Raw genomic sequence first — 230,340 nt, forward strand, 5'->3', positions numbered from 1 at the left:
GGAGGCCACTGAAAAACTCATGTTTTTTTTGGTAGGTCGAGACTATTGACACAAAAAAGGTCGCTGATCGTCTGTATTTTGACGATCGGTGACCTTTTTTCCTGTCTTTTTCTTATTTCTTTTCATTGAGGAGCTTCAGAATCCGCTTGAGATTGACCACGAAGATCGTTGTCGCTCCTTGAATTTCCATACCAAACAAACCCGTTGATGATGCTGTATCATATCCGTGTCGATTTTTTAACTCACTATTCTTCGCTTCTATTTTATAACGCGTTTTTGCCAATGATTTAAATGGCTCGGTCTCTTGAAATGCCTTTTGTTCCTTGTGTTCGGTGGATTTAATCGCTACATAGTAAGATTTTGTTTTTGCCCCTGCTTGATAACAGCCTTCACACATGGGGCATACCTGACATTTATTGATATCAAACATATATCTGATCCGTGGATTCTTTCGTTCCTGTCCATTTCTTCCCTGATATTTCTTTTTAATCGCCATGTGCCCTGCCGGGCAAACGAACAGGCCTGCATCTTTATTAAATTCAAAGGCTTGTTTGCGTGTCCCTTCTGAAACGACGGGATGTAATTTTGAAACAAGTGCGATTTTGTTTGTTTTTGTATAGGCAATATTATCTTTTTCTGAATAAGCCGTGTCACCAATGACCATATCAATGCCCATTCCTGCTTTTTTACTTTTTTCAATTAACGTCTTCAGATATTTTCCATCACCCTTTTCGCCTGTCGTAATAACCGCTGCGGTGATGATTCGTTCATCGCTCATCGCAAGGTGCGTCTTATAACCAAAAAAAGAAGAGTCTTCTGTTTTATGTCCGACACGTGCATCGGGGTCCATCGAAAAGCTCATGTGTTCTGTAAAATCTTCGACGCTCTCTTTGAGGACATTAAACTTTTCTTTAACGGCAGGAATAGCCATGATTTGCGGCTCTTTTTCTAGGGTGGAAATGAGTTGATGGCAATAGTTTAATTCCTCATTGACTTCACCAGACGTATTCTTTTCTGGAAATTTCTGTTTCATTGATTCATCTAATTGATAGACCGCTTTTCGAACATTTTTAGATTTCTCACGTAAAAATTCGATCGGTGATTTTTGATTATAGCGCGCTTTTGTATGTGTGGCATCGACAATAAGGGTTTTACTTTTAATGATCCCTTTCTCCAGTGCGATCTCAACGGTTTTCCCAATCAGCAGATCTAACAAATTCATGTCTTGAAGACGGAGTCTGCGAAATTTGGTTAACGAACTTGGATCAATGACCTCATCCTCAGGTGCCATATCAAGAAAATATTTAAAGGACAGGTCATATTTAGAACGCTCAATTAAATCGACGTCGGATAAATCATGGATCTTCTTTAATAATAAATATTTGAACATACGAATCGGCGAAATCGCATGACGTCCAAAATCAAGACAATATTTTGCTTTCAATTCATCGAAGATGAATGAAAAGTCCACAAGGTCATTGATTTGACGAAGCATATGATCTTTTGGGACAACGAGATCGTATAGCGCTGCATAGGGACTAAGGGTGAGCGTTTCCTGATTAGAGATCATTGATCTACCACCTACATACGTTGATCGTTCCATTATAAAGGAAAAGGGCAGTTAAATGTTTGATTGAATAAACGTTCAACTGCCCAATGAAAACGAGGGACTTTTTCAGTGACCTCNTCCATTATAAAGGAAAAGGGCAGTTAAATGTTTGATTGAATAAACGTTCAACTGCCCAATGAAAACGAGGGACTTTTTCAGTGACCTCGAGCTGGAGACTGGGGGATACCTATATCGTTTTTGTGCAGACAAAAGAAAAGTATCTGGATGTTCCTTATCATCGGAGCCGTACCGGTTTGAATCATTTAGCTTTTCATGCAGATTCGAGGGAGGAAGTTGATCAGTTCACCCGTCGCCTTGAGGAACGTGGGGTCACGATTCTTTATCGGGATAAGCATCCATTTGCGGGTGGGGATGATTATTACGCTGTGTATTTCGAAGATCCCGACCGGATTAAGGTAGAACTCGCTGCACCCTATTAATCGTAATTTAACGAGCAAAACCAGCGATCATTCATTTTTCGTGCAGGCATAGTTTTTGACACGGTTCGCGATCTTTTCTACGATGAAGATAATCTGCAAGGAAGCTGGTGATCATTTGGATAAGATTCAAATCGGACAGACAGATATGTATGTCAATCCCTTAGGTCTTGGGACAAACAAAATTGGAGGGTATAACTTATTTCCGAACTTGGATGATGAGACTGGAAAGAAGGTTGTACAGACGGCAATTGACCATGATGTTGAAATGATTGATACAGCCTTTATGTATGGTCTTGGTCATTCAGAAGAACTGATCGGAGAGGTCTTTCAGCAAAATGACCGTCACAAAGTGATTTTAGCGACCAAAGGCGCGCAACAAGTGTCAGCGGATGGAACGGTGACCTTGAATAACACACCTGATTTTTTAACAAAGTCTGTAGATGAAAGCCTGAAACGCCTGCAAACGGATTATCTTGACATCTTTTACATTCACTTTCCTGATAAAGATACGCCGAAGGCTGAAGCAGTTGGGGCGCTGCAGCGGCTGAAAGAAGCAGGCAAGCTGCGCGCGATTGGTATTTCAAATTTTACACTGGCGCAAGTGAAAGAAGCAAATGTGGACGGCTACGTGGATTTAGTAGAAAATCAATACAATTTGTTTCAGCAAAACGCGATGACCGATGTGGTGTCCTATTTGAATGAACAGCACATTTCGTTTGTGCCCTACGAACCATTTGCTGCATCACTGCTGACCGGTCGCTATTCACTAGACAATTTGCCCCATTTTGAGGAAGGCGATTATCGTTTGAACATTGATCTTTACAATCCAGATCAATTGAAAGACAATGTGGCGAAAGCGGATCAACTGAAACCGATAGCCTCGAAATATGACGCGACTGTGGCTCAGATCGTGCTCGCTTGGTACGTAAAGAATCCGCAAATTGGACCGATCATTCCTGGTGCGCGGACACCTGAACAACTCTTAGCTAACGTTCAATGTGAGAAGATTCAATTGAGTGATGCGGATTACGAATTGATTGCTAAGCTTTTTGCTTGATTTTTTATAGATTATAAAGAGTTTGAAGGATTTGGGTTTCATCATGCCCGAATCTTTTTTTTGTTCGTGCGGAACCTAGGTTAATTTCTTTTTTTTTGCATGCGCTTGAATACCACCAGGAAAGTGTGTTTTTTTCTATATACTAGTGAGCTGTCTTTCCAGAAAAGGGGGACGAACATATGAATATAGAAAAGGAGTTGTCGAAGAATGGCAAATTACAGTATTCACGCGGGACATAATGCAAATGTCCCAGGCGCACAGGGATATATCAGAGAAGAAGTTATTGATCGACAGATTAAGGACGCAACGATCAAGTATCTTCGTGCAGCCGGTCAAACGGTATACGACGATACGGATGAGCAGGGCAAGACGCAGAACGAAAATCTCTCATCAATTGTTCGAAAGATAAATGCGCACAGTGGTCTTGCTCTTGCGGTATCGATTCATTTGAACGCTGGCGGCGGAGCAGGAATCGAAGTCTATCAATACGACAGTAAAACTGATACAGTCGCAGCTCGGGTGTTGAATAAGATCTACGCGGTAACGCGCCTGCGAAATCGCGGCCAAAAAAAGAATCAAAGTCTGTATGTGCTCCGTCATTCGAAACCACCGGCGATCCTTATTGAATGCGGGTTTGTCGATACAAAAACGGATGCGGAGATTGTTACAGCTAAGACGGATGTAATCGGCAAGGCGATTGCTGAAGGTATTCTGGGCAAAGACATCAACAAAGAAAATCAGTCGAGTCAGCCATCCAAATCAGCATCAGTAAAACCTGTACCATCAAGAACTCCTCTAAATAGATCAGACATTCTATTCAAAAAAAGTGATAAAGGTTTTGCTGTGAGAACTTTGCAGCAAGATCTGATTAAAGCGGGTTACAGTGTTGGAAAATCAGGAGCGGATGGCGTGTTTGGACCAGCCACTGAAAATGCTGTTCGAGTGCTTCAGAAGGACTACAAGCTATTAGTGGACGGGATTGTTGGCGTTGAAACAAGAGCTGCTCTGTCAAAAGCGCTGGAAAAAAAGAAGAAACAGCCAAAACCGCCCGATTCTGCGATCGCTCCATACCCTGAAACCTTAATAAAACGGGGCAGTAGCGGAAAAGGTGTTGAGCGGATCCAGCGCGTACTGTCCATTCATGTTGATGGTATTTTCGGAGCAAAAACGGAGGCAGCTGTTAAAGCGTATCAAAAACGCCACAATCTGACTGCGGACGGTATTGTTGGCCCTCAGACATGGATTTCAATGTTTAAAAAAAGCTAGGATAACACATTTGCAATAAGATAAAACATGATGATCAAAAATATGCTGGATTTTCGCCTTCTATAAAATTCTAGTTAGCGACAATTAGGCATGATTTAGGCTATTTTTTGTTGCAGCGTGAATAAAAGGGATAAATAAACTGTTGCTGGAGAAAATAATTCGCTTGATGTTCTATTAGAGGAAAGTTATTAATCGTCGCGGGAAATGCGAGTTCTTGCAAAGATGATTACTTAACACGTTTCATATGACGAATTTCGGTTTCTTGTTCGATTGAGCGCAGAGCAAGTGTCTCAAGGATTTTGTCTTGACGCTGCTGGCTGGCAATTAGTAAGTTTTGATTTTCAGCAAGAAGCGTGAGCTGTTCAGAGTTTTTGACCACTTGATCGGTAATTACATTTAGTTTTTGACCACTTGATCGGTAATTACATTTAGTTTTTGATCGATACGTTCAAACTTCTGATTGACTTGATCAAGTCTCTGATCGATGGCAACGATTTTTTGGTCAACTTGATCAAGTCTCTGATCGATGGCAACGAATTTCTTGTCAACTTGATCAAGTCTCTGATCGATGGCAACGATTTTTTTGTCGACTTGATCAAATCTCTGATCGATGGCAACGAATTTCTTGTCAACTTGATCAAATCTCTGATCGATGGCAACGAATTTCTTGTCAACTTGATCAAATCTTTGGTCAATGGCAACGAATTTCTGGTCAATGAGGTCAAATTTTTTATAACTCTCATTTTTAAATTCTACAAGATTTTTCCCAAGGTCATCCAATTTGTCGACGATGCTTCTTAAAAGTTCTTCGCTCATTACATTCATCTCCTTTTCTTTTTAGTATAACAGGAATCATCAAATTTTTTGACTATCTTTTCATGAGAAGGGCTAAATTGAAACATCAAAAAATTTAGTCCGGATGAATTTTTGGCAAAAACAACCATTGAAAGGCGAAGATATATATAATTAGTTAAATAAAATACGTATTGTTTTCAACTAAAAAAGAACATGTATCTTTGGAGCGATAAAAATGGAGTATCTCATTAAATTTATTTATGCTTTTCTCCTTCCGCCCGGTTTATTTGTGACGCTTCTTGCAGCACTCGCCTTTTGGATGTTTCGAAAAAAACAACGGTTTTGTTATGTATTCGGTGGGTTAACGCTATTCATGTATCTAGCTTTTATTCCTTTAACAGGCATCTTGCTTGTTCATCCACTTGAAAACCATTACCTGCCTCCGGATCATCCAGAAGGTGATGTAATTGTTATGCTTGGCGGCGGGGCAACTTTGGGTACTCCGGATATGAATGGCGAAGGACAGCTCTCGGGTGATGCAGCGAACCGCCTGCTGACTACCTTTCGTTTATACAAATTAACCAAATTGCCCATTATATTATCCGGTGGGAAGGTCTATCCGGACAGTGGAGTTGAAGCTGAAATTGGCAGAAGGCAACTTGTGGCACTTGGTGTTCCGGAAAATAAGGTATTCATAGAAAATAAAAGTATTACAACGAGAACAAATGCACTGAATACAAAGAAAATCTTGGTCACGCATCATTTCAAGATGCCGATTTTGGTGACCTCTGCCTTTCATATGCCTCGCGCGGTGATGATCTTCAAGAAAATTGGAATTGACGTTACCCCTTATCCTACGGACTATTTAGTGAGCAAGAAGCTTGCCTTGTACCCTGGGCAATTTGTTCCATCTAGTGGTGGTATCGCGTTTACAGCATTAAAAGAATACGTAGGAATGCTTGCTTCAGCTTTCTAATTGCTTGATTTAGCAGAAATTAATGAGCGGCTTAACGTGAAAAGGGCGTCTTAACATAGGCGCCCTTTTCTTAGGAGGTTTTGCAGTTAACTAGAGACATGCGGCATCTGACAAAGTGTTAAATGGAGGTGCAACGTTACTCATTTGGATTAGTAACAGAATGCTGCACCAACGATAATTAACAGAATGAACAGAACAACGAGCAAAGCGAAGCCGCTTCCACCACAGCTAACACCGCCAGTATTTGAACAACCCATAAATACACCCCCTCATCAATCGGATAATGTATTATATGTATCCTGGTCCAGTACGGAGAGGGCGAATATACCAACAGCACCTGTCCTGGATAAAAAAGGACAGGTGCTGAAAAATACAAAAGAAGATAGGTCAGAATCAGAAAGAACACAGAAAAAACGATTTCGTTTTTCTGCGACATTAAGTGAACTTGGACTGATTAACGACCGCTTGGAGCGGAAATGCCGGATAGCGCTTTTTCTGCTTCATTATCATATTGATCTTCAATCGCCAGATCTCCCAATGAAACAATACCGATAACACGTCCGTTTTCAACAATCGGCAATCGGCGGATTTGATGATCGGACATCAGCCGTGCAGCTTCGTGAACATCCATATCTGGTGTTCCGGAAATAAGCGGTTTACTGCTCATGCAATCAAGCACAGTCGCGTTATCCAATCCTTTCGCGGTTGTACGAATCGTTATGTCACGATCTGTGATGATACCTTCGAAGCGCCCATTTTCAGTCACAGGAATTGATCCAATGTTGTGGCTATTCATCAATTCAGCCACTTCCTTCACACTCTGATCCGGAGAACAGCAAACAACATCTCCGGACATGACATCTTTTAATGTTTGAGCCATGGTTGTGAACCTCCCTTCGTTCACTAATTTACCCGTAAATCATCGCAATCATGAAAAAAAGGAGGTGGAAACAGCTTCCGGTAGTCAAAAATGTTCGATCAATATTGAAAGGGAAAAAGTACATTGAAAATGATGGTCAGGCTGAAGGCAAGTAAAAACAATAAGATGGCGCCAACGTCGGTTTTTGAAAGCCTCAGAACCGACATCTTTGTCCGGCCTTCGCCGCCCCGATAGCAGCGGCATTCGATGGCGTTCGTCAATTCAAAAGCGCGCCTGAAGGCAGACATAAAAAGCGGAAGGATAACCGGGAAATAGGATTTAATCCTTTTTATAAAATTTCCACTTCCAAATTCAGCACCGCGCGCTTTCTGAGCATCGATGATCCGATCAAATTCATCCGCAAGCGTTGGCAAAAAGCGAAGCGTGATGGCAATCGTCATCGAGAGTTCACCGACTTTGAGATGAAATCGCTTGAAGGGAGAGAGCAGCTGCTCAAGTCCGGCGGCAAGCGTATTTAATGAGGTGGTATATGTAATCAACGAACACCCCGCGATCAAGGCTGTTAAACGAACCATTAATGTGAAACCTGTAAACAAGCCTTGTTTTGTGATGTGGAATATAGAAAAGCTAAGTACCGGATCGCCTGAGCCATAGAATATATTAAGCACCGCGGTAAATATAATTACCGGGATCATTGGACGGACGCCTTTAAATACTTTCCCTGGGGAAACCTGAGAACAGGCGATGAATACACCAAGCAGGGCGATCAAGAAGGATAAACTTATCGCACTTTTTGAAATAAAGACTTGAATAATAAAGAAAAATGTCAGTACAATTTTCGTTCGCGGATCAAGACGGTGCATGATCGAGTGACCGGGAAGAAATTGACCGACCGTAATGTCACGAGGCATTTATTACCCGCCTTTCTCAAATAAATGCATTATTTCTTGTTCTGCATCGTCGATCGTGGTGGCTCCGGTGTTGACAGGATAGCCTTTCTTTTTCAGCTCGAGAAGTACTTTCGTGATTTGCGGAATATCGAGGCCAAGATGAACCAATTGTTCGGCCTGATTAAAAATGGCAGTTGTCGTTCCCGATAGCGCGATTCTTCCTTGGTCGAGGACAATAACGTGCTTCGCATGTTCGGCAATGTCCTCCATACTATGAGAGACAAGGATGACAGCTGTGCCGCTTTCGCGTCTGAACCGTTCAATCTGCTCTAGAATCATATGCCGCCCTTCAGGATCAAGTCCAGCAGTTGGTTCGTCAAGAATGAGAGCTTGAGGTTTCATCGCGATCACACCTGCAATCGCAACTCGCCTCATTTCGCCACCGGAAAGACGGAAGGGATTCCGTCCGAGGTAGGAATCATCCAAACCGACAAACTGCAGAGCATCATGGACGCGAAGATCGATTCCTTCTTTGCTTAAACCCATATTGCGCGGGCCGTAGGAAACATCCGCAGCGACTGTATCCTCGAAAATTTGTGTCTCTGGGTATTGAAAAACCAAGCCAATTTGAAAGCGAATGGATCGAATGAGGCTCGGTTTTGCCCAAATGTCCTTTCCGTTTATCAAGACATGACCTGAATTTGGGCGAAGCAGCCCGTTGAAGTGACGGATCAAGGTTGACTTTCCAGAACCGGTATGGCCGATAATTCCAATATAATCACCAGGCGCTACGGATAATGAGACATTTCGCAGTGCCTGTTTTTCAAATGGAGTGCCGGCGCCATAACAATAGTTGATATTTATTAAATCAATGATGGCCATTTTGTTCCTCCAAAGCTGCAATCAAAGCCTCAGCACATTGACCGACACTGGTGATCCGATCCATAATATGGATACCTTTTTTTCGCAGGCGCAAGCAAAGCTCAGTAATCTGCGGCACATCCAGCTTCAGCCGCTTTAACAAGTCCACCTGATAGAAAACATTGGCGGGTTCATCGTCAAGTGCGACTTGGCCATGGTCAAGCACAACCACCCGTTTTGCCCGTGCGGCTTCCTCCATGTGATGCGTGATCAGCACAATAGTTATACCTAGCTCACGGTTCAGCTGTTCAATTGTTTTCATGACATCAGTGCGTCCTTTAGGATCAAGCATCGAAGTCGGCTCATCCAAGACAATGCATTGCGGATGCATGGCAAGTATGCCTGCGATTGCCACTCTTTGCTTTTGCCCTCCAGACAGTTTAAAAGGGGTGTGGCGCCTGTAACCCAGCATATCCACCGCAGAGAGTGCCCAATCCACACGCTTGCGAATTTCAGAAGGTTTCAGTCCTAGATTTTCTGGGGCAAACGCGACATCTTCTTCAACGATCGTCGAGATGATCTGATTGTCGGGGTTTTGAAAAATCATTCCGATCGTTTGGCGGATATCCAAATGATTCTGTTCGTCCTGAGTATCTAATCCGTTGATGAAGACTTCACCGCCTGATGGAACAAGCAGCGCATTGAAATGCTTGGCTAAAGTCGATTTGCCGCATCCATTTGGTCCGAGTATGGCGACGAATTCACCTTGCTGAATGGTCAGATTGATTCCATTAAGAATCCAGCCGCCTTGTGACTGATTATGCAGATATTGAAAATATAAGTTGTTGATTTCAATCAGAGCGCTCATGAAAACTCCTTAATAGAGGGTGTCGATAAGTCCGGGAAAAATTGCTGTCGAATCTCTGCGTCAACTTGTTTCTCCGCTCCTCACGTATTATTCGCATACGCTCCGGTTCTCAAAACTGCGCTTCCTTGATCTTCTCGGCCCTTTTTGTCCTCTCAATCGAACAGATTCTTAATAAAAATAAATATTTTCTGGCGAGTATTAAAAAAGCCCGGACAGAGACTCTGTCCGAACTTAATCATACACGGTTTAATCAGGCTTTGGAAACCCCTTTGTTGGAGTCAAAGATCGATAGGCCCTTCTTTAATGGAAAATAAAGGACACTTACGATAATGACGGTAGAAACCGCGTTAATTGCTGTTGCAGGAAGACTCGTGAACGCACCGATAACCGCTGCACCGAATGCGCTGCCGCCAAGCAGCAATTCGATCAGCCCGTGCAAGAATTCAAGCACGATTTTTGATGCGCCTGCGACGAGTGCGAGAATGAAGATGTTCACAGGCGTGTCGGTATGTTTCAATAAATGAAAGGCATAGGTGACAATGCCTGCAACGGCAAATGCGAGAATGACTGTGACGGGTGCAGTGGAGGCGTATCCACTAAGCAGATCGAAAAGTCCGAGTCCGATCGCTCCGGCAAGACCGCCTCGGAAGCCGCCCAAAAGTAGTACAGCCAGAACGAGAAGTGAATTGCCAAAATGAATGAACGGTGCACCGACAGCTGCAGGAAGCGGTATTCTCAAAGCGGAAATGCCGAGATACGTTACTGCAGCGAACAAAGCGACGAGCACAATGTCACGAATACCAAAAGATTTTTTTTCAATGCTCTCATTGCTCATTTTTAGTTCCTCCTTAAAAATGAATAAATAAAGTCAGTAAACAAATAAAACCAACCAATGTACAGGGGATTAGGTTAGAAGCAATTCTACTATTTGTTCAGTGAACTGTCAAACAGTTTTTTCAGGTCCTTAGGGAGTCTCCAATACATAATAACACTAATGCGCCAGCAGGTGGTATGAGTGCCCGAATATCGTTTTCTTATCGCGGGTAAAGCCGCATTTTTCAAATGCGCGTTGTGACCCGATATTGTCGTTATAAATGTCTTCAACATAAACCTCCGTCATCCCCTGAGCAAAAGCGCGGGCGACTAGGCCATGTATGACCTGACGGCCAATCCCTTTTCCGCGGAATTTTGGATTGCCGATTACAATGGGAAGGTCATGCGGCATCAGGGTAACGTCTCCAATTTTAATAAATCTGTTTCCTGTCATGTATTCGATGTAATATAATTCACCGCGTCCATTAAGGTAGTCATACATCCGTTTTAATCGAGTCTGATCGTAAGGTGCGATGTTTTGCCTGGAGATGAGGCGTAGTATTTGTTCATCTTGATACCAAGACAGCGCCTGGGGAACGATTTCCTGAAATTTACCTAATCGCAGTTTCTGTGAAATATAGAGATTATCCGGCTGTTTTTCTTGGAAAATATCCACTGCAAGCACCTCTTTCAATTATTTACAATGTCCAGTGTACACCTAAAGATCGACATTATGTTGAACAGCTGTAAAAGGTGCTCTATTCCAAGCAGAAGGCATGACATGAAGGACAATTATTGGTTACAATAAGACAAAAGAGGAGTGGAAAATATGTCTGAGAAAAAAGTATTGATGATTACGAAAACGGTTTGTCCTTATTGCGATCGGGCAAAGGTTGTCTTGAACCAAGCACTTGAAGGAAAATACAATGATCAAATTGAAGTGTTCGTACGTGAACATGATGAGGAGCGATTTGCTCAGCTGAAAGACAAATATCAGTTTATGACTGTTCCGACATTCATTGATAATAAGACAGGCAAGGTGCTGAGTGATTCAAAGGTAGAAACAATTACCGCATTTATGAAAGAAGCAATTGGTTAATTTCAGTTGGTGAGCCCGGAGGCTAGATCCGGACTCTTTTTTGCAAGTTAAGAAAATATAAAATTTTGAACTTGCTGATATGGTGCGAAGCGGTGCTCCCTCAATAAATTAAGTTCGGGACACGGAGGCGCGAGACGCCTGCGGCAAGCGAGCAGCTGAAGTGTTGTTCAAGCAGAAGATTGATGCATATAGAGTGAGAGTAAAGGACCAGGCATAGCCTGGTTTTTTTAATAAAAATAAAAAAACTAAGACTCAGCCGGCGTCAAAGACTTGCCTTCGCCAATTTTTTCTTTATGTAATGATTTAAGAGATTGGCAAATAGGGTTTCCTATTTACATAAAATTAGGGTAGGATGATGAATAGAGTCTGTCCGGGAAAAATTGGGGCAGTCTTGAATTCATTTTATGTAAATGACAGAGGAGACGTGGGGATGAATTCTGTATCATGGTTTGTTGATGTCTTTCTCCATATTGATAAGTTTCTAACACAAATCGTCAATCAATACGGAGCATGGACGTATGCCATTTTGTTTATCGTGATTTTTATCGAGACCGGACTTGTTATTTGTCCGTTTTTGCCTGGAGATTCACTGCTATTCGCTGCCGGTGCGATTGCTGCTCATAGTGGTTCCGAATTAAATATCTGGCTGCTTGTTTTCCTCATTATTATTGCAGCTGTGCTTGGCGATACAATCAATTATTGGATCGGCCGTGAAATCGGACAATCTTTGGAGAAACACAATCGGTTACAACGCTTGATTAATCAGGAGAAAATGGCAAAAGCAGAAGAATTTTTCAATAAATACGGCGGTTTCGCAATTTTTCTGGGTAGATTTGCTCCTTTTATCCGTACATTTATCCCCTTTATCGCGGGCGCGAGCCGAATGCATTATCCTTTTTTCTTGTTATACAACATTCTTGGCGGTGTGGTTTGGACGTTGGCAGGGCTAATGGCCGGTTTCTTCTTCGGTCAGATTCCTTTCATTAAGGATCATTTCTCGATGATGATGCTGCTGATTGTCTTCGTGTCACTTCTGCCGGTGATTCTGGTCATGATTAAAAATCTATTCAAAGGGAAGCAGATTGATTGAACGATTGTTCCTGAATAAACAGAAAGCCGGTATATGACATGCCGGCTTTTTTCTTTATTCAAAAATGATGATAGGTGTACTAGTGATGATAAATGTTTTATTAGGAAGCAGAGGATAAGGGAAGTCACGTGGAATTCGTTATGAATTTGCATAGTGACTACGTTTTTACTCCCGTTAGCATTAGTTGAGAAAAATGTACAAAGATGTTATTCAACGAAGCAAATAAACAAGTTCTTTTTACTTAAACGGAAACAATGATCGCGGAAATAGGATAAATAGCCATAGAATCGGTTAGCAAGGTGACTGGCAGAGAAAACTGTACCAAACAGATAATGAAAAAGCGCCGGCATCGATCGGATGCCGGCGCTTTTTGCAATTGGTTAACAGAGAAAAATACCGGAAAAGCAGAATAATCCTGCCTTTCCGGTATTGTTTTCGTTTTTTTGGATTAAAGTCCGAGGAATCCTCTGGCGAACAGTGCGGCACAGGCAGCACCAAGGAATGGAGCAATACCCGGCACGAGAATGCCATATTGCCAGTCGTTGTTCGCTTTTCCACCTGGAATCGGCAAAATTGCGTGTGCAATACGAGGCCCCATGTCACGGGCGAGGTTCATTGCGAATCCTGTGACACCGCCCATACCCATGCCGATTGCCCAAACAAGCAATCCGACAGCGATTGGAACAATGCCCGGAGTTTTCGTTGAAGCGATAGCTAAAATTGCGGTAATAAAGATAAACGTATCAATAAATTCGACAAAGAAGTTACGTGGTAAATTACGCACATTTGGATTCGTTGAGAAAATGTTGCGGATTTTCACCCTGTCGACGTCTTGGGAAGCCTTGAACTGATCATAGTAAGCGATGAATACGACAATCGATCCAAATACGCCGCCAAGCACTTCCGCGATGCTGAGCGGAATCACATTTGCCCAAGGAATATTGCCAAGTACTGCCTGAGCGACAACCATCGCTGGATTGATGTTGACATCTCCGAAGATAAACAACGTGATGGTGATACCGAATCCCCAGGTTGTGATGGCGAAAATGTGACCGGAGTCCTGATATTTCGATGTTTTCAGCACCTCACAGCAGTGCACGCCGACACCGAAGATGATCATTAACGCCGTTCCCAAAAATTCCGCAATTAATTGATGCATTGATTCTTTTTCCCCCTGCAAATTGTTTTAACAGAAAGAGTATAAGAGGAATGCAAGCCTATTTCTTTTCCGTTTTATCGATGAAATTTAGCCAAATTTCATAGAACACGCTTACAAAATGCAAATTTGTTGACTTCTAAAAATTGGATTGACTTTTTTCTGATAAAATACTTAACAATTTGCAACATCATCTACGCATAGGCAACGATTATTTGTTATACTGCAAATTGCAGAGCAAAATTATACATCCCTTTTTAGCAAAAGAGACGAACAGTTGAAACGAAAGCACAGACATCAGATCAGAGGAGGTTCAGCCCATTGGAAGGCATTTACTTTTATTTTATGTCATTCAGTAAGGAGCAACAGTATTGCAGTGCAACACACTGTAAAATCGTGATTCCGATTCATGGCTATACGGGTATTGTGACTGACTCTGGTGAAAAACAGATTGACGGCACTCAATTTTGTTTACTGCCGACTCGTTTTCCTTACTCGCTCTGCTCATTGGATTCAAATGAGAGCCTGATCATTGAAATCCCTGAGCACTACATTCGTGAACATTTGAATAACCAAGTTGATGGGCAGAGTGAATTGATCTGGGATGCGAATTCCGTTTGGCAATCGATTAAAGAATTGCTGATACATGAAGTCATGCACCATAATCATGACGAAGCCGTTCTGCTGCTTAACTATTGGTTTCATAAAATGATGGATGAGCCGGCGAGCGTATCGATACGTTATATACACAAGCATTATACTGAAAAAATTGATGTGAAATCTTTGGCAGCGATGGAGCACTATACCCCGTCCTATTATTGCGATTGGTTCAAGCGGAAAATGAAAATGACCCCGCTTGAATACATTCACTACTTACGTATTAATCGAGCAAAAGAATTGTTAGGAGATCCGAAATTGAGTGTGTTGACCATTTCCTATCAATTGGGCTATGAGTACAACGCATCATTTACAAAAATGTTTAAGAAATATGAACGGCGTTCTCCATCAGAGTATCGGGCTACTATGCAATCCTAAAGGCAGCCGCATGCTGGCTTAATTGGATTGTGCCCATTGCACGGACAGTTGTGGTACACTAGTCCCCAGAGAAAAAATTTTTTTCGGAATATAAACAATGGGGGCTTTCTGGATGATTACTACAAAACTTCCGGTGCGATTCGTTGATTGTGACGCCATGGGCCACGTCAATAATGCGGTTTATTACACCTACTTTGAAGAGGGAAAACGGGAAATTTTCCGGTGGTTCACGCCAAGCATGGATCTGAGCGACTGGCGTGTGATCGTTGCTTCTACACACTGCGACTACATTCAAGAGATTAATTATGACGAAGAAATTACTGTGTATACATGGATCAGCACGATATCTCGATCGAGTTTTGATGTGGAGCACGCAATCGCAGGTCCGAGCGGCAATTGGCATGCGAGAGGCCGTGTGACCTTGATCGGCTATGATTACAAAAATAAAAAAGTCATGCCATTGACTGAAGCGATTAAAGGTATTCTGAAACAGCATCAGGACGCACCTGAGGGTGTTCCCGCGTTGCGTCAGATTCGTATTGCGGAAGAAATAAATTAATAGAAGGCAATAAAAAGCAGCCGGCATTCGGCTGCTTTTTTTGCTCAAAGGACTGGAGATAAAAGACGCGAAATACTTTCCTTAAACTTGATGAGGAACGAACGTTTGCTGTAATCCGCCATCGTCAATTCTTTCGAAAGCTTGATATCCTGCTTGAATATTGCGGCGAGCTGCTTGGCAGTCTGCTGATGATAAATAAAGGCGTTCACCTCAAAGTTCAAGCCGAAGCTCCGGAAGTCTAGGTTGGATGTGCCAACTGTAGCCAGCCGTTCATCAACAATAATGGTTTTCGCATGAAGAAAACCATTTTGATAAAGATAGACACGTGCACCGGTTTCCAGAAGCAAGCCGACGTTGGAATAAGTCGCCCAATAAACAAACGGATGATCCGGTTTGTTTGGGATCATGATCCGAACATCGACATGGGACAGTGAAGCGATCGAAATGGCATTCAGCAGACTTTCATCGGGAATCAGATAGGGAGTCTGAATGTAAACTGTTTTTTTCGCTGATAAAATCATTTTAATAAAGGCATTCTTAATTTGCTCCCATTTTTGATCCGGACCGCTCGAGACCACTTGAATACCTACTTCACCATAAACGGCTTTGTCATCGATTGTATAATACGATTGAAACGGCACCTGCTCGCCGGAGGCCTGATTCCAATCCAGAAGAAATCGCGATTGAATGCTGTTTACGGATTCTCCGATAATGCGCAAATGGGTATCACGCCAAAAGCCAAACTTTTTGCTGAGACCCAGATACTCGTCACCGACATTGAAGCCACCAATATAACCAATTTTACTGTCAATAATAACAAGTTTTCGGTGATTACGGTAATTAATACGTAGGTTTAGTAGCGGCAGACGGCCAGGAAAGAAGGTCTGGAATTTTCCACCTGCCTGCATCAGATGCCGCACTAATTTCTTAGGTAGCCGCCTTGAGCCCTCATCGTCCACAAGGAGTCTAACCATGACACCTTCAGCTGCTTTCTGAATGAGCGTATCGATCAGTTGATTTCCCAAAAAATCGCCTCTGAAGATATAGTATTCTATATGAATATGGTGGTGGGCGGATCGAATATCCTTAAGCAGTTGCTGAAACTTGGTCTCACCGTCGGTATAGATCGAAAGACTATTGTTCAGTGTGAGCGGTGCTTCATCGTTATTCAGATTCAGGTAGATTAGGCTATGGTAATCACAAAGAATCGGATCAGAGAAAGGCGGTTCTTGATTAACAATGGCCAGCATCTGACTGCTTACCAATTCTTTTGTTCGCTGATGAACCGTATGATCCCATTTAAATATCTTTCGTCGGCTTAGATTCTGGCCGAATATGAGATAAAGGATAAATCCGATGATCGGCAGGAAATTGAGTATCATCAACCATGCCCATGTAGAGCTGACACTTTTCCGCTCGAGAAAGACGACAGTCGCGCCCAATAAAATATTTGTCACGATCATGATCGTCAGTAATATCGTGATGATGCTCATTTCACCACATCCTTTTTGCATGGCGGATCGATAATAATTGATTATACCTCGAAACAAGCAAGACGCGCTAGCTATGGATAAGCTATTGTGAAGCTTGCAGATCAAGAAACTAGGGGGCTACCGGGCAGTCCATATACAACTTTCGTTGATTCAGCGCTTGGTTACACGCTATAATTAAACTAATAAAATTTGGCAGATCATGTCCATTGAGGGCTTGTGAAAAGGTGTGGGGACTGTGCTGAAAAAACATTCAAATCTGATTTTCTGGACTGTGGAGCTTCTTGGAATTGCGCTGCTTATCTTCATTTTAACGAAAATTTCTTTTATTTTCATCCCGGTAGTCACTTTAATTACGACACTTTTCTTCCCGATTATTGTAGCAGGTTTTCTGTTTTTTCTGATCAGCCCGTTCGTAGACATTTTCCAGCGAATGAAAATACCGAGAGCAGTCAGCATACTGATTATTTACATTATCCTGACGGGGATGATTACGTTGCTTGTCGTAATTGTTGGGCCGCCGTTGGCGGATCAGGTCAAATCGCTGTTCAGCCAGCTTCCGGATTACATCACCAACTGGAGAAAAAGCATTGAGCATCTGGCAGATTCACGCGGCTTTAAGTGGCTGATTCATCAGAACTATTATTCCATTGACAAAATTCAGCACAGCCTTGAACAGATGTTGAAATCATTCACGAATAATGCTGGAACTGGGTTGTCGACATTTTTTAATGTGCTGGTCAACGTGACACTAACCGTAGTAACGGTACCATTTATTTTGTTCTATATGTTAAAGGATGGAAACAGGCTGCCTTATGCGGTCACCCGTTTCTTCCCCCAAAAGTATCATGGTGAAGTCAATCATATCTTGAGTGATCTGAATGATACACTTTCTTCCTACATTCATGGGCTGATCATTGTCGCTTCATTTGTAGGGATTACTTCAAGCATTGGCTTTGCAGTAATCGGCTTGCCGTATAGTCTTCTTTTGGGATTGATCGTAGGCGTGACGAATATCATTCCTTATCTCGGTCCGATTATTGGTGCAACACCAGCGTTAGTCATCGCGCTGATGGATTCCCCGGCCAAAGCATTGCTTGTCCTAGCTGTGATTGTTGTCGTTCAGCAGCTCGATGGACACTTGATTTCTCCACTCGTCATGGGAAAAAGACTGAATACGCATCCGCTGACCATTATCGTTCTGCTGCTCGTCTCGGGAAAATGGATTGGTCCGATCGGCATGATTCTTGCCGTACCAACCTACGCGATGATCAAGACATTTATTGCACACATGATTCGGCTGGTGCGCTTGCGCCGCAAGAGCAAAGACGATAGTTTAATTAAATCATAGATTATTCATCTTCGCCGCTGCGAATCCGCTTTGTGAGTGAGACAAATTGTTTCAGAGCCGGATTCGTATTTTTTTTCAGATAGGCGAGTGATAGCACGGCTTTGAGCGGATACTGATCAATGTATCGGTAGACCACTTCCAGGTTGAACAGCTTTTCAGCGGACGCGGGTACTACACCAATGCCGATACCGGCCGACACAAGTCCTACAACCATCTGGTATTCGGTCGCTTCTTGGACAATCTTTGGGGTGAAATCGACATTTTGGAAAAGTGAAAGAAATTCATCATAAAGGCCTGGCCAAATGTCACGAGAGACAAGAATAAAAGGTATGTCGCGAAGATCCTCAATCAATATTTTGTCTTTCTTTGCCAGTGGATGGTTTTTCGGCAACGAAAGTGCCGCGTAGCCACGCTTGATTGGCGTGGTTTCAATCAAAGAACTGCTGACCGGAGGATGCAGGAGTCCGACATCAATACGATCGCCGATCAGTGCGTTCACTTGATCGGGCGTAGAGAATTCATGAAGACGGATCGAGACATAAGGGAAAGTTCGCCGATACTCCCTGATGATGCTTGGCAAAATGTCATAGGTTGCCGAACCGACAAAGCCGATCACCAATCGTCCAAACTCGCCGCGGTGCGCTCTTTGCGCTGTGTCTACAGCCTGGTTGACTTGCGCGACTACTTCGCGGGCTTCCGGCAGAAAAAGCTCACCGGCCGTTGTCAATTCAACATGACGTTTATTCCGCTTAAAAAGGGCGACGCCAATTTCTTCTTCAAACTGCTGAATTTGTTTGCTGAGCGGCGGTTGTGTCATTTGCAACCGAGCAGCTGCCCGTCCGAAATGAAGTTCTTCTGCGACTGTAATGAAATAAATAAAATGGCGGAGTTCCATCTAAGCTCATGCTCCTTTTAAAATAGATTCACTGGCAATTTTTCCCGGCCTTTTTGAACATCCTCTTCATTACTAATATACCCTGTGTATTACATAGTGTTCAATAATATATTTCACATTGCTAATTTCAAGCGGTACAATGATATTAATCACAGTAACATTTGGTAAATGATGAACGGAAAGGTCTCCTGACATTCATTACAACGATTGAAACCATGAGGCTGATTCGCCTTATAATGAAACACTCACAAATCAAGAGGAGGAATTATCGTGAGCGAATTGAAAAAGGAAAAAGAAGAGCAGAAGCTTGCCACTGGTGCTGAACTCGTCGTCGATTGCTTAATCAAGCAAGGGGTGAAATATATCTTTGGGATTCCCGGAGCGAAGATTGACGCGGTGTATGATGTGTTGAAGGACCGTGGGCCGGAATTGATTGTTTGCCGTCACGAGCAAAATGCCGCTTTTATGGCTGCCGCGATCGGACGTATCACATGTAAACCCGGTGTCTGCTTGGTAACATCAGGTCCGGGCGCTTCAAACCTTGCAACTGGCATTGTGACAGCCAATGTTGAGAATGACCCGATTGTCGCTTTAGTAGGAGCTGTTCCGCGTGCCGACAGGCTGAAAAGAACTCACCAGTCCATGGATAACGCGGCTTTGTTCCAGCCTATCTCAAAGTTCAGTGCTGAAGTTGTTGATCCGAAAAACGTACCGGAAGTGGTTACCAACGCATTCCGTGCAGCGGAATCCACTTCAGCTGGTGCGAGTGTAGTCAGCTTCCCGCAGGACGTGCTTGTTTCTACAACAACTGTTAATGCACTTGGCCCGTTGGAAAGCCCGAAACTTGGAACAGCTTCTGAAGCAGCTATTGACCGGGCAGTTGAAGCAATTAAAAATGCAAAGATGCCGGTGATTCTCGCAGGAATGCGTGCTAACCGGTTCTCCGTAGTTTCTTCAGTTCGCTCGCTGCTTCGGAAGATTGCCTTTCCTGTTGTGGAAACGTTCCAGGCAGCAGGTTTGATTCCGCGTGATATGGAAGAACATTTCTTCGGCCGAATCGGTCTGTTCCGCAATCAACCGGGTGACTTGGTATTGGAAAAAGCAGATGTTATTATCACGATCGGATACGATTCGGTGGAATATGATCCAAAGTACTGGAATAATGTCGGGAACCGAACAATTATCCACCTAGATGAAGTGCGCGCTGATATTGATCACTATTATCAGCCATCCATTGAGCTGGTTGGTGACATTGAGTCAACAGTTCAACGCATTAAGGATAAGCTGACTAACCTGAACATGACCAAGGATAGCCTCACTTATCTTGAAGAAATGCGACACAAGCTGGATGCGCGTGATGAGCCGCCGAAGAAAGCAAACGGTAATCTAGTGCATCCGCTCAGTCTGATTCACACGTTGCGCCACTTGATCAGTGATGATACGACTGTAACCTGTGATGTCGGCTCTCACTACATTTGGATGGCACGCCATTTCCGTTCCTATGAACCAAAGACACTGCTGTTCAGTAACGGTATGCAGACACTAGGTGTCGCGCTTCCATGGGCAATGGCCGCTTCGCTAGTTAATAATCATGCGAAAACCATTTCAATGTCCGGTGACGGAGGATTCTTGTTCTCAGCCATGGAACTGGAAACAGCGGTTCGTCTGAAACTGCCGATCGTTCATATTATTTGGAATGACGGAACCTATGATATGGTTGCATTCCAGCAGAAAATGAAGTATGACCGTACATCAGGAATCGACTTTGGAGCAATTGATATTGTTAAATATGCAGAATCCTTTGGCGCTAAAGGCCTTCGGGTCAACAAGCCTGAGGAATTGGAGAATGTATTGCGAGAAGGACTCGAATACAATGACGGACCGGTAATTATTGATGTGCCGGTTGATTACAGTGACAATATCGCACTTGGCAAGAGTCTGATTCCGAACCAATTAAACTAATCCTATTCAAACGATTAGGTGGGTATATTGGGCACCTGTCAGCTATTAACTTTTGAGGAAAGAGGTTTTTCCCATTATGGCAAGTACAAAGAATAATGGACAATTGTTTCAGCTTTCAACAATGTCGTCTCTGCTGGACGGTGTATTTGAAGGCGCGATGAGTTACGATGAGATTAAAGAATATGGGGATTTCGGTATTGGCACCTTTGAACATCTGGATGGTGAAATGATCGCTTTTGACGGACAATTTTACCGATTGCGGGGTGACGGCACAGCTACCCCTCTTAAGAGCGAGGACATGACACCTTTCTGTTCACTGACGTATTTCCAGCCAACCGTTGAGAAAAAGTTTGAGCAACCCCTTGAAAAAGCGGCGTTTGAGAATGAATTGAAGAAGCTGATGGCTAGCGAAAACCTGTTTTACGCCTTCCGGATTGACGGCGTCTTCAAGGAAGTTAGTACGCGAACGGTTGCTTATCAGGAACAACCAATTCCTATGATTGAAGCCGTTAAATCACAACCGATCTTTCATTTTAAAAATGTGAAAGGAACGATTGTCGGTTTCTGGTCGCCTGCTTACACACAAGGTATCGCTGTATCAGGTTTTCATCTCCACTTTATTGATGAGGAACGAAAAGGCGGAGGCCATGTGTTTGACTATTCATTCGATCACGGCACAGTGCAGATCGACAAAAAATCACATATGAGTCTTTACACTCCGGAAACAGAAGGGTTCCTCAAAGCCAATCTTTCACGGAGCGACTTAGAGAAAGAAATTAAAGTAACTGAAGGCTAAAAAAATAGCAATAAATAAAATGATAAATAAAATGATAAATAAAATGATTAAGAGATCTGAAACGGAAAAGATTGTATTTCCGCTTCGGATCTTTTATTTTGACTCTATTGCACGATGATTCATTGTAGATCAGCAGCAGTGTTCTATTCGAGTGAGATGAAGAATACAGTGGGTAAAAACTGTGCCTTTCAAGATTGGAATAAGGATAAAAAAGAGGCAGGCGAAGATCTTGATTCAAATGATGATCATACCGGCATTTGCAGCATTAGGATCGATCATGGTGTTGACCATACTTATCAAGCTATTATTTCATGCGCATGATCTGATTCTATTTCCTGTAGCTCTTGCATTAGGTTTGTTTTACACAGCGTTTGTTGAACAAAGATCTAAGCTGGTTGAAGGTGCTTTGGCTGCAGGGATTTACGCACTTTCAGCTTATGGGCTTTATATGATTGTAAGAAAACTGTTGGTACTCTATCGTCATTCAAAGGAAGGGCCTTACCAGTAATGATTTTTGGAGAGTGAAAATGTATGGGTTTGTTTCATGCGCTTATTTTAAGGCGCTTTTTTTGTTAAATAAAAGGCTCTGTTCATTTCTACTGTTGATCAAAAATTTGCGGAACTCCTGCGGGAAGGTGAAGGTACCTGCTAATTACTCGCCGTGGCGCACTTCGAAAAAGCCTGTCCAACAAGTACATACCCAACGTGGTCCTGGTCTTCTCAAATACTCAGAATGGCCAAGACATGAAATGGGCGATAAATAAATCGTTTATCTGATAGAAAATACACCTTTACCAGGATTACATTTACGAAGTAAAGAGTGTATAGATCCCGATGAAGATCAGCAAAAGCGATGCAGCGTATTCAGACATTCTGCCAATACGTGACCTGAGTCTTTTTAGCCCTACCCGTTGCCCGGCTTCAATGGAGAAAAAGGAGAGCGTGCCGACCGTCAAAGCGACACCAGCAGGATTTAATCCACCAATTCCGGCGCCAAAAGCAGTGCCCATGGCGTTGAAAGATAAAGCAAAGCTTAACCAAAATGTCTCGTTGAAAGAAATAAGATTGTTTTGATCACGATCAATCTGATCCGCCTGGGGAATGGTTTTTGATGGCTTATCACGATGCCTGAATGCACCTGCGAATGTCCAAAGTCCGATGCCGAGAATGATCGCGCCACTCATCATATTCGCGAAGAATTCCGGAATGGAAAATCCAAGCAACGATCCAGCGATAATCGTGGCAAGTGATGTGATCAGTGCCACGGTAGCCATGAATAGATTAGCGATCCAAGTGATTTTTTTACCTTGGATTCCGTACGACATACCGACAGCGAAATTATCAATGCTCGCTGCGATGCCGATTAAGAGAATCATGAACCAATGCATTTTCTCATCCCCTTAGCTACATAAATAGTACAAACGGGCCAACGAATTGTTGTTTTACAAATTGCCCGGTCGGAAGGTATAGTATGTTAAAATAAGAAAGGTGTTCATTAAGAATGCCGACGTTGACATGAAGCTATATAAAAAAGAGTTGGTAGGCTGCTTGTTCCTTTCGGGATCACCGGGAGACAGACAGTAAAGCATGAACCGAATTGGTTGAGAGACAGGTGATCGAGTGAAACAGATTTTAAAGACGCATGGCCTCTTTGACGGCGCTGCCTATTATTATCTGAAATATCGGGGCCAATATAGTGAGCAATTGATACAAACATTAGCAAAAAAGTGTAATTTGGATGGTAAGGGGCGGCTGCTCGATCTAGGCTGTGGAACAGGCAAATTGACTTTCCCGATGGCCAAATATTTTCAGGAGACGATCGGCCTTGATGTCAGTACTGATATGTTGCAATCTGCCCAGAGTCAGTGTGAATTGCTGGATATCGAGAATATGAAATGGGTCAACATGCCTTCTGAAAGCGTGGACGCTAAGCTCGGCACATTCCGGATGATTACGTCAGGAGATGCGTTTCACTGGATGGATCGTGAGCGGGTTCTGAAACTGAGTTATGATCGCCTTGAATCAGGCGGGGCGCTTGCGCTCGTTGGTCAGGGACATATGCTTGGTGATCGTTCACTGGATTGGCAGCAGTCCGTTCAACGAGTTATTGACAACTGGTTTCCCAATGCCGGTCAAAGAAAGATTGGTGTCCGACATGAACAGTTACTGGCTCAATCTTCGTTTCATTCCTTACTAAGCGATCAGATTCATTCAGTAAGACACCGTGATATCCCGTCTATTATTGGCTATCTTTACTCCACTTCAGCATGCCGAAAAGAATTTCTCGGCAAAGATGCACCTAATTTCGAAAAAGAAATGTACGATCAGCTTAAATCGCTTAATTCGAGCGGGATCTTCACAGAGCCTGTTACTGATTATTACATCATTGCATTTAAATAAGGCCACTGTTATTAATAAAATTCAAAGCATTATAGACAGAAATTGAGGAGGAAGCGCGCGTGAATAATCATGACATCGACTACAAAATCGAAGGCCAGGAAATGCAATTTGTAGAAATTGAACTGGATCCAAGTGAGACGGTCATCGCTGAAGCTGGAAGCTTCATGATGATGGAGGACGGGATCGCGATGGAGACGATTTTTGGTGACGGAAGCAGCCAAGGCGGTGGCGTTATGGGCAAGTTGTTTGGAGCCGGAAAACGTTTGCTGACAGGCGAAAGCTTGTTTATGACCGCCTTCACCAATGAAGGAGCTGGAAAGAAGCATGTTTCTTTCGCTTCGCCCTACCCCGGAAAGATTATTCCGCTTGACCTGAGCCAGTATGGTGGCCGAATGATCTGTCAGAAGGATTCGTTTTTATGTGCTGCAAAAGGTGTTTCCGTAGGTATTGCTTTCCAAAAACGATTAGGTACGGGCTTTTTTGGCGGTGAAGGGTTCATCATGCAGAAACTTGAAGGTGACGGGCTCGCCTTTGTTCACGCAGGCGGCATGATTAAAGAAATTGATCTTGAATCTGGTGAAATGCTAAAGGTAGATACAGGCTGCCTTGTCGCAATGACAAGCGGCGTCGACTATGACATTGAGCTAGTCAAAGGCGTGAAAACAGCGTTATTTGGTGGTGAAGGGCTGTTTTTTGCGACTTTAAGAGGTCCGGGAAAAGTGCTCGTTCAATCGCTGCCATTCAGCCGATTGGCGAGCCGCGTGTTCAGTGCGATGCCAGGCAACCCTGTAGGACGAAGCAAGGACGAAGGGAGTATTACAGGCGGTTTGTTTAACCTATTTGACGGCAATTAATTGCTTAGACAATATGTTAATAAATTGACTGCTGTGTTCGCATATAATGGAGCTCCTTTTGATAACAGCGCCGCTGGTAAATGCCGCGGCGCTGTTTCATTCCTTCAAAGTATCTTTTTTTTCGGGCAACATGCTAGGTTTCTGACTGCTAATTCGTTACAATAAAGTGAATGAAATAAATCGGAGTGGTATCAGGTGAGTGAAACAAAGAACCGGAATGTATCGGATACGGCGTCCGGAAAGAAAAGTATGAAATGGGTGTTCTGGCTGCTTGCCGCGAAGGTCCTCTTTATTCTTTTGCTTGCTGGGCTGACTATCTGGATTATTTACGCTGTTCGCGCTGCAAATATGGACGGAAATCAGGCCAACCATTTTGAGCGTGTGCTCGGGGCAGGCTACAGCAATGATGGAAAAACGCTATGGCTTGGAACTGAGAAAAAGTTGCTTTTCTATAAAAAAGGCGTCTGGCATGCAGAAAAACTTAAAGATGATGAACATGCGACAGCCTTTTTACCTATTAACTCAGGATTCATTCAGCAGAATATGGATCGCAGTTTACACTGGAAAACTCTGAATCAAGAACGCTTGATAAGCAATTCAGTGAAAAGGGATCATAGAGTTTTGGCAGTTGGTTACGCGACTGGAAGACTTTATAATCTGCGGCAGAGCGGCAGCAGTCAGATTCTTCTTTTTTCAGATGACGGAGGGAAGAAATGGAAGGACAAGAGCCTGGATCATATAGTTGGTACCGTGCAGGCTATAGCCGCAGCACCAAAAAATAAGCAATTGCTGTCGATTGGAACAACAAACGGTCTTTATGTAAGCGAAGATAATGGTGTGCATTTTCAACATTACTTAAAAGGTTATTCTGTTACCTGTGTATCCTATGGCTTCTCCAAACAAACTTCACTGCTTGCTGGTACTACGGGCAAGGAAACAGAGCTTTATCAGATTCTTCCAGATCAGAAGAAAACCATCAATCTCGATATGGGCACTGTGGAGAGCGATAATCTAATTCAGATTGCACAAAACCCTGTAAAATTTGGTGAGGCAGCCATGTTGACAAAGCACGGTGATATTTACCTGACTGAAAACAGTGGGCAGAACTGGACGATTTTGGCAAAAAAAGGACGCGCATTGAATGGAAGATAATAAGAATAAAGACTAAATCTATGATACACTGATGGAAATGACGAAAGGATCGGTGAAAAAATGATTCAAACGGTTTTATTCGATGTCGATGGCGTTTTTCTCAGTGAGGAACGTTATTTTGACGCTTCGGCGCTCACAGTCAGAGAATTGCTTCTGAGTGAAAACTATCTTGGACTGGGGAATAGCCGAAACTTTCAGACGGAATACAGCGATGAAGAAATCGCGGAGATCCGATCGAAACTATTCTTGAACGACGATGTGCTGAATTTCTTAAAATCCCGAGGCATGAATGCAAACTGGGATATGATTTACATAACGATATCCGTTCAACTGATCCATTTGACTGAGCAGCTTCCGAGCGACGTGCGCGCTGAAGCGGCAAAGCTTTTGACAAGGACGATTGATCAAAAAACACTGGATCAATTCAGAGCGTGGTTTAAAAATTATCCGGTAAAACCAGACTTTAGCCAATTTATGATCGATTTTCGTGAGAGCAAAGCTGTGAAGCAAGAGTTGATTCTTTATTTGAACGAGATAGCGGAGCGGCGGCTTGGTATTAAGACCGATGTTTTTAAACCGAAGAGTACTTTCTGGCATATAGGGGAGCATGCCTCGCAAGAATGGTACATAGGTGATGAGAATGTTCTTGGAGCAACCGGCTTGCCTTCAGTTCAGACAGGGAAGAAAGGGTTCATGAATGAAGAGGTTACACTGGCAGAACCTGATTTTATTCGTGGAATGTTTCAGACCTTCCGTGACAAGGGACTGCAGGTAGGTATTGCTACCGGACGCCCTCGCCTTGAGACCGTTAAACCATTTACGTACTTGAATTGGATTGGTGAGCTCGATCAAAACCATATTGTTACCGCCGACGATGTGCTGGCGGCAGAACGGAAATATGATGCAGCACCTCTTGCAAAGCCGCATCCGTTTACGTATCTTACCTCATTTTATGGAAAAGACAGCGATATTGAACGCTGGACTGCCCGCCAGCCGGAAAAACTTCCAGATGGGGAACAAACCTTGATTGTTGGCGATTCGCTAGCCGATTTGCTCTGTGCGAAGCAATTGGGGTGCAGATTTGCAGGAGTATTGACCGGGCTTTCAGGCCAGAAAGCCCGAAGTGAACTGGAAGAGCACGGTGCCGACTTTATCCTCGATTCGGTCGCGGATGTGAAGGAACTCGTGCTCGAACTAATAGAAAAATAATTGATCAAAAAGGGCGGGCTTGTATAGTCCGCCTTATTTTTTTACTGCTCTGATGAATAAGTTTGTTGTTTTTTGATTCATTAAGAGAGATTACGATTCAATAATTGTTTGATCAACACGAAAATAGATGTCGTCTACATTCAGATTTTGTAGAGTAGAAAGAAGGTTAGTATGTGTCTATCAGAGAAAAAGTAGGCGTTGATGTCGGTGGAACACTAATAAAAGCAGCTATTCATACCGAGAATGACTGGATTTATCAATCCTTCCCCATAAGTCAGATTGATGATGTCGCCGGATGGTTAACTAAGCATTCTGATCACCGATCATTGTGTCTGACAGGCGGAAAAGCGAGCCTTTTACAGTCAAAGATGAGTCGATCAGACATTTATTTCGCCCCGGAATTTTTAGCCTCATGCAATGGTGCACGTTATCTGTTAACGATGCAACAAACAAACACACTTACGGATTTTATCCTGACCAATGTTGGTACAGGAACGTCCATGAACCTGATTAAAGGAGAAACGCAGCAATGGATCGGCGGAACAGGAGTTGGAGGCGGTACAATAATGGGTCTTTCGCGGTTATTAACCGGAATTCACGATTATGATCGATTGGTGAAATTAGCTGCGTCAGGAAGAAGAGATACTGTTGACTTGACGGTCGCCAATATCTATGAGGGAGAAACACCACCGATACCAGGCGATCTAACAGCTAGTAATTTTGGCGGTTTAATGGGTCAGCCAAGCACCCCCTCATCTGTAGATCAGTTGGCTTCAGTGATTGGGCTCGTTGCGGAAACCGTTGCCTCATTAAGCGTATTTGCTGCTAAGAACGCTCATGTAGATCATGCCGTTTATATTGGGAGTTCATTTGTCGACAATTCACAATTAAGCAAGATTGTGGAATCCTATAGTAATTATTGTGGGATCACACCTATTATTCTTCATCATGGGCAATTCTGCGGAGCAATTGGTGCGGCTTTGGAAGTATAGCTCAGTTGGAAGACCTATATGAACGTCAAAAGAACATAATTAATTATTTGATAGAGTGACAGACGCACTTTGAATAAGATATAGATAAGAAACCTCCGCTCATCCCATGCTGGGAATAAGAGGAGGTTTCTTGGATGGGTCAAAAGTTTAGTTTTCTTCTTCAGGTACATCTATTTCAACAAATTGGACATCATTCAGATCTTGAATGCCAAGAATTTCTGTACGAACGTTTTCCGGTACCGGTTTGTCGACGGTTAAGACCATAACCGCTTTTCCGCCGATCGTCTGGCGCCCAACGTACATACTGCCAATATTGATGCTGCCTTTTCCGAGTATTGATCCCACACTACCGATCATGCCCGGCACGTCCATATGGTCGATGTACAGCAAATATTTTTCGGGTTCCATATCTAGGCGATAGCCATTGATTGATACAATTCGGCCGCCGAATCCGGAAAGGTATGTGCAGGCGATCGTTGCCTTGTCGTCTCCATTCACGATTTCAAGCTCAATAAAGTTTGTGAATCCCTTATGAGCAGCATTTTTTTGTACGCTGTAGGAGAGGCTGTGCGCCTTAAGCACCTGCATGACGTTCACAATATTAATCGAAGAATCAAGGTAATAAGAGAGTAGGGCCTTGATCATCTGCCGTGTCAGTAGTCCTGTGTCTTCGAGAAAAAGTTCGCCGTAGTAATTAATATTGATTTTTTCAGGTGCCTTCTTGAAAATTTGCATCAGCAGTTCGGCCATCTGTTCGCTCAGCGTCAGATAAGGCCTGATTTTTTGCTGAACTGAAGCAGAAATGTGCGGCAGGTTGATTGCGTGTTGAACGCTGCCAGCTGTGAATATGCCGACAATTTCTTCACTGACTGATTCCGCAACTTTTTCTTGCGCTTCGGCTGTCGACGCACCGAGGTGCGGGGTCACGATGATCCGGGGATTCTGTGTGAGCCCTGTATTCTGAGGAGGTTCATGTTCAAATACATCGATTGCCGCTCCGGCCACTTGTCCACTGTTCACCGCGTCTACCAATGCTTGTTCATCAATAATTCCACCACGGGCACAGTTAACGATTCGCAAGCCTTTTTTTGTTTTGGCAAAATAATCAGCATCAATCAGTCCGCGTGTCTCAGGAGTCAATGGAGTGTGAACGGTAATGAAATCTGCTTGTTCAGCAATCTCATCCAGACTTGCCTTGATTATGCCAAGTTTCTTTGCACGGTCTTCGGTAAGGAATGGGTCATAACCAAGAATATTCATCTGGAAGCCCTTTGCCCGTTTGGCAACCTCTGTACCGATTCTGCCCATACCGACAACGCCAAGCGTCTTCTGATAAAGTTCAACGCCTTTGAAAAGTTTGCGTTCCCATTTTCCCGAAGTTAGGGAGCCGTACGCCTGTGGGATGCTGCGTGCCAGTGAGAGCATCATAGCTAGTGTATGTTCCGTTGCAGCGATCGTATTGCCGGCCGGAGCATTGATAACAATGATGCCTTTTTCAGTAGCTGCTTCAATATCAATATTGTCGACACCGACACCAGCTCGTGCAATCACCTTCAGCCGATCAGCGGCCTGAATAATGTCGCGTGTGACTTGTGTCTGGCTGCGGACAATCAAAGCATCGTAATCCTTGATCATTTCAGCGAGCACTGCCGGATCAAGACCGGTCTGCTGTTCAACCTTGAATTCAGGATTGCTTGTCAGTGCCCGCAAACCGCTCTCACTGATTGGATCCGTAACAATGACTTTATACATGCTGTACCCAAACCTCCTCGGCTTTTTTGACGGCTGCGCCGAAACGCGGCGTCTGTCCAAATTTTGCTAATGTCAATTCGAGTGCGCTCAATACTTTCAGGACGTCGAAAGGTGTGCAATAGCCCATATGTCCAATCCGGAAGATCTTGCCCTTTAAATCTTTTTGTCCGCCTGCGATGGTGATTGAGAAATCTTTCTTTAGCGCTTTTTGAATATCAGGAGCGGAGATTCCTTCAGGCTTAACAGCTGTAACTGTCGGTGAAGCGTCAGCCTCTGAAGTCAACAGAGGGAGGCCAAGCTCACGAACGCCTGCGCGTATCATGTCTCTGAGTAGAAGATGGCGTTTGATCACATTCACCCAGCCTTCTTCTTCAATCATGTCGCAAACTGCTTGAGCACCTTGAATGAGCGAAACAGCCGGTGTGAACGGCGTCGACTTTTGTTTTTCATAAGTATCTACATAACGTTTCAGATCGAGATAGAAGCGTCTTTCCGGACATTCGCGAATCGCTTTTAAGCCTTTATCACTAAAAGCGACGAATGCAAGACCAGGAGGAAGCATTAGTGCTTTTTGTGAACTGGTGACGAGCAAGTCGATGTTGTCCTTTTCCATATCAACAGGAACAGCGCCGATGCAGCTTACACCATCCACTAGGAACAACGCATCTGTCTTTTCCTTAACCACCTTGCCAAGCGCGTGGATAGGGTTCAGAACACCTGTCGACGTTTCGTTGAACGTGCCGAACACTGCCTTAATCGGTGTGCCTGCAAGACTGTCAATAAACGCTTCGAGTTGTTCAGGTGAACAGGATTTGCCCCACTCAATATTCAAACGGTGAACAGTTGCCCCGTAATTTTCCGCGATCGTAGCCAGGCGGTCGCCAAAGGAACCGGCGACAATGACAATGGCGTGGTCGCCTTCATGAACCGTATTCACGACGGCCGCCTCAAGTGCCGAAGTGCCGCTGCTTGTCAAAATCATAACAGGATGCTTGGTGCCGAAAACAGGTTGGAGCCGTGTTGCGACATCTTCAATCAGTACGGAGAAGTCAGGACTCCGGTGCCCGATCATCGGGCGCGCCATAGCGGCATTTACTTGGTTTGGAATTGGGGTCGGGCCTGGTGTAAACAAATACGTCTGATCTAAAAACAATGAACTCATCCTTTCTGTTTCTCTTTGATCTGCGGAAACGAGGCAATGCAGTGCATGTCCCGTCCGTTAATATAATAAAAACGTCCCTCGCGACATGCAGAAACATGCCGCGAGGGACGTTAGTATACGTGGTGCCACCCTCATTTACCGCCAACGCAAAATCCAAAAGCTAGGCGGTCTTCATTAAATTCGATAACGACTTTGAGCCGAATCAGCCTACTCAGGTGACCTACAGAGAGTGAATCTCTTACAAAGTCAAATGTTCAACTGATTTATTCCGAAGTGCTAAGTTAGGAGGAAATCGTACCGGCTCTCAGCAGTCACCGGTTCTCTGAAACTGATCTCCCAAAAACTGTTGTCTTCATCATCACATGTAAATTTATAAAATTCATAACTTATTGTGTCCAAATTGTAACAGCAATTGGATTGTTTGTAAAGAAAAATATTTTTTTCTGAAAGAGAGTGCTCTTTTCTTTACTTACTTGGTTCCGGAGACATTTCTTTAATCGCATGATCAAGAACCATTAGCAATTCTTTCATATCGTCCATTTTTCCGATCGTGATTCGGACACCGTCCTGAAATGCGTTAATTAAATAACCATTTTTCTTGCAAAGTTCTGCAACTTTTTTTGGTTCGGCGACCTTCACAAAAATAAAATTGGCTTGAGTCTTGTAATAGGAAATCCCTTTCGCATCAAGAAAAGAAGTGGTCATTGCCGAGACTTCATTATTTTTTCTTACACATTCATCTTTAAAAGCGTCATCCTTAAGCGCAGCAAGCGCTGCTACCTGGCTCAATCGTGGATTATTGAACGGAGGCCTGACTTTGTCAATTTCTTCGATTACGCGACGTCCGCCAATCGCATAACCAACCCGGAAGGAAGCTAATCCGTACGATTTGGAGAAGGTTCTGAGTACCAGTACATTCTCATTCATCGCAAGATAATCAATTCCGTTTGGAAAGTCAGCTGCTGTGACAAAATCAATATAGGCCTCGTCAAGGACAATAATCACATCTTTTGGCACACGCTGGATAAAATCATTCAACTCTTCGGCATTCAGGTAAGTACCAGTTGGATTATTCGGATTGCAGACCCAAATGATTTTGGTCGTAGGATCAATGGCTTCGAACATGGCGTTTAAATCATGTTTTCCATCACTGTCGCATGGAATCCTTTTTGTAGTTGCGCCCTCAATCTGGGCATGGCAATAATATTCATAAAATGTTGGCCAGGCCATGATGATGCTGTCACCTGATTCGAGAAATGCACGGCTGATCAAAACGATCATCTCATCCAGGCCGGCACCAAACAGAAAATGTTCCGGCCCAACACCAAGCCGCGTCGATAACTCAAGGCGTAATGCCTGGTTGCGGCAATCGGGGTAGAGCTCAGGCAGCAGCATGTCTTCGCTTATTGCTTTGCGTACATTCGGGGAAGCGCCATACACATTTTCATTTGAATCCAGTTTGACGATCCTTTCCAAGCCATAAGCTTGCTTAATCTCATCTGTGGATGGACCGGGATTATAGGCCCTGAGGTTTTCAAGATTTTTCTTAAACACGTGCAACCCTCCTTATCTTTGACCGTATCACATTTTGCAGAACGCTTATTCTTTCACAATATTCCATGGATTTTCAGAAGCCACTGATTAGAAAGCCGTTGTTCAAAATTTTAATAAAACCCCTGATTTAGCAGGGGAGTGCAAGTCCGCTCAATCCATTACATTTAAACATGGGGAACAGTAAAAGTAAAGATGTGCTCATGGATTGCTAAGCGGTACACGAGTTGTGCACACGCAGAAAAAATGGACGTGTGGGCATTTTTTTAAAAGTGGAGCTGGAAAAGCAATGTATAAGTTGCATGTCTGTTATGCATGAATAAGCGTTAAAAAAAATACGAAATCACTGATTTAGAAAACGTTTACAGAAAATTATTTTCAAATGAAAGCGTTTGATGTACAATAGAATCATAGATGAAGGAGGGACTTATGCATGGCAGAGAGTCAATGTATTGTACGCATTCAGTCAGCCTATCCACATTTAAGCGAAAAGGAACGAAGAATTGCTGATTACATTTTAAATCATCCGAAGGAAACGATTCACAGCAGCATCAATCAAGTGTCCGCACGAATAAAAGTTGCCGATGCAACCGTTTTCCGTTTTTGCCGGAGACTGGATTTCAAAGGGTTTCAAGAAATGAAAATTGTGCTGGCTTCAGATATCGCTCGAAGTAAGCGCTTCGATGAGAGCAAGAATACTGAGCAGAACGATGATGTACTAGGCCTGGCGGAGCAAGTGTTTCAGGATAACATTCGTACACTTGAAAACACGTATCAGATACTGAATAGCGAACAGTTTAAAAAGGCAATCGATATTTTAGCTCATTCTGAACGGATTGCTTTCTTTGGCAGCAGTGGATCAGCGCTCATTGCTCAAGAAGCACACAGGAAATTTGTAAGAGCCGGTGTCATGACTTATGCGCCAAGTGATGGAGAATTTCAAATGTTATCAGCGTCTCAATTGACGGATCGGGATGCAGCGGTATTTATCTCTTATTCAGCGGCAGATAAGCATCTTGTTCAGGTTGCGAAAACGGCGAAACAAAAGGGTTGCCCTACGATCGGATTAACCGGCTTTATGAAATCTGCACTTGCTGAACTGATGGATGTATCGCTTCATACAGTTTCGGTGCCAACTGATTTCAGATCTGAGTCTTATGTGGCACGCGCTGCTCAAGTGACGCTGATCGACGCGCTTTTTGTCAGCGTAATGCATCAGCGTCAGAAAAAACAACAGATTGATGACAAACTTCAAGATGTGCTTTTGCAGGGATAATTGTGAAATCCAATGGAAACGGTTGTAGGAAAAAGCACGCTCCATTTGTCCATGGATATGGGTGCATTCAGTATTGTGAATGCATCACGAGAAACAGAATGTATAGGCAGCCTAGTACGGCAGCAAAAAAGAAAATAAAGATCCAGCCAATTTTCACTTTCATAAAAAAACCTCCTCATCTGTTCATAGTTTGATCAGATGGGGAGGTTTCTATTTAGGTACTCGTTATTGAAATCGTTAATTATTTGGTGGAGACGATGTGAATACGTGCGCCATGATTCACTGGTTCAAGAACAACGCATTCATAGTCTGGGAACGCATTTTGCAGAGCATCCCGAACCTGACTGCTCTTTTCATGGTCGGCGAGCGACATGACTGTAGGTCCGGCTCCGCTTAGGAAGGTGCCGTAAGCACCACTCTCGTGAGCAATTAATACGATCTTGTCCATATCCGGAATAAGCTTTGCACGATAAGGTTGGTGAAAAAGATCGCTCTCCATCATTTTACCTGCTGTAGCACCATTTTCGGTGAGCAGGGCAGCAATCAGCACATTACCTACACTGCTCGCTTCAATCGCCTGTTTGAATGAAAGGCTTTTGGGCAGTGCCTTACGCGCTTCGCTTGTTTTTAATTCGTAATTTGGTATGACGGTCACGAAATCAAATTTTGGCGCCGGAAGCAGTACACTTGAGACACTGGTTTGAGATTGGGTCGATACCACTAAACCACCGTAGAGCGAGGCCGTAACATTATCCGGATGACCTTCTGCTTTGCAAGCAATCCAGGATTTTTCTTCCAACGTCATGTTGAGGTCAAGAAGAAAATCAGCAAGCTCAATGCCGGCGATAATTGCTGCGCCGCTGCTACCCAAACCATGAGATAGTGGAATGTCATTAAGCACGTCCACCGAATAGGGAGGCAAATCTTTTCCATGTTGGTCTGCTATTTTTTTAGCAGTAACAAAGATTAGGTTGCTTTCCAATGCAGGACGGAATGTAGGCTGATTGATATAATGAAATGCCCACGATTCAGCTTTGACAGCGTTTAGAACCAGATAGCGACCGAAGGCAAGACCAATTGAATCAAATCCTGGCCCGAGATTGGCTGTGCTTCCAGGCACTTTTATCTGGAATGCCGACGGTTCATTCATTTGGACACCTGCTGTAAATGATCGACAACTGCCGATTCCTCAGCGCCAATTATTGTCGGTTCAATGGTCAATGTATCCATCGCTGTTGCTGGATCCTTCAGGCCGTTACCGGTCAGGATACAGACAATCTTCGATCCTTTCTTGATTTTTCCAGCTTCGACGTGTTTAATCAGGCCGGCGATTGAAGCGCAAGAAGCAGGTTCAGCAAACACACCTTCCGTGCGGGCGATCAGTTTGTAAGCAGCAATGATTTCATCATCAGTAACGGAGTCAATTTCTCCATGTGATTCTTTTTCAGCGGCGACCGCGAGTTTCCAGCTGGCAGGGTTGCCGATCCGGATCGCAGTAGCAATGGTTTCAGGATGTTCGATCACTTTATTTTTAACAATCGCCGCAGAACCTTCGGCTTCGAATCCGTGAATTTCAGGAGGAGCGATTTGCTTATTGTCGCGCAGTTCCTTAAAGCCTTTCCAGTATGCAGAAATATTGCCAGCATTTCCGACAGGAATGCAGAGTACATCCGGAGCGGAACCGAGCTGGTCAACAATTTCATAGGCGCCTGTTTTCTGACCTTCCAGTCTATAAGGGTTGATTGAGTTGACGATTGCTAAGTCGGAATGAGCCCCTGTGTAGCGTACGATGTCAAGTGCTTGGTCAAAGTTGCCGTTGACTTCAAAAATTTTAGCGCCATACATGACAGACTGAGCCAGTTTTCCAAGAGCAATTTTTCCTTTTGGAATGACGATGATGCAGTCCATTCCAGCACGTGCACTGTATGCAGCGGCTGAAGCGGACGTGTTGCCGGTCGACGCGCAGATGACACCAGTGCTGCCGTTTTCTTTAGCTTTGGCAACAGCAAGAAACATCCCGCGATCTTTGAAGCTGCCTGTTGGGTTCAAGCCTTCAAATTTTCCATAAATCTCACAGCCTAATTGCTCAGAAAGCTTTTCGAGCGGGATAAGTGGAGTGTTCCCTTCAAGCAAAGTCAGGCGCGGCGTTTTGTCGGTCACCGGCAAAACATCCTTGTATTTTTCCATAAGTCCTTTCCAAACCATTACATTAACCCCTTTCAACACGGAAATATTTGGCGTTCACAACAACGTCTAGCTGTTTAAGTATTTCAAATGATTTCTCAAAAAGCACTTTATTTGTGACGTGGGTAACAATGGCGACTTCAGCGATATCTCGCCCTGGGATCGGTTCCTGATAAAGTTTGCCTAAGCTGATGTTTTGCTCCCTGAAGAGATCGGTCAACTTTGAAAAGGATCCCGGTTCATCTTTGATATGCATGCGGACAAAAAATTGGCTGTCCACAAGATTATCCTTGCGGGCGTGCAGTTCTTTTTTCGGTAGAAAGATATGATTGCCGGTCACGCCTAACGCCATATTTTGGAGAACGGCGAGCAAATCCGAAACGATGGAGACGGCAGTTGGTCCTTCTCCGGCCCCAGCTCCGTAATACATGGTTTCTCCAAGCGCCGAACTGTAGACATAAATTGCATTGTTTTCATTCTCTACGGCAGCGAGCGGATGTCCGTCAGGGAGCAGCGTAGGTTCTACTCGAACATCGATATCACCATTGTTGACCTCTGAAATGCCGACCAGTTTAATGGTGTAGCCAAGCTTTTGCGCAAAGACAATATCCTCTCGAGTGACATCAGTGATTCCCTTGATCTTCACGTCGTCAAGCTTTACAGGAATTGAATAGGCTAGATGACTGAGAATGACCATTTTTCGTGCGGCATCAAGTCCTTCGACATCCGAAGTAGGATCAGCTTCAGCAAATCCAAGCCTTTGCGCGGAGGCAAGCGCCTTTTCATAGGACAGTCCATCACCGCTCATTTTGCTCAGAATATAGTTTGTTGTGCCATTCACAATTCCAATCATTTTCTGAATGCGATCGGCACCTAAACTGTCGGTTAGTGTTCGGAGGATTGGTATGCCTCCCGCAACACTGGCTTCATAGTAGAGGTCGCATTGATTTGCGCGCGCTTCAAGAAGAAGTTCCTCACCGTAAGAGGCCATCAAATCCTTGTTCGCAGTGATCACATTTTTTTTGTTTTTTAGTGCACGAAGGATGTAACGGTACGCTTGGTCAACCCCGCCAATCAACTCAATGATTACATTAATTTCAGGATTGTCAAGGATCTCATACACATCAGTCGTTAATTTTCTGTTGTCAATCAATACTTTTCTCGCTCTGTTTTTGTTGCGGACCAGCACTTTTTCCAAATGGATCTTGCAGCCTGCACGTTCTTCCAGCCGCTCCCTATCTTTGGTAAGCAGTCTGACAACGCCTGTTCCTACTGTTCCGAATCCAAGTAAGCCTATGGACACCTTCTCCAACTCACATCACTCCTCGTATACATCACACAACAGCCATCGTACATTTTCGCATATAAAACTGCGGTTGCGACAGAAAACGCAACTGTCTGCACTTTTTTATTTTTCAGTAAAAATAACGTACCACGTTATGTATCTTGCATTATAACCCGAAGATAAATCAACAACAAGACCATTTTTCTTGACAAACGTGACGAACAGCAAAGAACAGGCTCGCAATTTGAATGGTCATTAAGATTATGTTCTGAAGAATGTATTTGGGGTGTTGACCATTCATGTAAAATACGTTATTATGAATTTCAATCCTCAAGTTTTAATTAACTAAAGTGATGACGGGGACTTGCGATGCAATCATGGTTTTCAGAGAGTCGGGAAAGGTGAGAGCCCGGCAACCGGAGCATTGGCATACCGCCCCTGAGTGCTTGTCTGAATCGAGTAAGGCAAGTCGAGTGCAAGTCACTTGTTACAAAAATGACTGTTCTTTCATTTGAGAATACAGCCGTCAAGCCAATGTTTGCAAAAACATTGGGAAGCCGGGTGGAACGTGAAAAGCCAAACCTTTTCGCCCCTGCACAAATTGTGCGGGACGAAAAGGTTTTTTGTTTTTTCTAAGACATGATGAAGAGAGCACTGATGGAATTTTACTGTATGTCGGTTGCAACTGAAAATGAATTGTGGGGTGGAAAGAATGAAACAGAGTATGAAAGTGGCTTTGAATCAGGTTTCTTTTTATGACCGTCTTTTGAAATTGATTACGACTCAGAGGACACATTTGAAAAGTGTTTCGGTCAGGCGTTACCCAGCGGAAGCGGTTGTCACTATTGAATCAGACGATCAATTTGTGCTTCGTGATGAGCCAAAGGATATTAGAGTATGGGAAAAAGAGTCTTATGCGGGAACCGCGGATTGTGAACTTTTGACAATCTGTATCAGTAATTCGGAAAAATCTTTAGCGCTTGAATTAAAACGCATCATTTCTGAATACGATGGAGCCCTCACTGCAAATGGTTCAACCGATTTTATCATTACGGCGAAGGCAGGATCCGAACAAATTGATGAGTTGATTGGTCAGATTTTGCCCTTTGGGATCACATGTATGTCGCGCATTGCACTAGATTCGGAAGATCTCCAAAATCAACTCCCGTCTGGAAAAAAGGACGATTTGGAATCTTCACAGATGGTCCGATCAGGGGGTTGATGATTGCTAGCAGAGTGCATGCGCATTTATTGATCATCACGAGTCATTACTGACTTCACAATTTGTTCAGCCGTTGTCTGAACATCCGGCAGTAAGCGCAATTTATTTGCATCGAAACGCTGGTAACTTGGCGTTTCTGATCGCACAAGACCGGCAAACCTTGTCATTAAATTCTGATAGGCGGGACTGTCCCCCTGATCAGCAGCAGATTCTGCATTTACGTCCTCGTTTCGGTCGTCTAGACGCATGATCCAGTAAATGATAGACGCCGTGACGTGTTCGCAGTAAGGTCCGTCTGAAGGGCAGTCGCAAAAACAGTCCAGTTTGTCGGGATTAGGAAGAAGCTGATCTGTTCCATAAATCTCGCAATCTTCTTTGCGCCAGCGTATATGGACCTGAAAAAAGGAGTTATGAAGATCTTCAACGCTGGCATTTAATCCGTTTTCTGAAGCGTGATAATCCCAAACGCGATGTTTATCGAATAGACCTATGCCGCGTTCAAAGGTATTTTTTTTCATATTCGTTACGAAATGTGACAGCCAGTTTGCCAGTTTTGCACTGCGAAAGGTCAATCGACGGACCATAATCACACCACTCCTTCATGCAGCTGGATCAAATTCAAGAGTTCCTGGTCACTCATTTCCGTAAGCCAGGACTCGCCTCCACTGAGAATTTGCTTCTGAAGGCTCTTTTTCCGTTCGATAAGCTGATCAATTCGTTCTTCAAGAGTTCCTTCACAGATGAGCTTGTAGACATAGACATTGCGATCCTGTCCAATACGGTAGGCACGGTCTGTCGCCTGCTCTTCAACGGCTGGATTCCACCAGCGGTCATAATGAATGACATAACCTGCGGCAGTTAGATTGATCCCCACGCCCCCGGCTTTTAAAGAAAGAATGAAGAGCGTTTTTTTTCGCTCTGTACCTTGAAACTTCTCAATCATTTTCTGACGTTGTTCCGCACTGAGGGCTCCGTGAAGAAAGAAAATGTCTGCATCCGGATACCGCCGCTGCGCTTCATCCAAAAGGATTTTCCCCATCTGCACATATTGTGTGAAGACGAGAACCTTCTCCTCCTGATCAAAAAGCGGATCTAGAATGTGAAAAAATAAATCGAGTTTTCCAGAGGTTTGTTCCTCCGAAGTATGATCGCTAACCAGGGAAGGATGATCACACACTTGCTTTAATTTCGTTAAAGTAGAAAGGATCAGACCTTTTCTTTGAATACCGCCGGTTTCTGCAACATTCCTTTTTAAACGATTAACGATTGACTGATAAAGCGACGCCTGACTTTTTGTCAGATTACAGATTCTCTTAGCTTCCACTTTTTCCGGAAGGTCGTGAATGATTTTCTTATCCGTTTTCTCACGGCGTAGCAGAAAGGGACGAATCATTCGAGTTAGCTGGCTAGCCTTAGAACGATTGTTTTTTTTCTCGACCGGGTGAATAAACTGTTTACGAAACCGTTCAAGCGATCCTAGATAGCCTGGGTTCAGGAAGTCCATGATTGACCAAAGTTCTTCCAGACGGTTTTCAATCGGGGTTCCGGTTAGGACAAGCCGATGTGCTGTTTGGATATGGCGAAGCGCCCGTGTCTTCTGGGCATGCGGGTTTTTTATCGCTTGAGCCTCGTCAAGAATCACACACGTCCAGTTGTAGCTAAGCATTTCATGGGCTTCTTTCGTATAAATTGCATAGCTAGTGATCACGACATCGCATTCACGAAGTCGTTCTTTGAACGCTGCTCCCCGCAAGCGTTCACCCCCGTGATGAACGTAAATGTCAAGCTCCGGTGAGAACACCGCACATTCGTGTTTCCAGTTGGCGACCAAAGATGTTGGGCAAATGATTAAGGATGGGCCCATTGGGATGGACCCATTCGACGGAACATTTTCCGGATGCTGTTTGCAATAATCCAGATAGGCGATCGCTTGCACAGTTTTTCCAAGGCCCATGTCATCGGCGAGACATCCGCCAACCCGTTGATTGCGTAAATTGACAAGCCAAGTGTACCCTCTCTTCTGATAAGGACGAAGATTGCCGACGAACGCATCGGGAAGAGGGACCGTCCGTGATGGTTTCTTCAATAGATGACTGAGATAATTGTCAAGATCAGCATCAAGATGAATCGAAAGGCTGCTATTTCGCTTGCGGCGCCTTGATGCCTCAAGTTTCATTGCTGAAGACACACTCGGTTTCTTATCAAAAAGATTTAGTGTGTCTTCCATTTCTTCATAGGCTTTCATCATTTGCTGAATGGGCAGATGAATCCACTGGTTTCCTTGATGAATAAAAGGCTGATTCGCAGTGACCAGCTTCTTAAATTCCTCGGCACTCAGCTGCATATCGCCAATAGCGATTCTCCAGTCATAGCTGATTAAGGAAGCAAGATTAAAAAGAGAAGCGCCTTTCCCGTTTGTTTCCGGACGAATATCAAGGTCGACGGTTACTGAATCCGAGGCATCCTGAATCTCAATGTTATCGGGAAATGAGACATTAATCGAAGCCTTCGCAAGTACTTCCTCGTATTGATAGAATTCAGAAATATCGTGAATCGTCATAAAACCTTCAGATGGACCTTCAAAAAATTGAAGAATGGAATTCGAAACTTTAGACTTTACCGTCTCCAACCGTTCCAGAAGCCAACTGCCCTTCTCCAATGCGGATGGATTCTCAATCTGTTCAGGTGCTTGGCTCACTTTGTGTCCGTTTTGCCAGCCCACTATTTTGATGGCATATGTCCAAAGTGCAGAAGGCGAAAAGAGGTCGTCTGGGTTCACTGGATTGAGGATGACCTGAGCAGTTTCAGGTTCAAAATAAGCTTCCATCTGTTCCCGTTTATAACTGAGCAACGCCTGGGTCCACGATTCCGGTTGTCTGGAAGCGACGGAATGAACCCATCCGGCCATTTCAAATTCCAGTTGCTCCATTTGTATGATTTGTTGAGGATCGCTGACAATTAGCCAAGGCTTTCCTGATTCGGTAAACAGATTTTCTGTGGTCATATGTTCATTGAAAGAGTCGAGACTAACGTGTTGGATCGAATCCTTTAATTGTATCGTTTCATTTGATGACAGAGTCGAAGTCGTTGACCGAATCATGGCATTTAACCAATAAATGACAATTAAATAGAGCCATTGCTGCACTTTTTGATCCTGAAGCTCATCGATAGCGAAGGCGAGTCGAGGCAAGCGGCCCAGCCAGTCGGCAAACAGCCCGCTTTCGGTCAGTGTGTGCGCGTCGGGAATCCAATGGCAGAAATAACACTGCTCATTCTTACCACGTTTAAGATGATAGAAGAAGGGATAAAAGAGTCCATTTCTTAATAAAATAGCTAAAGCTTCAGAAATTTGACGGAACCATTGCGTTGTTATTCCCGGAAAGATACCAGCTTGATTTTCATAGAGAACGCCATCTCGAATCAAACGGAAAACGCCGGCCATGGGCATAATCGCCCCGGCAACATTAATTTCACCTCTGCCATCGATGAATACGGCTTTGTATGGAAAGAATGGGTAAGCAGATGTCTCAGTGAGCCAGTCTGGTACGGCTTCTTTATCGGTCAGTGCATCCGGAAAAGGCACCGCCTGCCCATGATCATCGGTCAGCCAGATGAAAAAGTTCCATGTGTTCTCAATATGAGGAATAAATGTCATCTGAAGATAGCGATCCATCAATGAAGAACTCCTTAAACTGTAAAAGCTGGAAAGTACGGCTATTTAATAGAAAAAACTGTCCATGAATGAACGAATTAATAAATAATTGGTCATGACATTCACATAAAAATACTATCCTATAAGTGTATCATAGCGACCAATGAGATGATACAGCAATGCCGGAGATTATTTCTTGTTCCAAAAGCAGTATGCAATTTTGCTGTAATCTTGTTATTATTAAAGAAGAAGGTACATGAATGCTAAATAGCAGTATGGCACAGGTCGCGTTAAAACTATACCGTGTATTTTCGAAAATCTTGTTAACGTTCACATATAATAGCTCAGTATTGAATTGAACAATGCCTACATTATATAAAAGTATTTAGAAAAGGGTATAGGCGCTGAGGCTTTGTCTATATTTAATGGGTAGCGAAGCCAGGCTTTAGTTTCTACTGTGAAGGCGGGATCATTTATGAATGAACACGAGTGGCTATTTATCGATTCAGGCATCCAATCGCCGGCATATAATATGGCTCTCGATGAATATTTGCTTGAATGTGGAGCGAAAGGGCGGAAGCAGCCAGTACTACGATTCTATGGATGGAATCCTCCTGGTTTATCAATCGGTTATTTTCAAAAGACATCTGGAAGAATTGATCTTGATGGAGTACACAAGCGTGGCGCAGTTTGTGTCCGTCGGTTGACGGGAGGACTAGCCGTCTTGCATCATGATGAACTGACATACAGCGTGATTATTCCTGAAGATTATCCAGATATGCCTCGCTCGGTTGTCGGTGCGTATCGGGTCTTATCTAGGGGATTACTTGAAGGCTTCAGAACTTTGGGACTGGATGCAGATCTCGCGATTCCTGAAAACAAGCTAGGCAGTTCACATTCTCCGGTTTGTTTTGAGGAAGCGTCTTGGTACGAGCTCGTCGTGGAAGGGCGAAAAGCGGCAGGGAGCGCTCAGACGAGACAAAAAGGCATGATTCTCCAGCACGGTTCAATCCCGATAACCGTTAACGAGGATGAACTTTTCGACTGTTTCCAATATGCGAATGAGCGAATCAAGGAAAGAGCGAAAAGAGCTTTCTCTGGAAAAGCGGTAGCGCTTGAAGATCTGCTCGGTCGCAAGGTGTCCATTGATGAAGTCAAACAAGCCTTTTATCATGGATTTGAAAAGGGACTGGGTATTCATCTGAACCCGCTGGTACTTACTGAGGAAGACAAGCGTGAAGTGCTTTTGCTGGCAAGCAATAAATATGAAACGGATCAATGGAATTTATCTAGGTGAGCGAGGGCTTCCTGCCATCTATAATCCGCGAGGGGGAAAGAACCATGGAAAAACACGGGACCTATTTGAGAAAGCCAGATTGGTTAAAAATAAAAATTAATACAAACCAAGATTACCGAGGCATTAAACATTTGATGCGTGAAGAGCGGCTGCATACGGTCTGTGAAGAAGCCAAATGTCCGAATATACATGAATGCTGGGCATCGAGACGTACCGCAACGTTTATGATACTTGGAGATATTTGTACGAGAGGCTGTCGTTTCTGTGCGGTAAAGACTGGCCGTCCAACGGAACTAGATCTCCGCGAACCGGAACGTGTGGCAGATTCGGTCGTCAAGATGCAGCTCCGCCATGTGGTGGTTACCGCTGTTGCTCGTGATGACCTGAATGACGGCGGTGCATATGTTTTTGCGGAAACAATCCGAGCAATTCGCAGAAAAGCTCCATACTGCACAATTGAAGTACTGCCGTCGGACATGAAGGGTGATGACGATAGCATCTTGACTTTAATGGATGCTAAACCGGATATCTTTGATCACAATATCGAAACGGTTCGGCGGCTGACAAAAAGAGTTCGAGCGATTGCGACCTATGACCGCTCGTTAGCAGTTCTTAAAAGAGTAAAAGAATTAAGCCCGAATACACCGGTGAAGTCGAGTATCATGGTCGGACTAGGCGAAACCAAAGAAGAAATTCTCCAAACAATGGATGATTTGCTTGCCAATCACGTAGATATTATGGTCATCGGCCAATATCTTCAGCCGACACGCAAGCACCTAGATGTTGTTCGCTATTATTCCCCTGAAGAATTCGATGAACTTAAAGAAATTGCTTTGTCGAAAGGGTTCAAGCACTGTGAGGCGGGTCCTCTGGCACGTTCATCGTATCATGCTGACGAGCAGGTTGGTGAAGAATCGCGACGCCGCCATGACGAGCTAATTGCGCCATCGGAAAATGAAAATGGAACTGAATGATCAATAATAGACGAAAGCCGCTCTTCCGAATTGGATGGGCGGCTTTTGATCGAGTAGGCTTCTTATTGGCCAAACCGATGCAAACGTTCATAAAATTCATCTATAAATAGAGAAAAAAGTTGTTCGGATGGGGCAAGGTCACGATCACGAGGGCTGATAATCCCGACTGCTCGTGATAATTTTGGAGCACTGAGTGAAACAGCAGCGACAGTCTCAGGAAGGTTATAAGCAGCCGCGTTTTCAGGCATCAAAGCAATGCCGAAATTAGATGCGACCAGGCTTTTGATGGTGTCCATATCTTCGCCTTCAAAGACGATATTCGGTACGAACCCCGCCTGTCGGCATGCATCCCGAAACAATTCTTGAAGGGAAAGCTTGCTTCGGAAGGTAATAAATCGTTCTTTTTTTAACTGGCTGAGCGTGATCGGACCATGTCCTGTTTTCTCGTGCTGCTTTGACATGAGTAATACCATGCGTTCGGTATAAAGAATGCTGCTGCGGACAATTTCATGATGCTTCGGAATAGGTGAAGCAAAAGCAAGATCGATGCTACCTTGTTCAATCAGTTTTATTAAGTAAGGAACTGTGCCTTGATGCAGTTGAAAATCAATTCCGGGATGTACATTATGGAAGTTTTGCAAAACAATTGGCAGTGTGTGTACTGAAAGACTGGTTGAGATTCCAAGCCGGATCAGACCGGTCTCCGGATTTAGATATTCTTTGATTTTTTGTTGTGCTTTATCAAATTCAATTAATCCACGTTCGGCATGTTCTAGAAATATTTTTCCTGCCTGAGTGAGCTGTATGTTCCTACCTTTGCGCGAAAAAAGAGCAACACCAAGCTCGTCTTCAAGTAATGCAATCTGTCGACTGATGGCCGATTGAGCAACATGAAGCGCTTCTGATGCTTGTGTGATATGTTCTCTGGTTGCGGCTTCAATAAAATACTGAATTTGTCTCAGTTCCATGAAAAAATAGCCCCATTCATCTAAAATCGATATTAATTTATTCTAAATTATATATTGTAAAGATTGATAATGAAAGAGTAAAATAAACACACCATACTTTTGACCTAAATAGAGATAAAAAAGATGTTTTCAGAAAAGTCACGCAGATGTGGTGAGTGATTGCGAACAGAAGGAAGGATGAGGTTTATGATGACCAAGGGTCAGATGAGAGAGAGAGCAGAAGGCCTTTACCGCCCGGAATTTGAACATGACGCTTGTGGTATTGGTTTGTACGCGGATATTAAGGGACGCGCGTCCAACGAAATTGTCAGAACAGCAGTGGAAATGTTGGCAAGGCTTGACCATAGGGCCGGTAAGGCTGCAGATGGAAAAACCGGAGATGGTGCTGGTATTTTGGTCCAGATTCCTGATCGTTTTTTTCAAGAAGTCTGCGATTTTGAATTGCCTTCTGCCGGGCACTACGGTGTCGGTATGTTTTTTATGCCGCAGGATCGTTCGAGCCGGCTTGTTGCTATTGGGAAAATTAAAGCGTGCATTGCCGCACGTAATTTAAGAATATACGGTGAACGTGATGTGCCGATTGATGAAAATGAGATCAGCCGTTTAGCGCGAAGCAAAGCGCCTTATATGTACCAAATGTTTATCGGTACTGCAAACCAGGATTCCGGCAAAGAGCTGGATTCAAAACTGTACCTGTTAAGAAAAGCGATTGAAGCCAAGCTCAAGGATGAAATCTATGTCGCAAGCCTTTCGAGCCAGACGCTGGTGTATAAAGGTATGCTCCGTGCAAAGGAAGTTTCGGCTTTTTATACGGATCTGCAGGACGAACGTTTCGTTTCGGCTGTTGCTTTAGTGCATTCCCGCTATAGCACAAACACGTTTCCAAGCTGGGAACGTGCTCATCCGAACCGAATGATTGTACACAATGGTGAAATTAATACCATTCGTGGAAATATGAGCTGGTTCACGGCTAAAGCAAAGCACCTGAATGGAGGCAAATTCCCGCAGATCATTGATCCGGAGGGCAGCGACTCGGCTATTTTTGATAATGTGTTGGAATTTTTGACCTACCATGGTTTTTCGCTTCCTCACGCCGTTATGATGATGGTACCGGAACCTTGGGAAGGCGATAGTGATCTTCCGGATTATCTCCGTAATTTCTATGAATTCCACAGCAGAGTCATGGAACCTTGGGACGGACCTATGGCGCTTGGATTCTGTAACGGAAAGCAAATTGGAGCCATTCTTGACCGCAATGGTTTAAGACCGGCACGTTACTATATCACAAATGATGATAAAGTTGTCTTCTCATCGGAGGTCGGTGTTGCAGACCTGAAGGCGGAAAACATCAAACAACGCTGCCATCTTAAACCGGGCCAGCTCTTGCTCATCGATACAGAAAAAGGCAAGATCGTGCCAAGCGACGAACTGAAAGAAGAGATATGCAACTCAATTAACTATGAGGATTTACTGAAAAAATCAGTTATTGAACTTACTCGAAATCATGGGAACGGTGACCTGCTCTCCGACGAAAAACGGCTGTTTCAACAAAAAGTATTCGGTTATACCTATGAAGATGTTACAAAAGCAATACAACCGATGGCGGACCAGGGCAAAGAACCGACTGGATCAATGGGGAATGATACTCCTCTTGCGGTATTATCTAATAAATCACAACTGCTTTTTGACTATTTCAAACAATGGTTCTCACAGGTAACCAATCCGCCGATTGATGCAATCCGAGAAGCTCGGGTCATGTCCAAAATCACTTGGCTTGGACCGCAGATCAATCTGTTAGAACCAAGCAAACATGTCACTTCGCAAATTCGTCTAAAACATCCGGTGCTTGATCGGAAAACATTCCGGGATATCCATCATCAGACGATGAAGACACGGATCATTGGATTGACTTATCCTGCTGTAAAGGGAATATTTGGTCTTGAAAAGGCAGTGGATCAACTCATCCTTCACGTTGATGAGGTCATTCATGATGGAGCATCATTGATTATACTTTCTGACCGCAATGTTGATGAGAACAGCCTGCCGATTCCATCACTGCTTGCAGTGAGTGCTTTGCATCATCATCTTATTGAACAGGGAACTCGTCCTCAAATCAGTCTGATTGTCGATTCCGGTGAACCGAGAGACAGTCATCAGGTTGCTGCATTGCTTGGTTATGGCGCAGATGCCATCCATCCGTATTTGGCACTGGAAACCGTGCAAGCCTTGATAAAAGAGAACCACTTGTCTATTGACGAAGAGAAGGCGGAACAGAATTACATCAAGGCACTTGTGGCCGGGATCGTAAAAATCATGTCTAAAGTGGGTATCTCGTCGATTCAGAGCTACCGTGGGGCACAAACCTTTGAGGCTCTTGGTTTATCCGATCGCTTAATTGATAAATATTTTGAAGGAACGGTTTCGCAAATTGGCGGCATCGGGTTGGAAGAAATTGAAACGGAAACGCTTCGACGACACAAGAAAGCGAATGATGAACACAACCAAGGCAACATGAAACCGCTGGATGCCGGAAGTACTCTGCAATGGAGACAAGGCGGCGAGCAGCATAAAATTGAACCGCTTATTGTGCATACACTGCAGCAAGCAGCAAGAAATAACGATTATCAATTATATAAAGACTATACAAAAATGGTTGACAATGCGCCGTTTTCAACGATCCGCAGCTTACTTACTTTTGAAAAGGATCGCAAGCCGATTCCTTTGGAAGAAGTTGAGCCGATAGAGAAAATCTTGCAACGATTTAAGACTGGTGCCATGTCTTACGGATCGATCAGCAAGGAAGCCCACGAAGCGATGGCGATTGCCATGAATCGCATCGGAGGAAAGAGCAACAGTGGTGAAGGTGGCGAGGATGCCGAACGTTTTACACCTGATGCAGATGGTAATTGGCGCCGCAGTGCAATCAAACAGGTTGCATCTGCTCGCTTCGGTGTAACCAGTTATTACTTGTCTGAAGCTGATGAACTGCAGATCAAAATGGCACAAGGTGCGAAGCCGGGAGAAGGCGGACAATTGCCGGCCGGAAAAGTGTATCCTTGGGTTGCCCGTACACGTCACGCAACAACGGGTGTTGCCTTGATTTCACCGCCGCCGCATCATGATATTTATTCAATTGAAGATTTAGCTCAGCTGATTTATGATTTGAAGTCGAGCAACCCGAAAGCGAGAATCAGTGTCAAGCTAGTTGCTAAAGGCGGAGTTGGAACAATTGCCGCTGGTGTTGCCAAAGGGAAGGCTGATGTGATCCTAATCAGTGGTCATGACGGTGGAACCGGAGCTGCTTCAAAGACAAGTATCAAGCATGCAGGACTACCATGGGAAATCGGTTTGGCGGAAGCACATCAGACGCTGATGAAAAATGGCCTGCGCGACCGTGTACGGCTTGAAACCGACGGTAAATTGATGACAGGGCGTGACGTCTTGGTAGCGGCATGCCTAGGTGCCGAAGAATTCGGCTTTGCGACGGCACCGCTTGTCGTGCTTGGCTGTCTGATGATGCGCGCGTGTCATTTGGATTCCTGTCCGGTCGGAATTGCCACACAAAATCCGGAATTGCGCAAGAACTTTATGGGTAATCCGGACCATATTGTGAACTTCATGACGTTTATCGCTCAAGACATTCGTGAACAGCTGGCTGAACTGGGTTACCGTTCATTGAATGAAGTTGTTGGTCAGGCGCATTTGCTTAGAATCAAAAAAGAAGTGCACAGTCACTGGAAGGCACGCACCTTGGATCTGTCTGATTTGCTGTACCAGGCAGAAAGCGATGTTTCTAAGCGGTATTTTTCACGTGCACAAGAGCATCATGTGGAACGCCGCTTTGATGAACGAAATCTCGTTGCTACCTGCCTACCGACAATCGAAAATAAGCAGCCTGTCCATCTCGTATATAAATTAAAGAATTCTGATCGCACCGTCGGCTCTACACTTGGGTACTTCATCTCGAGATCAACTGGTGGGAAAGGACTTCCTGAGGATACGATCACGTTATCCTTTACAGGAAGCGCAGGACAAAGTTTCGCATCATTTATTCCTAAAGGCGTGACCATGATTCTGACCGGCGACGCTAATGACTATGTCGGCAAAGGACTTTCAGGTGGAAAAGTAATCATTAAATCTGAAGAATTGGCCGGTACTAATTCGGATCCTCAGGCAATGATGGGAAACGTTGCGTTGTTTGGAGCGACGAGCGGAGAAGCCTATGTACGCGGAACAGCTGGCGGACGTTTCTGCGTGCGTAACAGTGGTGCAAAGGCTGTTGTCGAAGGTGTTGGAGAGAATGGTTGCGAATACATGACCGGCGGGCGGGTTGTTGTGCTTGGCTCGGTTGGCCGAAACTTTGCAGCAGGAATGTCAGGTGGAAAAGCCTTCATACTTCCGGATGATCAACCAGATCAGATCATTCACTATATCAACAAGGAACTGGTGAACATTGAACCGTTAACGGATAAGCGGGAACAAGATGAAGTCTATCAATTAATAAAAAATCATCTTGACTATACGGGCAGTCCGAAGGCTGAACAAGTGCTGATGAATTGGAAAGAATCTATTCAACGGATCATCAAGATTATCCCGCGTGATTATGAAGCGATGCTCGGCCAGATTGAGCAGTTTGAATCGCAGGGAATGAACGAAGAGCAGGCGAAGGAACAGGCGTTTTATTTAAAAAAGCAAGGAAAGTTAAACGTCCGTAATTCTACTTATCTGCCAGTTTGAACTCTAGATTCAAATTCATGATTCGGATAAATTTTGAAAGGATGAAGTTGACACAATGGGACAATTAATGGGTTTCCTAAATATAGAGAAAAAAAATCAAAAAGAACGCAAAACGGTCGAACGTGTTTTGGACTGGAATGAGTATAAAATTCCCTTGGCAGAAAGTGAAGCAAAAGAACAAGCGGCACGGTGCATGGACTGTGGTATCCCCTATTGCCAAATAGGTACCACAATCAATCGAGGAACAACCGGATGTCCCATTCATAATCTTATTCCTGAATGGAATGATCTCGTTTATCATGGGCTGTGGAAAGAAGCTTATGACCGTTTGGCAAAAACGAACAACTTTCCGGAATTCACATCCAAAGCCTGTCCGGCACCTTGTGAGGGTTCTTGTACAGCAGGTTTCGTGAGCAGCCCGGTATCAATTAAATCGATCGAACGGGCAATCATTGATCGCGCATTTGATGAAGGCTGGGTTGTACCAAAGCCTCCAAAAAGACGGACAGGAAAAAAAGTTGCTGTGATTGGTTCTGGTCCTGCAGGACTCGCATGTGCGGATCAATTGAATAAAGTCGGTCATGAAGTAACCGTTTTTGAACGTTCAGATCGTCCGGGTGGTTTGCTTATGTATGGCATTCCGAGCATGAAGATTGAAAAAGACGTTGTCGACCGGCGGATTCATTTGCTTGAAGAAGAGGGCATTATTTTTAAAACCAATGTTGATGTCGGTAAAACGATTAGTGTCCAGTCCCTGAAAGAATCATTTGATGCGGTCGTTCTTTGCACCGGTGCAGGCAAACACCGTGAAGTAACGATCGAAGGGCGAGATCTAAAGGGGATTTCACCGGCAATGGAATACTTGATCGCGAGCAATCGCCATCAGCTCTATGGAGAACCACTGCAACCGGATTATGATGCAAAAGACAAACACATTATTGTCATCGGCGGCGGGGACACGGGTGAAGATTGTGTTGCAACCGCGATCCGTCAAGGTTGCAAGAGCGTCGTGCAGTTTGGCAAGCATGGCAAGCTGCCTGAGCAACGTACTGAAAAGAATCCATGGCCCCAGCATCCGAATGTTTTCTCAGTGGATTATGCCTATGAAGAAGCGGAGGATGTACTAGGTAAAGATCCACGTGAGTATTATGTGGAAACGAAGAAGTTTATCGGTGATGAAGTGAATCATGTTTCTAACTTGATTACCGGATCGTTTAAGAAGGATCAGGATGATGAATCAGCACAAAAGACTTGGAAAGCAGATCTTGTACTGATTGCAATCGGCTTTCAAGGCGCTGAGGATAAAATCTTCGAAGACTTTGAAGTAAGCAGAGATTCATCCGGTAGGGTGATTGATGCTGATACACGCGGTTATCAGACCAGCCAGGAAGGTATCTTCGCTGCAGGAGATGCACGACGTGGAGCAAGCCTGATTGTCTGGGCGATCGAGGAAGGTCGCAAGGCAGCAGCAGCTGTTGATCTTTATCTGGATAAAAAACTGTCGTTGCTGCATTAATGAATAGAATATACGTTTGAAAAAAGCCGACATCGTTCGGCTTTTTTTGACAGGATAAGAAAGTATATAATTTCGAGTGATTCAGAGTTCATATTAGCGGCGTAATGCTCGGAAAAATTCTGATTCAAACACGGAAGCGCGAGACGCCTGCGGGAGTGCAGGCCAGGGAGACCCCGCAGATGCAAGGTTGATCGAGGAGGCTCCCGGACTGCCCGCGGCAAGCGAGCAGCTGAAGTGTCGTTCAAGCACAAGATTAATGATTCAAAGCCGCATATAGAGTGACAGGAAAGGACCAGGCGCAGCCTGGTTTTTCTCATACGGGAACAATATAAGAGGCCATGCTCCGTAAATTTTTTGTAAATAATTGTAATAATTCTCATACGTGTTTCGATATACCGTATAATAAAAGTTAAGTGTGAAAAATGAAAAGACAGAGATAGTTGAATGCGGGGTGAGGACGGTGGCGAAACATAAACTGTTCGCATCGATAACGGTTGGTTTGCAGACGATTGTTCTAAAAATAGCTGATTTAACGAACATGTCGATCATGGATTACGTTAAGGCTAATGTTTCAATAGGCGCGGATATATACAACCAACAGATGATTGCTTTTCAAACAGTTGATCAGGCATGCCATCAGCTAGCCGGATTTGTTCAGATTATGAAAGATTATGGAGTGACCAGCTATCGTGCGGTAGCGGCGAGTTCTGTTCAAGAGGCGAGAAATGCTGAGTATGTCAGAGAACAAATTCGTATTAAGACCGGACTCAATGTGGAATGGTTGGCAAATGCCGAAGAACGTTATTTGCATAATCAAGCGGTAGCATATAATACGGATACGTTCAGTGAACTGATCCAGGACGGCACCATGCTGATTGACATCGGGTCAGGCAGTATGCAGTTGACGGTTTATAATGATGGCCACTTTTTATTTTCAAGAAATATTAAACTTGGTCCGCTCCGAATCCGTGAAATGCTGGGTGACCTGGAAAGTAAGACCGGCGATTTTGTCGAGATTATGGAAGACTACATACGAAGCAAGATCGATGGCTATCACCAATTTGCGCCCAAAGGGGTCGTCTATAAAAATTTTGTGCTTGTCGGTACAGATCTCCTTGCGTTTAAGCAGACCTTCATGGAGACGAGCATTAACAAAATAAGCAGGACGCGCTTTGCGGAACTGTACCAGCACATTTTGACGATTCCTCCGCAGGCATTGGCAAAGGAATATCGAGTACCTTATGATTCGGCTACGCAGTTATTGCCGTCAGCCATGATTCTTAAAATGACGCTTGAGATTACGGGAGCCGAGAGTATCATCCTTTCTGATGCAGATCTTGCCGATGGCATTCTTGTCCATGAGCTCTTTCGCACACGGAATAATTCACTGAATCATTCATTCACCGAAGATATTATTGTATCAGCGCGTAACATTGCTTCTCGATACAATTGTGACACGGAGCATATTAAGATGGTGGAGCATTTTGCACTACACTTGTTTGATCGTCTGAGAAGGCTCCATGGACTAGGTAAACGGGACAGGCTGCTCCTGCAGCTTGCCGCGATTCTTCAGGACACGGGAAGTTACATTGATATGAATGCCCATTATGTACATTCCTATTACATCATTGTGTCCTCAGAGATTATCGGAATATCTGAACACGAGCGCGACATCGTTGCTAATATTGCTCGTTATCATAGTGCTGAAACACCATCAAGCAATTCATCTGCGTTTCAAAAATTGCCGACAAAGAGCAGACTAGTCGCGGCGAAGCTTGCAGCGATCTTGCGCATTGCCGATGCGCTTGATGACAGCCGCCAGCAAAAAGTAGAGAAAATGACTGTTTCACTCAAAAATGACCAAGTGACTATAACTGTCCATTCAGATGATGATCTTTCACTGGAAAAGCAGACATTCAAGGACAAGGCGGCTTACTTTGAAGAAGTTTTTGGACTGAAACCGATTTTAAGAGGGTAGGGGTATCGTCATGGATCAGTTTGATCGTGAAGATTATTTCAGTAATCGTGAACTTAGCTGGATTCTTTTTAATGAGCGGGTTCTTGAAGAGGCAAGGGACAAAACAAACCCGTTGCTTGAACGTGTGAAGTTTTTGTCGATCACAGCGAGCAATCTGGATGAATTCTTTATGGTTCGGGTAGCCTCTTTAATTGACATGGTTAATGTAGGCTACGACAAACCAGATGCTTCCGGATTAAAACCAACCCAACAGCTTACGGCGATCAGCGAAGCGGCGCATCAGATGGTCAGTCAGCAGTACACCACATATAACCGGATGCTTAAAAAGGTACTTACCGAGAAGAACATTCATATATTGGAAGTTGCTGAACTGTCACAAAAACAGCTGGACTTTATCGATCACTATTTCAGTCGCGAAGTTTATCCGGTTCTGACGCCTATGGCGGTTGACTCATCTCGGCCATTTCCGCTAATCCTTAACAAAAGCATCAACATCGCTGCGTTTATTCATAAAACGGGTAGTAAGACAGCACACAGAGAATTTGTTACAGTGCAAGTGCCTAACGTTCTGCCTCGTGTCGTCAAACTTCCAGACAAGGAAGGGCATACGAGTTTTATTCTGCTTGAGAATATTATCCGTAGGCACCTGGGTCAGCTGTTTGTTGGTTATGAACTTGATGAAGCATCCTGTTACCGTGTGATGCGTGATATGGATCTTGAGGTGGATGAGGAAGACACAGAAGACTTACTGAAAGAGATTGAAAAGCAGCTCAGATTGAGAGAACGGGGCAATGTCATTCATTTAGATGTAGAGGCGGGAATCAGTGAGCGACTCGTTGAAAAGCTGTTTGATCGGCTTGCTGTGAGTGCTGACAACGTGTACAGGGTGAACGGACCGATTGATCTTACCTTCTTGTCTAAACTGGTCGGGCAAATTAATGAGCCAGGCGATTTGGTATACCCGCCGCATCGGCCATTCGTTCATTACGAGCTTCTGGAACATTCCATTTTTGACGCGATGCGTGCTGGTGATATTTTCCTGCATCATCCCTATGAAGCGTTTGATCCGGTGATAGAACTGATCAGGCAAGCATCACGAGACAGTCAGGTATTAGCAATCAAGATGACACTTTATCGGGTGTCCGGCAATTCGCCAATCATTCGCTACTTGGAAAAAGCGGCGGAAAATGGAAAACAGGTGACGGTTCTCGTCGAATTGAAAGCGCGTTTTGATGAAGAAAACAATATCAACTGGGCTCAAAAACTTGAAAAAACAGGCTGCCATGTCATTTATGGACTTGTTGGGTTGAAAACACACTGCAAAATGGCGCTTGTCGTGCGCCGAGAATCAGATGGTATCAAACGCTATATGCATTTCGGTACAGGAAACTACAATGATATTACCGCGCGTTTTTATACCGATATGGGTCTCCTTACTTGTAATGAGCAAATGGGCGTTGATGCCTCAAATGTATTTAACATGCTCTCTGGCTATTCTGAACCACCTTACTTTCATAAACTTGTGATGGCTCCGCTATGGCTGCGCAGCACCCTGCTTGATCTTATTGAAACGGAAATTAAAAATGCACAAGCAGGAAAACCGGCGTTTATTCGTGCGAAGATGAATGCCCTATCCGATGAGGGGATCATTAAAGCCCTGTATCGTGCCTCAGCGGCCGGAGTCTCCATCCAACTGCTCGTTCGCGGGATCTGCTGCCTGAGGACAGGTATCCCTGGCGTCAGCGACACCATTGAAGTGCATTCAATTGTCGGCCGTTACCTAGAGCATAGTCGAATTTATCTCTTTGGAAATGGCGGAGAAACGCTTGCTTTCTTGGCGAGCGCAGATTTAATGCCGCGAAATATTAACCGGCGCGTTGAACTGATGTTCCCGATTGAGGATGAGGAAATCAAAACAACGATAATCGGCCTATTTGACCTGATGATGAAAGATAATGCGAAGACACGAGTACTGGGCAGCGACAATCTCTATGAAAAACCAGATCGACGCGGGAAGACACCATTCAATGTACAGGAGTATCTTGCGGAAGTCGCGGAACAGCAGACCATTAAACGTGAACGTTCACTTCGTGATAAGCGAACGTTCACACCGATTAAAGGTCGGCGTGAAGATATTCTGAATCCGGAAGATTAATCAAAGGATCTGCAAAAAATTTATCGACAAAGTTAGAGAGGGCATTTTCCCTGTATCTGGCGATTTTTAGCCGAATGAGGGGGTTATGCCCTCTAATTTTAGTTTGGTTTTATGTTGAACAGAGCGGGGACATGCCTTATGATTAGAGATAGTTTCATCAAAGAATACAAACAAATAGCTTGAATTGCAACTATATATTGTGGTAATCTATTTATCATAAACTATATATAGTGACTTGCTTACATCGTTACGTGTTGCTGTATATGGGAAGGGAGGAGCGTCGAATGATGATCTTATACGAAACGATGACAGGGAATGTCAAACGTTTTTTGGCAAAAACCGGACTGGATCACCAGCCTATCAGCAGTGTGGACCAGGTGAATGAGCCATATGTTCTTGTGACAAATACGATTGGATTTGGCGACGCTCCGGATCACGTCAAGGACTTTTTGGCAAGAAATGGGCAGTATCTCATCGCGGTTGCGGCGAGCGGAAACCGAAATTGGGGACGAAACTTCGCACGCGCGGCGGATGTCGTGGCCAACATGTACCATGTTCCCGTTTTATATAAGTTTGAACTTGGCGGAACTGAGAAAGACGTCATTGAATTTCGAGAGAGGGTGAAGGCACTTGCCGAACGAAGCGACAAAGTCAAAGTCTTATACTGAATTGAATAATGAAGTGCTAACGCGCGGAGACGACGGTTTCTACCGTTTAGATAAAGACAGCGAAGCGATCGATGTCTACATGGAAGAAGTGCGTGAAAAAACCATGCATTTTCACAGCATTTTGGAGCGCTTGCATTATTTAGTCGATCAAAATTACTATTATGATGTATTTGCGGAATACAGCGATGAGCAAATTGAGAACATTCATCAAATGGCGGCGAACTATCAATTCCAATTTAAATCTTATATGGCCGCAAGCAAATTTTACCGCGATTATGCGATGAAAACCAATGACAAATCTCACTACTTAGAAAATTATGATGAGCGAATTGCAATTGTTTCATTATTTCTGGCTCGTGGGAACTTTGAGCATGCTGTTCGGTTTATGCGTGCGATGATGGAACAGCGTTATCAACCGGCGACACCGACATTTCTAAACGCCGGCAAGGCGCGTCGCGGTGAGATGGTCTCCTGTTTTCTTATTGAGGCGGATGACTCGCTCAATTCGATTAACTACATAGAGAGCACATCCCAGCAGCTTTCCAAAATTGGGGGCGGCGTTGCGCTTAATCTGTCGAAGATTCGTGCCCGTGGCGAGGCGATCAAAGGTGTCGAGGGTGTGGCCAAAGGTGTTGTACCGGTTGCCCGTAAACTTCAGCTTGGCTTTTCCTATGCCGATCAATTAGGCCAGCGGCCTGGCGCAGGCGCTGCTTATCTGAACATTTTTCATTGGGATGTACCGGAATTTCTGGATACGAAAAAAGAAAATGCCGATGAAGATATTCGACTGTCCACGCTTTCGATCGGGCTGATTGTTCCCGGCAAATTCTTTGAACTTGCAGAAGCTGGAGAACCCTTTTATATGTTTGCGCCTTACACCGTTTATAAGGAATACGGTAAGCATCTGGATGACATGGATATGGATGAGATGTACGACAAACTTGCTGCCAATCCTGCAGTAAAGAAGAAGAGTGCGGATTCGCGGGAATTCTTAAATCTGATTGCCCAGATGCAGATGCAATCCGGTTATCCGTATATCTTCTACAAGGATAATGCAAATAAAAATCATCCGTTGCACCGGCTTGGCGATATTAAGATGTCTAATTTGTGCACCGAGATCTTTCAGTTGCAGGAGACCTCTACAATTAATGACTATAATGTTCCAGACGACATCCGCCGTGACGTTTCTTGTATCCTCGGCTCATTAAACATTGTGAACGTGATGGAAACCGGAAAGGTTCGCGATTCTGTTCACGCAGGTATTGAGGCACTGACCCAGGTCAGTGAAATGACGGAAATCGCCAATGCACCGGGCGTGAGTCTGGCGAACCGCGAATTACATTCTGTCGGCCTAGGAGCGATGAATCTGAACGGTTATCTCGCGAAAAATCAGCTTGCTTATGAGTCAGCAGAAGCCCGAGATTTCGCGCGTACGTTCTTCTCTCTGGTTAACTTTTATTCAATCGAAAAATCAATGCTGATTGCCAAAGATCGTGGGCAAACCTTTAAAGGGTTTGAACAATCGGATTACGCCGACGGTTCTTATTTTAAAAAATATGAACATGAATTTTTTGGCCCTAAAACTGAAAAAATCGCTGAACTCTTTAAAGACATTCATATACCGACAACCGCTGAGTGGACGGAATTAAAGAAGCAGGTTGCTGAATTTGGTTTATATAATGCTTATCGTCTTGCTGTCGCTCCGACGCAATCGATCAGCTATGTGCAGAACGCGACCAGTTCGGTTATGCCTGTTGTAAATATCATTGAACGTCGCAAATACGGAAATAGTGAAACGATCTATCCGATGCCGTTCTTGTCTCCTCAGACGATGTGGTATTACAAATCAGCTTATCAGACGAATCAATTCCGCGTGATCGATATGATTTCTGAAATCCAGCAACATGTTGATCAAGGAATATCAACAATTCTTTACGTTGACAGTATGACCAGCACACGGCAATTAGCCAGATTGTATGTTTATGCACACAAGAGGGGACTAAAGTCATTGTACTACACACGAACACAGCTTCTGTCGCCTGAAGAGTGCACGGCTTGCTCAGTCTGAATGCACAAAGATTTTTTAACTGAATACCGAACGAAGGATGGATTGGAATCATGAAAGCCATTAACTGGAACAGTAGCGACAATCAAGTCGCGAAAGTATATTGGAAACAAAATATCAATCAATTTTGGACGGAAGAAGCGTTTAAAGTTTCGCGCGATCTTTCAGACTGGTCAAAAATGAATGAGGATGAGCGTGCGACCTATGTTGAAGTGTTGTCCGGACTGACAGGACTTGACCGTGAACAAGGAGACAATGGTATGCCGCTCGTCTCCATTCATCACGACAATATGCACGAACAGGCGGTTTTTGCCTGGATGGGCATGATGGAGCATATTCACGCAAAGTCCTATTCTCATATTTTCTCGACTTTGATTTCATCACGTGAAACAGACTACTATCTTGGAGAATGGGTAAATAATCAGCCGGAGCTCCAGAAAAAGTACAGCCTGATCGCTCAATGGTATAATCAGCTCTACGATAAACATGAAAACGTGACGCCATTCAAACGCTATATGGCTATGGTTGCTTCCGTGTTTCTGGAAAGTTTTTCTTTTTACAGCGGCTTCTTTTATCCTGTATTTTTATCTGGTCAAGGACGCATGATTGCTAGCGGTGAAATTATTCGCAAGATCATCCAGGATGAATCCATTCACGGTAGCTTTACTGGAATGGTTGCGCAAAGATTGTACCGGGAAAACCTTACTGATGAGGAACGAGCAAAGGCAGACTTGGAGCGTGAACGTTTGCTTGATCAATTGATTGAGGTTGAGAAGACGTACACAGCAAATATTTATACAAAGATTGGTTTAGTAGACGAAGTCATGAATTATGTCTACTATAATGCAAACCGGGCGCTGCAAAACTTAGGATATGACGATAAGTACACGCACGATCCGGTCAGCCAGATTGTCTTAAACGGTATTGATACCAGCACGATCAATCATGATTTCTTTTCAACAAAGGGAGATTATGTTGTTCCGCTGAATATCGAGCCCTTATCTGATGAGGATTTTAATTTTGACAATGTGTAAAGAAAAGTTCCGACTTGCAGAGTCGGAACTTTTCTTTTTTACTGCCTGATACGTAGTCAGCTACACGAATGTTATAGTATAGTATAAAAAAGAGGTTGTTCGAAAAGTCTGCTTTTATGTCCTCCTTTTCGAACGGAATCATAAAGTGCGGTTTTTAAGATAAACGATGGAAAAAGCGCCGATCAGTGGAGGTCATGCCTGTGATTCCTCAATGGATTAGAAAAAGTCTGGTTGCCTGTGTTGCCGTATTAACTTTTGGCACGGTGATTCCGACACTGCCAGCGCATTATCTGGACAAACAGAATGACAAACAAAATGTCCAAGGCAGTAAAGCGCCTATTATCGCATCACGACCTGACGACAAGTCAGCTTCAAAACTGGAGCAATCCTCTTTGGAGATTGTCGATCGCTCGAGTTTATCAAAAGCTGAGTTGATTGATCGACTTTCAACGTATGTGTTGGATGAGGCGAAAAATCAAGGAACTGAAAAATTTGGTGCGCGAATTAGTGCAAAGATTAATGGGCAATATGCTAATCAGATTGCGCCGGCTTTTGCTGAGGCGTTTAGAAATGTCAGCAATGCTCATGATTCTTCCTGGATTCAGGAGCTTGAAGTTACACATGCCCCAACGCCTGGACTCGGCGAACGAATTATGCATGTGTACAATAAGAAGACAGGCAAAGAAGTGATCAAACTACATGTCCGGCGCGACCATCCACCCCTTGATGGCTACTACTTCAATTTTCACTACCACACAGCGCTAGATGGCTTTCAAAAACATCATGAATTAAAGACCATTTACTGGGGTAAAAATATGCCACCGAAATGGAAAGCTTAAGTCTTACAGACAACCGGAGCGGGAACCGCTTCGGTTTTTTAACGTTCAATTATTGATAAGAGCGGGTATCTTCTGTAAATGATTAATTAAAAGTAGTAGACGTTTGAAAAGGAGTGAGTTCAAAACCTAAAGCTGCTGTTGCTTGTGCCATAACTCGGTAGCCAATTGGATTAGGGTGAATGTGGTCAAAGCTAAGCAATTGAGACTCATGTCCGGAGAATGCATGATAAATGTCAGCGACTTGAACAGCAGGATAGCGTTCCAATGAGAGAAGACGTTGATTATAGTTTTCTAACCACCGATTTGTTTCAGGTATATAAAATAGGGGATTATACAGATTCAATACACGAATCATTAAAGGAATTGGACGATTTGAGTGGATGGTTATGATCTGATTGATCATTTGATCGAAATGCGAAAGGCTTTGCTGAGTTGCTTGAAGCACTACTGAAAAGTCGCCGGTTTTAAGCCACACTTTACCCGCTTTCAAGAAATCGTTCCCGCCACCCGTTAAAGTGATAAAATTGGCGTTCTGAACGGCTTCCATGACCTCGGGTCTTGAGAGACTTTGCAGTATAGCTGCAGTTGTTGCACCATTTTTCGCAAAGACGCGTCGTTCAATGGGAGTCTGATAATAGACTTCGAGGTCGTGATGGAAGAGTTTCACGAAATTCGGCTGGAATAGAGTTGATCCAACACCAACCGTCAGAGAATCGCCTAATGCAACATAAAGTGGACGCTCGTTCAACACAATCACCTCCGTTCACGTGAGACTTCTTTGTACCAGTGTATTCATTACCAGAATATGAGGTTCAGTTCCAGAAAAGGCTTTTGATAGGGACAACGCAAAAACAGCGTCCACATGTGAAACACAGTGAGACGCTGTTTTCTTTTGGGATCGTTGATGGATTGTGTAAAGATGGGGTTAGTTTCCGATGAATTCTTGAGTCCAATACGAGCCATAAGATCCGCCTTTGACATAGCCAACACCAATGGTCGTGAAGCTTGCATTCAAAATATTTGCGCGGTGACCAGGGCTGTTCATCCAGCCATTCACAACTTCTTCTGGTGTTTTTTGTCCGGCAGCAATATTTTCCCCGGCACTCTTATAGGTGATGCCATATTTTTTCATCATGTCGAATGGAGAACCGTAAGTTGGTGACTGGTGGTCAAAGTAGTTTTTGTCAGCCATATCTTGAGATTTAGCGCGGGCCATTTTTGATAGAGTGCTATTGTCCGCTTTCAGTGGCTTAAGTCCTGCCTTGGTTCGTTCTTGATTCGTCAGATCGACGACCTTTTGTTCAAAGGCATTCATCTCACTGTTTGATGATTGATTTTCTGTGTTCTTTGTATCGTTGTTAGCAGCAGGCTTCTCAGGCTGAGCAGGTTGATTAGATTTCTGCGGTTGTGCCGGTTGAGTCGCCTTTTCAGGAGCTTTTACAGGAGCCTTAGCTTCTGGTTTTTTCGCACCCTGTTCCTGAACTTTTGAAACATCAAGTTTAATGCCCAAATTTTTCAAAACTTCGTTAATATCAATCCCCTGCTGATCTTTCAACTTCCATGGGTTAAGCAAGTTTGTAAAGTCCTGCTTGCATTCTTTTGCGTACTGCGGGGTAGCCGCGTTCGCCGATCCTCCTCCCATAACAAGTGGCAGTGCAAGCATCCCTGCAACGGTTAAACCAATAACTTTCTTTTTCATTGTGTAACTCCCTCCTTGGTCATAGGTTTCGGGATTGGGAGATTTGTAGTGGGGTAAAAGATAGAATTACATGATGTTACCAGTTTTGTGGAAGAACCAGCCAGTATGTAATAGGAGTGGTTTTGAGTGGATATTTTATAGGAAAAAAGCAGTCTCTCAATCCCAGGAGGGAACGAAAGACTGCTTGATTACTTATTCTTGTGATTGTGGGCTGATGGTCACAAATCAGCAGCTGAATCCTTTGTATTATAGCGATTGAACCAATTAATGATCTCGCTTAAACGGGATAATCGATTTTTTGGCCGTCCACTTCTTGAAAGTTCATGATTTTCACCTTTAATGCGTACAAAGCGTGTTTCCACACCAAGGCGGCGAAGTGCCACATACCATTGTTCCGCTTGTTCAATTGGACAGCGATGATCTTCTTCACTGTGGATGATGCATATTGGTGTTTTTACTTTGTTCGCATTTCGGATCGGTGAAAAACTCATCAATAGATCTTCATCCGTCCAAAGATCAGCACCATTGAAATAGCGAGTCAGGAAATAATAACCGATATCGCTCGTTCCGTAAAAATTATACAGATTACAGATTGATCTTTGCGTTACGGCTGCACGAAAGCGATCTGTTGTTCCAACTATTGTGTTCGTCATAAAGCCGCCGTAGCTGCCACCGGTCACATATTGACGTTCCCGGTCACATTCGGGGAAATGTTCCAATACATAGTCCAGACCCTTAAGAATGTCGATCTTGTCTTTTCGTCCCCAGTCGCCATAACAGCCAGCGCAGAATTTGGCGCCATAACCGCGGCTGCCGCGAGGATTCGTAAAGACGACAGCATAGCCTTGTGCAGCCAGACATTGAAATTCATGATTGAATGAATTGCCGTATGCAAATGCAGGGCCTCCGTGGATCTCCAATACAACCGGCACTTTTTCAGTGGCACGCACGGATTTTGGAGGGAAGAGCACCCATCCATCTATTTGCCAATCATCATCTGCCCCTGAATATGTAAATGCAATCGGTTCATTTAAGTCAAGCTGTTCAAACAATTGCTGATTATGATGACTAACTTGTCGAATGCTGTCGTTATTTCCTAGGAAATAAAGATCACCTGTCGAAAGTGGGGATGAAATGATAGCAATAATGTGCTCGTTTTTGATATCAAAAGAAGTGACCACAGATTTATCTTTCATGTAGACCGTTGAAAGGTTTCCATCAAGATCGACGCGCTTTAATCCAGTGGAACCGCCATCTTGAACAAGATAAATCAGCGAACGCCCGCTCTTATCCCAAAGAAAAAGTGTGTTGCTGCTATCAAATCGGACATCAGTGCCGACAAAATTGCCAAGTGATAACTTTTCTTTTTCCATCAGATTTTTTGCGAATCCACCGGTTATAGGAACAAGGAAGATCCCGATGTTTTCAGGGGTACATTCGCCATCTTCATTTCCAGCAAGCGCTATAGTTTGTCCATCAGGTGAAACCTGGATATCATAAATATAACCTTTGGCATCATAAATGCGTCTTGTGGTTTGATTGGAAAGATCATAAGCGTACATATCTTTAAGATAATCTGTTTGATCTGGATTTTGTTTTCCCATACAAAAAAATAGTTGGGTCCCATCGGGAGAAAATACAGGTAATTCTGAGGTGCATTGCGGATCAGTAATTAGTGTCTTTTGTTTGTTCTCAATCGAATAGAGATACAAAGCTGTTGTGCCATCAACAAATCCTTTTCCGTTTTGCAAAAATCGGAGTCTGCTAATTATCGTTACATCCTCATTGTCACTCTCAATTTTGTCTTTGATCATCGTTTGGCAAGCGAGCTGCTTTCCATCGGGACTAAGTGCAAAGTCACTGACTCCTTCTTCAAAGTCAGTTAGAAGCTCGGATTCACCAAGCGTCAAGGCAATGCGCCACACTTGATCTTTTCCTGTGCGATTAGAAAGGAAATAAACGAACGAACCATCGGCAGAAAAACGTGGGCTGTGATGCTTAACCAAAGTGTCTTCATTGTAGTCATGAGTCAGCGGTTTCGGTTCGCTTTCGCCATCCGTCCAATATAGGGATGAAGCATAACCGTTTTGTTTTAGATAGGTCTTGGTGACGACATAAACGGCCTTTTTTCCATCTGGTGAGAGTACTGGCGCACCCGCAAAGGTAAATGCCGATAAATCATTAATCGTAATCAAACGCTTGTTCAAATTAGTTCCCTCCTTTGTTCCAATTATAGGTTATTTGCGGATGTACCACATCTCTTTTTACCTTGCTACAGCAAAAAAAAGAAAAGTAATTATCTAATCTGAAGCCATACTCCTCGTCTATTAGTGAAATAACCGAGTTATTACTACAGCTTGCAAAAAAAAACACCATCTTCAATTGAAGATGGTGTGAAGAATGGTGTGAGAGAAGGATCAAACTTATTTAGGAAATTGCTGCTGGGCGTATTGGGCAAATTGTTGTTGAGTTTGCTGAATTTTTTGCGGATCCTGAGATTCAAACTTATACCATCCTTTATTAAACATCAGGTTGAATAGATCACGCTGATGATCACAGGTCGCGTCAAAAACGGATTTGATGTCTTGATATAATGCTTGGTGGCTTGCTTCCTGCAGCGCATGAACATAAGAGGTGCCCAAATACTTTTCGGTTAGAAGTACATCGTTGAGATAATCTCTGTCGTTCATCTGCTGCGTTTTCGGGACTTGTGTTTCGGTGTTCTGAATTGGCATGGATTGTACCGGTTGTTTTTCCATCATTGCATCACACCTCCTGCCATGGCTGTTGTTTGAATGTGTTTGCCCAGGTGATTGAGGATGTCCTGATAATGACGAATATGGAGTTGGGATGTACGGTTCATTGCCTGGATAACATCCTGATCTTGACACATCGCCGCATAGGCATGTGCTTTCTTGATAATCGCAAGGTTCCATGACAGAATATCTTCAATGTAAAGAAAATCTTTAGTGGAAAGGATCGCCGGTGGCTGAGCAAAATTCATTGGGGTTTGACCGCTCTGCTGCTGCATGTTCATGTGTTTTTCACACTCCTTTTTTTTTGTGGTGGCGGTGCTCATATGTATTATGTCCTTGGGTCCTTAAAAAAATTTGGTCCTGGTGAATTAAATAAGTCTTTTTCATGGCTTGTTTTTTTGCTTGCTGCATCGATGTGGTTATAATTAAAAAAGAATGATGTAACGAAAGGATGAACGATGTTGTTGACGATGTATAGCTATCCGCCATGCGGTACGTGCCGAAAAGCAAAAAAATGGCTGGAGGAACGTTCAATTCCGTTTCAGGAAATTAATATTGCTGAAAATCCCCCGGATCGTGATAAACTCAAACAGTTTATACAAAATAGCGGCTTATCGATCAGTAAATTTTTTAATACGAGCGGCAAGCGCTACCGTGAGCTCGATATCAAAAATAAAAAAATGATTGAACCAGAAGAAAAATGGCTGGATTGGCTGGCAGCTGACGGAATGTTGATTAAGCGTCCGATTGTTTTTGATGGGGAAAAAATAACAGTGGGCTTTAATGAAGTAATGTTTGAAAAGGCATGGACAAATCAGTAATGCATTCGCTAAAAATCGGAGGTTTTTTCTTCTAATATTTACGCTATAATAGGTATATCATCCATTGTGGAAGGCATTATTTAGTGGCTGATCACTGAAAACGGAGGCAGAATAATGAGTGTACCTAAAGATTTGCTTTACTCGAAAGATCATGAATGGGTCAAGAAAGAAGCGGACGGAAAAGTTCGGATTGGTATTACAGAATTCGCTCAGAAGGAACTTGGAGATATCGTTTTTGTTGAATTACCAGAAATCGGCGCAGAATTAAGCGCTGGTGATTCGTTTGGCAGTGTGGAATCTGTTAAAACAGTTTCTGAACTCTATGCGCCGGTTACCGGCGTCGTTGCTGAAATCAATGAAGACTTGGAAGATTCTCCTGAATTTGTTAATGAATCTCCGTATGATAAAGCGTGGATGATTGAATTGGAATCTGTCGATGATTCAGCTTTCGATGATTTGCTTGATGCCGAAGCATACGAAAAATTAATCGGCTGATAGCCGGTAATTCATCAATTAGCTCCTGTTTCGCCGAAATTGAATAAGCAGCTCACCAATACTTAACAACCTTTGTCATCTTTTTGTTACCAGATTGTCGCTTTCATTTCGACAAGAAGGCATGGTATAAAAGAGACAAGGGTTTTTACTATTTTCGACAAAATCCTCGTATGATCAGACATTAACAAAAGTTTTTGACAATAGTTATGCCTGTGGGTTGGACATGTTATGTTAGGGAAAAGATGGATTATAGAGGGTTGAGAACAGACCCCTAAAGATCAGAGCGAGAGGTGAATGTTTTGATGAGCGCAAACCAGCTTACATTAGGCGGAGCGTTTAATATTTCGCTTGAAACGAATATTTATCAGGTACAACAGGGCGATGAATCCCTGAGAAACTCAATTATTGAATCTTATCAGCCTTTTATTAAAAAGGTTGTTTCTAAAGTATGCAATCGTTTTATTGATCAGACAATGGATGAATTCAGTGTAGGCTTAGTCGCATTTAATGAAGCCATCAACCAATATCAGAAGGGACAGGGAAGTAAGTTCCTAACCTTCGCGGATATGGTTATTCGCCGTAGAATTATTGACTTTATTCGTAAAGAATCCAGACAGGTTCGGCATATTTATCTCGATCAAACGAAACCAGCCGATGAAAACGCAATGGAAGAAAGTTTCATCGAGCAGAAGGCAGCAATTGATTATTATGAGGAAGAATGCCGAATTAATGAACGTATGGACCAGATTGAAAGTTATCAGACACTTTTGCTTGAATACGGCATCACTTTTGATGTGCTTAGCAAGCATTGCCCGAAGCACGCAGATGCGCGTGAAAATGCCAAAGTCTCGGCGAAGAAGTTGGTTGAACATAAAGAATTAGTCAATTATTTAAAAAAGAAGAAACAATTACCGATAAAAGATTTGTTGCAATTTGTATCGTGTAGCCGCAAAACGATCGAGAGGAATCGAAAGTATATAATAGCATTGTCGCTAATCTACATCGGCGGGTTCAGTGCACTAAAGTCATATATTGAACCGGAGCTGGAATCGGTTCAATGACTTAGAAAGGTGGGGAGGAAAACTGATTAATCAGGGTGTGCTCGTGTCCAAAAAGGGGCGGCGCGCGATTGTCTTGACCACCGATGGCGAGTTCAGATCGGTCAGGCTAAAGCGTTCGGCAAACCTTTCGATTGGACAGACTGTTTTAGCCAAACACCTTGTCCCTTTTCATCTTCTTCCCAAAGCTATTCTGACACCGGTCATCGCACTTGGTTTCTCGATCCTGTGCTTTATCCCGCTGTCTCAAAGTACCTACGCGCCTCCTGGTCCCGTGGCTGCGTACGTTTATTTTGATCTTAATGCAAGCGTTGAGGCAAGCGTGGATCAGAATTTGCGTGTAATCTCTGTGCAGCCATTAAATAATGAAGCGAGACAGCTTCTTGGTGAAGTGCCTGTGTTTCAGAATATGACGTTTCAACAGCTCAGTTCGTCGCTTTTATCTAAGCTAAATGATAAGGGACAACAAGGCCATCAATCGCTCTGTTTGGTCACAACTGTTTTGACTGATCAGATCAGCCATCGGCAGCAATCCTTTTTTGCCCATCGCCTGGCAATAGCGTTTAACAGCGGAGCCAGACAAATGCTCCATGCAAACGGAACCGGCACAAAGTGGGTGCTAACCACGCTTGAACGAAAGAGGGCTGCTGAGGAACGCGGTTTGTCCGCAGGGAAGTATTTGCTCTATTTGAGAGCAAACGCTTTTGGAAAGACATTGACGCTTGAAGATGCAAAAAGGTTGTCAATTGAGAAAATAAATGAGATATCTACCTCAGTGTCGCTGCCGTGGAGCGCTTTACTCAAAGAAGTAAACGATGTGCAGAAGCAGCAGCCGACTATTGAGCAGGCGTCATTCAAACTGCAGAATCAGGTCCCGCTTTTCCAAAATCCCTTTCAAGTCAGGGAACCAATGCAAGGCAAAAAAAACAGTAGCTATCTTTATCCGGACAATCGAACAGCCGGGTATGCGTGAACTGCACCTTCACAGTCAAAAAAAGCAGAGATTAAAGAGCTGATGTGTCCAAGCGGAATTAGGTTTCTGCTTGGATTTTTTAAAGTCGGTTTATGGTCATAAATTCTGTTTAAGCGTCTTTGCGATAATTTTCTAATGACAGCTCGAATGTCTGTGGTCTGTGTTTTTTCTTAAATTGAGAGACAGGACAGTTTGTTGTTCGTGAAAAAAGATTTGACATAGGTCGTGTTGAATGTTAAGTTATTAACACTTAATTGAATAGAAATTAACTCTTATCCAGAGCGGCGGAGGGACTGGCCCGATGATGCCCGGCAACCTGATTGTTATCGAGACAATAAAGGTGCTAATTCCTGCAGACACATTGTTTCTGGCAGATGAGAGAGGTGAACCCATCCTCTCTCAAGATGGGTTTTTTGCTATTCCGTTAAATAGGTACGAAAGAAGGTGACGTGAAGTAGGTATTGGTTAAACCCACTAAAATGATGGGTTAAGTATTATTGTTTGTTTTGTATTTTTGAAAGTGGTGAAAAAGAATTGATTCAGCTTAAGAACGTCGAAAAGATTTACCAGACGGAAAATGGATCCGTTCACGCCTTAAACGATGTTTCATTGGAAATTAATGAAGGCGAGATCTTTGGCATTATTGGGTATAGCGGAGCTGGAAAAAGCACGCTCATTCGATTGATTAATTTGCTTGAAAAGCCGACGTCCGGAACCATATCTATTGGGGATCGTCAGTTAACGGATCTGTCTGACCGTCAGCTGCGTGAAGAACGGAGAACGATCGGCATGATTTTTCAACACTTCAATTTGCTATGGTCTCGGACTGTTGCTGAAAACATTGCCTTTCCACTCGAATTAACGAAAATTAAGAAGAAGCAAAAAGAGAAACGCATTGCCGACTTAATCCGAATGGTAGGCCTTGAAGGTAAAGAATCTGCCTATCCGTCTCAATTAAGTGGAGGACAGAAGCAAAGAGTAGGCATCGCACGTGCGTTAGCCAACAATCCTCGTGTACTGCTCTGTGACGAGGCGACTTCGGCGCTTGATCCGAAAACTACAGACTCGATCCTTTCGCTTCTGCTGGAAATTAACAAATCGCTTGGTCTAACTATTGTTCTTATTACACATGAAATGTCTGTGATTCAGAAAATCTGCAGCAAAGTTGCTGTCCTCGATAAAGGAAAAATCGTTGAAGAAGGTGCGGTTAACGATGTATTTGCCCATCCTAAACAGCCGATTACTCAGGAATTTGTAGGCGCACATGCAGCGAACAAGGTTAAACATTCAGGCGATACTCTGGCTATCTCCGACTGGACTCGGGTTCGTATACGTTCTGTGGACGCCCGTTTAATACAAAGACACTTGTCCAGTTTGTTTGGGCGGGAACATCTTTTGGTACGCGTTTTAGAAACATATGCAGTACAAGACGGTAGTGCAGAAGAAACGATTGTGGCAATTCAAGGACCAGCTGAAGAAATTGATTCGGCTCTTTCTGGGGTGAAATCAGACGGTCTGGAAACCGAGGTGATCCATGCATATGTTTGAATGGACACAAAATATTGATTGGCCGAGTATGTTGCTCTCTACAGGTCAAACACTTTATATGACGATCATTTCCGGAATTTTTACATTTGTGTTGGGCATTGTATTAGGGCTTGTTCTTTTTTTAACTGCGAAAGGCGGATTATACGAAAACAAAATCGTTTATCAATTGATTGCTTCGTTTGTCAATGTCTTTCGTTCCATACCTTTTATTATTCTAATCATTCTGCTGATCCCGCTCACAGTTCTGATTATCGGAACGATGATTGGCGCATCGGCCGCACTTCCTTCGATTATCATCGGAGCGGCACCATTTTATGCCCGTCTTGTTGAGATCGGGCTAAGGGAAGTCGATAAAGGAGTAATTGAAGCGGCTCAAGCAATGGGTGCAACGAGATGGCAGATTGTTTGGAAAGTGCTTCTTCCTGAATCACTTCCATCAATCACTTCCGGGATGACCGTCACGCTGATTGCACTGATTGGAAACACTGCAATGGCCGGCGTTGTAGGTGCGGGCGGACTCGGAACGATCGCTTATAATGATGGCTTTGAGGCGAATAACAACACCATTACCTTCATTGCAACAATTATCATTCTGGTTATCGTTTTTATCATTCAATATGCAGGCGATATTATTACACGCCGTGTAGACAAAAGATAGAGATCTTTTTATTAAAATGATGGATTCAAACAAAATCACATGTTAACTTGGGGGAACTATAAATGAAGAAATTAACCGCTTGGACACTTATTCTTGCGCTAGTACTTGTTTTGGCAGCCTGCGGAAAATCGACTTCCGGTAATGCTGCGAATCAAACACTGACAGTTGGTGCATCAGCTGTTCCACATGCTGAAATTCTCAAGAAAGCGATACCGCTTCTAAAGAAAAAGGGTATTGATCTGAAAGTGAAAGTATTCCAGGATTATGTTCTTCCTAATAAGGCACTTACTTCAAAACAATTGGATGCTAATTATTTCCAGCATATTCCTTATCTTGATCTGTATAACAAGCAGCACAACACAGATTTAGTTAATGCGGGGAAAATTCACATCGAACCGTTCGGCATTTATTCGAAAAAATACAAAGATGTTAGCAGTATTAAAGACGGAGCGACTGTTCAAATCAGCAACAATAAAGCAGAACAGGGACGAATTCTTCTCCTGCTCCAGACAAAAGGGCTTGTGAAAATTAAATCAGGTATTGATCCTGTTGCTGCAACGTTAGACCAAAAAAACGGAAAATATAAGGATTTCGATAATATTAAACATCTGAAATTCTTGCAGCCGATTGACCCGGCGATTTTGCCAAAAGCATACCAACATAGTGCCGCAGACCTGTTTGCAATCAATACCAATTTCGCTCTGCAGGCAAATCTTGATCCTAAGAAAGATGCCTTGATTTTGGAAGGTGCGTCATCACCTTATGCGAACATTATCGCTGTACGTAAGGGCGATCAAAATAAAAAAGCAATTAAGGAATTAGTGAACGTGCTTCATTCGAAAACAATTCAGGATTTCATCACGAAACATTATAAAGGCGCCGTATTACCTGTTTCTGAATAATTGAGAAAATAAAGTCACAAAAAGATTCGCCCGGCAGTAAATTACGGGCGAATCTTTTTCATATTTAAAAGAAAGTAAATTCTCAATTTCTAGTGCGTAATCTTGAGCAGTTATTGTGAATTTTTCACGTTTATATTGAATCTATCCGCTATATTTATTAAATTTTTTATTTGAATTTTTTCATGTTTATTGAAAACAGCGGTATAATACGGATACATACATTATCTCAATTCATGCGGTTATCCTTTTAGTTGCTATCTATTTACATCTGATATAATATGATAATGAGAATAGATTGAGAACGTATTTCAATCCGCAATGAGACAATCTTTACTACTGGAGGTTTTGAAATGACTGTACCAGAATTGAAAATAAACGACCTTCACGTTTCGGTTGAAGGCAAGTCGATCGTTAAAGGCTTTAATCTTAATATGAAGGGCGGAGAAATCCATGCCCTGATGGGACCGAACGGAACAGGAAAATCAACGGTTGCCTCAGCGCTCATGGGCCATCCAAAATATGAAGTAACTTCGGGACAGGCCTTGCTTGACGGCTCAAACCTTCTTGATATGTCAGTTGACGAACGTGCACGCGCGGGGATGTTTCTTGCGATGCAGTATCCGAGTGAAGTCAGCGGTGTGACCAATGCAGACTTCCTGAGAACGGCAATCAACGGCCGTCGTGGAGAGGGCAATGAGATTCCTCTAATGAAATTTATCAAGACTTTAGACAAAAAGATGCAGATGCTGGAAATGGATCAGGCATTTGCGGAACGCTATGTAAATGAAGGATTTTCAGGCGGTGAAAAAAAACGTAACGAAATCCTTCAATTAATGATGCTGGAACCGAAATTTGCTATTCTTGACGAAATCGATTCAGGCTTGGATATTGACGCGCTGAAGTGGGTAGCTAAAGGGGTCAACTCTATGCGCTCAGAAAACTTTGGCTGTCTGATTATCACGCACTATCAGCGGTTGCTCAATTATATTAAACCGGATAAGGTACACATTATGATGAAAGGTCAGATTGTGAAAACAGGCGGACCCGAACTCGCGCTTCAGCTTGAGGAAGAAGGCTATGACGGCATGAAGGCTGAACTTGGCATCACTGATGATGAGACGGTTGAAGCATAATTTACGAGATCGTGAGGAGGGTTGACTATGTCAATGCAGCTGCAAAACCTTTCGTTTGACACGGAAGACATTAATCAATTTGCTGAAGATAGGAACGAACCAAAGTGGTTTTCAGATATACGTATAAAAGGCTTGAAGCTGGCGGAAGAACTGCCGCTTCCTCAGCCGGAAAAAACACGAATTGCTGACTGGAATTTTACACATTTTAATTATGATACAGGAAGCGCAGCAGTTACGGATCTGAATGATCTTCCTGAAGAGGTCAATCGTCTGGTTGAGCAAGGATCTGGGTCAGGTAATGTGCTCATTCATGTAAACAGTTCGGCAGTCTATCATCACCTTTCGCAAGATCTGATTGATCAGGGCGTCATTTACACGGATCTGACGACCGCTGTCAAAGAACACAGTGATTTGTTTGCAAAATACTATTTTAAAACCACTGCGATTGATAAGCACAAGTTAACGGCACTACATGCAGCACTTGTCAATGGGGGATCCTTTCTTTACATTCCTAAGAATGTAGTGATTGAGGAACCAATTCAGGCAGTTTATTATCAGGATGCGCCATCATCCGGACTTGTCGCGCATACAGTTGTGGTTGCAGAGAGAAACAGTTCTGTTACCTTTGTTGAGAGTTATCTTTCGGATAGCTCGGTTGGTGAAGGGGTAGCCAACATTATCAGTGAAGTCACCGTCGGCGAAAATGCACAGGTCAAATATGGTGCAGTAGATGAATTTTCAGCTAAAATCGTGACCTATGTCAGCCGCCAAGCTGAAGTGGCAAAGGATGGGCGTATTCAGTGGGCACTCGGACAGATGAATGATGGAAATACCTTATCGGAAAACGCGACGAATCTTGAAGGAACCGGTGCCGCTGCAGATGTTAAAGCGGTAAGTATTGGCAGCGGCTCGCAGAAGCAGAACTTTGACAATTATGTGCGCCATGTCGGCAAGTCAACTCAAAGCCAGCTGCTTGTTCGCGCAGCACAAAAAGATGCGTCGAATTCGATATTCAACGCACGGACGAAGATCGAACGTGGTGCTTCTGGCGCGGACGGTGAACAGACACAGCGCGTATTGATGCTTAGTGATCAGTCGCGTGGAGATGCTAATCCGATTCTTCTCATTGATGAATATGATGTAATCGCAGGACATGCGGCATCAGTTGGACGTGTTGATCCCGACCAGCTCTATTATCTGATGAGCCGCGGAATTAAAAAAGAAACTGCCGAGAAGCTGATTGTCGAAGGATTCCTTGCGCCAATCGTTGACCTGCTTCCTATTGAAGGGGTCCGGGAACAGCTTACGACATTAATTGAAAGGAAAGTTGGCTAATGGATATCCAATCAGTTCGGCAAGACTTTCCTATTCTTAAGCAGCAAGTCAACGGACACAACCTTGTCTATCTGGACAATGCGGCGACCTCACAGAAGCCGTCATCTGTCATTCAAACTATGGTTGATTACTATGAAAAATATAATTCGAATGTTCATCGTGGTGTGCATACTTTGGGCACGGTTGCCACTGATCGCTATGAAGAAGCGCGCGAGAAAATTCGTCGCTTCATTAATGCGAAAAGTGAAAAGGAAATTATTTATACAACAGGTACGACTCAGAGCCTTAATTTGATTGCTTATGGATATGGATTGGCACGATTGGGTGTAGGAGATGAGATCATCATCACACCAATGGAACATCATGCTAATCTGATTCCTTGGCAGCAGGTCGCGCAAAAGACAGGTGCGATTCTGCGATACTTTCCGATGGAAGCTGACGGCACGCTTGACCTTGAAAAGGTTAGAGTAACAGTTACGGACAAAACGAAAATTGTGTCGGTAACAGAAGTGTCGAATGTGCTGGGAACGGTAAATCCTGTAAAGGAGATTGCCAAGATCGCTCATGAGCATGGTGCGATTATGGTTGTCGATGGCGCTCAGAGCACCCCGCACATGACTGTGGATGTTCAGGATCTGGACGCAGATTTCTTTGCCTTCTCCGGACATAAAATGCTTGGACCGACCGGAATTGGTGTTCTATATGGCAAGCAGTCATTACTTGAAGACATGGAACCCGTTGAAACTGGCGGCGAAATGATTGATGAGGTTGGTTTTCAGAGTGCAACATGGGCGGAACTTCCATGGAAACTCGAAGCTGGTACACCTCATATTGCTGGTGCCATTGGTTTAGGTGCTGCCATCGACTATTTGCAGAATGTTGGTATGGATGTCATTCAACACTATGAAGAGCAGTTGACGGAAACAGCATATAATCTTCTCTCAAAAATTGATGGGGTCACTTTATATGGACCCGGCAAGCGTTCCGGTCTCGTGTCCTTTAATATTGACGGTGTGCATCCACACGATGTGTCCACTGCTCTTGATTCAGAAGGTATCGCCGTTCGGGCCGGTCATCACTGTGCACAGCCGCTGATGAGCTGCTTAAAATGTGAATCTACCGTCCGTGCAAGCTTCTATTTCTACAACTCGCTGGATGAAATTGAGGCTCTAGCCAGAGGAATTAAGGAAACAAAGGAGTTCTTCGGACATGTTGTTTAATAATCTTGACCAGCTTTACCGCTCGGTCATTATGGATCATTATAAGAAGCCGCGCAATCGCGGAACGTTGGATGGGGATAACTGTGTGACTGTAAACATGAACAATCCATCTTGCGGTGATAAAATCCAGATCTCGCTTCAATTGAAAGACAATAAAGTTGTCGATGTGAAATATTTGGGCAGCGGCTGTGCCATCAGCCAATCTTCAGCTTCCATGATGACTGAAGCGATCAAGGGATTAGACATTGAGAAAGTGCATCAGCTGACTTTTGATTTCTCTGAAATGGTTCAAGGTCATGAACATAATGATGATCTTGATCTTGGAGATGCTGAAGCGCTGCATGGTGTCTCTCAATACCCAGCACGAATCAAATGCGCGACACTTGCGTGGAAAGCAGTGGAAAAAGCATTGCGTGAAGCAGATAAAGAAAGTGCACAGCAATAATCCAACAATTTTGTGAATTGTGGTACACTAAAGTTAATGACCGCAACAAAATGACTAGTGAAAAATTCGGTGTGAACCTGAAATAAAAAGGTGAATCAAATTCGCCTGGCACGTTAAGAAAAAGGAGGAATGCCGCATGGCTACAGAACAGCAGCTGCCTGAAATTGAAGAATATAAATATGGTTTCAGGGAAAAAGATGTGTCTGTGTTCCGCACAAAACGTGGTCTGACTGAAGATATCGTCCGCGAAATTTCTAAAAAGAAAAATGAGCCAGAATGGATGTTGAATTATCGCCTCAAAGGTTTGGCTCATTTTTATAAAAGGCCGATGCCTCAGTGGGGTGCCGATCTGAGCGGTTTAAATTTTGATGATTTGACTTACTATGTGAAACCGGTAGAAAATCAAGGCCGTTCGTGGGAAGAAGTACCTAGTGAGATTAAAGATACTTTTGATAAACTGGGTATTCCTGAAGCAGAACGTAAATATCTGGCCGGTGTTTCCGCACAATACGAGTCGGAAGTCGTTTACCACAGTATGAAAGAAGAGCTTGAAAAAGATGGGGTTATTTTCCTTGATACGGATACAGCCTTGCAGAAACATGAAGAGCTTTTCAAACAATACTTCGGTAAAGTCATTTCCTTCGCTGATAATAAGTTCTCTGCATTAAACGCTGCGTGTTGGTCAGGAGGCTCATTTGTTTACATTCCAAAGGGTGTTGTCTGCAAGACACCGCTTCAAGCATACTTCCGAATCAACTCAGAAAGCATGGGGCAGTTTGAACGTACGCTGATTATCGTTGACGAGGGGGCATCTGTACACTACGTCGAAGGATGTACGGCCCCTGTATACTCCAGCAGTTCCCTGCACAGCGGTATCGTTGAGATCTACGTGTGCAAAGATGCGTATTGCCGGTACACGACGATTCAGAACTGGGCAAACAATGTTTATAACCTTGTTACCCAGCGTGCTATCTGTGAAGAGCATGCAACGATGGAATGGGTGGATGGCAATATCGGATCGGCGGTCACGATGAAATATCCTTCAGTTGTATTGAAAGGTGAAGGTTCTCGAGGCAGCACATTAACGATCGCGATTGGCGGAAAGGGCCAGAACCAAGATTCCGGATCAAAGATGATCCACTTGGCGCCAAACACATCATCTACAATCGTATCTAAGTCGATCGCTAAGAACGGCGGTAATGTTACTTATCGTGGTAAGGTACATTTCGCGCCGAACGCAAAAAACTCGCGATCCCACATTGAGTGCGACACGTTGATTATGGATGACAAATCAACATCCGATACGATTCCTTACAATGAAGTGTTGAATAAGGATATCTCGATGGAACATGAGGCTAAGGTTTCCAAAGTGTCTGAAGAGCAGCTGTTCTATCTAATGAGCCGTGGGCTGACTGAGCAGGAAGCTACGGAAATGATTGTCATGGGCTTTATTGAACCATTTACAAAAGAACTGCCGATGGAATATGCTGTTGAAATGAACCGACTGATTAAATACAACATGGAAGGTTCAATCGGCTAATTTCAAAATAATAACAATCATCCTGCCTTTCAATTCGTCAACTGGCGAGTTGGAAGGCTTTGTATTTTTTGCGTAAATTAAAATTTAGTTGTTGTGGTTTCGCCTTGACAAGAGTCACACGCATGGGGCTAAAATAAAGACTGAAGCGCTTAGCGATTAGGAATATTACGAAGAAAACGGTTTATGTTTGTTCATTTCCGGGAGGCTTGGGCTTGATTACACTCCATTTTCTACATACCAATGATATACACAGCCACCTGGACTCATGGGGAAGCTTGGTCAATTATCTGAACCAAGAAAGGGATCGGCTGTATCAGGTACACGAACCTTTTCTGACTTTGGATCTTGGCGATCATATGGATCGCGTGAATCCGATGACAGAAGGACTGCTTGGCACAGGTAATGTACAGCTGTTAAACGACGCCGGGTATGATTATGTGACGATCGGCAATAACGAAGGCATCACGTTTACGAAGGCACAATTAAATGAAGCGTATCGCACACGACGATTTCAAATTGTGCTCGGCAATTTGTACGATCAGGAGGTGGGTACCCGTCCTGAATGGTGTACACCGTTTGCCATCCATCACATGCAAGGTGTTAAGGTCGGGCTCATCGGCTTAACTGCGGCTTTTCCCAGTTTCTACAGCCAGTTAGGATGGACGATTGCAGATCCCTTTTCGGAATTAGAAAGCTTGGTGCGACAGATTCGGCAACAGGTCGATGTGCTTGTCCTGCTGTCTCATGTTGGTCTGCCATTTGACCAGCGTGTTGCAAGGGAAATCGAAGGTATTGATGTCATTATTGGTGCCCATACCCATCACGTGTTAGAACAAGGAGAGTCGATTGGTGACACATTGATCGCCCAAGCGGGAAAATACTGTCGTTATGCAGGGCATGTTGTTGTCGAATATGATGAAAAGAAGCATCGAGTTGTTTACAAAGGTGCGGACTTGGTCACTCTTCGCGATCAGCCTGATCCACTAGCCAAACAGGAGGTTGAACGGCTGACGGAGAACGGAATTGCCAATATGCAGCAGGTTGTCGCTTACCTCAAGCGTGATCTTCCTGTTGACTGGTTTGCAGAAACAGAAATCACAGGAATAATGGCCGACGCACTGAGGGAATGGTGTGGCGCGGATATAGGTCTTGTTAACGCAGGCGTAATTCTGGATAGTCTTCACAAAGGTCCGGTAACACGCTACATGGTGCATCGCATCTGTCCTCACCCGATAAACCCATGTCGTGTCGAAGTCACGGGAGAAGAAATTATTGAAATGATTACCATTGGGTTAAAGAAAGAATTTCAGACTTATGAATTAAAAGGCTTTGGCTTCCGGGGTAAAGTATTGGGGAAATTGGTGCTCAGTCATGTAAGTTACGAATTAACTGAAGATGGGCCGGTTAACATTCGGATTGGCGAACAACCGCTTTTGCTTGAGAAAAAATACAGTGTCGGCACGATTGATATGTTTACCTTGGGCTCTTTTCTGCCGCCTATAGTCAAAGCAAAACAACGTTTTTATTTACCTGAAACCTTACGTGATTTGCTGGCATGGCGGCTGCAAAATGAGTGAACGATTCGGACACTAGTCACTTATAGGTTCTTCTCCCCATAGGATAGATGGGGAGGGAGGCTTGAAAATGATTGATGTGCAACCCATTAATGTAGAAGGTAACCTTTATCAAGGTGTCAGTGTGACTCTGCCGAAAACAACGCTGCTGGTGATTACCGGCAAATCCGGCTATATTATGTGCGGGGCGCTTGACGTTAAATTACTCAATGACAAACTGGCAGATCGGAATGTGATTGCAGGAAAAGCAGTTGGCGTACGCACACTGGATGACTTGCTTCATGCACCGCTTGCGGAAGTTACCATTGGGGCGGAGAAACTTGGAATCCATGTCGGTACAACCGGAATCGAAGCTCTGAAAATAATGGCGTGATCCTGTCTTTTCGTACGGCCTAAGACGACGGAAACAAACTGTGGTATATATATAAATTTGGATGGTTGGTCAAAGTTAACAGCAATGCTTTCCAAAGAAAAAAGAGGTAACCCTCCTTCACACAGCATATAGATGATGTGGAGGAGGGTTGTCATGTTTAAGCCAAGCAGACGTTACAGACAAAGGAATATGTCCATCAAACATGCATTTTTCCTGTCTTTATTGATTTTTATCATCTGTGTGTCTCTCGCCATTTGGACGGTCAATGAAAAAATGAAGCCGGCCGTCATGAGCATTGCCCTCACCCAGACAGAACAACTCGCCAATTATGCAATTAATTATGGTATTGGAGAAAATGTACTGGCTAACGCTCAGGGTAAGAATGACCCTAACGAAATTCCAAAAACTAATCCAAATAAATTGATCATTACACATCTGACGACCCAAAATGAAGTAAGCAACTACGATGTAAACACAGAAGAAGCCAACCGAATTAAAGGGGTGATTTCCAATCGCATCCTATGGTTTCTCCGTGCCGCGGAAAAAGGGCGAATTTCCCTGACCAATGGGCATAATGATGATCTAGTTTATAGCAAACATCATGAGGGAGAAGCACTTGTTGCTGACATTCCCCTTGGACAGATACTTAACAATGCTTTACTCAGTAACTATGGTCCTAGAGTACCTGTTGAAATGGATGTCGTCAGCAATGTTGAAAGTGATATCAATTGGAACTTTAAGAATGTTGGAATTAATAATGTTGTGTTTTTCATGTATCTTGATGTCAAAGTCAAAGTGGATGTCATTGTCCCTTTTGAAATGAAAACAAAAACAATTACCCAGCACATACCAATTGCTTCAAAATTATTGCCGAAAGATGTTCCTTATTATTACAGCTCTAATGGGTCTGGTATTTCAACTTCAGTTCCCATTGAGCAACCTAAATCAAATCAAAATCATTCAAGTGAAAAAAAATGAGCGGTGTTATTAATGGTCATTTGTCTGCCGTTCTTGCCGTTCCCATATCCGCAAGGCGGGATAAGGATCAACCGAGTACTCTGTTCTTCCGTTATCACGGTAGAGTCCATAATGAAGATGAGGAGGGAACTTGCCCATCGTTCCTTTTGGTCCATAGCCTGAGCTGCCTACGTAACCGATCACCTGTCCAGGTTTTGCGATCACGTTTCTGTGAATACCGGGCGCATACCCATTGAGATGGGCAAAATAATGGTAATTGCCTTGAATATCGCGGATGCCAATACGCCAGCCTCCATATTTATTCCAGCCAATCATCTCAACGACGCCGCAAGCAGTCGCACGGACCGGTGTGCCGTAATCAGCAAATATGTCCGTACCTTCGTGAATACGCCGACCGCCCCAGCCACGCCTGGCGCCCCATGTAGACGTGAAATCATGATTATATTGTAGAGGAACTGGAAAAGCGTGTTTATAGAGGTCTTCAGCATCTACTTTTTCATATAAACGAGCAAAATCCTCGATCAGATCGACAGCTTTTCCTCTCTGATAAACAGACCAGAGACCGATTCGTGTATTCTGTTGGCCAGGTCCTGATTGTGCAATCAGTTCAGCGAAGGTATACAAACGATCTTCAGCATTTCTGAGTTCGGCGCGACCATCTCCGTTGCCATCCCTGCCAATTCCACCAAAGAGTGCAATGGAATCCGGATTTTCATCGTCAGGATTTGGATTGAGGGGTCCGATCCAAGTGCGTTTGCTGAATTTAATGTTAATCAATTCATTTGTCTTTTGTTTTTCAGATCGAAGGGCAGAAACATTGCGTGCGTACTGGTCACATCCTGCGAGCACACTCCACCGGACACCGGTCAGAGCAGAAGTCTTCAGATATAATGCCTTTCGATCCTTGGCGAGTTGATCGATATTATTTTTTCCATAGGCAGAGCCGGCTAGTAAAAGAAAAACGAGAAAAAAGCATCCAAATATCCGTGACAGCATTGTCATCGCTTAACAACGGTCCTTTCGTTATAAAATTACGGTTTGATTGGTGCACCTTTTCCAGAAACCTTTGTGATCTGCTATAATGGTTTGGAAGCGGCCATATGATGCCTCGCGCTTGACCTGCGAATAGCGGGAAAACGTCCGCCCACCTTTAAAAGGGTGTTCAAAAAGTCCGGGAAAAATTGCTGTCGAATCTCTGCGTCAACTTGTTTCTCCGCTCCTCACGTATTATTTACATACGCTCTGGTGCTCGAAACTGCGTTTCCTTGATCTTCGACGCTCAGGACGAGCTAGTATCAGGTATGCCACAGGACGTGGCGTTCTGCCTGACCTCGGCCCTTTTTGTCCTCCTTTTTGAACAGACTCTTTACGGGCGGAATAGCGCGGCCCCGTGGCAATCAAGAGGGGAGGTTATTCCGTTGACCAGTCCAATGGTTTCTATTGATCACCATCGATATGAAGTGATTGAAAATGTTCGGAACGGCTGGAATGAGGAAGCCTTTGTTAAACGATACAGCGATATTCTGAACAAATTTGATTATATTGTCGGAGACTGGGGCTATGAACAGCTAAGGCTCCGAGGTTTTTATGAAAATAATAACCCAAAATCAACTTTTGATACGAAAATCGGTACACTTGTTGATTACCTTGTCGAGTATTGCAGTTTCGGATGTGCGTACTTCGTATTAAAGAAAATCGATGGCAAATGATTTGGATCAAGAAAATCAGATCGTGATCAATTGATGGTTAGTTTGCTCAAAATAAGATAATTGATGAATTGATATTAAAAGTTTTAATCTGAATTCGTTCGTTTCAGAATTCATAAAGTAAACTCAATACAAGGACCTTTGACCCGGAATGAGGCCGCAAAAATTATTTAATATGCAGTTCTGAAATGAAGAGAAGAATTGGGGGTTCATTACCGGTGGGAAAGTATGACGCATTTTTGCTGGATCTTGACGGCACGGTTTATCGTGGAAAAGAAGAAATACCTGAAGCAGTTGCATTTGTAAAGACTTTAAAAAGCAAAGGGCTTCGCTACTTATTTGTAACTAATAATTCAACGCGGACAAAAGAGGCTGTCGCCGATCAATTGAGCGGATTCGGCATTCCATGCACACCTGAGGATGTACTGACAACGGGTATGGCGACGGCAAGCTACATAAAAGCCCAAAAGCCCGACGCCACTGTGCTTTATATTGGCGAGCAAGGCCTGAAACAAGCAATGGAACAGGCTGGACTAACGTACGAAGAGGAACATCCTGATTTTGTTGCCTTTGGGATGGATCGGCAGATTACTTATGAAAAATATGAGAAAGCATGTCTCGCTGTCCGCGCAGGAGCAACCTTTGTATCAACAAACCCAGATGTAGCACTTCCCAATGAACGCGGATTAGTGCCCGGTAACGGTGCCTTGACTTCAGTAATCAGCGTTTCAACTGGTGTACAACCTATTTTTATTGGCAAACCGGAATCAATTATTATCGAACTCGCGCTTCAAAAGGTTGGAACAACGAAGGAGCGTACCTTAATGATCGGTGATAACTATGATACCGATATTATGGCTGGGATTAATGCAGGACTTGATGCCCTGATCGTTCATACCGGAGTCACTTCGGAAGAAGCACTGAAAACAAAGCCAATTCAACCTACATATTCATTGAAATCACTCAGCGAATGGACTTTTGATTAACAGGTCTCGTAATAAAGCAGCGGTATCATGATGATACCGCTGCTTTATTTTTTGGAAAAGAACAAAGGTGCTGTGAAATGAGATGAGCAAATTCAAAATCGTTTTCTCAAACTGAATGAACGCCGGTATAAAAAATGCGGATCACGTTCAAAAAATTATCTGGTGAGTCAGCGTATCTTAGGTCATGAAAAGAACCGAGTCACGATAGAATGGATATAGAATAGCAATTGATTGACCTGTGATGGGAGGCGGATGGGATGAACATGCCGGATTGGCAGTCGTTGGTGGAAAATGCATACGATCTGCAAATTATGGATGAACCGGTATCCCTTTTTTTTCAGCCGATTAATCGTTTCTATCATCAGAATTTGGATCTGCTTGCTCAATGGGCGGATTATTTAAACGTCGAAAAGGGATTACCGATTTGCCGGTTACTGCGTAATCGAGAGGGACAATTTGGTACTGAGATCAATGGGGAATCATGGGTTCTAATGAGTCGCGAGCAAATGAGACGGGATCAAGGGATCACAACAGGCATGATGCTGGCAGAATTGCACCTTCAGTCATCAGGGATCGACGTTCGTGCATTTCCTGAATCTCCAGCGAATTCGAGAACAAAAGACTGGGAAGATCGAATGGATGCATTAGAGAGAAAGTATGAAGAATGCCTATCCAGAAAGTCGCAGTCAGCTTTTGAACAGATTTTTTTAAATAATTTCCCCTACTTTTCAGGTTGCGCAGAGAACGCAATTCAGATGAATGTCGATGGATTCATCGATTTTCCGAACCAGGATCCTGTATGTATTGGGCACTACCGCTATTCAAATGACGATCATGTCGTCGATGAAAACCCTGCACTATGGGTTGTCGATGATCGTTCAAGAGACTTAGCGGAAGGTCTTCGTGTTCTTGTCTGGCGGACTGCTAAAAGCTATCATGAACCCGATGTATTCAAATTTCTGGATGATTATGAGTCACGTTATCCATTGACAGAGCATGTCATCTACAATATGTACGGAAGGCTGCTGTATCCACTTGCTTTCGTGGAATGCTGTGAACGTTATTTTTTCAGTTCAAATTCTACTGATCAGCGTGAGTTGGAACTATTGCTTCGCCATTGTGAAGAAAAAGCGGAGGATAATGAACAACTGCTCTCGCTATTAGCTCAACGATACGACGGGCAGCTTCAAGTGCCGGAATGGTTAATCAAACAGTGATCGAACAAAAACACCGCTTGCCACTTAAGGCAGGCGGTGTTTTGACTTATCCATTATTTAAAAGACTTGTTCAAGTTCTTTAACTCCGGGAACATTTTCAAGTAGCGCTCGTTCAATACCTGCCTTTAGAGTAAGCGTTGAACTCGGGCAATTGCCGCATGCGCCCAGCAGACGTACACGCACGATACCGTCCTCAACGTCAAGCAGCTCAACATCTCCGCCGTCTCGCAATAAATAAGGACGAAGTTTCTCAAGAACTTCTTCGACTTGGTTATACATACACACACTCCTTCACTGTCGCATTTAATCACATTATAACTTTTTTACAAGGGAAAATCTATTTAAAACACTGCCGTATTCAAGCTGCTGTACGTGTTCAGCCGTCTCTGGTAAAATCAAATACAAATCAGTGACGTATTCTGATGAATTTGCTATATTAATTAATAAATTTATGTTTTCTGGGGTGAGCCGATTGGAACTGACTGTATACGGTGCAGAAGCCGTTTGTGCGAGCTGCGTTCAGGCGCCGCCGTCTAAAGCAACTGCCGAGTGGCTTGAAGCGGCTCTGTTACGAAAATTTGGTAAAAGCGTTACTGTTCGTTATGTAGATGTCAATAAACCGGCGACCGACGAAGATCGGTATTATTGCGGGAAAATTTTGGAAGACGCGTATTTTTATCCGCTTGTCGTTGCTGGTAACGAGGTCCTTGGTGAAGGGTTTATTTCGCTTAAACCCGTGGTTCAGTATTACACCCGACAAGGGCTGATTCCTTTGGAGCAAAAAACGGACACGCCGTGAAAATATAATATGAAACACATAGGGTTTTAAAAAAGATTATTAAGTATCGTAACTGACACATTTATAGTGAGAACTTTTATGCGAGGAGGATGGTTTATGCTCGATTTCCATCACAGCTGGCCTTATGAGCGTGTTGCAAGTGATCTTTATTTCGAAGAGTGTCCATTCTGCCATGAATCACCGGTTTTACTTTCTATAAAGAAAGAAGCGATCAAGGGTGCCTTCGAAGGGATTAAAACGCATATCGTCATGCCTTGCTGCCATGAAAAAATTGTGATTGAGAATATGGACAGTGATTATATTTGGGCGACACAGACGCTGAGATAAAAGAAATGTTGCTTGCCTGTGAGCATAGAACTGGAGCGATGACTTTGGAACAGAAAATACCGTTTACAAAAATGCATGGTTTAGGAAATTGTTATATTTATCTGGATGGGGTCACACGTAAGCTGTCCATTCCTTCTTTTCCTGAACTATCAAAGCAAGTTTCCGACCCATACAAGGGTATTGGGTCAGATGGGCTGATTCTAATTCTGCCGTCTGAACAAGCAGATGTTAAGATGCGTATCTTTAATAAAGATGGATCAGAGGCGATGAATTGTGGGAACGGACTCCGCTGCGTAGCAAAATACGCATACGAACATCAGCTTGTTGATTCAGACACTTTTTTTATCGAAACATTATCTGGAAACAAACAGGCACGTGTGCATGTGATTGATGGGAATGTTGAGCAGGTCACAGTTGACATGGGAGAACCAATTCTTGAGCGAGGAAAGATACCAGTTTCTGGCGGAAACGCTGAGGAAAGTGTCATCCGCGAAAAGCTGACGGTTGATGATGTTGACTATTCATTCACCGCTGTATCAATGGGAAATCCTCATGCTTTGTTTTTTGTTGATGAGGTGGATCAGGCTCCTATACATCGGTTAGGCGCACTTTTGGCCGATACGCATCCGCTCTTTCCGAACGGGGTTAATGTTGGTTTTGTTCAAAAACGATCTGACAGTGAAGTTAATTATCGGGTCTGGGAACGCGGCTCAGGGATCACTCAGGCATGTGGTACGGGGGCTTGTGCGTCCGTGGTCGCCTCTATTTTAGAAGAACGGATCACACGGGATGTGCCGGTAACGGTGCATCTTGAAGGCGGAGATCTGACGATTGAGTGGCGATCCGATACCAATCATGTAATGATGACCGGTGAAGCAAAAACAATCTGTGAAGGCGTCTTTTTCACTAATGAATGCCTTTGATTGTGATTAAGGTCACATCACGATATAATGTTATTAAATATGTTTAAAAAGGAGGACAAAAAGGGCCGAGAAGATCAAGGAAACGCAGTTTTGAGCACCAGAGCGTATGCGAATAATACGTGAGGAGCGGAGAAACAAGTTGACGTAGAGATTCGACAGCAATTTTTTCCGGACTTATTAAACACCATCTAACTCAAATAAGGAGCTGAAAGAAATGAATATTACATTGACCGATGCAGCAAGCTTTCGTGTCAAAGAAATGTTGAAAAGCGAACCTGGAGAAGATCTATTTCTTCGAGTTGGTGTCGGTGGTGGTGGGTGCTCCGGACTGACTTATGGAATGGGATTTGACGATAAAATGATTGATGGCGATCTTGCTTTTGACGGCAATGGCTTCAAAGTGGTTGTTGATCAGAACAGTGCACCAATGCTTGACGGTGTAACCATCGATTTTAAACAAAATTTGGACGGCGGAGGATTCACAATTGACAATCCAAATGCCATTTCAACTTGTGGCTGTGGTCATTCATTTAAAACAGAAGGCAACGAGGGCCAGCCAGCGAAACAGTGTGACTGTTAAGATTGTCTGCAATAGAGATCACGAATATCAAACGCAAAACCATCTTTTAGTGTCTAATCTCACTAGGAGATGGTTTTTCTTTTGAAAAAAAGTAGCAATGCGGAATTAAATACGAAATGAAAAATTATTTAATGTGGGAATAAAAAAGTGTCATTATGCAAATTTTAAACTAAAAAAAGGTGGATTATTAATTACCATGCAAACAGAACAGAATACCAAATTAACTTCAGCAGAAATTTCTCAACTTTGGACAGCATATTACAATGAAAGCTTAGCAATTTGTATTTTCTCACATTTTTTAAATAATGTTGAGGATGCAGAAATAAAGTCAGTTTTAAATTACTCTTTTGAATTGGCCCAAACACATATTGAAAAACTTAAACTTATTTTTGAGAAGGAAACTTTTCCTCTTCCTGTTGGTTTTAAATTAAGTGAAGATGTTGATCTCAGAGCACCGCGTCTTTTTACGGATACTTATTATCTGAATTTTGTAGCACAACTCGGAAGTTTAGGATTAACTGCTTATAGCATGGCCGTCTCATTTGCCATACGAAAAGACATAAATGAGTTTTTTATCGAATGCCTAAGAGAATCAACAGGATTACATACGATGACTAATGAGATATTATTATCAAAGGGCTTATATATCAAATCACCGATCACACCGATCCCAAATCAGGTTGATTTTGTAAAAAAAGACGGTTTTCTTAAAGGGTTTTTCGGGGATGTACGGCCACTATCAGTCGTTGAAATAACAAATCTTTATGCGAATATTCAACGCAATGCGATTGGCGCAGCAACCATGATCGGTTTCAGCTAGGTCGCTAAAGATCCCAAAGTGAAAAATTTTATCTTAAAAGGAAAAAGCATAGCCAAACGGCATATTGAAGCATTCAGTAAAATCATGAAAAATGACGATTTACCGATTCCTATGACTTGGGATGCAGATGTTACCGAATCTACGGAATTTACATTTTCAGATAAGCTCATCTTGTCACTGACGACTTACTTAATTGGAATCAGCATTGCCAACTATGGTGTGGGTATTTCGACAAGCCCAAGAAACGATCTAGCAGTGCAATATGGATTATTAGCGACAGAGATAGGGCAATATGCCAAAGAGGGTATCAAAATCTTAATTGAAAATGAGTGGTTAGAGCAACCACCTTTAGCAAGTGATCGGGATAAATTGATACATCAATAATCGTTGGCTATCCACTAGAAAGAATGTTAATTATGATACGAATCATTGAAAAATGTTGATTGCAATAAATTAAAAATGAACCTTAACAGAATTGCTAAAATAAAACCAAGACGTCGAGTCTTGGTTTTATATTGATAATAACATGGCAAGTCCTATATTTTGTCATTTATTGACTCTATTTGACACAATTTGTCCTTGAAATGTTAACAAAAAAGACATATTATTAATAAGGAAACACTAGTTAATTTAATGATTATTAACTGATTGTTCGAGTCGTTCACATATGGTGAACAGGGTGCAGAAACAGAAGCGGATCCTTGAGATGCTCTTGCAAACAGATTTTCATTAACTTCTTCATTTATATCCTTCTACTTAAAAAAGACAAAGGTGGCTGTGAACAACCATGAGTAAGCCGAAAATCGTTATACTTGGTGCCGGATACGGCGGAATGATGGCAACCGTACGCCTCACAAAAGAATTAAGTATTGATGATGCAGACATTACACTCGTTAACAAACATAACTATCACTATCAAACGACTTGGCTCCATGAGGCTGCGGCTGGAACCATTCACCATGACCGCACGAGAATGTTGATCAAAAACGTCATTAATACAAAACGTGTGAATTTTGTACAAGATTCAGTTAAAACGATTGACCGCGAAAATCACAAAGTTCTGCTGAAGAACGGTGAAATCGACTATGACTATCTTGTCATTGCTCTTGGTTTCGAATCAAACACATTTGGCATTAAAGGATTGGAAGAAAATGCGTTTGCCATTCGCAGTGTAAATACTGCCCGTAAGATTCGCGAACATATTGAGTATAAATTTGCAAGCTATAACAGTGATCCGGATGCGAAAGACAGTGATCTGACGATTATTGTTGGCGGCGCGGGCCTGAGCGGTGTAGAATTCCTTGGCGAACTGGTAGACCGAATTCCGGAACTTTGCAAAGAATATGATATTGACCCTAAAAAAGTGCGAATTGTCGATGTTGAAGGGATGCCTTTCGTCCTTCCTCCATTTGACCGTGAATTAGCAAATTACGCACAGGAATATCTGGAAAGTAAAGGCGTAGAGTTCAAATTAAGTACCTTCATTAAGGAAGCAACCTCGGAAGGCGTTAAGGTTCAGAAGAAAGACAGCGAGGAACTGGAAGAAATTCAAGCCGGCACTGTTGTCTGGACCGGTGGTGTGAAAGCTAACCATATTCCTGCTGAATCGGGTTTTGAAACGAATAGGGGCAAGATTCAGGTAACTGGAGATCTCCGCTCGCCTGAAGACGATCATGTCTTCGCAATCGGCGATGTTGCAGTTGTCTTTCCTCCTAATGCAGAACGCCCTTATCCGCCAACTGCTCAGATCGCGATCCAGGAAGCGGAGAACTTGGCTAAAAACATGAAACACATCCTTAAAGGTGAAGCAACAGAGGATTTTGTTTACAAGCCAAAGGGCACAGTTGCTTCTCTAGGTGAAAAAGAAGCCATTGGTGTTGTGTTCGATCATAAGCTGACTGGCAAGCCTGCCGCTGCCATGAAGAAAGTCATTGATGACCGCTATCTGCTTATGCTCGGTGGTGTCGGACTCGTGTTGAAAAAAGGCAAACTGAAGTTACTTTAAGCATTAGTGCTAATTATAACAATCTTGTTCCCCTCAAGTTTGACAGATGAAAGATAATAAATCTGTCGAACCAGAGGGGATTTTATTTAGCTGAATAAAAGCGCTGCTTATTTTCAAATAAAAGTTGAGCGTACTCATCAAAATACACAGTGATGTTCATCAGCCAGAATATTTTAGCCATCGACCTGTTCATTGTTGCTCATACAAAACAGATTTTTATCATGATAAATTAGATTCTTCTCCGAAAAAAGATTGCTGTAGACCCACCCGAAGTTCGTTTGTTACCATAGTTTTACATAATTAAAAAGGAGGTAAGATAAGTGGAACCGTCAAGAGTAGCGTTTCTGTCCGTGCTCAGTAATACATTTGTGGTTGTATTGAAAGTTATTGTAGCGGTCATTACGGGTTCGGTTGCTGTGTTGTCTGAAGCGATACACACATCTCTGGATTTAGCGGCTTCACTGATTGCTTTTTTTTCAGTACGCATATCAGGAAGGCCAGCAGATAAAATTCATCCTTATGGTCACGGAAAAATTGAAAATATATCGGGAACTATTGAAACGTTGCTTATATATGTGGCAGGAATCTGGATTATCTACGAATCGATTAAAAAACTGGTTCACCCTGAACCGATGCATCTTCCTCTATTGGGCATAATTGTGATGATTGTGGGGGCAGCGATCAACTTTTTCGTATCGAGATTGATTGATAATACTGCTGAAAGGACACATTCTGTAGCGATGAAATCCAATGCTTTTCATTTATTAACCGATGTTTATACGTCGATCGGAGTTGCTATCAGTTTGTTGCTGGCTTCCTTGACAGGATGGACGATTTTGGATCCGATCATCGGTATTGTTCTTGCATGTTACATCATGTTTGAAGCAACCAAATTAATGAGAGCTTCTTTTCCTCCATTATTGGACACACGACTTTCCGAGGAAGAAGAAAATAGAATTATCAAGATCATTGAAAGCTATCATAAAGAGTTCATTGGATTCCATAACTTTCGCACAAGACGTTCCGGTCCGGAAGAATACATTGAACTGCATCTTGTTGTTCCCTCCCATCTGCCGATTGATGCAGTGGAAGATTTATCTGACCGAATCGAGGAAAGCATAACGAAGGAAATTCCCCATGCGCAAATTCTCATCCATTCCGAACCTGAACATGAATTAAGAACCGTTCAACCGAAAAAGGATCTGTAGTAGAGAAGGTATCTTTGTTTTTTTTATTTTTGAAAGCGCTTTGAATTCGGTGCCTTGGCGATTTTCTAACTTCGACTCCCATATTGGATTACTTTTTTCTGCCATGAAGAAAGGCATTGACGATCGCTATCTGCACATGCTAGGCGGTGTCGGACTCGTATTGAAAAAAGGCAAACTGAAACTCCTGTGATTCTCAACGATGCATAAATAAAGATCCGAATCCTGCTTTTAGGATTCGGATCTTTATTTATAAACAACTTTTTATTAATACTTACTGTTCATTTCAGTAATTCCCAAATCTGGATTAGCTTTTTCGCTTTCTCCGGTTGAGCAGCCATTTGAAGGATCATCTGATCAAGTCCGGAAATGCTCCTCGCCTGATCAACTAATTCTTTATCTTGAGCACTCTCGTATCCCGTCACGGGTTCATTAATAAAACCGGTGCGGCCGAGCAAGTAGTCTGTGGACACACTAAGATAATCCGCAATTTGCACAATCATTTCAGGATCCGGTTTGCGGGCTCCAGATTCATAGCGGCTCAGCTGCGCATTGGAAATATTTAATTGGCGCGCCATTTCGAGCTGCGACAATCTTTTCTCGTCGCGGAGGAAACGGATCCTGCTGCCTAGCGTGTTTCCCATCTGGAGTGTTCCTCCCATTGCTTAACGTTAAACAAGAAAATTTTAACATGTTCTCTTTTTTAAGTTGTTTAAATTACCAAACAGGAAAAATATAATGGGATAATTAGCATATTATGGTACAATATTTATAAAATAGTTGCCAAAAAGGTAATTTGGAGGGTCATAATATGCTGACTGTGGATCTGGATAAATTGAAAAAACTTAGACAATCAAAAATGTCACAGCAAGAAATGTCATTACGTCTCGGTTATCAAAGCCCGAACGGCTATTATTATCTCGAATGCGGACGCAGCAAAATTACTGCTGAGACACTTGCTAAAGTGGCAACAGTGCTTGGGGTGCCTATACAAGAATTTTTCACGAATAGGGCAGAATCACCCCAGCAATGAATGGTTGACTATGAGCTTTCAAAGATGGGAAAAAACACAATGGATTAAGCGCTGCCATCACTTTGAATTTGTCCGAGTGAATGATAAACTAGAGTATCGGATAAAAATATTGTGAATGAAGCAGAGAACGCTGATTTTGTGGAAATGTTCATCAGCCATCTCTGAAAGGAGACCTATTTATGTGCGGATTTTGCGGGTACATTGCAAATAAAAATCAATTGGAACCTGGTAATCATGAACAAAACGCGATGACCGCACGTGCGGAGATCATCAATCATCGGGGACCTGATGACGTAGGCTATTATACGGATGATCAGGTACAGCTTGCTTTTCGAAGATTAAGTATTATTGATTTGGCGGGAGGGCATCAGCCGCTCCCTTATGAAAATGAACGCTACTACATTATTTTTAATGGTGAAGTTTATAACTATGTTGAACTCAGAAATGAACTGATTGAGAAAGGCTACAGCTTTGAAACAACTTCAGATACCGAAGTCATTGTTGCCCTTTACGCAGATCGCGGTGTAGAATGTGTCAACTATTTCCGTGGAATGTTTGGGTTTATCATTTGGGATAAACAGGAAAGAACGCTATTTGCTGCCCGTGACCATTTCGGAATTAAGCCGTTTTACTATATGGAACAGGATGATGGCGTATTCTTTGCTTCCGAAATGAAAAGTCTCCTAATTGGCGGGGACCCCCATCCAGTCGCAGAAAAGGCACTTCAATATTATCTGACCTTCCAATTCGTGCCGGAACCCCATACTCTATCAGAAAATATTAAAAGTCTGGAACCTGGTCATTATCTCCTTAAGAAAAATGGAGAACCTATCCAGAACAAAGCATTCTGGAAACCGTCATTTGCTCCTGTTAATCAGTCACTGGATGAAGCGAAAAAGAAAATACAAGATGTGCTGATTGATTCGGTGAAAATTCATATGAGAAGCGATGTGCCAGTCGGTGCTTTCCTGTCCAGCGGAATCGATTCAACTTCGATTGTTGCACTTGCTAAACGCTATAATGAAAACATCAAGACGTTTACAGTCGGATTTGCCAGCAAGGGATACAACGAGATTGATGTTGCCAGAGATTCAGCGGAAAAACTAGGCGTCGAAAATTATGCGCTTGAGATTTCGGCCGAGATGTGTATGAAAGAGATGCCGAAAATTGTCTGGCATATGGATAATCCGTTAGCAGATCCTGCGGCGATTCCTAATTACTTTGTTGCCCGTGAAGCCAGAAAGCATGTGAAAGTTGTGCTCTCCGGCGAAGGTTCCGACGAGCTGTTCGGTGGTTATAATATCTACCGCGAACCTCTCTCGTTAAAATGGTTTGATTCCGTGCCGAAACCCGGAAAAGCATTGCTGCACGCGGTTGCTTCAAGAATGCCGGTTGGTATGAAGGGACGGAGCTACTTGCTTCGCGGGACGACTCCACTTCCAGAGCGATACGTCGGCAATGCATTCATATTCAACGAAGAAGAAAAGAAATATGTACTGAAAACCTTTTCCGAACACACACCGTTTACCGATGTCACTAATCCGATATACAAAAAGGCATTTGAAAATAACAAGCTGGATCAGATGCAATTGGTGGATATTGAAACCTGGCTGCGCGGAGATATTCTCGTAGTCGCTGATCGGATGACGATGGCACATTCACTTGAACTGCGTGTTCCATTTCTGGACAAGGAAGTATTCGAAGTGGCCAAAACGCTGCCGGCTGAACTGAAGACGGGGGACGGGACGACAAAATACGCGTTCCGCGAGGCGATGCGCGGCATTGTTCCGGATTCGATCCTATTCAGGAAGAAACTTGGATTCCCGGTTCCGATCCGTATCTGGCTCAAAGGCGAGATGTACGACTGGGCACGAAAAATTATTCATGACAGTAACACGGACGCATATATTAATAAATCTTATGCGCTTAAGCTGCTCGACGACCACTGCAGCGGCAAAATGGATAACAGCCGAAAAATTTGGACCGTTTTGATGTTCATGCTTTGGCATCAGATTTATATTGAAAAAACGGTAATTGTGGAACATGAACCTGCTTTTCAAGTTTAAAACTGAATTTGAATTAATGACATGAAAAGGGATCCTCGCGAGATAAGCGGGGATCCTTTTTCACATTCATAATGACTTAACGAGTCTGGGTTTCTCTTTCGCGTTCAAGGCCCTCATTTGGCCGAAACAGGATTGTCAGGCAATACAAAGCGCAAAGTCCGACAATGCCGTACACAAGACGTGAGAGCGCGCTTCCTGCCCCACCAAAAATCGCGGCAACAAGATTGTAACGAAAGAAGCCGATCAGCCCCCAGTTAATTCCGCCAATGATAAGTAGTACGAGACATGTTCTCTGCAAACCGCTCATAATCGTACCTCCTTTTATGTGCGTGCAATTATATCATGCCTTTTTTTTTCACAACTATTCATGTGTCCGATTCTTTTAATGCCATTTTTTTTTATTTTAATGCTTGTCATTTGCACAAACTAGCCAAAAAATGAATTCATTGTGAAATCGTTTGCAATTTTTGTGAATAAAAGGAGGTCATGACTTGAATTTGGCACCATGGTCTTGTACAGTTAAGAAGGAATTATTTTGAACATTGGAGGCCGATGAAATGAGCAAGAAAGTTGCTTTTGATTACAGCAATGCACTTTCATTTTTTGCGCAACATGAATTGGATTATTTAACTGCCCAAGTATCCGCTGCCCATCAAGCAATTCATGAAAAAACAGGAGCAGGCAATGATTTTCTTGGCTGGCTGGATCTCCCGACTGCATATGATAAAGAAGAATTTGCCAGAATTCAAAAAGCTGCTGAGAAAATTAAAAAGGACTCAGACGTTTTGGTTGTCATTGGGATCGGCGGATCTTATCTTGGCGCTCGTGCGGCGATTGAGACCCTCAATCACTCATTTTACAATGTGCTGCCAAATGCAGAACGCAAAACACCTCAAGTATTCTTCGCGGGCAACAGTATTAGCTCAACCTATCTGAACGAATTGTTCGATGTGCTTAAAGACAAAGATGTTTCCGTCAACGTCATTTCCAAGTCGGGAACAACAACAGAACCGGCGATCGCTTTCCGCGTCTTCCGTGAATTCCTTGAAAACAAATATGGTAAGGATGAAGCGAAGGGCAGAATTTATGCGACGACAGATAAGGCGAAAGGCGCTTTAAAGACGCTTGCAGATAACGAAGGCTATGAATCCTTTGTAATCCCTGACGACGTTGGCGGCCGTTTCTCCGTTCTGACCGCTGTAGGTTTGCTTCCAATCGCCGTATCCGGCATTGATATTGATGAACTGATGACCGGTGCTCGAGACGCTCAGAACGATTTCAGCGAACCAGAATTAAGCAAGAATGCTGCTTATCAATATGCAGCCGTGCGCAATGTTCTGTACAACAAGGGAAAAACCGTTGAAATGCTGGTTAACTTTGAACCGCATCTGCACTACTTCTCCGAATGGTGGAAGCAGCTATTTGGTGAAAGTGAAGGCAAGGACTTCAAAGGCTTGTATCCTTCCTCAGCGGATTTCAGCACGGATCTTCACTCGTTAGGCCAATTTGTACAGGAAGGCCGTCGCGTGATGTTTGAAACTGCTGTGCTTGTTGAAGAACCAAGAAAGAATGTCACACTCAAAGCAGAAAAAGAGAATTTGGATAATCTCAATTTTCTTGCCGATAAAACCATGGATTTTGTCAATAAAAAAGCGGCTGAAGGCGTGCGTTTGGCGCATACGGACGGACAAGTACCGCAACTTGTTGTTACCATTCCCGAACTGACTGCTTATCACTTCGGATATCTGATCTACTTCTTTGAAAAAGCGGTAGCAATCAGCGGCTATCTTCTTGGCGTCAACCCATTCGACCAACCGGGGGTTGAAGCGTATAAGAAGAATATGTTTGCACTGCTTGGAAAACCAGGTTATGAAAAAGAAAAAGCGACACTTGAAGCGCGCCTCAACCACTGAGTCTGTGTTCATCAAAAGAAAATATAAAGGTGAAAAGGTTTTGCCGATTGCGGCAGAACCTTTTCGCTTTTAAGGAATGAAGAAGGGCTTCTTCTTTAGTGCTATATCGGCTATATCCATTTTTTTGGTTTGACTGAGACGGTTTTATCCCTTAACATGAATACCAGCAGTGATGAAGCGGACAAGCTTCAAAAAAAATGAAGGGGAAGGGAAGAGGACAATTGAAAGGAAGAAATACAGGGATGTTTCCTAAATTGATCAGCATCCTGTTAACTTTTGTTCAGGTCATTATCGCATTATACATCCTGCTTCAGTTTTTCGGTGCGAATCCAACGCCTTTTGTCAATTTTCTTAACAGTCTCAGTGAGCCGATTCTAAAGCCTTTTCAAGGTATTTTTCACCCGATCGTCTTTAACGAACACAGCCTCGACCTTTCCGCTGTCTTCGCCTTGATTGTGTACAGCATCATTGGATTTGGCATTCAGAAAATCCTTGCCATTTTAAAAATTAAATGACCATCCAATATAAAACGGACCTCGTAAGGTCCGTTTTTGGGTGCAACATCATTTGATGATCAGATCGATCATTACACGAAACTTCTTTGAAAATCTTAAAAAGGCTAAGTTATCGAAATAAATAAGTACTCGAGCTAAGCAAATTTTTATTATCCTTTAAATCTTCCCATAACAATGGTGTTATAGTACGTTCCGTCAGAGAGCACCCGATCATTTTTTAAGATACCTTCAATTTCAAAACCAAGTTTTTGATAAAGTCCAATGGCTTTCTCGTTTGTTTCTAATACATTTAATGTTATTTTTTTTATTCCATTTGAGTCGGCCCAGAAAATTGAATTTCTTAATAGATTTTTGCCAATGGCATGTCCCCAATACTCTTTTAAGACGCATACACCAAACTCTACTTTATGGGCAAAACGTTTCAAGGTAGTTCCTTCGCATCTTGAAAATCCGACGATCCGATTGTGAACAACCGCAACTAAAAAAAGGTTCTTCATATTTTCAGTATCTGTTTTGATCAATTGTTCAAAACCTGGAACATCGATGTATGCCTCACCTTGTTCTCGATCCATATTTTCGGTCTCGCTGTCAATCTGCAACCTGATCGCCGATAATTCATTGGCGTCTTTTTCATTTGCGGATCGGATGGTATAGGTTAGCCCCTTGATAGAGTAGTGCTGTTCGTCGATTCTCATGCTTAGTGTCTCCTCAATTCGTTATTTCGCCATTTAAAGCAGATGGAAAAATTATTATAACTGAACAGGCCTTTATTTCATAGAGCAGGACTTATTGCTTTTTACACAACACCCCCTGAACATTAGGCTGTTCAGGGGGTGTTGTGTGCCTTTATATTATTTACACGAATAAATCAATCAAATTTCCGTAGCGATTCGACCGGGTCAAGATTTGCTGCTTTGGAGGAAGGAGCGAGTCCGGCGATTACGCTGATGCCTACACTGACGATCAGACCAAACAGCACGAATCCTGGTGTGATGTTCAGTAGTGATACATGCATATGTGGACGGGCGAAATGATTGCCAATTGCGGCAGCGATGAAGGCTAGTAGGACGCCAATCGCTCCGCTGAACAAGCCGAGCAGGCTCGCTTCAGAGAAGAACAAGTGGCGAATATCTTTGCGCCTGGCGCCGAGCGCACGCAAAATACCAATTTCTTTTGTTCGTTCCGTAACGCTGATGTACAAGACGACAATGATCATGATCGCCGAGACAAGCAACGAAATGCCTGCGATAGCAGCGAGTACATAGGAGGCAAGGGCGATATACAGGTTCAAAGAATTTAGAAATGCGCCAGCTCCGTTGAGTGAGTACCCATGTTTTTTAAAGTAGTTCTGAACGCTTTTCACATTCTCGATTTTATCGACTTTTACGGTTGCCATGTTTGGTTTTAACGTGATGTTTTGCTTGTCATACATGCTTTTTATTGTCGAATAGTCTGCTGTGAGCAGCCCCATTTGTGCACTTCCGTTAAAAATAGCTGATATTTTAAGCTTTTTCTGCATGACGATAGGGCGCTGGTTTTTGTCAGTCATCGTTACGTAAAAATCTACGGTTTTGCCGATTAGGGTGCTCGGTTTTTTAGTTAGCTGTTTAGCGACGTCTTTACTTAGACCAATTTCGTTCTGCTTAGGCAAATGGCTGCCTTTTGCGAGATCTTTATTCGGTACGGCACTATCCATTGTCTGAAAATATTGTGGAATGGCCATCTTTTTCCCAAGCTTGACACGAGAAGAGGAGAGCCAGAGCACTTTTTCTACTGAAGATACATGCTTGACCTTTTCAATTTTCGCAACATCATTGTCTGAAATGACAGCGGATTTTTTGATTTGACTGCTCTCGCCATCTTGCTGAGAGAGTCCTTTTTTCGTCATCTGCATGACAGTCGGGTTAACGTTCTTCATGATCTGATCGTGAATATAGGTCTGTATACCGCTGCCGAGTGAAAGCATAATAATAACACTGAAAATGCCGATTGCGCCGCCAAGCGTAACAAGAATATTTCGCTTCAAGTTATGACTGATATTATCAAGTGCCATTTTAAAAGTAGCGGGCATACTTAGATTTTTTGTCTTCGGTTCTTCGCGATGTTCGGGTATCGGGTAGCCTTCCTTTAAACGAATATCATCAGCGATACGGCCATCATCAATTTTGATGATTCGTGTACCGTAATCGGCAACCTTTTGCGAGTGTGTGACCGTGACAACGAGCTTGCCTTGCTTGGCAATGCTGTCAAGGAGTTCCATAATTTGTTCACTGTTTTTCTTATCAAGAGCTCCGGTCGGTTCGTCAGCAAGAATAATATCAGGATTATTCGCCAACGCCCGGGCGATGGCCACACGCTGTTTCTGTCCACCGGAGAGCTGGTTTGGACGTTTCTGCAAATGGTCCGCAAGCCCGACGGTTGTCAGCAGTTCTTTAGCATGTGCCACACGCTCTTTATCTGACATAGTTGTCATTTTCAGAGTGATAAGCACATTATTTAATACCGTCATGTGATTGATCAGGTTAAAGCTTTGGAAAATGAAGCCAACGTTCGTTTTACGATAATCATCCAATTCTTTTTCTTTCATTTGATGCAACGCTTTGCCGTTGATCAGAACGTCACCTGTATAATCCTTGTCCATGCCTCCGATGATATTCATCAGCGTCGATTTACCGCCGCCGGATTCACCAAGGATGGAAACAAATTCGCCACGTTCTAATTTGAGATCAATGCCATGCAATACCGGAAATTTTTGTTTGCCGGAAAGTTTGTACGACTTGTGGATATCTTTCAATTCAATGTAGCTCACACGATGTCCCCCAGTTTTTGGTATTCCCGCTTATGAATTTAAGTAAAAGCGGGGAAATAGTTCTCAATTTGCTCTGGCCATTTCATCTTAACGTATAGAATTTTATTTTTAACCCCACTCTGGAATTAATTGGTTCTAAGCCTCCAGACGTATATTTCGTCACTTTTTTAATGTACCAAAGAGAAGTGTGATCAAACAGTGACTATTATCCGGAAAGATCATGACATTTGTCATGATTTGAAATTATATTTGGACCTGATCAATTGGAACTATTTTCAGAGTCAGCGGAACAAAAAGGTAACCAAGTGAACAATCACTTTAGGTAAGGTAGGAAATGCTTTGTAAATCACTTTTCGGGCCTCTAATGCTGAAATATCATTTAAACTGTCGGAGTGGGAGGTAAGTGTCACAATTCCGTGTGGCGATTGACCGATGGCAACATGCCCATTTGCATAACCGCCAATTGCAACGTGAGAGGCAATAGCGGCGCCTCCAAATGAAAACATACCGATGGCAACGCCGCCTAATGCGAAGAAGCCGATCGCCACTCCTCCGATGGCAACGGATCCCACTGAAAAGCCGCCAACTGCGAGGAGCAGGCTGAGAACGAAGCCGCCAAGTCCAAACAGTCCAAGGGAAAATCCACCGAGACAAAGACCGCCTACTGCAAATCCTCCCACTGAAAACCAGCCAATTGATATGTTGCCGATCGCTAAAATGCCTTTTGCCACTTGAAATCCCGGTCCAATATTGATATGAACGAGTGGCAGGTGGAAAAGTGTTTTCTTGCTCTTAAATTCATAATGCATGCGTTTGTAATAATAAAAAGCCTTCACGTCCTCATGCTTTTCATTTGAGCCTGAATGGTCCTTAATTAAGGAATCGATGCTTACATCAAATAAATCGCTAAGTGCGATCAATTTATCCATGTCAGGGTAGGATTGCCCAGACTCCCATTTGGAGACTGCTTGCCTGGACACACCGAGCTTTTCAGCAACCCCTTCTTGTGTCAGTCCTTCTTTTTTTCTTAATAATTGCAGCTTATCTTGGAATACCATATGTATCACCTCGATTTCAGAATATCAATTTACTGAATACTGCGCTACCAACTGAGACAAACAATCTGTCAACCAGTGGTTGCACACTGTGAAAATACAAAGTAACACCGGAAAAAATCCGAAGGTCAATAGTTGATGGCTGAAAATTTCGTTTGGGATCGATCCATAAAGAATGATGAAAAAGAGGGTGAATGGATTAAAGTCTCGAACTAAAACAACCAGGCGCACCCCTGCAAATGGAAATGCGCCTGGTTGTTAATCACTTTTTAAATGGAAGTGATTTCAATGGAAAAGGATGAATGTTCACATCTTTATTTTTTCAATGCAGTTTATGACAAGGACTGGCGATAAAGATCCTTTGATTTGAATCCTTTTCCAAGAATCATTTCCATCTCCGTTAATCGCTTATTTCGTGTGGCGTCTTGTTTTGCACTATATACATACCGCGCCCAATCTTTGCGATACCCAGGAGTTAATTTTTTATAAAACTCAAGCAGTGCAGATTTTGTAGATAGATATGCTTCGATATGAGAAATATAGTCAATATAGTCATCGACACACTGGCTGCTTGCTGTTGATTTTTTTCCTTTTCCTGAGGCAAATTCTTTCAATCCGATAATGGTAAATGTTTCATTTAAGCTGACCATGCGTGCGAATTTGATTGTGCTATTTCCGACGTATCCCTCATCATCGACATTCAAACTTGGGAAAATCTCATCGCGATGGACGTAATTCGGGTAGATTTTATTGCCTTTTTTGGGGTAAGCAATATACATATATCCATTCTTATTTAGCCGATTGTGTTCAATGATGTCCAAGATCCGGTCTTTTAGTTCATCAAGTGTAAGCACAAATATAACAATAAGATCATATTTATCCTTGCAATATGTATGATCATAATCCATCAATTGATTGAAAAGAGGGCGTTCGGGTTCTGGAAGATTTATTATTACTTTTGAAGGATAATTGTTTAATTTCAACTTCTCAACAATCGTTTTATTAGCCATAGGAATACCTCTCTTTTTAATTAGATGTTCTTGTGCAGTCAGATTGCGTGAATTTTTTCATTACTATTAATATCGGATTCTTTTCATACAACCAAAAAAGCAGTCGTATCAGAAAAAATACGGCTGCTTTTCATCATTAGTGGAGCATAGGGGGATCGAACCCCTGACCTCTGCCATGCGAAGGCAACGCTCTCCCAGCTGAGCTAATGCCCCATAAAGTCCACGACACAGATTATACTGCGCGAGAAAACTGTGGTCAACCCATCAGGAAGCAATTCATTTATTAATAGATAATTATGGACCAATATGAAAAATAAAACGAAGTTTATAAATTTTACCAATGTTTATAAATTCAATCAATCATTTTTTTAAAATTATTATGAAAATCTGATTTTTTTATGTCACTTTTTATGACATTAGAGGTATAATCGTCTATGAAATTATTTTTCCAACACCAAAAAGAGGAGACGTTGGCAGTGAGTATTTTTAAAACAAAGCCGATTGCGAGCTTAATTGCTGAGACAGAGGGCAAACAAGGCTTGAAAAAAGCGTTAGGTGCAACTGATCTGACACTGCTTGGTATCGGTGCCGTTATTGGTACCGGTATTTTCGTTCTGACTGGGGTAGCAGCAGCTAATTATTCTGGACCGGCACTAGTTGTTTCGTTTATTCTATCAGGATTGGCATGTTTCTTCGCCGCACTGTGCTATGCAGAATTTGCTTCCACAGTACCGGTTGCCGGCAGCGCTTATACATATAGCTACGCTGCACTAGGTGAAATTTGGGCTTGGATTATTGGATGGGATCTGATCCTTGAATACACGGTCTCGATTAGTGCGGTTGCTATTGGCTGGTCGGGATATGCTGTAACGCTTCTAAACAGTGTGGGCATTCATTTACCGGCAGCATTAATTGGAGCTCCAGGTACCCCTGGTGGATTCATCAATTTGCCAGCAATGATTATCATCGCATTAATCGCTTGGCTCTTACTTTCAGGTGTAAGACAAACATCCAATTTGAATGGTGTTATCGTATTCATAAAGCTAGCTGTTATTGCTTTGTTTATCTTTTTAGCTGTTTGGCATGTACACCCCTCAAATTGGCATCCGTTTATGCCATATGGCTTTAATGGTGTTGTTTCAGGTGCGGCTGTCATCTTTTTTGCCTATCTTGGATTTGACGCTGTATCAACGGCAGCTGAAGAAACAAAGAACCCTCAGAAAAACCTTCCAAGAGGTATCTTGTTCTCGCTTCTCATTTGTACGGTGCTTTATATTGTCGTGTCAGGTATTCTAACTGGCGTAGTAAAGTATACTGCTTTCAAAAATACATCAGCTCCTGTTGCTTATGCTTTGCAACAGATTGGTATCAATTGGGGCTCTGCGGCAGTTTCTATCGGTGCGATTTGCGGTATTACTTCTGTACTTCTGGTCATCATGTATGGGCAGACTCGTATCTTCTTCGCTATGTCTAGAGACGGGTTAATTCCTAAGGCGTTTGGCAAAGTTAGTGAAAAGCAAAAAACACCTGTTTCTTCAACAGTAATCGTGGCTGTTGCGACGATGATCATGGCCGGCTTCCTTCCCATCGGCATTGTTGCAGACTTGGCAAATATCGGTACATTATTTGCTTTCATGATTGTTTCCATAGGTGTTTGGGTACTTCGTGTGAAAAGACCGGATCTTAAAAGGGCATTTAGAACACCTTGGGTTCCCGTTGTAGTTCCTCTTGCTGTATTGTCTTGTGGATATCTAGTCATCCATCTTCAAACAGCAACTTTATGGCGATTTGTCATTTGGTTCGCGATCGGTATGGTTGTCTATTTTTCGTATAGCCGCAGACATAGTGCTTTGAATCAGGCTACATCCGATTCTGCTGAGCATGCATCTTAATCTAATCAGTTTTATCGATAAAAGCAGCTTGCTTCCTAACTGGGAGGTAGGCTGCTTTTTTGTATATGGTTGGACACCAAATGACGACGATAAACTGATCTTACCGTTCTGATCCTGTCAAAAATTTTTGTAAACTGTTGCATGAAACTTTTTTTTTGCTAATGTGTAGAGAGATATTGCAAAGACTACATAGTAAGCAATGAATGGCATTTGAAAGGTGGGAGGACGAATGGATAAAAGCAAACTGTATTTGCGCATGTTTCAAATCGCTTATTTTGTGATTGGAGCGGCCATTGTTGGGCTTCTTGTCTATTTTTTTGTTCTTCTGATTGGCAACCATTACACGGATGACGAGAAATTAGTGATGAGTCGAACCTCGGTCGTCGTAGATGAACAAGGTCATGAAATATCTCGGCTCTATGCGGAAAATCGTGATCCCGTCGCTCTGAAAAAAATACCGAAGCATGTACAGGATGCGTTCATTGTGACGGAGGACATACGGTTCTATAAGCATTCCGGAATTGATCTTCGCGGCATCATGCGCGCGGTGATGACAGATATCGTATCCGGTGATAAAGCGGAGGGTGGCAGTACAATTACGCAGCAGCTTGCCCGAAACGCTTATCTATCCAACGAAAAAACATGGTTTCGCAAAATGAAAGAGGCGGCGATTGCGGTCAGTCTTGAACGAAGATACAGCAAAAAACAGATTCTTGAAATGTACTTAAATCAGCTTTATTTTGGACACGGCATTTATGGCGTGCAAATGGCATCCGAATTCTTCTTTCATAAGGATGTCAGCCAGTTAACAGAGGAAGAAGGGGCACTACTAGCTGCTTTACCGAAAGGGCCTAATGGTTATTCACCTATACTTCATCCGAAAAAAGCTCTGGAACGTCGAAACTTAGTGCTTTCATTGCTTCAAAAAAACGGCTATATTTCTGCTGAACAGTCTGTACGCTTGAAAGGAACAACACTTGGGCTTAACGTGCACAAAATCCAGACGCATCCGGAATTTGATTCCTACATCGATCTGGTTAAAGAAGAGGCAGCGAAAAAGTATCATATCAGTCCAGATGACTTGATTCGCGGCGGCTATAAAATTGTTGTCCCAATTAGCCGTGAAGCCGAGGTTTCATCCTACTCAGCTTTTAAAAATAACAGTTATTTCCGAGGAAGCAATCCGAAACAGTCCCCGGAAGGCGCATTTGTACTGATGAATAAGAACGGCGGTGTTCTGGCAGCGCAAGGTGGACGTAATTATGTCAGCGGCAGTTACAATCGGGTTAATGACAAAAGGCAGCCAGGATCCTCAATTAAACCGCTGGCAGTATATGGCCCTGCACTTGAATCAGGGAGATACCAGCCGTATTCGATGCTTCAGGACAAGAAAGTCAGTTACGGGACTTATACGCCAACAAATTATAATGGCCGTTATAATGGCGAAATGACTATGTATGATGCAGTTACTGTTTCGCAAAATGCGCCGGCAGTGTGGCTACTTAATCAAATTGGGATTTCCAGAAGCAAATCCTATTTATCGAAAATGGGGATTGAACTGGATAATAAAGATAAAGGGCTGGCGATCGCGCTTGGCGGTCTTAACAAAGGGGCTTCGCCGTTGCAGATGGCATCCGCCTACACCTCTTTTTCGAATAACGGAACTCAGCACGAGCCCTACTTTATACAGGCGATTTATGATCATCAAGGAAAGAGAATTGGTGAAGCGCAACCGAAAACGAAGAAGATCTTCTCCAAGCAGACCGCATGGTACATGACGCGAATGCTGCAATCGGTGATGAAAAATGGGACAGGAAGAGCCGGGTACAGCCCAGTTGCAATTGCCGGAAAGACAGGATCAACCGCGTATACAAAAAACGGGTTGCGCGACGCATGGTTTGTAGGGTACACCCCAGACACAGTCGGGGCGGTTTGGATCGGTTATGATAAGACCGATGAAAATCAGTATTTGACGGGGTCCAGCAATGACGCTGTACGTCTGTTTAAATCGGTCATCAATACGGTGCCGAATGAAAATAAGCTTGCTTTTGAGAAACCAGAGGGCGTGACAGATCTCGATGAACCGATTCGTCTGGCGGGAGTGACTCAATTACATGCCAAAGGTGTTCTCGGCAAGTATGCACTTCCAGCATTGCAACTGACTTGGAATGAAGCTTCCGATAAGCGAATCATTTATCGGGTCTATTCTGAAGTTGATGGGAAGCGGACACTTAAAGGAGAAGTGAAAGGACAGAACACCTTCAGGATTGATTTCGTCAATCCGATGAGTAAGGAAAATTATTATGTCGTTCCCTATAACACACAGACAGGTAAAACAGGTGACGCCTCGCCGTCAGTCGAGATCAACTGGTTCTCGCATCTTTGATTCTTTAAACCTTGTCGCAAGATCCTTATTAAAAAAAACACCGCAGCGTTTCCGTCATGAGACGGAATGCCGCGGTGTTTTACTGCTGTTACTTATTCAATTGAAGGGGCTCAAAAGAATGCGCGTAAATTTGTTCAGCAATATCTTCTTTCTCTTCATTCAGTTTTCGCTTTCGACGAGGTACCACTGGCATTTCAATAGCTTTTTTGATCCCTTCGGACATAAAGCTGAAAGCAAGAATGGTTAACGAGAAAACGATGACCGGATAAATAAACAGCCATTTATCCATTGTCATCAAATAGTTAACATTAAGACCAAGTAAGCCTGACCACTCATTCGATGTCGAGAAATATTCATAAGGCGGGCCGAGAACCATAGTGCCGCCGAAGAACAGGTTCAGCACCCCTAAATGAACGAGAATGACCAGAACTTGGATCATTTGCTGCACATTAAACAAAATAAATCTAGGAGTGAGATGGGGCAGAATATCTCGCCAGAAGAGATGCCATTTTCCAGCACCAAGCACGATACTGCTGTTGATAAATTCGCTTTTTCTTGTTTCGCCAATCATGTCTCCAATTTGCGTTGCAATAATAGGGACTGCAATGAGTGCCAAGATGAAAATTTCGAACCATTCGCGTTCGACTTTTGAATACTGGAAATTGCCATAATTTTTCCGGGCAATGAGTATGCTTGAAAGGACCAAGTAGGCAAGAAGTGTCATCGGCATATAGTGAATACCTTCGAGCATGCCGGTGACGATGCGCTTAAATCTGTAAAAATACATGCCATAAAGCCATCCAAGTACTGATCCTAACAGCATGCGTATGACGGTGATGCACACTGCAATGCTGATCGTTGTCTTTGCACCGATTAGGATCATTGCTGCAATACTGTATCCACGAGTGTCGTTTCCGAGCGGCGGGGCCTGCGAAGGTGACAGCGGTGCGGAGTCAATCAGTTTTCCCTGATGATTATAAAAAAGCATTTTTTTAGGCACGTAATCATGGGTAACGAACGAATAGGTCAGGCTTGAGATGAAAAAGACGCAGATAAAAAGGAAGCCGATGATGAATAAGGGTTGTTTTAGTAAGTTTCGGATCATCACAATGCCTCCCTACCAGTTATTTGTTTCAGGACGATGGATAGCACAACGTAGAAAATAAAGAAAGGTACATAAATGAGAAACATGCCAATTGTAAACACAAGTGAAGTATGATAGGTATACATAAATCGTGTGATGCCAGCTGAAGAAAAGATATATTCAAAAATAACAAGATTTGAGAGCATCATCCAGACAATAGTTCTTGAATAGGAAAGCAGAGGCGCAGCCATGTTTCGTAGAATATGCCGGCTAAGAATGGCGGATGGGCGAAGGCCCTTGCTCTTTGCCATTTCAATATAATCCATTTCAAGCTGTTCCTTTAGGTTGACGAGCATCATCCGGTAAAAGAAACATGCGGGAATAAAGGACAAGCAGAGAATTGGCAGAATATAGGGGATATCCTCCATAGATTGCGATAAGTTCATGACGAGTAGGCCTGTCCGTTCATAAATCCAAATAACAATGATTTCAAAGATTGAGATAACCAAGATATCAGGAAGGGACTCGCCAAGAAATGCAATAAAGTGAATGACCTGCTTTGCCTTTTTCGGCAAGAAAAACGTAAGAAACAGGCCAAGAAACGCCCATATTAGTGATAAAATGAGGCCACCAAACAAAATTTTCATGGAATAGAAATAAGGGGCGAGTATGTTAGGAAATAGTGGGTGCGTGAGTTCGCCATCAAAATATGTAGGATGAACGAGTTGTATGCTGACATGTTTGAGAAGATTAACATAATTCATGAAATCGACATGTACGCCCTGAAAAAGCCCGGGCAGACAGCCGATTAGGATAAAAGTCAGTGATGTAAGCACGAATTTTATCCCTTGCTTGCTGGCAAACACCATAATAAGTCCTCAACTTTCTTGATTGATAAATATAATTGAAGCGAGTCCCTCAAAGGGTTGAAGTGCGGCACAAAATAGGTATGTAGGGTACGTGGTGTGAATTCACCACTTGAACAAAGGTTTAGATCTTATAAACAATAGTTTATTTTATTCCGAATTATGTGCTTTTTCAACCGTTCTCTTGAATTTGACAGCTTTCTTCATCAAACTCAATGCGCGATTTCTTGACAATCGGAGGGGATGTACCGTTTCTAGCATTTTTTCTCTTTCGGGTGGTATTTTCTCGTCATAGCAAAGAAAAAGAGATAGAATAATACATGTTTGCACGCGAGCCTTTGGATGAGTTTCTTTAATTCATAGGCATTCAATTGAAGACTGAAACATAATGAAGGGTGATGCCAAAATGAAAAAAATAGGCTTACTTGTTATGGCTTATGGAACGCCTTACCAAAAAGAAGATATAATTCCTTATTATACGGCGATACGTCATGGGCACAGACCGAGCGATCAGCAGATTGCGGATCTTACGCGACGTTACGAAGCAATCGGGGGTTCTTCCCCATTGGCAAAATTAACAAAAGAGCAGGCAGATGCTCTGGAAAATAGGCTGAATGCTATACAGTCCGACTTCCGGTTCAAAGCCTATCTCGGGTTGAAATACATTCATCCGTTTATCGAAGATGCCGTACTCGCCATGCGAGACCAGGGCATAGAAGAGGCTGTGTCGCTTGCACTTGCTCCGCATTACTCCAGGTTCAGTGTCCAGTCTTATATCGATCGAGCACAAAGCAAAGCGCAAGAAATTGGCAATATAAATATTACATCGATTAAGAGCTGGTTTGAGGAAACGGGTTTCATCGACTTCTGGTCACGTGCGATTCGCACGACGTTTGCTTCTATTCCCGAGAAAGAACATGACACGACGGTCGTCCTTTTTACGGCGCACAGCTTACCAGAGAAAATTCTTAAAAATGGTGATCCATATCCTGAACAGATACGGGAAACAGCTGAAAAGCTTGCTTCAGAATCCGGAATTGCCCATTTTGCTCAGGCCTGGCAGAGCGCCGGAAAAACCGGTGAACCTTGGCTTGGTCCTGATGTGCTCGACCAGATTAGGATCCTCCATCAGAATGAGGGTTATCGTCATTTTATTTTTTGTCCGATTGGTTTTGTTGCCGAACATCTGGAAGTTCTCTATGACAATGATCAGGAATGCCGCAAACTTGTTGAATCACTTGGCGCAATCTATCATCGTCCGCCAATGCCCGATACCGATCCTGTATTCATTGATGCACTCGCGTCGGCAGTCTTACGAGCTTGTGCGGTGAAACCAGCGGATAGCCAGGCATGATTTGTTCATAATGATCAGCCATTTTTTACAGCTGGTTGTTCTTGCCTGTTTAGCGGATCCATAGTAAAATGTCTATTGAAACCAAATGACCAAATTGTTCATTTAGTCAAAAATTGAAAACGGTGATGGAAATGGCTGTTGATCGAAAAGAAAACATCATTGCTGCAGCGGAAAAGACCTTTGCTTCATTCGGCTATAAAGCGACAACGATGGACTTGGTCGCACGCGTGGCTAATGTCGGAAAGGGGACGATCTATACTTTTTTTACGAATAAGGAAGAATTATTCTACGAAATCATGAATCAATTCATCCGAAGGATAAAAAAGGTAGCGACGAACGCCATTCATGAAAATGATACCTTCTTTACCAATCTTCATCGTGCTCTTTATAGCGTTCTTGAAATGCGCAAAGAGCATCAGCTGACGATCAAGCTCACTCAGGAACTTAAGGAAATTGGAACCGCGCAAGCTCAACAGGCACTAGCGAATATTGAAGACGCCATTCTTGGATTTATGGAAGAGTTCATCAAAAAGGCGGAGCTTAAGGGAGAAATCATCCCCTGCGATCCAAAAGTGACCGCTTTTGTCGTCCTGCGACTGTACATTGCGCTAGTGTTCGATTGGGAGCAGCGCCATTCTCCGCTTTCCAGTGATGAGATTGCTGACTTAATCGAGATTTATTTTGTAAAAGGTTTAAAAAAATAATGGGGAAACCGTTATTTTTTTGACGAAAAATGACTAAATGACCAAAATAGTCATTTTGAATCATAAACTTTGCTTGATTAATTTTTAACAAATAGAGAAGGTGGGTATTTTATGAATGTCATTCATTTGATTGTTGCGGAACTGAAAGCTATTGCTGCAAAACCGCACAATATTGTGGTAATGCTTGCAGTAATGTGTGTTCCGCTGCTTTATGCAGGCATGTTCCTTTACGGATTTTGGGATGCGTTTGGAAAGACAGGAAATCTTCCGGTGGCTGTAGTGAACCAAGACAGTGGTGCAAAGATTGCAGGGAAGCAATTGAACGCAGGAAACGACCTTATAAAGAAGCTCAAAAAGAACAATGAATTCGATTGGAAGTTTGTGAGTGAAAAAGAAGCTCAATATGGATTCAGCCACAATCATTACTTTATGACAGTTCGCATTCCTGCTTCATTTTCAAAAAATGCGACAACCTTGGCAGACAAGAAAATGAAACCTGCCAATCTGCACTATCGGATTAATGCAGATTATAACTTCATTGCATCCCGAATGGCAGATATGGGGATAAAAGAGTTAAAAACGCGTGTTGCAAACGAAATTACAAAAACCTATGCCAAATCAATGTATACACAACTTAATAAACTGACGAGCGGGCTTAGTGATGCTGCAAAAGGATCGCGTACCCTTGCAAAGGGGAGCAAAAGTGAAGTTGCCGGACTAAAAACATTAAAAAGTGGCTTTAAACAATTAATGACAGGTACAAATCAATTAACTGACGGTTCAACCCAGATCGCCAGTGGTGCTTCAGCATTGAATGACGGTGCACAGAAGCTTAATGATGGTGTGAAGCAGTACACGAATGTTGTGAACGGCCAAATTGTACCAGGCTCCGGTCAGCTTGCTTCCGGACTGAATCAATTAAATAGCGGGATTCAAAAGCAGAATCTCGGGTCTAACATCAGTAGCTTAAATAGTGGCATGCAAGAATTTAATACAATTATTCAAGGCTTGCCTAATCAGATTAATCGTTCTATAAATCCTGCAGCAGTGGGAGTAGCTGCGAAACAGCAAATTACCGGAAATAGAAACACTATTGAGAAATCTGCTCAACAACAAATTGCCAGTAACCAGTCGGCGATAGAAAATGGTGCGAAGCAACAAATTGCGAGCAATAAAACAACTATTGAAAATGGAGCACTTCAACAGGTTACCAGTAACCAAACAGCTATAGAAGCTTCATCTTCAGCAATTGTCTCGGCTACTAAAACGGAAATTGAAAATGCAGCTCTTAATCAAGCAGGAGATATTAAAGCACAATCTGATTTAGCTGCGCGTCAGATAACAGAGTCAATTAACAGTGCTCTTAAGACTCAACTACCAACTCAAATTACAGAAGCGATTTCATCAGATCTGCAGAAATCAGTGGAAGACACAATTAAAAAGACGGCTGTTAGCACTGCTCAACAGATCGCACCTTCGGTAGCATACTTAACAGCTCAACAAATTGCACCGCAAACGGCGTTCTCGACGGCGCAGCAAATCGCACCACAGACAGCCTATACAACAGCCCAACAAATCGCACCGCAAACCGCTTTTTCAACAGCCCAGCAAGTCGCTCAGCAGACGGCTTCAACTACAGCAGCGCAAATAAAAAGCGGAGTGGTGAGCAGTCTTCAACAGAGAGATCCGAGTTCAGGAGAAACATTGACTTCTGCATCTCAGCAATTGAGTAATGGAACGGCACAACTAGCAGGAAACAATGGTATTCCTCTCATTATTTCTAGTGTGAATCAGGCTGCACAGGGTGCCCAGTCATTAAACAGCGGTGTCAATCTGCTAAACAGCAATTCCGCTAGTCTTGCCAGCGGATCTGCCTCGTTAGCGAGCGGCACATCAACGCTGGCTGATGGTGCTAGCTCATTAGTTACAGGTGTACAGTCATTATCAGATGGAACAAAGCAGATGCAAACGGGCACGAATCAGCTTGCAGACGGCGCTCAGAAAATTTATGATGGCAACACGAAATTGGGAGACAATCTTACCAATGCGCATAATCAGCTTGCCAAGACGCCGACAAACAACGCGCATGCGTCTAAGTTTGCGCAGCCTGTAACCTCGATTGACGGCTCTCATCAGTCGGTAAATACATTTGGTTCTGGTTTTGCACCATATTTTATTTCACTAGGTCTTTATGTCGGCGCATTGCTTCTGACGATCATCTATGATCTTGGTAAACCAGCAGGACTGGCGACTGCAGGATGGAACATCGCGCTCAGCAAGTTCTTCATAACAATCCTGATGTCTGTCGGTCAGGCGCTGCTCATCGATATTGTCGTCTTAAAAGGGCTCGGCCTTCAAGTTGACCATCCATGGACCTTCGTCGCATTTACACTGTTAACCAGTATGAGTTACATGGCGGTTATTCAATGGCTTGCCGGATCGTTCAATAACGAAGGACGCTTCATTGCGATCGTCATCTTGATCTTCCAGCTGGTGACAAGTGGAGGTGCCTATGCGATCGAATTGATACCAAAATGGCTGCAGTCCGTATCACATATTCTGCCAATGACTTATAGTGTTAATGGATTCAGAAACATTATCGATGGTCACCAGCATCAACTGTTCGAACAGAACGTTTCGATTTTGTTACTCTTTATCGTTGGCGGCCTTCTTCTGAGCGTTATCACGTTTTCGGTAAAATTCCACTTAACCAATAAAGACAAGAAGACAGGTCGCTATTCAGAAAATATACCGGCTGAATAATAAATTGTGCACAGAAAAACCAGGCTGAGGACATCCCTCAGTCTGGTTTTTCGTCTTAATGAGCGTGCTATAGAACATATAATTGCATTTATCGATGAATCCGGGCACCCAAGGCACTGCTTCATTTCGGCATTAAAAAGCCGAGTTTTCTCAGTTGGCGACCTTTATAAATTCTCAGTACGGCCGATATAAGCAATTTTAAAGACACCATTTTCGAAAATCACTTTCGTGACGCTGGTATTCTCAATGGCGGACACATGAATTTTCTCTTCAGAAAGCATGTAGATCAGACAGCTGATATAAAGGCCATGGCTGACAGCCAGAAAGGTCTCTTCTTTAGCGTGAGCGAAGACGCTCAATATAGCGTTGATTCGCGTTTTTACATCATCATAACTCTCGGCTAAGCCGGTCGTATCCAATTCCTTCAATGCTGCCAGTGCTCTGATTTTAATTTCATCTGGTGAATCGCCGCGAAGTTCAGGTATATTCATTTCCTCGCTCACACGTCCCCATGCTTCGTCATTCGGATCACCTTCAAACATGCCGAAGCTTACTTCACGCAGGTTTTTGGTTTCTATTGGCGAAAGATCTGGGTTTGCGGAATTGTCCAGTATTAGCCTAGATGTCCGCCTCGTTCTGCCTAGATCACTTGTGTAAGCTGCATCAAACGAAATATTTTGTGCTTTAAAGACCGCACCTAATTCGGCAGCCTTCTGCTCGCCAATATCAGTCAGTGGTGTATCCGAAATGCCCTGTACCTTCCAAAGATGATTAAATAATGTCCGTCCATGTCTCACAAAATAAATGGTCTTCATCGAAATCCTCCCAAAAGCTGTGTTTGCACCGTCCCTGAAGTTCAATCACCTTTAGATTAGCGTAAATATGCAGCAGTTGTAAAGTGAAGAACGTATAAAATGTCGAAAGAAGGAGCCCATTCAATACAGCATCCTGTCGCTAGACGGATAACAATAAGGGAATTAAGATTAAGGAGAGAGACCGTAACTATAAGAAAGAAGGGATTTGAAATGATCTATTTAAACAATCGTGATCTGCTTGATCAGACACTTAATTTTGCTCTTGAAGAATACGCACTGAATTATCTGGATATCAACGAAACATATTTAATGTTCTATCGAATGGCGCCAACTGTCATTGTCGGACGAAATCAGAATACTGCGGAAGAATTGAATATGGATTACATTATGAACCACGATGTTACGGTGACACGCCGCTTGTCCGGTGGCGGAGCAGTCTACAATGATCCGGGCAATCTGAGTTTCAGTTTCATTGCTAAGGATGATGGGGATAGTTTTAACAACTACAGAAAGTTTACAGAGCCAGTTATTCGAGCTCTTCACCATATGGGTGTTGATGCCAAACTTGAGGGACGTAATGATCTGACGGTAGAAGGGAAGAAAATTTCCGGTAACGCTCAATTTGTCACGCAGGGAAGAATCTTCAGCCATGGAACTTTGCTCTTTGATGTGAATTTAGACAATGTCTCCAAAGCACTTAACCCTGACCCGGCAAAATACGAATCGAAAGGGATTAAATCGGTGCGCAGCCGCGTCACCAACATTCGTGAACATCTGACGGAAGATATGGATATTCAGCAGTTTAAGTCACAGCTTCTTCATTATATTTTCGAAGGTGAAGAACATGTACCCGAATACAGACTGACGGATGAAGACTGGATCAATATCATCAATATTGCGAAAAAAAGGTACCGTAATTGGGATTGGGTGTATGGAAAATCTCCTGAATTTAACGTGCATAAAGCACGCCGTTTCCCTGGTGGACGTCTCGATCTTCGTCTGAATGTCAAAAAGGGAGCCATTGAACAACTCTCAATCTTTGGTGATTTCTTTGGAGTTGGAGACGTTCAGGAATTTGAAAAACAGTTAATTGGGACAAAATATGATCCGAGCGCAATTGCTGAGAAAGTGAGCTCAATGGATTGCCATTACTATTTTGGGAAAATTAGTGAGGAAGAGCTGCTGTCGACCTTTTTCTAATCCTATTTTACTGAATTGGAATATGCTTGTTCTAAACCTGTGAAACGCGGACTAAATTGATAATAGCCCGTCCCTGGAAGTGAAGACGGACAATCTTTTTTGATGTGTTAGAGGGGGGTCCTTCTTGAAGAAAAAAACGATTTGGTGGTTTATTGTTTTGTACGCCATCTATCTGTTAGCAATGGCTGCATATTTTTTCGTTTGGTCAAAATCGATGATACCTGCAGATGCGAAAGGAACCGCAGCAGATCCCTCCTTGTTTATGAACAAGCAACAGCTGGCTGAAAGCGGTGTGTTTAACGCTTGGCGTCATTTTCTTTCGTTTGCGGAGATTCCGCTGGAATGGGCGGTTTATCTGTTTGTGCTGATTAGCGGTGTTTCACATTGGATTAAACGTTATTCTGAACGGATCTCACCACTTTTTATCGTACAGATGTTTTTGTGCTATGTCACACTCTCTCTAATTCTGGCTATTGTGTTTCTCCCGGTGGACTTTGCATCACATCAGCTGTCAGTGCACTATGGAATATCAGTGCAGCCGTTTTCGGATTGGCTGAAAGATCAGGGAATAAGTGTTGCCGTCAATACACTGATTGGGTTTATCGCGATTTTCGCTGTGTTTTTCCTGATCCGTAGATATCCGAAGAGATGGTGGTTTCCGGCATGGCTGCTCTCGATTCCATTCATCCTATTTATCATGTATCTACAGCCCGTCGTGATTGATCCTTTGTATAACCATTTTCAGAGCCTTCAGGATGGTGAATTAAAGAAAGAAATCCTTCACTTGGCTTCAAATGCGGGAATCCCGGCACATAATGTCTATGAAGTTGATATGTCGAACGAAACAAATGCAATGAATGCTTATGTGAATGGCATCGGGTCGCATCTGCGCATTGTACTTTGGGACACAACAGTTAAAAAGCTCAGTCATTCCGAAGTCCTTTTTGTGATGGCGCATGAAATGGGGCACTATGTCATGCATCATATCATCTGGGGAACGGCAGCCGCTTTACTTGGGTTGCTTGTAACCCTCTGGATTGCGGCGAAAATTCATCTGTGGATTGCCGTCCGGTGGGGAACTCGGCTCAACTTGTCGCATCCTGGAGACCTAACCGCTTTGCCAATCCTTTTATTAGTACTGTCCCTCCTATCGTTTGCGGGCGAGCCGGCCCAAAATGCGGTATCTCGCCATTTCGAGCGTCAGGCGGACCAATACGCGATTGAAATGACACAAAACAAGCAAGCGGCGATTTCTTCTTTTCAGAAATTATCTGCCTCCAGCTTGAGCGAAATGAATCCTCCCGCATTAGTGAAATGGATTCAGTACGATCATCCATCGATGCTCGAAAGAATTAATTACTTGGAGCATGTAAAATTGGATAAGTGAAATGCTCGCTCCAAAACATAAATATTCGTTTTTTTTATGAAGTACGCTCTCTTCTTTACGGATTATGCTAAACTAAGTAAATGTTGAAAGCATAACCAAGAGAAATAATTTATGGCTTTTCCATCACACATAGTAAAAGAATTGGGGCATTAATAATGGCAAATGAAAAAAAGACTGTCGCAGTGTTATACGGCGGAAAATCTACAGAATATGAAATATCGTTGCTTACGGCTTTTTCGGTAATCAATGCGATTGATTTGGAGAAATATAGAGTACTTCCCGTATATATCCGACAGGATGGCCGCTGGATTGCAGGCGGAGAGATTAATGGGAAATTAGCGTATAAAGACCAATTGTTGCTCAAGGAAGATACAACTGTTGAAGCTGCAGCAGAACACTGGCTCGCACCGTCAGCGCCAACAAGTGCAGGAACAAGGCCGGATATCGTTTTTCCATTGCTCCATGGACCAAATGGTGAAGACGGCACAGTTCAGGGCCTGTTTGAATTGTTGAATATTGCTTATGTCGGATCGGGTGTAGCAGGCTCCAGTGTAGGAATGGATAAAGTACTGATGAAAGATGTCTTTGCAGCGCACAACATTCCAGGACCGAACTATCTATCAATTTCACGCTTTGAATGGGAGAATGATGCTCCCTCAATGATTCTTAAGGTCAAAAATTCAATTGGCTATCCTTGCTTTGTTAAACCAGCAAATGGTGGTTCAAGCGTGGGAATCAGTAAATGCGTGAGCGAAACAGAACTTTCGTCTGCAATTACTGATGCCTTTTTATACGACACGAAAGTAATTATTGAAGAAGGAATCAGCGGTCGTGAGGTCGAAATCGGAGTGATCGGAAACCATGATCTTTCTGTATCAGTTCCGGGTGAGATCATTACGAAAAACGCAGCGTTTTACGATTATCAATCGAAATATCAGGAGGGTGAGAGCACTCTTGTGATCCCGGCGGATCTATCTGATAAAGTGAAAGCTGAGTTAGAAGAGACGGCAAAACGTGCATTTACTGCTTTGAACCTTTCAGGACTCGCACGTGTTGATGTTTTTGTCCGAGAAAAAGATCAACGTGTTATTGTGAATGAAGTCAACACAATGCCGGGCTTCACACAGTTCAGCATGTTTCCGCTGCTTTGGCAGCACACGGGTCTTCCTTATCAGAGATTGATTGAGAAACTGATAGACCTTGGTATTGAAAAGCATAACGAGAAGCAGCAGATCCATTATCGTATTGATGGCTGATTCCTCAAATGAATAAACAAACAAAGCACCGATGACTCTGAGTCATCGGTGCTTTGTTATAGAATAATCTATTTGAAAAGCCGGACTTTTCAAATAATATATATTAGTAGAATTGCTTTCACGGCTCTTCATCTTTAATGAAGAATCGTGATTGTCATCGTTCTGCGCCCGAAATTAAATGCCTGATCCTTCGTTGGAAGATGGACATCAATACGATTTCCTTTGATCGCTCCACCTGTATCTCCAGCGACATATACGCCATATCCGGGAATCATTACTTTCGATCCGAGTGGGATGACACTAGGATCGACGGCAACGACTTTTGCGTTTGGGTTACTGCTGAAATCAATACCTGTCGCAGAGCGCCCGTTAAGCGAATAACTGGTCGCTTCTACAGTAAGCGATTGACCTGATTGAGTGCTCGTATTAGGCTGATAAGATGTATTTTGCACTTGAGGCTGCTGCTGCGGCGTGTTTTCTTTGGCACGTTCTGCTGCTTTTTTAGCTGCTTCTTTAGCAGCTTTCTTTGCCGCTTCTTCCGCTATTTTTTTTGCTCTAGCTTCCGCAGCTTTGCGTGCTTTTTCTTCTGCATCTTTCTTTTCCTGAACTTTGATTTCTACCGCTTTTTCCTGATAATCTTTTGCTTCTTCCGTATTACGGTAGACAGTATAGAGTGCGGTCTTTGTTTCTGGACCTACAACGCCATTATCCGTGATTTGACGGTCTGACTGAAAGGCATCGACTGCTTCAAAGGTTTGGTCGTTGAAGTTCCCGTCGATTTGCCCATCGTAATAGCCAAGTTTCTGAAGTTCATCCTGAAGCTTCGCTACAGTTGGTCCTGAATCACCTTGCTGAAGCAAACTATTTCCGAAAATTATGTTGATCTCCTGATTGTCTGTTTGACTGGATGGAGTGTTCGGCGCAAAACCAATTGCCTGGGTTGTGTGTTCAGGATCTTCACTTTTCATGATGTGATTATCATTTGTACTGCTCGTCTTGGCGAATACAATGGTCGTCGGTGTCAATACTCCGAGACACACGGTCAAGCTCGTCACTGCCGTCAGCCTTTTAATGATATTCATTAAGTAGAAAACCTCCTTAGGTGATCAAGCCATGTTTAAAACATAGCTAACATCCAAGGGCTATTCTAAGCGTTGAATATCTCATACATGTTTTAACAACATTACAGTTGTGTAACATGAGAACACCTTTTTATATTTTGTCAATACATTTTTCGCTAATTTTATTGAGAATTTTCATGGTTTTTAATGGGAAAGAAGGGGTTGGATCATATGTGAATGAAAAGATATGGTGAAACTTGTCCTAATCTGCTAAAATTCACAGATTTTGCGACAGGAAGCCTTTTCATTTATACTTTAGTAAAGTATAAAATTTATAAAAAAAAAGGGAATAAGTGCATCATTTTCGAATTCATGAGCAGTGGTAAATGGTTTGAAAACGATATAGAGACCTTACAATAGGAGGAAATTATGGAGCCAAAAAGAGCAAGAGAATCGCTTTCGGTCACATCTGTTCATGTGCTACCTAATGATACGAACAATCACGGCACTTTTTTCGGCGGCAAACTCATGATGTATGTGGATAATATTGCAGCCATCTCGGCGACACGTCATGCTCGAAGTCTAGTCGTCACCGCTTCGATTGATTCGGTTGATTTTCTCCGGCCAATTTTTGCCGGATCATCTGTTTGCCTTGAAGCATTTGTGACATGGAGCCACCATACTTCTATGGAGGTTTTCGTAAAAATCATTGATGAAAATATGACCACGGGAGAGCGAAATTTGTGCACAACTTGCTTTCTGACCTTTGTGGCGATTAATGAAAACAGTCAACCAATTCCTGTACCAAAAGTAATTCCGGAAAACGAGGAAGAGCAGCTGCTCTACAGCAGTGCGGAAAAACGTTATTTGAATCGAAAAACACGTAGACAGGAGACGAAGCAATTTACTTCGAAACTGACATTAAGGAAACCATGGGAATAAATGATGCGCAGTGTCCACACAAATTTGTGCACGCTGCATAACATGTAGTGTTGGGCAAGGGACATAGGCTCAATAGATTGCGAACGAAAGGGCGAGTGACGGTATGGGTGCACTTAGCGGCGGAAACAACAGCAGCTTTGCGTTAATCGTTGTTCTGTTCATTTTGTTGATTATTGTGGGTACGGCCTTCGTGCATTAATGGCTGTATACACTGATAATGATTGAACGAGAAACACCCGCAGGCAACTCCTGCGGGTGTTTTTAAATGAATTATTTTATGGATAATCAGGCAGCCACACGTTTGTGGATAAAATGTTTCAATCGAGCGCTGACCGGAATCATGATCAGAGTGAGTGCTGCTCCTTTAAGGAGATTAAACGGCATGATGCCGTAAACAATGAGTGTCAGCAAACTATGAATGCTCTTGTTAGCGGATTGAGCCATACCTACTGCAGTGTCAACGCTTAGACCCAAGAAGAGCGCGTAGCCTGGGAAAATCAGGTAATAGTTGACAATGGACATAATAACAGTCATGATCACTGTTGCGGTCACCATCCCAAGCAGAAGAGACAGAACAGTGGGTTTGCGGCGATAGAAAGCCCAAGATACTAAAATAAATAGTGAACCTGCAACAAAGTTGGCAAATTCGCCAATCGGGACAACGGTCAGGGAACCGGTGAGCAGGACGTGCAGGATATTTTTAATAGCCTCAATTGCAATTCCAGCACCAGGACCAAGGATTAACGTACCGATGATTGCCGGCAGATCACTGAAGTCCATGGTTAGAAAGACAGGGAAAAGCGGAATTGGGAAAGCAATCAACATAATCAAAAAACCAAGTGCAGCAAGCAGTGAAATCAGAACCAATTTCTTTAATGGTGAAGCGTTCATACAAATACCCCCATGAAATATAGTAGTGGGGATCATGCGCAGCGTGATTCGCCTCAAATGAGCAGGCTATTCATACATCTTTCCAGGATCTTCATATTCAGATCACATTAAGAAAGCCCAAGAGAAGGTTCCCTTGGGCTCAACAAAATCCGCGCACTAAAAGCGCAACGAAAAGAATGCACAGAATACAAAAAACACTGTCACATCATCCTTCTTCCATCCAGACTTTACTGTCGGTCCCGGTTTCGCACCGGATCTGCCTTGCGGCTTGCGGACTCTGGTTAACACCAATACCGCCGGTCGGGAATTTCACCCTGCCCTGAAGGAACATCATATTCAGTTAACAAAGTGATTATACAACATCTCACAACGCACAACAACATTTTTGTCTTTGATGCACTAGTACTTGGAAAAAGCAGATACAGATAGATCTTAATTTACATAAAGTAATCAAGCACTAGACCAAGAGACAGAAGGATGCCGAATAAGGTTTGCATTTGTGCTGTCGCTTTCATCGCAGGCATAAGCTGAATCGCCTTTGTTTTCTTTCTAAACAGCGTAGTGGCTTGAATCGCTTTAGGCAGGCTGGCAAAAACGATGAGCATCCAGGCAGATTCCACCCCTAAAATCATGAGGCCGATGATCCAAACATAGGAAAAGATAAATAAACTGGCGAGCACATTGATCGCTTTCGGCCGTCCAAGCAAGATGGGAAGGGTGCGGCGCCCTTTTTCCTTGTCCCCAGATAAATCGCGGATATTATTTGCCATGTTAATCCCACCTACTAAAATGCCAATCGGTATGGAAATGAGCACACAATTCAAGGTGAGTGTTCCGGTCTGGATGAAAAAGGAGATCCAAATAATGAATACGCCCATGAACAGGCCGGAAACCAGTTCCCCAAATGGTGTGTAAGCAATTGGATAAGGACCTCCGGAATAGAGATATCCGGTAAGAATACAGATTGAACCAGCTAGTGCAATCCACCAACTGCTGTTTGCGCAGATAAACACGCCAATTAACATGGCAACAAAACAAAGAGTGAACGCGAGCCTAAGAATCGTTTTCGGATGGAACCCATCCCGCACAATACTGCCGCCTATGCCCACAGACTCCGCATTATCCAAGCCCCTTTTAAAGTCGAAGTATTCATTAAACAGATTGGTTGCTATCTGAATCAGCATCGAAGCAACCAACATTGCAGTAAATAGTCCGAAGTTCGGTGTTTTCAGCGGTAAGACGAGTGCTGTACCTAGCGCGACTGGAACGAAAGATGCGGATAATGTATGCGGACGCAGCATTTGCCACCATTTTTTTAATCCTGTATTTCTTTTTGGTGTTTTTTCCCCCATTTGATATCTCTCCCACTTTTAGTTATGCTGAACAACTTGGCTGAATTCAGAGTTTCATAGAATTAATATTAGGCTGATTGGTAATTGTCACGAATTCGACATGATTTTCATTCTCAGTGTATGGAATTCAATCGCCCGTGTCAACATGGGGTGCCTGGTAAAAGTATCATGAGGAAATGGGTTCCGATTTTTCTAGCAAAGGACACTATTTTTTAAATGGAAAAGTGAAATTTGTTCAGGATTTTGATCATTTAATGTGGGAGAGAGATTGCATACTCACGTGAGATTGAAAGTAGAAGAGGGGTGTTGAAATACGTGAATGAAGGCTTTAAACGGATTTATTACTGTGCTGTCTGGGTGTTTTCCTGGATTGCAGAGGAGGTACGGGAGAAGCGGGTGTTAAGAAGGCTCTTGAGGGAATCGCACTCAGTACCGGTTAGCGTCACACCTCGACCCATTTTTTTCTTGTCGGGTGCCCAACTCCGAATATCATACTTTGCTTCGCGTTCATTCCAACTGACTAGATTAAGTTCTTTCGTCCAACCGCTGTTTTCTGTTGCGATCACACCAAAATGCTCGACAATGTTGAAACTAACTTCTGAATTAGAATCTGCCATAAGAATAATCACCTCAAGTTTTAATTTGAACAAATGTTCTGATAACATTTTATATGCAAACAGACGTTCTGTCAACGAATGACTTTTAAATAATGTAAAAAATACATGCTCTTTAAATCAATGGTCACAAATTTGCTATAATTTACAAGTAAGGTTATTTATGGCGATCGGTCATGGGAATGGAGGGAATGGAATGCTCAAATATACAATAGCTTTTTTAAAATATGAAGATAAAGTACTTATGATTAACAGGCAAAAATCACCGTGGCAAGGTGCGTGGAATGGAATTGGTGGTAAACTTGAAGCGGGAGAGTCCCCTACAAACTGCATCATCCGCGAGGTATGGGAAGAGACCGGAATCCGGATCAATGATCCTGTTTTTCGCGGTCTTGTCACGTGGAATCCGGATCATGAACCAGCTCAAGGTATGTACGTTTTCGTTGCGAATGTGCAACCGGAAGAACTGATCAATTTGCCCCGAGCGACAAGAGAAGGCATTTTGGAACTAAAATCCGTCTCATGGCTTCTCTCTGAGGATAATTTCGGAACGGTCCCAACTTTGCGCTTCTTTATGGAAAAAGTACTTGATGTGCGTCATGAACAGCCGGCAGACTATCATTGCACGTTCAATGGCGACGATTTGGTTCACACAGAAATCCGAAACCTTCCTGAGATGACGACTTTTGAATTAATGGAGCAAAAATAGGAAAAGCAGCATGAGACAGGCGAAAATACCCAAATAATATAAAATCCAGAAATCAAAGCCCATCATCCCTGTAAGTGTTGTTGCAAGCATTGAGGCAATGCCGGCCAATATGAGCATAATGCTTAAGGTAGTAAAAAAACGGTTCAGGCTATTGATTCTTCGAGCAATGAAGTGCGGCAAAGCAGCTTTTTTTCTTTGAGAAAGCAGCACTAACCCGCAAATAAGCAAAAAGATTCCAAGTAACATCCACAGATTCATAAAAAGACATCAACCTTTTCTCCAAAATCACTTATCTTTCATTATACATAAGCAATTAGAAAAAAGGCTGCAGAATCAAAAATTATTCTAGTCTGCATTTACATGAAAAAACGAACTTGGCAATTATCATTAACCAGGTTCGTTTTTTGTATAAAAGCAACTGTTTTTTTTGCCGAAACAAATGGCGAATTCTCTAATGATCAATGTGTATGAGCAGGCTGTTGCTCTTCGTTAGGAAGGTCCGCCGTGCAGTGCGCACATTTTGTTGCCTTGACCGGGATGGATGAAAAGCAGTAAGGGCATGTTTTCGAGGATGGTGCAGCAGGTTTTTTCAAGGTTGTTTTGTTCAATACTCTTATGGCGAAGAAGATAACTACAGATATGATTAGAAAATTAATGACATGATTAATAAAAATACCATAATTAATGGTTGGCGCACCCGCTTTTTGCGCAGCTGCAAGGCTGCTGTAGGCATGCCCGGACAAATTAAGATACAGACTGCTGAAATCTACTTTGCCAAGTAACAAACCAATCGGCGGCATTACAATGTCTTTGACAAGGGAATTAACGATTTGTCCAAATGCCGCACCAATGATAACTGCCACAGCAAGATCAATGACGTTGCCGCGTGCCAGAAATTTTTTAAATTCATTTACTACTTTCATGAGCGCCCTCCTTTATAATGATGACAAGATTTAAACAAAATCATAGCATTTTCGACCTTACTTTTAAAGGCGAAACATTTTTGAATTTTGGCTAGAGTAAAAACAAATCATTCGGAGCATGCTACACTCAGGAGGTTGATTCGGGTGAAGTATGGAAAACTGATCTATGTGATCTGTGCCATTCTCGTGTTGACAATGGTTACCTATGAAAACCAATCTGAGATGAGAGCAAGTGCCAAAAACAGTAAAAGCGAAAAATTGATTGTTTCGCTCATTAATGCAAAAAATGAAGAAATGGGCACGGCAGTTCTGACAGAAACATCCAGAGGTGTCCGCATTGAATTGGAAGCAGAGGGATTAAGGCCAGGCATCCATGCCATTCATTTTCATGAGTATGGTAGCTGTACACCTCCAGACTTCATGTCGGCCGGAGCGCATTTCAATCCGGATCATAAAAAGCATGGGCTGAAGAATCCTCTTGGTCCACACGCAGGCGATATGCAAAATATTTTTGCAGATAGTCATGGTCGCGTTAAGACCGTTCTCTTTGATCCTCGAGTCACTCTTCAAGAAGGAAAACCCAACTCACTCCGGGATGCAGATGGATCTGCTTTGATTATTCATGAAAAAGGGGATGATCAGACAACAGAGCCGTCCGGCAACTCAGGAGGCAGAATCCTTTGCGGGGTGATCAAGTGACCCTGCTTTAGTGATTAATCTCATTCGATAAGGGGTTTTTTGTCACAAAGCAATAAAAAAAACAAAAAAGAACCGGAGAAGCAAGGTGCATGCAGGATGCTGATTTCAGCATCACTGAAATGCACAACCATTTCCTCTGGTTCTTTATTATTATTGTGAGTGCTTTGTCTTATTCAGCAAGTAATGAAAGACCGCCATCTACAGTGATTGTTTGACCGCGAATCATAAACGCGGCAGGTGTGCAAAGGAAATATACCGCTTCAGCAAGATCCTCCGGTTCGACAATGCGTCCTGCAGGGTTGTGTTTGGCTGCTTTTTCAAGCAATTCCTCACGATTCGGAAAATGCTTGAGTGCGTCCGTATCGACTGCGCCACCGGAAACGGTATTAACGGTAATCTTCATTGGTGCGAGTTCAACGGCAAGATAGCGTGTGATTGCTTCAACGGCAGCTTTCGAAACGCCGACGACTACATAATTTGGCAACGCACGTACAGCACCCAAGCTTGACAAGGCGACAATATGCCCTCCGCCTGTCTTGCTCATTAATTTCGCAGCTTTTTGCGCTGCAAACAAATAAGCTTTTGCATTAATGTCCTGTGTCCAATCCCAGTGCTTCTCTTGAATATCCATGATCGGTCTCTGTACGCCGGAAGCAGCATTACTGATAAAGGCGTCGAGTCTGCCAAATGCTGTTTCAACAGCCTCAAACAGCTGGTCGATTTGATCGAGTTCGCCGATGTTCGCTTTTACGATGTGAACTGCGACACCATATTTATTTTCAATATCAAGCTTTGTTTGTTCTGCGTTTGAACTTTTTCGTGCATAGTTCAGGACGAGATTGTATCCATTTTGTGCGAATTTCTCAGCAATCGCTTTGCCGATGCCACGTGTTCCGCCAGTGATTAAAGCTACTTTATTTTCCATATTGGTCTCCTTTAGCAAATGACTGAATCCAGTACAAAAACAAACTGCATCCAGTATATCAAAATGTTCAAAAAAAGGACAAGAAAAAAATGATCAAGCTTTTTACCCAAAAATGATCTTTTGGTTATTATAGGGTATGATAATTTTAGTAAAGCTTTTGTGATTGAAGGAGGATCGATTCCATGATTATTGTTTATTTAAGTCTTGTGCTGGTTGTTGCCTCAATCATTGTGTTTGTCATTTCCGCAGCGAATACGTTAAAACTCATGAACGGATCACTTGCAAAGATTTCAAAAACAGGTGCAAAACTGCGTCGTCAGTCGGAAGAAATTATCAGTGAAAAAAATGAATTGACGCGTAATTATTCTCTAATTCAACTGGATATCTCTAAAAATAAGGATAAAGTGCAGGAAACCGTGAGACAAGCAGGGCAATCGGTACTGCTTGCTCAAGTTGCGTTCTGCAAAGGCAAGGCGTTGCTTAAAAAGGATTCTGAAGATTAATTCCCTGCAACAAATTTTGGATCAATGACAATTTGAACATTACCTTTCACTGCTTTAGCAATAACACAGTCTTGTTCGGCCTTATGGATACAGACAATCAAATGTTCTTGCAGAAGATTGGTGAGTGGAACGGACAAATAGATAATTGGAAAATGGGTGACTTTTTCAACGTGAAGGCCACCTTTTTTAGTCACAAGTGCCTCGGTACGGATTTCGATGTGATCATATGCGATTGCCTCTTTTTTCAGCCGGATACCTAGTGTGATCATGTAGCAAGATGCTAGTGCACTGATTAGTAATTCGTCCGGGTTGGTACCAGTGCCTCGACCAGACATAGAAGAATCAACAGAAATTGTGGTGTGCAAGCCATTGGTTTGGATCTGTCCTTCGCCGTCCCAGGAACCCTTCCATTCGCCATGCAATTCAAATTGAAAATCTGTCATAAACATCGCCCCCTTTGGTATATATAGGGTAAAAGAAAGGACATGCGTTTAACGTTATCGTAGCATAGTTCATGCAGGTAGCGGCGGAAAAATGCTTGCGTTTTTGGGGGGATAAGCATGAAGCTGCAACAGAGCAGCAGAAAATCTATGATTCTATGGCTGTGGCTGACACTCACGTGTGTATTTATCTTTCTTGTTTTAGTATTGGCTATTCGGCAGCCATCTGTTCAGGCAATTGATAATCGACTGATCCAGTTGCTTGATCCGATCAGGAAACCGGCGGTCATTGCTTTTTTTACAAAATTCACCGATTTTGGATCAAGTAATTTCCTAAATCCGTTAATTGTTTTATTCATGATCTATCTTTTATTCAGGAAAAAAATACTTGCATTCATTTTATTACCGGCTGTTTATTTGTTGGAACGAGGCGCGAATGAGATTTTAAAAAATTGGGTCATGAGAGATCGTCCGGATCTTCCGCATCTTGTGCATGCAACAGGTTTCAGTTTTCCAAGTGGTCACGCGATGAATGCGTCGTCGGTTTACGGCATGCTGATTCTACTTATTTTGCCGCTGATCAGGAAACAATGGGCGCGTTATGTTTGGGTAGCTATTAACCTGACGATGATTCTGCTAATTGGGTTCAGTCGGCCTTTTTTGCGCGTACATTACTTTACAGACATATGGGCGGGCTATTTCGCGGGCGTCTTTTTTGTCGCATTGTCGGCGATTACTCTTATTTTTGTATATAATAGAAAGCGTTGATACTAAATCACACTGAAAGCATAAGGACGGAGGATTTTAATGAAAAAAGGTTCTATTACAATGGAAAATGGACAAGTGATTACCATTGATTTTTTTCCAGAAGCAGCACCAAATACAGTTGTGAACTTTGAGAAACTGGCGAATTCAGGTTTTTATGATGGGGTAACTTTCCACCGTGTAATCCCAGGATTTGTCAGCCAGGGCGGCGACCCGACCGGCACCGGAATGGGTGACGCCGGTTATACCATTAAATGTGAGACAGATGGAAATCCACATAAACATATTGCCGGAGCGTTGTCGATGGCGCATGCCGGACGTGATACCGGCTCCTGCCAATTTTTCATTGTTCATGAACCACAGCCGCATTTGGATGGCGTTCACACGGTTTTTGGACAAGTCACAAGTGGGCTGGACACCGTCCTTGCGATGAGAAACGGCGATGTGATGAAAGAAGTTAAAGTCTGGGACGAAGAATAATTCGGGAGGCGCTTTCTAATGCCAATCAGTAATGTAGGTCTTCAAATCCTGCCTTTTTCAAAAGAAAAGGATACGTATGATTTGGTCGATGAAGCTATTAAAGTGATTCAGCAATCCGGGGTTAAGTATGAAGTCACAGCACTTGAAACTATTCTTGAAGGCGAACTCGATGAATTACTTGATGTGGTGAAAAAAACCGTGTACGCGACTGTTGAAGCAGGCGCCGATGAAGTGGCGGCGGAGGTCAAAATCCATTTTCGACCCCAAGGCACCTCGATCGAGGAAAAAGTAGGGAAATATCGGAAATAAATGCATTGATTTTTAAAATATAGAAACCCTACAGAGAAAGTGAATTTCTCTGTGGGGTTTTTTAAACAAAATAAACAATTGAAAATCGTGATGAAGATATTGCTAATAACGAAAGCACAGTAAAGAGGAACGAACGTTCCCTGTGTGATATAATAATTTCAACGATCAATTACGAATTATCCGCAACGTTTGACGCGAGACATATAAAGCTAATGAATTACGAAAAGGGGAGAAGATCATGTCTGTACGTTTTATTTTGGGACGACCGGGAACGGGGAAAACTTCGGACTGTCTTTCAGAAATTCGGACACGTCTGCGTGAGAATCCGGACGGAGCGCCGCTTATTTATCTGGTGCCCGAACATATGACGTTCAGCATGGAATACACTCTAGCATCTACACAAGGATTGGATGGTATGACACGGCTTAATGTGTACAGCATGCCCCGGCTCGCCTTGAGAGTGCTGCAGCAAACGGGCGGGGCGACTAGGTTTCATTTGAATGAGACTGGCATTTCTATGCTGCTCCGTAAGATCGTCGAACAGAACAAAAATGATTTGCGACTGTTCCGTAAGGCTTCGCAACAGAACGGTTTTTATGATCTGCTGAGTGATACACTGATCGAATTTAAGCGTTTCTGTCTGGAGCCGGAGCAAATCGCAACTCAATCAATAGATATGGGAACAGGGAGCGCCGATCAACTGCTATTAAAGGACAAGCTTCACGATTTGTCATTGATCTACCAATCTTTCAACAAGGCGCTGGAAGGCAAGTATATTGATAGTGAAGATTACTTGAAATTGATGATTGAACACGTTGATGAAACAGAATTTCTGAAGCAATCGGAAGTGTGGATAGATGGGTTTCAAACCATGACCCCTCAAGAGCTTCTTGTCACGGAAAAATTAATGGCGACCTGCAAGAGGGTAACCATCGCACTGGGGACAGATCAAGCTTACGAACGTGCTCCTGATGAATTTTCCTCGTTCAGGCATCCGGCGCTTCTTTTTATTCAACTGAGGGAACGCGCAGAAATGGATCAACAATTTATTGAACCTATTATTCTAAAAAAAGCAGTTCTAAGACCGGAAACAGAAGCTTTAAAAAATCTTAATCTGCATTTTGGACAGTATCCGACTCAGTCGAGTGAAAAGACGGAAGGTGTTATTCTAACAGAAGCAGCAAATCGTCGTGAAGAAGTAGAACAGGCTGCTCGCAACATCCTTACCCGTGCTCGCACACATGGTGACCGTTTTCGTGAAATGACCGTGCTGGTTCGTAACCTGGCTGATTATCGCGACTTAATTGAGACGATTTTTAAAGATTATGAGATTCCTGTTTTTATCGATCAGAAAAGTCCGATGAAGCATCATCCGCTCATCGAATTTATCCGTTCTGCCCTTGAAGCAATTCAACAGAACTGGCGCTACGAACCGATTTTTCGCTGTATAAAAACTGATTTTCTGATTCCTCTTGATTATGATTTGAGTGATGCACGTGAAGGTATGGATCAATTAGAAAACTATGTGATCGCACGTGGCTATTATGGACGAAAATGGACGGATGAAGCACCGTGGCGTTATCGAATCTATCGAGGACTTGAGGAAGAGACGAGACAACCGACAGAAGCTGAGATCGAAATAGAAAAGACGATAAATCAGTACCGTCAACTCGTTGCCCGTTCTCTTGCTTCATTAGAGCAGCATGTGCAATCCGCGTCAACGGTCGCTCAGCGTTGCGCGGCACTCTATAATTTCCTGGTTGAGATGGCCATTCCGGAAAAGCTGGAAAAAATGGTGATGAAGGCTGAAGAACAGCATAAGCTTTCTGAATCAAAAGCACATGGGCAGGCATGGAAAGCGGTTATCGATATGCTCGATCAATGTGTGGAAACTGCTGGTGACGAGCAAATGTCCTTGGATCTATTTGTGAAAATAATGGATACCGGTTTGGACACACTTGAATTCGCTATGGTTCCTCCCGCATTGGACCAAGTCTTGGTCGGCAGTCTTGATCGGATGCGCGCATCGGAATTGAAGGATGTATTTCTGCTTGGCGTGAACGAAGGTGTGTTGCCGGCAAAACCATCGGAGCAAGGCTTATTTTCGGGTGAAGATCGCGAGTTGCTTCAAGACAATGGAATAACGGTTGCTGATGGCGAGCGCGAACAGATGGCCGGTGAGAATGAGTTTATCTATCGTGCGCTGACACTTGCGAAAAATCGGCTCTACATCTCTTATCCGCTGGCCTCTGAGGATGGTGAATCTTTGCGGCCTTCACCGCTAATTGCGCGATTGCGACGCTTCTTCCCTAGCATGCCATTGAAACTGGCGCCTTCAGAACCGAGAACGCTGGAGGATGCGGAGCAACTGGCTTTTATCAATACACCACGTAAGACAGTCAGCACCTTAGCTGCTCAAATTCGCGAATGGAAAAACGGTTATCCAATCGCCGAACTGTGGTGGGATACGTACAACTGGTTCACTGTTCACCATGAATGGGGAAGCGCGGCACATATGGCACTTTCCGGGCTGTTTGCGCGTAATGACGAACACTTGAGTCAAGAAGCGGCTCGCGAATTGTATGGACAGACAATCCAAACGAGTGTTTCTCGGATGGAAAAGTTCAATGCCTGTCCATTTTCACAATTCGCTTCATATGGTTTAAATCTGAGAGAACGAGAAGTTTTCCAATTAGCTGCCCCTGATATCGGCCAATTGTTTCATATGGCAATCAAGCAAATGACCGTCCGAATTATGCAAAGGCATCGGAGTTGGGGTGATTTATCACTGGAAGAATGCGATCAATTGGCTTCCGATACAGTTTCCGAACTCGCTCCGAATCTTCAGCGCCAAATATTGACCAGTTCAAACCGTTACCGCTACCTTCAACACAAACTGGAGCAAGTGGTTGCTCGAGTTGCGCATGTTCTTCGCCGCCATGCACTGGCAAGCGGTTTTTCGCCGGTCAGTCTGGAATTGCCTTTCGGTCCTGGTCGCCCGCTGCCACCGCTCAGTTTTCCGCTCAATCATGGCGCTCAGATGGAAGTGGTCGGTCGAATTGATCGAGTCGATCAGGCGCGGGACGGTCAAGGTCGCTTGCTATTACGGATTATTGACTATAAATCTAGTACCAGAACCCTTGATCTCTCTGAAATTTATTACGGCCTTGCTCTCCAGATGCTAACTTACTTAGATGTGATTGTTACCTATTCAAAGCAATGGCTGGGAACGCAGGCTGAGCCTGCCGGTGTGCTCTATTTTCATGTGCATAATCCGGTTATGAACCTGACTGAGAAGCTTCCAGCGGATCAATTGGAGCGGGAGCTCTATAAGCATTTTAAAATGAAAGGCCTGCTGATAGAGGATAAAGAAGCGCTTATGCTTACCGATGAAGGCGCGGTTGGAAAACTTTCGGAAATTGCGCCTTTTGGCATCAAGCAAAACGGTGATTTCTATAAAAGCTCATCTCTTGCCGGAGAGAAAGAATTTAAGACACTTAGAAACTATACACGGCAAGTGATGACAGAGGTAGGATGCAAGATCATCGATGGAGATGTGTCTATTACACCTTATAGAATGAATGGTCAAGTACCGTGTACCTACTGCCCATTCCGACCGGTTTGCCGGTTTGATCAGTCACAGCCTGGAAATCAGTACCGCTTGCTGAAAAAAATGCCGGATGATGTTGTACTGCAGAAATTGGTGGAGTCGGAGGAAACGCGTGATGAGCATTAAACCGAAAGAATCACAATGGACCGATGCGCAATGGCGCGCCATTACTGAACAAGGACATGACTTGCTCGTGGCCGCTGCTGCAGGATCCGGGAAAACAGCTGTACTCGTTGAACGTATTATTCAAAAAATGACTGATCCGGAACAACGTATAAATATTGATGATCTGCTGATTGTCACGTTCACGAAAGCCGCGGCTTCTGAAATGAGAGAACGTATTGGCAAAGCATTGGACAAGCGACTGGCTGAGGAGCCTGAAAATTTATTTCTGAGACGGCAGCAGGGACTGCTTGGTAAGGCTTCAATTATGACACTGCATGCCTTTTGTATGTCGGTTGTGAAGCAATATTATTATTTTCTGGATTTGGATCCTGGTTTTCGATTGCTTGACGAAACAGAGGCGGCACTGCTGCGCGAAGAGGTATTAAATGAGCTTTTGGAAGACTATTACGCATCTGACAATTCTGAGTTTTATCACTTAGTCGACCGCTATTCAAGTGACCGAAGCGACGATGCGCTCAATCAGCTTCTTTTGCGTATCTATGAATTTTCAATGAGCCATCCGTGGCCGGAAATCTGGCTCGATCAGATGGCTGAAGCTTATCATGTAAATGGTAAGCAATCTATTGATCATTTTGAATGGGTCGAAGATTTGAAGAAAGCACTCTTCCAAGTGATTTCCGGTTCTCTGAACGCGCTGGAAGAAGCCATTCGTCTTTGCAGCGAACCAGATGGACCTGCCGTTTATGCCGACACATTGAATGATGATCTTCAAGAACTCCGAAGATTGCAGTCATTTTCCGGCTCAGACTGGGAAGTCATTCGTTCTGCGTTCTTGTCCATCTCATTTGGCAAACTGAAACCGATCAAAGCAAAGGATGCAGATGCGACGCTAAAGGATCAGGTTAAAAAAACGCGCGATAAAATAAAAGCAAAAATTACTGATTTACAACAGCAATGGTTTTCACGCTCATCTGAAGAATGTCTCCAGGATCTCAATGAGATGGCACCATCAGTTGATCTGATCATTGAACTGGTTAAAGCATTTACAAAACAGTTTAAAAAGGAGAAGAGGCGTAAAGCCGTACTTGATTTTTCGGACTTAGAACATGAATGCCTTGCTGTCTTAAGGGGAGAAGGCTCTACCTCGGAAGATGAGAAGCCTTCTGTCGTGGCTCAGCAGTTCCAAGCACGTTTTAATGAAGTGATGATTGACGAGTACCAAGATACCAACCGCGTTCAAGAATCGATTATTCAGTTGATTACAAAAGACAGCAACTGCGGCGGCAATCTATTCATGGTGGGGGATGTCAAGCAAAGTATATATGGTTTCCGACTGGCAGAACCCGGATTGTTCATTGAAAAATATAAACGGTTCTCTTCGCCTGAAACAGATGGGCAAGTTATTGATCTTTCGAGTAACTTCCGAAGCAGGCAAGAAGTCATCGATGGAGCGAATTTCCTGTTCCGTCAGACCATGGATGAAGCAGTCGGCGGCGTGATTTACGATGCAGCTGCGGAACTGCGATGCGGAGCGAACTACCCTCAAGAGGATCGGCCGGTCGATTTGGAAATCATTGATCGGGCATCTTCGGATGAAGATTCGGCTGAGGATACGGATGACATGGATACTTCGGAATTAGAAGCGACAGCGATCGGTGATCGGATTCAAGCGATGATCGGTGATGGTGCATCACCTGCATTTCAGGTGTTTGATCGCTCCCTTGGGCAAATGAGACCGGTTCGATTCCGCGATATAGCGATTCTGCTTCGTTCCGTAAGCACTTCTGCAGCGGTGATGAAGGATATTCTTGATCGTCGCGGTATTCCCGCGTATGCAGAGTTGTCCAAAGGTTATTTTGACACAGTCGAGGTCTCTGTCATGCTTTCTGTTCTGCAAGTGATTGATAATCCGGATCAAGATATACCGCTTGCCGCATTGTTAAGATCACCAATTATCGGATTGAATGCAGATGAGCTATCTGACATTCGGATGGCGAATCGCGGCACAGGATTTTATCAGGCGTTAAAAGTCTATGTAGGCGAGAATGATGATGAATTAGCAAAACGGTTAACAGTTCTCCTTAATAAAATTGACGAGTGGCGTAACTTTTCTAAAAATCATCCGGTTTCCGAACTCATCTGGCAAGTTTATCGCGACACCGGTTATTACGATTATGCAGGTGGATTAACTGGCGGAACGCAGCGGCAGGCCAATCTTAAAGCATTTTATGATCGGGCGCGGCAGTATGAAAAGACAACATTTCGCGGATTGTTCCGTTTTCTTCGCTTTATCGACCGAATGAGAGAAAACGGGGGTGATCTTGGCGAGGCGCGGGCACTTAGCGAACAGGAAGATGTCGTTCGGATTATGACGATCCATAAAAGTAAAGGGCTTGAATTCCCTGTTGTATTTGTCGCCGGAATGAATAAACGATTTAACTTGAGGGATACGGCAGAAGCGGCTTTGTTACACAAGGATCTGGGCTTTGGTACGAAATGGATTAATCCCGATCTGCGTATGAGTGTGCCAACCTTACCGTATTTAGCGATAAAAGAGCGGATGAAAGCTGATGCGATTGCTGAGGAATTGCGTATTCTGTACGTTGCAGTGACTCGGGCAAAAGAAAAATTAATTTTGCTCGGAACGGTAAAAGATGCCGAAAAACAGGCGGACAAGTATCGGATGTCGCTACATGTTCGTGACTGGCTTCTTCCAGAAGATGTACGTGCGGCTGCGTCCACCTTTTTCGACTGGGTGGTGCCGTCGGTTGCGCGACATCATTCCTCAGAATCACTTCATCAATTGATTGGTAATGATCCTGATATAACAGCGATTTCAGCAGATGATTCTTCTTGGACTATTCAGGTGATTGCTGCAACCGGCTTGTCACAGGGACAAGGAGAACAGCAAAAGATCAATAGAGATCGTCTGGTACGCCTTGAGAAGGGAAAGTCGGTCGTCTCTCATTCCGGTCTGCAGGATGAAGTGGCTGCAAGGCTTGAATGGACATATCCTGAGCAAGCAGCGACGGCTTCAATGGCAAAGCAGACAGTAACTGAAATCAAAGCGCAGCAAGATTATTTCAGTGCAGGCACTGATGACCGGCTTATGGTTGACCAGGATCGTTTTTCTTCTATTAGCCGCGACCGTCCGCAGTTTCTCCAGAAATCCGCATTATCTGCCGCGGAAAGCGGAACAGCGCTGCACCTGCTCATGCAGCATTTGGACTTAAAGCGTGTCGCGAGCTTAGAACAAATTAAGGCACAAGGCCAGATGCTTGTCCAAAAAGAACTGATCACGGATGTGCAGGAACGGAGCTTTGATTATGGCGCGGTAGAGGCATTCTTCCAGACAACGATTGGCAAAAAGATGCTATCTGCAGTGAAGATTACCCGTGAATGCCCATTCAGTCTGGCACTAGGTACAAATGAGGTTTATTCATTATGGAAAAGGTCAAAGCACCAAGAATCAGTGTTGGTACAAGGTGTTATTGACTGCATTATTGAAGATGAGGACGGGCTGATCCTGCTGGATTATAAAACCGATCATCTCTCTAGTCGCTTTGCAACAAAAGATGCAGCTGTTGAAGAATTAAAACGGCGCTACCAGATGCAGCTTGGCATGTACCGCCGCGCAATCGAGCGGATTTGGAAACGAAAAGTTGCCAAGGTCGGTTTATATGCTTTTGATGGTGGATATTTTGTCGATCTGACAAATGGGGAGGAACACTAATGAGACTATTGCAAACGGCTGACTGGCATCTTGGACGCACATTGGAAGGCCGCTCGCGAGAGGAGGAGCAGGAACGTGTGATGGACGAAATCTGTACCATCGCCGATGAAGAAGAAGTGGATGCAGTTCTGATGGCCGGTGATGTATTCGATACCGTTAATCCTCCAGCTGTGAGCGAAGCTCTGTTTTACGATACCGCCCAGCGACTTTCGCTTGGCGGTAAACGGCCTGTGCTAATTATTGCAGGTAATCATGATAGCCCGGAGCGGTTGGAGGCATCAAAACCGCTTGCCGGGCGCCAGGGTATCACAATTGTCGGCAAGCCAATTCTTCAACCATTAACAGTTCCTATTGCCCATACAGGTGAAAAACTTGTACTTGCATGTGTACCTTATCCTTCCGAATCCAGACTCAATGAATGTCTCAGTTTAATGAACGACGAGATAGCAATAAAGAAAGCGTATAATGATCGTCTTTCCGATCTCTTTCTAGAGCATGCGCAATCGTTTAGAAAAGAGACGGTGAACATACTGATGACGCATCTTTTTGCTGCAGGAGGCAAAGAGTCAGATTCCGAACGGCCGATTCAGGTCGGAGGCGCGTACACGGTACATCCTTCCGCTTTTCCCGCGACTGCTCAGTTTGTCGCACTTGGACATCTTCATCGCCCACAGACCTTGTCTGATTCACCAGTCCCTGCACGATATGCGGGTTCACCGCTTGCCTACAGCTTTTCAGAAGCGGGACAACCTAAATCAATTACTGTTCTTGATGCGAAACCGAATGTGCCGATCTCAAAGCGTGAGATTGAATTGACTTCCGGACGCCCGCTCATCCGTTGGCGTGCGGAAAATGGACTGGCAGAAGTTTATCAATGGATCGATGAAAAACGCGATAGCGAGGCGTGGATCGATTTGGAAATTCGTCTTGATGAAGCGATGAGCATGCATGACATCCAGGCACTGCGCAAAGTGAGGCCGCACATTGTCAACATCCGGCCGATCTACAAGGGAAATCAGGCACTTGGGAATCAAACGGCGCGTTCGAACCTGCCGATTGATCAATTGTTCATCCGTTTTTACAAAAATCAGATGGATGGTGCGGAACCGGGAAGTGAGCTGGTTCAACTGTTCATGCAGCTTATTGAGGAAGATGAAGCTGAACGAGAAGTCGCAGTGGGGAGGGCGGCACATGAAACCGATTGAACTTACGATTCGAGGGTTGAATAGTTTTCGCGAGGAACAACACATCGATTTTGAAACCTTATGCGCGGACGGACTGTTCGGCATATTTGGACCGACCGGCAGCGGCAAATCAACAATTCTCGACGGAATCACGCTTGCCCTCTATGGAACAGTGGAACGGGCGGCGAACAACACAACAGGCATAATGAATCAACTTGAAGAACAAATGTCGGTTGGATTTACTTTTGAATTGTCAGGGGACCAGACAGCACGTTATCGCGCCGAACGCAGCTACAAGCGGACAAAAGACGGCGGTTTGCGCCTTGCAAGCTGCCGCCTGCTGAAATTAGGTGAGATGAATGAGGTGCTTGCCGACAAAGAACGCGATCTAACGCGAGGTGTTCAGGACATTCTTGGATTGACCCATGACGATTTTACAAGGGCGGTTGTGCTGCCGCAAGGAAAATTCGCGGAATTTTTGACGTTAAAGGGCAATGAGCGCCGAAAAATGCTCCAGCGCCTTTTTCATCTCGAGAAATATGGTGATGAACTGTCTGCACGGTTGAAAAAATCTTCCGATGCTATGAAACAGCAGCTTCATGTCATTGTTGAAAAGGAAGCCATGCTTGGTGATTCATCTCAAGAAGCGGTTACAAGCGTACAAAACCGCTGTGCTTCAATTGGGCAGGCACTTAAAGAGAAACGAAAAAGTCTTGAACAGACCGAATGTGAAAAACAGGAACAGGAACAGATATGGAGCCTGCAGGAAGAAAAGAAAGCAAAACAAAAAACGCTTCAAAATCTAACAAGCGAAAAAGATAAATTTGATGAATTGAAAAACAAGCTGAGCATGAATGAGGAGGCAGAGAAACTCATGCCTTATCTGGATGCTTTAAACGAAGCGGAAAAAGAGCATGCACAGGCGGTTGATACATACAAGGAAGCGAACCGAAATTTTGTACGCTCGAAAAACGAGATGGAGGCTGCAAAACAAGCAGGTGATCAAGCGAAAAAGAGGTTGACTGAGGAAGAACCTAAGCTTGCTGCTGAAAAACAGCGGCTTATTCAGGGTGCTTCAATTCTAGAGCAGCTGGTGAGCGAGAAAGCTGCTTTCCGGATGATCCATAAGCAAAGTGCTGAACTTGGACAGAAGCTGAAAGACGTGCAATCTTCAGCTGACGAGGAGCAAAAACATCTGGTTGAGATGAAAAAGGAAGTGGAGAAGAAGGAGCACGAGCTTTCTACACTTGAGGTCTCAAGCGAACGGCGCGCCCTTGTTCAGAAGGCTATGCAGGAAAAAAAAGAAATTGATACACTGGATCATTATTTAGTAGAAAAAAGAGGGGAGTGGACTCAGTTGCGTGACGCACTTCAAAAATGTGTCACGAAAATAGAGCAACTAGACCATAATCGGGCATTAGCCGACAAAAAAGATGCTTCTCTTTTTGATAAAAATCAATCGATTTACAATCGTGCCGTTGATACGAATCGATTTATTCAATCTGTACAGTCGTTCGTTGAGATGCAGCTTCAGAAAGTTGATAAAGAACGGGAAGCAGCTTATCAGCACAATTTATCACTTCGGTTGGCAGAAAAATTGGCTGAGGGGCAGCCATGCCCAGTCTGCGGTGCACTTCATCATCCAGATCCTGCTAAGAGCAGTCATGTCATTTCTGACGCGGAAATCAACAATAAAAGAATGACCTGCCAAAAGGCTGCTGAATTTTTGACGAATCAACAACAGGAAATCAGAATCTGTTTGGCACAATTGGAACAACAAGCACGGTCATTCCCCAGAGCTGCTCAGGTATCTGTCACACATGCACAATTGAGTCAAAATGCTGATCTCACAGCCAATTTTGCTGAATGGGAAAAAAGCGGCTTGAAATCAGTGCTTAATCAAATTGCGCTTCTTGTCAGAGAAGAAAAACAGGATCAGCTGAGTGTCAGCGATATGCTGAATCAGCGCATGGAAGAAGCGAGACATGCCGAATCAGAGCGGTCGTCACTTAATGCCCAAGCGGCTGTATACAAGGAAAAAAAGCTGGCACTTGAAGAACAAGCAACAGCGCGTAAGCATGAACGCAATGACCGAGTGAACCACTGGCTTCCCGAATATCCGGCGTTTGATCAAGTACAAGAAGAAGAACGAAAAATTTATAAATCCGATCAACAAGCGGATCAACTTCGAAGAGACATTCAAAAGAATAGAAAACAGCTGAGCATCATTGAACAGCATTTGGAGTATGATCAACAAACGTTACGTTCGCTTGAGTCCAGATGGAGCGAGTTGAATGGTCGGCAAGATGCTTCTCAAAAAACAGCCACTCAGCTTCACAAGCAGTTGCAGACCCTTAATCTTGATGAAGAGATGCCGATTAAGCAAATGATTCAAAGTACGGAGCGGGATTTGGTTCAGTTAAAGAGAGACTATGAATCTGGTGAATATGCATTGCAATCGGCACTTGAAAACTATCACATGAATGATAAGCAGTACGCAAATGCTCAATCACGATTGGAACGAGCAGACAAAGCACATAAATCGGCATTCGATAACTGGACGGATCACATCGCCATATCTAGGTTTGATCGGCGTGAAGCTGTGTTGAATGCCCACTTGAGCGATGATTTGTGTACGACACTCTCAGAACAATTGGCAGACTATCAAGAGCAGACGATGAAACTTTCTTCTGAACTCCTGACTCTGTCTGAGAAACTTGAAGGTAAGACAGTGACCGAAAATCAACTGGACGAAACGCGGAAAAAATGGGCGGAATTAAGAGGAAATGTACAGACTCTGATTGAACGCTATGGGGCAGCTGCTAAGGAAAAAGAGACAATAGAAAAGAATCACAAGCTGTTTCTTGAACTAGAATCAGAACGTAAGAAAACACAAAAGGCTTCCGATCAATTTGACAAACTACAGCGTGTATTCCGCGGCAACGCCTTTGTAGAATTTGTTGCCGAAGAACAGCTTCAGCAAGTCTGCGCCGCCGCTTCGAAACGTCTCGGCGATCTGACGCACGGGCGTTATGTTCTGGAAGTGGATGAGCAAGGGGGATTTATTATCCGTGATGACGGAAACGGCGGGATTCGTCGCCCGGTTTCTTCACTGTCTGGCGGAGAGACCTTTCTCACGTCACTGGCACTCGCCTTGTCCTTATCCGAACAAATTCAACTTCGTGGCAATGTTCCACTTCAATTCTTTTTTCTTGATGAAGGCTTTGGCTCACTTGATCCAGATCTACTAGATACCGTTGTTACAGCTCTTGAAAAGCTGCATATGCATCGGCTTTCCATTGGTGTCATCAGTCATGTTCCGGAGATGAGAGAGCGTTTGCCGAGGCGGCTGATTGTTTCGCCTGCTGTACCCTCTGGAAGAGGTAGCCGTGTGCAAATGGAAATGCTTTGAGATTCATAGATAGAATCGATAAACGTACATTCAATGTGTTAATGAATGTACGTTTTTTCACACAAATAAGAATGAATAAAGCTTTAGCGGAATTTAGTGTAAGTGCAACTAAGCCTCTGACTTCGTCAAAGTCTTGCCAGTAGGCAAGTTTTCTAATGTATTAGAACTGAATAATTGCAAAACGTATTCGATAAGAATCAGCTCTGTTTATAGTAGAAAATGGCGAGCTGTGTTCGATCACGCAGTTCCAATTTTTCAAGAATAGAGCTGATATAGTTACGTATTGTCCCCTCACTGAGGAAGAGTTCCTTCGCAATTTCACGATTTGAAGAGCCGCTTGCTACTTGTTTAATAATGGCGATTTCGCGATCAGTCAAGTCAAATTGGCTGAAATTCGGCTGGTCTTTCTGTTTTATAAGTGAAGGGATTTTGCTAATGATCGCATCACCAAATACCCGTTGACCGCTAAAGACAGCCTTAAGCGCCGGAACAATGCTTTCAAAATTCTGCTTCAGAATATAGCCTTTTGCTCCAATGCGGAGCGCCTCAATGATATATTCATCGTCTGAAAAAGTAGTTAAAAATAAAATTTTTGCATTGTTATGATCATGAAGTAGAATTTTCGCAGCCTCAATTCCGGTCATGCCGTCCATCCGAATATCGATTAAAAGAATATCAGGTCGAAGTTCTCGATAAAGCTCCACTGCTTGCGTACCGGAATGGCCGATTCCGGTTACTCGAATGGCTCCGTCTGCTTCAAGAATAGTTTTCAATGAAGAAGATACGAGCTGATCATCGTCAACAATGACTACATTCATCATTTATTTTCCTCCTTCGGAATCGAAATAAAGAGTTTAAATCCGTTTGTTGCTTCTATATTCAGAAGACCTCCGAATGCTTCTACACGGTCACTGATATTTTTTAAACCGATCCCTTGATCAGACACGTTGCGTTGCCAATATCCATTGTCTTTAATAATTAATTGATAGAATGCTGGGTGTTCACGAATCGTAATTGAAGCATGGGTTGCATTGGAATGGCGGACAATGTTTGACAAAGCTTCTTTAACAATTGAGATCAGCGCGTACGTTAATTTTCTACCCGGCTTATGTTGTATGGAATAATCAAACACGAGTGGGCAAAAAGTGAACCTACGCACGAGTTCCTTCAGTTGATTATGCAAATCAATGGAATCATCATGAAGGTCATGGACACTTGCGCGAATGCTACTCATCGCTTCTGAGAGGGTATCTTTTAAGGAAGAGAGCGAGTCCCGCATTTGGTTATCTTCTCGACCAATCGTGAGTATCGCACCGGTTTGCAAGAGTGCGCGCGAAAGCAGGTGACCGACATTGTCATGAATTTCGCGAGCGATCCGGTTGCGTTCTCCAAGTGTCGCCATGGTTATTTCGTTATCTTGTTTATCTAGCAAATCCTGATTCTGCTGCTTGAGCTTTAGTGCCATCTCTTTTGTTGTGTCCCGCAGTTCAAAATACCGTTTTTGAAGCTGTTCCAGAGCAATCGTTCTGAATTTGAGTATTCCAGAGAGCAGAAACAGAACGCAGAGTGCAACCTGAACAGCTATACTCGCTTGTGGCAAGAACAACGATAATGGGATCATCGCAAGCAGGCATAGCCATTGTTTTTTCGAAAAGAGAAGCTCATAACTGATAAGCGGCAGGAAGATGCATGACCACGGCAACAGCAAAGCGCTTAATAGAAAAAGCGTTGCCATAACAATGCGTGTCCGCCACTGTTCTGTGTAGCTTAGTAAACTCGTAAAGATTACGGCAAGAAGAATTGGAGCTACTTGATAGGTGTAATTTCTGCCGGTCAGATATACGGCAAGGCAACTGACAAGCAGGATCAGTTTATCAATAATGAGATTCATAGCCACCATCCGTCTCTCGATTCAGCACGTTGATGCTTTCATTTAACCATTTTTTTCGTTCAGCCACAATCTCGGGCCTCATGTCATGACAATTGTCATTTTAAATGATGATTGATGACACTTACGGAAGCAGCCGTGTTCAATTACACTGAGTACAGTAATGAAAGGAGATGATCATAATGATCATTCATGTGAAGAATCTAGTCAAAAGGTATGGCGATTTAGTTGCACTTGATCATTTATCTCTGGATATAAAAGAGGGCGAAATTTTCGGCTTGCTTGGACCGAATGGTTCGGGGAAAAGCACGGCAATCAACTGTATATTATCACTTTTAAATTATGATAAAGGTGACGTGGAGATTTTTGGGAAAAAGATGACACCGGATGCCTATGATTTGAAACGCGATATCGGTATTGTGATGCAGAATGTTGCTGTATTTGACGAGTTGACGGTATATGAGAATATTGATTACTTTTGTGGGCTCTATGTCCGTGATCGGGCAGAGCGAAAACGACTCGTTGAAGAGGCAGTTGCTTTTGTTGAATTAGATCAGTTTAGAAAGTTCTATCCAAAAAAGTTAAGCGGGGGATTACTGCGTCGATTAAATATTGCTTGCGGAATTGCACACAAGCCGAAACTGATTATTCTTGATGAACCGACGGTTGCGGTAGATCCACAAAGCCGGAACAAAATCCTTGAAGGTATCGAACGTCTGAATGCTCAAGGTGCGACAATCGTTTACACGTCGCATTACATGGAAGAAGTAGAACAAATATGTTCGCGAATCGTGATCATGGATAAAGGCCGGATCATTGCTTCAGGGACGCAAGAAGAACTTAAGGCAATGATTACACTAGGTGAAAAGATTACGGTTGAAGCTTTTTCAATTGAAGAGGAGCAATTGCATCAATTGCGTGAGCTTACTGGGATTGTATCGGTTGATCATATGGATAACCGCTTAGTAATTAAATCGGACAAAGGAAACAATAACCTTGAGACCGTCCTTGAATTTCTAAAATCTCATCAAATCGGCTTCGGCCGCATTTATTCTGAAATGCCGACGCTGAACGATGTTTTTCTTGAAATCACTGGGAAGCAGCTTCGCGATTGAAAGGAGATGAATGGCATGTTTGCGCATATTTTTCTGTATCGCTTCAAATGTCTGATTCGTGATCGACAATTGGTTTTCTGGACACTCGTCTTTCCAATTTTGCTCGGCACATTTTTTTATATGGCATTTTTCAATTTAAACAATGACGAGACGTTTCATCCCATTGATGCCGCAGTCGTCAATAATCATGCCTACCAGCATGATGCTCAATTTAAGTTTGTGATTGAGCACATCTCCAAGGGGAAAAAACGCTTATTTAATTTAAAGGTCGCATCGACGCAAAAAGAAGCGGACAGCTGGCTGAAAACAAATAAAGTCAAAGGATATTTTACAAATGGAGAGACACTCAGACTGACCGTACAGGAATCGGGGCTTGAGCAAAGCATCATGAAGCGTTTTGCCGACCAGTACCGTACAGACAGTTCGGCCATCAAAAGTATTGCAAAAGAAAATCCAAAGGCTCTGCAAAATGGTTTACTTTCAGACCTTGGTAAACAACAAAGCTATGTAAAAGAAATTTCGGGAGGAAGTGCAAAGCCGAACAATGTGCTCAACTATTTTTATTCTCTGATCGCAATGGCTTGTCTGTACGGCAGCTTTTGGGGAATGAAGGAAGTCACGGATATTCAAGCAGATGTTTCAGCACGTGCCGCGCGCGTGAATATCGCGCCTGTTCATAAGTTGAAAGCATTTATAGCCGGAAGCATGGCTGCATTACTTATTCTTTTCTCGGAAATTCTTGTTCTGCTTGCCTACTTGCATTTTGGATTGTCCATTGATTTTGGACCACGGACCGGCTATGTCGTGTTGACTGCACTATTAGGAAGCATGCTTGGCGTGTCTTTTGGCGCTTTTATCAGTGCACTTGTGAAAAAAGGAGAAGGGCTGAAAGTAGCAATTTTGCTTGTGATTTCAATGGTTGGATCATTCTTATCAGGGATGATGTTTCTCAATATGAAATATATAATTGCTCAATATGTGCCGCTTCTTTCCTGGGTGAATCCGGTCAATCTGCTCACCGATGCCTTTTACGCATTGTATTATTACGACTCGTTGCATCGGTATACTCTGAACATGACCATGATGGTGTTTTTCATCTTATTGTTCTGCGGGGGCACTTATCTGATCGTCAGGAGGCGAAAATATGCCAGTCTTTAAACTCAGCTTGAAAATATTCCGTAAAAATTGGGTAGCGGTCTCCATATATATCTTCATCTTCCTTGGAATTGCAATTGCGATATCTGCAAACAGCGTCCCTGAAAAAAGCATCGGTTTTTCACAGGAAAAGGCTAAAGTGGCGCTTATTAGTGAGGAAAAGACGCCGTTAACTGATGGTTTTCAGAAGGAATTATCCAAAAGTGCTGTTTTAATCAAACTTCCCGATCAAACAGAAAAATTGCAGGATGCACTCTTTTTCAGAAAAGTGACCTATATTTTAAGAATACCCAAAGGATTTACTCAGAGTGTACTGAGCGGCGGTTCGATGCAAATGAAAAAAACCGTTGTTCCTAATTCAGTTGATAATGCTTATGTTGATCTTAGTGTAGATCAATATTGGAACTTAGCCCGAATTTATGCAAAACATGAGCCAGGAATTAGCCAGCAGCAACTTGTGAATCAGCTAAAAACAAATCTGTCCGGCAGCACGCCGGTAACCATTAAAGCGCATGAACAGGCAAAAACGGCAAATAGCTTTTCAATGTACTATTTCAATTTTTTAGCGTATACGTTGTCCGCGGCATTGATCATGGGCGTATCCACGTTGATGGTGGTGATGAACAAAAGAGATATAAAAAGGCGGAATTTTTGCTCTCCATTACGTGCTTCGAGCATTAATGGACAGTTGATTTTAGCTAACCTTTTGTTTGCTTTGTCAGCATGGGCTATTCTGATATTGTTTTGTTTTATTCTTGATTCGAAGAGTTTTGGAACACAGAATATGGTTTATTTTTTGATCAATTCTCTTCTCTTTACCGGCAGCATGACAAGTCTCAGCTATCTGATTGGTAATCTAATGAAAAATCTTAATGCGATGTCTGCGGTATGCAATGTGCTCACGCTTGGGCCATGTTTCATTAGCGGCGTGTTTGTGCCTCAAGAATTTCTCAATGATACGGTTCTGAAAATTGCTAGTTTTACACCGACCTATTGGTATGTTCAAGCGAATACACGAATCGCAAAACTGACACAATTCGGATGGCCGGAACTTTCGCCGATTATTCAAAGCATGGCGCTCTTACTCGCTTTCGGTGCTGCATTCATTACTGTGTCACTCGTTGTCGGAAAAAGAAAAAATCTTATGAATGAGTAAAATCACGAAACAGATTAAATATATTTGCACAAAGGCTGTCTCCGGGATCGTAACCGGCAGACAGTCTTTTTCTATAAATTGTGCGATTTTTATCACAGCATACGTGTTTGCTGCCGTATTCAGAAAGCTAAAATAGAATAAGCTGGTTACGTTTCATAAGTAAATCGCTTTTTTGAATGGTTATGTTAATGATTTTTTATCAAAACGCAGACGCCTGAGAGCGAGACGTCTGCGGGATTGCGAGCCAGGGGAGACCCCGCAGATAAATGTCATGTCCGAGGAGGCTCCTTGATCGCCCGCGGCAAGCGGGCATCTGCAGTGGCGGCTAAAAATGCTGTAAAAAATAACAGCAAACGTTAACAAATCCTTTTGAATAGTGCGAGACGTGAAGCAATCCGTGATTAATGGAGAGGAATAGATGATGACGAAAAGAAAAACCATGGATGGAAACACTGCGGCAGCGTATATTTCGTATGCATTTACCGAAGTGGCGGCCATCTATCCGATTACCCCAAGCTCGCCAATGGCCGAGAAAGTTGATGAATGGGCAGTTGAAGGAAGAAAAAATATTTTCGGAAGTCCGGTCAAGGTCGTCGAGCTTCAGTCTGAGGCAGGCGCATCAGGTACCGTTCACGGTTCGTTGAAAACAGGTACATTTACGGGAACCTATACATCATCACAAGGATTGCTATTAATGATTCCGAATATGTACAAGATTGCCGGCGAATTGCTTCCGACCGTTTTTAATGTGGCGGCTCGTGCCGTCAGCTCGAATGCACTGTGCATTTTTGGTGACCATTCTGATGTCATGGCGACTAGGCCAACTGGTTTTGCCATGCTTGCCGAAGGCAGTGTCCAGGAGGTCATGGATCTGTCTGCTGTTGCGCATCTTGCAACAGTCGAGTCTTCAGTGCCGTTTGTTAATTTCTTTGACGGATTTCGGACAAGCCATGAGATTCAAAAGATCGATGTCATTGAGTACAGTGACCTAAAAGAGCTCTTGAATGAAGATGCAGTAGCGGCTTTTCGTAACAGAGGCATCAGCCCGAATCATCCGACCGCAACCGGATCAAGCCAGAATCCGGATATTTTTTTCCAGCAGCGCGAAGTAATCAACAGCTACTATGACAGCGTGCCTGAAATTGTTAGCCATTACATGAACGAGATCAATCAGCTGAGGGGAACTAATTATGACTTGGTCAATTATTACGGATCTTCTGAAGCGACACGTGTAATTATCGCCATGGGATCAGTGACGCCTGTGATTGAACAAGCTGTTGATTATCTTTCTGCAAAAGGCGAAAAAGTTGGTCTTCTCGCTATACATTTATTCCGTCCTTTCCCTGCAGAAAAATTAATGGAAAAGCTGCCGAAGACAGTGGAAAAAATCGCCGTGCTGGACCGAACTAAGGAACCAGGTGCATCCGGCGAGCCGCTGCTGCTCGACATACAGAGTGCGCTATACGAAAGCGATCAACACCCGCAAATTATTGGCGGACGCTACGGCCTTGGATCAAAAGATGTAACCCCATCGGATATTCTTGCTGTTTTTGCGCATATGGATAGCGACCATCCAAAGAAACGATTTACGATTGGTATTGAGGATGATGTGACACATCTGTCCTTGCCTATCTTGCCAAGTCTTGATCTGACACCGAAAGGCACTTTTCAGGCGAAGTTCTGGGGCTTCGGATCCGATGGAACAGTCGGAGCAAATAAGGCGTCCATTAAATTAATTGGTGATCATACGAACTTAAACGTTCAAGGTTATTTTTCGTACGACTCAAAGAAATCAGGCGGCTTAACTGTTTCGCATCTGCGTTTTGGTGAAACACCGATAAAGTCCGCCTATTTAGTGGAACATGCAGATTTTATTGCCTGCCACACGTCTTCTTACTTGCGCACCTATAATTTGTTAAAGGGCCTCAAGCCTAGCGGCACGTTTCTGCTCAACACCATTTGGGACGACCGGCAGTTGAATGTTCATTTACCGGCACACATGAAGGCGTATTTAGCTAAAAATAACATCCGCTTCTATACGATTAATGCAATCGGCCTTGCCGGACGTATTGGCTTGAGTCGACGGATTAATACGATCATGCAAACCGCCTTTTTCAAATTGACTGAGATTGTACCATTTGATGAAGCTATTGAATGGTTGCGCCAATCTGCACTCGATACATATGGACGAAAGTCAATGGCTATTGCGCAGCTTAATGTGGACGCGATCAATCAAACGGTTGAGCTGCTGCATGAAGTGCAAATTCCTGAATCTTGGCGTGATGCAGAAGAAGATGGTCAGTCTGTAAAAGCTAATACAGCAGTACATCGCCCTGGTTTTGTCATGAATATCTTGGAACCGATGAATCGCCAGGAAGGGGATAAGATCAAAGTCAGCACTTTGTTGAAGGAAAATATGGCCGATGGCACATTGCCGCTTGGGACTTCAGCATTCGAAAAACGAAATGTAGCTCTGAACGTCCCGCAATGGGATGCCAAATTCTGTATCAATTGCAATCAATGTACGTTTGTTTGTCCTCATGCTGCGATCCGTCCTTTCCTAGCCGATAACGATGAAATGGAGAAAGCGCCTGAGGGATTTATCGTCCGCACAATGCGAGGAGCAGACGGACTGAATTATCGTATTCAAGTTTCAGTTGAGGACTGTACAGGCTGCGGACTTTGTGTTGAGGCATGTCCGAAAGCAGGGGAAGCATTGGTAATGCAGCCTGCTGAAACGCAAAAAAATGAGGCGCAGAATTGGGCTTTTGCCATGACTTTGAAGGCAAAGATCAATCCGGTGAAGAAGGCAACGATCCAAGGATCCCAATTTGAACAGCCCCTGCTTGAATTCTCAGGTGCTTGCTCCGGCTGCGGGGAGACACCGTATATCAAATTATTGACACAACTTTTTGGCGACCGCATGATCATTGCAAATGCCACGGGCTGTTCATCAATCTGGGGCGCTTCAAGCCCTGTTGTCCCTTATACGAAAAATGATAAGGGGTATGGTCCGGCATGGTCGAATTCATTATTCGAAGATAATGCTGAATACGGATACGGCATGAAAATGGCACTGGATACCCGTCGTACGCACCTTGCCGGAAAGATTAGGAAAGCAATGAACAGTGCTGATGTTAGCGATGATTTGAAGGAATCAATGCGCGTTTGGCTTGATCACATGAACGATGGCGAGGATACGCGCGTCCGCGCGGAACAATTAGAGCGCGGATTACTACAAGAAAAAGAACAAGTTTCGTTATTAGATGACATTTATAAAGAAAAAGATCTTTTTATTAAAACAAGCCAATGGATAATCGGTGGTGACGGTTGGGCATACGATATTGATTTTGGCGGACTGGATCATGTCATTGCCAGCGGCGCGGATGTTAATATTCTGATTGCAGATAATGAAGTGTACGCAAATACAGGTGGCCAATCATCAAAAGGAACACCGGCTGCAGCAATCGCTCAGTTTGCAGCAGGGGGAAAGCGGACGTCGAAGAAAGATCTAGGTATGATGGCGATTAATTATGGAAACGTCTATGTGGCTCAAATCGCATCAGGAGCGAATAAGATGCAGACCATCAAAGCGCTGACGGAAGCGGAAAATTATCCGGGTCCGTCGATTGTCATTGCCTATACGCCCTGTATTTCTCACGGTTTGCGTGGCGGACTGAGTAACTCGCTAAAGGAAGCTACGGAAGCTGTCAAATCGGGTTATTGGTCGCTTTACCGTTATAACCCGGAACGCGAAGAAAATGGTGAATTTCCAATGCAACTTGATTTCAAAAAACCGCAGTTTGATACATTCGCCGATTTTATGTTGACACAGACCCGCTTTTCAGCCTTGAAAAAAGCAAATCCTGAAATGGCTGAGCGCCTTTTTGCCAAAACAAAAATGGATGCAGAAAAAAGATTTTTTAACTACGCCCGCTTATCAGGGCAAGAAGAAAAAATCAGGACTAATCTTGAAGCGTTGAATAGATGATCTGATACAAATGGTTGATTTTCAACGACTAGCAGTTCAATACATAACTATGAAAGAATGAAACAGCCACTGTTTGAGCAGGAGGCTGTTTTTTTTTAATAACGTGTTGACAAACTAACTAACGTTAGTTAAATTTAGAGTAACGAACGATCGTTAGGAGAAGGTTCATGTCAACAAAAGAAAAAATATTTGCCTGCGCTTTAGATCTCTTCTCAAAAAAGGGATTTAATGGCGTTTCCATGCGAGATATTGCCAAGAAAGTAGGGATCAAAGGGAGTTCTATTTACAATCATTATGCTGGGAAAAAAGCGATTATGGATGACATCTGTGAAACGTTTGTCAAAACACTAGCTTTTTCAAGGCCACCGTTCCAGGAAGTAGAACAAATGCTAAACCAAATGGATGCTGCAGAACTGTTCAAGTCATTGATCATTTCTTACGGAAAAAGAATCGATAAAAGCTGGACGCAAATGGCTCGAATCATTTTTTCCGAACACTTCTATAACGAAGAAGCAAAGCAGATTTTTATGAATGAGTTGATCGAAAAAAATGTGTCGTACTATGAATCGGTGCTAAGCATAATGGAGCAAAAACAAAAAATCAGGGCATGTGATAAACATGTGATTGCGGTGCTTTTTAATAATGAGCAGATTATGCTAAGCATACAGTATGCACATTGTGAAACGGATGCTGACAGAGCTGAAGTTGCTCATCTTATGATGACAAGTGCTGATTATTTGTTTCAAAATCTTGAAACCGGTCAGATAGAACGACAAAACTCGGAGGAATGAAGATGAAAAAGAACAATGGAAAGACTTTTTCCTGCTATGCGTTGATTACTCTGCAATTCATTCTCGGAATTGGCGCGCTTTTCGGCGGAGGGGCTTTGGTCTTATCGCCCGATGGTACACTCTTGCACATGCCGGTAGACATTTTGAACGATAGTCCGTTTCATTCGTTTTTGTTTCCAGGTTTGATTCTCTTTCTCGTTTTAGGGGTCTATCCGGTGTTGATCGTTTTTTCATTAATCTATGAAAAACCAGTACATTTTGCTGAATGGTTAAATTTTGATAAAGATGCGTTTTGGGCATGGAGCCATTCATTATATATCGGATTTATTCTAATCATTTGGATTACTGTCCAAATGTACCTGATTCATGACATTGCATTGATTCATGTCGTTTATATTTTTATTGGGCTCGCCATTCAAGTGGCCAGCTTCTTGCCTTCTGTAAGAAAGCATTATGCATTGCTGTGAAGTCTCGTTTCATTTTTTTACAGATCGATCATTTTCTATTCATTTTTCGTCGCTTCATGAACCATGGGTGATTAGGTGTAACCGAGCAGATGAACGATTCCTTCAGTCAGCTGGGGGATCACCAGTTCCCCAATCCTGACCTTGCTGATCGTGCCGATTGTTATGAAGCCTTAATGAATTTTCGCGCGAAACTGACACGTAAGAAAGTAACGGCTGTTGAGGCTGTAGAAACGGAATAATCACATAAACAAAAGGTTACGTTAAAGCTTAATGTTGATTTTTTCTACTCTGTTGATTGGAGCGAAAATTCCAACAAGCAAGTTTAACCAAAGCCAACAAAAAAAACTGCTTTGGGCATTAGGAATGCTCAAGGCAGTTTTTCGCTTATCTATTCAGCTGCTTTTGGTTTTTCCCTAGTTTCTTAGACAGCCGCTGGTTAGAAGCCTGTATATGCTTATCGATTTGTTCCAACGCGCTGACAATTGCGTTCCGGTCATTATCTCGGATTGCTGTTTTCAATTGCCTCATTGTTTCGTGATGGTGAAACTTGTCTTTTTTGGCAAACAGCCCAGCTATTTTCTGATGTCCCTCGATTGGGGAGAGTTTGCCAAGCTCCACTTGCTTTCTAATCGCACGAATCTGTTCGGAGGTTTTTTTATGAAATTCTTGATGCTTTTGCTGATATGTCTGCTTTTTTTTCTGGAAGTCTGCCGTTTCACGCCATTCGGTGACTAATCGTTGATGTGTGGTCATATCTTTTTTCATCTGATTGGCTAACTCGGCCGGTGCGTATTGATCAACAATATGGATTAACCATTGCCTATGCGCCTCACGTTGAGCCATGCCGTGATGATGTGCATGTGTATGATTTTCCAAGTCGGCCGCGTAACTACTTTGAGGGCCGATGTAAAGCAGAATCAATGATGGAATGATCAAAATGCGTAACAGTTTCATAGGTCATCCTCCAATAAAGTATTTTTATTAGCATGCGTTAGTTTAGTAAAGATTATCCAAAAAAAGTGTTTGAGCAATGGCTGACTGTATGGTAACTTGTAAATAATGTGAGAAAAGTGGTCATTCCACGCCACTGAAACCGTACGTTACGAATTGGAAATCGATGAGAACGCGTGTTGTTTGGCGAATGGGAATAGAAGAGGATAATTACGATTATGCAGAATTGAGAGGGTTTTGAGATGAAAGGAATATCGATATATCAGGAAACAAAAGTATTAGTCATTGTCATAATCGGCGCATTGCTAACCGCGGCTTCGCTTAACCTGTTCTTAATTCCCGCCAAGGTGCTTGCCGGCGGGATCACAGGTATCGCTCAGCTGATTTCCGCAATGCTGGAACCGACCTCCTTCCATGTCAGCACAGGTTTGCTGCTGTTATTATTGAATATTCCAGTCGCTTATGCAGGCTGGATCAAGGTCGGTCGCCGTTTCACCTTATATAGTTCGATCAGTGTTGCCCTGACAACATTTTTTATGGCGATCATTCCACTTCATCCGCTTACGAACGATATCCTTCTTAACGCAGTCTTCGGTGGTGTCGTTCAGGCGATCGGATCTGGAATTACATTGAAATTTGGCGCATCCTGCGGCGGGATGGATATCATCGCCATGATTCTGACCCGCGTCAAAGATCGCCCGATTGGTTTTTACATGTTCGCACTAAATGGTGGAATCATTCTTTCGGCCGGCTTCTTATTTGGATGGCGCCGCGCATTATACACGTTGCTGCAGCTTTACGTTAGCATCCGGGTGGTTGACGCCATTCACACAAGCTATGTTAAGTTGACAGCTTGGGTTGTGACGAATAAAGCGAATGAACTCCAACAGGCGATTTCCGTTCAGATGTATCGAGGGATCACCAAGATTCCGGCAAAAGGCGGATATACGAACAAGGATAAAGACTTACTTATGATTGTTTTAACGCGGTATGAACTTTATCGATTAAAACAGATTATCAAAGAGGTCGATCCAGGAGCCTTTACCAATATTGTGGAAACGACAGATGTCTTTGGACTATTTCTAAGAAAAAAGGAATAAGGGCTTTTGTGTCATTGTTCTTTTCACAGAATTCTGCTAAACTTTACCTAAAGCATGCGAAGGAGGTGGGTCAATTGTCTATGTTTACGAAGTGTCGCGCTCAATTAGAGTCTTTTCTCTATACAGTTCGCGCGATTTTTGCTGTCTTTTTCTTAAAGGGATCAGTCTGCCCTTTTTTCGAAAAACAGCATAGCTTTGTGAACTGACGCGGGCCCACACGTTGAAACAAAAAGGTTTAGGGTTTAAACCCTAGTACAATAGGAAAACGAACCACGGGTGTCTTTGCGCCTGTGGTTTTTTTGTGCACAAAAAATAAGGAAGTGATGGAACATGATGATTTGCCAAGCCGATCATATACAAAAAAATATAGCCGGAAATGAAATCCTGCACGATGTCAGTTTCTCGGTGATGGAAAATGAGAAAGTAGCGATCGTAGGGTTCAACGGAAGCGGTAAGACCACACTATTCAATCTGATTGCGCGGTTAGATACCCCCGATCAAGGTGCGATTGCGATCAAGAACGGTGCATCCGTCGGTTATTTGCGCCAGCTCCCTGATGGGCATGGGCGAACGGTGCGAGAGGTATTGATGACGGCCTTTTCAGAATGCATGGCGATTGAGAAAAAAATGAAACAGATGGAAGCAGCATTCGCTACAGCAGGCGCAGATACGCTTGAAAAAATGCTGGCGCGTTATGCACAAATACAGGATGAGTTTCAAAAATTAGGCGGCTATGAGATGGAGTTCCGAATAGATCAGGTCGCTGAGGGGCTGGAGATCAAGCCTTTGTTGTCACGCCCTTTTTCCTCACTGAGCGGTGGGGAGCGGACGAAAGTCGGTCTTGCCTTGCAATTGCTGTCTGAGCCGGATCTGCTCTTGCTTGATGAACCGACGAACCATTTGGATATACTCGCTCTCGAATGGCTTGAACAATTTATCCGCCAATATCGTGGCACAATTCTTCTTGTGTCCCACGACCGCTTTTTTCTTGACCGGACGGTAGACAAAGTTTTGGATTTGGAAGATGGAGAGATCATTTGCTACATCGGCAACTATTCCACCTATGTGAAAGAGAAGCAAGAACGGCTGATTCTAGAATTCGCCGCATACGAAGATCAGCAGAAAAAAATTAAGAAAATGAAAGAGACCATCAAACGGCTGAAAGAATGGGCAAATCAGGCAAATCCGCCGAATGCAGGACTGCACAGGCGAGCGAAAAGCATGGAAAAAGCGCTTGATCGAATTGAACGTCTGAAACGACCGAAAATGGAAACGGATCGTATGGCTCTAGAATTCGCCCGTAGCAGCCGAACAGGTGACCGTGTGCTCAGCTGCACAGATCTCTCCGTTAGTTTTGATGGTATCTCGTTGTTTGAGAAGGTTAATCTTGATGTCCGCTATCGTGATCGGATCGCAATTGCCGGTCCAAACGGCGCTGGTAAAACCACATTGCTGAAATGTTTGCTCGGAGATCTGAAACCGGATGTCGGCGAGATTCGGCATGGGACCAATCTTAATATAGGACTGCTTTCTCAGCATGTTTTCGAGCAAGAATCAGAAAGGGATCGCCGAGTCATTGATGTATTCCGTGAACATGCACGCTTAACAGAAGGTGAGGCAAGGCATGAACTAGCGAAGTTCATGTTTTATGGGTCCGACGTGTTTCGAAAAGTGGGTTCGTTGAGCGGAGGGGAGCGTGTTCGCATTAGACTTGCTGATTTGATGATGAAAAAGATCAATGTTCTGGTCCTTGATGAGCCGACAAACCATTTGGATATCGAATCAAGAGAAGTGTTAGAAGAAGCAGTTAATCGTTTTGAGGGGACTGTTCTGGCAGTTAGCCATGACCGGTATCTTTTGACGAAATGTTTCACTAAAATTTATTGGCTGCAGGGCGGACAATTGAGACGTGAGGAACACTTCTCAGAATCGTCACATCGCATACATTGATTCATGCTTAAATAGAAACCTCGGGGTGAAGTTCATCCCGAGGTTTTATACTTGCTGGTTGCTCACGTTAATTATTTTTCTTAGCCATTTCGCGTTTTTGCTTTTCATTCGTATAGTAACGCATGACATGATTCACATAGTCCGGATCTCCGTAGCTTTCCCATTTCAGTTCTTTCGCCTTTTCCTTGGAAAATTGCTGGGCAAGTTGCGGTGTGTATTTGCCTCCGTGCGTTTTCACATAGTCGGAGAATCCAAGCCCGAAATTGTAGCTTTGGATCGCTAGAGAAACATCTCCGTCTGCTTTTCTTAATGCTTTTTTAAAATACTGTGTGCCCACCCGAATGCTTGTTTCCGGTTTGGTGATTGTATCTTTTGGCAGCCCCTGACTCTCTGAAGCCTGCATGACATCAAGAGCCCTTCCTTTCGATTCCTGCATTGCGATCGCCATAATCAGATCAGTGTACTGCGCAATGCCGTTCGCCTTGGCGTATTTCGCAATGATCGGGCGATAATTTTCAACTTCCGGACTGATGACACGTTTGTCGTTAAGAAGCGGCACATGATCCGCTTGAGGACTATACATGCTTGAAATGATATACAGGAATACGAAGGAGACTCCGATGAGCAGGAGAGAGGAAACAATTAATGTGAAAATTTTGCGCATCTGTCATCCCTCAGCCTTTTCAAACTCTTTATCTATAACTTTCAAAAAAAAGATGTGCTTTTCGACCGTCTAACGAAAAATAAACCAATGGATTTCTCTTCTGGAAATATCCTCGTTTACCTGTTTTGAACCAAAGATGGCAGCATTTCTCACGTGCCCACCCATCCTGCATAAGATGGGAGAGAGGCTAATGCCCAATGATATAGGAAAGGATGACATGTTTAATGTGCGGAATCACAGGCTGGATTGACTGGCGTCAGGATTTGCGTGGTAAAGGAAGAACCATTGACCGTATGGCCCGAACAATGGAACATCGTGGTCCGGACGATTTGAATACTTGGCTATCGGAAAAAGCAGCGCTTGGTCATGCGCGTCTGGTCGTTGTCGATCCGGAAGGCGGACGCCAGCCAATGAAAAAAAGCGTAAATAATAACGAGTATGTGCTCGTTTACAATGGTGAGCTTTATAATACTGAGGAAATACGTGCGGACTTATTAAAAAAGGGATACACCTTTCGGGGGCATTCCGATACCGAAGTGCTGCTTACGGCTTATATTGAGTGGCGTGAAAATTGTGTCGATCATTTTAACGGAATTTTCGCATTTGCCATATGGGATGCCGAAAAAGAAACATTGTTTGGTGCCAGAGATAGGCTGGGTGTGAAACCATTCTTCTATTCCGAATCTGGTGGCCGCTTATTATTCGGTTCGGAACTAAAGGCGATCTTGGCACACCCTGATGTACGTCCGGAGATTAACCGTGAAGGCCTTTATGAAGTGTTTGGTCTGGGTCCTTCCAGAACGCCTGGTCATGGTGTCTACCTCGGCATTCATGATCTGCGTCCGGCGCACGCATTTACCTATACCAAAGATGGCTTGAAAATTTGGCGTTATTGGAATGTGAGGAGTGAAGAACATAAGGATAGTCTCACAGAGACAATCGCTCATTTACGTGATCTCGTTACCGATGCGGTTCAGCGCCAGCTCTATGCTGATGTCCCAGTCGCTACATTCTTATCAGGCGGGTTAGACTCAAGCGGGATTTCAGCAATCGCCGCGGAGTATTTTAAGGAACAACAACGTCCGCCTCTGCACACTTTTTCGATTGACTATGTGGGAAACGATCAGTATTTTCACACGAGCAAGTTTCAGCCGAACAGCGATGCCCCTTTTATTGAGGAGGTCTCGAAGTATCTTGGAACTGTGCATCACAATCTAGTGATTGATAATGAACAACTGGTTTCTTATCTCAAAAAAGCGATTATTGTTCGTGATATGCCCGGTTATGCAGATGTCGACTCCTCACTGCTCTGGCTATGTGAAGGCATCAGAAAGGAATTCACAGTAGCACTCTCCGGGGAATGTGCAGATGAGATCTTTGGCGGCTATCCGTGGTTCCACAGCCCAGAAACCTCGGCGAAAGAAGGCTTCCCTTGGATGCGCTCAATTGACGCCCGCCAGGATTTGCTGAATGACAAATGGAGCAGTCGGCTGAATCTGAAAGAGTATGAAATGCAGCGATTTAATGAAACGATTGCTGAAACGCCTAGACTCGAAGGAGAGTCAGAGATTGACGCGAAGCGCCGCGAACTGTTTTACCTCAATATGAACTGGTTTATGACTGCGCTGCTTGACCGAAAAGATCGCATGAGTATGGGTGCAAGCCTTGAGGTGCGAGTGCCATTTGCCGATCACCGTATTGTGCAGTATATGTGGAATGTGCCGTGGGGGATGAAAATGCTTGATGGTCATGAAAAAGGTGTGTTGAGAGCAGCGCTTAAAGGCTATCTGCCTGATGATGTACTGTACCGCAAGAAAAGCCCATATCCGAAGACCTACCATCCGAAGTACACAGAAGCAGTCTCAAATTGGTTGAAAAAAGTGATTGAGAACCCGAGTTCACCGTTGCTCGAACTGGTTGATAAAGAGAACCTTCAGGCACTTATTGACACAAAAGGTGACTCATTTAAGGCGCCATGGTTCGGCCAGCTGATGTCCGGACCTCAGCTGATCGCCCATATGGCGCAGATGAATGAATGGCTGGAGACTTACAATGTAAATATTGTCGACAGATGATAAACTTTTACAAGGACCTGAAGGAAAATCTCCTTCAGGTCCTTGTTTCTCGTTGTTTATATCACATAACATCTTTCATTTGTCTCTTTTTTACACCTTAAGTCAAGTATCAGTTTAAAAATTATTGATTGCCAATCATCTCTTCAATGATCGTGGCAGTTGTTTCCGGTCTTTCCAGCATTACCATATGTGAAGTGTTTTCTAAAGTAACAATATGGCACTTATCTGCCAATTTTCGAAAATAGGTTAGCGATTTATTCTTGAACTCACTGATTTCGTTGCTCTCCCGGTTCGGTTTAGCAAGTATCAAATAAACAGGGAACTGGAGATGGGACAAATGATTATAGGGGTTAAAATCCCATAACGCTTTAGAACAAGCGAGCATCGTTTTTAAGTTACACTTTAAAGTAACCTTTCCGCATTCAATTTCTCTTACCTGATCACGAACTGCTTTTTCCACGTCTTCATTCCAGTAAGGCGTATCTTCACTTTGAAAACGAACATAGGAATCAACACTTTCCATCATGGGTTCCGGTATGTCAAAATCTATAAAGGCTTCCCAATTAATTCCCGGCAATTCCTGATAATTGAAATAGCCTGCATCTACAAGCATCAAGCCTTTGACGTGTTCAGGATACTTGTTTGCAAAATTTAAGGCAAGATTTGCGCCCCATGAATGGGCGATAACCCAAACCTTTTCTGCATGAATCTGGTCGAGTAAATTTTGTAAGTCGTTCGACAGGGAATTAAAATCAGTAGCCTCTGATTCATCGCTTTCTCCATGTCCAGCCATGTCTGGTGCTATTATGTGAACACCATGAAGCCTTTTGGCAACACTTGTCCAAACTTCTCCAGTCCAAGCTTGCCCGTGAATAAAAAGCAATTTAGTAAATGATGATAGTTCTCCGGCTTCTCTGATTTTATAGTTGATTTTTTTATCTCCAATGGTTAAATAGCGTTCACACCACATATTTAAGCCTCCCAACCTGCATCGTGATTACCAGACCTTAGTATTGAGTCTAGCATACTCGTTGGCCACTTTAAATGAATGACATGAATATTCAACAATATTAAAGAGCGATACCTGGAATCCACGATCCAGGAGTATTAAACGATTAAGAAGGATATCAGATGCTGAATAAGAGATATTTAGCGCGCGTATTTCAAATAAAAAATTTCGATAAGGTTAGACTTTACGAACCTAATCGAGATTTTTTTGATACTAAGATTATGTGAGCGAGAAAATGGAAAAATAATTACTCCTCAGCTATTTACTTTCACTTCGAAAATGGGTTTTGGAAGTGGTCGGCTAATGATGCGACATCAATCGTACCAAGACCTGTACCCTGGTTATAGATTGTTCCTTCTGTCCCGGTGTAAAAGAGATTAGTATTCTCTGCACCTGTCGTGTTCAATGGATGGAACGGAGAATTCTTTTGTTTTGCGAAACGATAGATTTGGCTGTTCCAGAAGCCGATTCGATCGTTTTGGCTGCTGTTCATGAGAGCAGTAAGACCGGCTAATTGTGGTGAAACGACGCTTGTCCCGCCAAGTGTAATGAAACCTGCGTTGCTGCCCGGTGTGTCAGGATCGGACAGATAAACCTTGTAGCCGGTATATGGATCTGCGTTCAGAGAAACATCCGGCATGTTTCTTCCAGTTGCTTGTCCGGTCACGATTTTTGAGTCGCTAAGCGGAGTTACGGAACCAAAATCTGTGCTCGGCTGCCACAATTGGACTGCGGTATACTGATTAACACCAGAAACGCCTTTCTGGTAATTCGGAGTCGCAAATAGCTGGCTGAATCCGCCGCCTCCACCAACAAAATAGTAACTAGCCCAACCTTTAGGTGTGTTCAGCCCGAGCGAATCGAAGTATGGATAGAGATAATTCCAGCCCCAAGCGCGTTCAGAAGAAACATTGAGTTTAACACCTGTTCGTGTTGTATACGACCAAGGCAGGGTAGTGCCGCCTGCTGCTGTAATATATGGACTGTCTGCAGGATTGTCTACGGCCAAATTATATGTTCCTGCGTCACGGCTGGCGTCATAAGAGCCGGCATCACCCGCAGAAGCGAACATGGAAATGCCCTGAGCTGCTGCTTGTTCAAACAGTTGGTTAAATACTTGCGCATAGGCAGGATCTTCTGTTTGTTCTTTGATCGCAGCAGTAATTGCTGTTTCACTTAGGCCCCAGCTAACCGAAATCTGCGAAGCGGTATTTTCATCAATCGCTGTGGCAAATGCATTGACAAAACCGGTATCTGTATTTGGTCCAACATAGACATTAATATCAGATTTTGGTGCCAAAGCTCCGGATTGTTCTACGTCAAGTGTAGTTTCTTCATAACCGTTCCAATCTGATCCGCCGTCAACCAATTTTTTATGAATCCGGTCCGGCTTCACATCAATACCTTCTTGCTGCCAGAAGCTGTAGGCATCTTCCGTATTAAAATCTGCCAAAGTGACGATTCCGATTGTTTGTCCTGTTCCATCTGCACCTTTACTGTACAAAGGTCCAACGTTGTATTGCTTGATTAAATCTGATGGATTGAGACTGAGCGGTCCACCGCTCGCATTTGGTGTCAGCGTAAGCGGACGTTTGACTGAGCGTGGTGTTAGTTCCGAATAGTTTGTCAAACCAAGAACTGCTAGGACATTGTTTGCTAAGAAACGTGGTAGTTTTGGTCCGTTTTTAGCGGCATGAAAGCTGCGGCCTTTGAATTTTGCTTTCTGGATTGTTACGCTGAACGCTTTGTTAAAATCCCCGGCAGTTCCGCTTGCTGAAACAATCAGGTGGTTCGCGTAAACTTTTGTGCTGATATGATAGTTTTTGAGGTATTGGGTCAGTGCACTGATTGTCGCAGGAGAAGCGCCAAAATTGCTTCCAAATTCGTGGACACTCAGATATTTGTGGTAAAATGCACTGTTTGGATTTACTGAGCGATCAATATAGGACTGAAGTAAGTGTTCATCTTTCACTTTCAAGACAATGTCGACAGACACCGGTGTGTTGTCTGGTAGATCACCGAAATAATCGGCATTATCAAGAACTGCACGACCAGTACCTTGGCTGACCGTTGTTGGCTGCTTATCCGCACTGTTGGTTGCGGCAAATGCCGGAAGTGAAGCAAAAATAAGCAGTAACGCTAAAGCTGCAGCGGTGAATAGCCTGCTCCATTTTTTCATCATACGCGAATCCTCCCTAATTTAAATATCTAGTACTATGAAAAGATGCTCCCTTTTCTCTCTGAAAATAAGAAACAAAACTATCATAACCCAGAAAGATTCATAGTTTAAGCGGAAAAAGTCGAATTGTTTCGACAATAAATGACTGATTTTGAGAAAATCAGGAAGTATTACCTATTTGATATAGGTCAAAGGTCACTGAAATTTGATAGAATTTGATTTGAATTCGACTATAAACTAGGAGTACAGTGAAAAAAATAGTTCATAAGACCCCTGGTTGGTAAAGTAAGAGGAGACTTGTCAAACATTCGTGAGGATCAGAAACCTATCTGTGAAATTTAATTACACGATATGTAATAATTGATGACAAAAAATTCGTTCAAATGTCTAGACAACCTGAACCTTTTGTGCAAAAATGACAGAATAGTAGATAAATAACGAAAACATGAGAGGAGGATTAATCGTTAAAAAGGTAATATCGAGTAAAATATGGTTTTAATCGTTCACAGCATTCTTCTTTTATTCTTAGTTAATTGGGGGAGAGGACTATTATGTTAGGATTTCTTCAAAGAATTGGGAAGTCATTGATGCTTCCAATCGCTGCACTGCCTGCAGCTGCCTTGCTTTTGCGGTTAGGTCAGCCGGATCTACTGAACATTCCGTTTATCGCTGCTGCAGGAAATGCAGTCTTTTCAAATCTCGCTCTGATTTTCGCGATTGGTATTGCCGTCGGTTTTGCCAAGGATAATAATGGGGCTGCTGCATTAGCTGGAGCAATGGGATTCTTTGTCCTGAGCGCATGTGCAACGGCATTGAATAAAACGATTAACTTAGGTGTTCTTGGCGGGATCATCGCAGGCATAATTGCCGGAATGCTGTACAATCGCTACCATAATATTAAGCTGCCTGACTGGTTGGCCTTCTTTGGCGGCCGACGATTTGTTCCGATTGTCACTTCAGGAACAATGCTCGTCCTAGGCTTTGCTTTCGGGTACATATGGCCATTTGTCCAGCTTGGCATCTCCCATCTAGCAACATGGATTTATGATGCCGGCGTTTTTGGAGCAGCGATCTACGGTTTGCTCAACCGCTTGCTTCTACCGCTTGGCTTGCATCATGTGATCAATACATTAGTTTGGTTTGAGTTTGGGACGTATAAAGGTTTCCATGGTGAAATTACAAGATTCCTTAATGGAGATCCACATGCCGGCCTTCTTCTTTCAGGGTATTTTCCAATCATGATGTTTGGTTTACCTGCAGCTTGCTTCGCGATGATCGCGGCGGCAAAGAAAGAACGCCGCAAAGCAGTAAGCGGCATGCTTATCGGTATTGCACTTACCTCTTTTGTAACTGGTGTTACAGAACCCATTGAATTTTCATTTATGTTCCTAGCCCCTGTGCTCTACGTCATTCATGCGCTGTTGACGGCGCTCTCGATGGCGGTGACGTACGCACTTGGCATTCATGATGGCTTTGGTTTTTCTGCCGGCGCGATCGATTACATTATCAACTATCGGATTGCACAAAAACCCCTCTTGCTGCTGATCGTCGGTATTATCTTTGCTGCAATTTATTTTGTCGTCTTCTATTTTGCCATCATATGGTTCAATCTTAAGACTCCGGGTCGTGAGGACGATGATGATCTTGTGGAAGGAAGTGTAGACAGTACAGCAGATGTTGATACTAATGATAAGTATGAAGTGATGGCTGCACGGTTTATCAAAGACATCGGAGGTAAGGAAAATATTACCAATGTTGATAACTGCACGACTCGTCTTCGTTTGACGGTTGCGGATTCACAAATTGCTGATAGTACTGCAATTAAACATCATGGTGCACATGGTGTAGTAAAACTGAATAAAAAGAATCTGCAGATCATCGTTGGCACAGATGTGGAGTTTGTTGCTGATGCAATGAAGAAATTAATGAAATCCAATGCCGCTTTAAATGCAAAGCCAACGGTTGAATCGGCTGTGCCGGAACTAGCCACAGTATCTGTAGGCGCAGAAGCCTTTTGCTCGCCGATTTCAGGAACTTTGCTGCCGATTACGGATGTTCCAGATAAAGTGTTCTCCGAAAAGATGATGGGTGACGGCTTTGCAATCGATCCCTCTGAAGGTATCGTGTTATCACCGGTTGATGGAAAAGTAAGCGGTGTGTTCCCAACAAAGCATGCGGTTGGGCTTACAAGTAGTGAAGGTTTGGAAGTATTGATTCATGTCGGGGTGGATACAGTTAAACTGAACGGTGAAGGGTTCACTAATTTTGTAAAGGAAGGAGATGCCGTGGTGAAAGGTCAGAAACTAATCACCTTTGATATTCCTTCTATTAAAGATAAGGTTCCTTCACTGATCAGCCCGGTCATCTTTACGAACCTTGATCCTTCAAAGCATGTTGAACTAAAGATAAGCGGAAAAGTAGGCGCAAACGAGGCGGATATTATCGCTTTTGATTAACTACCCAATGTAATGAATGCAAAGGTCCACACAGTAAATGTGTGGACCTTTGTCAGGTAAAACGATCATAAATAATAAGAAACGAAGGATTGATCATTTTGAAACAGCTTTTCTGAAGAAGAACGATTGGCGGTGTTCCCACGGACGAGATTGCCAACGTTTTAAGGCGAACAGACCTCTGAACCATTCATCTGCTCCTTGAGCAAGCCAAATTCCGATCAATCCGAAACCAAAATGAACACCCAATAAATAACTCAATCCGACCGCGATCAGCCACATCGAAACAACGCCAATGACCACAGGAAAACGGACATCACCTGCTGATTTTAGTGACCCCATTAAAACGATATTGATTGCTCTTCCTGGTTCAGAAAAAAGATTGATCCAAAGCACAGGGAGCCCAATGACGATTATTGCCGATGTTGTTGTAAATAAGCCTAATATAACTACTCCTGAAAGAGCAATAATTATAGAAACAAGTGTCGATGAGGCCATCGCGATTATTACGGTTTTAATTCCGCGTTTATAGGCTTGTTCCGACTGCCCGCCTCCAATATAGCGAGCAATAAGAAGCTCGGTTCCTTGGGCAATCGCTACGGTAAAAAGAAAGCAGAGCATCGTGATATTTAGAATATAAATCCTCGCTGCAAGTGCACCGGTTCCAATCATGACAACGAATGCTGTAATGATTAATTGGGACAATTGATAGGAAAGCATCTCCCCTGCTGAAGGGACACCAATCGAAAGTAAATCATGGATATTCTTGCGACTGGCGCGATAGCAGTCCTTGAATGAAAATTTTACATTCAGCCTTTTCCAAATGACCAGTGAAAGTGCGACAATGGCAAACACGCGAGCGATAACCATTGCCCAGGATACACCACTGACTCCTGTAATCGGAAGACCAAAGGGACCGTTTGTTGCAATCACATTTCCGAGCACACTGATTCCATCCATAATAACGGTTATAATCATTGCATCTTTTGTGAATCCATGACTACGTAAAATCGCACTCATCGCAAGTGACAGTGATTCAAGAAAAAGTGATGCGCCGCAAATCCGGATAAACAAGAGTCCGTCTTGGAGAATCATCCCATGTAAATGGAACAACCCTAGGAAGTACTCGCCGAACAAGACGACAACAGCGGATACGATAACCCCGAACCAGAAATTCATAAAAAAGACAGAGTGTGCGATCTGTTCAGCACGTTGGTATTGTTTTGCACCCAGACTTTGACCGATTAGAATCGTTGCGCCAATTGAAGTCACATTAAAAATGAGGATGAAAAGACTTAACAGCTGATTTGCGACGCCGACGCCTGATGCCGCTGCGTCGGAGTAACGGCCAAGCATTAATGTTGCGATGATGCCCATCGCCATACGAAGCGCGATTTCAATAAAAATGGGCCAAGTGATTTTGAAAAGGGTTTGGGATTGATAATTAATTGTTTGTGTCTTCAAATATCAGACCAGTTACTGAAATGAATAAGATAAAATGCAAAATCACCTATCCGTTGCGGCTTGTTCAGCACTGGTGTTCACCTCACTTTTCAAAAAGTTCCAAATAGAGAAAACGATATACACGATTCATCAACGTATCATAAATCATTTTGAATTAAATGTAAACGGTTACTATTAATGATGATATAATAATTTTTGTAATGGAATGAGTGGAAGCGAGGGAATGCAATGGCAACTTTGTCTGATGTGGCACGGAAAGCTGTTGTTTCAAAAATGACGGTGTCACGAGTAATTAACCATCCTGAACAAGTTTCAGCCGAATTACGTCAATTAGTATATAACTCGATGAAAGAACTTAACTATGTACCTAATTATGCTGCACAGGCCCTTGTTCATAATCGAACTCAAGTGATTAAATTGCTCATTTTAGAAGAAATGGATACAACTGAACCATATTATATGAATTTGCTGGCTGGAATTGCGATAGAGCTCGACCAGCGCCATTACTCACTGCAGCTTGTGACTCGCAGTTCACACACCATTGGGAGATGTGATGGATTAATCGTTACGGGGATGCGCGAAACGGATTATGATCATATTATTTCTCATCTTGAGCAGCCTGTGATCTTGTTTGGGGAAAATAAAAAAGGTTATGACTATGTAGATGTTGATAATAAAAAGGGAATGCAAATGGTAACGGAACATATTTTAAATCATGGTTGTCAAAAAATCTTGTTTTACGGTATTGAAATTGACGAACCGTTCATGCGCTCAAGAATTGAAGGTTATGAAGAAACAATGAAGATGAAGCAGCTGTTACCTCAAATAAATCTGATGAAGAACAGTTCACATATCGCTCAATTTGAAGCAGAAAAAGTATTACAAAAAAATCACGAACGTATCGCCTTTGTCTGTGCATCGGATCGGTTAGGGATTGGCGTTGTTCATGCAGCTCAGAGGCTCGGCCTAAATATTCCTTATGATGTCATGGTGACTGGTTTTGACGGGGTATTTCTGGATCGCATCGCACAGCCAAAGTTAACGACTATTCGCCAACCCATTGTGGAGATGGGAAAAACGTGTGCTAAGCTATTACTTGATAAAATTGATCAGGACGGGATGAAACAAGGAAACCGAATATACAAGCCTGAACTAATCATCCGAAATTCTACAACAACTTAACTTGGTGTTGCTTTCATTTTTCATAATTCTTGTTTGATTTTTCTTTAATTGTTTGTAAATGTTTGGTCATCTTTTCTAAGTAAATAAACCTGCGACAATTGCGACTCATATTATTCAGGGTCGCCTTTATTATTTTTGTTAGCGGTAACAGAGCAATTGGTGATTGTTATCTTTGAAAGCGCATGATAATTTTAAGGAGTAAAGGAGGTGAGGTAAATGGATAAACCTTGGTGGCATAAAGCAATCGTGTATCAAATCTATCCAAAAAGTTTCAATGACACTAATGGAGACGGGATTGGCGACCTTCAAGGCATTGTAGAAAAGATGGATTATATTAAATCTTTGGGGGTTAATGTGATTTGGATTAATCCTATTTTTAAATCTCCTCAAGTAGACAATGGATATGATGTAAGTGATTATTATGCAATTGATCCGCAGTTCGGTACGGATGCTGAAATGGAGCAACTGATTGTTGAAGCGAAGAAGAGAAATCTTAAAGTCATTTTTGACTTAGTTGTTAATCATACATCGGATCAGCATCCGTGGTTTCAGGAAGCGAGAAAGAGTCTTGACAATCCGTACAGGGATTTCTATATCTGGCGAGATGGGAAGGATGGTAAAGAGCCGAATAACTGGGCGTCTTTCTTTGGCGGAAGTGTATGGGCTTATGAACCTTTAACCAAACAATACTATTTTCACTTGTTCGATAAGAAGATGCCGGATCTTAACTGGGAAAATCCTAGAGTCAGAACTGAAATCTACAAAATGGCAAGGTATTGGCTGGAAAAGGGGATTGACGGCTTCCGACTGGATGCAATCATTCACTTGGCTAAGGATCAGAGCTTTTGTGACTTTAATAATCCTGACCAAAATGAAGAGTTTGTGATTGCAGAGCCGTGTTATGCCAATTTACCAAAAGTACATGCGTTCATTCGTGAATTCAGTCAACAAATGAAACGAATGAAACCCGATTGTCTTTTAATTGGTGAAGCTGCTTCAGCAGATGTTGAATTAGCGAAACGATACACCAAACAAGACCGCAAAGAATTTGATTGTGTTATTTCATTCAAACATTTGGATGCGGTTACATTTAGCGGAGATACCCGACTTCCTAAAGAGTGGCAGGAAGAGAATTTTGATTTAATATCTTTTCGAAAAATAATGAAGCATTGGCAAGAAGAGCTATATAAAGAAGGATGGCCTGCGTTATTCCTAAATAACCATGATATGCCACGTATGCTCTCAAGATTTGGTGATCCGGGCTGCTATCGTAATGAACGTGCGAAGATGCTCGCAACACTCATGTACCTGCATTGGGGTATGCCATTTATCTTTCAAGGAGAAGAGATTGGTATGACCAGTTTAAAACTGGAACAAGTTGAAGATTATCATGATTCGGCACTTTCAGCATCAGCTGCTCATCTTCTGAAACTGGGGTATAGCTACGATCAGATGATGCAGCTTGTGTACTTTCGATCAAAACACACATCGCGCGGCGCGATGCAATGGGACACGAGTGCTTACTCCGGATTTTCTGAAATGCATCCATGGTTAGGGGTTAATAAGGACGATCATCAGGTCAATGTCCAACAGCAGGAGAATGATCCTAATTCTATTCTCAATTATTACCGCAGACTTTTGAAGATAAGAGCGAGTCATCAACTATTTGTTGAAGGACCATGTCGAATTCTAGATATAGAAAATCAATTGATCTATGCTTATGAACGTCAGGGAGTAGGGAAGACAGCTCTTGTCATCTGTAATTTTTCCAATCACCCGCAGTTACTGGAAATACCTGATCTGTCTTCATGGACGTGTTTACTGAATAACTTAGGAAAATTCAAGTGCGATGAAGTGAGTCGACTAGCGCCTTATGAGTGCTATGTGTTGATTAAAGAATGAAAAGGAGGATCAATAATGGAAAAATCAGCAATATATCATCAGCCGTGCAGTTCATACGCCTATCCTTATGATAAAGAAACAATGCATCTTAAAGTACGTTCTAAGAAAGACGATATCCAATCCGTAATTCTTGTCTACGGAGATCCGTATGAAAATGTTAAAATCGGCGAGAATTATCGATGGGTAAGTGGGCGAGTTGAAATGAAAAAGAGTGCGACGACCAGTCTTCATGATTATTGGTTTATTGCCGTTAAACCTGAGCATCGGCGTTTGCAGTATGCATTTGTTCTCACAGATTCAAATGGAGCGTCTGTCTTCTATGGGGATCGTGAATTCTTACCAAATGACCAGGTTACATTTTCAGTTCCCGATAACTTTTTTAAATTTCCATATATTCATGAAGTTGATTTGTTCAAAACACCAGAGTGGGTAAAGTCAACAGTATGGTATCAAATTTTTCCAGAGCGATTTGAAAATGGAGATCCCGATCGATCTCCAGAGAATGTATTGCCATGGGGTTCGAAAGATCCTGATCGAGATGATTTTTTTGGCGGCGATATTCAGGGAATTATTAATCGTTTAGATTATTTAAAAGATCTGGGAATTAGTGGTATTTACCTAAATCCAATCTTTAAATCACCTACAAATCATAAATATGATACTTTGGATTATTATACGGTTGATCCGCACTTCGGCGACAAAGAAACATTTCGTACATTAGTTCAAGAAGCTCATAAAAGAGGTATTCGGATCATGCTTGATGCCGTTTTTAATCATATCGGCAGTAAATCAAAGCAATGGCAGGATGTCATCGAAAATGAGCAGAAATCAGTCTACAAAAATTGGTTCCATATTCATTCATTCCCTGTACGCGATGGAGAAAATGGCAATTTTGATGGTAAACCGTCGCTATCTTTTGATGCTTTTGGGTTTACTACGACCATGCCGAAATTAAACACAGCGAACCCAGAGGTACAAAACTATTTATTAGACATTGCAACATATTGGATTAGAGAGTTTGATATCGATGGCTGGAGACTGGATGTCGCTAATGAAGTAGATCATGCTTTTTGGAAAAAGTTTCATCAGGCAGTCCTGAAAGAGAAAGAAGACTTGTATATTGTCGGTGAAATTTGGCATAATGCATGGAATTGGCTTCAAGGCGATGAATTTCACAGTGTGATGAACTATCCGTTAACAAAATCAATTATTAATTTCTTTATTGAAGATAAGACTGATTCTTCACAATTGATCAGCAGCCTGAATGAACACTTTATGAAATACAGTCAGAATGTCAATGAAGCGGCATTTAATCTTCTAGACAGTCATGACACAGCCCGAATTTTGACCTTGGCAAAAGGTGACGCTCAAAAAGTGAAGCAGGCACTTGCATTCTTGTTTGTACACACGGGTTCACCATGCATTTATTATGGAACAGAAGTTGGACTTGACGGCGGCAATGATCCGTTATGCCGTAAATGTATGATTTGGGATGAAGAGAAGCAAGACCTAGATATGCTTCAATTTACAAAGAAATTAATAAAGTTGCGCAATGACTATCACTCTATTCTTTCACAAGGGAGCATTAACTGGTTGGATACCAATGATTCCTCGAAGAAAGTACTGCACTTCAGTAGAGAAATAGGCAATCAGTCGTTGATTTTTATCTTTAATCATGGAGATAAGGAAGCCAGTGTTTCATTAAAAAAAGATCACTCATATACTGACATTTGGAATAGCAAGGAGATCGAAATGAAAAAAATCGACATTCCTGCACAGGGTTTTACCGTTCTCAAAACAGAATCCTGAGTGGTTTATATCCTGTTATCGGTAACATGAAAACAGTTATTGAAACCGTTTACAAATAGACCTTATAATACACTTGTAAGATCAAAGGGAGGGAAAGAGAAATGAAATACATCAAAAAAATAGTATCTGCTATCCTTATTTTTGGGCTCGTGTTCACACTGGCGGCATGTGGCTCAGGAGGATCAAGCGGCGGTAACGGTGCAAAAAAAACGTTGACCGTTTCCGTTGATTCAGCAAACGCAGCTTATGCTGAATTCGTGAACAGCATTAAAGGAAAGTTCGAAAAAGAAAATAACGTTACGGTTAAAGTTGTTAAGAAACCGATGTTCGATCAATTAACTGCACTGACTCTAGACGGACCAGCGGGTAAGGCTCCTGATGTCATGCTTGCTCCATATGATCGTGTTGGTGGTCTTGGTCAACAAGGTCAATTACTCGAAGTTGACAAGAGCATGCTCAACTTCCTCAATGAAAAAGGACATCGCCAAGTTCAATATGGAAAGAAATACTACGGTGTTCCGCTGACTATTGAAGCGCTAGTTCTGTACTACAACAAAGATTTGGTTAAGAAAGCCCCTACAACATTCAAAGATTTGGAAGCGTTAGCAAAAGACAAACGATTTGCGTTTTCATCTGAATCCGGCAAAAACACGGGTTTCCTGGTAAAATGGACTGATTTCTATTTTGCATACGGTCTTTATGCTGGTTACGGAGGTTATGTATTTGGCAATAACGGTGCCAATCCAAAGGATATTGGGCTGAACAATGATGGATCGCTTAAGGCATTGACTTATGCCACACATTGGTTCCAAAAAGTATGGCCTAAAGGTATGCAGGATGTGAAAGCTTCAGGCAATTTTGTAACCAATCAATTTGTTAAAGGAAAAGCCGGTGCAGTAATCGATGGACCATGGCAAGCATCCGTTTATAAGAAATCGAAAATTAATTTTGGAGTTGCCAAAATTCCAACATTGCCAAATGGTCAGGAATATAAACCATTCGCAGGTGGCAAGGCTTGGGTTGCTTCTGCCTACACAAAGAATCCTAGCCTCGCAAAGAAATGGCTGACGTATGCAACAAATGCAACGAATGCTTATAAGTTCTATAAAGATGCAAATGAAATTCCGGTCAATCCTGATGCACAAGCAAAGGTCAACAACGGCGAAGACGAGCTTGCAAAGGCTGTTATTCAGCAGTATGACTCATCCGTTCCAATGCCAAATATTCCAGAAATGGCTGAAGTATGGACAACAATGGAACCAGCTATGTTCAACTCTGCTTCAGGAAAAAAATCACCAAAACAAACTCTTGACGATGCTGTGTCTTCATTGCACAAAACAATCGCACAAAAATACAAAGATAAATAATTAAGCTTCGATCAAAGTGAGGGGAACACCATGGAAAGTCAAAATATTAAGAAAAAAAGTGTTAGGAAAGCAGGTTTGTTGTCCCTCATTCCCGGATTAGGACAAATGTATAATGGTCAGCAGCTAAAAGGATTTGCTTTTCTTGCTGTAACCATTGCATTTTTAATTGAACTTGTCACTATTGGGATACCTGCTTTTCAAGATTTTGTCACATTGGGAACGGTTCCAATTCGGGACCATTCCCTTTTCTTACTTGTAAAAGGAACATTACAAATCATTATCACCTTTGTCTTTTTGATGGTACTCATACTTAATGTGAGTGATGCAAGGCAAGTGGCTAAGCAATACAATACATTGGGCTATGTCAATCGTTCTGCACGCTCGATGTTAAAAAATATTTGGGAAAATGGATTTCCTTATTTGCTCACAATCCCTGCTTATTTTGTTATGTTATTTGTCATTGTGTTTCCGGTTTTGGTAACTCTATTGATGGCGTTTACAAATTATGATTTTTATCATATTCCTCCGGCAAAACTTATTGACTGGGTAGGGTTGCAGAATTTTGTAAATATGTTCTTTCTAAGTGCGTACCGTTCGACATTTGTGAGTGTGCTCGGCTGGACGATCATTTGGACGCTTCTGGCGACAACAGGACAAATTACTCTTGGTATACTGACAGCCGTGATCACAAATCAAAAGTTTATCATTGGCAAGAAATTTTTCCGCATCATTTTTCTTCTGCCTTGGGCGATACCGGCGTTTGTCACCATTATGAGCTTTTCAAACATGTTTAATGATAGTATTGGTGCGATCAATCAACAGGTCTTAGGTTTATTAAATTATATCCCATTCGTTCAAGTTTCAGACATACCATGGAAAACAGACCCGTTCTGGACGAAAACCGCATTGATTATGATTCAAACATGGCTAGGATTTCCTTATATATTTGTCATGGTGACAGGAGTATTGCAATCAATTCCAGATGATCTCTATGAAGCGGCCAATATCGATGGTGCTAACGCCATTCAGAAATTCACAAAAATTACACTGCCAATGATCTTGTTTGCCACTGCACCTGTGTTTATTACTCAATATACATTCAACTTTAACAATTTCTCGATTATCTATTTGTTCAACTCAGGAGGACCGGGAGATGTTGGCGGCGGTGCAGGTTCTACCGACATTTTGATCTCCTGGATTTACAAACTAACAACGGGAACATCACCTCAATATGCATTGGCTTCGGCAGTGACTATTGTCATATCAATTATTGTCATCGGTGTGTCATTACTCACTTTCAAGAAAACGCATGCTTTCAGTAATGAGGAGATGATGTAATATGAGAGGCATACTTAGCAGTACAAAATTTAATCGTTTTTTCAGTCGGTTCTTGACCTATCTGTTTCTGATCGTGCTCAGCATTATTATCATATACCCATTACTAATCACGGTTCAATCTGCATTTAACGCTAGTGATTTGACTGCATTTACACTCGATTTGCACATGCATTGGACATTGGCCAATTTTCAGCAACTTTTTACTCAGACCCTCTATCTGACGTGGTTTAAGAATACTATGATTATTGCAGTTTCAACGATGATTATTCAAGTCATCATTGTCACACTCGCAGGCTACACGTATAGTCGTTATCGATTTAAAGGAAGAAAAAATGGGTTAATCTTTTTTCTAGTCATTCAAATGGTTCCGACGATGGCAGCACTCACTGCATATTTCGTGCTTGGACTGATTATCAACGGTCTTGATCAATATTGGTTCCTAACTATGGTCTATGTTGGCGGGGGTATTCCAATGAATACCTGGTTGATGAAAGGCTACTTCGACACGATACCGCGTGATTTGGATGAATCCGCACGCATTGATGGTGCCGGTCACTTACGTATCTTATGGCAAATTAACTTACCACTAGCCATGCCAATGATTGCTGTTCAGGCACTTTGGGCATTTATGGGCCCATTTGGCGATTATTTGTTATCAGCGTTTCTACTTCGATCACCAGAAAATATGACGGTTGCTGTTGGACTACAGCAGTTCATCGCTGATCCGACCAATCAACGTGTTGCCATGTTCGCGGCGGGTTCGTTCCTAATCTCAATTCCAATCGTTATTTTATTTTTCCTCCTACAACGGAATTTCCAAAGCGGATTGACAGCAGGGGGAACGAAAGGATAATAATCGAGCGTATGATCATCGTAGTGGGTAAAAGAAATATAATGTGTGCAAGGTGAGAATGTGATGATAAAAGAAAAAGGATTCCCAATTAATTATCTCGTATCAATGAGTAGTCTGAAGCGCATTTTTGAGGAGCGAACTCGCTTTCAATGGTGGAAACTTGTCTTCTTGTTCCTGTTCATCAATGGATGCTTAATGATGCCGATTTCAATACATCTTTCATCGGTTACACAAGCTCCTTTATCATTGGTTGCACCGACCGTAGACCGGACAATTACTGGAAATGTTCGCTTGGATGGAGCGATTAAAGAAGGCGAATTAACAGGTGCTGCTGAAACTAAAAAAATGGTTGACAATCGTGTGGTTGTCGCTACGGATCCCAAAAATACGCTAAAGGTTTCAGGAAGTCGGTACCATCACAGCGTTAGTAGATATAAGAGTGTTTTAGTTTTCCAAAAACATCATTTGATTCTTACCGATCAAAACGGATATGGATTTGTGATCGACTATCCGAAACACAAGGATCTATCATTAACAGGACACAAGGATGGCGTTAAGATGCTTGTTTCCGAACTATGGATGGATCAATATAAGCCGATCTATGTAACTGTTGTATCACTGCTTAGTTTTGCAGCTTTGCTGGTTTCTAACATCATTCTTATGAGTGCCATGACCTTCATTCTATGGCTAACAAAGTATTCGAAGATATCGGATATTCGGTCGTTACGCGAAGCTGCAGCAATCGTAATTACGTCAGCAGGGTGGCCATCAATCGCAGCACTGTTTCTATCTTTGTTTTCATTCGATTATGGATCCCTTATTATGATTCAATCGATAGGGCTTGTTCTAGTTATTTCACTTGTATTTTGGAAAACTCATTTTCAAAACAACCGAAAAGTTATAAACCGGCATTTGACAGTACTAGGAGATGAGAGTAAATGAGCAATTTAAGGCTATTCGATATTGATGGGTGGAAACTAGCAACCCAACACCTAAATAAAGAGCACATCCGCTTGCAAGAGAGTATGACTTCTATCGGCAATGGCTATATGGGCATGAGAGGCAACTTTGAAGAAACTTATTCTGGTGATCACCACCAGGGAACGTATATTGCTGGAGTTTGGTATCCAGACAAAACACGGGTAGGCTGGTGGAAAAATGGTTATCCTGAGTATTTTGGCAAAGTGATTAACGCTGTGAATCTTATAGGGATTAAATTGTTCATTGATGGAGAAGAAGTGGATCTTTATCAAGATCAGATTGAGAATTTTTATCTTGAACTGAATATGCATGAAGGGATATTGCATCGTTCTTACTTTGTCTCAAAAAATAATAAAAAAGTTAAAGTTAAGACAGAACGTTTTTTGAGTGCTGTAAACAAAGAAATTTGTGCTATACGTTTTCAAGTAACTGCATTAACGGAAAATGTTACAGTCAAAATGGTTCCGTTCCTTGATGCTCATGTACGAAATGAAGATTCGAATTATGACGAAATGTTCTGGTTAGAGACTGATCGAAAGTCTTACGAAGACTATTCAGGTCTTACGGTTAGAACCATTGATAATTCATTTGGTGTTCCTGTTTTCTCGGTTTGCGCCTCAATGGGTATACAAACGGACCAACAAGCAGAAAAAACAATTTTTCAAAAAAATCTATATGTAGCTCATGAGTACACGTATCATCTGAAAATCGGTGAAAAGGCGACGTTGGATAAGCTCATTACAGTGACAACAAGCAGAGATTATGATCAATCCTTGCTGATGACTCGCGCAGAAGAATTGTTAGCTCAAGCGTTGTCCCATGGATATAATGAGCTAAAAGAAGAGCATCGCTCAGCTTGGGAAGATCGATGGAATAAGGCGGATGTTTCCATTGAAGGGGATGATGAAGCACAGCAGGGGATTCGATTTAACCTGTTCCAGCTTTTTTCTACCTATTACGGAGAGGATGACCGTTTGAATATTGGACCTAAGGGTTTCACTGGTGAAAAATACGGTGGTGCCACATACTGGGATACGGAAGCCTATGCGGTTCCTTTATATCTGGCATTAGCAGATCCGAGTGTAACCAAGCAGCTGCTCCTTTATCGATATAAGCAATTAGATGGTGCTTATCACAATGCGAAACAGCAAGGATTACAAGGTGCTCTTTATCCAATGGTTACGTTCACTGGTGTGGAGTGTCATAACGAATGGGAAATTACTTTTGAAGAAATTCATCGAAATGGCGCCATCGCTTACGCTATTTACAATTATGTTAATTACACAGGTGATAAAGCTTATATTGAAGAGGCTGGTATTGACGTTCTGGTCGGGATTAGTCGTTTTTGGGCAGATCGGGTTCATTTTTCAGAACGTGCTCAAAAATATATGATTCATGGTGTCACCGGACCTAATGAATACGAAAATAACGTGAACAACAACTGGTATACAAATACGATGGCAGCTTGGACACTCGGGTATACAATTGACGCACTTGAATCGATCAGCAAAGAAAAATACAATACGCTAAATTTATCCGATCAGGAGATCGCTCATTGGAGAGATATTGTCTTGCGGATGTATTATCCGCAAGACAAAGAACTGGGCATTTTTGTCCAACATGATACATTTCTTGATAAAGACATTAAACCTGTATCTGCCATTCCTGCTGATCAACGCCCGATTAACCAGCACTGGTCATGGGATCGGATTCTTCGGTCGTGTTATATCAAACAAGCAGATGTTCTTCAGGGCTTATACTTTTTGAATGATCACTATACTATAGAAGAAAAAGAGAAGAACTTTGATTTTTACGAACCGCTCACTGTTCATGAATCCAGTTTGTCGGCGTGCGTCCATGCGATTTTGGCCGCGGAGCTTGGTAAGAAAGATAAAGCACTCGAACTTTATCAGCGAACAGCAAGACTAGATCTAGACAATTATAATAATGATACCGAAGATGGGTTGCATATCACATCGATGACTGGGAGCTGGCTTGCGATTGTTCAAGGATTTGCAGGGATGAGAACTTATGGTGAAAAACTGTCGTTATCGCCTTTCCTACCTGATGGCTGGACATCCTATGCTTTCAAAATTAATTACCGCAGCCGTTTAATCAAAGTGAATGTTACGGGTAAGCGAATCACTTTGGAATTACTGTCAGGAGATCCATTACCAATCACAGTCTATGGGCAGCATATTAATCTTGATCATCAATTTGCGGTTAACATTCCTGATCATGAGGAGCGTGTAGATGATGCAAGCAGTACTCTTTGATTTGGATGGTGTAATTACTGACACTGCAAAATATCATTTTCAGGCATGGAAACGTCTTGCATCAACGCTTGGTATTTCAATAGATGAGCGGTTTAATGAACGACTCAAGGGTGTTTCACGAATGGATTCACTCAAAAGGATCCTAGAATATGGTGGTCTGTCAAATCATCATTTTACATCGATTCAACTTGAACAGATGGCGGAACAAAAAAATAACGATTATAAGCAGTTAATCCAAGGGATTACACCCAAAGAGCTACTTCCTGGAATTAGTGAATTGTTAACAGCCTTACGGTCAAAAGGAATAAAAATTGCGCTTGCTTCTGCAAGTAAAAATGGCCCGTTTATTCTTGAACGACTGAAGATTGATACTTTCTTTGACTCAGTTGTTGATCCTGCCAAGCTCCAGAAAGGAAAACCAGATCCGGAAATATTTTTGACGGCAGCAGCGCAGTTAGGAATTGATCCAAAAGAATGTGCGGGTATTGAAGATTCTGTTGCAGGTATTGAATCCATCCTTGCTGCCGGAATGTTCGCTGTAGGTGTAGGCGTTCCAGAAAATATTGGTGCTCATTTTCGTGTTGCATCGACAACGGAATTGACCATAGACGCCCTGTTTTCTCATTTCAAGCATAGATAATAATAGAATTAAATGACCAAGTTCACAGGTCATAGCGCTGTATTCATAAGAGAGTATGAATACAGCTTTTTGGGATGATTATGATTAATTAGGTATGAATATTTAACATAAATTGAGAATCAGAGAGAGGAGGGGATCAATTGAATATTCAACAATTGATCGCAAATTATCCGGGTACATTATACAAAAAAATACCGTTTCAACCTGAAAGGGGAACAATCTATTTTTATAACAAACCATATTACATTGCCATTCCATTGGAAAAATTGACCGATCGAGAACGTATATTAATAGAAACGTTGCTTAGTGAAGAAACACCTCCAAATTATTCACCGGCTTCTCAATATTGGTATGATTTATTGATTAATGATCATGCATTCAACCATACAGATGAAAACAGGAAAATAAGAATCATTTATTTTCACCTAAACCTACCCTTGAATAACGCTGACCGGCTTGAATGGCATGATGCTTTGAAAGGGTTCTTTGATTCCAATACGTCATTTGTCTATCTCTCATCACAAAGAGGATTCATCGTTGAACAGACCGTACTACTCTCTGAGGGGGAATTAGATGCGATTGCCAATACTCTTGCGAATGATTTTACAGTAAAATGTTCCTTTCAAATAGGATTAAGGCATACGGTTTCACCACAACTCAAACAAATCTTCGTAGAGGAACTTCATCTGTTTGAAAAGACTATTGCAAAAGCTAATGTGAAGAATGTGACTTGTGTCGAATCCGAGCTTTTTTCACTGCTCAAACCCCATCTCAATAAATATTCCACCTTGGAAGACATACGTAAGATAATTGCTGAAGATGATACTTGGGTTACGATTATTCATGCCATCTGGGAATACCAGGAAAATATAAGCCTTGCAGCGAAACATTTGTATATGCACCGAAATACGCTTCAATATCGTATGGACAAGTTCTACGAAGCAACTGGAATTTCTCTTAGAAAGATGGATGGCTTAACCATCGCATATATGTCATCTCTATAAATAATTGGAAATTCTGATGAACTGAAAAATCCGAGAGAAGATGGTAGATTATCCTCTTCTGTCGGATTTAACATTGTGATCGCTTTTTCAGTGATTCATTAAATTTTTGTTAGTGATTTTTCGGTATCAGGATCAAAGAAATGAGTTTTATTGGCATCAAGCGCAAATTTAACTTTTTCTTGTGGCTGATATTGCGTACGTGCATTAACACGAGCCACGAATTGATGGCTGCCTACTTGGGAGTGAAGCATAAATTCTGCACCGGTTAATTCTGCGATGATGATGTTTGCGTGAATCACGCTATTAGGATTGGATTCAATAAATACAGGTTCGTCATGAATGTCCTCAGGACGGATTCCCATGATTATTGGATGATCAAGTACTCCATGACCGCGAAGCACTTTTAATTTTCCTTCAGGTATAAGGATGTCAATGCCATCACCGATAAAATGATTATCTTGAAGTTTTCCGTGGAAAAAGTTCATTGGCGGTGAACCAATGAAGCCGCCGACAAATAGATTTTCGGGATTGTCGTATACTTCTTTTGGGGTACCCACTTGTTGAATGACCCCATCTTTCATGACAACGATTCGGGAAGCCATTGTCATTGCTTCTGTTTGATCATGAGTAACATAAATCATGGTTGCTTGAAGTTCCTGATGAAGTTTACCAATTTCTGCACGCATTTGTACACGAAGTTTAGCATCGAGATTTGACAGCGGTTCGTCCATCAGAAAGACTTTTGCGTTACGAACGATTGCTCGGCCTAAAGCGACACGCTGTCTTTGCCCACCTGATAATGCCTTCGGCTTTCTGTCTAAGTACTCTTTAATTCCCAAAATTTCTGCAGCATGCTCTACACTTTTTTTAATTTCATCCTTGGGCACTTTACGCAACTTAAGCCCAAATGCCATGTTATCAAAAACAGTCATATGCGGGTAAAGTGCATAGTTTTGAAAAACCATTGCGATATCGCGATCCTTAGGGGTGACATCATTCATCTTTTTACCGTCAATGAATAATTCTCCTTTTGAAATATCCTCAAGTCCTGCAACCATGCGTAAAGTGGTAGATTTTCCACAGCCTGAAGGGCCAACAAAGACGATAAATTCTTTGTCAGCAATATTGAGGTTAAAATCGGTAACAGCAGTAACATCGTTATCGTAAATTTTATAAATATGTTGTAATGAAAGCTCAGCCAAATTTCCCACTTCCTTCTCATCTGATACTACCATTGTAGTGAAACCGGTTACAAATAGAAATGTCAAATTGTCTGATTCATTAAGGATTTTATTGGGCAGTTTGTATGGATCGGTGAGTTATGGCTCATTTTAATGCCTCTGTTACCGATAAAATTATGACAGGTGCTAAGTTTGGGATTATCGGATAATCATGAGACTCAATTGTAATTCGGATGAATAGTGTTAAATAAGCTCAATTTCTGTCAGAAAAAGAAGACTTATTGACTCTTGGAATAAGTTATTTGACCAAGTACAGTCTCGATCTGTGGAATAAGTTGATTCCACTCAACTGAAGGCAACTTACAGACCGTAAGAAAGTCGTTATAGCAAAACAAATTGTCAATACCATCGATTGCCATTAGATGTTTTAACAGTAGGGACTCTGGCTTCGATTCCTTTGTTATTTCAATTCGTCCGGCAAATATAGCCTGATCGGTAGTGAATTTTATGGCGTTTGGATTTGGTGTAGAAGTTGCTTTAAATTGCATCGTTGATTTCCTTTCCTGAGCAAGAATTTCTTCTTGTATTATATACATGTTTGCTGGGAAAGGCTCGTAAAGATTCTTGAAGGATGAAATACACCATGCAATCGGGTATACTGAATGTAGTCAGCGTGAGGAAGGAGGGGTTTAAATGGCTGAAAACAGTTCTAATGAAGAATTGAAAGATCGCGTACTCGAGGCACTGGAAGACGTTATCGATCCGGAACTTGGTGTGGATATTGTCAATCTCGGCCTTGTGTATGGTGTGGATATAGATGAAGAAAATAATGTAGTTGTGACGATGACTCTGACATTTATGGGATGTCCTCTCTCCGCTACGCTCTCCTACGATGTAAAGCGGACGCTTGGTGAAATTGAAGAAGTCAATGAAGTCGAAGTGAACTTTGTTTGGGATCCGCCGTGGACGAAAGAGCGTATGTCACGTTACGCGAGAATCGCGCTCGGGCTTTCAGAATAAAAGAAGTATTGATGAAATCAGAGTAGTAAGCATACCTTCCGCTCTGATTTTTTATTTGCACGGATGTTAATATTACGGATTTTACCTCATGGGTGATGATTGTAGTTGCCTAGGCATAGGATTGAAAGCAAACGCGCAACTGATACTTGGCACATCTTAGTGTTGGAGGAATGATCATGGAACAGGCATTAATCTTTGGCGGGCTCTCACCCTTTGGATTTCCTATATCGGAACGTCTTCTGGAAGAAGGCGTATATGTTATGTCCGTAAGTTCAGCTGTATCTACCAAGGAAGTGGAACAGGAGGAAGAGAACGAATTCTTTTTGGGGCGCAACGTATTGTTTCGTAGTGAACGACAAAAAGGAGAGAACAGCTTCGGGGGTATGGTTATTGCCGATACGTTCAGGTTGGATAGCGAACGAAATAAGGTATTAAAGGATAAGATAAGAAACACGCTAGCTTCCTCTACATCTATTCATAATCTCTTGTTTCTTTCTTCACTTGAGGTGCTCGGAGAATCTGACGCGTCGCTGCGAGATAAAGTACCGGTTCATCCTGTTTCGGCAATTGGAAATGCCGCAAATAAAATGGAACTTTTCTTTGTCCATTTGTTGCGGGAAATCAGGAGAAAAGAGGCCATCATTTTTCGCACTGATCTCAATCTGCTGGCGGATCGCAAAAAAGGGAAGTCTATTGCTGCACTTATAAACGGGTTATTGGAAATTGATCATGTAGGTCTTGATGTCGTGCATTATAAAAGTGGACAGCAGCCCGATGCACAAGTTAATGAAAAAATCAGGGGTCTGCTTCCGGATCGATACAAAACATGGCTGTAAGAGGATGTTCGAAAAGTCCGGAAAAAATTACCGGCGAATCTCTGTGTCAACTTGCTTTTCCGCTCCTCACGTATTATTCGCATACGCTCCGGTGCTCGAAGCTGCGTTTCCTTGACCTTCTTGCGACGCCCAGGATGGGCTAGTGCAGGCGTTGCAACAGGATGTTGCGTTCTTAGCCTGTAAACCNAGCTGCGTTTCCTTGACCTTCTTGCGACGCCCAGGATGGGCTAGTGCAGGCGTTGCAACAGGATGTTGCGTTCTTAGCCTGTAAACCTCTCCTTTGTCCTCCTTCTCGAACTGACTATGTAAGCACAGAAAAAGAACTGACGAGACCAGGAGGTTTTCTCGATCAGTTCTTCTTCGGTTCGAAGCTCATCATGATTTCTTAAAGAAGTTAAGCAATGGAGACAGTTGCTTGATTGCTGGTGCTGTCTGGTTGATGACGGTCATCAGCTGGCTTGCACCATTCATCATTTTACCTACGTCAATATGGCCATCCTGACCTAGAAATGGTTTTAAGAATCCAGGTTGGGCCGGTTGCATGGGTTGCATCGGCTGAGCTGGCGGCATTTGCATTCCGCTTGATTGCCAGCCACCGTTTTGATAGAATGCTTGTGGCGGCTGGAATGTTTGAGTCGGCTGAGCCGGCGGTATCTGTGAGCCGAACATCAGATAAGTAAAAGGATCAAAGTGACTGTCTCTTGGATTTGGGCCTGTTTGCATCAAGGTTTCCCCCCTTCACAATCTGGTGAATCGATAGATTTTCTTACTGTATCTTATGCCCTCAAGTGATTGAATGTGTGTTTCATTCGCCCGATGCGAAGGCGATTTCATGCATCCGACTGCCTCCTACGATCCGGACGTTTGTTGGACAAATGTTTTTTGATGTATTATATTGATACCAAGTCATTATATATACTGTTAAGTTTTTGAGAGGGGAATTGCGGATGTCCGCAGGAATATTGGGAATGGGCAAATTTGTTCCCGAACGTGTGGTTACAAATATCGATCTAGAGAAAGTTATGGACACTTCCGATGAATGGATTCGGACAAGAACAGGTATTGAAGAACGACGGATTGCTGATGATAATACGAATACATCGGATATGGCATTTGCGGCAGCCGAACAGGCAATAAAGAATGCCGGACTGACAGCCAAAGATATTGATCTGATTCTTGTCGCAACGGTCACACCGGATCATCCTTTTCCTTCAGTCGCTTGTATGTTGCAGGACAAATTAGGAGCCAGACATATTCCGGCGATGGATATAAGCGCAGCTTGCTCTGGCTTTATTTATGGAATGGTTACAGCAAAACAGTTTATTGATAACCGGACATTTCAACATGTTCTGGTTGTCGGTGTGGAAAAGCTTTCTAAGATTACTGACTGGGATGACCGAGGCACTGCCGTACTCTTCGGCGATGCGGCAGCAGCAGCGGTTATGGGCCAGGTTTCTGATGGTAAGGGGATCCTTTCCTTTGAATTAGGTGCTGATGGCAGCGGCGGCAAATATTTATATCAAGATGACAGGTTTATCAAGATGAATGGCCGGGAGGTCTTTAAATTTGCCGTTCGCCAGATGGGTGAGTCGGCTGTTAACGTTGTTGAAAAAGCCGGTCTCAAGAAAGAGGATATTGATTATTTGATTCCGCATCAAGCAAATATCCGGATTATGGAAGCTTCAAGAGAACGATTGGAGATTCCGGAAGACAAAATGATAAAAACGATTCAAAAATATGGGAATACGTCCGCATCTTCTATTCCGCTTGCTTTAATAGACGCAGTTGAAGAAGGGCAAATTAAAGATGGAGATCTACTCGTCATGGTAGGCTTTGGCGGCGGACTAACCTGGGGCGCCCTAACACTTAAATGGGGCAAATAACTTAAAGTGTGCAAAATGCATTTTTATATTCCTATTTTATAAGTTGGCAGTTATACCCTATAGTAAGGAGAGAATTGAATGAAAAGAAGAGTCGTTGTGACCGGATTAGGAGCGGTAACACCACTTGGCAACGATGTTGCGACTACTTGGACGAATGCGATTGCCGGCAAATCAGGCATTGGTATTGTTACACGGGTAAATCCCGATGATTTTCGGGCAAAGGTTGCTGGTGAAGTAAAAGATTTTGATCCTCAATTGTATGTTGATCGCAAAGAAGCAATTCGGATGGACCGCTTTTCTCAATTTGCTGTTGCGGCAGCGAAGATGGCGGTTAAAGATGCAGATTACACAATAGATGATTCAAATGCAGAACGGACGGGCGTCTGGATTGGATCGGGCATTGGTGGCATGGAAACCTATGAAAAAGAACTGCGTGTTGCTATTGAAAAAGGTTTTCGGCGTGTCAGCCCATTCTTTGTGCCGATGATGATTCCTGATATGGCGTCAGGACAGGTTTCCATTTTGCTCGGTACAAAGGGCATTAATTCATGTACTGTCACCGCTTGTGCGACAGGTACCGATTCGATCGGGAGTGCGTACAAGGCGATTCAGCGTGGAGACAATGATGCAATTCTTTGCGGGGGAAGTGAAGCCCCATTGACGAATATGTCATTCGCCGGTTTCTCATCAGCTCGCGCTCTTTCAACAAATCCAGATCCGAATAATGCTTGCCGCCCATTTGATAAAAATCGTGACGGATTTGTCATGGGTGAAGGCGCCGGTGTACTTCTCCTTGAATCACTGGAATCTGCCCAAAAACGCGGCGCGCATATCTATGCAGAAATTGCAGGTTATGGTGCCACTAGTGACGCATTCCATGTTACTCGGCCGGATCCGGATGGAAAAGGTGCCATCCGCGCTATGCAGATGGCTTTAGATGATGCTGATTTGTCCACTGACCAGGTGGATTACGTGAACGCTCATGGCACGAGCACAGATGCAAATGATTCAACGGAAACGAAAGCGATCAAAGCAGTGTTTGGTGAAGGAGCCTATGATTTGGCGATCAGTTCTACCAAATCGATGACTGGCCACTTGCTAGGAGCTTCAGGCGGTGTGGAAGCGATTCTCTCCATCAAAGCGATGGAAGAAGGAATTGTTCCTCCAACGATTAACTATGAGACTCCTGACGAAACTTGTGATTTGAACTATGTGCCAAATGAAGCATTGAAAAAAGATGTTAAAGTCGTACTCAGCAACTCATTTGGGTTCGGCGGACATAACGCGACGCTTGTATTTAAGAAATACGAAGCATAATGGAACAGATCATAGAAAAGTAATCCTAAGGATTTCAGGGATACTGTAGAACTAGAAGGGCATCATTCTTCACAAAAAGCGAAGAAATGATGCCCTTTTACTGTATGATTGTACCAACATGAAGAAGTTTGGAGCTATGTCGGTACAACAACCTCGATGATTTTTAGTTCCCGGTTATGAATTGATATTGAATAAGAGCCAAATTTCTTCTAAACTAACCCTATCATACTGTCTACAACAAATTAATGGAAACATTTAAAAATGAATAACGACGAGAATAGTAAATGATGTTGCTAACAGGCATTAGCTAATGTAAACGGTCAACGAAAGGCTGGTCCAACATGATTACGATAAAAAAGATTGCTGAAATTGTAGGGGTAAGCCCGACAACAGTTTCTAATGTCATTCATGAACGAAAGAATAAAGTATCAGCAGAGAACTATGAAAAGGTTAAGAAAGCATTGAGAGAAAATAATTATGTCTCTAATATGGGTGGGAGAATTTTAGGCCGTCACGGTTCGAAAATCATTGGTGTTATATTAAATTATTCCCGCCGTTCAGAGATCAATATTATTTCCGATCCATTTTTCAATCAGATTATTGGTTATTTGGAAGAGCAGATTCGCATGAATGGCTATTTTATGATGCTGTATACTTCAGGAAGTGTGTCGGAAAGTCTGAAACTTACTTCTGCATGGGATATTGAAGGATTGGTGATTTTAGGTGCACTTCCTGAGGATGCCGAGAAATTCATTCAACAGACGCAGAAACCAATCGCTTTTATTGATACATACGTTGATGAAAAAAAGATCAACAAGGATTATATTAACATCGGACTTAAAGATTTTGAGGGCGGTTATGATGTGACAAACTATCTGATTGAACTAGGTCATCAGAAGATTGGCTTTTGCGCTGACGGAAATCATTTATCCGGAGTTGATGAACAGCGGTTTGCTGGCTACAAACAAGCATTAACTGAGGCAAATATAAAATTTCATAATCATGATTTTTTCGGGTTGGATTACCACGTAAAGCAGCGCCATGATTACTTAGTCAATCTAGTTAGAACTCGTTTGAAGGACTATTCTGGTCTTGTATTTACTTCGGATTATCTTGCGGTGGATGCAATGAATATTTTTCAAGACAATGGTATTCGTATCCCTGAAGAGCTTTCAATAACAGGATTTGATCACAATATTTTTTCAGAACAATGTCGACCAAAATTAACAACTATAGGTCAAGATGTTCGACAAAAGGCGAAGTTAACCATTAAGTATTTGATGCGAGAGATTCATCAGAAAGCATCTGGAAAGACAAATATATTGCTGGACGTAGAACTTGTTATTCAAAACAGCACGGTACCTGTTTAATACACCAAGCCATTTCAAACGAGTAGACGAACACCGACTAAAATATGGTGGGTTTCAATATTGAAAACGCTTTAATTGTATGCTAATATAAGTTCCTAAAGGTGTCACGTAACACCTATAAAAAGAGAATAATAGTAAGCTTAAACCATCATAGAACGGAGGAATTTTATGTTTGGTAAAATCAAAAGTCATAAGCAGCAGGGAAACAAAATTATCATTGGATTCGAGCAAATTGAGGTCATCATTCAGGTTATTACACCATCCATCGTAAATTTTTTTGCTTCAATCGCTTGTGAGCGCAGAAAGTCAAAAGCGATTGAGCAGTTGGTACCGGTACCGGGGCAAGTTGCAGTTCATTATTCGAACGGAAAACTAATCATTCGAACGGAAAAATTGGTGATCGATATCGCAGATGGATTCTTTGTCACGATTTTTGATCACAAGGGAACAGTGCTTAGTGAGGATTATAGAGGAGACGCGGTTCCGTTCATTCGCAGGGGCTCAGGGGATGGCCTCGCCGTGGCTGCCGAAGAAGGCCACAAACTTGAGGACGAAAGAAATAAGCTGAACATTAAAATCAGGAAGAAGATGGAGAAAGATATGTTTTTTTATGGCCTCGGGGACAAAACGGGCCATCTGAACAAAAAAGGTTACCATTATAAAATGTGGAACACGGATGATCCTTCTCCGCATGTCGAGAGCTTTGAGGCAATGTATAAATCAATTCCATTCTTTATTGCTTTGAAAGAAAAACAGTCATTTGGCTATTTCTTCGATAACACCTTTGAATCGGTTTTTGATATGGGAAAAGAAAATAGTGACTATTACTTTTTTGGAGCGGTAGATGGGAATCTTGATTACTATTTTATATACGGTCCCTCAGTCAAAGAAGTGGTAGGGGGGTATACGTATCTGACGGGAACGGCGCCATTGCCCCAGCTATGGACGCTTGGCTACCAACAGTGCCGCTGGTCCTATGCACCTGAGAATAGGCTCCGCGAAATTGCAGACACCTTCAGAGAAAAAGATATCCCTTGCGATGTGCTTTATCTAGACATTGACTACATGGATGGATACCGGGTTTTTACTTGGGACAATAAACAGTTTCCAAATCCAGAAAAAACGTTGAAAGAACTGAAAGAGAAGGGGTTTAAGGTTGTCACCATTATTGATCCGGGTGTCAAGAAAGACAAGGGCTACAGTATTTATGACCAAGGGATCGAAAACCACTATTTTGCCACAGACAAGGATCGCATTCCTTATGTGAACAAGGTCTGGCCTGGGGATGCGCTCTATCCTGATTTTTCAAATGAAAAAGCCAGAAAGTGGTGGGCAACCAATCAAAAAATTATGACTGATGCAGGTGTAGCAGGCATCTGGAATGATATGAATGAACCGGCAAGCTTCAATGGTCCTTTGCCTGATGATGTTTCATTCAACAATGACGGTGTCCGAACGGATCACCGGGAAATTCACAATGTTTACGGGCATTATATGTCCAAAGCAACGTATGAGGGCATCAAGCAAGCCACTGACAAACGTCCATTTGTGATTACACGAGCTTGCTATGCCGGAACTCAGAAATATTCTACGGTCTGGACAGGTGATAATCAGAGTCTTTGGGAACATTTGAGAATGTCATTGCCCATGTTGATGAATCTTGGACTCAGCGGCATCAGCTTTTGTGGAACAGATGTTGGAGGATTTGGTTTTGACTGCACAGCAGAACTGCTTTCACGTTGGGTTCAGGTTGGTGCTTTTACACCGCTTTTCCGTAACCATTCCAGCATTTTTACACGTGATCAGGAACCATGGGCGTTCGATGAGCAGACAGAATCTATAAACAGAAAATATATCAAACTCAGATACCAGCTGCTTCCGTATTTATATGATATTCTGCATAATGAGGAAACAACCGGACTTCCGGTGATACGCCCGCTTCTGCTCCATTACCAGAATGATCCGAGAACGTATGAGGTCAACGATGAATTTCTGTGCGGAGAAAATATTCTTGTCGCCCCAGTAGTAGAGCAAGGAGCTAAGGCACGTCTCGTCTATTTGCCGGAAGGAGATCAATGGGTTGATTACTGGACGAAAGAAACTATTGCAGGTGGCAGTTATATTGTGAAAGAGGCAGCACTTGATCTGTGTCCAATCTATATTAAAGCGGCAAGCTTTTTGCCACTTTATCCGGTACAAAGCTATGTCGGCGAAAAAGAGATTGATCAGTTGACGCTGGATGTGTACCCGCCCGAAGAAGGACAAAGCAGCACCTACAGTCATTATCAGGACGATGGCGAAAGTTTTGATTATCAAAAAGGTGTATTCAATCTCTATGAATTTTCCGCACATAAGAGCGATTCGGGAAATGAACTTCATTTATCAATTAAAAAGAAACATGATGGCTATAAGAAAGGTTATCATTCTTTTAAATTTATCCTAAACAACACAAAGGCATCCGCTGTCACTATGTATGGAAAGCAAATCTCGCATGAAGTCATTGAAAATCAAACCTTCTTTTCGGTTGAAGAAGAAGGAGATATTCAAATTAAACTGTAACCAAAGATTAGTTTTAATAAGTAAACAGGTGTTAAAAACATCCTGCACGCAGAGGCCAATGAAAATTAAATTAAATATCTGTAAAAAGGGCGGCTTAAAATTCAAAAATGAATTTGAGCTGTCTTTTTTCTATACGTCCCTTCTTTACATAGGATTTTTCGTGGCAACCCTTTAAATTTAACAGCTAAACCGTCGGACTCAGCGGGTAAGCTGATTATTCAATAGGTGTGAGCACATAGATTCATAGAGACAAGCATAAATTAAAATAAATTTATCTCAAGAAACTCGAAAAATCTCGTGAAGCGGAATAAATTCTTGTATCGATGACCATAATGTTTTCAAATCAAAAAAGAGGAGATGGAGGTTCATGGAGATTGTCAGTGATATCTGGGTCAATTGGTTTGAAGGTGAAGAGAACAGCTATAATGTCTGCGAATTTTTTGAATGGCGCAAACATGATTTTATCGAACTGCTTGACCAGATTCCACTCATTAAAGTGGAAAAACCACTCCTTGAATACATTGAAAACGACTTGCAGGATCTTCCTCAGGAACTTCTTAAAGATGTGCGGAACAGAAGCGTGATTTGTAAAAATAATCAGCGTGAAATCATCGAATACTGCTTTATCGCAACGGATGGAGAACGATGTATCGTCGCCGATACGCTTGGTTATGCCATCCCTGTACGAAAAAGCCGACTTATTCCAAGGCAGGAAAGCTTGATTTTGCAGAAAGCTGAAAAGATGCTTGTGAAGACCTATCCGTTTCCATCAGCGGGCTTGCGAAAAAAAGAGTATCATCTGCTTTCTCTTCGTCCGGAATGGATGATCGGCTTAACGAGAAAAGAACGACAGCTCAAACAACTGTTATTTATGGCGCTTGATCAGCTGCATTCCTCAGGCAATGTTGAAGAAATGCGCTACTGGTATACGGAATGGTTTCCAACCAAGTATACGGAGAGTCGCAACATGAGCTTTAATGACGCATGGCAGGGCCTAATTTCCGGAATGCGGCAAGGTTGGTCTGAAAAGCACAACGACATCTGCGAACGAATGATCCGGGGACAATCCTATTTCGAAAAATTATGGGAACTGGAACATGGAACCAAAGTTCAATAACCATTTGTCAGGAATATCATTAAAACAACACAACTGCAAAAAATCGTATAAAAAACACCTGAACGGGCGAACGTCCGATTCAGGTGTTTTGATTTTGATAATCATGCAATTTAATGGCGGTTGTTTCGCCCGATGCCCAACGCTTTCTCAGCGTTAGTTAATGTTCTCTTCGCAATGGCATAAGCCTTTTCCGCGCCTTCATCGAGAACTTCATCGAGTTCTGAAGACTCGATCAAATTGTTGAACTTTTCTTGGATCGGTTTCAGTATTCCAACTACAGCTTCGGCAACGTCTGTTTTAAATTCGCCATAACCTTTACCTTGATAGGCGGCAACAAGCTCGTCAACTGAACGTCCGGAACAGAGGGAGAAGATATCTAGCAAGTTAGATATACCAGGTTTGTTTTCTCTATCGTAACGAATTGATGCCTCATCGTCAGTTGTTGCGGACTTGATTTTTTTGATGATATCTTTTTCACTATCAAGCGTAAAGATCGTTGCTTTGCGATTCGCATCGGATTTGCTCATTTTCTTAGTTGGTTCTGCCAGGGACATGATACGTGCCCCGACCGGCGGAATATAGGGTTCTGGAATTGTAAATACTTCGCCATATTTATTGTTAAACCGTTCGGCCAAATCGCGTGTCAATTCCAAGTGCTGTTTTTGATCCGCGCCGACAGGAACAAGGTTTGTTTGATAGAGCAGTATGTCTGCAGCCATAAGCGGCGGGTAGGTCAACAAGCCTGCTGGAATCGCCTGCTTGCCTGTTGATTTATCTTTAAACTGTGTCATGCGTTCAAGTTCACCCATATAGCTGACGCATTGCATGATCCAGCCAAGCTGTGCATGGCAGGGAACCTCCGACTGTATAAAAAGGATCGATTGTTTCGGATCAATGCCCATCGCAAGGTAGAGTGCCGCAAGTTTATGGATGTTTGCCTGTACTTCTTTAGGATCTTGAGGAACAGTAATCGCATGCTCATCAACGATACAATAAATACATTCATTTCCTTCCTGCAGTGTTGCAAAATTGCGCATCGCACCCAAGTAATTGCCGAGCGTCGGAATTGATGTCGGCTGAACGCCGGAAAAAATTTTCGCCAAAATCTTCACCTTCCTGATTTTTGTCTGAGTAAATTTTCGATTAATGTTGTACGCCATTTCTCTGCATACAAAAAGGCCTATCCATCCACAAGGGACGAATAGACCGCGGTGCCACCCTAATTTTTCTGCATTGCAGAAACATCTTAACTGATCCTTGACCAGAATCAGTACCGTTTTAACGTACGGATACGGCAATGCCTACTTAACATCTGAAAACCGTTGTTCGGATTGCGGCTCGGAAGTCCATTCCCGAACAGTCCGCCACTCGGTTCACACCCAATCCGAGCTCTCTGAAGACCTTCTGCCGGTACTCTTCTCCGTCATCGCCTGTAAAATCATGACTTGTTAATGGAGAACATTATAGTCAATAATTTGTTTAAATGCAAACCATTTTAAACATTTTCCTAAACGTTAGCATTAAAAAAGCAAGAGCGATAAAACAAAAGAAACAATAAATAGAAATAAACTATCAAAGATCAATGGCCAAGTAATGGAAAATCTCTTTCCATGATGCTTAAATTCTGTCAGCGGGGCTTTAGCGTCGTTTTCTCCAAACTTCTTATTCCTTAAAGACCGAGCGAATCGTTTAAAGCTATAAACCATTCCATCGAAAAATCCACCTTGATAAACAAAGATGCTTAAACCCGCACAAAAGAAGATAAGACTGATTGTTGATAGTCCATCTATTAAAGTACCTGCAGAGAAGGGTTCTTGATAAAAAAACTGGATAGCGAGTGTGAAAACAAGTTCAATTAATCCAATCGATAAAAAAGATCGTCGAAAATTTGTAAAAAATATTCTCATTAGCTAACACCTCGGGTTCATTTTAACAAAAGAAAATGATTTCGATCAAATGGTTATGTCAGATATTGTGACATTGGTATAAAAAAAATCTATCAAAAAAACTGCATAAGATCAATAAATTCGACACAGACAAAGCTAGAAAGCTAACAAAACGAAAAAAAAAAACATGCAAATTGAAATAATAACTTGTATAATAGCATCTGTAGGTTGAATCGAACTTTCAGAAATGAAAGGAAGATCACCTCAACAAAGATAATAATTTAGGGGAGGTTATTGCTTTTATGAAAAAAGCAAAATGGTCACTCGTGCTGTCCATTGTCTTGGCACTGAGTCTTGTACTTTCCGCATGCGGAAGCTCAACCAAGAGCGGCAGCAGCAAGGGCGGAGCTTCAGACCTTGCAAAAAATCAGGTATTGAACTTTGCTACATCTGCTGATATTCCATCAATTGACGTTACTCAAGCAACGGATGCTACTTCAATCCAAACAATCTCAAACTATCTGTCCGGTCTGACAAGAATGCATGACGGTAAGACAGAATGGGATCTCGCAACTGGTGCACCTAAAGTTAGCGCCGACAAGAAAGTGATTACTTTTAAACTCCGCGACCAAAAATGGTCGAACGGCAAAGCAGTAACAGCTCAAGATTTTGTTTATGGTTGGCAACGTCAGGTAGATCCTAAGGCAAAACCACAATACAACTACCTGCTTGCTGCAGCAGACATTAAGAACGCTGCAAAAATCGAAGATCCTACCAATAAGAAACTTTATGGTAAATATAAAGAACTTGGTGTTAAAGCACTTGACAGCAAGACCCTTCAAGTAACGCTTGAAAGCCCAATACAACCATTCTTCTACAGCTTGCTTTCTGACTGGGTATTCATGCCACAACAACAAGCATATGTAGAAAAACTCGGTAGCAAATTCGCAACAAGCGCAAGTACAGTTCTGTACAACGGTCCTTGGTCTCTTGCTAATTGGAAAAAAGGCCAAAGCTGGACGTTCAAGAAAAACCCTAAATACTGGAATGCAAAACGCATTAAACTGAATGAACTTACTTACACTGTATCAAAAGACTTGGCTACTTCTGTAAACATGTACAAGACAGGCAAAATTGATGTTGTTGGTCTTGCGCAAGAACAAGTCGCTTCTATGAAAGCTTCAAATCCGAAAGAAGTTAAAACTTCTCCAAACTCAGGTATGTTCTTCCTCTATGTGAATAACAAGAGAAAAACGACTGGCAACGTTGACTTCCGTAAAGCACTCAGTGCTGCAATTGATCGTCAAGGTCTTGTAGACGGAATCCTTAAAGACGGTTCAACAGCGTCAAACAGCATCGTACCAAAAGGCTTTGTTACTGGTCCGGATGGTAAGGACTTCCGTGCTTCCACTCCAGACGGTTATCCTGCAGGAGCAGTGAAAGATGCAAAGGCATTCTGGGCTAAAGCTCAAAAAGCTCTAGGAACAAAGAAAGTTGCTCTTGAGTTAATCAGCTCCGACAGCGCAACAACGCAACAAATTGATGAATATGTTGCAAACCAAATTCAGAAAAATCTTAAAGGCGTAACAGTTAAGATTAACGCTCAACCATGGGCTAACTATCTGAAGCTGAACAACGCTGGTAAATATGACCTATCGTATAGCGGTTGGTTACCTGACTACCAGGATCCGATGACTTACATCGATATGTGGGCAACAGGTAACTCATCGAACTCTGCATTCTACAGCAACAAAGCATATGACAAGCTAGTTGCCGATGCTAAGAGCACAACAGATGCAACGAAGCGTTGGACAGATATGCAAGATGCTGAAAAGATCATGCTGCAACAAGATCAAGGTATCGTGCCTCTGTACCAATCAGGCAATACATGGGCTCAGAAACCATATGTACACAACTTCTACTTGCCTTCATATGGTCCGGAACAAGATTATCTTGATACTTATATCAGCAAACACTAATATAGGTTAATCTAGTACTGATTTGATTTTGAAGGGAGAGTATGTGTCGTTGTGGCATGTGCTCTCCCTTCCATTAATTATTGATTATTGAAAAATCATTTGATTACATAACTGACGCTAATGCTTGCGAGTAATCGAATTATATAGGATAGATATTAATTATTTTGGGGGTACTCATCAGTGGTACGTTTTATTTTAAAGAGAACAGGCTACATGCTCGTAACCTTCTATATCGTGCTCACACTGACCTTTTTGTCCATGAAATTGCTGCCAGGTACACCGTTCAAACAAGCACAGAAACTAACACCGCAGCAGTTAAATACGCTTAAAAGTTATTATGGATTGAATGATCCCATTCCAGTACAGTATGTCCGCTATGTATGGAATTTTATCCATGGTGATATGGGGGGATCGTTTCAATATGGCAATGAACCGGTCACGGATTTCTTATTTGCGCGTTTCCCTATTTCACTTCAACTTGGAATTAATGCGATGATCGTAGGAACGGTGCTTGGCATTTTACTTGGCATCGTCGCAGGTATTAACCGAGGAAAATCCTTAGACTGGGGTTCGACAATGGTCGCAATTATTGGTGTATCGATTCCTTCCTTTGTTCTTGCAGCGATTCTTCAGTTTTTCTTCTCGGTTTATTGGCGGATCTTCCCGGTTGCCGGTTGGGGAGGGTTTATGTATCAAGCATTGCCAACATTGGCACTTGCTATTGGCGTTACGGCACAAGTCGCGCGATTTATGCGTACGGAAATGGTCGAGGTATTAAATCAGGATTATATCGTGACGGCTCAGGCAAAAGGGCTCTCTAGGGCTACGGTTATTTATAAACACGCAGTCCGCAATGCAATGATCCCGGTTATTACAATTGTGCCGCCAATGACGGCTGCGGTCGTTACCGGGTCACTGGTTATTGAAAACATTTTCAATATACCTGGTATTGGTTCACAGTTTGTCGATTCGATTGTGACAAATGATTATCCGATGATTATGGGTACAACCGAGTTATATGCATTGCTCTACATTGTTTCTCTTCTTGTCGTCGATATCCTTTATCAATTGGTTGATCCGAGAATGCGCGTGACAGGAGGAAAAGCATGATGGCTACTGTAAATCAAGAAGTGTCAAAGGAGCTCTTTGCCCCTGCCGATATCGATCATTCGTCCAGTGAACGGATTGCCGGCGAGAGCGTCAGTGCGTGGAGAGATTCGTTACGTCGTTATGTTAAAAGTGTACCAGCAATGGTTTCGACAATTATTATTGCACTCACTATTGTCCTTTCGATCGTTGGACCGCATTTTTTTGGTTATGGCATTGACGATCAAAACATTAACTTGCAAAATATGCCTCCAAAAATTCCTGGCTTAACCTGGATTCCTGCTTTTGATGGTAAATACCAAGGTGTCGATGTATATGCACAAAAGCATATAAAGAAAGCATACTGGTTTGGAACCGATGCACTCGGACGTGACATTTGGACACGTACATGGTCGGGAACGCGAATTTCATTGATTATTGCTCTTGTTGCGACATTAGTTGACATTTTTATTGGCGTGACTTACGGAAGTATCTCCGGATATATTGGCGGAAAGACAGACACGATCATGCAACGAATAATTGAAATTATCGCTGGAATTCCAAGCCTTGTTTGGATTATTTTGTTAATACTTATTATGCAGCCTGGTTTATTTGCTATAACCGTGGCCATTACGGCAACAAGCTGGATCGGGATGGCCAGACTGATCCGCGGCGAAATGATGAAGTTAAAGAATCAGGAATTTGTGCTTGCTTCACGGACGCTCGGTGCAAAAAACAGCCGGATCATTTTCCGCCATTTGATTCCGAACTCTTTAGGTATGATCATTATCAACACAATGTTTTCAATTCCTACAGCAATATTTTTTGAAGCGTTCCTCAGTTTTATCGGTCTCGGTATTCGACGTCCGCAAGCTTCACTTGGATCGATGATTAACGAAGGATTTCGTGTGCTGATGATTTATCCCTATCAGATTCTGTTCCCAGGGGTGATTATTTCCTTGCTATTGATTTGCTTTAACCTAATGGGCGACGGATTGCGCGATGCTTTTGATCCTAAGTTGCGGCGATAAAACGGGGGTGATTAATAATGGATAAAATTCTAGAGGTGAAAGATTTAAATGTCATCTTTCATATATTTAAAGCAGATGTCCAAGCCGTGCGCGGTGTGAATTTTGAGTTAAATAAAGGTGAAACGTTGGCTATTGTCGGTGAGTCCGGTTCAGGAAAGTCAGTTACATCCAAAGCGATCATGGGCTTAATTCCAAATCCTCCGGGTGAAATTACTAAGGGAAGTAGCATACTATTTGAAGGTAAAGACCTTGTTAACTATACCGAGAAACAAATGGAAAAGGTTCGTGGAAAAGAAATCTCAATGATTTTCCAAGATCCGATGACTGCATTGAATCCGACGATGAAAATCGGCAAACAGATCATGGAAGGACTAGTCAAGCATCAAGGAATGTCCAAACAAGACGCCCGCAATCGTGCGATTGAGTTACTGAAGCTTGTTGGTATTCCGAAACCTGAGCAACGTGTTGATGAATATCCACACCAATTCTCCGGAGGTATGCGGCAACGTGTTGTTATTGCAATTGCTCTGGCATGCAATCCGAAGATTTTGATTGCTGACGAACCAACGACTGCGCTCGACGTAACCATCCAGGCACAAATTCTAGACCTGATGCGTGATCTTCAGAAGAAGACGGGAACTGCTATTGTGCTGATTACGCATGATCTTGGCGTAGTTGCCAATATGGCGCAGCGTGTTGCCGTTATGTACGGCGGAAAGGTCGTAGAAACCGGGCTGATTGATGAAATTTTCTACAATCCGAAGCATCCATATACTTGGGGCCTGCTTTCTTCGATGCCTAAGCTTCATGCGAAAATGGACAAGCTGCTTGCGATCCCTGGGTCTCCGCCTGACCTGGCCGATCCGCCGAAAGGATGCCCTTTTGCAGCAAGATGTCCTTATGCTATGAAGGTATGTACGAATCACATGCCGGAGTACACAGAATTATCGGCGACGCAAAAAGCAGCTTGCTGGCTGCTTGATGAGCGAGCACCAAAAGTAGCTCCACCGGAGACGATAGGTGTGGGGGGAAACCAAAATGGCTGACAATAGAGAGAAAATGCTTGAAGTTAAAAATTTAAAGAAGTATTTTCATATTTCCCGCAAAGATGTTTTAAAAGCGGTTGATGAAGTCAGTTTTGACGTTTACAAGGGAGAAACATTAGGTCTTGTTGGTGAATCTGGCTGTGGAAAATCAACAACAGGGCGCACAATTATTCGTTTATACGAACCGACCGACGGCGAAGTGATTTTTGACGGAGAAAATATTGGCAGCAAGCTCTCGATGAAAGCTAAAAAAAACCTGAGCAGACGCATGCAAATGATTTTTCAAGATCCGTACGCTTCTCTAAATCCGAGAATGATGGTAAAGGATATTATTGCCGAAGGTCTTGATATCCACCATCTGGCCAAGTCACCAACAGAACGCATGAATCGTGTTTATGAAATGCTCGAAACAGTAGGTTTAAACCGCGAACATGCCAACCGTTATCCACATGAATTTAGTGGCGGACAGAGACAGCGTATTGGAATCGCACGTGCCCTTGCTGTTGATCCGGACTTCATCATTGCCGATGAACCAATTTCAGCATTGGACGTTTCAATTCAGGCGCAGGTTGTCAATCTGCTTCAAGAACTTCAGGAAAAACAAGGACTAACCTTCTTGTTCATTGCCCACGATCTTTCCATGGTGAAGCATATTAGCGATCGTGTCGGCGTTATGTATCTTGGTAATATGGCAGAACTTGCAACGAGTGATGAACTGTATGAACATCCGCTGCATCCATATACACAATCGCTTTTATCTGCAATTCCTGTTGCTGATCCGGAAGTTGAACGTTCACGTGAACGTATTATTCTTGAAGGTGATGTACCAAGCCCGATCGATCCGCCAAGCGGTTGCCGATTCAGGACACGTTGCCCGTTTGCTATGGATGTCTGTGCGAAAGTCAGACCAAAATGGCATGAAGTCGAAGAGGGACATTGGGTAGCTTGCCATCTTCATGATGAGGAATTAAAAACTGAAAAAGCATAAGCAAAAAAATAGCCCTAGAGGACAAAAAATGTTCTCAAGGGTTATTTTTTTTACGTTCCAAGAACAATTGCATGAAAAAACATATAACTGTAAGCAACAGCAAAACAGTGATGATTTGCATAGTCAATAATTGAAAAAAGTGATATACAATTATTGAGACCACGAGAAAAATGGCTAAAACAAGGGTGATCCGACGTATCATCATGTCATCTCCATTGGGCATATATTTTTGAATACATTTTGCTTCTCTCACGTATAGTATAAGAGGAGCGTTTATTGATGGACATTTCTTGTTAAGCCTCAATAATGACGATCTCGTGATGCCTTTGTTTTATGGCTCCTCATTGGATGAATGACCTCGCCGAGGTTGCATGCTGATGTCCAAGCTTATCATAATTCCGCTTCAGTCTCAAGATGAATAGGAATGGGACAAAGGGTTAGTCAAGCGGTGTCCATTTCCGAATGGATATCCGAAGTGCTCTTGACAAGCATGGTATGACGGGTTGACAATAAAGACAGATAGAGAAGACTCATGTGATGATCATCTGAGAAGTTAAGGACAAATGAGTAAGGAGGCGATAATCGGTGAAACCGAAGGAAGTAAGACGGAGGCGCAAGCATTCGATCCGGAAATGGTTGAAGGAGACTTTGGGCCAATTACAACCTAAATCGCAGGACGCACCGTCAGCGAATCTGAAATTACCAGCGTAATGTTGTGGGATTATGACCCCGTAAACATAATGAAATCGTGAGTAGGACTTCTTGGTTACTGAGAAGTCCTTTTTACATACATTAATACCGAAATGAGAATGTACTATAATAATGAAAAAGTATATATTGTCGAATAATGGTGAAAAAAGGGCTCGTATAACGATGAAATATGAAATTATTTTCATACAAAAAAGGGTATAAAATTTATAAGAATTATTATATAATAAAAGAAGCCTCAGAGAATAGAACGTTTCTATTATCCAAAGGAGGGCGAAAAATGGTCACACTTTATACATCCCCAAGCTGCACATCATGCAGAAAGGCAAAAGCTTGGCTTAAGGAACACGACATACCTTTCAAAGAACGGAACATATTCTCCGAACCGTTGTCCATCGAAGAGATTAAAGATATCCTGCGTATGACTGAAAACGGTACGGATGAAATTATTTCAACACGATCGAAAGCGTTTCAAGAATTGAATATTCAGTTGGAGACAATGTCTATTCAACAGCTTTTTGAATTGATTAAGGATAACCCTGGTTTGTTGCGTCGTCCGATTATGCTTGATGACAAACGTTTACAGGTTGGCTATAACGACGATGAAATACGCCGCTTTCTTCCAAGAAAAGTACGTACTTTCCAACTGCAAGAAGCTCAGCGTCTTGTTAATTAAGCAAGTGATAAGGCCTGCGGATGCCCATTATTTATTTAATGGGCATCCGCTTGTTTTTCCGGAGTTTCTTGAATGCATTACTTATCTTAAAACGGCCGTCCAAAAGTGGGCGGCCGTTGCGATTTATTTTTTTATAGGCAGCAATATCTGTTTGTGTCTGTTTATCACGATTATGATTTCCCAGTGACTTGACCGGATGAGAAAAGATTAGCCAGCCAACCGATCACAATAAGAGCAGTAATCAGAGCTACAGGAAATAGGTGAGCGAAATGTGCATAAGAGTCGAAAAACCAGCGCATTTTCGGTTCACCCATAATCATTTCCGATGCAGTGTAGCCGAGGACACCACCGCCAACATAGATCAGCATGGGGAAGTGTTCCATTGCGATCAGAATAAGTTTACTTCCCCAGACAATGATGGGGACAGATACAATCAGCCCAATCGCAATATATCCGATATGTCCTTTTGAAGCGCCGGCGATAGCGAGCATATTGTCAAAGCCCATGACAACATCTGCGAGAACAATAGTTCTGACAGCGGCGAACAAGGATGCGCCCGCTCGGACATGATGTTCTTCTTCTCTATTGGTCATCAGTCGGACTGCAATGACAAGTAGAAAGAAACCGCCCGCAAGCAGAAGGAAGGGGATGTTGAGTAGAGAAACGACCATTGCCGTGAGTCCGATTCGCACGACAACTGCTAATCCTGTACCTAAAAAAATAGCTTGATTTCTCTGCTTTTCTGCAAGTCTTCGACAGGCGAGGGCAATCACAACTGCATTGTCTCCTCCTAGAATAATATCTATGAAAATTATTTTTAGAATAAAGAGCATGGTGCCGACATCAAAAGACATGCGTTGTTAACTCCTTTCCTCTGTCTCCGTTTCAGCTTATGCGGACTTGTCCCGAATCATTCCGGGACATTGCGCCTGTGCGAGGAGCCATATTCTGAAATTCCAATCTTTTGTGCATAAAACGCCGGCTGATTCAATAAGATGAAGCAATTAATCTTATTCGCTTGCTTAGGGGGCAAGTGCGGAATGTTTAAAATACTAGTTGTTTTATATTTCAATAGCGAAGGATTTATCATACAATAGAAGTACAGGATACATGTTGTCCCAATGGTGCTTGGTCACTCCCATACCTACTGAAGAAGAAGGGAGAGATAACGATGAAAATAGAACGAATAAATGAAAATACACTGAAGTTTTACATCAGTTATTTGGATATTGAAGATCTTGGCTTTGACCGTGAAGAAATCTGGTACAATCGTGATCGGAGCGAAGAATTGTTCTGGCAGATGATGGATGAGGCGCATAGCCAGGAATCGTTCTCTCTGGAAGGACCACTTTGGATCCAGGTTCAGGCATTAGAGAAGGGCATGGAAATTATCGTTACGCGTGCTCAAATTTCCAAAGACGGTGCCAATCTGCAACTGCCGATTTCAGAAGATAAGCATCTGGATATTCCGATCAGTGATCGAGAGGATAGAGACTCTGAACAACTGGACATGTCTGAGGATCAGGAAACGAAAGAAAACGAAGATGTGGATCAGGATGAAGAGGAACAGGGAGATGCCCAGCCGATTTCGTTCATCATTGAATTTGGCGATTTCGAAAATCTGATTTCTCTGAGCCACGCGTTTGAAGCTCATGAAGCGATGGATACCGCACTATTCGCATACAAAAATCGATATTATTTAAAGGTGACATTCGCCGATGAGCTATCAGACGACTGCCAGGATGATGATTTGAGTAAAATGCTCGAGTTTGGGCTTGATACGAGTTTGACACATTTTGTTCTTCAGGAGTACGGGAAAGAATTGATTCATGATCATGCCTTGCAGACAATAAAATCCCACTTTCCATTACGTTCATAAATCTTAACAACAAAAAAGCTTGCCGGCCGGCAGGCTTTTTTGTTGTTTTCAATATCCCCGATTAGAACATCTTTTGAATAAACTTTGTCCTATTTCTTAATCAGCAGGAATATTGGCGAATGCTGTTGAACTAATAGTTATTAGGAAACTTGGCTTTGCCAAACCTTTTCACGGGCGAAGCCTTAGTTGCGACGGTCATGGATGACCTAGTGTCCAGCTTGCCACAGGACGTACTTCCTCAGAATGCGATGGTTTCTGCGTTGTGCACAGGACATGCATGAATTTAGCAGAAGCCCCTTCTTACCTTTTCCCGGACATTTCGAACACTCTCTATAAGAAAGGCGGTGAACACGTGCTTGTTGCATCAACTGCGGAAGCTGAAAGAATATCACTGATCGCTTCCGAATGGTCACAGCAAGATCTGGTGCAGCTTGACAGGCAATCCGGATTTTACTGCCCCGTTTGTCGTGCACCGGTCGTGCTGAAAACCGGAAAGAAACGGCGATGGCACTTCGCACATCAGCCCCACCATACCTGTCTGGTTGATAACGAGCCGGAAACGATGACGCATTTATCCGGCAAAGAAGATTTATTTCGTTGGTGTGAACAAGCCGGTCGATCAGCCAAACTGGAACAATATCTCCGCCAGTTGCGCCAAAGGCCCGATATTTATTTACCGGGAATTGAGCCGGTGGCTATTGAATACCAGTGCAGTATGATTCCTGAGCATGTTTTTACAGCGCGCTCTAATGGTTATTTAAATGGCGGAATTATCCCTATTTGGATAATTGGAGCCCATCGGTATCACAGACAGCGCTTTGCCATTCAATTATCTGGTTTTACCTCGCTAGCGATTCGACAATCCAAAGTGTCAAAGGTCAGTCATCCATTTACCACATCGTACTATGTTTGTTTTTATGACCCCGCATCAAAAAATTTCTGTTATTCTGCTCATTTATCTCCAATTTCAAAAACTCGGTTTATTTCCCAGGAAAGCACGGTCAACCTTTTAAAACTCAAACCGTACCAATTGCTTACCCATTCTGTGCCATTTTCATCAATGGAATTTAAGAATGCCTGGCTTGATATGAAAAGAAAACAGAGACTGTCACCACCGAATCGGCTGTCTCCTGAAGAATATGCATTGCGTGTTCAGGCCTATCAGCTCAGAATAAATTTCTCATATGTTCCCGGTTATGTGGGTTTGCCGCATGAATCCGCGATTCATTTTCAGAATTCGCCTTATTTGTGGCAGATGTGGGTCATTCTGCTCATGGGCGTCATAGAAGCTGATCATTGCTTTACACCTGAGCGCATTATTCGGGAAACGGAAGCGAGAAGGATGGAGCGCGTGTTTTCCCTTCGCTGCCTTCCACTTTGCCCGGTGCTGCCGGCCAGCCATGTGATTAAAGATTATCTGGAGCAGCTACTATGCCTAAGAGTAGTGAAGAAAATAGGAAACAGCTATCGAATGGAAGGCTTGGGCAAGATGAAGCAGTCATTGACCTCTTTATTTCAGGAAGATCGAGTGATCCTCGATCGTCTGGAAGCTGCGTGGATGTAAAGTCTACTGATGAATAGGCTAAATTTTGCGTAAACAGAGAAAAAGAAGTACGATAATGTTGATACATTTTTTGGAAAAGCAATGACATTGGAGGTGCCGCAATGGCTGGTGAAAAGACAACTGCGCTCCCGAAAAGAGAGGATATTCCAGTTGAAGAAACATGGAATCTTGAAGCAATTTATCCGAGTGTGGAAGCATGGGAAAGCGCATTTCAAAAAGTAAAGGATCTGATCGCGGAAGCCGAGCAGTTTAAGGGGAAAATCGGGGAGTCAGCCGATACCTTGTATGCTCTGCTTCAAAAGCAGGACGAGATAACAGAATTGTTGTACAAAGTCTATGTCTATGCACACATGAAGAATGATGAAAACACAGCTGACGCGACATTCCAGGCGCTTCACGATCGAGCAGGAAATCTTGCCGCAGTAGCCGGCAGCAAGCTTGCATTTGTTGTTCCGGAGATTCTGGCGATTGATCCGCAAACATTGAAAGGTTTTTTGGAAAGCAACAAAGATTTACAGCTCTACCGACGTGCACTTGATGAAATTACCAGAACTCGTCCACATGTGCTGGATAGCGAAAAAGAAGCGCTTCTTGCTGCAGCCGGAGAAGTAACCGATGCATCATCCACCACTTTCGGGATGTTGAATAATGCCGATCTGAAGTTTCCGACAATCAAAGGTGAAGACGGAAATGATATCGAAATTACACATGGACGTTACGGTACGCTCATGGAAAGTGAAAATCGGCAGGTACGTAAGGATACGTTTGAAGGAATCTACAAAACGTATGGCGCGTTCAAGAACACCTTGGCTTCAACGCTAAGCGGGCAGATCAAACGGGATACATTCTATGCGCAGGCGCGCCATTACAAATCGGCAAGAGAAGCCGCGCTGTTCAGCAACGACATTCCTGAAGCAGTCTACGACAATCTGATTAAAACGATCCATGACAACCTGCCACTTATGTACCGTTATGTGGCAATGCGTAAAAAGGCGCTTGGGGTCGATGAACTGCACATGTATGATCTCTATGCGCCGCTTGTGCCAAACGCGAAGATTGAGGTCACCTATAATGAAGCCAAGGAGATTGTGCTTAAAGCGCTCGCTCCACTTGGAGAAGACTACTTGAATGTGATCAAAGACGGCTTTGAAAAACGCTGGATTGATGTTCGCGAGACGCAGAATAAACGAAGCGGTGCTTATTCAGGCGGTAGCTACGGTACAATGCCATACGTACTCCTGAACTGGCAGGATAATGTCAACGGCGTGTTCACGCTCGCGCATGAGTTAGGCCACTCGATGCACAGCTACTATTCACGTACTTGCCAGCCTTATCCGTATTCGGATTACTCGATTTTTGTTGCTGAAGTGGCATCGACTTGTAATGAAGCGCTGCTGAATCACTACTTGCTTGAGAATACGGATGATAAGAAAAAGAAACTTTATTTGCTAAACAATCAATTGGAAGGCTTTAAAGGAACAATCTTCAGGCAGACAATGTTTGCTGAGTTCGAACATATTATTCATGAAAAAGCACGTGCCGGAGAAGCGCTGACGGCCGATCTTCTGACAAAGACCTATTATGATCTGAATAAAACATACTTTGGACCGGACATTGTTGTTGATGAAGAGATTGGTCTGGAGTGGGCACGAATTCCACATTTCTACTACAATTATTATGTTTATCAATATGCGACCGGATATAGTGCCGCTTCGGCTCTGTCTTCGCAGATCTTGCAGGAAGGTGCACCGGCAGTTGAGCGCTATAAAAACTACCTGAAATCGGGTAGCTCAGATTCCCCGATTGAAGTACTCAAAAAAGCAGGTGTTGATATGGCAGATCCTAAGCCTGTCCAACAAGCGATGGACGTTTTCGGCAAAGTTCTGGACGAAACGGAAAAACTGCTGTTCAGCTGAAAAACATAATAGAGTCTGTTCGAAAAGGACTGGAGCCAAGGCTTCAGTCCTTTTCGGCATTCGCTGATTTATTCTCTGTTACGCCGGTGCCAGGTTAGAAAGCGTACCATGAGAAAAATAATTAAAAAGAGCAGCGCTCCTGAGAGCAGCAGCGACTCAAGGTGAAGCAGGCCGAGCAGAAAGTGATAAAAACAAAACACGATCAAGGCGGCCAGGAGACAAAAAATCACCGATTTCATGGATGCTCAACCTCCACTGTTCCTCTTATGACAAGCCTATGACTAAGTAAGAATAAAAATGCACGGTGCACTGATAAACGAATAAACAGCAAGCAGATTGAGGGAAGATACTTAGATACACGGAACGACTACGGTTTGAGATAGGCTTTCATACGCTCATGAATCCAGTCCATGGCTATACTTTTCTGATAGACCAATTCAAATAGTCGACCGCGAATATACACTTCATAGCTGAACCAATCGCGCTTCGTCATTCTGATGTGGCCCGCAAAGAGCTCCTGTCTGTTTTCCCGTTGATCCTGTATCACTTGATGGATCACATCATCGAGCGTTTCCAAATAGAGTACCTTGAATTTTGTGTTTGTAATTGCGATGACTTTGCGATCACGTTCAAGTGCCATTCGGATGAGTGGAAGCAATGCATACTCCGTAGCAATCCTTGCTTCATCCGATGTCATCTCAGAGACAGGAAGATAAAAGTTATGATCACTCATTTGAAATGTCCTCCAATTTTACCGGCGCGTGCCCGAAGCTGGCTGGACGGCATGAGCGAGGGACCTCGAAAAATGGCCGTTTTCCCATATTTTCGATAGATCGTATCCACTGCGCTGCTTAATCTCGCTTTTTCTTCACGTCGTGCGAAAAGGTCGAGTTGGTAACTGTCTGAGTCCAGCTGCAGATCGCTAAGCGTGACAGCAGCAGCCCGTACGGGAAGGCCGTCCCAGCTTTCCGAGAACAGCTGGTTGGCGGCACGGTAAATATCCATTCCGAAATTTGTGGCGAACGGCAGCTTGATTTGACGGTGGAATCCTACATGGCGCTCAAACGTTCCGGAAATACCGACAGAGACGACATATCCCGTATAATGTTTGGCGCGAGCCCGATAGGCGACTTCTTCGCTCAGTTCGAGAAGAATGACCCGTATATCCTTTATTTCCGGATAATCATAGGGCAAGGTCATATGGTGTCCGATCGCTTTTTGTTCGCTGAATGTCCCAGGAGAGACAGGTGAGCTGTCCAGGCCATGAGCGGTTCGCCACAGCAGCTCCCCGTTCACACCCCACCGCTTACGCAGCAAAGTAACCGGATAATGGGCAAGATGTCCAATCTTGCGAATGCCCATGCCGATGAAATGCTGTTCCATCCGGTGTCCGACGCCAAGTAATTCACGAATCGGCAATGGCCAAAGATATTTTTCTATATTTTTAGCGTTCAATTCGAAAATCCCCGTCTTATTCTTTTTACCAAAATGATCACAGGCCATCTTAGCCAGCACTTTATTTGGACCGATCCCAATACGCGTATATACACCGAAACGCTCCTGCATACACCGCTGAATCTTCTGTGCAATTGTATGAGGAGAACCGAATATGTGGAGGCTGTCCGTTACATCAATAAACTGCTCGTCAACGGAATATGGTTCGACTAGGTCGGTAAATTGTCCGAGAAATTGTGTCACTGCCGTTGAAACATCAATATAGTGCTGCATACGCGGCAATCGGATAACCGCTTGTGGGCATTTGAGCAGCGCTTGACCGAGCGGTTCAGCTGTGAGGACACCGAATTGCTTGGCGACTGAGCAGGCAGCCAGAACAATGCCGCTTCGCTGTTTCGGATCGCCGGCAACAATCAGGGGCTTGTTTCTAAATTCCGGGAAATCCGCCTTTTCAACAGAAGCATAGAAGGTCTGCATATCAATTAGGAAAATGACTCGATTCATTTTCAGACACCTCAAACTATTGAATATGGATTTATTATACACGAATGAATGTTCTTTTAGTACTGGAAATAAAAACATACGTTCGATATAATGATTTATGAAAAGGAATCAAGGGGCATAAATCGGGAAGGGACGACGAAAAAATAAATAAGAAAACACCTTGCTTAAGAAGAAGCAAGGTGTTAATGGATATTTTCAGCGAAACGGTTTGGAGATCCGTAGCTCAATCTGATTGGAATCAGTCGGCGTTACCCGGCTGCGCGTCATTTAACAGCATCCGTATATTTCCAGTACTCACCGCTCTTTAGAACAACCGGTTCGATGATTTGCTGCAGCTGCAATTTGCGCAGTTCTTTCAGCGCTTCTTCTTCAGTCAAATCATAGATCACAGCAACTTCCTGAGTGGTCAGAAAGAATTGCTGCCGGAAATAATCTGTTAAGGCGATGGTAGGGGCCGGGACAGGCTTTTCGCCTAATAATTCCGTCAAGATCTGTACATAGACCGAATACGGATAATGCCCGTTCACTTTAACAGCCTCCGAGTCGTTGCATGGTGTTGAAAAAACGAGGGTAGGCAACTCAGTGATTGAGAGCTCATTCGCCAATTTACGGTCGCACTGAAAAGCTTTGATCGGCCGGCAAGAGTGATAATCATTTGAAAACTCTTCTTCGTCAAGTCCTGCAAGTCGCGCGACTTCAAGAAGTTCTTCAAATTTATTCAGTCCCTGCTTTCTGAGAAAAATCTGTTCACGCACTCTTCTGAGAAAGATCTGGCCGGCGGCACCTCCTTGAAATTCAGCGGCCTTGATTGCATAGGCAATCGAATAGGGAGAAGGAGGATTTTCAAACCAGACGTCACTGTCGCAGCACATACCAGTAAGACGGGCATATTTGTCCCACTCCTCGGCAATCTTTTTAGCCCGGTAAAACTGGCAGCGATTCGCAGTGTCATGATTTGTAGTCAGTAAAATGCGAAATGTAAAATATTCATGGTATTGAAAAATGAATTTTTTAATTAAGGGTTCAAAACCCCAGCATTCAGGACAAAGTGGGTCAATGAAGGTCAAAATCTCGACTCGCTGAAATGAACGTTTCTTGAGACTTCTTATTGTACACGACTCATTTCCTAATGTTCCCTCGCATGTCGATCCTGCTTCAAAGCGTGTCATGGGAACCCACCTCTAGAAGAAATTTTAAATACAGCGGCATCAAAAATGGCGCCTGATTCAGATAGGCTTTGCCGATATCCGGATTTGTCCATCTCATCATATCTTTATCCATTATTGATAAAGTCAACCTGCCTTTATTATATTCTTGTCAGTTCCAATAATTGAAACGGCGATACGTTCCTCCATGGGCGCATCGTCCTGAAACTTTCTATATTGTAACAAGTTCACATCAAAATGGGCAACTAATCAGTACTCACGAAGGTTTTTTCGCATAGTGCGAAGAATATGACAATTCATTTAGTTAGATAAATAAAACTGTTGGGAAAATGTTACCAGAGGTTGATTGTAATTGTTAAGGTGCTATAATTTGAGACCCAGGGAGATAAGAATATTAAAAACCGACTTCGCCTAGTACTTAAAACAGGCGTGGGCTGTTTACAATGGCCATTAATAACTTAGCCTTCTTGTATTAATCTTCTTATACTTTCTTACAAACACAAAAACAATACGGACGAGTAAAGGAAGACCGATATGCCAAATTCTTCTGCGATTAGCGAACTTATTAAAAAGTCATGTATTTCGATTTGTGCTGCCTTTTTGTGCGCACTGAGTATGAATCTGTTCCTTGTTCCCGCTCATGTCTACGCGGCGGGGATTAATGGGGCAGCTCAGCTGCTTTCTGATATCCTGCTTGACAGTGTTCATCTTCATCTTTCGATCGGTCTGCTCATTCTTATTCTGAACTTGCCGATTGCCGCGTTGGGCTGGTTTAAGGTTGGCAAGAGTTTCACCTTATTCAGTTTCATCACGGTTTTGCTCACCTCACTATGCCTAACTCTGATTCCGGTGCATCCTTTATCTTCAGATATTCTTTTGAACTCAATCTTTGGCGGGATGATTTCTGCAGTTGGTGTAGGAATTGCGTTGAAATATGGCATTTCGACAGGCGGATTAGATATCATCGCTATTTTTCTGACGCGACGCAACCGCAATGCGTCTTCAGGAAAATATTTTCTTATCCTGAATGGTATTATTATTGTGATTGCCGGTGCTGTTTATGAATGGCAGTATGCGCTCTACACCTTAATTTCACGATTCGTCAACAGTTATGTGATTGACATGATCCATACAAAATATCAAAAGCTGACGGTCATGACGGTTACCGATCAGGCGGAGCGATTAACCGAAGCCATTCAGGATCAATTTGATCGCGGCATGACCATCATTCCTTCGTACGGAGGATTTACGGGGACGAAGAAAAGCACAATGATGATGGTGATCAGCCATTATGAGCTGTACAAAATGGAGCGCTTGATTAAAACGATTGATCCTAATGCATTTACGAACATTTTGGAAACCAATAAAATTATCGGTACTTTCCATACCGAAGAGCAGCAGATGGCTGTTCAAGCAATGAAGCATGGGGAACATTCAGGGAAAATGGAACAGACACTTGGAACACAGGATTATGAACGTTTCCAGAAGTTGTTTGATGTATCTACCGTAAAATAATTGAAAAGAAAAATAAGGAACACCTGATTTGTCAGGTGTTCCTTATTTTTTTAACTCTCTGTAATGGATAAAGACAAAGCGTTTGAAATGAGCGGCGGCCGGTGACAGTGCACGGTCCTCGTACCAGGAAAGGCCAATCTGCCGTGAACAGCTCGGCCATCGCACATGCAGCTTGGCGACTTTGCTGTCATCGATATCTTTCTGATCAGGAAGCAGTGCAACGCCGAGCCCCGCCGCAACTAAACCTGCAAGCGTTGTTACTTCTTCACCTTCAAAGGTGACGTTAGGTGTGAAATTCGCTTTTCTGCAAAGGTTATCGGCAATCTTGCGCAGCTCGTAGCCTTCTTTCATCGCAATCATCGGTTCCGACTGGATTTCGTCCAATGTGATTGATTCACGGCCGGCAAGCGGATGAGTAGCGGGAAGCATCAGAAACAGCTCTTCGTCCCATAACTTTTCCCATTGAATGTGCGGGTCGTCAAATGCGTGATGAACGAGGCACAGATCAATTTCGCCAGTTTGAAGCTGTTTGAGCAGCGACAAATTGTTGTTCTGGTAGAGCTTGATTTTGATATTGGCGTGCTCTTTTTGAAATGCACGGAGAATATCGGGAATCATGTTCACTCCGAGTGTGTGCAGAAAGCCAAGCGAAACTTCACCGTATTCCGGATCAAGCAGGGAATGGATTTCCTTTTTGGTATCATCAACTTCCTTAAGAATCCGGTTCACGTGTTTTAAGAATACCTTGCCATACTGATTTAGAATAATGCTTCTGCCTTGTCTTTCGAAAAGAGAAATTCCGAGTTCCTCTTCAAGGCGGGCGATCGACCTGCTGAGCGCGGGCTGTGAGATGGACAAGGCCTCTGCGGCCTGCGTCATATGCTGCAGCTGGGCGACCTTCTGGAAGTACTCAATCTGCTGCCACTCCATAAGTATCACTCCTAAAAGGATGGAGACTTAATGATATCGAATGAAATCATTCTCTTTTTAAATAATTTTCACTGTTTAAAGAAGCCGTCATTAGATGACGGCTTGCATGCTTGATAACGTAACATATATATTAACATAGATACATTGAAAAATCCCTACATCTAAGCACATTTTGCAGATCTATATCATGCGGCAATGTGAAACATCATCAGAGAAGCATGAATTTGAAAGAAAGAAACAGTGAGCTTCTCCCGCTGCATATTATAAATAATATAGAAGCCATATGCATCAATATCATTCACATAATATATTAGACATCAGATAAGGTTTGTCATAGTATGGATGATACAAAGAGAAACAGAGGGGATGGAAGTTGTCATGGATTATATTTCGCCGGAAAGCAGGGCCTTTAAAAAGACATTAGTGGCCATGTTTCTGGGCAGTTTTATCATGTTTGCAGATCTTTACTGCACGCAGCCGGTAATTGCCGTTATTGCCGCACAGTTTCATGTGCCGCCGGCTGCAGCAAGTCTCACACTTTCAGCAGCAACCGGAGCACTGGCCATATTTCTGTTGTTTGTTTCATTCACTTCCGGTATGTATGACCGGAAGAAGGTAATGGTACTGGCACTGGTTTCATCGGCTTTTCTTTCATTAATTGTTGGTTTTGTTCATTACCTGCCGCTGCTGATTGCCGTGCGGTTCATCCAAGGTGCGCTGCTGGCCGGCTATCCGTCAATTGCGATGGCGTACATCAACGAGGAATTTGACAAGAAAGTGCTTGGTTACGTCATCGGAATTTATGTCAGTGGAAATAGCCTTGGCGGGTTGACAGGCCGGCTGATTGTCGGATCATTGAGTGACACTTATTCTTGGAATGTGGCGATCGCCATACTGGGATTATTGAATCTTGTAATGTGCGTGCTGTTTGTCATACTTCTTCCTAAATCGAAGCATTTCGATGCAAAGCGTGGATCTTTCAAAAGGACAACAGCCGGTTTTCTTGAAAATATCGAATCGCCGGCGCTTGTGCTTTTGTATTTAATCGGATTCATTCTTATGGGGAGCTTCGTGACCGTCTACAACTATTTCGGCATTCCGCTTATGGAACCGCCTTACAATTTGAGCCAAACATTAGTGGGCTTTGTTTTCATCATCTTCCTTGTCGGTACATTCAGCTCGACCTGGATGGGCAGATTGTCTGATCGTACCAGCCGTTCCGGAGTGATCGGGTTGAGCATCATTCTGATGACTTGCGGTCTTCTTATCACGATGTCTCCATTTCTGATTTTGAAAATCTTCGGCCTGGCGATGTTTACCTTTGGTTTCTTTGGCGGGCATTCAGTTGCAAGCAGCTGGGTTGGCATTCTAGCAAATCGGCGAGAAAAAGCACAATCGTCATCGCTCTACCTGTTGTTCTATTACATTGGATCAAGTGTAGTCGGACCAGTCGGCGGACTGTTTCTGGATTGGTTCGGATGGGCAGGTGTCGTCATGTCCATTTCGCTTCTATGCATGGTGGGCATTGGGCTGGCTTACTATGTGCGTAAGCTTGTATTAAATGGTGAATGTCATCGATATCGCCATCACCACAACAATCATCACCATCAAAAAATTGCAGGACAGCATATTTAAACTTTTAAAAGAATCCCGGCAAGCTGAGTCATTTATGGCTCACTTCCGGTTTTTTTTGTAATATAATAGTTAAGTTATGGAAAAATAGGAAAGGCAGAAAGATCTGATAAAGGGGTGTTTTTGTTATGACGGTTTTTGAAGACTATCACTACGAGCGGCCGGATGTCGCTAAGTATGAAGATGCATTCCACAAGGCTTTTCATTCATTGAAAAATGCGGCAACGCTTGAGGATGCTGTGCATGCAGTTGAAGAGATCAATTACTTGCGCACCCATCTGGATACGATGTTTCGTCTCGTTGAAATCAGGCACACAATTAATACAGAGGATTCTTTCTACAAAGCTGAAAACGATTTTGCGGATGAAGCGATGCCTCTATTTGAAGGGAAATCAACAGAGTTCTACAAACTGCTTTTAAATTCTCCGTTTCGTGCAGAGTTAGAAAAAAAATGGGGAAAACAACTCTTTGCACTTGCCGAAGCCCAGCTTAAGTCGTTCTCACCCGAAGTCATTCCGCTCATGCAGCAGGAAAATAAGTGGGCTTCTAAGTATACACAATTGATTGCTGCAGCGAAAATTCCATTTGAAGGCGAAGAAAGAACGCTCGTACAATTATTACCCTTCCAACGGTCTTCTGACCGCAAGATCAGGAAAGCGGCACTTGAAGCTTATTTTGGTTATTTTTCCGACCATGAAGAAGAATTTGATGAGATCTACGACCAACTGGTTAAGATCAGAACGGAAATCGCGCGTAAGCTTGGTTTTGAAAACTATGCTGATCTAAGCTATTTTAGAATGGCGCGTATTGGTTATGATCGTGACATGGTCAAAAATTATCGGGAACAGATTCGAAAATACGTGGTGCCGGCTGCTAATAAGCTCTATGAACGTCAGAGGAAGAGAATTGGCGTAGATACATTAAAATATTATGATGTTCCGTTCCAATTCACGACCGGGAACGCAGCTCCAAAAGGTAATCCTGATTGGATTATTGAGAACGGCAAGAAAATGTACACGGAACTGTCTCCGGAAACGGGGGAATTCTATCAGTTTATGCTTGACCACCATCTGATGGATTTGCTCGCGACAAAAGGTAAAGCCGGTGGGGGATACTGCGAATATATTTTTGATTATGAATCTCCATTTATTTTCTCAAACTTTAATGGTACATCCGATGATATCGACGTACTGACTCATGAAGCAGGACATGCGTTCCAAGTCTATTCGACGCATAGTGATATACCTGAATACCGCTGGCCGACCTATGAGGGCGCTGAAATTCATTCAATGAGCATGGAATTTTTCACATGGCCATGGATGAATTTATTCTTCAAGGAAGACACTGATAAACGCAAGTTCTCCCACTTAAGTGACGCACTATTATTCCTCCCTTATGGCGTCAGTGTTGATGAATTCCAGCACGTCGTTTACGAACATCCGGAGATGACGCCGGCAGAGCGGAAGCAGGCATGGAAAGACATTGAGAAAAAGTATCTGCCGCATCGGGATTACGATGGCATCGACTTTCTTGAGATGGGTGGATTTTGGCAACGGCAAGGCCATATCTATGAATCGCCGTTCTATTACATTGACTACACATTAGCGCAAGTTTGTGCCTTTGAGTTCTGGAAGAAGTCACAGGAAGATTATAAAGGGGCATGGCAAGATTATCTGAATTTATGCAAACAGGGAGGTAGCCAGTCCTTCCTGGAACTGGTTAAGACAGCAGGATTGGAGTCTCCGTTTAATGAGGGTTGTGTGGCCTCTACTGTTGAGGCGGTCACAACCTGGCTGGATCAGATTGATGACAGCAGTTATTAATGAATAGATGATATGTGGAAAAAGCAAAAGAAGCCACGTGACGGATGTCGCCGCACGTGGCTTCTTTTGCTTATAAGAGAATGTTTTGCAGTCCCCACATGATAATTGCAACAACAGGTACAAGAACCCAGATGTTTCCTCCGATCAGGGGTCTTCGCTCGGATTCCACATCTTTTAGCCGTTTATCAATAGCATCCAATCTCGCTTCAATGGCTTTCCATCTTTCGTCGTCCATAAGAGCACTCCTTTTACGCTTGGAAGCTTTGAATTTTGTCCATAATTTTTTTGACGTAGGATTGTGTCTCAGCGAATGGCGGCACGCCTCCATATTTCGCAACATTACCGGATCCCGCGTTATACGCGGCTAATGCAAGGTTGTAATTGTTGTCATAACGGTCAAGCAGCTTGCGCAAGTATTTCGTTCCGCCTTCGATATTCTGTACCGGATCATAGGCGTTTTGAACACCTAAAGCAACCGCAGTGCCGGGCATCAGCTGCATCAAGCCTTGTGCACCCGCCGCACTTGTTGCGTTAGGATTGCCGCCTGATTCAGCATCAATGACCGAGCGAATCAGATTAGCATCAACTGAGTACTTTTTACTCATCGCCTGGATTGTTTCGTTATAATCATTGGTGTTGCTACTGCCGGATAAAGCAGCAGCATGCCCGAGTGAAGAAGTGTTAAGCCCTTGCGTAAGCCCAAGAGGCGATAAAGATGTAGAAAGCTGCTGCCAAAGCAGATTGTCTGTATTTTCGCTCTCCGAAGTGTCGGTGCTGTTTAATGACTGGTAAGGAGTATAAGCCAACGAGTCATAGCCGGCAGCCGATTGATCAGCCGTCTCATTGCTTCCCAGCGAACTATTCTCCATCAGGAGAAGGAACGCACTTAATAGATTGGTGAAGTTGCTATTTGTTTGCCCGGAAAAAGGGCTTGATTGATCGGACTGGCTTTGATTTCCGGAAAGCACTGACATCGACAGCAATTGAGCCATCGTACTTGGATCGACAGACATACCTGTGATCAACTCCTTTTCACCTGAATCGCTTGATAAAGCCGCATCATTTTACTGATTGAAGGTCTGCGTGGGATGGATTGTTCCTGAAGCAGAGTATTAAAAATTTCAGCACCTGACTCTTGATTGGCTGCTTCATATTCTAATTCATAATCGTGATGATCAAGGTAGACACTGTGGTCCAGAAACAACTCACCCAATTTGAAAGGGAACTGAGCACGTTTGGTAGTTAATTCGCCAATCAGGACGAGCTGATCTGCATCAACACCCATTTTTGTAATGGCTTGTTCAATCTCACCCGGGGGAACAATGCCAAGGTGGATCATGGACCGGCTTTCTTCATCATCTAGCTGCTGGTGTGTTTCAAGGATGGCACCGTTATGCGGTTGTTTTAGTGTAAAGTCATGCTGCTTTCCATCATTACGGATGCGCAGGACTGTTTTTTTATTCTTCAAAGCGGAAGTTGGAGTGTCAAAATAGTAATTCACTTGTTTGAAAAACGAGGAAGGCTCTAAGCCGAAGGTCTTGCACAGTGCGGAAAATTCTTCAGCTGTCAGCATATTTTTATATTCAATTTCTAATTCCTGAGCCATATCGATTACACCCCGCCCTCATCTATGTTGCTGATCAGAAACTCGTAACTTCTTTTAAATTATGACATAATGGGGGTGAAGAAACAACAGACGGAATGTAAAAATTCAGGTGCTTGTGAACAGTACATGACACACCTGTTCTTGTCTTGGACCAGATGGAGTGATTGGAATGGAATGGGAGATTTTCCTTGCGCCCTATAGGCAAGCAGTAGATGAGCTCAAGGTGAAATTGCGTGGTTATCGTGATCTGTATGAGGTGACTTCAGAAAATTCACCGATTGAATTCGTCACCGGACGAGTAAAGCCGATACCAAGCATTATTGAAAAAGCAAGACGAAAGGGCATGCCGCTGACTCAGCTGAATACGCAAATGCAGGATCTTGCAGGAATTCGCGTCATGTGTCAGTTTGTGGACGATATTCGCAGAGTTGTGGAACTGATTCGCAGCCGGACCGATTTAATGGTTGTTGAGGAGCGCGACTACATCAGTGAAAAGAAAAAAAGCGGTTACCGTTCGTATCACGTTGTTGTTCAATATCCGGTGCAGACGGTCAGCGGAGAGAAAAAAATATTGGTTGAAATTCAAGTGCGAACCCTTGCTATGAATTTTTGGGCGACTATTGAACACTCATTGAATTACAAATATAACGGAAAAATCCCGTCCGATGTGAAAACACGGCTTTTACGGGCAGCAGAAGCGGCTTTTCGCCTTGATGAGGAAATGTCGCAGATCAGAGACGAGATTCGGGTCGCACAGCTGCGCTTTCTTCAGAAGAATGCAGATGAAGAATGAGATGACTCGTAGAGGATGTCCGGATTATTAGTGAACGTAGGAGAAGGAGTTCATGGCGATATGAGTGAAAAATCAACGTACATAAAAGATGTTCCTGCAGGAAGGTTGAAAACATTTGCTATAGAAAATAGAGGGGACGCTTTTTCAGATGCATTGCGAAAGCACATTTTCGATCAATTAACTGCTAGTAAGCTAATTTATGATGACATTCAGCCGGACCTTGTGATTTCTGTCGGCGGCGACGGTACATTGCTTCAGGCTTTTCATCGGTATTCCGATCAATTGAATGGAACAGCTTTTGTCGGTGTGCATACAGGTCATTTAGGGTTTTATGCGGACTGGACAGCCGGGGAAGTTGACGCTCTCGTTCATTCCATTGTTTCAGAGGGATTTAATAGTGTTGAATATCCTCTTCTGTGCGTTTCGGTTAGTTATATGGATGAAAAGCCGCCTAAAAATTTTCTCGCATTGAATGAATGTACGGTGAGAAGTGTTGAAGGTCTGCTCGTTGCCGATGTCATGATCAAAGGTGAAAAATTTGAAAGTTTCAGAGGCGACGGCCTTTGTTTTTCTACGCCTACGGGTTCAACAGCCTATAATAAAGGGCTTTCCGGAGCAATTATTCATCCATCATTACCGTCGATTCAGCTGACTGAAATTGCGTCAATCAACAACCGTGTCTATCGAACGGTTGGCTCACCGCTTATACTTCCCGAGCATCACCACTGCCAGGTGATGCCTGTTACTGACCGCTCTTTTACACTTTCGTTGGACCATTTGTCAAGTATTCATGATGAAGTGCAGCAAATTGAATTCAGCGTGGCGAAAGAAAAAATTCGGTTTGCACGGTTTCGGCCATTTCCTTTCTGGAGGCGTGTCAGGGATTCGTTTATCGGCTGATTTAATTGGATGCTTTGTAAACAACTCTGAGAGAATTTTTAGATCAGCGCGCACAGTTCATGAAAAACAAGGGATAATGCTCGCTTATTTTCTTTGATTATCTTTTAACCATAGCCTGTTGGGAAAGGACGTACCGAATCAGATGGAGAAGCAATGCTACACGATTGAAAAGAAAATGAGTGCCGCAGAGCATGGGATGATCATGCGGGATTACTTAAAGAAAGAGATAAAAGTGTCGCGGCGGGCCTTATCGGCCATTAAATATAAAGGGGGTCAGCTGCTCATTGATGGAGAAGAAAAGTCGGTGCGCCATGTGCTTCAGGAAGGTGAAGTGCTGACCATCGTCTTCCCTCCGGAGACCCCAAGTGATTTTCTATTGGACGAGGCGATACCGCTTGATATTGTCTATGAAGACGACACCGTCCTGATTGTCAACAAACCAGCAGGGATTCCCGTTATCCCGTCGCATCAATACCCATCTGGTACCTTGGCAAACGGCTTACTCCGGTATTTTAAAGATAAGAATCTTGCCTCCACGGTTCATATCATCAATCGGCTTGACCGAAACACATCGGGTCTCATGCTTGTCGCCAAGCATCGATTTAGCCACGAACGCTTTTTCAAAATGCAAAAACGAAAAGAAATCCATCGTAGATATTTGACTTTTGTCGAGGGGAATATTGAGCAAGATCGAGGCACGATTGACGCCCCGATTGGACGCCGGGATGGAAGCGCCATTGAGCGCATGGTCGATTGGCAAAATGGGAGACGTTCGCTCACGCATTATAAAGTACTCACCCGATGTCAGGATTGGACACTTGTCGCGGTCCGTCTGCAAACCGGCCGAACGCATCAGATCAGAGTGCACTTCGAATCGATTGGGCATCCGCTGCTAGGGGACGATCTTTATGGCGGGAATATGAAACTAATCGGTCGTCAGGCATTGCACAGCTTCGAAGTGTCTTTTGTTCATCCATTCACTGGTGAGTCTATTCATATACATAAGCAGTGCCCTGAGGACATGTTGCGGCTGATCACGGAACCGATCAACCTTGAAACGATCTGAATCGTTCGGAAACTAAAGGCATGGATGAGGGAATGGAAACGACTTCCATTTCCGGGTAACGAAGCGCGCTTAGCATGCCGCCGAAGACACAGCCTGTATCTAGATTAAGGGTCCGGTTTTTCCAGTACGGTTTGATGACGGGGGTATGGCCGTACACAATAAGTGGATCACCATGATAATATTTTGCCCAATCACGACGTTCAGGAAGACCATGTTCATCTTTTTTTCCTGTGATGTCGCCATAAAGCGCAAATGTTTTAATTTGGCGCGTAATCGGCTTATTTATATCCTGTTCTCGGATTCCTGCATGACAAACGACCAATTTCTGATGATCAAGTTGGAGGATAAGGGGTGCCTGCTTATAAAGCTCGATAAACGCTTCTGAAACTTCCGAACGTTTCGGGATGGGCAGCTCATTTAATTCCTGCACAGTGGTCTCAAGTCCGTGCGTAATCTGTACATTGCGTCCGATCAGAAAACGGTACAGTTTGTTGCAGTGATTACCTGGAACATACAACGCTTTTCTCTGTATGACCAGCTTAGCAACAATTCGAATCATATCCAATGAGTTCGGTCCGCGATCCGTGATGTCACCAACAAAAACGAGCGTTCGTCCATCCGGATGAACAGGTACATGCTGTTGCCACTGATAGCCCAGCTCTTCTGTAAGCCGGACAAATTCGCGCAAGCATCCATGAACATCCCCGATCACATCATACATTCATATCATCCTTCACCATGTGTATTTATCTATTAACTTTCCCAAATTAACTTCATCCAGTCTTATGATTAATAAGGCAACATGCTCAGAATTTGGAATACCCTCTAATAAAAAAAACGGCCGATCGGCCGTTTTTAAGTAAACATAAATTTTTGTGTCTGCATCCGTATGCTTTGAACAAGACCAACGCAGATCATGCTGGCAAGCAACGAACTGCCGCCGTAGCTGAGAAAGGGAAGGGTAATCCCTGTTACAGGCATGACCTGTATGGTCATGCCGATGTTTTCGAATACTTGAAACATAATCATGCCGACGATGCCGGTACATATATAACTGCCAAATGGATCGTGAGTTTCAGTGGCGGCTTTGATGACTCGGGAAATGAACAGGAAAAATAATAAAATCACGACTACAGCACCGACAAAACCAAAGCTTCCGCCTATAACAGCGAAAATAAAATCATTGTATGATTCAGGTAATGAGATAGACGGATTAAATTTGTGGTTGAAAAATTCACCTGAGCCAATTGAATTCAGCGCCTGAACCAGCTGATAACCTTCCTCGGAAGAATAGCGCTGCGGGTCTTGCCAGGCTAAAAAGCGGTCTTTTTGATGCGATTTAAGCACAAGGTTGATAATTGCGGGAAATTTAAACCAGCTAATGACGAAAAAAGCAAGGCCGCAAACGATTGAAGTTATAACACCAGCAATCAACTTCCAGTTGATCCCACTGATCAGTGTCATCGAAACGATAATACTGAACATAACAAGCGCAGTTCCGAGGTCAGGCTGAGCAAAGACAAGCAGGAACGGCGGGAAGGACACGAGCGCAATTTTTCCAAGAAGCAGGAAGTCCTCTCTTAATCCACGGATTGAATATTCCTCATTATGTTTATCAATCGTTGTAGCTAAAGAAACGATCATAAAAAGTTTCATGAACTCTGAAGGTTGCAGTTGGGTGTTACCGGGCAACGCATACCAACTCATAGCTCCATGCGATTTATCAACTAGCGGAACTGGTACATGGAGTTGAGCAAGGGTTAGTCCCAAGAGCAAGAACATGCCGATGCTATAGAAAATCCAGTGCATCCGTTTTAACCGGTCATAATCAAAGAACATCATGCCTAGCGCTAATATTGTGCTGATCACGTACCATATAATCTGTCGGTGGGCTATACCTATTGCAGGCGCACCGGACGTGAGTGGAGCCATCGAGATGGATATATAGCTGATACAAGCGAACAAGAAGACAATAAAAAATAATGTATAGTCAATTTTTCCAAAAGCATCTCTGTTAAACATAAATGAATCCTTCTTCTATAAATTTCATGTCTTCCTCCATAGCAATCACTTAATCATGATAGCGTAAAGCCTGAAAAAAAGAAACAATAATAATGAAGGCGGGGGCTGAAGAAAGCGTTGCTACACGAGTTCTGAATAAAGTATTCGAGATTGAATCGTATTTTTTAGCCGAATTTATTTAAAAAAATCAAGGCTGGAATTATTAGAAATCTATGCCCATGGATGGTATTAATCAAGAGGTTATTGAGTTGGCGCGAACCGTGCTCGACATTCAATGATCAGCGGAGTTATGTAACAAAGCCAGTTTGAAAAGACGTGCACGTTCTTTCATGATATAATAACTTGTGGTTTGACGCGATATTTAGGGAGGATTGAACATGGAATTAACACTTAAGGGACGTACATATGTGGTCATGGGTGTCGCTAATAAAAGAAGCATCGCCTGGGGCATTGCTCAAGCGCTTGACCGCGCCGGAGCTAGGCTGATCTTTACCTATAATAATGAGCGTTTCCGCGAACCGGTGGAAAAGCTTGCCGCGACGCTTGATGGAAAGGACAGCTTATTCTATGCTTGCGACGTCACAATTGATGAGGAAATCAAAGCGACTTTTGCAAAGATCAAGGAAGATGTCGGCGTCATTCATGGTTTGGCACACTGCATCGCTTTCGCGAAGAAAGAAGAGCTTGACGGCGATTACATGAACACGACTCGCGACGGATTCCTGCTGGCTCAGAATGTAAGCGCCTATTCATTGACTGCTGTTCTCAAAGAAGCGAAAGAATTGATGACAGAAGGCGGCAGCGTTGTCACAATGACCTATCTTGGCGGCGAACGCGTTGTCAGAAATTATAATGTGATGGGCGTAGCAAAAGCCAGCCTTGACGCAAGTGTTAAATATTTGGCTAATGATCTGGGGAAAGACAACATTCGTGTGAACGGCATCTCTGCAGGCCCGATCCGCACGCTTTCTGCAAAAGGTATTTCAGATTTTAACAGTGTGCTGAAAATGATTGAAGAAAAAGCGCCGTTGCGCCATGCAATCGATCCGGAGGATGTCGGCAACACTGCTCTCTTCTTGTTCAGTGATTTGTCCAAGAGTATCACTGGTGAAACCATCCATGTAGATGCCGGCTTTAATATTATCAGTATCTGATTTTCATGCACATACAAAAACGGTGCTTGCTCTTCTGAAAAGAGGCAGGCACCGTTTTTAGTTGTTTGGCCACACGGATGATCTTGTGTCTGCATATTCTGTCAGGAGACCATTTTAAGGAGGAGATTCATATGGCGGAAGAAAGCAAAAAGAAGCCAAAAGTCATCCGTGTCGGGAAATTAGTGATTCAAGCAGATGAAGTCATTATTCAGCATGAACCTAAAGAAGAGCACCATTCAACAATTTCGGACAGTCCTGTACACCAACCGAACTTTAACCAGCCTGTTGCGCGGGATTTCTGGGGATTTCCAATTCGGAACGCTGTCCCGCAAGAAGTCGAACCTGCCCCGGAAGAAGTCAAAAAAGAAGAAGAATAACGAAACGGATTGCGTTTATATTTTTTGCCGGACAGATTATGCCCGGTTTTTCTTCGTTCGGTCACAAAATCTTTTGAACGAACAGCCCGTCTTCATTCCGCCATTCAGCGATCATCACTTTTTTCGGATCTTCAATTGAGTGTTTCTTAAGTTCGCTGATCAACCATTGTTCTGTTTTTCCTAATCGATCTAAGTTTCTATTGATAATGACGCCGTCACTGATTAGCGTAACAGGGACGGAAATCGATCGGTTAGCCAGGTCCAGATCTCCACGTTTTGTTGTCTCATATTCCGGTTTTCTAATTACTGAAACTTTTCCGTTCGATTCCAAGATTGCGAACTCAATCTCTCGAAATGAGAAGATGTCCCGATCGCGCAGCAGCATCTGAAGGTGGTTCATATCAACCCGGTTTTTTTTCATAACGTTTCTGTCAATTTTCCCTTTATTAATAACCAGAGCTGGTTGGCTTTCAAAAAAACCACGTGATTGATGAAATTTTAAGGTAACAATGTCAATAATATAGATTAAGATACCCCAAAAAAGAATAGCAAAGATCACTTTGAAAATATGCGTTTCCGGATCATAGATCGCGTCGCTGACAAAGTCGCCGACAACGATCATTGAAATGAAATCGAAAGGTGTGGATTCGGACAGTGACGCTCTGCCCATGACTTTCGTTAATATGAGTAAAGCGAATAAACCGACGCTTAGTTCAACGGCGATGGAGAAGAACGAATGCATGAGCATCCAACCTTTCTGAAAAATTACCTGCTTCAAACTTGCTGATCATAGGAGTAGTCTGAGGAGGTGCAGCGTTTTTTATTCTCAGCGGAAAACAAGGGGGGGCATGTACGTTTCATTTGTATCTTCTTGCTTCATTGAGGCTTTTTGGGCTATGATAGCGATACGGTTGCTCAATCGGAATAGAATGCCACATGAGTCTATGGGCCATTCTTCTTAAATGGTTCATTTTTTCGCTTCGCAAACCGTCATTTTTTTTATTTGGTTGCATAAAATGGAAATTGGCGGACTGCACCATTAAGTGTTAAGGCGAAAAGAGGCTGATTTTCACAGCTCAGCTTTTATTTGCATGACTTTTTAGATGATTACATGGGGTCTTACACTTTTGTTATTTGGTGTTTTTTAGAAAGGAGAACGAGATGAATGAATGAACAACAATTTTCTAAAAGCATGACTTATGCGCCGGGATTGCCTGAAGGCGCCACTTTTTATTCAGCACATAAAAAGAGAGTCACTTCACATGCTGTTGCAAATGCAGTTGAAGCAGCCTTGAAGGAACGCGGGGTCACCATAGAGGACATTGCGGAAATCGTCTTAGATTTGCAGAAACCGTTTATGTCCGGATTGACAATTGAAACTTGTGCGGAAAACGTGAGAGGTGTGCTCGCAAAGCGTGAACTGCAGCATGCAATTCTCGTAGGTATTGAACTAGACCGGCTTGCCGAGAAAAAAATGCTGTCTGAACCGCTTCAATCGCTTGTCGATCAGGATGAGGGCTTGTTTGGTGTAGATGAAACGATTGCTCTTGGCGCTGTCTCAAGCTTTGGCAGTATTGCGGCAACTACATTTGGTTATCTGGATAAGGTGAAACCCAAAATTATTGGACGCCTTGATTTGGAAAAAGAGGGAAAAGTGAACACATTCCTTGACGATCTGATTGCTAGTATTGCTGCCGATGCTTCTAGTCGGCTTGCCCACCGCGTTAGAGATGAAGAAGAGAAGCGTTTGTCTCAAAATAATGGCAAATAAACGGATCCGGTCCTACCGGGTCCGTTTTATCAATGATATAATTAAGAGACATGTTTTGATAAACCGTGAAGCAATAGTAGGCTTGAATGGGTAAAATGAGGTGCAGGGTATGACCAATTATCTCGTTCTGCATGGACTTGGCGGCAGTACGAATGGACATTGGCAAGAGTGGTTGACGAATGAATTGAGAGCAAAGGGTGAAAATGTCTGGTTTCCACAGCTCCCTGAGTGGGATCATCCGGTAAAGGCAGAATGGCTAAGTTGTCTCGATGATACGATGCGTTTAATTCCTGAAGATGATCAGCTGGTTGTTGTCACACATAGCCTCGGCTGTATTCTGTGGATCCATTACGCGGCGCAGCGCTTTGCGAGAAAAGTTAGCCGTGCGATCATGGTCTGTCCGCCATCAAACGATTTGGATAAGGTTGAGATTCAAAATTTCTTCCCGCTTCCCGCGGACAAAAATGTGCTGCAGATGATTGCGACGGAGACATTGCTGATTGCGTCAACAAATGATCCTTTTCTTTCTCGGGACAAAATTCAGCAGTATTTCGATTATCAGGTTCCTTGCCTGATTTTGCCTGAACAAGGACATGTTAATGTGCAGTCAGGATATGGCGTCTGGCCATGGATGCTCGGGCTTTGCCTGCGAGATACTTTAAGCAGCCCATTTTGCGTACATAAAGGTGTTTAAAACCGGAAGGTATCTACCTTCCGGTTTTAATGTCTACTTAAATTTAATTAATTCGCTTGTGACAGTTTTTTGTAGGTATGTTCAAGTTCACTTAGGGAAAGTTCGTAGAGCTGGTGATCATTGGTCTTAAAAATTCCACGATCCAGCAACTTTCCAATAAGGTCATCCTTTTTCTTCTCATAGCTCTTTGTGAGCGAATCAGACATCGCACACACTCCTTTGCCTATCACGGAAACCAATTGTGTGAGAACAAATGAGAATAATTTATCTGTTTTGGACAGTTCTAAGTATCTCAGACGCACGGTTTCCACTTAATACAATCAGTTCTTCGTACAATTCATCACGTTTCAGATCCATCTGAATAATCTTCTCAGCTAGGCTGATTACTTTCTCTTCTTCCAATGGGATGCCTCCTGTGGCATACTCAAATGCACTAATTCAATTCACTTTCCATTTTAATCGATTTAAGCAATTTCGTCTAATGATGTGTCATGACATCTAACATGGTTATTGCTGATTATTTGAATATGATGTAATATTATCTTACAATTAAATTGAAAGACGAATTGTTTTTCACAAAGAGAGGATGATGCATCAGAATGGCGACGCATTCTCAAAAGGACGCTTACCTGTACAAAAAAGTCATTACAATCGGTACGGTGTGTGAACTGACAGGATTAAGTGAACGGCAGATCCGTTATTATGAAAAAAGAAAATTAATCTTCCCGGAACGGTCGGAACGTGGCAACCGAAAATACTCTTTTTCGGATGTGGAGGCGCTCATGGACATTGCAAATAAAATGGAAGATGGCATGCAGACCTCAGAACTGCGCAAAGAAATGCAGAAAAAAGAAAGCAAGCGTTATGACAACAAACTGAGAGAACGGATGATTCGAGGACAGTTAAACGCTTATTTTAATAAAAGGGATTAATCAAAGCGGAATATTATAGCAAAGAAACCGAATCCGGTATAGTATCCGGATTTTTTTTATACAAAAATAGCGGATGTACGTAATTTTCCCATTTGCGATCTATACGCCATGTAATTCGGTCAAAAATCAACTGAGTTATTTTTCAACCAGCATTACTGAAAAAGATGCGAAGGATCATGAAGGATTATTGCATTTAGGACATTTATGTTAATTAAATATGGTTTAGCCATGAACATTGTCACAAATCAGAAAAATATGCGCCTTATTTTGTTCACAAAATTGTCATTAACGAGTGGGTAAAGTCAGTTTTTGAAGTTGTAAAGTAATAAGTGAAGTGTGACATCTGTTACACTTTTTGGCCTCATGCAATTTGAAGTGATTACCTAAATGATGTATTACAGATATCTGATGGCGACATAGCCAAGCCATCATTCTGGAAAAGAGGAGAGAGTATGGACGTATTGAGTTTAGCGAGATTTCAGTATGCAGCAACAACGATTTTCCATTTCTTTTTTGTGCCTTTATCCATCGGGCTGGTACTTATCGTATCGATAATGGAAACGATGTATGTTGTTAAGAAAAATGAAATCTACAAGAAAATGGCTCAATTTTGGGGGAAGTTATTTCTTATTAATTTTGCAATTGGTGTTGTGACCGGAATTTTACAAGAGTTTCAGTTCGGAATGAACTGGTCGGAATACTCGCGCTTCATGGGTGACGTGTTTGGCGCACCGCTTGCAATTGAAGCGTTGCTCGCCTTTTTTATGGAGTCAACATTTATTGGCATTTGGCTGTTCGGCTGGGACCGCCTTTCAAAAGGTGCTCATCTCGCCTGTATATGGCTTGTCACTGCGGGAACCAGCTTATCTGCATTATGGATCCTGACCGCTAATTCATTTATGCAGCATCCGGTTGGATTTCACATTCACAACGGCCGGGCAGAGATGAATGACTTTTTCGCGCTTCTGACGAATCCGCAGCTGTGGGTTGAATTTCCGCATACTATTTTTGGCTCGTTTGCAACCGGTGCTTTTGTTGTTACGGGAATCAGCGCAATTGCGTTGCTGAGGAAGAAAAACGTTACCTTCTATATGGAATCGTTTAAAATTGCACTGATTATCGGTCTCTTTTCAGGCGTACTGCTTGCTTTCTTTGGACACTTCCAAGCGCAATACTTGGTTCAGACTCAGCCGATGAAGATGGCTGCCAGTGAGGGTCTTTGGAAAGATAGCGGAAGCCCGGCAGCGTGGACAGTAACCGCTAAAATCGATGAAAAAAATCATAAAAATTACGGAGAAATAAATATACCTTATTTGCTGGATTATCTATCTTATGGCAAATTCAGCGGCAATGTAAAGGGCATGGACACGTTACAGAAGGAGTATGTGCAAAAATACGGCAAGGGAAATTATATTCCGCCAGTTCTAATTACATTCTGGAGCTTCCGTGTCATGAGCGGTATGGGCGGTTTACTTTGCATACTTAGCATTATTGGAATGTTCCTTGTTTGGAAAAAGAAACTATTGGATAGCAAATGGTTTTTACGTGCCATGGTGGCAGCTATTGCCATTCCGTATATCGGCAGTACCTCCGGATGGCTGATGACGGAAATCGGGCGCCAGCCGTGGACTGTATTTGGTTTTATGCAGACGGCGGCAAGCGTTTCACCGAATGTTTCAGCAGGAGAGTTGCTTTTCTCGATCATTGCGTTTATTGGTATGTATTCGATTCTTGCAGTTGTCATGGTGTACTTGTTTGTTCGGACATATAAAGAAGGTCCGTCTTTAGATAATAAAGCAACGGTTCAGTCAAATGACCCGTTTGACGGGGAGGGATATCACATTGTTACTGAATGAATTGTGGTTTCTTTTAATCGCTGTCTTGTTTATCGGCTTCTTTTTCCTTGAAGGCTATGATTTTGGTGTCGGTATGGCTACGCGATTTGTTGCTAGAAATGAAACAGAACGGCGTGTGTTAATTAATACGATTGGACCATTCTGGGATGCGAATGAAGTATGGATGATAACGGCCGGCGGTGCGATGTTTGCAGCTTTTCCAAACTGGTATGCAACACTTTTCAGCGGCTTTTACGTGCCTCTTGTCGTGCTTTTGCTACTTCTGATTGCGCGTGGAACAGCTTTTGAATACAGAGCGAAAGTCGCTCATCCGAAATGGGCAGGCACTTGGGACTGGGCTATTTTTATTGCAAGCTTGCTGTGTCCATTCTTGTGGGGCGTTGTTTTCTCAACACTTGTTTACGGACTGCCGATTGACAAAAATATGAATATGCACGCGACATTCACCAGCATCGTCAATCCGTACACGGTCTTAGGCGGCCTTCTGATTACACTATTGTGTCTCTATCACGGACTTGTATATATTTGCCTGCGAACGACGGATGAAATTAAAGAACATGCACGCGCTCTTGCTAAAAAAGTATTCTGGGTATTGGCAGCAGCAGCAATCGCTTTTGTCGTGGTTACCTTCTTTGTGACGGATCTTTTTGCAAAACGCGGACTGTTTCTGTATCCGATCTATGCACTTGATGTGGTCATCCTGATCCTTTCTGTGATTTTCTTGAACAAGAAACGTGACGGATGGGCATTCGGCATGAATGCGGGCGTTATATTGTTGACAATCAGCTCCTTATTTATCGGCTTGTTCCCGCGATTGATGATCAGCAATATCAAAAAGGCATATGATTTAACGGTTTATAATTCGGCATCAGGTTCCTACTCGCTGACCGTTATGACGATTGTCGCAATAACTTTGCTGCCTTTCGTTCTCGGTTACTCCATTTGGAGTTATTATGTATTTAGAAAAAGAGTCTCAAAAGAAGAACATATGGAATACTGAGAGAAGAAAGTTTGAAAGGAAGTGAGCGCTTGGCCCTCGTGACAGCAAGCTGAGGGTTTTGCCAAGCCTGTTTATGGATCGGGAATTGTTGTCTTATAAGGGTGCCAAGCTTTTGTTTGCAATTACTGCCCTGTTAACTTTTTTTCAAGGGCTCTGTGTCATATTACAAGCTATTTTTTTGGGCCGGGTGGTTGCCGGCCTTTTTTCTGGGAAACAGATTGCGAGCGTGAGCTCCGATCTGCTCCTTTTTTTCGTTGTGCTCGTATTCAGGCATTTTTTATCTCTTGTAATTAAAAAAGCGTGTTTTCGATTTGCAGATCGAACCAGTTCAGAGTTGAGAAAATCTTTTTTAACGAAACTCTTCGAGCTTGGGCCTAAATCGATCCGAAAAGAAGGAACAGGGGCACTGGTGTCGCTTTCTCTTGAAGGTGTTCTTCAAGCAAAGAAGTACCTTGAACTGTTCATTCCCAAAATGGCGGCCAATGCCATTGTACCAGTGCTGATCCTTCTGTTTGTATTCTGGACAGACAAAATGTCAGGAATTATACTCTTGCTCACTATGCCCGTACTGATCATTTTTATGATTCTTCTAGGGCTGGCGGCACAAAAAAAGATGGATGACCGTTGGGCTTCTTATCGCGTTTTATCGAACCATTTTATTGATTCACTGAGGGGCCTTCCCACGCTCTACTATTTGGGGATCAGCAGACTCCATAAGAAAACGATCAATCGTGTCAGCGAAAAATACCGATCAATGACAATGGGAACACTTCGTCTTGCCTTTCTGTCATCGTTCGCTCTTGACTTCTTCACAATGCTGTCGATCGCTTTCGTTGCTGTAGCGCTGGGTATACGTTTGATAGATGGGCACATTCTGCTTGAGCCGGCGCTGATTGTACTCATCCTTGCTCCTGAATATTTCTTGCCTGTTCGCGAACTTGGCCAGGACTACCATGCAACACTTGATGGCAAGGAAGCGGCTCGCAAGTTACGGGCGTATACGAATAATACAAATGTAGATTCTCTTTCAGCTGATGCGGCACAGCAACACCTTCAGTGGTCAGAGCATGCAGTGTTGGACGTCAAAGCGTGCTCGGTAACTCATGAAGGGGCAGGAAGAAGAACGCTCAACAATCTATCTTTGCACCTAAGCGGCTTTGAAAAAGTAGGGATAATCGGTGCAAGCGGTGCTGGTAAATCAACGCTGATCGATTTTATCGGCGGATTTATCAAAGCGGAATCCGGTACGATTAAAATAAATGATCACGATACGTCTTTTTCGATGAATGAATGGCGACAACAAGTCACGTATATCCCTCAGCATCCCTATTTATTCAGTGCATCCTTACGCGAGAACATCGCATTTTATAAGCCTGATGCAACAGAACAGCAGCTGCTGCAAGCAGTACAAGCGGCAGGCCTGGAACCGTTGATTCGCCGTTTTCCAGGAGGTCTGGAAGAACGAATCGGAAGCGGGGGGCGTCAGCTGAGCGGTGGCCAAGAGCAGCGCGTGGCATTGGCGAGAGGTTTTCTTTGTGATCGCCCGATACTCTTGCTTGATGAGCCAACAGCACATTTGGATATAGAAACCGAGTATGAGTTAAAAGAACCGATGATCCATTTGTTTCAAAATAAATTGGTGCTTCTTGCAACACATCGGCTGCATTGGATGGAACAGATGGATCGAATTCTCGTGATCCGAGATGGGCAAATTGTTGAGACCGGTACACAGGATGAGCTCATTCAAACTCAAGGAGTTTATCACGAGATGGTTCGCTCTCAATTGGAGGGTATCTTATGAATGAGTGGCTTGTTCCGTCTATTAAGAAGCATTGGCGGGGATTTTCTCTCGCGGCTTTTCTAAGCTTGATGGCAATCTTGTGTGCCTCGGGTTTATTATTTACATCGGGCTATCTAATTTCAAAAGCGGCACTTAGACCTGAAAATATACTGATGATTTACGTTCCAATTGTTGGTGTGCGAACCTTCGGGACTTTCCGGGCTGTGTTTAACTATGTGGGCAGGCTAGCAAGCCACAACACGATCCTTAAAGTATTATCGGAAATGAGGGCCCATCTTTATGAAAAATTGGAACCAGCAGCTCTTTTTATTCGATCAAAATATAAAACAGGGAATATTCTAAGTGTGTTGTCAGAGGACATTGAGCATCTCCAAGATCTGTTTTTGAGAACAGTGCTTCCTGGAGGTATTGCCTTGGTTATTTACGCACTGTGGGTCGCCATGCTTGGCCTATTTAGTCCGTCTTTTGCTCTAGGTATGGCTCTATATCTGTTGCTCTTGCTTGCTGCGCTTCCTTTTATATCACTGATCTGGATGCGTAAATTCCACAGGCGCATCTCAAAGAGCAGGCATCAGCTTTACGAACAATTAACTGATGCGATACTCGGTTCGGCCGACTGGATGATGTCTGGAAGACAGGAACAGTTTATCGTAAGTTACGAAAAATTAGAGAAAGAATCCAGGTTAGCTGAATATACGCTGGACAACTTCAGAAAATGGCGTGATTTCGCTGCACAAGCATTGATCGGAATTTGCGTTGTCATCACTGTCATCTGGTCGGGCCATATGGTGCAAGCAGATTCAATGGATCGTACGCTAATTGCCGCATTTGCGTTGGTCATTTTCACTATTTCTGAATCACTTGTCCCGCTTTCTGAAGCGATTGAGCGACTGCCGCAGTATAAGCAGTCACTCAATCGACTCGAGGAGATTAAAAATGTTGAAGATAAGTTAACGAAGCAAGTGATGTCTAAAAACTGGGATCAACCGGCAGAATGGATCAACATTGAAGTTAATCATGTATTTTTCAAGTTTGCGGAAACTGAAGACTGGTCGGTGAATGATGTGTCATTGAGCGTGCCTCAAGGCGCAAAAATGGCGGTGATTGGAAGAAGCGGTGCTGGCAAGTCAACGCTGGCACACTTGATCTATGGCGCACTCGTACCGAGCGAAGGATCGGTAACCTTAAATGGGACCCCTGCACACATGATTGGAGAAATGAGATCAAAACAAATTTCTGTCCTGAGCCAGAATCCACATCTTTTTGACACCTCCGTTCTGAATAATTTAGCTTTGGGCAGTCCTCAAGCAACAATTGATGATGTTGTGCGTGCAGCGAAACTGGTTGGCCTGCATCAATTAATTGAAAAGTTGCCGGAAGGTTATCACACTCAGATGCATGAAGCGGGATCTATTTTTTCCGGGGGAGAACGTGAACGGCTCGCGCTTGCACGTATTTTGCTACGGAATGCACCTGTCGTCATTTTGGATGAGCCTACAGTTGGTTTAGATCCGATTACTGAACGCACATTGTTAAAAACGATTTTTAAAACGCTGGAAGGGAAGACGCTTATCTGGATTACTCATCATCTGACCGGAACGGAAAAAATGGATCAGGTGCTTTTTATGGAAAACGGCAGCATACATCTTAAAGGGCAGCATGCGCAACTCATGCGAGAATCGGACCGTTATCGAAGTCTTTATGAGCTTGACGTACCGAAGCATCTGAGACAAGCGATTGAGGAACCGAGCAGCAGGGAATAAGAAAAGAGAGGAGCGATCAAATTAAACTGGTACCTATGTCAAGGACACTATAAAAAAAGAGATTAAGCTACTAGAAGATGATTCCTATATTGAATAGGGGTCATCT

General features: G+C 43.0%; 202 protein-coding genes, 1 tRNA gene, 3 pseudogenes, 2 riboswitches and 1 other annotated feature. Of the genes and pseudogenes, 132 read left to right on the forward strand and 74 right to left on the reverse strand.

The window, feature by feature from the left end:
• Positions 1 to 112: 112 nt before the first annotated feature.
• Positions 113 to 1,570: an IS1182 family transposase gene (locus P343_RS22915; protein WP_023509066.1), complete on the reverse strand. Its 1,458-nt coding sequence runs from the start codon at positions 1,568 to 1,570 to the stop codon at positions 113 to 115.
• A 206-nt stretch (positions 1,571 to 1,776) separates the two neighbouring features.
• Here P343_RS22915 and P343_RS22920 point away from each other — a divergent pair.
• The 3 genes and pseudogenes from P343_RS22920 to P343_RS36305 form a co-directional block, all read left to right on the forward strand.
• A pseudogene (locus tag P343_RS22920) lies at positions 1,777 to 2,049 on the forward strand (VOC family protein); the annotation flags it as partial.
• 82 nt (positions 2,050 to 2,131) lie between these two features.
• A complete protein-coding gene (locus tag P343_RS22925; protein ID WP_051384710.1) occupies positions 2,132 to 3,106 on the forward strand; it encodes an aldo/keto reductase in 975 nt (324 codons plus the stop codon).
• A 207-nt stretch (positions 3,107 to 3,313) separates the two neighbouring features.
• A complete protein-coding gene (locus P343_RS36305) occupies positions 3,314 to 4,372 on the forward strand; it encodes an N-acetylmuramoyl-L-alanine amidase (RefSeq protein ID WP_023509069.1) in 1,059 nt (352 codons plus the stop codon).
• A 396-nt stretch (positions 4,373 to 4,768) separates the two neighbouring features.
• Here P343_RS36305 and P343_RS36635 read toward each other — a convergent pair whose 3' ends face one another.
• On the reverse strand, positions 4,769 to 5,188 hold the full coding sequence (locus P343_RS36635; protein ID WP_023509071.1) for a hypothetical protein: 420 nt from the start codon (positions 5,186 to 5,188) through the stop codon (positions 4,769 to 4,771).
• A gap of 214 nt (positions 5,189 to 5,402) precedes the next feature.
• On the opposite strand from P343_RS36635, the gene P343_RS22935 reads away from it, so the two are divergent.
• Positions 5,403 to 6,143: a YdcF family protein gene (locus P343_RS22935; protein ID WP_023509072.1), complete on the forward strand. Its 741-nt coding sequence runs from the start codon at positions 5,403 to 5,405 to the stop codon at positions 6,141 to 6,143.
• A gap of 149 nt (positions 6,144 to 6,292) precedes the next feature.
• Here the strand turns inward: P343_RS22935 and P343_RS36640 are convergent, their stop codons facing one another.
• The 7 genes from P343_RS36640 to P343_RS22965 form a co-directional block, all read right to left on the reverse strand.
• On the reverse strand, positions 6,293 to 6,400 hold the full coding sequence (locus tag P343_RS36640) for a YjcZ family sporulation protein (protein ID WP_023509073.1): 108 nt from the start codon (positions 6,398 to 6,400) through the stop codon (positions 6,293 to 6,295).
• A 197-nt stretch (positions 6,401 to 6,597) separates the two neighbouring features.
• A complete protein-coding gene (locus P343_RS22940; protein ID WP_023509074.1) occupies positions 6,598 to 7,023 on the reverse strand; it encodes a CBS domain-containing protein in 426 nt (141 codons plus the stop codon).
• A 98-nt stretch (positions 7,024 to 7,121) separates the two neighbouring features.
• Positions 7,122 to 7,934, reverse strand: a complete 813-nt coding sequence (locus P343_RS22945; RefSeq protein ID WP_023509075.1) for an energy-coupling factor transporter transmembrane component T family protein — start codon at positions 7,932 to 7,934, stop codon at positions 7,122 to 7,124.
• A gap of 3 nt (positions 7,935 to 7,937) precedes the next feature.
• Positions 7,938 to 8,795, reverse strand: coding sequence for an energy-coupling factor transporter ATPase (locus P343_RS22950; RefSeq protein WP_023509076.1), 858 nt, complete (start codon positions 8,793 to 8,795; stop codon positions 7,938 to 7,940).
• Positions 8,782 to 9,642 carry an energy-coupling factor transporter ATPase gene (locus P343_RS22955; RefSeq protein WP_023509077.1) on the reverse strand — a complete coding sequence of 287 codons (861 nt, stop codon included), beginning with the start codon at positions 9,640 to 9,642 and terminating at the stop codon, positions 8,782 to 8,784. Before P343_RS22955 ends, P343_RS22950 begins: the two co-directional genes overlap by 14 nt.
• 250 nt (positions 9,643 to 9,892) lie before the next feature.
• Positions 9,893 to 10,477, reverse strand: a complete 585-nt coding sequence (locus P343_RS22960; protein WP_023509078.1) for an ECF transporter S component — start codon at positions 10,475 to 10,477, stop codon at positions 9,893 to 9,895.
• Between the two features lie 156 nt (positions 10,478 to 10,633).
• On the reverse strand, positions 10,634 to 11,131 hold the full coding sequence (locus P343_RS22965) for a GNAT family N-acetyltransferase (RefSeq protein ID WP_023509079.1): 498 nt from the start codon (positions 11,129 to 11,131) through the stop codon (positions 10,634 to 10,636).
• 153 nt (positions 11,132 to 11,284) lie between these two features.
• On the opposite strand from P343_RS22965, the gene P343_RS22970 reads away from it, so the two are divergent.
• Together P343_RS22970 and P343_RS22975 are read left to right on the forward strand one after the other, a co-directional pair.
• Positions 11,285 to 11,554, forward strand: a complete 270-nt coding sequence (locus tag P343_RS22970) for a glutaredoxin family protein (protein ID WP_023509080.1) — start codon at positions 11,285 to 11,287, stop codon at positions 11,552 to 11,554.
• Between the two features lie 430 nt (positions 11,555 to 11,984).
• Positions 11,985 to 12,644, forward strand: coding sequence for a VTT domain-containing protein (locus tag P343_RS22975; RefSeq protein WP_023509081.1), 660 nt, complete (start codon positions 11,985 to 11,987; stop codon positions 12,642 to 12,644).
• 448 nt (positions 12,645 to 13,092) lie between these two features.
• Here the strand turns inward: P343_RS22975 and larD are convergent, their stop codons facing one another.
• Positions 13,093 to 13,803: a D/L-lactic acid transporter LarD gene (gene larD, locus P343_RS22980; RefSeq protein ID WP_023509082.1), complete on the reverse strand. Its 711-nt coding sequence runs from the start codon at positions 13,801 to 13,803 to the stop codon at positions 13,093 to 13,095.
• A 318-nt stretch (positions 13,804 to 14,121) separates the two neighbouring features.
• Between larD and P343_RS22985 the strand changes: the two genes are divergently transcribed.
• Together P343_RS22985 and P343_RS22990 are read left to right on the forward strand one after the other, a co-directional pair.
• Positions 14,122 to 14,835 (forward strand): helix-turn-helix transcriptional regulator, encoded by a 714-nt coding sequence (locus P343_RS22985; RefSeq protein ID WP_023509083.1) that lies wholly within the window; start codon positions 14,122 to 14,124, stop codon positions 14,833 to 14,835.
• A 112-nt stretch (positions 14,836 to 14,947) separates the two neighbouring features.
• The gene (locus P343_RS22990; protein ID WP_023509084.1) at positions 14,948 to 15,394 is read left to right on the forward strand and encodes an acyl-CoA thioesterase; all 447 of its coding nucleotides are present in this window, start codon (positions 14,948 to 14,950) and stop codon (positions 15,392 to 15,394) included.
• Between the two features lie 44 nt (positions 15,395 to 15,438).
• On the opposite strand, the gene cls is transcribed toward P343_RS22990, so the two are convergent.
• A complete protein-coding gene (gene cls / locus P343_RS22995; RefSeq protein ID WP_023509085.1) occupies positions 15,439 to 16,887 on the reverse strand; it encodes a cardiolipin synthase in 1,449 nt (482 codons plus the stop codon).
• Between the two features lie 235 nt (positions 16,888 to 17,122).
• Between cls and P343_RS23000 the strand changes: the two genes are divergently transcribed.
• Complete coding sequence (locus P343_RS23000) at positions 17,123 to 18,235, forward strand: AI-2E family transporter (protein WP_031263628.1); 1,113 nt, start codon at positions 17,123 to 17,125, stop codon at positions 18,233 to 18,235.
• A 1-nt stretch (position 18,236) separates the two neighbouring features.
• On the opposite strand, the gene alsR is transcribed toward P343_RS23000, so the two are convergent.
• The gene (gene alsR, locus P343_RS23005; protein ID WP_023509087.1) at positions 18,237 to 19,130 is read right to left on the reverse strand and encodes an acetoin biosynthesis transcriptional regulator AlsR; all 894 of its coding nucleotides are present in this window, start codon (positions 19,128 to 19,130) and stop codon (positions 18,237 to 18,239) included.
• Positions 19,131 to 19,400: 270 nt separating this feature from the next.
• Here alsR and alsS point away from each other — a divergent pair, with 270 nt between their 5' ends.
• From alsS to P343_RS23020, 3 genes are all read left to right on the forward strand, one after another.
• Complete coding sequence (alsS, locus tag P343_RS23010; protein ID WP_023509088.1) at positions 19,401 to 21,092, forward strand: acetolactate synthase AlsS; 1,692 nt, start codon at positions 19,401 to 19,403, stop codon at positions 21,090 to 21,092.
• Positions 21,093 to 21,168: 76 nt separating this feature from the next.
• A complete protein-coding gene (budA, locus tag P343_RS23015) occupies positions 21,169 to 21,888 on the forward strand; it encodes an acetolactate decarboxylase (protein ID WP_023509089.1) in 720 nt (239 codons plus the stop codon).
• A 229-nt stretch (positions 21,889 to 22,117) separates the two neighbouring features.
• Entirely contained in the window at positions 22,118 to 22,396 is a 279-nt protein-coding gene (locus P343_RS23020; RefSeq protein ID WP_023509090.1) for a hypothetical protein, read from the forward strand.
• 298 nt (positions 22,397 to 22,694) lie between these two features.
• Here the strand turns inward: P343_RS23020 and P343_RS23025 are convergent, their stop codons facing one another.
• The gene (locus P343_RS23025) at positions 22,695 to 23,276 is read right to left on the reverse strand and encodes a manganese efflux pump MntP (protein ID WP_023509091.1); all 582 of its coding nucleotides are present in this window, start codon (positions 23,274 to 23,276) and stop codon (positions 22,695 to 22,697) included.
• A 232-nt stretch (positions 23,277 to 23,508) separates the two neighbouring features.
• On the opposite strand from P343_RS23025, the gene P343_RS23030 reads away from it, so the two are divergent.
• The 5 genes from P343_RS23030 (at position 23,509) to coaW (ending at position 28,495) form a co-directional block, all read left to right on the forward strand.
• Positions 23,509 to 24,288: a class I SAM-dependent methyltransferase gene (locus P343_RS23030; RefSeq protein ID WP_023509092.1), complete on the forward strand. Its 780-nt coding sequence runs from the start codon at positions 23,509 to 23,511 to the stop codon at positions 24,286 to 24,288.
• Between the two features lie 59 nt (positions 24,289 to 24,347).
• Complete coding sequence (locus tag P343_RS23035; protein ID WP_023509093.1) at positions 24,348 to 25,142, forward strand: TIGR00266 family protein; 795 nt, start codon at positions 24,348 to 24,350, stop codon at positions 25,140 to 25,142.
• A gap of 195 nt (positions 25,143 to 25,337) precedes the next feature.
• Complete coding sequence (locus P343_RS23040) at positions 25,338 to 26,294, forward strand: beta propeller repeat protein (RefSeq protein WP_023509094.1); 957 nt, start codon at positions 25,338 to 25,340, stop codon at positions 26,292 to 26,294.
• A 60-nt stretch (positions 26,295 to 26,354) separates the two neighbouring features.
• Entirely contained in the window at positions 26,355 to 27,503 is a 1,149-nt protein-coding gene (locus P343_RS23045) for an HAD family hydrolase (protein ID WP_023509095.1), read from the forward strand.
• Between the two features lie 173 nt (positions 27,504 to 27,676).
• Positions 27,677 to 28,495: a type II pantothenate kinase gene (gene coaW / locus P343_RS23050; protein WP_023509096.1), complete on the forward strand. Its 819-nt coding sequence runs from the start codon at positions 27,677 to 27,679 to the stop codon at positions 28,493 to 28,495.
• 147 nt (positions 28,496 to 28,642) lie between these two features.
• Here coaW and serA read toward each other — a convergent pair whose 3' ends face one another.
• The 3 genes from serA to hisC form a co-directional block, all read right to left on the reverse strand.
• Positions 28,643 to 30,247 carry a phosphoglycerate dehydrogenase gene (gene serA / locus P343_RS23055; RefSeq protein WP_023509097.1) on the reverse strand — a complete coding sequence of 535 codons (1,605 nt, stop codon included), beginning with the start codon at positions 30,245 to 30,247 and terminating at the stop codon, positions 28,643 to 28,645.
• Complete coding sequence (locus P343_RS23060; protein WP_023509098.1) at positions 30,240 to 31,409, reverse strand: pyridoxal-phosphate-dependent aminotransferase family protein; 1,170 nt, start codon at positions 31,407 to 31,409, stop codon at positions 30,240 to 30,242. The genes serA and P343_RS23060 overlap by 8 nt, the downstream gene beginning before the upstream one ends.
• A 465-nt stretch (positions 31,410 to 31,874) precedes the next feature.
• Positions 31,875 to 32,963 (reverse strand): histidinol-phosphate transaminase, encoded by a 1,089-nt coding sequence (gene hisC, locus P343_RS23065; protein WP_023509099.1) that lies wholly within the window; start codon positions 32,961 to 32,963, stop codon positions 31,875 to 31,877.
• A 430-nt stretch (positions 32,964 to 33,393) separates the two neighbouring features.
• Between hisC and P343_RS23070 the strand changes: the two genes are divergently transcribed.
• Positions 33,394 to 34,236 (forward strand): MurR/RpiR family transcriptional regulator, encoded by an 843-nt coding sequence (locus P343_RS23070; protein ID WP_023509100.1) that lies wholly within the window; start codon positions 33,394 to 33,396, stop codon positions 34,234 to 34,236.
• A 241-nt stretch (positions 34,237 to 34,477) separates the two neighbouring features.
• Here P343_RS23070 and thrB read toward each other — a convergent pair whose 3' ends face one another.
• From thrB to P343_RS23085, 3 genes are read right to left on the reverse strand one after another with little or no spacing between them, the layout of a single operon-like run.
• A complete protein-coding gene (gene thrB, locus P343_RS23075; protein WP_023509102.1) occupies positions 34,478 to 35,386 on the reverse strand; it encodes a homoserine kinase in 909 nt (302 codons plus the stop codon).
• Positions 35,383 to 36,441 carry a threonine synthase gene (thrC, locus tag P343_RS23080; protein WP_023509103.1) on the reverse strand — a complete coding sequence of 353 codons (1,059 nt, stop codon included), beginning with the start codon at positions 36,439 to 36,441 and terminating at the stop codon, positions 35,383 to 35,385. Before thrC ends, thrB begins: the two co-directional genes overlap by 4 nt.
• A 4-nt stretch (positions 36,442 to 36,445) precedes the next feature.
• Positions 36,446 to 37,732 carry a homoserine dehydrogenase gene (locus tag P343_RS23085; RefSeq protein WP_023509104.1) on the reverse strand — a complete coding sequence of 429 codons (1,287 nt, stop codon included), beginning with the start codon at positions 37,730 to 37,732 and terminating at the stop codon, positions 36,446 to 36,448.
• A 685-nt stretch (positions 37,733 to 38,417) separates the two neighbouring features.
• On the opposite strand from P343_RS23085, the gene P343_RS23090 reads away from it, so the two are divergent.
• Positions 38,418 to 38,927 carry a hypothetical protein gene (locus tag P343_RS23090; RefSeq protein ID WP_023509105.1) on the forward strand — a complete coding sequence of 170 codons (510 nt, stop codon included), beginning with the start codon at positions 38,418 to 38,420 and terminating at the stop codon, positions 38,925 to 38,927.
• A 26-nt stretch (positions 38,928 to 38,953) separates the two neighbouring features.
• Here the strand turns inward: P343_RS23090 and P343_RS23095 are convergent, their stop codons facing one another.
• Both P343_RS23095 and P343_RS23100 read right to left on the reverse strand, forming a co-directional pair.
• Entirely contained in the window at positions 38,954 to 39,511 is a 558-nt protein-coding gene (locus tag P343_RS23095; protein WP_023509106.1) for an SWIM zinc finger family protein, read from the reverse strand.
• A gap of 2 nt (positions 39,512 to 39,513) precedes the next feature.
• On the reverse strand, positions 39,514 to 42,600 hold the full coding sequence (locus P343_RS23100) for a DEAD/DEAH box helicase (protein WP_023509107.1): 3,087 nt from the start codon (positions 42,598 to 42,600) through the stop codon (positions 39,514 to 39,516).
• A gap of 454 nt (positions 42,601 to 43,054) precedes the next feature.
• Between P343_RS23100 and P343_RS23105 the strand changes: the two genes are divergently transcribed.
• Together P343_RS23105 and lipA are read left to right on the forward strand one after the other, a co-directional pair.
• Positions 43,055 to 43,876, forward strand: a complete 822-nt coding sequence (locus tag P343_RS23105) for a lipoate--protein ligase family protein (RefSeq protein WP_023509108.1) — start codon at positions 43,055 to 43,057, stop codon at positions 43,874 to 43,876.
• A gap of 44 nt (positions 43,877 to 43,920) precedes the next feature.
• The gene (lipA, locus tag P343_RS23110) at positions 43,921 to 44,850 is read left to right on the forward strand and encodes a lipoyl synthase (RefSeq protein WP_023509109.1); all 930 of its coding nucleotides are present in this window, start codon (positions 43,921 to 43,923) and stop codon (positions 44,848 to 44,850) included.
• A gap of 62 nt (positions 44,851 to 44,912) precedes the next feature.
• Here the strand turns inward: lipA and gltC are convergent, their stop codons facing one another.
• Positions 44,913 to 45,818: a glutamate biosynthesis transcriptional regulator GltC gene (gltC, locus tag P343_RS23115; RefSeq protein WP_023509110.1), complete on the reverse strand. Its 906-nt coding sequence runs from the start codon at positions 45,816 to 45,818 to the stop codon at positions 44,913 to 44,915.
• Between the two features lie 204 nt (positions 45,819 to 46,022).
• Between gltC and gltB the strand changes: the two genes are divergently transcribed.
• The 8 genes from gltB to P343_RS23155 all read left to right on the forward strand — a co-directional run bounded on the left by gltB (position 46,023) and on the right by P343_RS23155 (position 60,810).
• A complete protein-coding gene (gene gltB / locus P343_RS23120; RefSeq protein ID WP_152525257.1) occupies positions 46,023 to 50,555 on the forward strand; it encodes a glutamate synthase large subunit in 4,533 nt (1,510 codons plus the stop codon).
• A gap of 55 nt (positions 50,556 to 50,610) precedes the next feature.
• Complete coding sequence (locus tag P343_RS23125; protein ID WP_023509112.1) at positions 50,611 to 52,071, forward strand: glutamate synthase subunit beta; 1,461 nt, start codon at positions 50,611 to 50,613, stop codon at positions 52,069 to 52,071.
• Between the two features lie 460 nt (positions 52,072 to 52,531).
• Complete coding sequence (locus tag P343_RS23130) at positions 52,532 to 54,049, forward strand: Ppx/GppA phosphatase family protein (protein WP_023509113.1); 1,518 nt, start codon at positions 52,532 to 52,534, stop codon at positions 54,047 to 54,049.
• A 10-nt stretch (positions 54,050 to 54,059) separates the two neighbouring features.
• Positions 54,060 to 56,204, forward strand: a complete 2,145-nt coding sequence (locus P343_RS23135; RefSeq protein ID WP_023509114.1) for an RNA degradosome polyphosphate kinase — start codon at positions 54,060 to 54,062, stop codon at positions 56,202 to 56,204.
• 284 nt (positions 56,205 to 56,488) lie between these two features.
• Positions 56,489 to 56,872 (forward strand): class Ib ribonucleoside-diphosphate reductase assembly flavoprotein NrdI, encoded by a 384-nt coding sequence (nrdI, locus tag P343_RS23140; RefSeq protein ID WP_023509115.1) that lies wholly within the window; start codon positions 56,489 to 56,491, stop codon positions 56,870 to 56,872.
• Positions 56,835 to 58,940 carry a class 1b ribonucleoside-diphosphate reductase subunit alpha gene (gene nrdE, locus P343_RS23145; RefSeq protein ID WP_023509116.1) on the forward strand — a complete coding sequence of 702 codons (2,106 nt, stop codon included), beginning with the start codon at positions 56,835 to 56,837 and terminating at the stop codon, positions 58,938 to 58,940. The genes nrdI and nrdE overlap by 38 nt, the downstream gene beginning before the upstream one ends.
• A 50-nt stretch (positions 58,941 to 58,990) precedes the next feature.
• Positions 58,991 to 59,971, forward strand: a complete 981-nt coding sequence (gene nrdF / locus P343_RS23150; protein ID WP_023509117.1) for a class 1b ribonucleoside-diphosphate reductase subunit beta — start codon at positions 58,991 to 58,993, stop codon at positions 59,969 to 59,971.
• A 194-nt stretch (positions 59,972 to 60,165) separates the two neighbouring features.
• Complete coding sequence (locus tag P343_RS23155) at positions 60,166 to 60,810, forward strand: YpjP family protein (protein ID WP_236620318.1); 645 nt, start codon at positions 60,166 to 60,168, stop codon at positions 60,808 to 60,810.
• An 82-nt stretch (positions 60,811 to 60,892) separates the two neighbouring features.
• On the opposite strand, the gene P343_RS23160 is transcribed toward P343_RS23155, so the two are convergent.
• The 5 genes from P343_RS23160 to P343_RS23180 form a co-directional block, all read right to left on the reverse strand.
• Positions 60,893 to 61,561 carry a GDSL-type esterase/lipase family protein gene (locus P343_RS23160; protein WP_023509119.1) on the reverse strand — a complete coding sequence of 223 codons (669 nt, stop codon included), beginning with the start codon at positions 61,559 to 61,561 and terminating at the stop codon, positions 60,893 to 60,895.
• A 174-nt stretch (positions 61,562 to 61,735) separates the two neighbouring features.
• The gene (locus P343_RS23165) at positions 61,736 to 62,509 is read right to left on the reverse strand and encodes a CAP domain-containing protein (RefSeq protein ID WP_023509120.1); all 774 of its coding nucleotides are present in this window, start codon (positions 62,507 to 62,509) and stop codon (positions 61,736 to 61,738) included.
• Between the two features lie 218 nt (positions 62,510 to 62,727).
• Complete coding sequence (locus P343_RS23170) at positions 62,728 to 64,716, reverse strand: S9 family peptidase (protein ID WP_023509121.1); 1,989 nt, start codon at positions 64,714 to 64,716, stop codon at positions 62,728 to 62,730.
• 216 nt (positions 64,717 to 64,932) lie between these two features.
• Positions 64,933 to 65,268, reverse strand: coding sequence for a spore coat protein (locus P343_RS23175; RefSeq protein WP_037593813.1), 336 nt, complete (start codon positions 65,266 to 65,268; stop codon positions 64,933 to 64,935).
• Positions 65,268 to 65,546 (reverse strand): hypothetical protein, encoded by a 279-nt coding sequence (locus tag P343_RS23180; protein WP_031263638.1) that lies wholly within the window; start codon positions 65,544 to 65,546, stop codon positions 65,268 to 65,270. Before P343_RS23180 ends, P343_RS23175 begins: the two co-directional genes overlap by 1 nt.
• Before the next feature lie 177 nt (positions 65,547 to 65,723).
• Here P343_RS23180 and P343_RS0118510 point away from each other — a divergent pair, with 177 nt between their 5' ends.
• From P343_RS0118510 to yunB, 15 genes are all read left to right on the forward strand, one after another.
• Positions 65,724 to 66,086 carry a Spx/MgsR family RNA polymerase-binding regulatory protein gene (locus P343_RS0118510; RefSeq protein WP_031263640.1) on the forward strand — a complete coding sequence of 121 codons (363 nt, stop codon included), beginning with the start codon at positions 65,724 to 65,726 and terminating at the stop codon, positions 66,084 to 66,086.
• Between the two features lie 114 nt (positions 66,087 to 66,200).
• Entirely contained in the window at positions 66,201 to 66,581 is a 381-nt protein-coding gene (gene gcvH / locus P343_RS23185; RefSeq protein ID WP_023509124.1) for a glycine cleavage system protein GcvH, read from the forward strand.
• Positions 66,582 to 66,883: 302 nt separating this feature from the next.
• Positions 66,884 to 67,642 carry an RNA polymerase sigma-I factor gene (gene sigI, locus P343_RS23190; protein WP_023509125.1) on the forward strand — a complete coding sequence of 253 codons (759 nt, stop codon included), beginning with the start codon at positions 66,884 to 66,886 and terminating at the stop codon, positions 67,640 to 67,642.
• A gap of 37 nt (positions 67,643 to 67,679) precedes the next feature.
• Entirely contained in the window at positions 67,680 to 68,612 is a 933-nt protein-coding gene (locus P343_RS23195) for an anti-sigma factor domain-containing protein (protein ID WP_023509126.1), read from the forward strand.
• A gap of 269 nt (positions 68,613 to 68,881) precedes the next feature.
• Positions 68,882 to 68,993: riboswitch (SAM riboswitch) on the forward strand.
• Between the two features lie 153 nt (positions 68,994 to 69,146).
• Entirely contained in the window at positions 69,147 to 70,160 is a 1,014-nt protein-coding gene (locus P343_RS23200; RefSeq protein WP_031263641.1) for a methionine ABC transporter ATP-binding protein, read from the forward strand.
• Positions 70,153 to 70,818, forward strand: a complete 666-nt coding sequence (locus P343_RS23205; protein WP_023509129.1) for a methionine ABC transporter permease — start codon at positions 70,153 to 70,155, stop codon at positions 70,816 to 70,818. The genes P343_RS23200 and P343_RS23205 overlap by 8 nt, the downstream gene beginning before the upstream one ends.
• A 62-nt stretch (positions 70,819 to 70,880) precedes the next feature.
• Positions 70,881 to 71,720 carry a MetQ/NlpA family ABC transporter substrate-binding protein gene (locus P343_RS23210; protein ID WP_023509130.1) on the forward strand — a complete coding sequence of 280 codons (840 nt, stop codon included), beginning with the start codon at positions 70,881 to 70,883 and terminating at the stop codon, positions 71,718 to 71,720.
• A gap of 350 nt (positions 71,721 to 72,070) precedes the next feature.
• The gene (sufC, locus tag P343_RS23215; RefSeq protein ID WP_023509131.1) at positions 72,071 to 72,853 is read left to right on the forward strand and encodes a Fe-S cluster assembly ATPase SufC; all 783 of its coding nucleotides are present in this window, start codon (positions 72,071 to 72,073) and stop codon (positions 72,851 to 72,853) included.
• Between the two features lie 27 nt (positions 72,854 to 72,880).
• Positions 72,881 to 74,188 (forward strand): Fe-S cluster assembly protein SufD, encoded by a 1,308-nt coding sequence (sufD, locus tag P343_RS23220; RefSeq protein WP_023509132.1) that lies wholly within the window; start codon positions 72,881 to 72,883, stop codon positions 74,186 to 74,188.
• Positions 74,188 to 75,408 (forward strand): cysteine desulfurase, encoded by a 1,221-nt coding sequence (locus P343_RS23225; RefSeq protein WP_023509133.1) that lies wholly within the window; start codon positions 74,188 to 74,190, stop codon positions 75,406 to 75,408. The genes sufD and P343_RS23225 overlap by 1 nt, the downstream gene beginning before the upstream one ends.
• A complete protein-coding gene (gene sufU, locus P343_RS23230) occupies positions 75,398 to 75,853 on the forward strand; it encodes a Fe-S cluster assembly sulfur transfer protein SufU (protein ID WP_023509134.1) in 456 nt (151 codons plus the stop codon). Before P343_RS23225 ends, sufU begins: the two co-directional genes overlap by 11 nt.
• Before the next feature lie 136 nt (positions 75,854 to 75,989).
• On the forward strand, positions 75,990 to 77,393 hold the full coding sequence (gene sufB / locus P343_RS23235; protein WP_023509135.1) for a Fe-S cluster assembly protein SufB: 1,404 nt from the start codon (positions 75,990 to 75,992) through the stop codon (positions 77,391 to 77,393).
• 212 nt (positions 77,394 to 77,605) lie between these two features.
• Complete coding sequence (locus tag P343_RS23240) at positions 77,606 to 78,970, forward strand: bifunctional metallophosphatase/5'-nucleotidase (protein WP_023509136.1); 1,365 nt, start codon at positions 77,606 to 77,608, stop codon at positions 78,968 to 78,970.
• A gap of 67 nt (positions 78,971 to 79,037) precedes the next feature.
• Complete coding sequence (locus P343_RS23245) at positions 79,038 to 79,340, forward strand: YunC family protein (protein ID WP_023509137.1); 303 nt, start codon at positions 79,038 to 79,040, stop codon at positions 79,338 to 79,340.
• A 153-nt stretch (positions 79,341 to 79,493) separates the two neighbouring features.
• A complete protein-coding gene (gene yunB, locus P343_RS23250) occupies positions 79,494 to 80,318 on the forward strand; it encodes a sporulation protein YunB (protein ID WP_023509138.1) in 825 nt (274 codons plus the stop codon).
• Between the two features lie 9 nt (positions 80,319 to 80,327).
• Here yunB and P343_RS23255 read toward each other — a convergent pair whose 3' ends face one another.
• Positions 80,328 to 81,320 carry a M23 family metallopeptidase gene (locus P343_RS23255; RefSeq protein ID WP_023509139.1) on the reverse strand — a complete coding sequence of 331 codons (993 nt, stop codon included), beginning with the start codon at positions 81,318 to 81,320 and terminating at the stop codon, positions 80,328 to 80,330.
• A gap of 428 nt (positions 81,321 to 81,748) precedes the next feature.
• Here P343_RS23255 and P343_RS23260 point away from each other — a divergent pair, with 428 nt between their 5' ends.
• The 3 genes from P343_RS23260 to P343_RS23270 all read left to right on the forward strand — a co-directional run bounded on the left by P343_RS23260 (position 81,749) and on the right by P343_RS23270 (position 84,227).
• A complete protein-coding gene (locus P343_RS23260) occupies positions 81,749 to 82,027 on the forward strand; it encodes a YutD family protein (protein WP_031263642.1) in 279 nt (92 codons plus the stop codon).
• A 215-nt stretch (positions 82,028 to 82,242) separates the two neighbouring features.
• The gene (locus tag P343_RS23265; protein WP_023509141.1) at positions 82,243 to 83,010 is read left to right on the forward strand and encodes a TIGR01457 family HAD-type hydrolase; all 768 of its coding nucleotides are present in this window, start codon (positions 82,243 to 82,245) and stop codon (positions 83,008 to 83,010) included.
• A 257-nt stretch (positions 83,011 to 83,267) separates the two neighbouring features.
• Positions 83,268 to 84,227 (forward strand): protein kinase family protein, encoded by a 960-nt coding sequence (locus tag P343_RS23270; RefSeq protein WP_023509142.1) that lies wholly within the window; start codon positions 83,268 to 83,270, stop codon positions 84,225 to 84,227.
• Between the two features lie 57 nt (positions 84,228 to 84,284).
• Here the strand turns inward: P343_RS23270 and P343_RS23275 are convergent, their stop codons facing one another.
• Positions 84,285 to 84,506, reverse strand: coding sequence for a NifU family protein (locus tag P343_RS23275; RefSeq protein ID WP_023509143.1), 222 nt, complete (start codon positions 84,504 to 84,506; stop codon positions 84,285 to 84,287).
• A gap of 193 nt (positions 84,507 to 84,699) precedes the next feature.
• Here P343_RS23275 and P343_RS23280 point away from each other — a divergent pair, with 193 nt between their 5' ends.
• The 8 genes and pseudogenes from P343_RS23280 (at position 84,700) to P343_RS23310 (ending at position 90,889) form a co-directional block, all read left to right on the forward strand.
• Positions 84,700 to 85,026 (forward strand): DUF1462 family protein, encoded by a 327-nt coding sequence (locus tag P343_RS23280; RefSeq protein WP_023509144.1) that lies wholly within the window; start codon positions 84,700 to 84,702, stop codon positions 85,024 to 85,026.
• 96 nt (positions 85,027 to 85,122) lie between these two features.
• Positions 85,123 to 85,353, forward strand: coding sequence for a hypothetical protein (locus P343_RS23285; protein ID WP_023509145.1), 231 nt, complete (start codon positions 85,123 to 85,125; stop codon positions 85,351 to 85,353).
• Between the two features lie 71 nt (positions 85,354 to 85,424).
• Entirely contained in the window at positions 85,425 to 86,276 is an 852-nt protein-coding gene (dapF, locus tag P343_RS23290) for a diaminopimelate epimerase (RefSeq protein ID WP_236620323.1), read from the forward strand.
• 214 nt (positions 86,277 to 86,490) lie between these two features.
• Positions 86,491 to 86,856, forward strand: a complete 366-nt coding sequence (locus P343_RS23295; protein ID WP_023509147.1) for a HesB/IscA family protein — start codon at positions 86,491 to 86,493, stop codon at positions 86,854 to 86,856.
• Positions 86,857 to 87,052: 196 nt separating this feature from the next.
• A complete protein-coding gene (locus P343_RS37405) occupies positions 87,053 to 87,676 on the forward strand; it encodes a DUF3231 family protein (RefSeq protein ID WP_236620319.1) in 624 nt (207 codons plus the stop codon).
• A gap of 15 nt (positions 87,677 to 87,691) precedes the next feature.
• Positions 87,692 to 88,060: pseudogene (locus tag P343_RS37410) on the forward strand (DUF3231 family protein); the annotation flags it as partial.
• A gap of 403 nt (positions 88,061 to 88,463) precedes the next feature.
• Complete coding sequence (locus P343_RS23305) at positions 88,464 to 89,681, forward strand: NAD(P)/FAD-dependent oxidoreductase (RefSeq protein WP_023509148.1); 1,218 nt, start codon at positions 88,464 to 88,466, stop codon at positions 89,679 to 89,681.
• A 320-nt stretch (positions 89,682 to 90,001) separates the two neighbouring features.
• A complete protein-coding gene (locus P343_RS23310; RefSeq protein WP_023509149.1) occupies positions 90,002 to 90,889 on the forward strand; it encodes a cation diffusion facilitator family transporter in 888 nt (295 codons plus the stop codon).
• Positions 90,890 to 91,167: 278 nt separating this feature from the next.
• Here P343_RS23310 and P343_RS23315 read toward each other — a convergent pair whose 3' ends face one another.
• A complete protein-coding gene (locus P343_RS23315) occupies positions 91,168 to 91,530 on the reverse strand; it encodes a helix-turn-helix domain-containing protein (protein WP_023509151.1) in 363 nt (120 codons plus the stop codon).
• Positions 91,531 to 91,697: 167 nt separating this feature from the next.
• On the opposite strand from P343_RS23315, the gene P343_RS23320 reads away from it, so the two are divergent.
• Both P343_RS23320 and asnB (P343_RS23325) read left to right on the forward strand, forming a co-directional pair.
• Positions 91,698 to 91,919 carry a helix-turn-helix domain-containing protein gene (locus tag P343_RS23320; RefSeq protein ID WP_023509152.1) on the forward strand — a complete coding sequence of 74 codons (222 nt, stop codon included), beginning with the start codon at positions 91,698 to 91,700 and terminating at the stop codon, positions 91,917 to 91,919.
• A gap of 179 nt (positions 91,920 to 92,098) precedes the next feature.
• Positions 92,099 to 93,985 (forward strand): asparagine synthase (glutamine-hydrolyzing), encoded by a 1,887-nt coding sequence (asnB, locus tag P343_RS23325; protein ID WP_023509153.1) that lies wholly within the window; start codon positions 92,099 to 92,101, stop codon positions 93,983 to 93,985.
• Between the two features lie 76 nt (positions 93,986 to 94,061).
• Here the strand turns inward: asnB (P343_RS23325) and P343_RS23330 are convergent, their stop codons facing one another.
• On the reverse strand, positions 94,062 to 94,292 hold the full coding sequence (locus tag P343_RS23330) for a DUF378 domain-containing protein (protein WP_023509154.1): 231 nt from the start codon (positions 94,290 to 94,292) through the stop codon (positions 94,062 to 94,064).
• 250 nt (positions 94,293 to 94,542) lie between these two features.
• Here P343_RS23330 and P343_RS23335 point away from each other — a divergent pair, with 250 nt between their 5' ends.
• The gene (locus P343_RS23335; RefSeq protein WP_023509155.1) at positions 94,543 to 95,898 is read left to right on the forward strand and encodes a glucose-6-phosphate isomerase; all 1,356 of its coding nucleotides are present in this window, start codon (positions 94,543 to 94,545) and stop codon (positions 95,896 to 95,898) included.
• Positions 95,899 to 96,140: 242 nt separating this feature from the next.
• Positions 96,141 to 96,413, forward strand: coding sequence for a YggT family protein (locus tag P343_RS23340; RefSeq protein ID WP_236620321.1), 273 nt, complete (start codon positions 96,141 to 96,143; stop codon positions 96,411 to 96,413).
• Between the two features lie 149 nt (positions 96,414 to 96,562).
• Here P343_RS23340 and P343_RS23345 read toward each other — a convergent pair whose 3' ends face one another.
• The 5 genes from P343_RS23345 to P343_RS23365 form a co-directional block, all read right to left on the reverse strand.
• Entirely contained in the window at positions 96,563 to 97,108 is a 546-nt protein-coding gene (locus tag P343_RS23345; RefSeq protein WP_023509157.1) for a GNAT family N-acetyltransferase, read from the reverse strand.
• Between the two features lie 173 nt (positions 97,109 to 97,281).
• Positions 97,282 to 99,222 (reverse strand): ABC transporter ATP-binding protein/permease, encoded by a 1,941-nt coding sequence (locus P343_RS23350; protein ID WP_023509158.1) that lies wholly within the window; start codon positions 99,220 to 99,222, stop codon positions 97,282 to 97,284.
• Positions 99,223 to 99,503: 281 nt separating this feature from the next.
• Positions 99,504 to 100,280, reverse strand: a complete 777-nt coding sequence (locus P343_RS23355) for a helix-turn-helix domain-containing protein (protein WP_023509159.1) — start codon at positions 100,278 to 100,280, stop codon at positions 99,504 to 99,506.
• A gap of 329 nt (positions 100,281 to 100,609) precedes the next feature.
• The gene (locus tag P343_RS23360; protein WP_023509160.1) at positions 100,610 to 101,287 is read right to left on the reverse strand and encodes a YdeI/OmpD-associated family protein; all 678 of its coding nucleotides are present in this window, start codon (positions 101,285 to 101,287) and stop codon (positions 100,610 to 100,612) included.
• A gap of 140 nt (positions 101,288 to 101,427) precedes the next feature.
• Positions 101,428 to 101,500, reverse strand: a tRNA-Ala gene (locus tag P343_RS23365).
• A 263-nt stretch (positions 101,501 to 101,763) separates the two neighbouring features.
• Between P343_RS23365 and P343_RS23370 the strand changes: the two genes are divergently transcribed.
• Together P343_RS23370 and P343_RS23375 are read left to right on the forward strand one after the other, a co-directional pair.
• Positions 101,764 to 103,179, forward strand: a complete 1,416-nt coding sequence (locus tag P343_RS23370) for a branched-chain amino acid transporter BcaP (protein ID WP_031263649.1) — start codon at positions 101,764 to 101,766, stop codon at positions 103,177 to 103,179.
• Positions 103,180 to 103,408: 229 nt separating this feature from the next.
• Complete coding sequence (locus P343_RS23375; protein ID WP_023509162.1) at positions 103,409 to 105,565, forward strand: transglycosylase domain-containing protein; 2,157 nt, start codon at positions 103,409 to 103,411, stop codon at positions 105,563 to 105,565.
• Positions 105,566 to 105,653: 88 nt separating this feature from the next.
• Here the strand turns inward: P343_RS23375 and P343_RS23380 are convergent, their stop codons facing one another.
• Complete coding sequence (locus tag P343_RS23380; RefSeq protein ID WP_023509163.1) at positions 105,654 to 106,670, reverse strand: ABC transporter permease; 1,017 nt, start codon at positions 106,668 to 106,670, stop codon at positions 105,654 to 105,656.
• Positions 106,670 to 107,518 (reverse strand): ABC transporter permease subunit, encoded by an 849-nt coding sequence (locus P343_RS23385; RefSeq protein WP_023509164.1) that lies wholly within the window; start codon positions 107,516 to 107,518, stop codon positions 106,670 to 106,672. Before P343_RS23385 ends, P343_RS23380 begins: the two co-directional genes overlap by 1 nt.
• Positions 107,519 to 107,921: 403 nt before the next feature.
• Between P343_RS23385 and hemH the strand changes: the two genes are divergently transcribed.
• From hemH to P343_RS23400, 3 genes are all read left to right on the forward strand, one after another.
• The gene (hemH, locus tag P343_RS23390) at positions 107,922 to 108,869 is read left to right on the forward strand and encodes a ferrochelatase (protein WP_031263650.1); all 948 of its coding nucleotides are present in this window, start codon (positions 107,922 to 107,924) and stop codon (positions 108,867 to 108,869) included.
• 131 nt (positions 108,870 to 109,000) lie between these two features.
• Positions 109,001 to 109,573, forward strand: coding sequence for a TetR/AcrR family transcriptional regulator (locus tag P343_RS23395; RefSeq protein WP_023509166.1), 573 nt, complete (start codon positions 109,001 to 109,003; stop codon positions 109,571 to 109,573).
• Between the two features lie 111 nt (positions 109,574 to 109,684).
• The gene (locus P343_RS23400; protein WP_023509167.1) at positions 109,685 to 112,336 is read left to right on the forward strand and encodes a YhgE/Pip domain-containing protein; all 2,652 of its coding nucleotides are present in this window, start codon (positions 109,685 to 109,687) and stop codon (positions 112,334 to 112,336) included.
• Positions 112,337 to 112,500: 164 nt separating this feature from the next.
• Here P343_RS23400 and P343_RS23405 read toward each other — a convergent pair whose 3' ends face one another.
• A complete protein-coding gene (locus P343_RS23405) occupies positions 112,501 to 113,151 on the reverse strand; it encodes a histidine phosphatase family protein (protein WP_023509168.1) in 651 nt (216 codons plus the stop codon).
• A 210-nt stretch (positions 113,152 to 113,361) separates the two neighbouring features.
• On the opposite strand from P343_RS23405, the gene P343_RS23410 reads away from it, so the two are divergent.
• The 3 genes from P343_RS23410 to P343_RS23420 all read left to right on the forward strand — a co-directional run bounded on the left by P343_RS23410 (position 113,362) and on the right by P343_RS23420 (position 116,994).
• Positions 113,362 to 114,351: a lipoate--protein ligase gene (locus P343_RS23410; protein WP_023509169.1), complete on the forward strand. Its 990-nt coding sequence runs from the start codon at positions 113,362 to 113,364 to the stop codon at positions 114,349 to 114,351.
• A 124-nt stretch (positions 114,352 to 114,475) separates the two neighbouring features.
• Positions 114,476 to 115,738: a M48 family metallopeptidase gene (locus P343_RS23415; protein WP_023509170.1), complete on the forward strand. Its 1,263-nt coding sequence runs from the start codon at positions 114,476 to 114,478 to the stop codon at positions 115,736 to 115,738.
• A gap of 155 nt (positions 115,739 to 115,893) precedes the next feature.
• Complete coding sequence (locus P343_RS23420) at positions 115,894 to 116,994, forward strand: D-alanine--D-alanine ligase (RefSeq protein ID WP_023509171.1); 1,101 nt, start codon at positions 115,894 to 115,896, stop codon at positions 116,992 to 116,994.
• Between the two features lie 134 nt (positions 116,995 to 117,128).
• On the opposite strand, the gene P343_RS23425 is transcribed toward P343_RS23420, so the two are convergent.
• Positions 117,129 to 118,076, reverse strand: a complete 948-nt coding sequence (locus tag P343_RS23425; protein ID WP_023509172.1) for a 3D domain-containing protein — start codon at positions 118,074 to 118,076, stop codon at positions 117,129 to 117,131.
• A 408-nt stretch (positions 118,077 to 118,484) separates the two neighbouring features.
• On the opposite strand from P343_RS23425, the gene P343_RS23435 reads away from it, so the two are divergent.
• On the forward strand, positions 118,485 to 118,997 hold the full coding sequence (locus tag P343_RS23435) for an acyl-CoA thioesterase (protein WP_023509174.1): 513 nt from the start codon (positions 118,485 to 118,487) through the stop codon (positions 118,995 to 118,997).
• Positions 118,998 to 119,100: 103 nt separating this feature from the next.
• Positions 119,101 to 119,196 carry a YjcZ family sporulation protein gene (locus P343_RS36645; protein ID WP_023509175.1) on the forward strand — a complete coding sequence of 32 codons (96 nt, stop codon included), beginning with the start codon at positions 119,101 to 119,103 and terminating at the stop codon, positions 119,194 to 119,196.
• 86 nt (positions 119,197 to 119,282) lie between these two features.
• On the opposite strand, the gene P343_RS23440 is transcribed toward P343_RS36645, so the two are convergent.
• From P343_RS23440 to P343_RS23450, 3 genes are all read right to left on the reverse strand, one after another.
• On the reverse strand, positions 119,283 to 119,888 hold the full coding sequence (locus tag P343_RS23440; protein WP_023509176.1) for an ECF transporter S component: 606 nt from the start codon (positions 119,886 to 119,888) through the stop codon (positions 119,283 to 119,285).
• A gap of 204 nt (positions 119,889 to 120,092) precedes the next feature.
• Positions 120,093 to 120,219, reverse strand: a riboswitch (FMN riboswitch).
• A 106-nt stretch (positions 120,220 to 120,325) separates the two neighbouring features.
• Entirely contained in the window at positions 120,326 to 121,240 is a 915-nt protein-coding gene (locus P343_RS23445) for a 1,4-dihydroxy-2-naphthoate polyprenyltransferase (RefSeq protein ID WP_023509177.1), read from the reverse strand.
• Positions 121,241 to 121,581: 341 nt separating this feature from the next.
• Complete coding sequence (locus P343_RS23450) at positions 121,582 to 121,857, reverse strand: YdbC family protein (protein WP_023509178.1); 276 nt, start codon at positions 121,855 to 121,857, stop codon at positions 121,582 to 121,584.
• Between the two features lie 193 nt (positions 121,858 to 122,050).
• On the opposite strand from P343_RS23450, the gene P343_RS23455 reads away from it, so the two are divergent.
• Positions 122,051 to 122,563, forward strand: a complete 513-nt coding sequence (locus P343_RS23455) for an NUDIX hydrolase (protein ID WP_023509179.1) — start codon at positions 122,051 to 122,053, stop codon at positions 122,561 to 122,563.
• Here P343_RS23455 and P343_RS23460 read toward each other — a convergent pair.
• Both P343_RS23460 and mscL read right to left on the reverse strand, forming a co-directional pair.
• Positions 122,546 to 122,821, reverse strand: coding sequence for a hypothetical protein (locus P343_RS23460; RefSeq protein WP_023509180.1), 276 nt, complete (start codon positions 122,819 to 122,821; stop codon positions 122,546 to 122,548). The two genes, P343_RS23455 and P343_RS23460, sit on opposite strands and share 18 nt — an antisense overlap.
• A gap of 200 nt (positions 122,822 to 123,021) precedes the next feature.
• Positions 123,022 to 123,486 (reverse strand): large conductance mechanosensitive channel protein MscL, encoded by a 465-nt coding sequence (gene mscL, locus P343_RS23465; RefSeq protein ID WP_023509181.1) that lies wholly within the window; start codon positions 123,484 to 123,486, stop codon positions 123,022 to 123,024.
• A gap of 144 nt (positions 123,487 to 123,630) precedes the next feature.
• On the opposite strand from mscL, the gene P343_RS23470 reads away from it, so the two are divergent.
• Complete coding sequence (locus tag P343_RS23470; protein ID WP_023509182.1) at positions 123,631 to 124,185, forward strand: superoxide dismutase family protein; 555 nt, start codon at positions 123,631 to 123,633, stop codon at positions 124,183 to 124,185.
• Positions 124,186 to 124,354: 169 nt separating this feature from the next.
• On the opposite strand, the gene fabL is transcribed toward P343_RS23470, so the two are convergent.
• A complete protein-coding gene (gene fabL, locus P343_RS23475; RefSeq protein WP_023509183.1) occupies positions 124,355 to 125,110 on the reverse strand; it encodes an enoyl-[acyl-carrier-protein] reductase FabL in 756 nt (251 codons plus the stop codon).
• A gap of 182 nt (positions 125,111 to 125,292) precedes the next feature.
• On the opposite strand from fabL, the gene P343_RS23480 reads away from it, so the two are divergent.
• Complete coding sequence (locus P343_RS23480; protein WP_023509184.1) at positions 125,293 to 125,613, forward strand: hypothetical protein; 321 nt, start codon at positions 125,293 to 125,295, stop codon at positions 125,611 to 125,613.
• Here P343_RS23480 and P343_RS23485 read toward each other — a convergent pair.
• Positions 125,610 to 126,056: an OsmC family protein gene (locus P343_RS23485; protein WP_023509185.1), complete on the reverse strand. Its 447-nt coding sequence runs from the start codon at positions 126,054 to 126,056 to the stop codon at positions 125,610 to 125,612. The two genes, P343_RS23480 and P343_RS23485, sit on opposite strands and share 4 nt — an antisense overlap.
• 117 nt (positions 126,057 to 126,173) lie before the next feature.
• Here P343_RS23485 and P343_RS23490 point away from each other — a divergent pair, with 117 nt between their 5' ends.
• The 7 genes from P343_RS23490 to P343_RS23520 all read left to right on the forward strand — a co-directional run bounded on the left by P343_RS23490 (position 126,174) and on the right by P343_RS23520 (position 139,672).
• The gene (locus P343_RS23490) at positions 126,174 to 126,821 is read left to right on the forward strand and encodes a phosphatase PAP2 family protein (RefSeq protein ID WP_023509186.1); all 648 of its coding nucleotides are present in this window, start codon (positions 126,174 to 126,176) and stop codon (positions 126,819 to 126,821) included.
• A 39-nt stretch (positions 126,822 to 126,860) separates the two neighbouring features.
• Complete coding sequence (locus P343_RS23495; protein ID WP_023509187.1) at positions 126,861 to 127,298, forward strand: peptidylprolyl isomerase; 438 nt, start codon at positions 126,861 to 126,863, stop codon at positions 127,296 to 127,298.
• 18 nt (positions 127,299 to 127,316) lie between these two features.
• Positions 127,317 to 127,607, forward strand: coding sequence for a thiamine-binding protein (locus tag P343_RS23500; RefSeq protein WP_023509188.1), 291 nt, complete (start codon positions 127,317 to 127,319; stop codon positions 127,605 to 127,607).
• Between the two features lie 238 nt (positions 127,608 to 127,845).
• A complete protein-coding gene (gene addB / locus P343_RS23505) occupies positions 127,846 to 131,343 on the forward strand; it encodes a helicase-exonuclease AddAB subunit AddB (RefSeq protein WP_023509189.1) in 3,498 nt (1,165 codons plus the stop codon).
• Positions 131,333 to 135,076 (forward strand): helicase-exonuclease AddAB subunit AddA, encoded by a 3,744-nt coding sequence (gene addA / locus P343_RS23510; protein WP_023509190.1) that lies wholly within the window; start codon positions 131,333 to 131,335, stop codon positions 135,074 to 135,076. Before addB ends, addA begins: the two co-directional genes overlap by 11 nt.
• Positions 135,076 to 136,281: an exonuclease SbcCD subunit D gene (locus tag P343_RS23515; RefSeq protein WP_023509191.1), complete on the forward strand. Its 1,206-nt coding sequence runs from the start codon at positions 135,076 to 135,078 to the stop codon at positions 136,279 to 136,281. The genes addA and P343_RS23515 overlap by 1 nt, the downstream gene beginning before the upstream one ends.
• Complete coding sequence (locus tag P343_RS23520) at positions 136,268 to 139,672, forward strand: AAA family ATPase (protein WP_023509192.1); 3,405 nt, start codon at positions 136,268 to 136,270, stop codon at positions 139,670 to 139,672. Before P343_RS23515 ends, P343_RS23520 begins: the two co-directional genes overlap by 14 nt.
• Before the next feature lie 197 nt (positions 139,673 to 139,869).
• Here the strand turns inward: P343_RS23520 and P343_RS23525 are convergent, their stop codons facing one another.
• Together P343_RS23525 and P343_RS23530 are read right to left on the reverse strand one after the other, a co-directional pair.
• On the reverse strand, positions 139,870 to 140,493 hold the full coding sequence (locus P343_RS23525) for a response regulator (RefSeq protein WP_023509193.1): 624 nt from the start codon (positions 140,491 to 140,493) through the stop codon (positions 139,870 to 139,872).
• A complete protein-coding gene (locus tag P343_RS23530) occupies positions 140,490 to 141,563 on the reverse strand; it encodes a sensor histidine kinase (RefSeq protein ID WP_023509194.1) in 1,074 nt (357 codons plus the stop codon). Before P343_RS23530 ends, P343_RS23525 begins: the two co-directional genes overlap by 4 nt.
• A gap of 179 nt (positions 141,564 to 141,742) precedes the next feature.
• Here P343_RS23530 and P343_RS23535 point away from each other — a divergent pair, with 179 nt between their 5' ends.
• The 7 genes and pseudogenes from P343_RS23535 to P343_RS37055 all read left to right on the forward strand — a co-directional run bounded on the left by P343_RS23535 (position 141,743) and on the right by P343_RS37055 (position 150,474).
• Positions 141,743 to 142,675 carry an ABC transporter ATP-binding protein gene (locus tag P343_RS23535; protein ID WP_023509195.1) on the forward strand — a complete coding sequence of 311 codons (933 nt, stop codon included), beginning with the start codon at positions 141,743 to 141,745 and terminating at the stop codon, positions 142,673 to 142,675.
• 15 nt (positions 142,676 to 142,690) lie between these two features.
• The gene (locus P343_RS23540; protein ID WP_023509196.1) at positions 142,691 to 143,833 is read left to right on the forward strand and encodes an ABC transporter permease; all 1,143 of its coding nucleotides are present in this window, start codon (positions 142,691 to 142,693) and stop codon (positions 143,831 to 143,833) included.
• Entirely contained in the window at positions 143,820 to 144,986 is a 1,167-nt protein-coding gene (locus P343_RS23545; RefSeq protein WP_023509197.1) for an ABC transporter permease, read from the forward strand. The genes P343_RS23540 and P343_RS23545 overlap by 14 nt, the downstream gene beginning before the upstream one ends.
• Before the next feature lie 421 nt (positions 144,987 to 145,407).
• Positions 145,408 to 148,968, forward strand: a pseudogene (nifJ, locus tag P343_RS23550) (pyruvate:ferredoxin (flavodoxin) oxidoreductase); the annotation flags it as partial.
• A 176-nt stretch (positions 148,969 to 149,144) separates the two neighbouring features.
• Positions 149,145 to 149,768 (forward strand): TetR/AcrR family transcriptional regulator, encoded by a 624-nt coding sequence (locus tag P343_RS23555; RefSeq protein WP_023509199.1) that lies wholly within the window; start codon positions 149,145 to 149,147, stop codon positions 149,766 to 149,768.
• Positions 149,769 to 149,770: 2 nt separating this feature from the next.
• Positions 149,771 to 150,235 carry a hypothetical protein gene (locus P343_RS23560; RefSeq protein WP_023509200.1) on the forward strand — a complete coding sequence of 155 codons (465 nt, stop codon included), beginning with the start codon at positions 149,771 to 149,773 and terminating at the stop codon, positions 150,233 to 150,235.
• Positions 150,236 to 150,324: 89 nt separating this feature from the next.
• Entirely contained in the window at positions 150,325 to 150,474 is a 150-nt protein-coding gene (locus tag P343_RS37055) for a hypothetical protein (RefSeq protein WP_023509201.1), read from the forward strand.
• A gap of 145 nt (positions 150,475 to 150,619) precedes the next feature.
• Here the strand turns inward: P343_RS37055 and P343_RS23565 are convergent, their stop codons facing one another.
• On the reverse strand, positions 150,620 to 151,189 hold the full coding sequence (locus tag P343_RS23565) for a hypothetical protein (protein WP_023509202.1): 570 nt from the start codon (positions 151,187 to 151,189) through the stop codon (positions 150,620 to 150,622).
• A gap of 239 nt (positions 151,190 to 151,428) precedes the next feature.
• On the opposite strand from P343_RS23565, the gene P343_RS23570 reads away from it, so the two are divergent.
• The 3 genes from P343_RS23570 (at position 151,429) to abc-f (ending at position 154,236) form a co-directional block, all read left to right on the forward strand.
• Complete coding sequence (locus tag P343_RS23570) at positions 151,429 to 152,286, forward strand: YitT family protein (RefSeq protein WP_023509203.1); 858 nt, start codon at positions 151,429 to 151,431, stop codon at positions 152,284 to 152,286.
• Between the two features lie 80 nt (positions 152,287 to 152,366).
• Positions 152,367 to 152,492 (forward strand): RAxF-45 family protein, encoded by a 126-nt coding sequence (locus P343_RS37740; RefSeq protein WP_353958604.1) that lies wholly within the window; start codon positions 152,367 to 152,369, stop codon positions 152,490 to 152,492.
• A gap of 124 nt (positions 152,493 to 152,616) precedes the next feature.
• Complete coding sequence (gene abc-f / locus P343_RS23575) at positions 152,617 to 154,236, forward strand: ribosomal protection-like ABC-F family protein (RefSeq protein ID WP_023509204.1); 1,620 nt, start codon at positions 152,617 to 152,619, stop codon at positions 154,234 to 154,236.
• 67 nt (positions 154,237 to 154,303) lie between these two features.
• Here the strand turns inward: abc-f and P343_RS23580 are convergent, their stop codons facing one another.
• Positions 154,304 to 154,900 carry a lysozyme family protein gene (locus P343_RS23580; RefSeq protein WP_023509205.1) on the reverse strand — a complete coding sequence of 199 codons (597 nt, stop codon included), beginning with the start codon at positions 154,898 to 154,900 and terminating at the stop codon, positions 154,304 to 154,306.
• Between the two features lie 224 nt (positions 154,901 to 155,124).
• Between P343_RS23580 and asnB (P343_RS23585) the strand changes: the two genes are divergently transcribed.
• A complete protein-coding gene (asnB, locus tag P343_RS23585; RefSeq protein ID WP_023509206.1) occupies positions 155,125 to 156,975 on the forward strand; it encodes an asparagine synthase (glutamine-hydrolyzing) in 1,851 nt (616 codons plus the stop codon).
• A gap of 121 nt (positions 156,976 to 157,096) precedes the next feature.
• On the opposite strand, the gene P343_RS23590 is transcribed toward asnB (P343_RS23585), so the two are convergent.
• On the reverse strand, positions 157,097 to 157,945 hold the full coding sequence (locus P343_RS23590; RefSeq protein ID WP_023509207.1) for an alpha/beta fold hydrolase: 849 nt from the start codon (positions 157,943 to 157,945) through the stop codon (positions 157,097 to 157,099).
• A gap of 307 nt (positions 157,946 to 158,252) precedes the next feature.
• A complete protein-coding gene (locus P343_RS23595; RefSeq protein ID WP_023509209.1) occupies positions 158,253 to 160,166 on the reverse strand; it encodes a S53 family peptidase in 1,914 nt (637 codons plus the stop codon).
• A 548-nt stretch (positions 160,167 to 160,714) separates the two neighbouring features.
• Between P343_RS23595 and nagE the strand changes: the two genes are divergently transcribed.
• Positions 160,715 to 162,619 (forward strand): N-acetylglucosamine-specific PTS transporter subunit IIBC, encoded by a 1,905-nt coding sequence (nagE, locus tag P343_RS23600; protein ID WP_023509210.1) that lies wholly within the window; start codon positions 160,715 to 160,717, stop codon positions 162,617 to 162,619.
• A gap of 93 nt (positions 162,620 to 162,712) precedes the next feature.
• Here nagE and P343_RS23605 read toward each other — a convergent pair whose 3' ends face one another.
• The gene (locus P343_RS23605) at positions 162,713 to 164,080 is read right to left on the reverse strand and encodes an MATE family efflux transporter (RefSeq protein ID WP_023509211.1); all 1,368 of its coding nucleotides are present in this window, start codon (positions 164,078 to 164,080) and stop codon (positions 162,713 to 162,715) included.
• Positions 164,081 to 164,308: 228 nt separating this feature from the next.
• Between P343_RS23605 and P343_RS23610 the strand changes: the two genes are divergently transcribed.
• From P343_RS23610 to P343_RS23655, 10 genes are all read left to right on the forward strand, one after another.
• Positions 164,309 to 165,262 (forward strand): LacI family DNA-binding transcriptional regulator, encoded by a 954-nt coding sequence (locus P343_RS23610; protein ID WP_023509212.1) that lies wholly within the window; start codon positions 164,309 to 164,311, stop codon positions 165,260 to 165,262.
• 216 nt (positions 165,263 to 165,478) lie between these two features.
• Positions 165,479 to 167,164, forward strand: coding sequence for a glycoside hydrolase family 13 protein (locus tag P343_RS23615; protein ID WP_023509213.1), 1,686 nt, complete (start codon positions 165,479 to 165,481; stop codon positions 167,162 to 167,164).
• A 15-nt stretch (positions 167,165 to 167,179) separates the two neighbouring features.
• On the forward strand, positions 167,180 to 168,973 hold the full coding sequence (locus P343_RS23620; protein ID WP_023509214.1) for a glycoside hydrolase family 13 protein: 1,794 nt from the start codon (positions 167,180 to 167,182) through the stop codon (positions 168,971 to 168,973).
• Positions 168,974 to 169,074: 101 nt separating this feature from the next.
• Positions 169,075 to 170,340: an extracellular solute-binding protein gene (locus tag P343_RS23625; protein WP_023509215.1), complete on the forward strand. Its 1,266-nt coding sequence runs from the start codon at positions 169,075 to 169,077 to the stop codon at positions 170,338 to 170,340.
• Positions 170,341 to 170,370: 30 nt separating this feature from the next.
• Entirely contained in the window at positions 170,371 to 171,678 is a 1,308-nt protein-coding gene (locus P343_RS23630) for a carbohydrate ABC transporter permease (protein ID WP_023509216.1), read from the forward strand.
• A 1-nt stretch (position 171,679) separates the two neighbouring features.
• Positions 171,680 to 172,531, forward strand: a complete 852-nt coding sequence (locus P343_RS23635) for a sugar ABC transporter permease (protein WP_023509217.1) — start codon at positions 171,680 to 171,682, stop codon at positions 172,529 to 172,531.
• 63 nt (positions 172,532 to 172,594) lie between these two features.
• On the forward strand, positions 172,595 to 173,473 hold the full coding sequence (locus tag P343_RS23640) for a DUF1189 domain-containing protein (protein ID WP_023509218.1): 879 nt from the start codon (positions 172,595 to 172,597) through the stop codon (positions 173,471 to 173,473).
• Entirely contained in the window at positions 173,470 to 175,788 is a 2,319-nt protein-coding gene (locus tag P343_RS23645) for a glycoside hydrolase family 65 protein (RefSeq protein ID WP_023509219.1), read from the forward strand. The genes P343_RS23640 and P343_RS23645 overlap by 4 nt, the downstream gene beginning before the upstream one ends.
• Positions 175,769 to 176,428: a beta-phosphoglucomutase gene (gene pgmB, locus P343_RS23650; RefSeq protein WP_031263660.1), complete on the forward strand. Its 660-nt coding sequence runs from the start codon at positions 175,769 to 175,771 to the stop codon at positions 176,426 to 176,428. Before P343_RS23645 ends, pgmB begins: the two co-directional genes overlap by 20 nt.
• Before the next feature lie 140 nt (positions 176,429 to 176,568).
• A complete protein-coding gene (locus tag P343_RS23655) occupies positions 176,569 to 177,432 on the forward strand; it encodes a helix-turn-helix domain-containing protein (protein ID WP_023509221.1) in 864 nt (287 codons plus the stop codon).
• 98 nt (positions 177,433 to 177,530) lie between these two features.
• On the opposite strand, the gene P343_RS23660 is transcribed toward P343_RS23655, so the two are convergent.
• Complete coding sequence (locus P343_RS23660; protein ID WP_023509222.1) at positions 177,531 to 178,634, reverse strand: ABC transporter ATP-binding protein; 1,104 nt, start codon at positions 178,632 to 178,634, stop codon at positions 177,531 to 177,533.
• Positions 178,635 to 178,891: 257 nt separating this feature from the next.
• Complete coding sequence (locus P343_RS37745; protein WP_023509223.1) at positions 178,892 to 179,209, reverse strand: NifU N-terminal domain-containing protein; 318 nt, start codon at positions 179,207 to 179,209, stop codon at positions 178,892 to 178,894.
• A gap of 97 nt (positions 179,210 to 179,306) precedes the next feature.
• Between P343_RS37745 and P343_RS23670 the strand changes: the two genes are divergently transcribed.
• Positions 179,307 to 179,633: a metal-sulfur cluster assembly factor gene (locus tag P343_RS23670; RefSeq protein WP_023509224.1), complete on the forward strand. Its 327-nt coding sequence runs from the start codon at positions 179,307 to 179,309 to the stop codon at positions 179,631 to 179,633.
• Positions 179,634 to 179,809: 176 nt separating this feature from the next.
• A complete protein-coding gene (locus P343_RS23675) occupies positions 179,810 to 180,469 on the forward strand; it encodes a hypothetical protein (protein ID WP_023509225.1) in 660 nt (219 codons plus the stop codon).
• A gap of 375 nt (positions 180,470 to 180,844) precedes the next feature.
• On the opposite strand, the gene P343_RS23680 is transcribed toward P343_RS23675, so the two are convergent.
• Positions 180,845 to 181,192, reverse strand: a complete 348-nt coding sequence (locus P343_RS23680; RefSeq protein WP_236620322.1) for a YppG family protein — start codon at positions 181,190 to 181,192, stop codon at positions 180,845 to 180,847.
• A 224-nt stretch (positions 181,193 to 181,416) separates the two neighbouring features.
• Here P343_RS23680 and P343_RS23685 point away from each other — a divergent pair, with 224 nt between their 5' ends.
• The 5 genes from P343_RS23685 to P343_RS23705 all read left to right on the forward strand — a co-directional run bounded on the left by P343_RS23685 (position 181,417) and on the right by P343_RS23705 (position 188,715).
• Positions 181,417 to 182,352, forward strand: coding sequence for a beta-ketoacyl-ACP synthase III (locus P343_RS23685; protein WP_023509227.1), 936 nt, complete (start codon positions 181,417 to 181,419; stop codon positions 182,350 to 182,352).
• A gap of 78 nt (positions 182,353 to 182,430) precedes the next feature.
• Positions 182,431 to 183,669, forward strand: coding sequence for a beta-ketoacyl-ACP synthase II (fabF, locus tag P343_RS23690; RefSeq protein WP_023509228.1), 1,239 nt, complete (start codon positions 182,431 to 182,433; stop codon positions 183,667 to 183,669).
• Between the two features lie 341 nt (positions 183,670 to 184,010).
• The gene (locus P343_RS23695) at positions 184,011 to 185,039 is read left to right on the forward strand and encodes a LacI family DNA-binding transcriptional regulator (protein ID WP_023509229.1); all 1,029 of its coding nucleotides are present in this window, start codon (positions 184,011 to 184,013) and stop codon (positions 185,037 to 185,039) included.
• Positions 185,040 to 185,207: 168 nt separating this feature from the next.
• Positions 185,208 to 187,598 (forward strand): glycoside hydrolase family 31 protein, encoded by a 2,391-nt coding sequence (locus tag P343_RS23700; RefSeq protein WP_023509230.1) that lies wholly within the window; start codon positions 185,208 to 185,210, stop codon positions 187,596 to 187,598.
• A gap of 367 nt (positions 187,599 to 187,965) precedes the next feature.
• Positions 187,966 to 188,715 carry a DUF3603 family protein gene (locus P343_RS23705; protein ID WP_023509231.1) on the forward strand — a complete coding sequence of 250 codons (750 nt, stop codon included), beginning with the start codon at positions 187,966 to 187,968 and terminating at the stop codon, positions 188,713 to 188,715.
• Between the two features lie 110 nt (positions 188,716 to 188,825).
• Here the strand turns inward: P343_RS23705 and trpS are convergent, their stop codons facing one another.
• Both trpS and P343_RS0118525 read right to left on the reverse strand, forming a co-directional pair.
• Positions 188,826 to 189,818 (reverse strand): tryptophan--tRNA ligase, encoded by a 993-nt coding sequence (gene trpS / locus P343_RS23710; protein WP_023509232.1) that lies wholly within the window; start codon positions 189,816 to 189,818, stop codon positions 188,826 to 188,828.
• An 87-nt stretch (positions 189,819 to 189,905) separates the two neighbouring features.
• Positions 189,906 to 190,151: a binding site (T-box leader), on the reverse strand.
• Between the two features lie 84 nt (positions 190,152 to 190,235).
• Positions 190,236 to 190,622: a DUF3899 domain-containing protein gene (locus P343_RS0118525; protein WP_023509233.1), complete on the reverse strand. Its 387-nt coding sequence runs from the start codon at positions 190,620 to 190,622 to the stop codon at positions 190,236 to 190,238.
• A gap of 281 nt (positions 190,623 to 190,903) precedes the next feature.
• On the opposite strand from P343_RS0118525, the gene P343_RS23715 reads away from it, so the two are divergent.
• The 6 genes from P343_RS23715 (at position 190,904) to spxA (ending at position 198,115) form a co-directional block, all read left to right on the forward strand.
• Positions 190,904 to 192,580 (forward strand): peptide ABC transporter substrate-binding protein, encoded by a 1,677-nt coding sequence (locus P343_RS23715; protein ID WP_023509234.1) that lies wholly within the window; start codon positions 190,904 to 190,906, stop codon positions 192,578 to 192,580.
• A 180-nt stretch (positions 192,581 to 192,760) separates the two neighbouring features.
• A complete protein-coding gene (locus P343_RS23720; protein WP_023509235.1) occupies positions 192,761 to 193,690 on the forward strand; it encodes an ABC transporter permease in 930 nt (309 codons plus the stop codon).
• Positions 193,687 to 194,697, forward strand: a complete 1,011-nt coding sequence (opp3C, locus tag P343_RS23725; RefSeq protein WP_037593809.1) for an oligopeptide ABC transporter permease — start codon at positions 193,687 to 193,689, stop codon at positions 194,695 to 194,697. The genes P343_RS23720 and opp3C overlap by 4 nt, the downstream gene beginning before the upstream one ends.
• Before the next feature lie 17 nt (positions 194,698 to 194,714).
• A complete protein-coding gene (locus P343_RS23730) occupies positions 194,715 to 195,743 on the forward strand; it encodes an ABC transporter ATP-binding protein (RefSeq protein ID WP_023509237.1) in 1,029 nt (342 codons plus the stop codon).
• Positions 195,736 to 196,731: an ABC transporter ATP-binding protein gene (locus P343_RS23735; protein ID WP_023509238.1), complete on the forward strand. Its 996-nt coding sequence runs from the start codon at positions 195,736 to 195,738 to the stop codon at positions 196,729 to 196,731. Before P343_RS23730 ends, P343_RS23735 begins: the two co-directional genes overlap by 8 nt.
• 988 nt (positions 196,732 to 197,719) lie before the next feature.
• Entirely contained in the window at positions 197,720 to 198,115 is a 396-nt protein-coding gene (gene spxA / locus P343_RS23740) for a transcriptional regulator SpxA (protein WP_023509241.1), read from the forward strand.
• 170 nt (positions 198,116 to 198,285) lie between these two features.
• Here the strand turns inward: spxA and P343_RS23750 are convergent, their stop codons facing one another.
• Positions 198,286 to 198,969 (reverse strand): TerC family protein, encoded by a 684-nt coding sequence (locus P343_RS23750; RefSeq protein WP_023509243.1) that lies wholly within the window; start codon positions 198,967 to 198,969, stop codon positions 198,286 to 198,288.
• A gap of 317 nt (positions 198,970 to 199,286) precedes the next feature.
• On the opposite strand from P343_RS23750, the gene mecA reads away from it, so the two are divergent.
• The 3 genes from mecA to pepF all read left to right on the forward strand — a co-directional run bounded on the left by mecA (position 199,287) and on the right by pepF (position 203,474).
• The gene (gene mecA / locus P343_RS23755; protein ID WP_023509244.1) at positions 199,287 to 199,994 is read left to right on the forward strand and encodes an adaptor protein MecA; all 708 of its coding nucleotides are present in this window, start codon (positions 199,287 to 199,289) and stop codon (positions 199,992 to 199,994) included.
• 352 nt (positions 199,995 to 200,346) lie between these two features.
• A complete protein-coding gene (locus tag P343_RS23760) occupies positions 200,347 to 201,558 on the forward strand; it encodes a competence protein CoiA (RefSeq protein WP_031263665.1) in 1,212 nt (403 codons plus the stop codon).
• A 101-nt stretch (positions 201,559 to 201,659) separates the two neighbouring features.
• Positions 201,660 to 203,474 carry an oligoendopeptidase F gene (pepF, locus tag P343_RS23765; protein ID WP_023509246.1) on the forward strand — a complete coding sequence of 605 codons (1,815 nt, stop codon included), beginning with the start codon at positions 201,660 to 201,662 and terminating at the stop codon, positions 203,472 to 203,474.
• Between the two features lie 68 nt (positions 203,475 to 203,542).
• On the opposite strand, the gene P343_RS37060 is transcribed toward pepF, so the two are convergent.
• From P343_RS37060 to P343_RS37595, 5 genes are all read right to left on the reverse strand, one after another.
• Positions 203,543 to 203,713, reverse strand: coding sequence for a hypothetical protein (locus P343_RS37060; protein WP_023509247.1), 171 nt, complete (start codon positions 203,711 to 203,713; stop codon positions 203,543 to 203,545).
• 128 nt (positions 203,714 to 203,841) lie between these two features.
• Positions 203,842 to 204,207 (reverse strand): YhjD family protein, encoded by a 366-nt coding sequence (locus P343_RS23770; protein WP_023509248.1) that lies wholly within the window; start codon positions 204,205 to 204,207, stop codon positions 203,842 to 203,844.
• The gene (locus P343_RS23775) at positions 204,204 to 205,433 is read right to left on the reverse strand and encodes a DNA polymerase IV (RefSeq protein ID WP_023509249.1); all 1,230 of its coding nucleotides are present in this window, start codon (positions 205,431 to 205,433) and stop codon (positions 204,204 to 204,206) included. The genes P343_RS23770 and P343_RS23775 overlap by 4 nt, the downstream gene beginning before the upstream one ends.
• Positions 205,434 to 205,696: 263 nt before the next feature.
• Positions 205,697 to 206,602 carry a DsbA family protein gene (locus tag P343_RS23780; protein ID WP_023509250.1) on the reverse strand — a complete coding sequence of 302 codons (906 nt, stop codon included), beginning with the start codon at positions 206,600 to 206,602 and terminating at the stop codon, positions 205,697 to 205,699.
• On the reverse strand, positions 206,589 to 206,714 hold the full coding sequence (locus P343_RS37595; RefSeq protein ID WP_023509251.1) for a hypothetical protein: 126 nt from the start codon (positions 206,712 to 206,714) through the stop codon (positions 206,589 to 206,591). The genes P343_RS23780 and P343_RS37595 overlap by 14 nt, the downstream gene beginning before the upstream one ends.
• Before the next feature lie 419 nt (positions 206,715 to 207,133).
• On the opposite strand from P343_RS37595, the gene P343_RS23785 reads away from it, so the two are divergent.
• On the forward strand, positions 207,134 to 208,114 hold the full coding sequence (locus P343_RS23785; protein ID WP_023509252.1) for a YitT family protein: 981 nt from the start codon (positions 207,134 to 207,136) through the stop codon (positions 208,112 to 208,114).
• Between the two features lie 42 nt (positions 208,115 to 208,156).
• Here P343_RS23785 and P343_RS23790 read toward each other — a convergent pair whose 3' ends face one another.
• Entirely contained in the window at positions 208,157 to 209,044 is an 888-nt protein-coding gene (locus P343_RS23790; RefSeq protein ID WP_023509253.1) for a LysR family transcriptional regulator, read from the reverse strand.
• 378 nt (positions 209,045 to 209,422) lie between these two features.
• Between P343_RS23790 and P343_RS23795 the strand changes: the two genes are divergently transcribed.
• A complete protein-coding gene (locus P343_RS23795) occupies positions 209,423 to 210,679 on the forward strand; it encodes an MFS transporter (RefSeq protein ID WP_031263666.1) in 1,257 nt (418 codons plus the stop codon).
• A 125-nt stretch (positions 210,680 to 210,804) separates the two neighbouring features.
• A complete protein-coding gene (locus P343_RS23800) occupies positions 210,805 to 212,499 on the forward strand; it encodes a M3 family oligoendopeptidase (RefSeq protein WP_023509255.1) in 1,695 nt (564 codons plus the stop codon).
• A 70-nt stretch (positions 212,500 to 212,569) separates the two neighbouring features.
• Here the strand turns inward: P343_RS23800 and P343_RS37065 are convergent, their stop codons facing one another.
• Genes P343_RS37065 through P343_RS23810 form a run of 3 tightly spaced genes read right to left on the reverse strand, consistent with a single transcriptional unit; the run spans position 212,570 to position 214,105 of the window.
• On the reverse strand, positions 212,570 to 212,734 hold the full coding sequence (locus P343_RS37065) for a hypothetical protein (protein ID WP_023509256.1): 165 nt from the start codon (positions 212,732 to 212,734) through the stop codon (positions 212,570 to 212,572).
• 13 nt (positions 212,735 to 212,747) lie between these two features.
• A complete protein-coding gene (locus P343_RS37600; protein WP_023509257.1) occupies positions 212,748 to 213,512 on the reverse strand; it encodes a lytic transglycosylase domain-containing protein in 765 nt (254 codons plus the stop codon).
• A gap of 8 nt (positions 213,513 to 213,520) precedes the next feature.
• The gene (locus P343_RS23810) at positions 213,521 to 214,105 is read right to left on the reverse strand and encodes a CYTH domain-containing protein (protein ID WP_023509258.1); all 585 of its coding nucleotides are present in this window, start codon (positions 214,103 to 214,105) and stop codon (positions 213,521 to 213,523) included.
• Between the two features lie 169 nt (positions 214,106 to 214,274).
• On the opposite strand from P343_RS23810, the gene yjbM reads away from it, so the two are divergent.
• The 3 genes from yjbM to P343_RS23825 all read left to right on the forward strand — a co-directional run bounded on the left by yjbM (position 214,275) and on the right by P343_RS23825 (position 216,864).
• Positions 214,275 to 214,898, forward strand: coding sequence for a GTP diphosphokinase (gene yjbM, locus P343_RS23815; protein ID WP_023509259.1), 624 nt, complete (start codon positions 214,275 to 214,277; stop codon positions 214,896 to 214,898).
• Positions 214,899 to 214,958: 60 nt separating this feature from the next.
• Complete coding sequence (locus tag P343_RS23820; RefSeq protein WP_023509260.1) at positions 214,959 to 215,798, forward strand: NAD kinase; 840 nt, start codon at positions 214,959 to 214,961, stop codon at positions 215,796 to 215,798.
• Positions 215,799 to 215,940: 142 nt separating this feature from the next.
• Positions 215,941 to 216,864 carry an RluA family pseudouridine synthase gene (locus tag P343_RS23825; protein WP_023509261.1) on the forward strand — a complete coding sequence of 308 codons (924 nt, stop codon included), beginning with the start codon at positions 215,941 to 215,943 and terminating at the stop codon, positions 216,862 to 216,864.
• Here the strand turns inward: P343_RS23825 and prpE are convergent.
• Complete coding sequence (gene prpE / locus P343_RS23830; protein ID WP_023509262.1) at positions 216,845 to 217,585, reverse strand: bis(5'-nucleosyl)-tetraphosphatase PrpE; 741 nt, start codon at positions 217,583 to 217,585, stop codon at positions 216,845 to 216,847. The two genes, P343_RS23825 and prpE, sit on opposite strands and share 20 nt — an antisense overlap.
• A 134-nt stretch (positions 217,586 to 217,719) precedes the next feature.
• The gene (locus tag P343_RS23835; RefSeq protein WP_023509263.1) at positions 217,720 to 218,886 is read right to left on the reverse strand and encodes an FtsW/RodA/SpoVE family cell cycle protein; all 1,167 of its coding nucleotides are present in this window, start codon (positions 218,884 to 218,886) and stop codon (positions 217,720 to 217,722) included.
• A 377-nt stretch (positions 218,887 to 219,263) separates the two neighbouring features.
• Here P343_RS23835 and fabI point away from each other — a divergent pair, with 377 nt between their 5' ends.
• Together fabI and P343_RS23845 are read left to right on the forward strand one after the other, a co-directional pair.
• Entirely contained in the window at positions 219,264 to 220,040 is a 777-nt protein-coding gene (gene fabI, locus P343_RS23840; protein ID WP_023509264.1) for an enoyl-ACP reductase FabI, read from the forward strand.
• A 131-nt stretch (positions 220,041 to 220,171) separates the two neighbouring features.
• The gene (locus tag P343_RS23845; protein ID WP_023509265.1) at positions 220,172 to 220,417 is read left to right on the forward strand and encodes a hypothetical protein; all 246 of its coding nucleotides are present in this window, start codon (positions 220,172 to 220,174) and stop codon (positions 220,415 to 220,417) included.
• Between the two features lie 61 nt (positions 220,418 to 220,478).
• Here the strand turns inward: P343_RS23845 and P343_RS23850 are convergent, their stop codons facing one another.
• Entirely contained in the window at positions 220,479 to 221,159 is a 681-nt protein-coding gene (locus tag P343_RS23850) for a DUF421 domain-containing protein (RefSeq protein WP_023509266.1), read from the reverse strand.
• 423 nt (positions 221,160 to 221,582) lie between these two features.
• On the opposite strand from P343_RS23850, the gene P343_RS23855 reads away from it, so the two are divergent.
• Both P343_RS23855 and P343_RS23860 read left to right on the forward strand, forming a co-directional pair.
• On the forward strand, positions 221,583 to 222,188 hold the full coding sequence (locus P343_RS23855) for a phosphatidylglycerophosphatase A family protein (RefSeq protein ID WP_023509267.1): 606 nt from the start codon (positions 221,583 to 221,585) through the stop codon (positions 222,186 to 222,188).
• Positions 222,189 to 222,297: 109 nt separating this feature from the next.
• On the forward strand, positions 222,298 to 222,882 hold the full coding sequence (locus tag P343_RS23860) for an RBBP9/YdeN family alpha/beta hydrolase (protein WP_023509268.1): 585 nt from the start codon (positions 222,298 to 222,300) through the stop codon (positions 222,880 to 222,882).
• Between the two features lie 47 nt (positions 222,883 to 222,929).
• Here the strand turns inward: P343_RS23860 and P343_RS36650 are convergent, their stop codons facing one another.
• Together P343_RS36650 and P343_RS37070 are read right to left on the reverse strand one after the other, a co-directional pair.
• Positions 222,930 to 223,088 carry a Fur-regulated basic protein FbpA gene (locus P343_RS36650; RefSeq protein WP_023509269.1) on the reverse strand — a complete coding sequence of 53 codons (159 nt, stop codon included), beginning with the start codon at positions 223,086 to 223,088 and terminating at the stop codon, positions 222,930 to 222,932.
• A 58-nt stretch (positions 223,089 to 223,146) separates the two neighbouring features.
• Positions 223,147 to 223,284, reverse strand: coding sequence for a hypothetical protein (locus P343_RS37070; protein ID WP_023509270.1), 138 nt, complete (start codon positions 223,282 to 223,284; stop codon positions 223,147 to 223,149).
• A gap of 197 nt (positions 223,285 to 223,481) precedes the next feature.
• On the opposite strand from P343_RS37070, the gene P343_RS23865 reads away from it, so the two are divergent.
• The 5 genes from P343_RS23865 (at position 223,482) to cydC (ending at position 230,234) form a co-directional block, all read left to right on the forward strand.
• Positions 223,482 to 223,814: a MerR family transcriptional regulator gene (locus P343_RS23865; protein WP_023509271.1), complete on the forward strand. Its 333-nt coding sequence runs from the start codon at positions 223,482 to 223,484 to the stop codon at positions 223,812 to 223,814.
• A 452-nt stretch (positions 223,815 to 224,266) separates the two neighbouring features.
• Positions 224,267 to 225,670 (forward strand): cytochrome ubiquinol oxidase subunit I, encoded by a 1,404-nt coding sequence (locus tag P343_RS23870; RefSeq protein ID WP_023509272.1) that lies wholly within the window; start codon positions 224,267 to 224,269, stop codon positions 225,668 to 225,670.
• Positions 225,627 to 226,670: a cytochrome d ubiquinol oxidase subunit II gene (gene cydB, locus P343_RS23875; protein ID WP_031263674.1), complete on the forward strand. Its 1,044-nt coding sequence runs from the start codon at positions 225,627 to 225,629 to the stop codon at positions 226,668 to 226,670. Before P343_RS23870 ends, cydB begins: the two co-directional genes overlap by 44 nt.
• A 73-nt stretch (positions 226,671 to 226,743) precedes the next feature.
• Positions 226,744 to 228,471 carry a thiol reductant ABC exporter subunit CydD gene (gene cydD, locus P343_RS23880; protein ID WP_023509274.1) on the forward strand — a complete coding sequence of 576 codons (1,728 nt, stop codon included), beginning with the start codon at positions 226,744 to 226,746 and terminating at the stop codon, positions 228,469 to 228,471.
• Positions 228,468 to 230,234: a thiol reductant ABC exporter subunit CydC gene (gene cydC / locus P343_RS23885; protein ID WP_023509275.1), complete on the forward strand. Its 1,767-nt coding sequence runs from the start codon at positions 228,468 to 228,470 to the stop codon at positions 230,232 to 230,234. The genes cydD and cydC overlap by 4 nt, the downstream gene beginning before the upstream one ends.
• Positions 230,235 to 230,340 lie beyond the last annotated feature (106 nt).

This window comes from Sporolactobacillus laevolacticus DSM 442, assembly GCF_000497245.1.
GTDB classification, from domain to species: domain Bacteria; phylum Bacillota; class Bacilli; order Bacillales; family Sporolactobacillaceae; genus Sporolactobacillus; species Sporolactobacillus laevolacticus.

What these genes read in the sequence shown, in the direction of transcription:
- P343_RS22915 (WP_023509066.1), bottom strand. Translation starts at nt 1,570, where the DNA reads ATGATCTCTAATCAGGAAACGCTCACCCTTAGTCCCTATGCAGCGCTA.
- P343_RS22925 (WP_051384710.1), top strand. Translation starts at nt 2,132, where the DNA reads ATGAAGATAATCTGCAAGGAAGCTGGTGATCATTTGGATAAGATTCAA.
- P343_RS36305 (WP_023509069.1), top strand. Translation starts at nt 3,314, where the DNA reads ATGGCAAATTACAGTATTCACGCGGGACATAATGCAAATGTCCCAGGC.
- P343_RS36635 (WP_023509071.1), bottom strand. Translation starts at nt 5,188, where the DNA reads ATGAGCGAAGAACTTTTAAGAAGCATCGTCGACAAATTGGATGACCTT.
- P343_RS22935 (WP_023509072.1), top strand. Translation starts at nt 5,403, where the DNA reads ATGGAGTATCTCATTAAATTTATTTATGCTTTTCTCCTTCCGCCCGGT.
- P343_RS36640 (WP_023509073.1), bottom strand. Translation starts at nt 6,400, where the DNA reads ATGGGTTGTTCAAATACTGGCGGTGTTAGCTGTGGTGGAAGCGGCTTC.
- P343_RS22940 (WP_023509074.1), bottom strand. Translation starts at nt 7,023, where the DNA reads ATGGCTCAAACATTAAAAGATGTCATGTCCGGAGATGTTGTTTGCTGT.
- P343_RS22945 (WP_023509075.1), bottom strand. Translation starts at nt 7,934, where the DNA reads ATGCCTCGTGACATTACGGTCGGTCAATTTCTTCCCGGTCACTCGATC.
- P343_RS22950 (WP_023509076.1), bottom strand. Translation starts at nt 8,795, where the DNA reads ATGGCCATCATTGATTTAATAAATATCAACTATTGTTATGGCGCCGGC.
- P343_RS22955 (WP_023509077.1), bottom strand. Translation starts at nt 9,642, where the DNA reads ATGAGCGCTCTGATTGAAATCAACAACTTATATTTTCAATATCTGCAT.
- P343_RS22960 (WP_023509078.1), bottom strand. Translation starts at nt 10,477, where the DNA reads ATGAGCAATGAGAGCATTGAAAAAAAATCTTTTGGTATTCGTGACATT.
- P343_RS22970 (WP_023509080.1), top strand. Translation starts at nt 11,285, where the DNA reads ATGTCTGAGAAAAAAGTATTGATGATTACGAAAACGGTTTGTCCTTAT.
- P343_RS22975 (WP_023509081.1), top strand. Translation starts at nt 11,985, where the DNA reads ATGAATTCTGTATCATGGTTTGTTGATGTCTTTCTCCATATTGATAAG.
- larD (WP_023509082.1), bottom strand. Translation starts at nt 13,803, where the DNA reads ATGCATCAATTAATTGCGGAATTTTTGGGAACGGCGTTAATGATCATC.
- P343_RS22990 (WP_023509084.1), top strand. Translation starts at nt 14,948, where the DNA reads ATGATTACTACAAAACTTCCGGTGCGATTCGTTGATTGTGACGCCATG.
- cls (WP_023509085.1), bottom strand. Translation starts at nt 16,887, where the DNA reads ATGAGCATCATCACGATATTACTGACGATCATGATCGTGACAAATATT.
- alsR (WP_023509087.1), bottom strand. Translation starts at nt 19,130, where the DNA reads ATGGAACTCCGCCATTTTATTTATTTCATTACAGTCGCAGAAGAACTT.
- budA (WP_023509089.1), top strand. Translation starts at nt 21,169, where the DNA reads ATGGCAAGTACAAAGAATAATGGACAATTGTTTCAGCTTTCAACAATG.
- P343_RS23025 (WP_023509091.1), bottom strand. Translation starts at nt 23,276, where the DNA reads ATGCATTGGTTCATGATTCTCTTAATCGGCATCGCAGCGAGCATTGAT.
- P343_RS23045 (WP_023509095.1), top strand. Translation starts at nt 26,355, where the DNA reads ATGATTCAAACGGTTTTATTCGATGTCGATGGCGTTTTTCTCAGTGAG.
- serA (WP_023509097.1), bottom strand. Translation starts at nt 30,247, where the DNA reads ATGTATAAAGTCATTGTTACGGATCCAATCAGTGAGAGCGGTTTGCGG.
- P343_RS23060 (WP_023509098.1), bottom strand. Translation starts at nt 31,409, where the DNA reads ATGAGTTCATTGTTTTTAGATCAGACGTATTTGTTTACACCAGGCCCG.
- P343_RS23070 (WP_023509100.1), top strand. Translation starts at nt 33,394, where the DNA reads ATGGCAGAGAGTCAATGTATTGTACGCATTCAGTCAGCCTATCCACAT.
- thrB (WP_023509102.1), bottom strand. Translation starts at nt 35,386, where the DNA reads ATGAATGAACCGTCGGCATTCCAGATAAAAGTGCCTGGAAGCACAGCC.
- thrC (WP_023509103.1), bottom strand. Translation starts at nt 36,441, where the DNA reads ATGGTTTGGAAAGGACTTATGGAAAAATACAAGGATGTTTTGCCGGTG.
- P343_RS23090 (WP_023509105.1), top strand. Translation starts at nt 38,418, where the DNA reads ATGAAACAGAGTATGAAAGTGGCTTTGAATCAGGTTTCTTTTTATGAC.
- P343_RS23095 (WP_023509106.1), bottom strand. Translation starts at nt 39,511, where the DNA reads ATGGTCCGTCGATTGACCTTTCGCAGTGCAAAACTGGCAAACTGGCTG.
- P343_RS23100 (WP_023509107.1), bottom strand. Translation starts at nt 42,600, where the DNA reads ATGGATCGCTATCTTCAGATGACATTTATTCCTCATATTGAGAACACA.
- P343_RS23105 (WP_023509108.1), top strand. Translation starts at nt 43,055, where the DNA reads ATGAATGAACACGAGTGGCTATTTATCGATTCAGGCATCCAATCGCCG.
- lipA (WP_023509109.1), top strand. Translation starts at nt 43,921, where the DNA reads ATGGAAAAACACGGGACCTATTTGAGAAAGCCAGATTGGTTAAAAATA.
- gltC (WP_023509110.1), bottom strand. Translation starts at nt 45,818, where the DNA reads ATGGAACTGAGACAAATTCAGTATTTTATTGAAGCCGCAACCAGAGAA.
- gltB (WP_152525257.1), top strand. Translation starts at nt 46,023, where the DNA reads ATGAGAGAGAGAGCAGAAGGCCTTTACCGCCCGGAATTTGAACATGAC.
- P343_RS23125 (WP_023509112.1), top strand. Translation starts at nt 50,611, where the DNA reads ATGGGACAATTAATGGGTTTCCTAAATATAGAGAAAAAAAATCAAAAA.
- P343_RS23135 (WP_023509114.1), top strand. Translation starts at nt 54,060, where the DNA reads ATGGATCAGTTTGATCGTGAAGATTATTTCAGTAATCGTGAACTTAGC.
- nrdI (WP_023509115.1), top strand. Translation starts at nt 56,489, where the DNA reads ATGATGATCTTATACGAAACGATGACAGGGAATGTCAAACGTTTTTTG.
- nrdF (WP_023509117.1), top strand. Translation starts at nt 58,991, where the DNA reads ATGAAAGCCATTAACTGGAACAGTAGCGACAATCAAGTCGCGAAAGTA.
- P343_RS23155 (WP_236620318.1), top strand. Translation starts at nt 60,166, where the DNA reads ATGCCTGTGATTCCTCAATGGATTAGAAAAAGTCTGGTTGCCTGTGTT.
- P343_RS23165 (WP_023509120.1), bottom strand. Translation starts at nt 62,509, where the DNA reads ATGAAAAAGAAAGTTATTGGTTTAACCGTTGCAGGGATGCTTGCACTG.
- P343_RS23175 (WP_037593813.1), bottom strand. Translation starts at nt 65,268, where the DNA reads ATGGAAAAACAACCGGTACAATCCATGCCAATTCAGAACACCGAAACA.
- P343_RS23180 (WP_031263638.1), bottom strand. Translation starts at nt 65,546, where the DNA reads ATGAACATGCAGCAGCAGAGCGGTCAAACCCCAATGAATTTTGCTCAG.
- P343_RS0118510 (WP_031263640.1), top strand. Translation starts at nt 65,724, where the DNA reads ATGTTGTTGACGATGTATAGCTATCCGCCATGCGGTACGTGCCGAAAA.
- gcvH (WP_023509124.1), top strand. Translation starts at nt 66,201, where the DNA reads ATGAGTGTACCTAAAGATTTGCTTTACTCGAAAGATCATGAATGGGTC.
- sigI (WP_023509125.1), top strand. Translation starts at nt 66,884, where the DNA reads ATGAGCGCAAACCAGCTTACATTAGGCGGAGCGTTTAATATTTCGCTT.
- P343_RS23205 (WP_023509129.1), top strand. Translation starts at nt 70,153, where the DNA reads ATGTTTGAATGGACACAAAATATTGATTGGCCGAGTATGTTGCTCTCT.
- P343_RS23210 (WP_023509130.1), top strand. Translation starts at nt 70,881, where the DNA reads ATGAAGAAATTAACCGCTTGGACACTTATTCTTGCGCTAGTACTTGTT.
- sufC (WP_023509131.1), top strand. Translation starts at nt 72,071, where the DNA reads ATGACTGTACCAGAATTGAAAATAAACGACCTTCACGTTTCGGTTGAA.
- sufD (WP_023509132.1), top strand. Translation starts at nt 72,881, where the DNA reads ATGTCAATGCAGCTGCAAAACCTTTCGTTTGACACGGAAGACATTAAT.
- P343_RS23225 (WP_023509133.1), top strand. Translation starts at nt 74,188, where the DNA reads ATGGATATCCAATCAGTTCGGCAAGACTTTCCTATTCTTAAGCAGCAA.
- sufU (WP_023509134.1), top strand. Translation starts at nt 75,398, where the DNA reads ATGTTGTTTAATAATCTTGACCAGCTTTACCGCTCGGTCATTATGGAT.
- sufB (WP_023509135.1), top strand. Translation starts at nt 75,990, where the DNA reads ATGGCTACAGAACAGCAGCTGCCTGAAATTGAAGAATATAAATATGGT.
- P343_RS23245 (WP_023509137.1), top strand. Translation starts at nt 79,038, where the DNA reads ATGATTGATGTGCAACCCATTAATGTAGAAGGTAACCTTTATCAAGGT.
- yunB (WP_023509138.1), top strand. Translation starts at nt 79,494, where the DNA reads ATGTTTAAGCCAAGCAGACGTTACAGACAAAGGAATATGTCCATCAAA.
- P343_RS23255 (WP_023509139.1), bottom strand. Translation starts at nt 81,320, where the DNA reads ATGACAATGCTGTCACGGATATTTGGATGCTTTTTTCTCGTTTTTCTT.
- P343_RS23260 (WP_031263642.1), top strand. Translation starts at nt 81,749, where the DNA reads ATGGTTTCTATTGATCACCATCGATATGAAGTGATTGAAAATGTTCGG.
- P343_RS23270 (WP_023509142.1), top strand. Translation starts at nt 83,268, where the DNA reads ATGAACATGCCGGATTGGCAGTCGTTGGTGGAAAATGCATACGATCTG.
- P343_RS23275 (WP_023509143.1), bottom strand. Translation starts at nt 84,506, where the DNA reads ATGTATAACCAAGTCGAAGAAGTTCTTGAGAAACTTCGTCCTTATTTA.
- P343_RS23285 (WP_023509145.1), top strand. Translation starts at nt 85,123, where the DNA reads ATGCTCGATTTCCATCACAGCTGGCCTTATGAGCGTGTTGCAAGTGAT.
- dapF (WP_236620323.1), top strand. Translation starts at nt 85,425, where the DNA reads ATGCATGGTTTAGGAAATTGTTATATTTATCTGGATGGGGTCACACGT.
- P343_RS23295 (WP_023509147.1), top strand. Translation starts at nt 86,491, where the DNA reads ATGAATATTACATTGACCGATGCAGCAAGCTTTCGTGTCAAAGAAATG.
- P343_RS37405 (WP_236620319.1), top strand. Translation starts at nt 87,053, where the DNA reads ATGCAAACAGAACAGAATACCAAATTAACTTCAGCAGAAATTTCTCAA.
- P343_RS23305 (WP_023509148.1), top strand. Translation starts at nt 88,464, where the DNA reads ATGAGTAAGCCGAAAATCGTTATACTTGGTGCCGGATACGGCGGAATG.
- P343_RS23315 (WP_023509151.1), bottom strand. Translation starts at nt 91,530, where the DNA reads ATGGGAAACACGCTAGGCAGCAGGATCCGTTTCCTCCGCGACGAGAAA.
- P343_RS23320 (WP_023509152.1), top strand. Translation starts at nt 91,698, where the DNA reads ATGCTGACTGTGGATCTGGATAAATTGAAAAAACTTAGACAATCAAAA.
- asnB (WP_023509153.1), top strand. Translation starts at nt 92,099, where the DNA reads ATGTGCGGATTTTGCGGGTACATTGCAAATAAAAATCAATTGGAACCT.
- P343_RS23330 (WP_023509154.1), bottom strand. Translation starts at nt 94,292, where the DNA reads ATGAGCGGTTTGCAGAGAACATGTCTCGTACTACTTATCATTGGCGGA.
- P343_RS23335 (WP_023509155.1), top strand. Translation starts at nt 94,543, where the DNA reads ATGAGCAAGAAAGTTGCTTTTGATTACAGCAATGCACTTTCATTTTTT.
- P343_RS23340 (WP_236620321.1), top strand. Translation starts at nt 96,141, where the DNA reads ATGTTTCCTAAATTGATCAGCATCCTGTTAACTTTTGTTCAGGTCATT.
- P343_RS23345 (WP_023509157.1), bottom strand. Translation starts at nt 97,108, where the DNA reads ATGAGAATCGACGAACAGCACTACTCTATCAAGGGGCTAACCTATACC.
- P343_RS23355 (WP_023509159.1), bottom strand. Translation starts at nt 100,280, where the DNA reads ATGGTATTCCAAGATAAGCTGCAATTATTAAGAAAAAAAGAAGGACTG.
- P343_RS23360 (WP_023509160.1), bottom strand. Translation starts at nt 101,287, where the DNA reads ATGGCTAATAAAACGATTGTTGAGAAGTTGAAATTAAACAATTATCCT.
- P343_RS23375 (WP_023509162.1), top strand. Translation starts at nt 103,409, where the DNA reads ATGGATAAAAGCAAACTGTATTTGCGCATGTTTCAAATCGCTTATTTT.
- P343_RS23380 (WP_023509163.1), bottom strand. Translation starts at nt 106,670, where the DNA reads ATGATCCGAAACTTACTAAAACAACCCTTATTCATCATCGGCTTCCTT.
- P343_RS23385 (WP_023509164.1), bottom strand. Translation starts at nt 107,518, where the DNA reads ATGGTGTTTGCCAGCAAGCAAGGGATAAAATTCGTGCTTACATCACTG.
- hemH (WP_031263650.1), top strand. Translation starts at nt 107,922, where the DNA reads ATGAAAAAAATAGGCTTACTTGTTATGGCTTATGGAACGCCTTACCAA.
- P343_RS23395 (WP_023509166.1), top strand. Translation starts at nt 109,001, where the DNA reads ATGGCTGTTGATCGAAAAGAAAACATCATTGCTGCAGCGGAAAAGACC.
- P343_RS23400 (WP_023509167.1), top strand. Translation starts at nt 109,685, where the DNA reads ATGAATGTCATTCATTTGATTGTTGCGGAACTGAAAGCTATTGCTGCA.
- P343_RS23405 (WP_023509168.1), bottom strand. Translation starts at nt 113,151, where the DNA reads ATGAAGACCATTTATTTTGTGAGACATGGACGGACATTATTTAATCAT.
- P343_RS23410 (WP_023509169.1), top strand. Translation starts at nt 113,362, where the DNA reads ATGATCTATTTAAACAATCGTGATCTGCTTGATCAGACACTTAATTTT.
- P343_RS23420 (WP_023509171.1), top strand. Translation starts at nt 115,894, where the DNA reads ATGGCAAATGAAAAAAAGACTGTCGCAGTGTTATACGGCGGAAAATCT.
- P343_RS23425 (WP_023509172.1), bottom strand. Translation starts at nt 118,076, where the DNA reads ATGAATATCATTAAAAGGCTGACGGCAGTGACGAGCTTGACCGTGTGT.
- P343_RS23435 (WP_023509174.1), top strand. Translation starts at nt 118,485, where the DNA reads ATGGAGCCAAAAAGAGCAAGAGAATCGCTTTCGGTCACATCTGTTCAT.
- P343_RS36645 (WP_023509175.1), top strand. Translation starts at nt 119,101, where the DNA reads ATGGGTGCACTTAGCGGCGGAAACAACAGCAGCTTTGCGTTAATCGTT.
- P343_RS23440 (WP_023509176.1), bottom strand. Translation starts at nt 119,888, where the DNA reads ATGAACGCTTCACCATTAAAGAAATTGGTTCTGATTTCACTGCTTGCT.
- P343_RS23445 (WP_023509177.1), bottom strand. Translation starts at nt 121,240, where the DNA reads ATGGGGGAAAAAACACCAAAAAGAAATACAGGATTAAAAAAATGGTGG.
- P343_RS23450 (WP_023509178.1), bottom strand. Translation starts at nt 121,857, where the DNA reads ATGGCAGATTCTAATTCAGAAGTTAGTTTCAACATTGTCGAGCATTTT.
- P343_RS23455 (WP_023509179.1), top strand. Translation starts at nt 122,051, where the DNA reads ATGCTCAAATATACAATAGCTTTTTTAAAATATGAAGATAAAGTACTT.
- P343_RS23460 (WP_023509180.1), bottom strand. Translation starts at nt 122,821, where the DNA reads ATGAATCTGTGGATGTTACTTGGAATCTTTTTGCTTATTTGCGGGTTA.
- mscL (WP_023509181.1), bottom strand. Translation starts at nt 123,486, where the DNA reads ATGAAAGTAGTAAATGAATTTAAAAAATTTCTGGCACGCGGCAACGTC.
- fabL (WP_023509183.1), bottom strand. Translation starts at nt 125,110, where the DNA reads ATGGAAAATAAAGTAGCTTTAATCACTGGCGGAACACGTGGCATCGGC.
- P343_RS23480 (WP_023509184.1), top strand. Translation starts at nt 125,293, where the DNA reads ATGATTATTGTTTATTTAAGTCTTGTGCTGGTTGTTGCCTCAATCATT.
- P343_RS23485 (WP_023509185.1), bottom strand. Translation starts at nt 126,056, where the DNA reads ATGACAGATTTTCAATTTGAATTGCATGGCGAATGGAAGGGTTCCTGG.
- P343_RS23490 (WP_023509186.1), top strand. Translation starts at nt 126,174, where the DNA reads ATGAAGCTGCAACAGAGCAGCAGAAAATCTATGATTCTATGGCTGTGG.
- P343_RS23495 (WP_023509187.1), top strand. Translation starts at nt 126,861, where the DNA reads ATGAAAAAAGGTTCTATTACAATGGAAAATGGACAAGTGATTACCATT.
- P343_RS23500 (WP_023509188.1), top strand. Translation starts at nt 127,317, where the DNA reads ATGCCAATCAGTAATGTAGGTCTTCAAATCCTGCCTTTTTCAAAAGAA.
- addB (WP_023509189.1), top strand. Translation starts at nt 127,846, where the DNA reads ATGTCTGTACGTTTTATTTTGGGACGACCGGGAACGGGGAAAACTTCG.
- addA (WP_023509190.1), top strand. Translation starts at nt 131,333, where the DNA reads ATGAGCATTAAACCGAAAGAATCACAATGGACCGATGCGCAATGGCGC.
- P343_RS23515 (WP_023509191.1), top strand. Translation starts at nt 135,076, where the DNA reads ATGAGACTATTGCAAACGGCTGACTGGCATCTTGGACGCACATTGGAA.
- P343_RS23520 (WP_023509192.1), top strand. Translation starts at nt 136,268, where the DNA reads ATGAAACCGATTGAACTTACGATTCGAGGGTTGAATAGTTTTCGCGAG.
- P343_RS23525 (WP_023509193.1), bottom strand. Translation starts at nt 140,493, where the DNA reads ATGATGAATGTAGTCATTGTTGACGATGATCAGCTCGTATCTTCTTCA.
- P343_RS23530 (WP_023509194.1), bottom strand. Translation starts at nt 141,563, where the DNA reads ATGAATCTCATTATTGATAAACTGATCCTGCTTGTCAGTTGCCTTGCC.
- P343_RS23535 (WP_023509195.1), top strand. Translation starts at nt 141,743, where the DNA reads ATGATCATTCATGTGAAGAATCTAGTCAAAAGGTATGGCGATTTAGTT.
- P343_RS23540 (WP_023509196.1), top strand. Translation starts at nt 142,691, where the DNA reads ATGTTTGCGCATATTTTTCTGTATCGCTTCAAATGTCTGATTCGTGAT.
- P343_RS23545 (WP_023509197.1), top strand. Translation starts at nt 143,820, where the DNA reads ATGCCAGTCTTTAAACTCAGCTTGAAAATATTCCGTAAAAATTGGGTA.
- P343_RS23555 (WP_023509199.1), top strand. Translation starts at nt 149,145, where the DNA reads ATGTCAACAAAAGAAAAAATATTTGCCTGCGCTTTAGATCTCTTCTCA.
- P343_RS23560 (WP_023509200.1), top strand. Translation starts at nt 149,771, where the DNA reads ATGAAAAAGAACAATGGAAAGACTTTTTCCTGCTATGCGTTGATTACT.
- P343_RS37055 (WP_023509201.1), top strand. Translation starts at nt 150,325, where the DNA reads ATGAACGATTCCTTCAGTCAGCTGGGGGATCACCAGTTCCCCAATCCT.
- P343_RS23565 (WP_023509202.1), bottom strand. Translation starts at nt 151,189, where the DNA reads ATGAAACTGTTACGCATTTTGATCATTCCATCATTGATTCTGCTTTAC.
- P343_RS23570 (WP_023509203.1), top strand. Translation starts at nt 151,429, where the DNA reads ATGAAAGGAATATCGATATATCAGGAAACAAAAGTATTAGTCATTGTC.
- P343_RS37740 (WP_353958604.1), top strand. Translation starts at nt 152,367, where the DNA reads ATGTTTACGAAGTGTCGCGCTCAATTAGAGTCTTTTCTCTATACAGTT.
- abc-f (WP_023509204.1), top strand. Translation starts at nt 152,617, where the DNA reads ATGATGATTTGCCAAGCCGATCATATACAAAAAAATATAGCCGGAAAT.
- P343_RS23580 (WP_023509205.1), bottom strand. Translation starts at nt 154,900, where the DNA reads ATGCGCAAAATTTTCACATTAATTGTTTCCTCTCTCCTGCTCATCGGA.
- asnB (WP_023509206.1), top strand. Translation starts at nt 155,125, where the DNA reads ATGTGCGGAATCACAGGCTGGATTGACTGGCGTCAGGATTTGCGTGGT.
- P343_RS23590 (WP_023509207.1), bottom strand. Translation starts at nt 157,945, where the DNA reads ATGTGGTGTGAACGCTATTTAACCATTGGAGATAAAAAAATCAACTAT.
- P343_RS23595 (WP_023509209.1), bottom strand. Translation starts at nt 160,166, where the DNA reads ATGATGAAAAAATGGAGCAGGCTATTCACCGCTGCAGCTTTAGCGTTA.
- nagE (WP_023509210.1), top strand. Translation starts at nt 160,715, where the DNA reads ATGTTAGGATTTCTTCAAAGAATTGGGAAGTCATTGATGCTTCCAATC.
- P343_RS23610 (WP_023509212.1), top strand. Translation starts at nt 164,309, where the DNA reads ATGGCAACTTTGTCTGATGTGGCACGGAAAGCTGTTGTTTCAAAAATG.
- P343_RS23615 (WP_023509213.1), top strand. Translation starts at nt 165,479, where the DNA reads ATGGATAAACCTTGGTGGCATAAAGCAATCGTGTATCAAATCTATCCA.
- P343_RS23620 (WP_023509214.1), top strand. Translation starts at nt 167,180, where the DNA reads ATGGAAAAATCAGCAATATATCATCAGCCGTGCAGTTCATACGCCTAT.
- P343_RS23625 (WP_023509215.1), top strand. Translation starts at nt 169,075, where the DNA reads ATGAAATACATCAAAAAAATAGTATCTGCTATCCTTATTTTTGGGCTC.
- P343_RS23630 (WP_023509216.1), top strand. Translation starts at nt 170,371, where the DNA reads ATGGAAAGTCAAAATATTAAGAAAAAAAGTGTTAGGAAAGCAGGTTTG.
- P343_RS23635 (WP_023509217.1), top strand. Translation starts at nt 171,680, where the DNA reads ATGAGAGGCATACTTAGCAGTACAAAATTTAATCGTTTTTTCAGTCGG.
- P343_RS23640 (WP_023509218.1), top strand. Translation starts at nt 172,595, where the DNA reads ATGATAAAAGAAAAAGGATTCCCAATTAATTATCTCGTATCAATGAGT.
- P343_RS23645 (WP_023509219.1), top strand. Translation starts at nt 173,470, where the DNA reads ATGAGCAATTTAAGGCTATTCGATATTGATGGGTGGAAACTAGCAACC.
- pgmB (WP_031263660.1), top strand. Translation starts at nt 175,769, where the DNA reads ATGCAAGCAGTACTCTTTGATTTGGATGGTGTAATTACTGACACTGCA.
- P343_RS37745 (WP_023509223.1), bottom strand. Translation starts at nt 179,209, where the DNA reads ATGTATATAATACAAGAAGAAATTCTTGCTCAGGAAAGGAAATCAACG.
- P343_RS23670 (WP_023509224.1), top strand. Translation starts at nt 179,307, where the DNA reads ATGGCTGAAAACAGTTCTAATGAAGAATTGAAAGATCGCGTACTCGAG.
- P343_RS23675 (WP_023509225.1), top strand. Translation starts at nt 179,810, where the DNA reads ATGGAACAGGCATTAATCTTTGGCGGGCTCTCACCCTTTGGATTTCCT.
- P343_RS23680 (WP_236620322.1), bottom strand. Translation starts at nt 181,192, where the DNA reads ATGCAAACAGGCCCAAATCCAAGAGACAGTCACTTTGATCCTTTTACT.
- P343_RS23685 (WP_023509227.1), top strand. Translation starts at nt 181,417, where the DNA reads ATGTCCGCAGGAATATTGGGAATGGGCAAATTTGTTCCCGAACGTGTG.
- fabF (WP_023509228.1), top strand. Translation starts at nt 182,431, where the DNA reads ATGAAAAGAAGAGTCGTTGTGACCGGATTAGGAGCGGTAACACCACTT.
- P343_RS23695 (WP_023509229.1), top strand. Translation starts at nt 184,011, where the DNA reads ATGATTACGATAAAAAAGATTGCTGAAATTGTAGGGGTAAGCCCGACA.
- P343_RS23700 (WP_023509230.1), top strand. Translation starts at nt 185,208, where the DNA reads ATGTTTGGTAAAATCAAAAGTCATAAGCAGCAGGGAAACAAAATTATC.
- P343_RS23705 (WP_023509231.1), top strand. Translation starts at nt 187,966, where the DNA reads ATGGAGATTGTCAGTGATATCTGGGTCAATTGGTTTGAAGGTGAAGAG.
- P343_RS0118525 (WP_023509233.1), bottom strand. Translation starts at nt 190,622, where the DNA reads ATGAGAATATTTTTTACAAATTTTCGACGATCTTTTTTATCGATTGGA.
- P343_RS23715 (WP_023509234.1), top strand. Translation starts at nt 190,904, where the DNA reads ATGAAAAAAGCAAAATGGTCACTCGTGCTGTCCATTGTCTTGGCACTG.
- opp3C (WP_037593809.1), top strand. Translation starts at nt 193,687, where the DNA reads ATGATGGCTACTGTAAATCAAGAAGTGTCAAAGGAGCTCTTTGCCCCT.
- P343_RS23730 (WP_023509237.1), top strand. Translation starts at nt 194,715, where the DNA reads ATGGATAAAATTCTAGAGGTGAAAGATTTAAATGTCATCTTTCATATA.
- P343_RS23735 (WP_023509238.1), top strand. Translation starts at nt 195,736, where the DNA reads ATGGCTGACAATAGAGAGAAAATGCTTGAAGTTAAAAATTTAAAGAAG.
- spxA (WP_023509241.1), top strand. Translation starts at nt 197,720, where the DNA reads ATGGTCACACTTTATACATCCCCAAGCTGCACATCATGCAGAAAGGCA.
- P343_RS23750 (WP_023509243.1), bottom strand. Translation starts at nt 198,969, where the DNA reads ATGTCTTTTGATGTCGGCACCATGCTCTTTATTCTAAAAATAATTTTC.
- mecA (WP_023509244.1), top strand. Translation starts at nt 199,287, where the DNA reads ATGAAAATAGAACGAATAAATGAAAATACACTGAAGTTTTACATCAGT.
- pepF (WP_023509246.1), top strand. Translation starts at nt 201,660, where the DNA reads ATGGCTGGTGAAAAGACAACTGCGCTCCCGAAAAGAGAGGATATTCCA.
- P343_RS37060 (WP_023509247.1), bottom strand. Translation starts at nt 203,713, where the DNA reads ATGAAATCGGTGATTTTTTGTCTCCTGGCCGCCTTGATCGTGTTTTGT.
- P343_RS23770 (WP_023509248.1), bottom strand. Translation starts at nt 204,207, where the DNA reads ATGAGTGATCATAACTTTTATCTTCCTGTCTCTGAGATGACATCGGAT.
- P343_RS23775 (WP_023509249.1), bottom strand. Translation starts at nt 205,433, where the DNA reads ATGAATCGAGTCATTTTCCTAATTGATATGCAGACCTTCTATGCTTCT.
- P343_RS23780 (WP_023509250.1), bottom strand. Translation starts at nt 206,602, where the DNA reads ATGACACGCTTTGAAGCAGGATCGACATGCGAGGGAACATTAGGAAAT.
- P343_RS37595 (WP_023509251.1), bottom strand. Translation starts at nt 206,714, where the DNA reads ATGGATAAAGATATGATGAGATGGACAAATCCGGATATCGGCAAAGCC.
- P343_RS23785 (WP_023509252.1), top strand. Translation starts at nt 207,134, where the DNA reads ATGCCAAATTCTTCTGCGATTAGCGAACTTATTAAAAAGTCATGTATT.
- P343_RS23790 (WP_023509253.1), bottom strand. Translation starts at nt 209,044, where the DNA reads ATGGAGTGGCAGCAGATTGAGTACTTCCAGAAGGTCGCCCAGCTGCAG.
- P343_RS23795 (WP_031263666.1), top strand. Translation starts at nt 209,423, where the DNA reads ATGGATTATATTTCGCCGGAAAGCAGGGCCTTTAAAAAGACATTAGTG.
- P343_RS23800 (WP_023509255.1), top strand. Translation starts at nt 210,805, where the DNA reads ATGACGGTTTTTGAAGACTATCACTACGAGCGGCCGGATGTCGCTAAG.
- P343_RS37065 (WP_023509256.1), bottom strand. Translation starts at nt 212,734, where the DNA reads ATGGACGACGAAAGATGGAAAGCCATTGAAGCGAGATTGGATGCTATT.
- P343_RS37600 (WP_023509257.1), bottom strand. Translation starts at nt 213,512, where the DNA reads ATGTCTGTCGATCCAAGTACGATGGCTCAATTGCTGTCGATGTCAGTG.
- P343_RS23810 (WP_023509258.1), bottom strand. Translation starts at nt 214,105, where the DNA reads ATGGCTCAGGAATTAGAAATTGAATATAAAAATATGCTGACAGCTGAA.
- yjbM (WP_023509259.1), top strand. Translation starts at nt 214,275, where the DNA reads ATGGAATGGGAGATTTTCCTTGCGCCCTATAGGCAAGCAGTAGATGAG.
- P343_RS23820 (WP_023509260.1), top strand. Translation starts at nt 214,959, where the DNA reads ATGAGTGAAAAATCAACGTACATAAAAGATGTTCCTGCAGGAAGGTTG.
- P343_RS23825 (WP_023509261.1), top strand. Translation starts at nt 215,941, where the DNA reads ATGGAGAAGCAATGCTACACGATTGAAAAGAAAATGAGTGCCGCAGAG.
- prpE (WP_023509262.1), bottom strand. Translation starts at nt 217,585, where the DNA reads ATGTATGATGTGATCGGGGATGTTCATGGATGCTTGCGCGAATTTGTC.
- P343_RS23835 (WP_023509263.1), bottom strand. Translation starts at nt 218,886, where the DNA reads ATGTTTAACAGAGATGCTTTTGGAAAAATTGACTATACATTATTTTTT.
- fabI (WP_023509264.1), top strand. Translation starts at nt 219,264, where the DNA reads ATGGAATTAACACTTAAGGGACGTACATATGTGGTCATGGGTGTCGCT.
- P343_RS23845 (WP_023509265.1), top strand. Translation starts at nt 220,172, where the DNA reads ATGGCGGAAGAAAGCAAAAAGAAGCCAAAAGTCATCCGTGTCGGGAAA.
- P343_RS23850 (WP_023509266.1), bottom strand. Translation starts at nt 221,159, where the DNA reads ATGCATTCGTTCTTCTCCATCGCCGTTGAACTAAGCGTCGGTTTATTC.
- P343_RS23855 (WP_023509267.1), top strand. Translation starts at nt 221,583, where the DNA reads ATGAATGAACAACAATTTTCTAAAAGCATGACTTATGCGCCGGGATTG.
- P343_RS23860 (WP_023509268.1), top strand. Translation starts at nt 222,298, where the DNA reads ATGACCAATTATCTCGTTCTGCATGGACTTGGCGGCAGTACGAATGGA.
- P343_RS36650 (WP_023509269.1), bottom strand. Translation starts at nt 223,088, where the DNA reads ATGTCTGATTCGCTCACAAAGAGCTATGAGAAGAAAAAGGATGACCTT.
- P343_RS23865 (WP_023509271.1), top strand. Translation starts at nt 223,482, where the DNA reads ATGGCGACGCATTCTCAAAAGGACGCTTACCTGTACAAAAAAGTCATT.
- P343_RS23870 (WP_023509272.1), top strand. Translation starts at nt 224,267, where the DNA reads ATGGACGTATTGAGTTTAGCGAGATTTCAGTATGCAGCAACAACGATT.
- cydB (WP_031263674.1), top strand. Translation starts at nt 225,627, where the DNA reads ATGACCCGTTTGACGGGGAGGGATATCACATTGTTACTGAATGAATTG.
- cydD (WP_023509274.1), top strand. Translation starts at nt 226,744, where the DNA reads ATGGATCGGGAATTGTTGTCTTATAAGGGTGCCAAGCTTTTGTTTGCA.
- cydC (WP_023509275.1), top strand. Translation starts at nt 228,468, where the DNA reads ATGAATGAGTGGCTTGTTCCGTCTATTAAGAAGCATTGGCGGGGATTT.